The sequence below is a fragment of the Bradyrhizobium sp. AUGA SZCCT0176 genome (assembly GCF_018130145.1).
Classification (GTDB): Bacteria; Pseudomonadota; Alphaproteobacteria; order Rhizobiales; family Xanthobacteraceae; genus Bradyrhizobium.
Genome location: NZ_JAFCMB010000007.1, coordinates 56252 through 283383 on the forward strand (window position 1 = coordinate 56252; position 227132 = coordinate 283383).

A 227132-nucleotide genomic window follows, 5' to 3' on the forward strand; every position below is an offset into this window, starting at 1 on the left:
CTACCAGAAATTGATTAGGCGATCCCCAGCTCATGCTAGAACGTGCAGCGGCGCTTTCGCCGATCGTGTTGCCGGACGCGGCGGCCGGTAACGACATGATGTCACCCGGCACTAGATTGATTGCAGTCGACGTGCCGTGCCCGTCGGCGGCCGCGCTTCCACCTGATCTGGATTCGGACGTGCCCCAATTGTCACCGTCAGCGGTGCCGGAGCTCTCGTTTATTGTGTCGCTAATAGAATCCGTTACAGACGCGGTTTCCGTCACACCTTCGGCGACCGTGCGTGCAGCCGACTTGGTTGTGGCGTTTTGCCACGAGTCGCTTTCTGACTTACGACGCACGAGTTGATGCCCCACCAGTGTCGGCTTGATGAGCACGCTCACCGGCATTTCGAGATTGTGGCGCACCACCATGTCGGCGAGCTCAGCCGCTTCCGCTGGATCTTTGATCCGTGCGACGACCTTGATGTTGGTGATGCTTTTTACGGCATTGAGCACGTCTTCGCCGGCAGCACGCAGCTGCGAAAGCGTTTGATGCGCAAGCACAACGCCCGTTCCGTACTTTCTCGCCTCGGCGAGCATTCGAGAGACGTCGCCGGAAAGGTAGAGCTGACATTCATCGAGGTACAGGAAGAATGGGCGATCCGGCCGGCGCCGCCGGACGGTGTGAAAAAAAATTGACCGCGTGAGGAGCCGGCCGAGCATTTCCACGGCCTTGTCCCCGGCGAGTGGGCCAGGCGAAAGATTCGCAAGTATAATATGTCCCTCATCCAAAGCAGCCCGAAAATCGATACCGTTCACATTCTGGCTGACGATCAGTTTTGCCGCTTGGCTTCGCGTAAGCTTGGAAAGTCGATTTCGCGGCCCCGTCACTTCCTGCCGGAAGTCTTGATGCCCGCGAGTTTCCGAGCCGATCGCGTGGAGCCATTCGAGCTCATCGCGTGCTTCCTCGTTCGCGAGGTTCCGGATCGCCCAGGCGCGTACGCCGCTTTGGTCGCTCGGATCGAACAACAGACTTGCTTCGGCAATGGTTAAATTCAATTCTATTAACGTCGTGAGGATCGTCGAGAGCACACGCTGCATCGTTGGCTTGGTGTTCATATCTTCTTCGCCCCACACCCGCTCCAGCGCCTGTTGCATCGCTTCGGCGATCACGGTCGGGTCGTATTCCGCCGAGGGCAGGGATAAGGGATTGAACCCGGTGACATGTGTTCCGACGTTGGGATCGATCAGGTGGATCGTGCGGCCATTTAGATAAGGACGCTGGGCGAGCCACGCGAGCATCGAGCGGTACAGGCTGTCTGGATGGTTTCCGTGCGGATCGATGATGCAGACACCGCGACCTTGTGCGATATCTTGGCAGGCGCAGTGTTGAATGAGCCGCGTCTTACCGCCCCCAGTGGTACCCACCACGTGCATATGCTCCAGTCTCGCTCTAACCGAGAGGCACACAGGACATCCGGCAGTATCCCGGCCAAGCACGATGGCGCCATGATCATTCGGTACAATTGCTCTCGGCCGCAGTGCGGGATGCGCCAGAAGAAGGCGCTCCCGCAATTCAGTGCGAAGGGCCAAGGCTCTCGCGCTGATCGTTTTCATTTGCGCACCTTTTGCTGACGGACCACCGCGCGCGCGATGGCAAGATCGATTGGAGTCGTGTCGACGCCATCAGCATTCATTTGTTCGCGAGCGGCGTGTAGATCGTCGAGGCTGGGTTCACCCCGTCCACTTTGACGACGGTGTTCGCCGAGCACGACGCGCTGCTCCTCCACCTGCATCTCCCATTCGTTGAGCTTATGCTCCCATTGGAGGACGTAAAGGCGAGGCCCGTACTCTCGCTGTGCATCAAGCTGCTGCTCGGCATCTAGCGCTGTTCGCCGCGCGTCGCTCCGCCGGGCCTGCTCATAAACCCGCTCGCGCTCGCGCTGAGATTCGGCGATCTCAATCTGATGCATAAGCGTACTTATTTCTTCACCGCGCTTTAGCTGCCGCATTTGTCGGTCTGCAGCCAAGACTATTGGCAATTCCGAGAACTGCTGCCGCATGCGCTGATTGTCGATCAGCGCAAGGCCGAGCGCTGTGTCGGCTTCGACGAAACCACGTTGAGCGACCGAACGGCTCTTGTATGAGTCGTACGTTCTGGCTTGGCTGTTGGCCACCCAGCGATTGACTACGCCACCAACAATGCCGTCAGGCACCTGTCGATGCTGGAGCGGCACCGGCGTCGAACTCGACGGCGAAGCAGTCACATTCGGCACCGGCCGTGACGGTGGAATAATCTGGATCTCGTTTCGGAGGTAATGCTTCGTCATGATTTCCTCCCTACCGCAGGCGGCTGCGCAGCTCGCGCAGCCGTTGTTCGTGCTCCGCGATGTCCGGGCGTTCGCGATACTCGCCATATGTGCGCGCGTGATCAATCTCACCGCGCATCATTGCTGTGTGCGCGTCCTGGTGTTGGGTGATCCCCCGCATGAGCTGCGCCTCTTGCTCATATCGGGCAGCAATGCACTCAGCGCAGTTGCATGGTCCTGTTGGACCGCGGCTATCGAAGAAGCCTGCAATCCAACAAAGTGTTGCGAAGGCGCCGACCACGAGGAATAACGGAGTGAGACACTGCAGGATCGAACCCGGAGGGTGCGGGAAGAAGGAAAGCAAAAATGACGCAATCGCCTCAAGGCCGAATATCGTTTGATACTTCGCCATGTCTCCCTCCTTTTGTTTGGCTTTCGCCATTCAGAGGTGCTGGTGAGTGGTCCGGCAAGCAAGGTTGCGGTCATTGCGATGCATTAGTGAATGATCACCAGCACATCCTTGCTCGCCTGCGGCTGAGCGGTATGATTCAAGCAGGCTCCGTCGTGTCGCCTAGCATCTCAATTCCGGGCTGCTAGGCACGCGTGACGGAGTTTCAGCATGCCGGATTTTGAGGCGGCCACACAGGCAGCGGTGCCCAGCACCGCCGCTGTTGCAATAGAGTTCTTTTCCATACAACTCGGGGCCGCCGCTGGCGGTGGCCTTTTTCTTGGTATCGGTGGCACCATCTGCGAGGACGAAGGCCTTTCGCAGATTGACCTCGGTAACCATCACGTCACTTCACTTGATGATGCATTCGCGGTGATCCGCGACACCATCAAATTTCCCCAGTGAAAGGAGTACACATGTCCAGACAGGGCCACGATCCGGCGTATCGAGCATACAGCGTCATCGAACGAGAAGGTCGAGATCCATTTTGGCAGCCGCTTGGTGCAGCCTTTGAAAACTCGGATGGTAGTTACAACGTCATACTGCAGGCGTTGCCTTTGCCTGGCCCCGACGGAGTTTGCAAAATCGTGCTGCGTCCTCCGAAGGAAGAGCAGTCGGACGATCGATCGCCGGATCGGGATCGATCGGCCAGTGGTTCGAGCCAGCGGCGCCGCTGATAGGGCTTATGCAACTGGCCGCCGACCAAACGGCGGCCTTTTTCTAGAGAAGAACATCCTAGACGGTAAGGATTTGCACGCATGAGATTTCTTGCTAAGTTGGGAATGAAGGTCCGGGGACGAGACCATCAACCTACTGACAGCGAGCAGACGGCGGCGGGGTCTGCAGCTATCGGAGCCCTGAACGACCGACTTCGATTGTTGGGACCATCCAATCGAAGGTCGGATCGGGCGATACCTCTCTAGGAGGATCGCATGACGTTACTAGAATAGTCGCTCCTAAAGCGGGAGCGAACCGCTGCGTGCGCAGCTCTCAGCTCCTTTCACCCCTTCATTTTTGAAGACCTCACGCGTCTAAGCGGCGCGGGGTCAGTGGAGCGTCCTCCAATGAAATCGATAAAAAAGAGCCACGGAAGGTGGCTCAGTTGGCGTCACGACGCTTCACGGCAGACTCTGGAAAGATGCCATGTCGCACCACCAACGCGCTCGAAAGGATATCAATACTACTAGTAATTGTCGATTAACTAAGCCGCTCAGCGATCCTGAGGCAGACTTTAAGCCAACTCCGTTTATTGATGCGTGGGACGCCTACGCTCGGGAGAAAGGAAACCCACGCCTACACATCGACCGCCGGCTCCTCGAGAAAATAGGTGCAATTTTTGTGCACCAGATCGATCAGGACTTTGTTGACCGCGCAGCAACGGAAATTTGGCCGTCCGCACCTGCGCAAACTCGCAACCGACTTTGTTATACGCCGATCAGCGCAGTCACCAAATTCTCGGCGAAGCGAGGTTGGTGCGCATATTGGCGTCTTCGGCGGCCGAAGCAACTTCGCAAGGACCCCCCTCCACTACCAAGTACTGCTGACCTTCGGAAATTCGTGAATGGCTGCCAGCCTCACCTCAAGCATATAGTAATCTTTCTGGTTCGCACCGGAGCCGATGTTTCAGAGACATTGTACTTGTACTGGGCCGATGTCGATATGATCCGAAGAACGGCGCGATTGAGGAGCGGGACAGGTCGGACTCGCGTGATCAGTCTGGACGAGATGGCCGTCACAAGGCTGCAGCAGACCCCGTCGGCGCTCAGGACCGGTAATGTTTTCCTGACTAACCATGGAAAGCCCTACAGTCCTAAGCGAAGTGGTGGGGGTCAACTTAAATCTGCTTTGGCTAGCGCTTGGAAGAACACCGGCGTCAAGATCACGCTCTCCACCCTCAAGCGCATTTGGCGTGCCCGTCGGCGCGGGGAACGGCTAGAGGGTGAGGTGGATACGGAGGAGCAAAAAAACATTGTTTCGGAGCCCATGAGCTCTCAACTAACGAAGCATCGGGAGTATTCCTGATGGCTGACAAATATCTCACGCCTGAAGAAGTATCGGAACGATATCGAGGCGAGATCAGTGTGGGCACGCTGCGCAACTGGCGCGTTGCTCGGATTGGTCCGACGTTTATCAAGATAGGAAAAGCGGTTCTCTATCCTGTTGAGGAGTTGGATGCTTGGGATCGGAAAAACCTAGTGCTCTGCAGCAGAGCACTAGCTGACGAAAATTGAAATCAACACCTAACAAGTCTTGACGACCACTCACACTGGAAATGTAACTAGGAGACGAATATGTTGAATTCTAAATTGCAGCGGATCAAAGAACTAATCCAAGAGAAGGAAAAGGTTGACTGCGAGCTTGCTCAACTCATCGGCGAAAGCGAGAAGCCAAAACGTGGTCGGCGAAAGAAAGAAGACGATCCTCCGGCCGCCACGCAGAACAGTGCATAAATCTGAGTGTCGAGCTTCGTTCAACTATGTTGGGGATCGCTCGTGATCAAGAAACCCGCTTTAGGACTATCCTTGACGCAACGTGATGATCACGAGCCGTCACCGCTAACCGTCCCCTATTCGCGCCCCCTACCGTCTCTGCTTGTGCGAAAATGATCGTACATTCAATAACATGTTCGGAGCAGTAATTTCATGCACAACCACCCCTCCGGCGATCCGACACCCTCGCAGGCGGACATCCAGATGACCAAGGCAATCGTCGACATCGCCGCCCCGCTCGGCATCTCCGTGCACGACCACATCATCGTGGGCAAGAACGGACACTCGAGCTTGAAGGGGATGCGGCTGATCTGAGCCCGCAAGCTCGCGGCGATGCGTCATGTCGTCAGCTCGCAGTGTGACCCTATTGGGCGGGCGCGCCGCGTTGCTCCCATGGTCCCGGATTGAGAACCGCGCCGCTAACTTTGCCGGCGGCGTCTCTGACGAAGGCGATCCGCGTATGATCGCCACTCTCGACCTGGAATTCATCCTTTGAACGGACCGCCACCGGCGTCGCATGGCCCTTGTCGAAATCAAGGATCGACCAGGTGCCGGTCGCTTCAACCACAAGCTTGCCGCCCGCGACACGGACCTGGAGCTCGACACTGTGCGACGGCGCCGCCTCCCGGGCAAAGGCGATCACGAGTGGATCGGTCTCTTTCTGACGGATGATCTTGAGCTTGATCGGGGCGTTGAACGGACCCGAAATCCGTCGAAAAGCTGCTTCCAGGGCCAGGCCCTTGATCGACCGGTCGTCGATCGCGGTGATGAGATCTCCCGCCATCACGCCGGCTCTCGCGGCGGGGCCCCCATTGGCCGGTTTGATCACCCTCAGGCCATCCGTCTCAGCGACAACGGACTCAAGACCGGTCCAGCCGTAGCCATCGACGAGAAGCGAGGTCTGTTTGTCCAATGAACTTGCGGATCCGCCGAAGTCGTAGCGGCCGGCATATTCGGTAAGCTCGCGCGGATTCAATTGCGTTGACGCGGTGGGTGCGGAAACTTCCGGAACCTTCAACGCCGCATAGGGCAGACGGCGGATCGCGTTGAAATAGAATCCGTTTAGACTGTACTGCCGTCGCTGCATCATCATGACAAGGATCAGCTTCTGGGCCGGGTCGACCGAGAAAAACGTACCCCAGCTTCCCTGCCAGTTGTAGCTGCCGACCGCGCCCGGAATCCAACTGAAATCCGGGTTGGTGCGAACCGCGAAACCGTGCCCCCACCCCGTCCCAAACGCTGGACCGGCTTCGTGCCCCGCGAGGTGAATGTCCGGTGGCAGCGAATTTGTCGTCATCAGCCGGACCGTTTCGGGCTTCAGGATACGCGCGCCGTCGAGCTCGCCGCCATTGAGCAGCATCTGGCAGAAGCGCAGGAAGTCCGGCACCGTCGAAACGATCCCGCCACCACCCGAGAAGAACGTTTGCGGCTTGCCGACGTCGCCATCCGTCAGGGGTGCGGGCTGCGCGCCCGGCAGGGCGACGAGGCGGGAGAGTTTATCTTCCGGCACGTGGAAGCCGGTATCGACCATATGGAGCGGCGCGAACAGGCGGCTTTGCAGAAACTGGTCGAATGGCTGGCCCGACACGACTTCGATGACACGGCCGAGAACATCATATCCCAAAGAATATTCCCAGACTTCGCCAGGCTGGTGCACAAGCGGAAGAGTGCCGATACTCGCGACAAAGGGTGCGATCGTCTTGTCGCGCCGCATCGGCGCCTTGATGCCGTAAAGCGCATGTATCGCCGCATTGCCAAATCCGGGATCGGCATAGTCGGGGCTTGCATAGACAAGGCCGGACGTGTTGCGCAGGAGATCGCGGATGGTCATCGCCCGCCTGGCCGGTTCAAGCTCGATCATGGTTGCATCTCCGGTCGCCGGATCCTTCTTGACGACCTGCATATCCCTCAGCTCCGGCAAATATTGCGCCACGGGAGCATCAAGCTCGAGCTTGCCGTCATCGACCAGGATCATGGTGGCGACGCTGGTGATCTGCTTGGACATCGAGCCGATGCGGAAGATCGAATCCGGCCGCATCGGAATTTTCCTGTCGTGGTCCGCAAAGCCGGTGGGCTGCAGATAGGCGAGCTTGCCGCCGCGGGCAATCGCCACGACAAAACCGGAGGGATCGCCGTTTCTGGTCTGCGCCTCGAACCACGAGGTCATGCGCGCCAGGCGCCGCGCCGAAAAGCCTGTAGCGTCGGGATCGCCGACGGTCTGCAGATCGTCAGCAAGCGCCGTACCCACCAGACAGAGTGTGAGCGCGGCCACGCAGGATGCCTGGATGATTTTCATTGGGGAGCCTTTCAGACGATCCCAAACCGGGATTCCCATACTTCGCCCGGAGAGCCTGCCCGATCGTTTTGGTTCCTTCTCGCCAAATCCTGAAATGCGGTTAGCCGATTCCTCAGTCCGGCTTGCCGATTGCTGAACTGGCGCCCGCATTCAACGGGATCAATGCATTTCGCGCCATGGCAAGATGCCGGAATTCGGTTGGGGTCAGGTCGGTGGCGGCCTTGAAGGCCCGATTGAATGGCCCGATCGACTGGAAGCCGGTGTCCATCGCGATCGTCAAGACCGGTACTTCCTTTTGTCCGGGGTCGGCCAGCGCCGCCTTGGCTTCCTCGATCCGGTAGCGGTTGAGGAACGCATTGAAGTTGCGGTGACCCATGCCTTCATTGATGAGCTGCCGCAGCCGGTATTCCGGCACGGCAAGCTCGGCGGACAGCACGCCAATGGTCAACCCCTCGCGCCGATAGGCGCGATCGACCAGCATCAGTTGCTGCAGCCGGCGCAACAAGGCCGGCTCGACGACGGGAGGTTTGTCCTCCGCGTCAGATGCGACGGCGTTGATATCGCCGAGGATATCCGTCGCCGGGAGAGGCCGGGGGCCTTCCGGCATTCCGACCGCCCGTAACAGAAACCAGCCATAGAGGCCCATCAGCACGCAGAGGCCGAAAGCTTTACCGACGCTCGCTATCGACGCACCGGAAGCCAATGGCGACGGAAAAATGTTCAGTAATGTCACAATGGCGATATAGACCGACGCCCCGATCAGGACGACCAGCCGCTGCCGCCGCCGTCCTTCCACCATGTCCGCTGGCCATGTCGCAAGCGTCTGCGCCACGGCCAACAGAGCCAGGCCAAGAGACGCGACCTGCACCGCACGGTCGAGCGCCTGTCCGGGCATGGGCCACTCGATGGCCCCGCCGGCGACGAGCACTTCGGTGCCGGCCATCGCGACCCACAGGGCGCCATGCCAGCGCCGCAGCACGAAGTCGTCATCGAAGGCCGCACGCGCCCAAAGCCAGAACAAGACCGAGCTACCGGCCGTCAACGCCAGCAGAAACAGACTCCACCATTGCCAGGGCCGCGGAAAATTCGGCGCCGAACAGATTGCGGAAGCGGCGGCGCTGATCGCGACCGCCGCACCGAGGCGTGCGACCGTGCTGTCACGGAGATCCCGCAGCCCCACAGCCGCGATCAGCAACGCTAACCCCGCCGCCGCGCCACGAAGACCGAGGTCGATCGACAAGAGACCGCTGCTGCCCACGACCGAAAACACTCCGGATGATTTTCTCGATGCAACGCCTTACGCGCCCGACCGGTCTCGAGCGGCCCGACGGAACATGTTGCACGTCATCGTTCCATCCGCCAAGCGGTTGCGAAGCGAAAGATCGTGATCCAATATGACACGAACGGCCACCCGCCTCGTTTCCGGCGTCCATCAATTGCGTACGCGGGCCCTTGCCAGCCGTCGGGCCGCCTCTAAGCTTTGATGCGATTGCGACCGCCGCGATGGCGGCACGGGGGGCCGATGAACCAGGACGAGTTGCTCGCCCTGATCGACCAGATCTATGGCGCGGCGGCCGATATCGACCGCTGGCCCGTGGTGCTGCAGACCATCGCCGATGCTTTCGGCGCCGGCGACGCCTCGCTCAGCGCGGTCTCGCAGCGGGACGTCCCGTGGCTGGTGGCTCCCCGCACCGATCCGACGTTCCTGCAAAGCTATGGCGCGTACTACCACCCGCTCAATCTGTTCTGGCAGCGGGCGGCGAGCCTGCCGGTCGGGACTGTCGTCACCGACCGCATGGTGCTGCCAAAGGAGACGCTGCGTTCCAGCCCGTTCTTCAACGAATGGTCGCGGCCGCAAGGGTATCTCTCGGTGATGGGAGCAACGCTGCTGGCCGACGACGACTGGCGCGTCGAGTTCGTCGTTCCCGGCAGAGACGAATTCGGGCCGGCGCAGCTGAAGCTTTATGAGGCGATTGCGCCGCATTTGAAACGGGCGGTGCAGCTCAACCATCGCCTGCAGACCCTGGCGCTCGATCGCCATTATTCCTTCGCCGCGCTCGACAGCATCGGCCACGGCGTGCTCGTCGTCGATGCCCGGGCGCGCGTCCTGTTCGCCAACCGGGCCTGCGACAGCGCGTTCGCCGATGGCCTGCGCCTCGACGACGGCGTGCTTTGCGGCGCCTCCTCGGCGGAGACGGCCCGTCTGCATCTGGCGATTGCGGCCAGCGCGCAGGCCGGCGAGAGCGACATGCGCGACTCGGTTGGCATCTCGCGCGGTGAGTTCAAGAGCGCGCTTTCGCTGCTGGTCATTCCGCTGCGATTCGAGACCGAAGCGATCGCAAGACATAATCGGGCGGCGATCATTTTCATCACCGATCCGGACAATGCGGCGCTGCCGGACGACAAGCAATTGCAGAAGAAATTCGGGCTTACGCCGGCGGAAGTCGGGCTCATTCACGAATTAATCCAGGGCAGCAGCCTTCAGACCGCCGCGGGCCAGCTCGGTATCAAGATTGCGACGGCGCGGACCCATCTTCATCGCATCTTTGCGAAAACCGGCACGACGCGTCAGGCTGAACTGATGCGCCTGATGCTGACAAGGGAGCATTGGGCACGGCCCGGCAGGAACTAACCTGGAAGGGAAGTCTGGGTAGCCCTCACTTCGAGAAGTGCCAGGCGGTGCGATAACCGGTCGTTATGTAAATCTTGTCATGCCGACATTCGGAGGTTTGCCAGTTGAGTTCACTGTCTTCACACGTCGATGCCTTCGTTGCGGAAGTGAGAGAGCGTTGGGAGGTACCTGGCGTCGCGGTAGCGATAGTGCGGCGCGATGGGCCACTGCACGTGCATGCCTACGGCGTAAGTAGCGTCACCAGTTCCGCTCCCGCGGATGTCGATACGACCTTTGCGATCGGATCATGTTCAAAGGCTTTCACTTCCGGGTTGGCCGCAGCATTGGTAGATGCCGGTAAGATCGATTGGGACGATCCAATCCGGAAGTATCTGCCATCATTCCAGTTGTATGACCCCTGGATCAGCGACCGCGTAACGCTCCGGGATTTGTTGGCCAATCGGACAGGATTGTCGCGCGCAAGCGTTGGAGAATATGGGTCCGACCTGAGCCGTGCAGAGCTGTTGCATCAGGCCCGCTACATCCAGCCGATCGCCGGCTTTCGCGATCAGTTCACCTACTGCAATGTCGGTTACGCCGCTGCCGCCGAGGCCATGGCGCTGACGGCTGGTCATCCCTTTGATCATGTGATGGACGAATACCTTCGGAGGCCACTTGGGGTGACGCCCAGCACCGTCTCCGAAGTGCAGAGCACGGCAACCAGCAATGTTGCGGCCCCGCACTACAAGGTCGCCGGCAAGGTTCAGGTGGTCCCGCCCATGTCCACGGACAACCTGTCGGGAGCGATTGGCCAGGCTATGAGCGCGCGCGATGCAGCCAGATGGCTCGCGTTTCACCTTGATGAGGGGACGCGTCAAGACACCCGGCTCGTTTCTCCGCAACAGCTACGGGAAACGCACCTTTTGCAGGTTGCGCGCAGAGATCAAGCTGCGAACGACGGATATGGCTTTGGCTGGCATGTTCGCAACCGGCGCATCCAGCACGACGGAGCCGTTCGCGGATTTCGCACCAACATCTGGTGTGATCTGGCGGGCGGCCTCGGCATATTCGTCACGACCAATCTCGGTTCCGGCTTCGCTCAATTCGCGATCACCAATCGTATAATTCAAGCCATACGCGGAGAAGCCGTTACCGACTGGATCGCGCATTTTGACGAAATGGCAAAAGGCGAGTTGAACGAGCGTATCGCCCGCTTCGACAAGGAAAGATTCGAGGAGCCGGTTTCCACATCTCGTTGGAGGCTGGACGACTTCATTGGCAACTACCAGCACGAAGGTTTTGGTTCTCTGCATATCGAGCCGAGAAACGATCATCTGTGGTTTCGGATCGATGGATTGTCTGGCTTTGACGGGCCGCTGGTTCGCTATTCCGATTTGAGCTTCGAATACCAGGGTGATCGCGATGCCATGGCTTGGCCGGCAATAGCAGCCGCAGAGGTACCGCGGGGTGAACGCGCTCAGGTCCGGTTTCGTGCTGCCGAGAATGAAATCGACGGGCTTTGTTGGTCCGACTGGTTCGGCGACGCGAAGTTTATCAGGATCACATAGCATTCTCTCCACACCATAAATCGAGAGATGCTTTCGCTTACGCCGCGCTAATGAAACTCGATTTGTGAGTCCACGGCCTAATTCACCAACAAAACTTCGCCGACACGGTCGATGTCGTAGCCGGCAAGTTCTGTCGCATGCTCGCGGAACGCCGCCGACCGCAGGAAGCCGAACAGGCGCTGCGGCCCGGGCAGGAAGTAATCGCGCTGCCGCAGCACCAGATCGAAATTCTCCCATGTCAGCGGCAGGAATTCGAGCGCGGCGGCAAGCGCGACCGACCTTGTTGCGATCCCGCAATCGGCGCGGCCGGAGCGCACCGCCTGCGCGATGTCGGCTCCGGTCGGGCAAGCCGGCTTCAACAAAGTGAGATCATGCGCTGCAAGGCCGGCGCGGGCCAGCAAGGCGAGCAATAGCAATTGCGCGCCGGCGCCGAGCGGACGCTGCGCCATGCGCGCGCCGGACCGCGCGACCGAGGCGATGTCGCTCAGCCCGAGTGGATTGCCGGGGGCGACCAGGATGCCTTGCTCGCGCCGCGCAAACGAGATCACGACGGCATCGTGCAACCCCGGAGCGCCGGCAACGGTTGCGATGTTGACCTGCTCATCATCCTCACCATTTCCCTGGGCGTGCAAATGAATCGCCGCGGCCATCACCTCGCCGCGGGTCAGCCGCCGCAATCCTTCTTCGCTTCCTTCCGGCAGGCTCGCGAGGCCGCAGCGGCTCTCGCGCAGCGCCCATTCCAGCAGGGGATCATGACTGCCGCCAACGATCGGGGGCGCAGCGACGTGGCTGAGCGCGGCAGGCGCGATCAGGCCGGCCGTCACCCACCGGTCGAGCGCCGCGCGCGGAAACAGCCATCGGCCGGTCACCTTGGTGCACGGCACCGCGCCCTGCGCGACCAGTTCATAGAGCTTGCGTTCGGACAGCCGCAGGTAGGTCGCGGCCTCGTCAGTGGTGAGTAGATCGGCCATTACGAACCAGCATGAACATGCAGATATATGAATCTATTACGAAGTTTGACCATAATCGCGGCTTCTGCACAAGATGCGCAAAGGATGGATTTGGGATGATTGGCGATGCTTCTGCACTCCAGCTCGTGCTGACCGGTGACCCGGCGCTGCTGGCGATCGTGCGGCTATCGCTGATCGTGAGCCTTTCCGCCGTCGTCCTTGCCGCCCTTATTGGGATCCCGTTCGGCGCCGCGCTGGCACTGATCCAGTTTCCCGGCCGTCAGGCCGTCATCGTCGTGCTCAACGCGCTGATGGGCCTGCCGCCGGTGGTGGTCGGGCTGGCGGTTTTCCTGGCGCTGTCGCGTGCGGGTCCGCTCGGCTCATGGGGCCTGCTGTTCACGCCGAAGGCGATGATCATCGCACAAACGGTGCTGGTGGCCCCGATCATCGCGGCCCTCACGCGCCAGACCATCGAAGATCTGTGGCTCGAATACCGCGACGAACTCAACGCGATGAATGTCGGCCCGGTCGGCCGGGTAGCGACGCTGATCTGGGATGCGCGCTTCAGTCTCGTCACCGCATTGCTTGCCGGGTTTGGCCGGGCAGCAGCCGAGGTCGGCGCCATCATCATTGTCGGCGGCAATATCGACGGCTTCACCCGCACCATGACGACCGCAATCGCCCTGGAAACGTCCAAGGGCGACCTGCCGCTGGCCGTCGGACTCGGCATGGTGCTGATCGTGATCGTGATCGCGGTCAACGCGCTCGCCTGGACCGCCCGCCGCGCGGGCGAGCGAATGGCGGGGTGACCATGCGCGCGCCAGTTTCCGATGTGCCAATCAGCTTCGAGAACGTCACCGTCGCCGCCGGGGCGGTGACGATCCTCGATGGCATCAGCCTCACGCTGAACCCGGGGACGCCGACCATCCTGATCGGCCCGAACGGCTCCGGGAAGAGCACGCTGCTGCGCACGGCGATGGGACTGGTGCGGCCATCACAGGGGCGCGTGACGTGGGGCGGTCGGGAAAATGTCCCGCCGACGCGGCGTGCCATCGTGCTGCAGCGCCCGGCCATGCTGCGGCGTAGCGCAAGCGGCAATATCCGCTACGCCCTGCGCGCCTCGGGCGTCGGACGGACGGAGCAGCAAAGCCGGATCGATGAGCTGCTGGCACTGGTCGGCCTCGGACAACTGGCGGATCGTCCCGCGCGCCGGCTGTCGGGCGGCGAGCAGCAGCGGCTTGCGCTGGCGCGCGCGCTCGCCCGCGATCCCGCCATCCTTTTTCTGGACGAGCCGACCGCGAGCCTCGACCCCGCCGCCACCAAGGCGATCGAGGACATCGTCCACGCGGTGAGCCAGCGCGGCATCAAAATCGTCATGGCGACCCATGACCTCGGCGAAGCCCGGCGGCTGGCGGGCGACATCGTCATGCTTCACCGCGGCCGCGTGATCGAAACCGGTCCGGCGGCAGCGTTCTTCAACACACCACAAACCGGCGAAGCGAAAACGTTCATCGCCGGCGAACTGCTCGTTTGACTGATCTTTTGGAGGACATGAAATGTTTACTCGCCGCTTGCTGATGGCGATCGCCGTCAGCGTCGTTTTCGCTGGCTCCGCTTTCGCGCAGGACAAATCGATCCTGGTGGCGTCGACCACATCGACGCAGGATTCCGGCCTGTTCGGCCATCTGCTGCCGATGTTCAAGGCCAAGACGGGCATCGACGTCAAGGTGGTTGCACAGGGCACCGGCCAGGCGATCGATACCGGCCGCCGCGGCGACGCCGACGTGCTGTTCGTCCACGCCAAGGCGGCGGAAGAAAAATTCCTCAGCGAAGGCTTTGGCGTCAAGCGTTACCCTGTCATGTACAACGACTTCGTCCTGGTCGGCCCGAAAAGCGATCCTGCAGGCATCAAGGGGTCAAAGGACATCGTCGCCGCGTTCAAGACGCTCAAGGACAAGGGCATCGACTTCATTTCGCGCGGCGACAAGTCCGGCACGCACCAGGCCGAGCTCAATCTCTGGAAGGTCGCCGGCATCGACATCGCGACGGACAAAGGCCCCTGGTACAAGGAGATCGGCCAGGGCATGGGCGCCGCGCTCAACACCGCGGCGGCTTCAAACGCCTATGTGCTGACCGATCGCGCCACCTGGCTTTCGTTCAAGAACAAGGGCGAACTCGTCATCGAGGTCGAAGGCGACAAGCGGCTGTTCAACCAGTATGGCGTCATGCTGGTGAACCCGGCGAAGCATCCGACCGTCAAGAAGGATTTCGGCCAGCAATTCATCGACTGGCTGGTTTCGTCCGAGGGCCAGAAGGCGATCGCCGATTTCAAGATCAACGGCGAGCAGCTGTTCTATCCCAACGCCAGCGATCCGGGCGCCTGATGCGCATTCGCCCTTTTGCAAGCCTTGCGGTTCTCGCGTTGATGTCAGCACCAGCCATTGCGGAAGATCTGGTGCTGCTTCATGCCGCCGGCAGCCTGCGCGGCGCGCTGACCGACGTTGCGGCAAGTTTCGAGGCCGCAACTGGAACCAAGGTAAAGGCAAAATTCGGCGCATCCGGTTTGCTGAAGGACGAGATCGCCGGCGGCGCCAAGGCTGAAGTGTTCGCTTCCGCCAACATGGAACACCCACTTGCATTGGCGCTCGCCAAACGCAGCGGCCCGGTGGTGCTGTTCGCGCGCAACAAGCTGTGCGCGCTGGTGAGGCCAGGGCTCGCAGTCGAGCCCGCGACGCTGCTCGACCGGATGCTCGACGCCGAGATCAAGCTTGGCACCTCGACGCCGCGCGCCGACCCGTCAGGCGACTATGCCTGGGAGGTGTTTCGCAAGGCCGACAAGATCAAACCCGGCGCCGACGCCCTGCTCGACAAGAAAGCGCTGCAGCTCACCGGTGGCCCGACCAGCCCTCCGGCACCTCCGGACCGCACGATCTATGGCAATTTGCTCGCACAGGGCGCCGCCGACATCTTCCTGACCTATTGCACCGGCGCGCTGGCGGCGCAGAAGGAAAATCCGCAGCAGCAGATCGTCGGCCTTCCCGACGCGCTGGCGGTCGGCGCCGATTACGGACTGACCGTGATCAACGACGCGTCGGCGCCTGCCTACAAATTTGCGCTGTTCATTCTTTCGACCGAGGGCCAGCAGCTGCTCGCAAAGCACGGTTTTGCAGCGCCGGGCGCGGCACCATAGGGGATGGATTGAAGATGCGCCGTATCGGCCTGCTCGGCATCACGCTCCTTGCTCTGGTTGCACCCGCGAGCGCGGCTGACGACGGCTGCGAAAAATTCGCGTGGTCGCTGGCACGTGAACGCGCATGGTTTGCGGCATCCGACAAAGTGAGCGTCGCGTCCGGCGCAACGCTCGCCGCATTTCCGAAGGCCGCCATTGCGATTGGTCTGCAGCCGGCCGGTGAGGCCGTATTCGAAATGCCGCCGGAGCGGAAGCCGCGGATCGAGCGATGGTTTGGCGGCGCCGTTCGATTTCCGGCGACTGAGCGGCCAGGCATCTATCAGGTGACCCTCTCGGAGGACGCGTGGATCGACATCGTCCAGGACGGACGCTATGCACGCTCCGTCGGCAGCACCGGGCGAAGCGATTGCCCGGGATTGCGCAAGAGCCTGCGCCTGGAGCTTGGTGCCACCCCGTTCACGCTGCAGGTCAGCGGCGTCCCGTCGGATGCGATCGTCATCGCGATCAGCCCGAGCGAATAGTTTCTGCGCGGCGATATCGAGGCCTCGACCAAACGCCCGCCGCACAACAGACTTTGCCCGATTAGCCGCCAGCTTCGCGATCAGCGGAAACCTCGCGGCCGGCCCTGTCCCTGCCGCGAAGGTGAAGCCTGTCGCCGTCAAACGACAGGGTCCACTTCTGTAGCTCGTCCATTCCCACCGCCTGCCGCTCAATCTCAAACGTGGAGCCGTTCAACCACTTCCCCTTGGTTGCAAATACGCCGCCGACGATCGAGTCTGCCTTGCGATACAGACCATCAAGTCCAATCGGACCGATAAACCGGCGTGACGGCTGGCTCGGATCGGATGCGTATAACTCGAGGTCGTAGTGCGGGCTCGGATGAGTGAGGATCAGCGATATCGATTTCACGTTCAGCGCATTGGCCGAAAACTTGTAGGAGCGTCCCGAGACCGCGGCTGCGGTCCCCGGCGTTTCGCCAGTTTCCGTCGCCTTCTCGGTCGATATCTCGCGAATCTTGTCCGCGAGCCGATTCGAGGCGGTGGTGTCAGGGGGCAATGCCGTTTCGGATTTGACGGCGCCAGAAATCAGATCAGCCAGCCTGCCTAGCGGACAAAAGTCCCTGGCCGTCGTCACCGCGACGATATCAAGCCGGGGCAAAACCATGATGAGCTGGCAATGGTATCCGTTCGCCATGTAGACGTGCTTGTCGGGAAGCGCCCAGAACAAATTGGAGTACCGCAGATCCGGCGCTCTCGGCATATTCATGTTCACGGTGGCGTGGCTCACCTTGTCGATCCAGCCGGGTGGAAGCAGCGATTTGTCCTCCCATTGGCCGTTGCGCAAATACAGATAGCCAATCTTCGCCATGTCGCGCGGCAGCAAGGCCAGACCGTATCCGCCGGTCGAGTTACCCTGGGGATCACGCCACCAGTTCGAGACGGTGATTCCGAGCGGCCCGAACAGCTTGGCCTTCGCATAGTCCGCCGCGCTCATGCCGGTGAGCTTGGTGATGATGCCGGACAATAGGTGCGTGCCGCCGCTGTTGTAGTTGAAGGCCTCTCCCGGCGCGCTCGACATCGGACGATCGAGAATGAATTTGATCCAGTCCCGCTGGCGGCTCATTTCGATGACCGACTCCGGACGCCCGTCCAGCGGCTCCTTCCAGTCGATTCCCGATGTCATATCCAACAGGTGCTGAACCGTGATGGCTTTCTTTCTGTCGTCGGCATCTGCGACGCTGCGATCGCCAAAGAAATCCAGCACCGGATGGTCGAAGCTATCAAGCAGACCATCCTTGTGGGCAATCGCCGCCAGCGTCCCGACGACCGCCTTGGTCGAAGAGTTTATCCGGTGCGGAATGTCTGATGTATAGGGCGCGTAATAGGCATCCAGCACGATACGTCCATGCCGAACCAGCAGGAGGCTGTCGAGGCTGCGGGTTTTCCCGAAATCGAGCAGATTGGCGAGCGCCATCGAATCCATGCCCTGCTCTTCCGGCGTGGATGTTTGCCATTGCCGGGTTGGCCAGACGCCTTCTGCTTCCGCTTGCGCAAATGCTGCGGGGCCGCAGATCAGGGCCGCCAGAGCGAGCATGCCGAGCGCGGACCCTGAAACGGCAGATCGTATGTTTGGCATGAACGCCTCGCCGCTTGATTGTGGGCTCAAACTTGTGCGACCTGGGATCGGAATGTCAATCGCCGTTGCGCACCGCAACCGAGGTCGGCACCGGAGCTACATTTCGTCAGCCGGTTACCCACCTTGCCGATCTGCGGAAGAATGCCTATGACCGGACGGCCAGTGTTCCCCTCGGCGGAAGAACAAATGGACCGCATCGACGCGATGAAAGTCTTTGTCTCCGCCGTCGACGAGGGCAGCCTCGCCGGTGCCGGCAGACGCCTGCGCCGGTCACCGGCCGCCGTGAGCCGCGCGATCGCCTTCCTCGAGAACCATGTCGGGGCTGAACTGCTTCATCGCACCACGCGGTCGCTGAAGCTGAGCGAGGCCGGCGAGCGCTATGTCGTTGCGTGCCGCCGCGTTCTCGTCGAACTCGAGGAGGCCGATCTCGTCGCCGGCAGCGAGCGCTCGGCGCCACGCGGCACGCTGACCCTCACCGCGCCCATCATCACCGGTGAAGATATCCTGCGGTCGATTCTCGAAGCCTTCATGAACGAATATCAGGCGGTGTCGGCGCGACTCGTTCTTCTCGACCGGCCGGTGAATCTGATCGACGAGGGCATCGATGTTGCGCTTCGCATCGCGCATCTCGCCGATTCGAATTTCGTCGCAGTGCGTGTCGGCGAAGTTCGCCGCGTGATCGCGGCGTCACCGGGATATCTGGCGCGGCATCCCGTCATCCGCGAACCGGCCGACCTGGCAAAGCACCGGATTGTCGCCATCACCCATTTCGGGCTGGATTCCTGGAGCTTCCCGCCGCTGAAGGGATCCTCCGTTCCACGGGTGGTCCAGTTCGCGCCGCGGCTGGTCGTCAACACGGTTCGCGCGGCGATCGCCTCGGTGACGGAAGGGCACGGGGTCACGCGGCTGTTCTCCTATCACATCGCCGACGAAATCCGCGACGGCCGGCTGCAACTGCTGCTCGGCAAGGACGAACACCCGCCGCTGCCGGTTCATTTGCTGGCGCCGCAGGGGCGTTTGTCGGTACCGAAGGTGCGGGCCTTTGTCGATTTCGCCGCGCCGCGCCTGAAGCGGTATTTCACCCGGCTTTCGAACGAGGCCGACAAGAATGCCAGCGCCATTCGTTCGCGCAACGGAAGAGTGCCTTCCGAATAGCGGGCATTCGCACCGAAATCCGGAAGAACTAGCCTGATCTCAATCGGCGCCACACGGCCCGGCGGCAAACCTGCCGCTTCACAGAGATCAGGAGGCTACCATGGGTAAGGAACAGAAAGTCGTCATCATCACCGGCGCATCGCAGGGCATCGGCGCGGATCTGGTGAAGGGATATCGCGACCGCAACTACCGCGTCGTCGCCAATTCCCGTTCGATCAAGCCGTCCAGCGATCCGGATGTTCTGGCTGTGGCAGGCGACGTTTCCGATCCAGCGACCGCGCAGAAAATCGTGTCGCAGGCGCTGGAGCGCTTCGGCCGCATCGATTCCCTGGTCAACAATGCCGGCATTTTCATCGCCAAGCCTTTCACCGAGTACAGCGCGGAAGATTACGCATCGGTAATTGCAATCAATCTCGGCAGCTTCTTCCACCTCTCCAAGCTCGCCGCGGCCGAGATGCTGAAGCAGGGTTCGGGTCACATCGTGCAGATCACGACCAGCCTGGTCGATCATGCCAGCAGCAACGTTCCCTCGGTGCTGGCTTCGCTGACCAAGGGCGGATTGAACGCCGCCACCAAATCGCTCGCGATCGAGTACGCAAAGCGGGGCATCCGCGTCAACGCTGTCTCCCCCGGCGTCATCAAGACCCCGATGCACAAACCTGAAACGCATGAATTCCTGGCCAATCTGCATCCGGTCGGGCGCATGGGCGAAGCCAAGGACATCGTCGACGCCGTGCTGTTCCTGGAAGGCGCCGCCTTCGTCACCGGCGAAATCCTGCATGTCGATGGCGGCCAGAGCGCCGGTCACTGACAGCCATTCGGAACACTCCAGCAAGGACAATGAACATGCCCATCGTCACCATCCAGATCACCCGCGAAGGCACCGAACCCGGTGCCGACGCGGCCACAAGGGAAGAAAAAGCCGCGCTGATCAAAGGCGTCAGCCAGCTGCTGCTTGACGTGCTCAAGAAGCCGCTGGAATCGACCTTCGTCGTCATCGACGAAGTCGACACCGGAAATTGGGGTTGGGGCGGGCTTCCCGTGCTCGACTACCGAAAGAAGCGTGCGAGCGCGCGCACGGGCTCCGCAAGCTAGCGGGAAGGATGTTCGAACCGGCGGAGACGATGCCGTACTGTTGGTGATTGGCGCGGGGCGCTGTCGTCGCATCGAATCCTTTCGCGGGTTCCGCACGCCGTCCTCATACGACAATTCGATTGATGTCGAAGCATTGAGTCGCAACCCCTGCCATGATGATCGCAGTCGCCGGATCGAACCGGCGCTGCATTCACAGGAGAACAACATGGCAGCAATCGACAACGCCAACCAAAGCCTGGTCGTCACCGCGTTCTGGGAAGTCAATCCGGGCGAGGAAGCGGCGGTCGCGAATCTACTGAAAGACTTCCTGCCGCAGGCGCAGCGCGAGCCCGGCGTGAAGGAATTCCAGATCCATCAGAACCTGGCGGAGCCGCGCAAATATTTCTTCTATGAGGTGTTCGCTGGCGAAGCAGCGTTCGCCGATCATCAGCAAACGCCGCACTTCAAGAACATCATCCAGGGTCAGGCGATTCCAAAACTTGCGAAGCGTGAACGGTCGCAGTTCCGCTTCATCTAGGCTCAAGCCGGCGCGCCGCTGCCTGCTTCGACGGCGCGCCGCTTCAACAATTCCTGTTCGCGTTTGTTGCCGGCGAGCCTGGCAGCGGCCTCGAACGCGGCGCGCGCTTCTTCGAAGCGTCCGAGCTTGTGCAGGAGATCGCCGCGAACGCTCCCCAGCAAATGATAGGTCTTCAGCGCGGGTTCGCCCGCGAGACGGTCCACGATCACAAGCGCTGCCGCCGGCCCCTCGGCCATGCCGACCGCAACGGCGCGGTTGAGTTCGATGATGGGCGAGCGCACCAACGCGGCCAGTTCGGCGTAGAGTTCTGCAATGCGCGACCAGGGGGTTTCATTGGGCGCCGACGCCTGCGCGTGGCAGGCGATGATCGCCGCCTGCAGGGCATAGAAACCACCGGCGCCGCCGAGATCGCGCGCCCGCGCCAGCGCCAGCAGGCCGCGGCGAATCTGGAGTTGATCCCACAGTCCGCGGTTCTGGTCCATCAGCAGGATGGGATCGCCGGCCTGATCCGTCCGTGCGGCTGTGCGCGACCCGTTCAACTCCATCAGCGCCAGCAGGCCGTGCGCCTCGGATTCCTGCGGTGCGATCGAGGTGAGCACGCGCCCCATGCGCAGCGCATCGTTGCAAAGCTGCGGCCGCAGCCATTCGTCGCCGCGGGCCGCCGTATAGCCCTCGTTGAAGATGAGGTAGACGACCTCCAGCACGGAAGCGAGCCTTTCGGAAAGCTCCTCGCCGCGCGGGGTCTCGTAAGCGAGCCCGGATTCCGACAGCGTCCGCTTCGCGCGCACGATCCTTTGAGAAATGGTCGCCTCCGGCAGCAGGAAGGCGCGCGCGATCTCGTCCGTTGTCAGGCCGCAGATCATCCGCAGCGCCAGCGCGGCGCGGGCTTCGCGCGACAGGCGCGGATGGCAGGCCGTGAAGATCAGCCGCAGCAATTCATCGCCGATATCGTCGTCGAGCGCGCTGTCGAAATCGGGCATGGCCTGCTGTTCCTGCTCCATGTCCCGCGCCACGATCTCGTGCTTGCGGGTGAGCATCTGGCGGCGGCGCAGATGATCCAGCGCCCGCCGCTTAGCGATCGCCATCAGCCAGGCGCCGGGCTTTTCCGGAACGCCCGTGACAGGCCAGTGCTCGATCGCCGCCAGCAGCGCTTCCTGCGTCAGGTCCTCGGCCAGCGGCACGTCGCGCAGCATCCGCGACAGGCTGGTGAGCAGCCGCGGCTGCTCGATGCGCCAGACGGCGACGACGGTGCGATGGATGTCGGCGGCGGTCATCGCCGCCGACGCTGCTTGCACGGTGAGGGCCTCAAGAGGCGGCCCGCGCACTGACCGAGCAGGCCGCCTCCCAATCCGCCGTCACAAAAGCGCGGACTTCGCACGTGCCTTCCCAGCCCGGCATGTAGTCGCAGTGGACCTGCATGAACTCGACCGCCTTCTCGATCGCTTCCTGCTTGTCGCGGAGTTCGAAGATCGCATAGCCGCCGATCACCTCCTTGGCTTCCACGAACGGCCCGTCCACGACACCAAGCCTGCCGTCCGTGATCCGCACTTGCGCGCCCAATGTGCGCGGTTGTAGCGCACCGCTGGTGACCATACGGCCGGCCTTGATTTCGCGTTCGGCAAGCTTGTGCACGGCCGCCATCAATTCGGGCGTCGGCGGTGTGGGGTGGACAGGCGTAACGATATACATGAAGCGCATGTGAAGAACTCCCTTGTGAGGTAGCCACCGCTATCGCTGGTTAGCGGCGGCCGGGATGGCGAACAGCGATGATCAGGAACACTCGCCCGGCGCGCCATCGAAGAACGCGCGAATCTCGCAGGTCCCTTCCCAGCCCGGCATGTGATCGACGTGGAGCTGCATGAATTCCTTCGCCAGCGCCACCGCCTCTTCCTTGCTGCGCAGTTCTGATATCGCGTAGCCGCCGATCACCTCCTTGGCCTCCACGAACGGGCCATCGACTACGCTGAGCTTGCCGTCGGTGATGCGCACCTGCGCGCCCATCGCGAGCGGCATCAACCCGCCGGTGTCCAGCATGCGGCCGGCCTTGATTTCCCTGTCGGCGAGCTTGTTCATCGCCTCCATCATTGCTGCCGGCGGCTCTGCGGGCGGATGGGACGACATGACGATCGACATGAAGCGCATGAAAAACTCCTGTTTGAGGCGAGCCGCAGGCACCCAGCCCGCGGAACTGTCCCGCTATTTGAGACGACGAACGGGATTGCCGGGAATCGACAGGGGTTTTGACAATTTTTCGAGGGGACTAATGGACGCGTCGATCCGGGATCAGCGCAAGCCCGGCCATAATACCGGTCTCACCCGGTGCAAAACAGCCGGTTTCGATCTGCGCCGCCGCGCAAATAGGTCGTCAACGCCAGTATTTCCGGTTCGGTCAAATCCTGGCGCAAGGGGACGCCGGGGAATTCCCGCGCCATCATGGCCTTTGCCGCCTCGGGCTGCTCGCCCTTGATCACCACGGTGAGATATCTTGCAACCGCCTTGACCTCGCGCCGCTCCTGAACGGTCCTGGGCTGCGGCAGCTTTGCCAGCGAACCGACCATCAGGTTCTCGAGCGCGACCCCGGCAAGCCGGCGCTGGGCGGGATCGGGATCATCGACCATTGGGCGGTTCGCGTAGGTCAGTGCGGTCAAATAATAGTGCGCAGCGGCGATGTAGTCGCGGACCGCGGGCGGCATCGGCTTGTCATTGCGCAGCGGCATCAACCTGACGTCTCCGCCGGTGGCCGAAGCGAGATAGCAGCGCCAATGCGGAGAGATCGGACGCCATGAGGCCCGCGCGCAGCCGTCGCAATTTCTCGGGTGCAATCGTGACAAAGGCACGCGGCTCCTCGCCTGCGGTCCGACGCAACAAAAGCATGCCGTCGTCCACATCCAGCCGACCCTCGACCATCCAGGCACTGGTTGCGCTCACGCTGCGCGCGCGGATGATCGGATCGCCGCGCGGCGAGTCGATTCGGTTCGCGGCGGTACGGACGTCGCTGAAAAGGAGTTTGCTTCCGGACGCAAGGATCTGTTCCTTGCCGGTGGCGGGGGCCGAACCGGAAAGCGCGAGCCGTCCGGTAGCCACCAGCGGTGCATCGCTGCAGAGATTTTCCTTGGCGCAATAGCCGGGGTCGACACCATAGAATCCCATCATGCGGTTCTCGAACCGCCCGTCGCTCTCGATGATGAGAAGCTCCTCCATCGGCACGATGGTGCCGTCCCGCCACAGCGGCGGAAAGGCGACGTTGTCGACCGCGATCCACCAGCCCGCAAGGTGGGGCGGAACCGATGACTGCGCCGATGCCGATCCAGCGGCCGTCAAAACCAGCAGCGTAATGGGCGCCATCAACATGCGCCTGACATAGCGGAAGAGCGACATGACTGATCCCTATGGTTCCCGGCCCGCCGCAGTTCAGCTTCCACACGATTGGACCGCGTACGCGGGACCTGGCGACACCAATTGGTGATCGCTGTGGCTTGGTGGTTCGAAGAAAGGCGGCGACAGCGAAAAGGTTCCGCCGGACCCTCCTGTCGTCGGGACCGGCGCCGATGGTGCCTACTGGCCCCGGATCATGATCAGGGGATCGGCGCTGTCGGGCACCCGCCGCCATTGCGCATTGTCGTCGGCCTCGAACTGCCAGGTCTGGCCGCTGGCCGACATCAATATCATCCGGCCGTGATCGAGCCGCCACTGGTTAGGCGCGAACGCGGCCACCGCGGGATCGCAGCGCGGCTTCAAAAACACCTGGAAATTGTCGCCAGTCGCCTCGGTGTTGGTGAGGGTCAGGCCGCAGATGGCCTTGCCATTGCCGCGCACCATCGACCAGTCGCCGATCATCTGGTCCATGGATTTGGCGAGCGAGCGGGCGGCCGCCAGATTCTGCAGGATGTAGACGCCTTCGCCGGTCCGCAGCCCTTCGAAAATACCGCTCTCAACTTCGGTGAAATCGATCACCGGCTGGCCGGCGGCGTCCTGCATCCGCACGATATCGCCAAGGCCCTTGATATTCCAGGCGGTGATATCCTTGGTGAAGGGCAGCGCCGCCGCGCAGCCGGGCTCGAGCTCGAGCTTCAAGCCCTGCGGCGTCGCATCGCCCTTGAACGTGACGACGCAGGTCTTGCTGCGCTCGGTGGTCGCGAGCTCCCACTGGCCGACCATGTCCTTCTGCAGGTTTGGAGTCCCCTGCGACCGCGCCGGCGATCCAGGGTCAAGCAGAACGGCGAGCAGCGCCGATAACGCGGCGACTGCGACGCCCGGGCGGCAGCCAGCTTGCATCAGCGCCCCTTCACCGGTGTTTCCGGCACAGGCGTCAGCGGCGCCTTGCCGGCAAACCAGTTCTTGATGTTATCGACCACGAGCTGATCCATCGCATTGCGCGTTACCACCGAGGCTGAGCCGATATGTGGCAGCAGCACGACATTTTGCATGGCTTTCAGATCGTCCGGCACGCTCGGCTCGTTGGCAAACACGTCGAGCCCCGCCGCCAGGATCGTCCCCGACTTCAGCGCCGCGACCAGCGCCTCTTCGTCGACGACCGAGCCGCGCGCCACGTTGATCAATACACCGCGCGGCCCAAGCGCCTTGAGGACGTCGGCATTGATCATCTTCGCGGTAGAGGCGCCGCCCGGCACGATCACGATCAGCGTGTCGACCGCCTTCGCCATCTCCATCAGGTCGCCATAGTGCTTGTAAGAGACGGCCGATGACGGATTGCGCGAATGATAGGAGACCGGCACCAGCGAAGCCTCCAGCCGGCGGCCGATCGCCTGGCCGATGCGGCCCATGCCGACGATGCCGACCTTGCGGTCGCGCAACGAGCCGACGCTCAAGGGATAGTTCTGCGTCTGCCACAGGCCCGAGCGCAGATAGCGGTCGGCCTTGACGAATTCGCGCAAGGTCGAGATCAACAGCCCCATCGCGACGTCGGCGACCTCTTCGGTCAGCACGTCGGGCGTGTTGGTGACCACCACATTGTGTTCACGCGAATAGTTGCAATCGACGTGGTCGTAGCCAACGCCGAAGCTGGCGATGATCTCGAGCTTGGGAAAATGCGACAACGCCTTGGCGTCGGCCGGCACCGAATGATAGGTCACCGCCATGCCGCGGGTCTTGGCCAGCACGTCGGGCGTCAACCGTTCGAGATCCGCCCGGCTCTCCGCCTTGTGCAGTACATATTGGTCGGAAAAGCCGTTTTCGAGGATCGGCCTGATTGGCCCATAGACCAGCAAATCGATCTTTTCGGACGAAATATTCCCGGCAGCCATCAGTTTTCCTTTCGAAGCGCGCTTTCATGCCAGCGCCGCAGTACCAGATGCGAAATTAGCGCCAGCAGCCCATAGATGACAATCCCGGCGACGGAGAGCAACAGCAGAGCGGCGAACATTCGGGGAATGTTGAGACGGTAGCCGGACTCGGCAATACGGAACGCAAGGCCCGAGCCTGCTCCCGCCGTGCCGGCCGCGATTTCGGCGACCACTGCGCCAATCAGGGATAGTCCGCCTGCGATCCGCAATCCACCGAGAATATAGGGCAATGCTGCCGGCAATTTCAGGTACCGCAGCGTCTGCAGCCGCGACGCGCCATAGAGGCTGAACAGGCCGGCCAGATTGCGGTCGACCGAATTGAGCCCGAGCGTGGTGTTGGACAGCACCGGAAAGAAGGCGACGATCCAGGCGCAAACGATGACCGCGGTTTGTTGCTGCAGATAGATCAGCAGCAATGGTGCGATCGCGATCACAGGCGTGACCTGCAGGATCACCGCATAGGGAAACAGCGAATATTCCAGCCATTTCGATTGGTTGAACAACAGCGCCAGCGCAACGCCGCCGATGGCGGCGGCGATGAAGCCCTCCAGCGTGGTCAGCAAGGTGACGCCGAGGGATTCCGACAGCACCGGCCAGTCCGCGACCAGCGTCTGGAACACGGCTGATGGCCCCGGCAGCACATAGGGCTGGATGTCGTTGACGCGCACCACCAGTTCCCACAGCGCGATGCCGGCGGCAAGCACCACGACGGGTAGCAAAAAGCGAACAAAATCCCGTGAAGAACTCATACGCTTGTTGGCCCCGAATAGGAGGGCACCAGCGCCTGTGAGACCTCGCGGCAATAGGCGGCATAGCTGGCCGACATCCGGAAGTCCTCGACCCGCGGCTCCGGCGTGTCGATACGAAATTCGGCGCTGACGCGCCCGGGCCGTGACGACATCACGACCACGCGCTGCGACAGATACACCGACTCGAACACCGAATGGGTGACGAAGATGACCGTCATATTCAGCTTGCGCCACAGCTCCAAGAGATCGTTGTTGAGACGGAAGCGCGTGATCTCGTCGAGTGCGGCGAACGGCTCGTCCATCAGCAGGATATCCGGACGGGTGACCAGCGCCCGCGCCAGCGATACCCGCATCTTCATGCCGCCGGACAATTCGCGCGGGTATGCAGCGGCGAACTCCGACAGGGCCACCTGCGCCAGCGCCTCGCTGATCCGCCTGTCCGCTTCCGTCGGCGGCATGCCGGCAAGCTTCAGCGGCAGCCGGACATTGTCCCGCACGCTGGCCCACGGCATCAGGGTCGGCTCCTGAAACACAAAGCCGATGGCATGACCCGCGCGGGTTTCGTTCGCGGGTTGCGAAACGCCGACCACACCTGAACTCGGCGTCGTCAGTCCCGCAATCAGCCGCAAGGCGGTGGATTTGCCGCAACCGGAGGGACCAAGCAAGGAGACGAATTCGCCACGCTTGACGTCGAGGTCGAGCGGTCCAAGCGCGGCCACGCCGTTGTCATAGACCTTGGTGACGTCACCAAGGCGCACCGCCATCGCATCGGCTTCAGACAAAGCGGGTCCGGCCATCACGCCTAGTTCTTCGGCCGCAGATTGAGGCCGACGCCCTTGTTGATAAAGCGCAGCGTATAGGCCTGGCGGTAGTCGATATCGCGGCGGACCACGCCGGCGCGCACCATCTTGTCGAAGAAGCTGGCGACGCGCGCATCGGTCATGGCGCCGATGCCGTCCTTCAAGGTGTCGCCGGAATCGACGATGCCGTATTCCTTCATCTTGGCCGTGGAGTATTTCAAGAGTTCATCGGTCATTTCCGGATTGAGCTTCTTGATCATGGCATTGCCCGGCGTGTTGTCGCCGTAGAGATAGTTGTACCAGCCGATCATGGACGCATCGACGAAGCGCTGCACCAGGTCGGGCTTCTTGTCGACGATCTCGGTGCGGGTCTCGATCAGCGTCGAATAGGCGTTGAAGCCGTAATCGGCCAGCAGCACGACGTTCGGCTTGAAGCCGGCGGCTTTTTCGACCGCGTACGGTTCTGACGTGACATAGCCCTGCATCGCGCTTTGCTTGTTCACGATGAAAGGCTGTGAATTGAAGGTGTAGGGTTTGACCTTGCTCTCGCTAAAACCATATTCGGACTTCAGCCACTGGAAATAGCTTGCGACGCCTTCCTTCGACACCAGCAGCGTCAGCGGTTTGAGATCCTCCAGTTTTCCGATCTTGAATTCCGGATGGGTCAGAAAGACCTGCGGATCCTTCTGGAAGATGGCGGCGACCGCCACCAGCGGCACCTTGTTGGTGACCGCATCGAAGGATTGCAGCGTGTTCGCGCTCATGAAGAAGTCGAGCTTGCCGGCGATCAACAGCATGCGGTTGTTGCTGTTGGGGCCACCCGGCACGATGGTGACGTCAAGCCCGTAATTCTTGTAGGTGCCGTCGGCGACCGCCTGGAAGAAGCCGCCATGCTCGGCTTCGGCGACCCAGTTGGTTCCAAACGAGACCTTATCGAGGGTCTGCCCACGCGCAGGCACCAGCGCGGCCACCAGCGCCAACAGGGCTGCGGTTAACGTTCGCGGCAAAAAGGCCGGGTTCATGGTTGGACTCCGTCGATCATTCTGGCCCATGATAAGGAGGGTGTGGACGTGGATCACGCCCCCAAGGAGGGAGATATCGTCCCTGGTTGACTAACAAACTACCCTGCAAATCCATTCAAAGAAACGCTTGGCTCGATGACTTTGCCTGTTCCGCCCCGCAACTGGACCGACATCCACTGGCCCGAGATCGCAGCCAGCGGCCCCGAGCGCTGGATCGCGGTGCTGCCGCTGGCGGCAACCGAACAGCACGGCCCGCATTTGCCTGTCGGCACCGACGTCATGATCGGCGAGGCCTATCTGGCGCGGGTCCGCGAGTTACTGCCGGCGAGCGTTCCGGTCACGTTCCTGCCCGTGCAGCCGGTCGGGATTTCCACCGAACATGTCGACTATCCGGGCACGCTGACGCTACCCACTGAAGTCGCGCTGAAGAGCTGGATGGCGCTCGGCGAAAGCGTCGCGCGCGCCGGCGTCAGGAAGCTCGTGATGGTGACGAGCCATGGCGGCAACAGCGCGGCGATGACGCTGGTCGCGCAGGATTTGCGCGCGCAACATGGTTTGCTCGTGGTCACCACCAGCTGGTCACGGTTCGGCGTGCCGGACGGACTGTTCTCGGCGGAAGAACTGCGCCACGGCATCCATGGCGGCGCGATTGAGACCTCGATCATGCTGGCGCGATATCCGCAAACCGTGCGCCAGGAGGCGATCATGGATTTTCGGCCCACCAGTATCGCGATGGAAAAGGATCATCGCTGGCTTTCCACGCAGCGGCCCGCGCCATTCGCCTGGCAGGCGCAGGACCTGCACGGCAGCGGCGCCGTCGGGGACGCTACCCAGGCCTCCGCCGAAAAGGGCGAAAAGCTGCTCGATCACGGCGCCCGCGCGTTCTGCGAATTGCTCGGGGATGTCGATAAATTCGACGTGAAGCGGCTGGCGACCGGCCCGGATTACATCCTCTAAGCGGCTGTATTAACTGCAGAATCATCTTCAATCCGGATCCCGAAACTTCGTTCGAACCGGAATCGGGATGGCTCCGTCCAACTGGGTGCGGACCACGATGACCGCCTTACGGCTGCTCTCGTGGTTCCTGTGTCCGGCATGGCGCCTCATCCACCCTGTGCCGAACCCGACCCGCCCGGCTGTCCCCCCGGGCGGGTCACTTTTTTTGGGCCAACCATCCCTGCGCCACCGCTGTTGCAAAACTGTCATGTAGCAATGCCATCCAAGACGGACTCCATCGCCTTATTGTTGCGAATTATTTGCAACTGGGATTGGGGGTGTATGGTGCGTTTTCCCGATCTGGCTTTGAGCGGACGAATCGGGAAGAAGCCGACCGGGGGCGGCGGGGTTGATGACTTCATTTCTTGGGTGGCGGCAGGCGTTCAAATCTGCAGTGATGGTGCGAGACCGCAGCCCACTTCGCGCTCGAACAGGCCGCACCATGGGTTCGTACCGCCAATCCCTGCAGCATGTTTTGGCTGGCGCCGCCGTCGGTGCCATGACGCTCGCCAGTCCCGTCCTGGCGGCCGATATGTCGCTCAAGGCGCCCGCGCTCAAGGCTGTCTACAGCTGGACCGGTTTCTATGTGGGCGGCCATGTCGGTTACGGCGCCGGCAGCCTTGGCCCGGGCACCAACACCGAGCCCTTGCAGGGCGTGTTCCTCCCCCACAGCGTGACTGGACTGACCGGCGGCTACCAGGCCGGCTACAACCACCAGCTGGCCAACAAGGTCGTGCTCGGTGTGGAGGCCGACATATCGTTCGGCAGCCCGGTGGACATTCCGCGGCTCGCGCAGGTGCCGTTCAACAGCACCATCGATTACATCGCAACCGCGCGCGGCCGAGTCGGCTACGCGATGGGAACGTGGATGCCTTACGTCACGGGCGGCCTCGCATGGGGGAGCACCCATGTCAGCCTCAACGACCTCGGGATCATCATCCCGCCGAAGCGGTACCTCACGCATGTCGGCTGGACCGCCGGGCTGGGCATCGAGGTGGCGGTCGGCGGCAACTGGACCGTCAAGGCCGAATACGACTACGTCGACCTGGCGCGGCGGACCTATGACCTGACCGATGTCGGATTGCCGCGCGTCAACGTCGATCCCAACATTCACTTGATCAAGCTCGGACTGAATTACCGGCTGTGGGAGACGCCGCCTTGGGCAGGTCCCACACCGGTCGATGGACGCACCGCGCTTGCCGAGCCGAAAAACTGGAATGTGCACGGGCAGACCACGGTCATCGCGCAAGCCTATCCCCGCATGCGCTCGCCCTATGAGGGCACCAACAGTCTTCCGGGCGGCGGCCAGGGCCGCCAGACATGGACTGCGGATGCATTCATTGGCTGGCGGCTGTGGCAGGGCGGCGAGTTCTATTTCAACCCCGAACTGGCGCAGGGTTTTGGCCTCAACAGCACGCTGGGCCTTGCCGGCTTTCCCAACGGTGAAGCCCAGAAAGGTGGTGCGCCCTATCCAAAATATCGCCCGCAGCGCTACGTCTTTCGCCAGACCTTCGGCCTCGGCGGCGAACAGGAAGATGTCGCCGACGCTCCGATGCAACTCGCGGGCAAGCGCGACATCGACCGCGTCACGGTCACGATCGGCCGTTTTGCGGTCGGCGACTATTTCGACGGCAATTCCTACGCCAAGGATCCCCGCGTCGACTTCATGAACTGGGCGATGTGGTCGGCCGCGGCTTACGACTTCCCTGCCGACCTTCCCGGCTTCACCCGCGGCGCGGTGGTCGAACTCAACCGCAAGGACTGGGCGATCCGGGCCGGCCTGTTCCAGGTCCCCAACGCGCCCAACAGCGACGTCCTCGTGTTCAAGTCCGGCGGCGCGGTGGTTGAATTCGAGGAACGTCACACGATCTTCGATCAGCCCGGCAAGCTCCGGCTCGGCATTTTCGGCAATCGCGGCAACACCGGCAGCTACCGAAACGCGCTGGGGATAGCAGCGGCGGACCCGACGCTCGATATCAACGACGTCATCGTCGGCATAAGGCGCGAAAACACCAAGTACGGATTCTACATCAACGCCGAGCAGCAGATCGTCAAGGATGTCGGGATGTTCGCCCGCGCGAGCTGGAACGACGGGCGCAACGAAATCCTGTCGTTCACCGATGTGGATCGCAGCGTCTCCGCGGGGTTGTCGGTCAAGGGCAGTTATTGGGGCCGGCCGAGCGATACGTTCGGCATCGGCGGCGCCGTCAATGGGCTTTCATCTGCCCATCGCGACTTCCTGGCGGCGGGCGGCCTCGGCCTCCTCATCGGCGACGGCCGGCTCAACTACCGCAATGAAAGCATCTTCGAGACCTACTACGCGTTCGCGCTCGACAAGACCTTTACCTTCACCGCCGACTATCAGCTGATCGCAAACCCCGCCTATAATGGCGACCGTGGCCCGGCCTCGATCTTCTCGGGCCGTTTGCACGGCGAGTTCTGAGCCCCGACGTCAGAAAAATCGGCATCGCGCCATCACGCCTGCTCGTCGGCGGCCCCATCGTCGATTCGTGTCGCCAATGTCTTATCGATACGCCGGCCGTCGAGATCCACGATCTCGAAGCGCCAACCCTGCGCCTCGACCTGCTCACCGACAGTCGGAATTGCGCCGAACTGCTGGAGCAGGAAACCGGCCATGGTCTGATACTGCCGCGACGACGGCAGGACGATCTGGAGCAAATTCGCAAATTCGACGGCAGGCATCCAGCCCGAGATCAGGTAGGAGCCGTCGTCCCGCTTCACGACCGCCGCTTCGGGAGGCCCCTCCTCCGTATGAAAACCACCGACGATCGATTCGAGAATATCGGCGCTGGTTACCACGCCCTGGAAGACGCCGTATTCGTCATGCACCAATCCCATATGCACCGCGGAGTCGCGCAGGATGGCAACGACATCCCTGGCATCCAGGAATTCGGGAATGATCGGCGCATCCCGGACCAGCTTCCGAATGTCCGGTGCTTGCCCAGACAGATAGCTGTCCAGCATGTCCTTGGCCTGGACAATGCCGAGCGCCGCATCCGGATCCCCGTCGAACACCACAAAACGGGAATGGTTGCGGCCGGCGAGCGCCGCGAAAATGACGTCAGGCGTATCCGCCAGATTGATCATGCTGACTTCCGGGCGGGGAGTCATGACGGCGCCGACCGGAAGATCGCCGAGACGCATGACGCCCGCGATCATTTCCTTCTCGCCGGGCTCGAGCACGCCGGCGTTCTCGGCCTCGACCACCAGGGTGCGGATTTCGTCTTCGCTGACCTTTTCTTCGGCTTCACCGCGGTGACCGAGCAGCCACAACAGCCCCTTGCCCGAGCGGTCCAGCAGCCACACCAGGGGCGACGAAATTTTCGAGAGCAGCATCATGTAGGGCGCCACGCGCACCGCCACCGATTCCGGGTCACGCAGGGCGATTTGCTTGGGCACCAGCTCACCAATGATGAGTGAGGCGTAGGTGATGACGCTCACCACGACGCCGACGCCCATCGCGTCAGCCAGGCCTTTCGACAATCCGGATTCGACCAGCAGGCTGGTCAGGCGCTGGCCCAGCGTGGCGCCGGAAATCGCACCTGACAGCACGCCGATCAGCGTGATCCCGATCTGCACCGTCGACAGGAACTTGCCGGGATCAGACGCCAGCGCAAGTGCACGACGGGAACCCGTGACGTTCTTTTCGACCAGCGCGGCGAGCCGTGCCGGCCGCGACGAGACAATGGCAAGCTCCGACATTGAAAGCAGGCCATTGGTGATGATCAGGACCGTCACGATCCCGAGTTCCAGATAAAGCATTGTCTCCCTTTTTACGGGTGGTCATTCCAACATGGAGAGAGGCTTTATCAGAGCAGCGGGCCTGCGGCGAGTTATAGCTGTCGTCCCGAAGCCAATCTCCGTCGTCGTCCCTGCGAACGCAGGGACCCATAACCACAGGCGGTTGTTGCTGAAGGGAGGGTGTGTTTAGCTCCGTCGCTCAACCGTTGGGCCGCGGCGTATGGGTCCCTGCGTTCGCAGGGACGACACGAGTAGTATCCTCACCCCACCGGCTGGAACGAATCCGCCCGGGCCATATCCCAGGCGTCGCGGAAGCGTGGGTCGCTGGTGCCGTCGATCAGCTCGCCCGGGCGCAACGGCGGATAAAGTTTCGCGAACGTCAATGTGTCGTTCGTGGAGGATCGCTGCGAGAAGTGGATCGGCCGTAGCTGCTGCGGATGGTCGAGGCCAGCGGCGGCGAGAAGTTCGGACAGGGCGTGCAGGGTGGCGTGATGGTAGCTGTAGACCCGCTCGCTCTTGAGTGGCACCACCAACGCGCGGGCGCGGAGCGGGTCCTGGGTGGTCACCCCCGTCGGACAACGGTCGGTATGGCAGCTCAGCGACTGGATGCAGCCCAGCGCAAACATGAAGCCGCGCGCCGAATTGCACCAGTCGGCGCCGATCGCCATCGCGCGCGCCATGTCGAAGGCGGTCGCAATCTTGCCGGCGGCACCAATGCGGATGCGGTCGCGGGCATTGATGCCGACCAGCGCATTATGGACGAAATTGACACCCTCGCGCATCGGCATGCCCAGATGGTCCATGAATTCCAGCGGTGCTGCGCCGGTGCCGCCTTCATTGCCGTCGACGACGATGAAATCAGGGTAGATCCCGGTCTGCAGCATCGCCTTGCAGATGGCCAGGAACTCCCAGGGGTGGCCGATGCACAGCTTGAAGCCCGCAGGCTTGCCGCCGGACAACCGCCGCATCTCACCGATGAAGGTCATCATTTCGAGCGGCGTCGAAAACGCGCGGTGAGTGGCCGGCGAGATGCAATCTTCGCCCATCGGCACGCCCCGGATCTTTGAAATCTCTTCCGAGACCTTGGCCGCCGGCAACACGCCGCCGTGTCCGGGCTTGGCGCCCTGGCTGATCTTGAGTTCGACCATCTTGATCTGGTCGTCGGAAGCAATGCGCGCGAACAATTCGGGATTGAAGCTGCCGTCGCGGTTGCGGCAACCGAAATAGCCGGATCCGATTTCCCAGATGATGTCGCCGCCGTTCTCCCGGTGGTAGGGACTGACGCCGCCCTCGCCGGTGTCATGCGCGAAGTCGCCTTTCCTGGCGCCTGCATTCAACGCGCGTACGGCATTTGGACTAAGCGCGCCAAAACTCATCGCCGAAATGTTGAACACCGAGGCCGAATACGGTTTGGTGCAATCCGGACCGCCGATGGTGACGCGAAACTGCTCGACGGCGCGAGCCTTCGGCGCCATCGAATGATGCATCCATTCATAACCGTCGCGATAGACGTCTTCCTGGGTGCCGAACGGCCGCTTGTCGAGCTGCATCTTGGCGCGCTGATAGACCAGCGCGCGGGTATCGCGGGAGAACGGCATGCCGTCCTTCTCGCTCTCGAAGAAATACTGCCGCATCTCCGGCCGGATCTCTTCCAGCAGAAAACGGATATGCGCGGAGATCGGATAATTCCGCAGCACCGCGTGGCTCTCTTGCGTGAGGTCGCGAATGCCGAGAAGGGTAAGCCCGCCGAAGACCACGATGGGAATCAGCAATATTTCCCACACCTTCAAATTTTGATCGAAGATGCCGATGCCGATCAGCAGTGCCGTGACGACCGCGCAGATCGTCAGCACGATGTAGCGTGGCGAGAACGGCATCAACAGCGTTTCCATGACATCCCCTCAGCCGGAATATTCTTGCGGAATATTCTTGTTCGCCAGCAGCTTAATCCAACCATTGGAATAAGCACCATACGATATACGGTCTAGCCGTCACGGACGTGACAGGGGATCGCAAAAGATTTGCCGAAGCCGGCGGTGGTTGAATCAATTGATCGGAAGCTGCTTTTGCAGTGCAGCGTAACCGTCGTGTCTCAGTGGCTGTGCAGCCGCATTTCCCCGGGAATCTTACCCTGTTGCGGGCCATGGTGGGCCAGCCACGCATCTGTCGTGGCAATCGCGCGGTCGATGTGATCGGCGGTGCGCGAAAAATCGTAAGGTGATCCCACCAGCGGGCACAGCGGCGGCACCACGAAATATTCGATGCCGGGGTCGAGGCCCTCCAGCTCAATGACCAATTGTCGCGCGATCAGCAGCGTCAGCGCGTGCAGCGCATTGGCGACCGCGCCGACGGGAGGTGCCTGCGTGGCGCAGGCGTGCCCGGTCGGCAGGATGATCAGCCGTTTGGCGCCTTTCTGAACCGCGACCTGGATCGGCGTGTTGCTGGAGATCGCACCATCGGCGAGATAGTAATTCTTGTAGGGGATCGGCGCGAAAGCGCCGGGGATCGCGGTCGAAGCGACGATCGCCTCCGAGGTCGAGCCTTCCGACAGCACAACGCTGTCGCCGGAAATGATGTCGGTGGTGACGATATGCACCGGCACCTTGGCGTCCTGCAGATTGCGATAGGGAATGTGGTCGTCGATCAGCTTGCGGATGCCGTCGTGGGAAATCAGGAAATCGCGGCGCCACAGAAAGCTCAGCACCGTGCGCCAATTCATCGGAAACACGTCATGCCGCGTTAGTCCGCGCCAGATGTCGCCCAGCCGCTCCACGCCCTTGAGCGTCGGATCACCGGCATAGAAGGCGCCGTTGAGGGCGCCGACACTGGAGCCGACCACCATATCGGCGGAAATTCCGTGGGCGGCGAGCGAATGCAACATGCCGACCTGAATGGCGCCAAAGCTGCCGCCGCCGGCGAACACAAAGGCGGTCTTCACCGGGCCGATCTGATCGCGTACCGACAACACGTGAACTCCCCGATCGCCGCGTCGGCACAGGCCGCAAGGCGTTGGGAGGATTATAGCAGCGGGGGAAGGGGATGGGCTACTGGCGGCGCGACGCTCTATCCCCACGTCGTCCCGGACAAGCGAAGCGCGATCCGGGACCCATAGCCACCGATCTGGGTTGTGAGGAACAACTGGAGCAACAGCTCGCCATAACCACGAGGCCGGTGGTTATGGGTCCCCGCGTTCGCGGGGACGACAACCGATGGAAACCTCAGCGTTCCACAAACGCCTTTTCGATCACGAAGTGACCGGGCTGGTTGTGGCTGCCTTCGAGGAAGTCGCGCGTCTCGAACAGCTGGCGCAGTTCTTCCAGCATGCCCGGGCTGCCGCACATCATGATGCGGTCGGTCGCGATATCGAGCGGCGGCTGGTGGATGTCGTTGAACAGCTGTTCCGAGGTGATCAGGTCGGTGATGCGGCCCCGGTTGCGGAACGGCTCGCGGGTCACGGTCGGATAATACAGCAGCTTCTCGGACAATAGCGGTCCGAACAATTCGTCGTCGCGCAGCTTCGCGACCAGTTCCTCGCCATAAGCGAGTTCGGAAACCTGCCGGCAGCCATGAACCAGAACAATGGTTTCATAGCGCTCATAGACATCAGGGTCCTTGATCAGGCTCGCGAACGGCGCGAGCCCGGTGCCGGTCGACAGCAGCAGCAGGCGCTTGCCCGGAATCAGATTGTCGGTGATCAGCGTTCCCGTCGCCTTGCGGCCGACCAGGATCGTGTCGCCTTCGCGGATCTTCTGCAGCTTCGAGGTCAGCGGCCCGTCCGCGACCTTGATCGAGAAGAACTCGAGTTCCTCCTCGTGATTGGCGCTCGCCATGCTGTAGGCACGCAGCAGCGGACGGCCCTCGACCTCGAGGCCGATCATCGCGAACTGCCCATTCTGGAAACGGAAGCCGGAATCGCGGGTGGCGGTGAAGCTGAAAAGTGTATCGGTCCAATGACGGACAGAAAGAACTTTCTCTCTATAGAACGCGCTCATGTGTTTTCGTTTTTCCTGACGTCTTGGTGTAGAACAATCCGGTTTTTCGGGTCTCGAAACGACGAAAACCCCCGAAATCATTGGCGATTTGTCGCTTCAATTGCGCCAATGACAGAGATAGTCAAGATCAATTGGCGTACAATTGAGAACTCGGAATGGCAGTCGGTTTATTTTGCAGAAAGGTTCGATTGGTCTTCGTTAACAGAGATCACGCGCGCAATTAACTTGCTGAAATCGGCACCAATCTGGCAATAAATTGCTACGCAATCTTAGAACGCGTCAAAAGAGCCCGCATGCGAAGCGTGAGAGAATTTCGACAAGGTAAACCGGGCTTTTATCCGGACCAGTCGATCTATGCCGAATTCGCCTGCGCCGAATTCGGATTAACTTTTCGCGATCTCGACGGCGGCTCGGGACTGATCTTCAGCGTGGCTTCAGAGGCAAAATCCCTGCATTTCGGCGCGGGTCGCTGCTCATGGTATCCGCAGAACAACGCCACCGCCTCGACGCTGGCTTCCGACAAATACTTCACCGGCAGAATCCTTGACGAAGCCGGCGTGCGAACGATCGGCGGTGAATATTTCTTCCTGCACGATCGCTATCGTGCGCATCGACCATTGGGCCATGAGCGCGCCGACGCGCTGGCGTATTTTCGCAAGCTGGGCGGATCCGCCTTCGCCAAACCGCTGACGGGATCGCGCGGCGATTTCGCACAAAGGCTCCACGACGAGGCTTCGCTGATCCAGCATCTCGACGACGTCGCGAAATACTACGACGCGGTCATGATCCAGCCGATCGTCGAAGGCGTCGAGTACCGGATTTTCCTTCTCGACGATGATGCGCTGTATTGCGCGCGCAAATATCCGCCCTTCGTCCGCGGCGACGGCGTGCACACGCTGCGCGAATTGTTCGCTGCCCATAACGATGCCCTTCGCGCCCGCGGTCTCTCGCCGGTGTCGCCAGGGGATAGCGACCCATCGCTCGACGCGGTGCCGGCGAAGGGCGAACGCCGCGACATTCCGGGCCGGATGAATCTGAGCGCAGGCGGAACGATGGTGCTGGAAGCAGCGCCTTCCGAAACAGCGGTCGCGCTGGCGAGAAAAGCCGCACGCGCGCTCGGGCTTCGTGTCGCAGCCGTTGATCTGTTCGCCGGCATTGGCGGCGAGCCCGACGCGGCAATTGTGATCGAGGTCAATTCCAATCCATCGATCCGGCTGCTGGAAGAATCCGATCGCGGCGATCTGATCCTCGAAATCTGGCACCACACGTTTTCGACGATGGGATTAACAGATGTTTGACCTGCCTAAGTATGGCGACGGCATCTGCCTCGCGCGCCTGGCCGATTTGATGGATAGGCTCCGTCTCAGTGGCGGATGGCTGCAAACCCGGTCGATCGTGGTGACCGGCTCGAACGGCAAGGGCAGCACGGCGGCGATGTGCGCCGCGATCGGCCGCGCCTGGGGCTTGCGCACCGGGCTCTTCACGTCGCCGCATCTCGAGCGTTTCAACGAGCGAATCCAGGTCAACGGCGTGCCGATCAGCGACGAGGCCTTTGCCCGTTTGAAGCAAGAGGTTGAGGCGGGCATTGCCGTGATTACGGACCTGCGCGGCGAACGCTTTGGCGCCTTCGAGGCGCTGTTCGGGCTGGCATGCCTGCATTTCGTGAAGACAGATTGCGAATTCATGGTGTTCGAGGCCGGCATCGGCGGTCGCTACGATCCCGTCCGCCTGGTCGGCGCACGGGAAACCTGCGTTACCTCGGTCGACTACGAGCATGTCGAACTGCTCGGCAACAGTCTTGAGCAGATTGTCTCCGACAAGAGCGATGCCTGTGCCGCTGGCGGCACTATCATTTACGGCGAGAACTGCCTACCGTTGCAGCGGCATCTCTACGAATATAACCGGTATCGTGATGTCACATCGCTGTTCGTCCGCCACCAAGTCGGCATCAGCGGTGAGCTGGCGTCGGCGTCAGGGCAGCAGTTCGATTTCAATTTCCTGTTCGGTGATTGCGCATATCGGGGATTGGAGACGAACCTGCTCGGCACGGTTCAGTTCAACAATGCCGCAATCGCCGCCGCGCTGTTCCTGCTGTGGGGACGAAAGAGGTTGTTGGGCCAGACGCCGGAGAAATTCGAATCCGCTATCCGTACCGGCCTGCGGGACACGCAATGGCCGGGCCGTCTCGAAGTGATCGCGCAAGATCCGCTGACCGTGATCGATGTCGGCCACACCCCCGACGGCATCCGGCAATCGCTCGCAAGTCTCAAGGCGATCCACGGCGACGATGACTGGATTCTCGTCACCGGCGCGTCCGGCGACAAGAAGGCCGGTGAGATCGTAGGCAGCCTGGCGCCGGCCTTCGACACAATCATCTGCACGGCGGCGTACCACAAGGGCGCCGACCCGCACGACATCGCCGCCGCGGCGCGGCTCGCCAATCCCGCGGCGGATATTCAGGTCACCGCGACGATCGAGGATGCGGTTCGGCTGGCCGGTGCGTTAGCGGGCTCTCGAAAGCGCAAACTATATGTCGCGGGCGGATTGTTCTTGGCGATCGAATACGCCACGGCCGCCCGTGGCGGCCGCGCGCAGGATTTGCGGTTTTTTTGATTTCGTCATTCCGGGATGGTCCGAAGGACCAGACCTCAGGTGCGCAATTGCACATCTGAGGTTCGATGCTACGCATCGCCCCGGAATGACTGCGTCAGTTGGTTCCCCCGGCCGAGTCGTCGAGCACCTTGAAAGCCTCCTCGAGCTGCGGTGAGATCGCAACGCCGAGCTTCTCGCCGGTCGGCAACCGCCCCACGAACCATTTGTTGTAGAGCGGCACCAGATCGCGGCCCGAGCCGAGTTTGCGGAAGGTACGCTCGACCACCGCTTTCAACTGCGGCTCACCCTTGCGGAACATGATGCCGTAGGGATCGTAGGACAGGTACTCACCGGTGACCTTGAACTGGGCCTGGGCCTTGTGCCGTGCGATCAGGCCGTAGAGCAGGATGTCGTCGGTGGCAAACGCGTCGGCCTTGCCGTCCACCAGCATCTGGTAGGATTGCTCGTGGTCGGGCGAGGTCAGGATATTGAGGCCGAGCGAGAACTTCTTGTCGACATTATGCATCGCCTGCTCGTTGGTGGTGCCTTTGGTGACCACCAACGTCTTGCCCTTCAGGTCCGTCGGCGCCGAGATCGTCGAGGCCTTTGGCACCATCAGCTTGGTGCCGGCCACGAACATCAGCGGCGAGAACGCCACCAGCTTGGCGCGTTCGGCATTGGCCGTGGTCGACCCGCATTCGAGGTCGATCTTGTTGTCGGTCACCGCCGGTATGCGGTCGTCGGAGGTGACCTTGACGTATTCGATCTTGAGGTTCGCATCGTCGACCTCGACCCCGATTTCCTCGACGATCGCCTCGCATAATTCGAGGCTATAGCCGATCGGTCGGTTGGATTGGTCCAGGAACGAAAACGGCGGCGAGCTCTCGCGATAGCCGAGCCGCACGACATGGGTCTTCTTGATGTTGGCGAGCGTGGGGCTGAGCCCCTCGCTCACGGTCTGGGCCCGCGCCGGCGTTGCCAGCAGACCAGCTGCCAGCAACAGGCCAACGGCCGCTATCCGCCTACGCGCAAGCGCTCTTGTAGGTCCTCTTGCAGGTCCTCTTGTCGGCCCTCTTGGGAACTGATGCATGCATCTCTCCCGTCAATGCGTGGCCGGGATGGGCTCGCCGGGAACGGCATCCGTCGGGACCACGTCATCGGGGCCAAGCTCGTGCTCGGGTTTGAGCTCGCCTTCCCATTTCGCAACCACGGCGGTGGCGAGCGAATTGCCGATCACGTTGGTGGCGCTGCGTCCCATGTCGAGGAACGTATCGATACCCATGATCATCAACAGGCCCGCCTCGGGAATGCCGAACTGGCTGAGCGTCGAGGCGATCACCACCAGGGACGCGCGGGGAACGCCTGCGACCCCCTTCGAGGTGATCATCAGCGTTGCCAGCATCGCAAGCTGGGTCCCGAGCGGCATGTCGATGTGATAGGTCTGCGCGATAAACACGCTCGCGAAGGTGCAGTACATCATGGTGCCGTCGAGGTTGAACGAGTAACCCAGCGGCAGCACGAAGCTCGAGATGCGCGACGACGCCCCGAACCGGTTGAGCCCTTCGAGCGTCTTCGGATAGGCGGCCTCCGACGACGCGGTCGAGAACGCGATCATCAGCGGCTCGCGGATCAGCCGCAGCAGGTTCTTGTATCTCGGCCCGATCACGATGAAGCCGACGACGATCAGGATGATCCAGAGGATCGCCAGCGACAGATAGAAGCCGCCCATGAAGACGATCAGCTTCCACAGGACGCCGAGGCCGTTCTTCGCCACCGTCGCCATGATCGCCGCCCATACCGCCAGCGGCGCGAACAGCATCACATAGCCGGTGACCTTGAGCATGATGTGGGCGAGATCGTCGATCAGCGACAGGATCGGCTTGGAGCGTTCCTCCGGCATCGCGCCGAGGGCGACGGCGAAGAACACCGCGAACACCACGATCTGCAGGATTTCATTCTGCGCCATCGCATCGGCGATCGAGGTCGGGATCAGATGCATCAGGAATTTTTCGAACGAGAACGCCGACACCGGCAGTCCGGTCGACTGCGACTTGTCGGGCAGCGTGCCGGGGAAGTTCGCTCCGGGCTCCAGCAGGTTGACCATGACAAGGCCGAGCAGCAACGAGACGAACGAGGCGGTGACGAACCAGCCCATGGTCTTCGCAAAAATCCGGCCGAGCCTCGAGCCGGAGCCCATATGGGCGATGCCGCCGACCAGCGTGGCGAACACCAATGGCGCGATGATCATCTTGATCAGGCGCAGGAACAGCATTGCGACCAGATTTACATCAGCCGCGATCGCCACCCGATTGTCGGGCATGTAATTGAAAACGACGGTCCCCATCACGATGCCAAGCGCCATCGCGATCAGGATGTATTGTGTGAACCTGCTCGACATTTTTTCTGACCCCCGTTTTTCCGGCAACCTTAAGTTTGGCAGATTTGGAGGGCGGCGCAACAAACTTGCGACAATTTACACACTTGCCGAAATGTTTCCGTTGTGGATCTCGCGCACGGCGACTAGCGTTCGGTGCAGCGCACAACATGTGCAATCGGTCGCCTGATATGCGATCAACTGCATCAAGAACGATCAATCCGAGGGAAGGAACGCCATGAACGCTACCGTCAATCGCCAGATCCTGCTGGTGGAAAAGCCGACCGGAAAACTCGGGCCCGAGCATTTCAAGATGTCGGAGGGCGCGGTGCCGGAGCCGAAGGACGGCGAGGTGCTGGTGCGGGCGCGCTATATCTCGCTCGACGCCGCCAACCGCGCCTGGATGCACGGCGCCACCTATCGCGCCGCGGTCGAGGCCAACACCGTGATGGCCGGCGGCGGCATCGCCGAGGTCGTGTCCTCGAAGGCACCTAGCCTCAGCCCCGGCGACATCGTGTTCGGCGATACCGGCTGGCAGGATTACGCGGCGGTGCCCGCAAAGCATTTGACAAAAATGCCCCGGATGGAGCCGATGACGCATCTGCTCAGCGTCTACGGCATCGCCGGCCTCACCGCCTATTTCGGCCTGCTCCATGTCGGCAAGCCCAAGGAAGGTGAAACCGTCGTGGTCTCGGCCGCGGCCGGCTCGGTCGGCTCGATCGTCGGCCAGATTGCAAAAATCAAGGGATGCCACGTCGTCGGCATCGCCGGCGGCAAGGATAAATGTAACTGGCTCACCAGCGAACTCGGCTTCGACGCCGCGGTCGATTACAAGGACGGCGCGACCTACAAGGCGCTGCGGGCAGCAGCGCCGAAGGGCATCGACGTCTATTTCGACAATGTCGGCGGCGACATTCTGGAGGCCTGCATCGCGCTGATGAACAATCGCGGCCGCATCTCCTGCTGCGGCGCGATCTCGCAATATGACGGCGTGCCGTCGGCGACCGGCCCGCGCGGGGTGCCCGGTCTGATCGTGGTGAAACGGCTGATCATGCAGGGCTTCATCGTGATGGACTACATGAACGAGCGCGATCAGGCCCTGAAGGACCTGCAGTCCTGGGTCGCTTCCGGCAAACTGAAAGTGCAGGAAGATGTCATCAACGGGCTGGAAAACACACCGCAGGCGCTGATCGGACTATTGGCCGGCGAGAACCGCGGCAAGCGGATGGTGAAGGTGTAGGGCTCTCGTTTCACCTCGCCCCGCTTGCGGGGAGAGGTCGGATCACATCGCAGATGTGATCCGGGTGAGGGGGTACAGGTTTATCAACTCGCACCAATTTCGCGGAGAGAGCCCCTCACCCCAACCCTCTCCCCGCAAGAGCGGGGCGAGGGAGCAAACAGATCTAATGCGCAGCACCCGGCGTCTGCGGCGCCACCTGCGCGCTCGCTTTTTTCCGCTTCCGCTCGCTGAGCCAGTTCTCGAACCGCTGCACCACGACAAAGAACGTCGGCACGAACAGCACCGCGAGGCAGGTCGAGGCCAGCATGCCCGAGAACACGGTGATGCCGATCGATTTGCGGGCGTTGGCGCCGGCGCCGGTCGCCAGCACCAGCGGCACCACGCCGAGGATGAAGGCAAACGACGTCATCAGGATCGGCCGGAACCGGGCTCGCGCCGCCTCAACGGCGGATTCCAGCAGCGGCTTGCGGTCGCGCACATGCAGTTCGAGCGCGACCTCGACGATCAGAATGGCGTTCTTGGCCGACAGCGCTATCAGCAGGATGATACCGATCTGGGTATAGAGGTTGTTCTCGATCCGCAGGCCCGTCAGCACGATCATCGGACCGAGCAGCGACAACGGCACCGCTAATATCACCGAGATCGGCGCAAACCAGCTTTCATATTGTCCGGCCAGCACGAGATAGACCAATAGCAGCGCGAGCCCGAACGCCCAGTAGATCTGGCCGCCGACGACCTTCTCCTGGTACGACATCGCCGTCCATTCAAAGCCGGTCCCCGGCGGCAGGGTCTTTTCGGCGATCTCCTCCATCAGTTTCATCGACTGGCCCGAGCTGTAGCCCGTGGCCGGCAGGCCGATGATGCTTGCGGACGGATAGAGATTGTACAGGCTGATCAGCGAGGGGCCGACCGAGGGCGTGATCTTGGCGACCGTGCCGAGCGGGATCATGTCGCCATTGCTGTTACGCACCATCATGTTTTGCATGTCGCGCAGGGTGAGGCGGTACTGCGCGTCCGCCTGGGCGTAGACCTGGAAGGTGCGGCCGAACTTGTTGAACTGGTTGACGTAGGTCGAGCCCATGTAGGACGACAGCGTCGAGAAGATCTGGTCGGTCGTGACATGCAGGGTCTGGGTCTTGACCCGGTCAACCTCGACGTCGAATTGCGGCACCATCGAGCGGAACGACGAACTGATGCGCTGCAGCGCGCTCTGCGTCTGCGCGTTGGAGACGATGGCGCCGGCAATCGCCTGCAGCTTGCCGTAGTCGGCATTGCCGTCGCGCAACTGAACCTGCATCGCAAAACCCGCGGCGTTGCCGATGCCCTGGATCGGCGGCGGCGGAACCACCAGGATGCGCGCCTCCTCGATGACGGACATTTTCTCGTTCAGGCCGACGAACAGCGACCGCAGGTCCTCGCCCTCGCCGCGCGCGCTCCACTCCTTCAGGATCAGATAGGCGACGCCGGCATTGGCGAGGCTGGAAGAACTGTCCAGCGCCGAGATGCCGGAAATGCTGATGACCTGATCGACGCCGGGGTGCTTGCTGGCGATGTCGCTGACGCGGGTGAGCACTTGCTGGGTGCGGTCGAGCGAGGCGCCGTCGGGCAGTTGCACGGCGACCAGAAGATAGCCCTGATCTTCAATGGGAATAAACCCGGTCGGCACCCGCGACAGGCCGTAGCCGGCGCCACAGATCAGGATGAGGGCTGCTATCACCGAGATATTGCTGTGCGCGACCAGGCGGCCGATCAGCCGGGCATAGGCGCGTTCGACCCGGTCATAGACCGCGTTGAAGCCGCGGTAGAAGAAATTGCGCTGTTCCGGCGGCGCCGGCCGGCGCAGCCACAGCGCGCATTGGGTCGGCTTCAGCGTCGCGGCATTGATGGCGCTGAGCAGCGCGGTCGCCGCGATGACAAGCGCGAATTGCGAATACATCCGCCCCGTCAATCCCGGCAGGAAGGCCGACGGCAGGAACACCGAGATCAGCACCAGCGTGATGCCGACGATCGGCGCGAACAGCGCGTCCATCGCCGATATCGCGGCGTCATGGCCGGACATGCCCTTCTCGATATTATGCGCCGCGCCCTCGACCACGACGATGGCGTCGTCGACCACGATGCCGATCGCGAGCACGATGGCGAACAGGGTCGAGATATTGACGGTAAAGCCGAGCGCCGCCATCGCGGCAAAGGCGCCGATGATCGTCACCGGCACGGTCGTCGCCGGCACCAGCATTGCCCGCCAGTCCTGCAGGAAAATCAGGATCACGATCAGGACGAGGAAGCCGGCCTCGATCAGCGTCTTGTAGACCTCCTTGATCGATTCCGAGACGAATTTCGTGGTGTCGAACGGCGTGTCATATTTCACATCCTGCGGAAACGCTTTGGCGAGCACCGCCATCTTTGCCTCGACGGCCTTCTCGACCTCGAGCGCGTTGGCGCCGGGCGACTGGAACACGCCGATGCCGGTGGCGGGCTTGTTGTTGAGCGAGAACGCCTGGCTGTAGGTCTGGGCGCCGAGCTCGACCCAGCCGACGTCGCGGACACGGGTGACATCGCCATTGCTGCCGACCTTGACGATGATGTCCTCGAACTCGCTCTTGTCGCTGAGCCGCCCGTTGACGTTCAGCGTGTACTGGAACGCCTGTCCCGCAGGCGCCGGCGGGGCGCCGACCTGGCCTGCCGTGACCTGCTGGCTCTGCTGCTGAATCGAGGAGACGACATCCTGCGGCATCAGGTTGCGCACCTGCAGCTTGTTCGGATCGAGCCAGACCCGCATCGAATACTGGCCGGCGCCGAACACCGTGACGTTGCCGACGCCGGGCAGGCGCGACAGTTCGTCCCTGATGTTGATGGTGGCGTAATTGCTCAGGAACAGGCTGTCATAGGTCGCATTCGGCGACGTCAGCGTCACGAACAGCAGGACCGCCGTCGACTTCTTCTGCACGGTGACGCCCTGGTTCTGCACCGACTGCGGCAGCTGCGCCAGCGCGCTCGACACCCGGTTCTGCACCAGCACCTGCGCGAAGTTGAGGTCGGTGCCGATCTTGAACGTCACGGTCAGCGAATAGGTGCCGTCGGCGCCGCTGTAGGACTGCATGTAGAGCATGTCCTCGACGCCGTTGACCTGCTGCTCGATCGGCAGCGCCACGGTATCGATCACGGTCTTTGCGCTGGCGCCGGGATAGCGCGTCGTCACCTGCACCGTCGGCGGCACCACATCAGGATATTGCGCCACCGCGAGGCGGAACAGGCACACCCCGCCGATCAGGATCATCAGGATCGCGATGACGTTGGAAAGGACGGGCCGCTCGATGAAAAATTTCGAAATCATGGCCGGTCCTTATTTGGTGGGCGCCGGCGACGCTTCGATTTTCTTGACCTGCGGGTCGACCTTCTGACCGGGGATCGCGCGGAGCAGCCCCGCCGTGACCACCCGGTCGTCCGGCTTCAGGCCACTCTCGATGACGCGCAGGTCGCCCTCCAGCGGCCCGGTCTGTACCTTGCGTTGTTCGACCACATTTTCCGCGTTCACGACCAGCACGTAACGGCCAGCCTGGTCGCTGCCGAGCGCCACGTCAGGCACCAGCAATGCGTTCACCTGCTCATCGAAGGGCACACGGACCCGGACGAAGAATCCCGGCAACAGCGCTCGGTCCGGATTCGGCAATACGCCGCGCACGGCGAGCGTACCGGTCGATTGATTCAGGGTCGGCGAGACGTAGTCGAGGTTGCCCTTGTGCGGAAAGCCGGTCTCGGTCTGCAATCCGACCTCGACCGGTAGCTTCCGGAGTTCTTCGACCGAGATGCCCCTTTTCCGGGCTTCTTCCCGGATCCGCAGCACGTCCTGTTCGTTGACGTTGAAATTCACATAGATCGGGTCGAGCGCCACGATGTTGGCGAGCTGTGTCGGCGACGAGACGCCGACCAGTTCGCCGATGGAGACCAGATGCGCGCTGACGATGCCGTCGAACGGCGCCGTGACGTTGGTATAGCCGTAATTGACGGCCGCAATCTTGGTGTTGACCTGGGCCTGCTGCAGGTTTGCCTGCGCGTTCTCGCGCGCCGCCGTCGAAGTATCGAGCGTCGCCTGCGAGACCGCCTGTCTTTGCACCAGCTCCGACTGCCGCTTGAAATCGGCTTCGGCCTGCTTCATCGAGGCCTCCATGCCGGTTTGGGCGGCCTGCGCCTGATCGAGCTTCAGCTTGTAGGTTTCAGGTTCGATCGTGAACAGCGTGGTGCCTGCCTTCACGAAGGTGCCGTCTTTATAATTGATCGATTGCAGGAAGCCCTGCACGCGCGCGACCAGATCGACGTTCTTGATCGGCGCTGTATTGCCGGTCGCCTCCAGATAGCGCGTGATGCTGCGCTGCACCGGCACGGCGACCTCAACTTTCGGCGGCGGCGGCGGCACAAAAGTATTTTGTTCGCAGGCACTTAAGACGCCGAATGCGGCAATGGCGAGGACCGCACGACACGCAATGGCGCCTCTCTGTCTGAAGGTGTCATGTGGTCTGCTGCATGCCAGCGAACGCTCAGACTTCATCTGCGTGCCTCAATACGTTTGTTCTTGCAAAGCGCGTTCTATTCAAATTATGGCGTTCGACCATCCCATAAAAATAGCAACAATCCACTTGCAGGGGAACCGGAAACCGAAAATGATGCCGCGCGCGAAATTTTCTTCGCTTTCTCGTTCATGATTTTACTTCTGTTGAAGCGGCGGCTCCAGCGACGACAAAAAGGATTTATTCAAATGATCAACACGTTGACACGTGCGGCAACGCTCGGGGCGTTGATGACGGCAGTGATATTCGCAAGTGCAGCACCGTTATCTGCGCAAGCGCCGAGCCAGGCGCAACGCGACGCGATCAAGACCCAATGCCGCTCGGATTATATCGCGCATTGCTCCAGTATTCCGCCGGGCGGCGAAGCTTCGCTGCAATGCCTGCAGAAGAATATGTCGAGCCTGTCATCGAGCTGTCAAAGCGCGGTGCGCGCCGTGCAAGCGCCGGCTGCCGCCGCGCCCGCGGCCAAGCCCGAAACCACTCCGGCCGCGGCCGGCGCACAGCCTGCCACCACCACCGCGGCGCCCAAGGCCGATACCAAGCCTGCAGCCGCGGGGCAGCCGTCCAGCGCGCAGATCTCCGCGGTCCGCAGCGCCTGCCGCTCCGACTATCCAAAAGTCTGCGCTGGCGTGCCGACCGGCGGCGCCCCGGCGCTGCAGTGCCTGGACAAGAACAAGGCAAAACTTTCGCCGGCTTGCGAGAAGGCGGTCACGGCGGCCGTCGGCGGTGGTGCCGCACCGGCAGCGGGCGCCGCTCCCGCGGCGGCGGCAGCTCCGGCAGCGGCAGGCGCTGCTGCTGCACCGGCCGCGCCCACCGTGATCGTGCTGCGACCGATGCGGCCGCGCGAAGAGCTGATGGTGCTGCGGTCGGCCTGCGGCGCCGATGTCCGCACGATCTGCGGTGGCGTTCAGCCGGGCGGTGGCCGCATCGTGCAGTGCCTCGCCACCAACGCGGGCAGGCTGTCGCCAGCCTGCCAGGACGTGCTGGCCCAGTTCAAGGCGCAGTAGCAGGCCGCGCTACCCGGTTCGCGCCGTGAAAACGGCGCGATCGGACTATGCGTGCGAGACGGTCCCGACGAACTGCTGCAGTTCCGGCGTCCGCGGCGCGGCAAAGACCTCTTTCGGAATGCCCTCTTCATGCACCCTGCCGTGGTGCATGAAGACGAGCTTGGTGCCGACGTCACGGGCGAAACGCATTTCGTGCGTGACCAGAATCAGCGTCATGCCTTCGCGCGCCAACTGCTCGACCACGCGCAGCACCTCGTTGACCAGTTCCGGGTCGAGCGCCGAGGTGATTTCATCGCACAGCAATACTTTCGGCCGCATCGCCAGCGAACGCGCGATCGCGACGCGCTGCTGCTGGCCGCCGGAGAGCTGGTTCGGATAGGCATCCATCTTCTCGGACAGCCCGACCTTTGCCAGCACCTCGGCCGCGGTGGCGCGCGCCTCCTTGGCCGACACCTTGTTGACGACGGTCGGCGCCAGCATCACGTTCTCGGCGGCAGTCAGGTGCAGAAACAGGTTGAACTGCTGGAACACCATGCCGACATGGCGGCGCAGTTCGCGCAGATTGGTGGTGGAGCCGCCGACCTCGATGCTGTCGGCGATGATCGCGCCGGACTGATAGGTCTCCAGGCCGTTGATGCAGCGGAGCAGCGTGCTCTTGCCCGATCCGGAGCGGCCGATGATGGCGACCACATCGCCCTTGGCGACCTCGAGCGAGACGCCCTTCAGCACCTCGTTCGGACCAAAACTCTTTCTGACGTCACGAATGCTAACGAGCGACATTGAGGCGGCTCTCGATTTTTTTCGCCCACCAGGACAGCGGGAAACACAGGCAGAAATAGATCAGCGCGACCAGCGAATAGACCACGAAGGGGCGGAACGTCGCGTTGTTGAGCATGGTGCCGGCCTTGGTCAGCTCGACGAAGCCGATGATCGAGGCCAGCGCGGTGCCTTTGACCACCTGCACCGAGAAACCGACGGTCGGCGCAACCGCGATCCGCGAGGCCTGCGGCAGGATGACGTAACGCATCTGCTCGATGTAGCTCATGGCGAGGCTGGAGGAGGCTTCCCACTGGCCCTTCGGAATCGACTCGACGCAGCCACGCCAGATCTCGGCGAGAAAGGCGCTGGTCCAGAACGTCAGCGCCAGGGTCGCGGCCATCCACGGGCTCACCTCGACGCCGAACAGCGCGATGCCGAAGAAGAACAGAAACAGCTGCATCAGGAGCGGCGTGCCCTGGAACAGCTCGATGTAGATCTTGGTGGACCATTCCAGCGCCGGGATCCTGGAGGTCCGCATGAACAGCAGGATCAGCCCGACAACGCCGCCGCAGACAAAGGCGATCAGCGACAGCACGATGGTCCACTGCGTGGCGATCAAGAGGTTCGACAGGATGTCCCAGAGGCTGAACTGCAACATGGCTCACTTCGCCTTGAACAGGATGCGGCCAAGGCCGCGCAGCAGCGAACGCGTCAGCATGGCGAGCAAAAGATAGGCCAAAGCCACCAGCAGATAGACCTCGAAGTTGCGGAAATTGCGCGAGGCGATCAGGTTGGCGGCGTAGGTCAGGTCCTGCGCCGAGATCTGCGACACCACGGCCGAGCCCAGCATGACGATGATGATCTGCGACGACAGCGCCGGATAGATTTTCTCAAACGCCTGCTTGAGGACGATGTGGCGCAGCACTTCCCATTTGGTCATGGCAAGGCTGATACCGGCCTCGATATGGCCTTTCGGCACCGCCTCGATGCCGGCGCGGATGATCTCGGTCGAATAGGCGCCGAGATTGATGGTCATGGCGAGGAATGCCGCGGTCGATTCGCTGAGCTTCAGCCCGGCAGCCGGCAGGCCGAAGAAGATAAAAAACAACTGAACGATGAACGGCGTGTTGCGGATCACCTCGACATAGCCGGCGACCAGGCTGCCGAGCCATTTCGGGCCGAAGGTGCGCGCCGATGCGCCGGCGGTGCCGACGGCGATACCGGCGACGGTCGATACGACCGTCAGTACGACGGTGAACAGCAACCCCCACAGCAGCACATCCCAGTGGGGCAGCAATTCGCCGAATTGGAGCTTGTAGTTCATGACGGGTTGGCCCCCGCGACCAGGTCAAAAGCCCGGCGGCAAGGGTGCCTTCAGCCACTTCTCGGACAGTTTGGCGATGTCGCCGGACGTCTTGGCCTGCGCGATGATCTCGTTGAGCTTGGCCAGCAGCTTCGGCTCTTCCTTGTTGAGCCCGATGAAGCACGGGCTGTCCTTGATCACGAATTTGAGCGCGGGCGCCCGGGCCGGAACCTTCTCGGCGATAGCGGCGGCGACCGTATTGCCGGTCGCGATCAGGTCGACCTGCCCGGATACGAAGGCGGCAATGGTGGCGTTGTTATCCTCGAAACGCTTGATGGTAGTGTCAGCCGGCGCGAGCTTCGTCAGTTCCTGCTCCTCGATGGCGCCGCGGGTGGCTCCGATCGTCTTGCCCTTGAGCTCATCGGCCGATGCGACCTTGATTTCCTTGGTACCGAACACGCCGGAGAAGAACGGCGCATAGGCGACGGAGAAGTCGATCACCTTCTCGCGCTCGGCATTCTTGCCGAGGCTGGAAATGACGATGTCGGCCTTCTTGGTCTGCAGATAGGGAATCCGGTTGGCGCTGGTGACGGCGATGATCTCGACCTTCACCCCGAGCGCCTTGCCTATCAGGTTGGCCATGTCGATGTCGTAGCCCTGCGGCTTGAGATCGAGCCCGGCGGAGCCGAACGGCGCAAAATCCTGCGGCACTGCAACCTTGATGACCTTGGCCGCCATGATCGAGTCCAGCGCGTCGGCATGGGCCGGCGTGGTCAGCGCGGCGGTGGCGACCGCGAAAGCCGCGGCAATCATCGATTTCCTAGACAACATCCTATGTCCCCTGTGCATCGCGACATCGCCGTCCGTTCGGCCGATGTCTTCGGATCCCCTTCGCAGTGCGGGACCCTGCCCGATGCACAACGATCAGGCAATGCCCCGCGCTGCTCCTTATTTTGTCATCGCCTGCCTCGGAATTAGCCTGCGGTACGGCACTCCGGATGACAACTTCACGCCCAAATGATACTCATCCCGCCATTCCATGCAGGGTTGCGGCCAGCTACTCGACGCGAAACGCCAGGATCAATTGAACCAACCGTACCGACAGGGCGACATAACAAATCGTCATCGCGATCTGATACGCGACGTGCCAGTTGACCTTTGCCCTGCCGATACGATCAACGTCCCGATGATCAATTTTCGACGTGCGGAAATATTTCCTTGGAAGCCGGCTCGAGATGATCGGCACAGAATGAAAGCCATTCGGCTCTGATCTCCGCCATGGGTTCTCCTGATCTCGCAACAAGAAAAGGGAGCTTCAATACGGCGAGATCGAGAAGCAAGCGGGCGCCCTGCCTGACCTTTTGAGAACAACAATCATCAACGAGGAGGAAAAACAGATGTTACGTGCCATCCTGACTGCAGCCACCCTGTTGTGTGCGTCGCAAGCGTTCGCGCAGGAGATGACTGCCGCACAGCGCGACGCCTGCATGGGCGATTACGAGAAGTATTGCAAAAGCGTCACGCCGGGCGGCGGGCGGATCATCGCCTGTCTCGCCAAGGAGAGCGACAAGCTGACACCTGCTTGCAAGAAAGTGTTGCAGGCGGCGGAGAAGAAATAGACGCGCGGTCTGAGACGTATCCGCAGCACCTTCCAGAAGAAACCTGAACACCAAGATAAGTCCGGGAGAGAAACATGCGTTCATTTCTGCTCATTGCCGCCGCCCTGCTCGCCATTGGCACCGCCATGACCTTCGAGTCGACCGATGCCAACGCGGCTGTCTGCGCCGACGGCGTCGTTCGCGCCGGCTGTGCGGGACCTCGAGGCGCGGTCGTCGTCAAAAAGCCGAAGCCGGCGGTCGTGTGCCGCACCGTGATCGTGAACGGCGTCAAGGTTCGCCGCTGCACCTGATCGAAGTTGATCCGGCCCAGAACTGAAGACACCTGCACCTGCCGGCCGCTGCCTGCCGTCATTGGCGGCGCAGCGGCCGAGCTTTGCCGATTCCTGTTTTGCTTTTGCCGGATCGCAATTGATGTGCCAGCATCGACGGCTTCGAAGCATTCGATGGCCATGAATCCGGAATGAGTAATTTTTCAATCGCATTGCCAGTCTGGGCCCGGGTGCTCCTGCTGGCGGGCGTTGCCGGCATCGTCCTCGGTGCCGGCCTCATCGCCTATCGCTTTTACGACAGACCGACGGTGCTGAGCGTCGCCGTGGGGTCGTTCGACGGCGAAGCGGCCAAGGTCGCGTCGGTCATCGCCGCCCGGCTGGAAGCCACCAAATCCGCGGTCCGTTTGAAGATCGTTCCGACCGAGGACGTACTCGATTCCGCAAAAATCTTTGCCGAGGGAAAAACCGACCTTGCCATCGTGCGCGCCGATGTCGGCGATCTCTCGCTGGCGCGGAGCGTGGCGCTGGTCACCAAATCGGTCCTGATGATCCTGGCCCTGCCGGGATCGCAGGTGACCAGCATCGAGAAGATGAAGGGCCACACCGTCGGCGTCGTCGGTGGCGAGATCAACCAGAAGATCGTCGAGGCCCTGAAAAAGGAATATGACCTCGGCGACAGGGTGATCTTCAGGAACATGGCGCCGGCGGATACGCCCGGCGCGATCCAGTCGAAAGCGGCGAGCGCGTTCGTGCTGGTCGTCCCGCTCAGCGAAAAGTACCTCTCGCTGGTGAGGCGCTTCTTCCGGGGCGGGCATAATTCCTTCCCCACCCTGATCCCGGTTGAATCGGCCGGCGCCATCGCCGATGTCGAAGGCGCCTATGAGAGCTTCGATATTCCGCAAGGCACGCTGCGCGGCAGCCCGCCGGTACCGGATGCCGACCTGACCACGCTGCGCGTCGCGACGTATCTGGTCGCCAACAAGAAGATCGACCCGGACACGATCACGACGCTGACCCAGGCGCTGGTCACTGCCCGCAACGATCTCGTGCGCGACCAGCCGCTGCTGGCCGGGCTGACGGCGCCCGATACCGATCCCGGCGCCTATATCCCGGTCCATCCGGGGGCCGCGGCCTACTATAACGGGACCCAGCAAAGCTTCATGGATAAGTACGGCAACTGGATTTACCTGACGCCGATGGTGCTGGGCGCACTGGCCTCGATCTTCGCAACCGCATGGCGGTTTCTTGGCGGCCGGCAGGAACCGGCCGAGACGACGTTGCGCAGCCTGTTCGCCTTGCCGCGGCGGATCAGGGAAGTGAAGAGCGAGGCCGAACTGACCGAGATCGAAAACCAGGTCGACCAGGCACTGGATGCCGAGATGGCGAGCGCGATCAAAAGCGAGAACGCGCAGGATATCTCGACGCTGGTTTCAATGGCGCATCGGCTGGAAGATTCGATCTATCGCCGCCGGCAGATGCTGGCGGAAGGGCCGGCGAAGCAGAACTAGTTCCGGGCGGCCCCACGGACAGGGTTGACCCGGACCAATTCCGGCAAAATTTTTGGTAGCGCCATTCCCCGGTCCGGTTTAGGGTGGCTCCAACTAGTAAGTATACTGTCAATTAGGGAGGGGAACCCGTGCGTATCGCCGTCATCGGCGGAGGCCCCGGCGGTCTCTACTTCGCCTATCTCTGGAAGCGGCGTCATCCGGACGCAGAGATCGACCTGTTCGAGCAGAACCCCGAAGGCGCGACCTGGGGTTTTGGCGTCGTGTTCTCCGAACAGGCGCTGGAATTCCTGCGCGCCGACGACCCCGAGACGGTCGATGCGATTACGCCGCGGATGGAAAGCTGGAAGAACATCACGCTCAATTTGCGGGGCGAGAGCGTCGAGATCGACGGCGTCGGCTTTTCCTCGATCGGCCGGCTCGAATTGCTGACCATTTTGCAGCAGCGCGTGCGCGCCGCCGGCATCACGCCGCGCTACGACACCATCATCCAGTCGCTGGATGAACTCAAAGGCTATGACCTGATCGTCGCCGCCGACGGATTGAACTCGCTGGTGCGCCGCGGCTTCGAGAAGGAATTCGGCGCCTCGGTCTCGCATTCGACCAACAAATTCGCATGGTACGGCACCAGCAAACGTTTCGCCACGCTGTCGCAGACCTTCGTCAAAACCGACCTCGGGTCGTTCAACGCGCATCACTACCGCTATGCGCCTGCCATGAGCACCTTCCTGGTCGAATGCGACGCAGCGACCTGGCAGGCCTACGGCTTCGAGCACAAGACCATCGAACAATCGCAGGCGATCTGTGAAGAAATATTTGCCGACACGCTCGACGGCCATTCGCTGGTGTCGAACAAATCGGTGTGGCGGAATTTCCCCTGGATATGGAACGAGAACTGGTCGCACGGCAACATGGCGCTGATCGGCGACGCCCTGCACTCGGCGCACTTCTCGATCGGCTCGGGAACAAGGCTCGCGATCGAGGACGCCATCGCGCTGACCAAGGCGCTGGAGGCGGAAGCGGACATTCCCGCGGGCCTTGCCCGTTACCAGAGCGAACGCAAGCCGATCGTGAAGAAACTGGTGACGGCGGCGCGCACCAGCGCCGACTGGTACGAACATTTCCCCGAACACATGAAGCTCGATCTGATGGATTTTGCCTACAGCTACATCACCCGCTCCGGACGGATCGACGATGCGCGCCTGCGCGCGATGTCGCCGGCCTTCATGGCGCGTTACGAGGCAGCAAAGAACAGCGGGAGCCGGTCATGATGATCGACGATCAGGTACCTCTGGAAAATCCCGGCGCGCGCGAAATCGGCTTTGCGATCCCGGAGCGCTACAACGCCAGCCGCATCCTGTTCGACAATCTCGTGCACGGCCGCGGCGAACGCCTGGCCCTGACCGGACCTGCCGGCACGCGCAGCTATGCCGAGCTGTGCCGCGAGGCCTCGCAATGGGGCCACGGCTTCCAGTCGCTGGGGCTGAAGCGCGGCGACCGCATCCTGATGTTCCTCGACGATACGCCGGCTTACCCGGCCGCATTCTTCGGCGCGGTACGCTCCGGCTTCGTGCCGCTGTTGATCAACACCCTGACGCCGCCGGACCTGCTGCAATTCTATCTCTCGGACGCCGGTGCCGCCGTCGCGGTCACCGATGCCGAGTTCACTTCCAGATTCGACGCTGTCGCCTGCAAGGACACGCCGCTGCACACGCTGGTCGTGGTCAACGGCACCGCCGGCGAACACGCCGTTCCGAAGACGCTTGCTGCCGATACTTGGCTGAAGGCCTTGCCCACCGAACTCGCGGAGGCTGATACGCACCGCAACGAGATGGCGTTCTGGATGTACTCGTCGGGCTCGACCGGACGCCCCAAGGGCATCGTGCATCTGCAGCACGACATGGCCTACAGCGAAGCTGCGTTTGCGCGCAACGTGCTCAAGCTCGGACCCGACGACATCTGCTTCTCGGTGCCCAAGATCTTCTTCGCCTATGGCTTCGGCAATTCCATCACCTTCCCCTTCTCGGTCGGCGCCGCCACGCTGTTGCTGCCCGGCCAGCCGAAGCCCGCCGCGATCTTCGAGGCGATCGGCCGCTACCGTCCGAGCGTGTTTTTCGGATTGCCGACGCTTTATACGTCATTGACCAAGGCCGAGGGCGCAGCGGCCGCGGACTTTTCGTCGTTGCGGATGGCGCTGTCCGCCGCCGAGGTGCTGTCGGGTGAAGTGTTCAACGGCTGGAAGGCGCTGACCGGCCTTGAGATCATTGAAGGCCTGGGTTCGACCGAGGCACTGCACATCTACCTTTCCAACCGGCCCTATCACAAGAAGCTCGGTGCGGCAGGGCTGCGCGTCCCCGGTTATGAAATCGCGCTCAGGGACAAGGACGGTCGCGACGTCGATGACGACGAGGAAGGGATCATGTGGGTGCGCGGCGATTCCAACACGCCGCTGTACTGGAACCGGCCGGACAAATCAGCGGAGACGATCCGCGAAGGCGGCTGGATCTACACCGGCGACCGCTTTGTCCGCGATGCCGACGGCTTTCATTTTTTTCGCGGCCGCGCCGACGACCTGATCAAGATTTCCGGCCAATGGGTCTATCCGCTCGAAGTCGAACTGTGCCTTGCCGAACACCCCGACGTGCGGGAATGCGCCGTCTTCGCCGCCGAGCTGCCGGACCGGCGTATGACGCTGAAGGCGGTGGTGGTGATGAATCGCAGCGGATTCGATGCCAGCGATGCAACGAAGCGGCTGCAGGATTTCGTCAAGGCAAAGCTGTTGCCTTACAAATATCCGCGCGAGGTGCGATTCATCGAGGAGTTGCCGAAGACCGGTACGGGCAAGATCGACCGGCAAGCGCTGTTGAGGATGTAGCAACACCCTCAGTGTCGTCCCCGCGAACGCGGGGACCCATACGCCGCGGCCTATCGTTCAAAAAAGGTGCCGGACGACTTTCGCGCAGCACAGACACTGGTGGTTATGGGTCCCGGATCGCGCTTCGCTTGTCCGGGACGACGAGGTTGAAAAGGCTAAACCCCATGGAAAACACCCCGCTCCACGGCGGTTGTCTCTGCGGTTCGGTTCGTTATGAGATCCGCGCGCAACTCGGAATCGCCGAACATTGCCATTGTTCGATGTGTCGCAAGGCGCACGGTGCGGCGTTCTCCACCAACGCGCTGGTTCCGACGGAAGCACTGATCCTGACGTCCGGTGCAGAGTTCATCTCAAAATACCAATCGTCGCCTAACCGCGAAAAGTGCTTCTGCTCAAAATGCGGTTCGCAGCTGTTCATCCGGCGCCTCGACCATCCAGAGTCCACGGTCGTCACCCTCGGCACCGTCGATGGTGACCCGCACACGCGGCCCGAGCGGCATGTCTTCGTGGCTTCGAAGGCGCCGTGGTACGATATCGCCGACGTGCTGCCCCGGTTCAAGATTTACCCGGGTTTCGAGCCGCAGGACGATGCGCCGTCGGCCTGACGCTCCCTCAACCCGACTTGCCCAGGTGCTCGAGCGCGTCCTCGGCGCGCAGCGGCACCCGCGAGGCCTCGTTGTTGAGATCGACGAGCTGTGTCATCAGCGTCAGCAAGACCTTGCGGTCGGCGGCCTTCAGCGGCTGCAGCATCCGCGCCTGCGCGCGCTCGACCGACGGCATGATCTCGCGCAGCGTGGCCGCGCCCGCCCTGGTCAGATAAAGCAGTTTTACCCTCTTGTCTTCTCGCCCGGGCTTGCGCTCGACCAGGGCCTTGGATTCCAGCCGCTCGATCACGTTGCCGAGCGTCGAGCGGTCGAACGCGATCACCGCCGAGAGCCGCGTCGCGTCGATGCCGGGATGGGTGTGGATCGAAACCAGCGCGGCATATTGCACCGGCGTCAGGTCGAAGGCTTTGCATTCCTCGACAAAGATCGCGACCGCGATCTGCTGCATCCGCCGGAACAAATAGCCGGGCGCCGCGTAGACGGCGTCCATGGTGATGGGCGTGGGCTTACTCGGCATCGGGCTGCTTGTCCGGTGCGGCGTCGGCGAACGCCTTGATTTCCTTTGCCGCGGCTTCGGCCTGGAGCAGGCGCGGATAGGCCGCGACGTCGACGCCGAAGCGCCGCGCATTGGCAAGCTGCGGCACCAGGCAGAGATCGGCGAGCGTCGGCGCAGATCCAAAGCAGAACGGCCCGGGCTCGCCCGCTATCAGCGTTTCGCAGGCCGAAAGCCCCTCGCGGTTGGCCCACGCCGCCCACTCCGTCACTTTCTCTTCCGCCAGGCCGAGCTGGCGCAGGCGGGCAAGCACTTTGAGATTTTGAACCGGGTGGGTGTCGCAGGCCAGCGCCTGCGCAAAGGCGCGCACTTTGGCGCGGCGCAGCGGATCCTTTGGCAGCAGCGGTGGCGTGGGATGGGTCTCGTCGAGCCATTCGATGATGGCGAGCGACTGGGTCAGCACGGTGCCGGCGTCATCTTCCAGGGTCGGGACCAGTCCTTGCGGATTGATCGCGAGATAGGTGGGCGCGCGTTGTTCGCCGTTGCGAAGGTGATGCGGCAGGTGCTCAGTGCTCAGGCCCTTGAGATTGAGCGCGATCCTGACCCGGTAGGACGCGCTGCTGCGGAAGTAGCCATGCAGCTTCATCGGAACCTCCCGTCATTTTGTCATGTGGGCCCGAAGGCCGCATTGACGCTATCCATATTGTAAGTATGCTGTCAATCAAGCGAGATGACAAGAACCGGACGAACAAGACTAACGGGAGGCTATCCATGGAAGCCGTGCAGAAGACCCCGGAACGCGAGGCGTTCTACAAGAAGATCGATGGCGAGAACCTCTCCGCACTCTGGAATGTGATGGGCGATCTGATCACGCCCGAACCACGCAGCGCCTGCCGGCCGCATCTGTGGAAGTTCGACCAGATCCGCGACTACATGACCGAGGCCGGCAAACTGATCACCGCCAAGGAAGCTGAGCGGCGGGTGCTGGTCTTGGAAAATCCGGGCCTGCGCGGCCAGTCGAAGATCACGACCTCGCTGTTTGCCGGCGTGCAGATGGTGGTCCCCGGCGACGTCGCACCGGCGCACCGCCACAGCCAGTCGGCGCTTCGTTTCGTGCTCGAAGGCAAGGGGGCGGCAACCGCGGTCGACGGCGAGAAGACGCTGATGGAGCCCGGCGATTTCGTCATCACGCCGTCGATGACCTGGCATGATCATTCCAACGAAACCTCCGAGCCGATGTTCTGGCTCGACGGACTCGACATTCCGATGGTGCAGTTCTTCGATGCGTCCTTTGCCGAAGGCTCGAACGAGGACCAGCAGAAGATCACCCGCCCCTCCGGCGACAGCTTTGCCCGCTACGGGCGCAACCTCCTCCCCGTCGACGAGAAGCGAAAGTCGAAGACCTCACCGATCTTCAACTATCCCTACAGCTACACCCGCGAGGCGCTGGAGCAGGCCAAGATCCGCAACGAATGGGACGCCTGCCACGGGCTGAAGCTGAAATTCTCCAACCCCGAAACCGGCGAATTCGCGATGCCGACCATCGGCACCTTCATCCAGATGCTGCCGAAGGGTTTTAAAACGGCGCGCTATCGCTCCACCGACGCGACCGTGTTCGCGGCGATCGAGGGCAAGGGCCGCACGCGGGTCGGCGACCAGACGTTTGAATGGGGCGCGCGCGATCTGTTCGTGGTGCCTAGCTGGCAGTGGGTCACCCACGAGGCCGACGTCGATTCCGTGCTGTTCAGCTTCTCCGATCGTCCGGTGCAGCAGAAGCTGGATCTTTTCCGCGAAGACCGCGGGAATGCGTGACTATGTCGTCCCGGCCTTGAGCCAGGACCCATAGCCACCGGCCTTCGTTTTGCGGAAGGTCTCAGCCACCTTGCTTTTTCGAGAGATCACGCGGTATGGGTCCCGGCTCAAGGCCGGGACGACGAGACTACTTTGGAGCAACGACCTGCCTCGCAAGGGACGACACCTACCGCCAGTGCAGCAGTCTCGCTTCCAGCAAATTAATTCCCTTCCCCACCACCAGCCCGAACACCGACAAGATCACAACGGCGGCCAGCAGCTGATCGGTTTGCATCAGATTGCCGGCCTGCAGCACGAAGGCGCCGATGCCGTATTGGGCGCCGATCATTTCCGCGCTCACCACCAGCAGCAGCGCGACCGACGCCGTGATGCGAAAACCGGCGAGGATCGAGGGCAGCGCGCCCGGCCAGATCACGCGGCGCACGATCAGGTGGAACGGCACATTAAAACTCTGCGCCATCCGGATCAGATTGCGCGGCACCGCATCGACGCCGCTATAGACCGAGATGGCGGTGGAGAAAAACACGCCGAGCGCGATGGTCGCGATCTTCGGCTCCTCGCCGATCCCGAGCCACAGGATCAGCAGCGGCAGCAACGCGATTTTGGGAATCGGAAACAGCGCCGAGATGAAGGTGATGCCGACGCCGCGCGCCAGCGTGGATAACCCGATCCCGAAACCGACGATGATACCGGCAGCCGTGCCAAGGATCCAGCCCGATCCAATCCGCATCACCGACCAGGACAGATGCTGCCAGAGCGCGCCCGACAGCGCGAGCTTGTAGATCGCCGCAACGATCGCCGAGGGCGGCGGCAGGAACAGCGCATTGACCCAGCCGGCGCTGCCCGCGAGTTGCCAGAACCCGATCACCAGCGCCAGCGCGATCCAGCCCGAATAACGCCCCGCGCTCGGCGTAAAGCCCGCGCCGCGAAACGCCACCGGCCGCGGCCTGGTCTCGTCCTGCGTCCCCTGCGGCGCGCGGTCAAGCATGCTGGACCTCACGCTCGGCGTCGATCGCCTCCTCACGGATCAGCGACCACAGATCATTTTGTATCGCGAGCAGTTTTCCGCGGGCATTGATGTCGCCGCGTTCATCGCGCGTCATCGGGATGGTCACGACCTCGCGGACGCGGCCGGGACGACGCGACAGCACCACGATGCGGTCGGCAAGGCGCACCGCTTCTTCGAGATTATGCGTCACGTAGACCGCGCCCATCGAACCGTCGGCGAGCAAACGGATAAAATCCTCCATCAGCAATTCGCGGGTCTGCGAATCCAGCGCCGACAGTGGCTCATCCATCAGCAGGATCGCCGGCCGCACCGCGAGCGCCCGCGCAATGCCGACACGCTGGCGCATGCCGCCGGACAATTGCTTCGGGTAGGCGCCGCGAAAATCGGTGAGCCCCGTGCGGCGCAGCGCGTCGTCGACCACGGCGCGGCGCTCGCTTATCCCGAGCGCCGTATGCACCAGCGGAAATTCCACATTCGCTTCCACGGTACACCAGGGCAGCAGCGCAAAATCCTGGAATACGAAGGTCAGCGGGTTGAGGCTGCCCGCCGGCGGCGCGCCGCGCAGTTCGGCCTGGCCCTCGCGCGGCCGCAGCAATCCCCCCAATATCGACAGCAGCGTGCTCTTGCCGCAGCCGGATGGCCCGACGATCGCCACCACCTCGCCCGCGCGCACGGTGAACGAGACCTGATCGAGCACGTCCAGCGTACCGAAGCGGTGGCTGATATGGTCGGCGATCAGGTCCATTTGGCTGCCCGTTCGAATCCTTGCACCACTGCGCTCCCTCTCCCGCTTGCGGGGGAGGGCTGGGGTGGGGGTCTCTCCCCACGGCAGGCTCGCCGAGTGGATAGACCTTCCCCCACCCGCCGCGCTCTAGCGAGCGCCATAGCCGAAGCACAGCTTCGGCGTTCTTATCTAAGCACGGCCGCCAACGGCGGCCTATGCTCCCCCGCAAGCGGGAGAGGTAACCTCAAATCAATCCGCCTTCACATATTCCTTGGCGATGATCGCATCCACGCCAAATCCCTTGTCGACGAAACCCTGTTCCTGCAGCCAGCTGATCTGGTTGGCGACGTTCTTGACGTCGAGTTTGCCGTCGGGATCGATATAGGCGCAATTGCCGACCACCTGCTCGACCGGCAGATTGGTGTACTTGGCGATGATCTCCAGCAGCGGTTTTGTCTTGTCGTTGATCGCGGCCTTGCCGTCCTTCACGGAGGCCAGGATCACGTCATGATATTCGCGGTCGGCGCGGACCAGCGCGCCCAGCAATTTCGTCACCAGCGCAGTATTGGTCAGTGTCTTCGGGGAAGCGAACACAGCACCGAGCTGCCACGGCGTTTCGTCGCCGACCCAGCCGAGCAATTTGGCGCCATCGGAATCCATCAGCGTGCGCGCGGTGGACACCGGCAACAATGCCGCATCGACGGTCTCGCCCTTCAGCGCGGCGGCGGCATTCGACAGCGACTGCAGCGGCAGCACCTTGATGTCCGCGAGCTTGAAGCCGTATTTGTCGGCGAGCAGGCCCAACGAATAATGGAAGCTGGAACCGACCTGGGTCACCGCGATGCGCTTTCCCGCAAGATCCTTCGGTGTCTTCAGCCCGGCGGCATAGGCGTTGTTGCTGGCGAAGTAGCCGATCAGGGGATAGCCGGCCTTCTCGCGGCTCATGCCGCCGATCACTTTCAGCGTGCCCTTGCCGGCGAGATTATAGAGCCCTGCGGTGACCGCGGTGACGCCGAAATCGACGTCGCCCGACGTGGTCGCCACCGCGATCGGCTGTGCCGCGTCGAAGAATTTCAGTTCGATGTCGAGGCCGACCTCGCGAAAATAGCCTTTGTCCTGCGCGATGAACACCGGCGCCGACGAAGACAGCCTGAGCACGCCGATCTTGGCCTTCAGCGCATCATCGGCCCGCGCGATGCCGCTTGCCGCGATCGCCAGCAGGGCAGCCACAGCAAGCCGTGCAAATCCCGTCATTCCGTTTCCTCCGTAACTTCTCTTACAGCCCTTCGGGCACGTTCTGGCCGCGGCCAATAAAAGCGCCCTGTTGTTGCAATGCTTGTTGCAACTTTTCAACGGCAATGTCGCGTGGAATCGTGTTGCCTGATAGCGCCAGGTCGGCAGCGATCCCAACCGCCTCGCCCATCACAAAGCAGGCACCGGAAACCCTCGCCGCCGACTGGCCGTCATGGGTCATCGAGGCGCAGCGCCCGGCCATCAGCAGATTGTCGATGCCCTCGGGCACCAGCATCCGATACGGCAGCTCGTTGAAGCCACGTGATTCCGGGATCGGCGGGAACTTGAAGACCACGTCACCCGCGACATGGGATTCCATCGGCCAGCCATTGACACCGATGGAATCCTCGAACGAGGCGCAGGCCAGCACGTCCTCTCCGGAGAGCATGTAGCCGCCGACAACGCGGCGGGTCTCGCGGATGCCGAGCTGCGGCGGCAGATCGACGATGTAGGATTTTTCGAAGCCAGGCACGGTGCGCAGGAACTCGAACGCCCGCACCGCCTGGCGGCGCCCCTCGATCTCGCCGCGGGTCATATCGTCAGGCTCAAGGCCATTCACCGCCGTGCCGTCCTCGCGCGCGAGCTGGGTAAAGTTCACCCGCCATTCGACGGCGTGGCGCTGTGGCCGGACGATCGCGGCCTTGCGCGGAAACTTGTGCGTACCTGCGGCCTCGGCCTTTTCCATCAGCGCCGGAATGGTCTGCCAGGCATTGCCGGCTCTTTCGGGGTCGATGCCGTTGAGACGGAACATCATCGATGGGTAGAGCATGCTGCCGGCATTATCGCCGACCTCGAACGGCGCGCCGGCCCAGGCCGCGAGATCGCCGTCGCCGGAGCAATCGATGTAGATGCCCGCGCGCACCGCCTGCCGGCCTGCCTTGGTCTCGACCATCAGCCCGTCGATGTGCCTCTCGTCATGCATCACCACGCCGGCACCGAGCGCATGAAAGAGAATGTCCACCTTGTGGGCGGCGAGCAGATCGTCGGCCGCGATCTTGTAGGCCGCGGTGTCATAGGCCTGTGCGAAGATCTTGCCCAGGATCAGATGCGGCGCGTTGAGCCCGCCGAGCCGGTCGATCCGATCCAGCAGTTCGGTCGCAATCCCCTGCACCACCCGATGCATCTCGCCATGGACATTGGCATGCAGTCCGCAGAAATTGGTGACGCCCGCCGCCGTGCCCATGCCGCCGAGGAAGCCATAGCGTTCGATCAACAGGGTACGGCGGCCCGCGCGCGCGGCGGCGACCGCAGCCGCGATGCCGGCCGGACCGCCGCCCAGCACGACGACGTCATATTCACCATAGAGCGGAATTTGGCGCGCAGGCTCGGTGATGGTTTTGGAGGGCAATTTGGGGTTCCCGGCTGAAGCGCCGGCATCATGCCCTTCACGGGCGATTTTGGCTACGTGTCTAACGGTTGAAATAGTGACGGAAGACATTGCTCCCGCCGCGCGGAATTGAGAAAGTGGGGACGAAAGGACTGACCGGTTTGAGAATCCTCCCTTCCCTCCTGCTCGGACTCATATTCGGCGCGGCACCTGCGCTGGCGGAAGTGGAGCAATGCCGGTTTATCCAGGCCAAGCCCGAGCGCGAAGCCTGCTACACGCGGCAGGAAGCGGCGCTGGCGGCCAAGCGCAAGCCCGAGCCAAGCGCCATCGACACACGCAGCACGGACGCTCGGATGATCGAATCGCTGCAGCAGATGCGGCGCGACGATGCCGAGGTGTACCGGAGTGTGAACGGCATCTGCCGGGGCTGTTGAGCAACCCCGGCGACGCGGCTCGGTCAGTTTTTGAACTTGCGCGCGGTGCAGCCGTACCAACCTTCCAAGTCGGTCCAACCCCTTCCCCTCGCAAAATCCTTGCAGTCAACATAGTTGGTGAGCTGCTTCCATGTCCTGGAGTCTGCCTGCGACACAGCAGCCGGTTTCTTCGCGTCCTGGGCATTCGCCGGTGCGCTTGAGATGATTGCGGCGGCTAATCCCGCTAGGAAGAGGGACGATGCTCTCATGGCTGTTTCCTCCGGCCTTCTCGGACGGCGAATGCGTCCCGGCGCAAATGAGTGTGCACGGCGGTCCGATAAAATTCAAGGTTGAGCCGAACGGCTATGCACCCTTTTGGAATGCGCAGCGATATTGCCGTCTATATCCGACCAGCCCATTTAGCCGCGCGCTTTTCGGCGAACGAGGCCAGCCCTTCGGACGCCTCCGATGTCCGCCGCCGGTCCGAATGCATTTTGACCAGCCGCGCATAAGCGTCGTCATCGACGCTCATGCCGCCGAATGAACTCTCCAGCGCCAGCGTCTTGGTTTCGGCCAGCGCCTCGGGGCCGTTGGCCAGCAATTGCTCCACGACCTTTGCGCCCGACGCTTCAAGCTCCGCCAGCGGCACCACCTCATGCACCAGACCAATACGGCGCGCGTCTTCGGCGCCGAACCGCTCGCCGGTCAGCGCGTAGCGGCGCACCTGACGGACACCGATGGAATCGCAGAGCTGCGGAATGATGATCGCGGCCGTCAGCCCCCAGCGAACTTCCGTGATCGAGAACAGCGCGTTGTCGGCGGCAATCACCACGTCGCAAGCCGAAATCACGCCGGTGCCGCCGCCGAAACAGCCGCCCTGCACCAGTGCCACCGTCGGGATCGGCAGCGTATTGAGCCGCTGCACCACCTCGAATGTGGCCTGCGACACCGCCTCGTTCTCTTCAGGCGATTTCGGCCGTACGCCATTGATCCATTTCAGGTCGGCACCGGCCTGAAAATGCTTGCCGTTGCCCTTCAGCACCACGACGCGAAGGTTGGGCTTTTTGCCCAGTTCATCCATCGCCGCCAGCACGCCATTGATGAGGCCGGCGTCGTAGGCGTTGTTCACTTCCGGGCGATTCAGCGTGACCGTCGCGACGCCGCGTTGATCGAGATCCCACAAAACCGGATTGGCAGACATTGACGGTCCTTTTTTGGTTGCAGTTGTCGTCAGGCAATATGCCGACCCACCGGCGATTGATCTATCCCTTTCCGTGATGCCTGCGATGCAAACGGCATCGGCGGTTGCGCTGCGGTGCCAGCTTGTGGAAACTGGCACCTTACGGTTCCCCTCAGCAGGACATCAACTCGATGCGGATATGCGTTTTCGGTGCGGGCGCCGTCGGCAGCCATTTCGCGGTGCGGTTGGCGCTGGCCGGACACGACGTTTCCTGCGTGATGCGCGGCCCGCACCTCGAAGCCGTGAGGGCCAACGGCCTGACGCTGCGTGTCGGCGAGGCCGAGTTCAAAGCCAAGGTGACCGCCTCGGACGACCCGGCTGATCTAGGTCCGCAGGATGTCGTCATCAGCACGCTGAAGGCGACGGGGGTGAGTGCGCTTGCCGCCGGTCTGCAACCGCTGTTGCGCGATAATACCGCCGTGGTTTTGGCCCAGAACGGAATTCCCTGGTGGTACGATATCGGGCTTCCCGCAAAACATCCGCCGACGCCCGATCTCGGCTTCCTCGACGCGAACAGCCAGCTGCGTGCCGCGATACCCAGGGAACGGATCATCGGCGGCGTGATCTATTCATCCAATGAGATCATCGCGCCTGGTGTGGTCGCGAATCTCTCGCCTGATCGGAACCGGCTCCTGATCGGCGAATGCGACGACCGCCACAGCGAGCGGATCGCGCGGCTTCGCACAGCGCTCAATGAAGCTGGTGTCGAATCGCCAGATGTCGCCGAGATCAGAGAAGCGATCTGGTCCAAGCTCCTGACCAACATGTCGATGTCGGTGCTGTGTCTGCTCACCGGCCAGACCGCCCGCGGCGTCCGGGACGAGCCGGCGCTCGCCGAGGTGATCCCGCGTTTGCTGGATGAAGCCAACAGCATCGCCCAGAGCTGTTACCCCGAGGTCAAGCGCGTCACGCGCTCCGGCCCCGCGCCCGCCCACAAGCCGTCGATCCTGCAGGACTTTGAGCTCGGCCGCGCCATGGAGATCGACGTGCTGGTCCGCGCACCCGCCACATTCGCGCGGGCGGCCGGGCTTTCGACGCCGATGCTCGATTTGATGGCGGGACTCGCGATTCGCCAGGCGTGCGACAAGGGGCTTTACCGGACTTGAACACCACGCGCGGAACACGCCGAACAAAGAGGGCTTCAACATGAACGTCAAAGGCAAGGTCTGTGTCGTTACCGGCGCCGCAAGCGGCATTGGCGAAGCGGTCGCGCGTGCTTATGCCGAGGCCGGCGCGCGCGGCGTTGTCGTCGCCGATTTGAAAACCTCGCGCGACCGGCTGGCTGCGGTCGCCGGCGATATCGACGGATTGGCTGTTACCGCCGACGTCGGCCTTGAAGAGGATGTCAAGGCGCTGATCGCAGCCGCCGAAGACAAGTACGGCCCGGTCGACGTGTTCTTTTCCAACGCCGGCCTGTCGCGCAAGGGACAGGAAGGCGCGTCCGATGCCGATTGGGACGTCAGCTGGCGGGTCCATGTCATGAGCCACGTGTTCGCGGCGCGCGTGCTGGTGCCGGCCATGCTGGCGCGAGGATCAGGCTATCTGCTCAACACCGCATCTGCCGCGGGCTTGTTGGCGTCGCTGAACTCGATGCCCTACGGCGTCACCAAGAATGCCGCGGTGGCGCTCGCCGAACATCTCGCCATTCAATATGGCGACCGCGGCATCCGCGTGTCGGTGCTTTGCCCGCAGTCGGTACAAACAGGCATGACGACGCCCGGTCCCAGCGCCGCGCGGGTCGATGGCGTGCTGCAGGCGCCCGAAGTCGCACGCATGGTGATCGAGGCGATGGAGGCCGAACGGTTTTTGATTCTGTCGCACCCGCAGGTCGCCGAATACATGCTGCGCAAGGCTTCCAGCCGGGAGCGCTGGCTGGCCGGCATGCGGCGGCTGCGAGACAAGATCTACGGCCCGCCGCAATCGGCCTGAAGCCTTCTCAACTCTTGGGCGCAAACGGCGCCAGCAGGCCGGTATAGTCCTTGGCGCCCGGCAGCGCGTAGGAACCGCGCCGCGATGTCTTGAGCTTCAGGCCGACCAGCGCTTCGGCCTGCTTCACCGCGGCCGCGACGCCGTCGACGACGGGAACACCGAATTTTTGCGAAAGTTTTGCGGCGAGATCGGCCATCCCGGCGCAACCGAGCACAATGGCTTCCGCGCCCCTGTCCAGCGCCCGCGCAATCTCGGCGTCGAGCTTCTCTTCCGCGCCGGAGCCGGGCTTTTCGAGATCGAGCACCGCGACATTGCAGGCGGTGACCTGCGCGCGTTCCGCAAAGCCGTAACGCCGCACCAGCTCTTCCAGCGGTACGATCGAACGCGGCAGCGTGGTCACTATTCCGATGCGTTTTGCCAGTTGCCCCGCTGTCACCAAGGCGGCCTCGCAAATCCCGACCACTGGAAACGGTGCGACCGATCGCGCCGCATCGAGGCCGGTGTCGTCGAAGCAGGCGATGATGCCGGCATCGGCATCCCTTGCATTCAACAGCGCCTGGATCAAGCCGGGAACGGCGAAGGCCTCGTCATAAAATCCCTCGATCGAGACCGGCCCCATCGCCGACGTCACGTCGACGATCTCGGTGCCTGATGCCGCGACCGCGCGCGCAGCCTCGCCGATGGTTTTCGTCATCGACGCGGTCGTGTTGGGATTAACGATGAGGATCTTGGCCATTCGGCCTGATTAGCATCCGCTGCGCCGTTCTGCCAATGCTATCCTGCGTCGATCTTGCCGGCCCACGCCGCGAACGCATCCAGCACCTCGGTCATCACCTCGCGGTCGTTGCGGCCTGAACTCTTCAACACGTGGAAGGAATGATCGGCTTCCTTCACGAGATGCAGCGTCGCCGGCTTGCCCAGCTTCTTGACCACGGGTTCGAGCAGGCTCAATTCGGCCAGCGCATCGCGCGTTCCCTGCAGGAACAGCATGGGTATATCGACCGCGGCGAGATGTTTGGCGCGGTCGCTGGACGGCTTTCCCGCCGGATGCAGCGGAAAGGCAAAGAAGGCGAGCCCGCGAACGCCCGGCAAGGCATCGATCGCCTGCGCCTGCGAGGTCATGCGCCCGCCGAAGGATTTGCCTCCCGCGATCAGCGGCAGCCCGATGTAACGTCGCGCCGCTTCCGCCACCGCGGCCCGCACGGCGGCGTGCGCCACACCAGGCGCATCCGGCCGTTTGCTGCCCTTTTCCATATAGGGGAACTGATAGCGCAGCGTCGCGATGCCGCGGTCGGCAAGACCTGTCGCAATCGTCTCCATCGAGGCATGGGCCATGCCGGCGCCTGCCCCATGCGCGAACACGTAACACGCGCGCGCCTGCGGCGGATGGATCAGCAACGCGGACACCGGGTCCGCAGAGGTGATTTCGATTTTGAGCGGTTGCGCTGTGGCGGCTTTCAAATCGGCGATCCCGGGTTATGCTATCGCTTGATTCTACATTCAGGGGCGGCGCGTGCAAACGCGCGAACCCACCCGGCGGATTCGAAAACGGCGCCCTTCCGCTCCCGCAAAATGGAACGACCCGCGAAACCGGCTTTATGGACAGCCGAGTTATGCTACTATAAGATGGTGCAATATTTGATCGCACGCCAAGGCTGAGTACGTGTTTGGCGATTTTTTAATGAGATACGCATATTTCGCGCTCAGGCGGCGCAATTGAACAAGGGGCTGATCATGCGGGGCAGGACAAAAATTGTTATCGCAGCCTTGATCGCCGCCGCCGGTTACGTCGCCTTCAAGGACGACATCGCGAAACTCTGGGAAAACCTTCACGTCAGGATCGCGGAGTACCCGCAGCCGAAGAAGACCGTCTGGCTCGACCAGGGCATCAGCAAAGAAAAACTCAGCTGGTTCTATCACGCCGACCAGGGAACGCGGACCTTCGGCATGCCCTTTGAATGGTTCATGGCCCTGGAGCAGCCGACGATTCCGTGGCTTGTCTTCACCGAGGCTGACCCGTTGAGCGACCCGGCCTATCTCGATCGCTACGGCTTCATTCCGGACACCATCATCCCCGGCAAGAAGGCGCTTCCGATCGGCATTGCGCAGGGCGGTCCGATGCTCGACCCGTCGGGCGCGCCATGGCGCAATCCACGCAGCAAGCAGGACATGACCGGCGTCGGCCTGACCTGCGCGGCCTGCCATACCGGGCGGTTCACCTACAAGGATACGGCTGTCATCATCGATGGCGGGCCGGCGCTGACCGATCTGTTCAAGCTGAAGCAGGGAATGGGCGTGGCGCTGCTCTTTACGCGACTGATCCCCACGCGCTTCGATCGGTTCGCCGAACGGATCCTGGGGCCGGACTCGGCGGTCGCGGATCGCGAGATCCTGAAATACCAGATCGACCAGGTCCTCACGCAATTGAAGGCCGTCAAGAATCTCGAGGAGGCCGTCGCTTCCCAGAGCGTCCTCGAAGGCTATGGCCGGCTGGACGCGCTGAACCGGATCGGCAATCAGGTGTTTTCAATCGACCTGAAGAAGCCGGAAAACTACGCGGGCTCCTCGGCGCCGGTGCATTACCCGCGGATCTGGAACACGCCTTGGTTCGATTGGGTGCAGTATAACGGCTCCATCATGCAGCCGATGGTACGCAATGCCGGCGAATCGCTGGGCGTATCGGCGGAGCTCAATCTGCTCGACCCGTCGAAGGGCCTGTTCAAATCGAGCGTCAACGTCGACAGCCTCAACGAAATGGAGCAAATGATCGCAGGCGATCCGCCGAGCCTGGAAAAAGGCTTCTCGGGCCTGAAGTCACCGCGCTGGCCGAGCGACATCCTGCCGCCGATCGACGAGAAGCTCGCGGCCCAGGGCGGCGAACTCTACAAGGTGCATTGTCAGGAATGTCACCGTCCGCCGGTCTCGACCAAGGCGTTCTTCGATTTCAACAACAAGGATTGGTGGACCAGGAACGAGGTCGGCCAGCCAGTCCTGAAGATCGAAAACATCCCGATCGAGCACATCGGCACCGATCCGGCCCAGGCCGCGGATATGATCGCCCGGACGGTCGCGACCCCACCGCATCTCGGAATCACCGAGACCGGATTCGGATTCGCGCTCGGCAAACTGGTCCAGAAGACCGTCGACGTCATTTATGACCAGCGGAAACTGGACGAGAAGCAACGCAATGCCCTGAACGGCAACATGCCCAACGAAATCCAGGGCAAGCTTGAATACAAGGTCCGTCCGCTGAACGGCGTTTGGGCGACCCCGCCCTATCTCCACAACGGTTCGGTTCCAAACGTCTACGCGCTGCTGTCTCCGGTCGACGAAAGGCCGAAGAAATTCTATCTCGGCAACCGCGAGTACGACCCGGTGAATCTCGGCTACAAATACGACAAGCTCACCAACGGCTTCGAATTCGACACCTCGATCCGCGGAAACTGGAACACAGGCCACGAATTCGCTGACAAGCCACCGAAAACCAAGGGCGTGATCGGCAAGAAACTGGCTCCCGACGAGCGCAAGGCGATCATCGAGTACCTTAAGACGCTCTGAGACATGATGCCGCGCAGGCCGGACCGACTCCGGCCGCGCTGCAACACGCTTGCGGAAACGAACGGCCGCGACCGTGCGCAACCCGCCCATGCGGTGGCGCGATTGACGCTTCCAGCGCTTTGGTCTGATGTAGGCGCAGCTTTCGTCTTCACCGGGAAAAGCGCATGGTTGCGGGCAAGCAAGATCAACAACAACGTCCGGCCGAGGTTGACGCGGTGTTTGACGCCGTCATCGTCGGCGCCGGTTTTGCCGGCATGTACATGCTGCACCGCCTGCGCGGGCTTGGCTTTACCGCGCGGGTCTATGAGGCCGGTGGCGGCGTCGGCGGCACCTGGTACTGGAACCGCTATCCCGGCGCGCGCTGCGACGTCGAGAGCATGCAGTATTCGTTTTCGTTCTCGGAAGAACTCGACCAGCAATGGGACTGGTCGGAGAAATACGCGCCGCAGCCGGAAATCCTCGCCTACGCCAACCATGTCGCCGACCGCTTCGATCTGCGCCAACACATCCTGTTCGACACCCGCGTCACCTCCACAAGTTTTGACGAAGCCGCCAAAGGCTGGCGCATCGAAACCGACCGCGGCGACAGGGTGTTCGCCAAATTCTGCATCATGGCGATCGGCTGCCTGTCGGCGGCAAACCATCCGCCCTTCAAAGGACGCGAGGATTTCAGGGGACCGGTTTATCACACCGGCGAATGGCCGCATGAAGGGGTCGATTTCACCGGGCTTCGCGTCGGCATCATCGGCACCGGTTCATCGGCGATCCAGTCGATTCCGATCATCGCGCAGCAGGCCTCCGCGCTTACCGTATTCCAGCGCACCGCGACCTATTCCGTGCCGGCCTGGAACGCGAAACTGACGCCGGAATACCGCCAATCGATCAAGGCGGATTATCCGGCGCTTCGGGCGAAAGCGCGGGCGCGGCCGACCGGCTTCTATTTCCCGTTCAACATGAAGCCGGCGCTGGAAGCCTCACCGGAGGAACGCGAGCGGCAATATGAAGAAGCCTGGGAACGCGGCGGACTGCCGTTTCTCGGCGCCTTCGGCGACCTCTTGTTCGAGAAGGAGGCCAACGACACCATCGCCGAATTCGCGCGCAACAAGATCCGCGGCATCGTCAAGGATCCCGCGACCGCCGGGCTGCTGTGCCCTTCCAACGTGTTCGGCTGCAAGCGTTTGTGCGTCGATACCGGCTATTTCGAAACCTATAATTTGCCGCATGTGAAACTGGTCGACGTGTCCAGGACGCCGATCGAACGTTTTACGAGCAAAGGCATCGAGGTCGACGGGTCAGAATATCAATTCGACGCCATCGTCTCCGCGACCGGCTTTGCGGCCATGACCGGCTCGTTCGACAAGATCCGCATCACCGGGCGCAACGGGCAGACGCTATCAGAGAAATGGCGCGCCGGCCCCCGCGCCTATCTCGGCGTCGCGACCGTGGGCTTTCCCAACCTGTTCACCATCACCGGGCCGGGCAGCCCGTCGGTGCTGGCGAGCATGATCCAGGCTATCGAACAGCATGTCGACTGGATGGCCGACTGCATGGCGCATATCCGCGACATCGGTGCTGATACAATCGAGCCCATCGAGCAATATCAGGATGAATGGGTCGAGCACGTCAACGAAGTGTCAAAAATCTCGCTGCGCTCGACCTGCAGTTCCTGGTATGTCGGCGCCAACATCCCCGGCCGGCCGCGCGTCTTCATGCCCTATATCGGCGGCTTTCCGATCTACGTGCAGAAATGCAACGAGGTCATGAGCAACGGTTTTGAGGGTTTTGTGATCGACGGTGCCGACCCGCGCAACGAAGCACCGCGCGTGCGGCTGACCGAGCGCTGGCGCGTCCCGCTCGACATCGACGTCATTTCGCCTGCGGCGGTCGCCGCCCGGCGCGTACCCGTGGTTTGAGGCGCTTACTTTGGAGCGCTTACCTGGAGACCACCAGCCGCAATCGCGGCTTGATCGTCTCGTCGAGTTCGGCCTTGAGCTCGTGCACGCGCGGATCGTCGGAACGCGCGGCACACACCGAGTATTGATTGACCGAACGCACCAGCGCGCGCCGCTCGTCCGCCCGTTTCGTCACCTGCGGGCTGGAGAGCCTCAGAACCATTTGCCCGAGCTGCACCAGCAATTCATCGATCGCACGGTCTATCGCGGCAACTTCCTTCATCGCGCGTCTCCTTCAGAGGAGCAATGAACGGCAGGACCGAGCGTTCCTCGTGCTCAGGCCTGATGGATAATCAGCGGTAAACGGAGAACCAGCCTACCAAGGCGCGCGCAAATTCTGCTTGATGGAATTCTTCGCAATTTAGCAAACTCGGCAGCATTTCCATTCGATGCTGCGTCGCCAAAATGAGCGGGCGCGGCAGTTCGGCGTCCGGCCATGCGGCAAACGTAATTGCGGCAGCTTTGCGCGCGACCTAAGGTGCGGCCTGTCCAACGCGAGGCAGTCTGCATGGTTACGCCGCTCGATCCCGTCATCGCCCAGATCATTCCGCTGTTGCCGCTGCGCGATCCCACGACGATGACGCCGCAGAGCGCGCGCGATGCGCTTCGCGCGCTGGCGGATGCCCGTGCCGCGGTGCCGCCGCCTCCGGTCGCAGCTGCTGAAAACATCAAGGTCAAGGGTGCTGCCGGTTTCCTTGCCGCGCGGGTCTATCGCAACACAGACGAAAAATCGCCGACGGTGGTGTTCTTCCATGGCGGCGGCTGGGTCGCCGGCGATCTCGAAACGCATGACCGGCAAGCCCGCCTGCTTGCGATCGAGACCAGCGCCGTCGTCATTTCAGTCGACTACCGGCGGCCGCCGGAGGTGCGCTTCCCCGGCGCGTTCGAGGACGCGTTCGCCGCCATCAGGGACATCATCGAGCGCATCGCCGAGTTCGGCGGCGACATCAAGCGCGTCGGCGTCGCCGGTGACAGCGCCGGAGGCAATCTGGCGGCGGCGACCGCAATCGCCTGCCGCGATGCCGGCATCAGGCTCGCAGCGCAATTGCTGGTCTATCCCGTCACCGATGTTTTCGGCAATTTCGCGGATACCAAAGAGAACGCGCGCTTTCCCTCCCGCGCTGAAAACGCCGAGGGCTACTTCCTGTCGCGCGCCGTCATGGAATGGTTCTGCGGCCATTATCTTGAGAGCGCCGCTGATGGCGCCGACTGGCGCGTCTCGCCGCTCCGCGCAAAAAGCCTCGCCGGGTTGGCGCCCGCGATCGTCACCACGGCATGGTTCGATCCGCTCCGCGACGAGGGCAAGGCCTATGCGGATGCGCTCATCGCCGCCGGCGTCGCCACCAAATACTATGACGGCCCAGGCCTGATCCACGGCTATTTCGGGCTCGGAGAGGCCTCCGAGGCGGCCCGACGCGAAGCGCAACGCGCCCGCGCCGATTTCAAGACGCTGCTGGAAGCAGGCGCATAAACACGGCGGCCCCTTGTCAGCGCCATCGAGCTAGGCAACTATCCCGCATCATCGGGCCACCGTCAGGTGCGGCCGGAGGCGTTCGGACGTCAAGATCCGACCAGGGAGGATAGACATGCTCGCATCCATCCGCTTGCGCGGCGTTGCCGTCGCCGCATTGTTGCTCGCATCCATCTTTGGCGCATACGCCGAAGGCCCCATCACCGCCAAGCCTGAGGAGACGGGGTTTTCGAGCGTGGGGCTCGCGCGCATCGATGCCTATCTCAAGAACGAAATTGCCACGGACAAGATTCCCGGCGCGATCATGATGATCCAGCGCAACGGCAAGACCGCCTATTTCAACAGTTTTGGCGTGCGCGATCCCGGCACCAAGGCGCCGATGACGCCTGACACCATCTTCCGCATCTATTCGATGACGAAGCCGATCACCACGGTCGCTGCGATGATGCTGGTCGAAGAAGGCAAACTCCAGCTCGACGAGCCCGTGTCCAAATACATCCCGGCTTTCGCCGACGTGAAGGTCGGCGTCGAAAAGAAGGGCGAAGACGGCAAGATCGGACTCGATCTGGTCGCTCCCAGGCGACCGATGACGATTCAGGATTTGATGCGCCACACCTCTGGCCTGACCTACGGGGTCTTCGGTGACGGCGCCGTCAAGAAGCTCTATCGCGAGGCAAACCTGTCCGAGGGCGATCCTGACAACGCCCTGTTTGCCGAACGGCTGGCCAAATTGCCCTTGGTCTATCAGCCCGGCACGACATGGGAATACAGCCAATCGACCGATATCCTCGGCCGCGTCATTGAGGTGGTCTCCGGAAAATCGCTCCTTCAGTTCATGAAGGAGCGCCTGCTCGATCCGCTCGGCATGACCAATACGACCTTCTACGTCACCGATACGGCCAAGCAATCCCTGATCGCCGAACCCTTTCCGAGCGACCGCAAGATCGGTCCCGGTGCGGAAATGGGCGACCCGCGCGTCGTGCGAAGGTACGAGTCCGGCGGCGGCGGCCTGATGTCAACCATCGGCGATTATTCGCGCTTCGCCGCGATGCTGGCCAATGGCGGCACGCTCGATGGCAAGCGATATCTCAGCCCGAAGACTGTCACCTATATGGGCTCGAACCACATCGGGCCTGGATCAGGCGTGACCCCGGGACCCGTCTATTCGCCGGGACCCGGCTTCGGATTTGGATTGGGTTTTGCCGTCCGCACCGACGCTGGCGTCAGTCCGATCGAGGGATCGGTCGGCGAGATGAATTGGTCAGGCGCCGGCGGCACGACCTTCTGGGTCGATCCGAAGGAAAACATGTTCGTCGTCTTCATGTCGCAGACGGTCGTGCACCGCGGCAGGCTCCGCATCGCTCTGAAAAATATCGTCTACGGCGCTTTCGAAAAATAGGGATTATCGAGCGACGGTTAGGAAGACGCCGCTTGCGCAGGGCGCATGGACGCGCGCGCCTTGAGTCTGAAGACGTGCCGGAGATGGCAATGCGGCTGATCCATCTTCCGGCCATCGGCGGCGATGCCGGCGGGCATGTCCTTGAACTCGCGGATCAGGCTGTCCTTGACGCCGAACACTACGTCTGAATCGAGATACTGGTCGCCGGCCACGAACAGATGCGTCACCAGTTGCTCGCAGCCGGGTGCGCCGATCATGAAATGCACATGGGCAGGCCGCCAGGGATGACGGCCCTGGGCTTCGAGCATCTCGCCGACCGGCCCGTCATGCGGAACGGGATAGGCCGCCGGCTTGATCGACCAGAACCAGAACCGGCCGTCGCTGTCGGTATGGAATCTTCCGCGCATGGCGGCCGCCACGGCGTCCTTGCGCTGCACGTCGTAATAGCCATCATCGTCGGAGTGCCAGACGTCGACGACAGCACCGGCAATCGGCTTGCCGCGAGCGTCGGCCACCGATCCGGTGACGAGCATGGGCTCACCATTCATTCCGCCGGAGATATCGGCGCCACAGGCGAGTTCAGGCGCGTCCTTGACAAAGAACGGACCGAGCACCGTCGTCTCGGTCGCCTGTTCCGGCATCCGATGGTTGATCGCATCCACCAGCATGGAGACGCCGAGCGTATCCGATAGCAGGATAAACTCCTGCCGCTTGTCGTCGCACATCTGGCCGGTTCGCGTCAGGAAATCGATCGCGGTTTCCCATTCGCCCTGCGTCGGTCCGATTTCGCGGACGAAGGAATGCAGGTGCCGGACCAGCGCTTCGCTGATCTGCCGGGTACGCAGGTCCTTTGCCGCGGCCACGCGCTGCAGCACGGCTTCCGTGATCGTGAACTCATCAAAGTTGCGCACTTGTTGTCTTCCCCAAAGCTAACGGTCAGGAATGCCTGGCGTCGTCGACCGGTGCTGTTCCCGCCCAGGCGCGCGCGATCAACCCGCGTATCGCCTCGCGCTCCACGGGGCGCGGATTCCAGTAGGGATTGGTGACGGCGAGGCCGGCTGCCCGGTCGATATCCTGTTCCCGCATGCCGAGTTCGCGCAGCGACCTTTGAACGCCGATCGCTCCGGCAAGTTCAAACAGCCCGCCGGCCGCATCCTCCCGGCCGATCGCCCGCGCAATCCGTGCCATCGCTTGCGGCGCGGCCGATGCGTTATAGGCGAGCACGTGCGGCAGCACCGCCGCATGCGTTTCGGCGTGCGGCAGATTGAAGGTGCCGCCGAGCGTGTGGCAAAGCTTGTGATGCAAAGCCATCCCGACCGCGCCGAGGCAGCAGCCGCATAGCCAGGCGCCATAGAGCGCATCGGTGCGCGCTTCGACGTCGGCGGCGTCAACGTGGATCTTCGGTAGCGCCCGGGCCAGGCTGCTGATGCCTTCCTCCGCCATCAGCGAAATGATCGGATTCCGATCGCGGGCATAGAGCGCTTCGACCGCGTGCGCGATTGCATTGAGCCCTGACGTCGCCGACAGCGACGGCGGCATGGTCAGGGTGAGGTCGACGTCGTAGATGACCGTCTCCGGCAACACCTTCGGACTGGATTGCGTGGTCTTCAATCCGTCCTGCGTTTCGCCGAGGATCGGCGTCATCTCCGAGCCGGCATAGCTGGTCGGTACCACGATCTGCGGCAGGTCGGTGCGCCGCGCGATCGCCTTGCCGAGCCCCGTGGTCGATCCGCCGCCGATCGCCACCACGCCATCGGCGTCGAGCTCATTGACGCGGAGCAGCGCGCGCTCGGTCACATGCACCGGCGTATGCATTTCGGCTTGCGCAAATGTCCCGACGCCGCGCTGGCCGATCATGGCCGCGATCTCCTCGGCCTGCCGCGCCTGATGAGGCGTTGCGAGGATCAGCGCGCGCCCAATTCCAAGGCGCGCCAGCTCGGCTGGAAGCTCACGAAGCGTTCCCGTTCCAAATATCACCCGCATCGGGGCGGCCTGGTACGTGAAGTTTTGCATCGGATCGTTCCTTGCGGAAGCTGGGCGGACGCCCGATGAACGACGGACGCCCGCACCCGTTAGCGTGTCCGACTACGCCGCCGTGGACGTTGCCAGGCGTTCGGTGCTTGCCTTTGCGCTCGAGCGGTTGGCCAGCAGGATGATCCCGCCCGCGGCGAGCGCCGCAAGACCGATCGAGACGAACATCGGCAGCGAGCTCTGGTAATTCTGTTGCAGCGCGCCCGCCACGAACGGCCCCAGGATAGCGCCGACACGGCCGACGCCCAATTCCATTCCGACGGCGGTCGCCCGCACATTGGTCTCATAGGCAGCCGCCGTGAAATTGTTGAGCACGAACTGCGCGCCGATGATGAAGAAGCCGGCTGCGGCCACGCAAGTCACGTTCACGACATGATCATTGAGGAACACAAGCGTCAGCACCGCGCCGCCGCCGAACGCCCACCACAGGCCGAGCAGGCCTCTGCTATGGCCGAAGCGATCGACGAGATGCCCCAGAACGATGCCGCCAACGAACGACATGATCTGCATCAGCGCGCCGAAGCCGAAGCTCGCCGCAAAGGTCTCGCCGCGCTGGATCATGACGGTCGGGATCCATCCTGACAGCCCGAAGATGCAGAACAGGCTGAGGAAGGCGGTGGCCCAGATCGCGATGGTGGTCCTGCGATATTTCGGTTGCAGCAATTCGAGGATCGAATTGCCCGAGGCCTGGCTCTTGTCGGCGGCAATGGTCGCCGACGCATAGACATGGGCGCGCTCGGGACGCAGCTTGGCCAGCATTTCGCGGATCTCCGTCACCCGTCCCTGGATTGCCAGGAACTTCGGCGACTCCGGCAGCATCACATGCATGAACGGCAGCAACAGGAACGAGAGCGACCCGATCCAGTACAGGCTGGTCCACCCGAGCGTCGGCGTCGCGAACACGCCGACGACGCCGGCCAGTGTGCCGCCGGCCGCCCAGCCCAGGGCGACGCCCCATAGCGCGAAGGTGTTGGCCACCCGGCGCGGCGCGAGTTCATTGATGTAGGTGGTCGCCAGCGGCAACAGCACACCGAGACCGAGGCCGGTGAGCAGCCGCAACGCGCAGAAGGATATGAACGAGTTCGCCAGCACCGCCGTCAACAGCGTGAAGATGCTGGTGATCCAGAGTCCCGCCAATAGCGTGCCGCGGCGCCCGAATTTGTCCGCCGCGACCCCGTGCAGGGCCGCACCGAGCAGGAAGCCGACCAGACCGCTGGAGATCAGAAGGCCGGCCTGTCCTGCCTTGAGGCCCCAGGGCCCCGCGACATAGTGGATGACGTAAGCCGGATTGAAGGTGTCGTAGCCGTCGAACAGGGTCAGCAACCCCATGATGGCGCCGAGACGCCAGTGGAAAGCCCCCACCTTGGCGTCCGCGAGTTCCTCGTGAACGTCGATTGCTTGCGAACTCATATTACCCTCCCGATGTCGTTTTGACTCTTGAAAGACGCCTGCCGGCTATTCTGCGGCTTGAGCGACCTTGCTGGATTGCTGCGAAAGATTGTCGTCGAGCTTGAACAGCTTGCGCGCGTTGTCGCGTCCGATCTTCTTGCGGTCCGCCTCGCTGATGCTGGCGCTGTCGAACCATTGCGCGGCGTGATCGACGTTTTCGAACGGCCAGTCCGCCGAGAACAGGATCTTGTCGGAGCCGACTTCGAGCAGCGCATCGATCAGTGTCTGGGTGCGGAAGTTGCCCGACGTGGTCAGGTAGAAATGCTCGTGGAAGTACTCGCAGATCTTCTTCTTCGCCTTGTGGCGCGGCGGCGTCTTGACCCAGCCGTTGCGATGGTCGATGCGCCACATGCTGTAGGGCAGCCCTTCTCCCATATGGCCGATAATAATGCGCAAGCCGGGATGGCGATCAAACAATCCGGAGCCCATCAGGCGCAAGGCATGGACGGCGGTTTCCTGGCCGAAGGCCCAGGTCGGCCCGAGCAGCCATTCGTGGCCTTCATAAATCTTGCAATCCTCGGGCAGAGGATTGCGCGGGTGCAGATAGAAGGGCACGTCGAGTGCCTCGATCTTGGCCCAGAACGGCAAATAGCGGTCGAGATCGTAATAGACGGCGTTCCTGGCGTCGCCGACCTGCGAGAAGCCGTTGACCAGCGCGCCCTTGAAGCCGAGCGTATTGACCGCGCGCTCCAGTTCGACGATGGCAAGATCGGGATCCTGCATCGGAAGCGCCGCAAACGCCTGAAAGCGATCGGGACGCTTGGCGACCTGTTCGGCCAGATAGTCGTTGGCGCGAACCGCGATTTCGTTCGCCTTCTTGGCGTTGGGAATCGCCTGCACCGCCGGCGCATTGAGCGAGAGGATCATCATCTCGACGCCCTGCTCGTCCATCTGCTTCAGCCGCTTGTCCTGGATATCCAGCAAACGGTCTTTCAGCTCGGGCCAGTAGCTTTCCGGCACGAAGCCCGCCGAATCCATCAGCGTTTCCGGGATTGCAAAGTGTTCCTCAAGCGCGATCTTGCCTTGCATTGCCATTCTCCCTTTCGGTTTCTTTCAGTACTGACCTTGCGGCGGCAGGCCCAAAGCGAGCTGGCCGTACATGGTGCCCACGGCATCCCAGTTCATGCTGATGTGGCGCCCGACCGCGTTCGCATCGCGCCAGGCGCGTTGCACCGGATTCGCAAGATCAAGCCCCTGCCCGCCGGTCGACGCATTGAGCGCTTCGCTGGCCCGGATCGCCAGTGATACCGCAAACGCCTGGCCGCGGCGGCTGGTGATCCGGTCTTCGATCGAGACCGGCTTGTGGGCGCGAACCGCCGTCGCGCGATCGCGCAGATCGCGCAGCAGGATTTCCCGGGCGGCATCGGTGGAGGCAGCGGCTTCGGCGACGCGGAGCTGGATGGTCGGGAATTCCGCCATCCGGTTGTTACTGCCAGCCACTGCGCCGCGCGTGACGCGCTTGCTGGTGACTTCAAGATAATCCTCGAGCGCGCCCGCGGCGGTACCGACCGCGACTGAGGCCAGACAGGACGGAATGTTGCACAGCATCGGGATCGAAAAGGTGGAATTGTCCGCATACAGCGACGCGCCCGGCGTCTTGCCCGATGTCGTCTCCTGAAACGTCAGGACGCGGTGCTCGGGAACGAACACGTCCTTCAATTGCAGCGTCTTGCTCCCGGTGCCGCCGAGGCCGACCACGTTCCAGTTGTCGTCGATGGTATAATCCGATGCCGGCACCAGCAGGAACGCCGGCGTGAACCGGTCCGCTTCGGTCCGCGACGGCAGCAGTGCGGCGCACAGCGACCATTGCGCGTTGTCGCAGCCGCTGGCGAACGACCAACGTCCAGATAAGGTGTAGCCACCGTCGGAAGAGACGGCCTTGGTAGCGGGCGCGTACGAGCCGCACGCCAGCGCTTCGGGATTCGCATCCCATACGTCGCGCTGGGCCTGTTCGGGGAAGCTCGCGATCAGCCATTGATGCGCCGCGAGCAGCCCGCCAACCCAGGCGGTCGATGCGCATACTTTGGCGAGTTCGATGTTCAGATCGACCAGCACGTCGAAATCATATTCGTAGCCGCCGAAGGTGCGCGGCTTGACGATCTCGAAATAGCCGATGTTCTTCAGCGCCAGCATGTTCTCCGCCGGCACCCGTCCGCTTTTTTCCGTTGTGTGCGCCCGCGCCTTGATTTGCGGGCTGACGCCCTGAACGCGGGCTTTGAGTTCGGCGACGGTCGGGCGTTTTCCGAGCGGCTGGCTCGGACGCCTTTCGATGGTCTGCGCGGCAACGTTCATGTCGGTTCCTCCGTAGTCCATGGTTTTCAGGCGGCGTTAGGCCGCTCGGCTAGGCGGCTTTGGTTTCGGTCGGCACGGAAAAGCAGTAGGTCGCGTCCTGATAGATCAGGGGATCGACGGGATCGTGCACGTTGACGCGCTCGACCTCGCCGATGAATACGGTGTGCGTGCCGTAGGGAACGGCGGCGGCTTTTCGGCAGAAGATGTTGATCTGGGCGCTCTCGAGATAGCTGATGCCATCGGGCGAAATCGCCCAGTCGCCGAGGCCGAAGCGGGTTTCCGGCGGCAGCGCGCCGCTGAAGGCGGCCGACAGCGCCGCCTGGTCCCGGCGCAGCAGATTCACGCAGAACCGGCGCGCCAGCAGCATGATGTCGTGAAGCAGGCTCGACTGATTGACACAGACCACCAGCGACGGCGGGTCCATCGACAGCGAGGTCACCGCGGTCGCCGTCATGCCGTGACGGCGGGTCTGGTCGGCCGACGTGATGACGGTGACGGCCGCGGGGAAGCGGCGCATCGCAAGCTTGAACGATGAACGGAGGTCGTCGGTTGCGGCATCCAGGGACATGGTCCCCTCCCAATTTTGCAAAAGGATCCGCTTCTGTGTCGGATGATTTCAATTACAATATTTGCAAACGCAAATGTTTGTCAACCAAAAATTACGAATGCAATTCACTTGCTGGAATCGGGACATTTCGGCTACTTCTCAGCGCGCAATTGTTGCGGCATGTCGGAGCCAAAGCCTTGTACAGACTTTCGAATTCGTTTCCGTATCTGCTCAACCGGGTCGGCGTGCGGATGGGCGAGCTGTTCTCGCGGCGCATCGCGCCATACGACGTGACGCTGCCGATGTACCGGGTGATGGCGGCACTTTGGGAAAATGGCGACCAGCGCTTGAGCGATCTTTCCACCGTGACCACGACGGAGATTTCGACACTGTCGCGGCTTGTCGGCGACATGAAGCGCCGGGGCTTGGTCTCGCGCAGCCGTCTGGAAGACAACGGCCGCACGGTTGCGATCAATCTCACCGCAAAGGGCAAGCTCTTGCTGGAGGAGCTGATGCCGATTGCCGTCCATTTTGAAGAGGTTGCGGTATCAAACTATTCGGAGGCCGAAGTCTCGCGCCTCAAGATCGTGTTCCGCGAAATCTATCAGAGCCTGGGATCGATCGAACCCGAGATCGAAGCGACGAAAGCCGCCGCGAAGCCAAAGCGGAAATCGCCGCCGAACCGCGCGCGATCGAAACCGCGCGCGAAGGAATAAGCGGCGGCGTGAGCGCCGCCTACGCCGCTCTTACGCCGGCCAGGAAGCTCGACACTTCGTCCTGCAGCGCCTTTAGCTTGCGGCCGAGCCGGTCGCCGGACTCCAGCACCATCTGCGCCTTCGCGCCGGTTTCCGTCGTCGCCGCTGTGACGTCGGAGATGTTCTGCGAGACCTGATTGGTGCCGGCCGCGGCCTTCTGCACGCTCGAGGCGATTTCCTGCGTCGCGGCGCCCTGCTGTTCGACAGCGGCCGCGATCGAGGACGAGATCTCGTTCACTTCCATGATCGTCGAGCGAATGCTCTGGATGTTTTCGACCACCTGCTGGGTCTCGGCCTGAATGGCGTTGATCTGCGCGCTGATCTCTTCGGTGGCCTTGGCGGTCTGGCTGGCGAGCGACTTGACCTCGCTGGCGACCACCGCAAAGCCCTTGCCGGCCTCGCCGGCACGCGCCGCCTCGATGGTGGCGTTGAGCGCCAGCAGATTGGTCTGCGACGCGATGTCGTTGATCAGGCCGATCACTTCGCCGATCTTGTGGGCGGCAATCGCGAGACCCTGGACGGTCTCGTTGGTGCGCTGGCCGTCGGCGGCGGCCTTGTCGGCGATCTGGGCGGCGTGACCGACGCGCTGGGTGATCTCGGAAATCGACGCGGAAAGTTCTTCGGCGGCCGACGCCACGGTCTGCACGTTCGACGACGCCTCCTGGGAAGCCATCGCCACCGCCTTGGAGCGGTCGCTGGCCTGGCTGGCGGTATGGGACATCCCTTGCGCGGTGCCCTGCATTTCGCTCGCATCCTTGATGACGTCACCGACGACGGCCTGGACGCTGGCTTCGAACTTGCTGGCCAGATCCATCATCGATTTGCGCTTCTCGGCATCGGCCTCGGTCTTCAGCTGCGCCTGCTCGGCGTGCATCTTGGTGACCGCCTCGGCATTGTCCTTGAAGACGCGCAGCGATTTGGCGAGCGCGCCGACCTCATCCTTGCGCTGCGTATAGGGCACCTCGAAAGCGGTATCGCCGGACGCCAGCCGGTCGGTCAGGTTGGTGATGGTCGTGAGCGGCCGCGTCACGCTGCGGCCAATGAAGAACGAGCTGATCAGCACCAGCGCAAACACGGCCAGGCAAACCAGCGCGAACATCTGGGCGGTCTGCCGGAACACCGCATCGACGTCGTCGAGATAGATGCCGGTGCCGATGATCCAGCCCCAGGGCGCGAAGCCTTTCACATAGGAAATCTTCGGCACCGGTTGATCGAAGCCGGGTTTTGGCCAGAGATAGCTGTAGAAGCCGGCGCCCTTCGACTTCACGACGTCGACGAATCCGATGAACAGCCGGTTGCCGTTCGGATCCTTCATCTCGCCGAGGTCCTTGCCGTCAAGCTCGGGCCTGATCGGATGCATGATCATCTTCGGCGACATGTCGTTGATCCAGAAATACTCGACCTTGTCGTAGCGCAGGCTTTTGATTTCCTGGATCGCCGCCTTCTGCGCGTCGTCGCGCGACAGCTTTCCGTCGGTTTCCAGCTTCTGGTAATGGGTCAGGATTCCATTTCCGATGTCGACCATCTGCTGCGTCTTGACCTGGCGGTCCGTCATCATCTGCCCGCGCATCGTGTAGAGCGCGATCGGGGCCATCACGACCATGCCGGCAAGACTGAGACCAATCATGACGGCAAGCTTGAAGCTGATGCGGGAAAAGAACATCGGGTCAAATCCTGGGCCTGGGACGGAAAATAACCGCTTCAACATAGCCGGGACTTGTTAGCGAAGTTTTAAGCATGCGCTGGTTGGACCGGGGACTCGGTTGTATTGATATTGTTGAGCTTTGTAGTTGACCTGGAACACCTGAATACCCGGCCGCCGTTGCCATCTCGCGCAGGCAGCCAGGTATGAGGACGTGTTTTCGCGCCCGATCGCTCAAATGGAGTGCTTCGGCTTGCGTGTCCTGGGCGCCTTGATCTGCTCAAGCTCCGTGACAAGCCAGGCAACGCCAGCATCCATCATTGCAATCTTTGGGAGAATCGCATTGATGGCGAAGTGCGGCAGCGCGATCGGCGCCTTGGCGGCGACGATTCCAAAACGTGGACCGTGCATCTCGACGAACCGTCGCGGCAACGCCGAGACCAGATCTGTTTCGGCCAGCACGCCGAGGGCAAAGATGAAGTTCGGCACCGTCAATGCGACGCGGCGCGACAACCCTTGCCGGGCGAGTTCGACATCGACAAAGCCATAGGCATCCCCGGTATGCGAGACGACGAGATGCTGCATCTCGCAGTAATTCCGCAGGCTGGGTGCCTTCCCGAAGCGGTGTCCCGCGCGCGCCGCGATGACGAACTCTTCCTCGTAGAGCGTTTGCTTGTGGAAGCGCACCGGGACATCGTCGAACGGGATCACGGCGATATCCATGTCGCGCGCTTCGAGATCGGCCAGCGCTTCCTTCCAGGCGAGGTCGGGCGTGGGCTGGCCCTGCGTCGGCAGAATCTGGCGGATGCCGATGTCGATTCCCGGCGCGGTCTTCCGTAACGCTTCGAGCAATGGCGGCAGGAACACCGCCGACGTTCCGTCCGGCGCGCCGATGACGAAGCGGCGCGTCGAGCGCGCCGGATCGAACGGCGCGCTGCTCGACACCACGCCCCGGATGCGGGTCAGGATTTCGGCAACGGGCGCCGCGAGTTCGCTGGCCCGCGCGGTCGGCACCACGCCCTTGGGCGTCCTGAGAAACAAGGGATCAGCAAGCAGTTTACGCAGGCGTCCAAGGCCATGGCTGACCGCCGATGGCGACAGGTTCAGCCGCTCGGCGGATCGCCCGGCGTGGCGTTCCTCCATCAGGATTTCGAACAGCACCAGCAGGTTCAGGTCGGCCCTGGATAGATCAGTTTTGTTCATCATATCGATGAAATCATATCATTTTATTCATCTGCGATGAAGTGGCAAATGCACCCCGCCGGACGTCCAAGATCCGGCCGAAATCAAAGGGAGTGCTCACATGTTCGGATTCTTGCGCAGGACACGACGGCCATTGGACCAAGGTAAACCTTCTGCTTGCCCGCTCGCCGGCATGTCGAGACGCGCGGCGATGACGGCCGCGCTGAGCGCATCGCTGTCTTTCCGGCCCTCGGAATGCCTGGCCAATTCAGCCGCCAGCGCGGGACATCCGCCCGTTGAGCTGATCCAGCGCACCGAAGCGCAGGCGGTCGCCTTCATGCGCGGCGAGATGGACGAATGGTCCAGGATGGTTCGAATCGCCGATGACTTCACGTTGATGCAGCCGTTCGGCGGACCGGCCAGCCACGGCTTTAATGCCAGCCCCGAACGCCTGACACAGCTCGCCAAGTACTTCAGAAATGGCGATGCGAAACTCGAGCTTGTGCAGAGCTACGCATCCGACGGTCTGGTGGTTCTCGTGATGATCGAGCGCCAGCATGGCGAGGTCGGCGGCCTGCCCGATCAGGACTGGTCACTCCGCGTCACCCAAGTCTATCGCAAGCACGGTTCGGAATGGCAGCTGGTCCATCGCCATGCCGATCCCTTGGTCCGTCACGTCGGCCTGGAGACGGCCGCGGCCATCGCCCGCGGCGCGCGGCTCGGCGAAAAGCCGTGAGGCCGTCGCGTCTTCAGGCCGCCCGGACCGAACTCAGGAACTGGCCGACCTCGCGCTTGAGGCGGCTGCTTTCACCGGACAGCGATTTTGCCGCCGCGAGCACCTGGGAAGAAGCCGATCCGGTCTCGCTGGCGCCTTGCTGCACATCGGCGATGTTGGAGGAGACCTGCTGGGTGCCGTGCGCGGCCTGCTGCACGTTGCGGGCAATTTCCTGCGTCGCCGCGCCCTGCTGCTCGACCGCAGCCGCGATCGCGGACGCAATTTCGGACATCCGCCCGATGGTATCGCCGATTTCCTTGATGGCGCCGACCGATTCCTGCGTCGCGGCCTGGATGCCGTTGATCTGCTGGCTGATCTCGCCGGTCGCCTTGGCGGTTTGCTCGGCCAGCGCCTTCACTTCCGAGGCCACGACGGCAAAACCGCGTCCCGCCTCGCCCGCCCGCGCCGCCTCGATGGTGGCGTTCAGCGCCAGCAGATTGGTTTGGCCGGCGATGGTGTTGATCAACTCGACCACATCGCCGATCCGGGCCGCCGCTTTCGCCAGCTCGCCGACGCGATCGTTGGTTCGCTGCGCCTGCTCCACCGCTTCAGAGGCGATCCGCGCCGAATCCTGCACCTGACGGCTGATCTCGTTGACCGACGATGCCATCTCTTCGGTGGCGGAGGCGACCGATTGCACATTGGTGGAGGCTTCTTCGGAGGCTGCCGCCACCGTGGTGGCCAGTTTCTCCGAACGGTCCGCGTTCGAGGTCAGCGTACCGGCCGATACTTCGAGCTCGCTCGAGGCCGTCGAGACGATCTCGACGATCTCGCCGATCATCGATTCGAAGTCGCGGGTAATCGTGTCGACGCGCTGGCCACGCTGGATTTTGGAATCGGCCTCCACCGCCGCCGCCTCATCGGCGGCCTTCTTGGCGATCAGGGCTTCCTTGAAGACCTGCAATGAACCTGCCATCGCGCCGATCTCATCGGCGCGCTCGATCGTCGGGATGGCGACATCATGGCGGCCGGCGGCGAGGTCACCGACGACGTCGGTCAGATTGGCGAGCGGCGTAATCACCCGGCGGCGCAGCATCATTGTGACGCCGGCGAGCACGCCGAGCAGTGCCACAACGGCAAGGCCTGCCAGCGCCAGCATCGTCAGCGCCCCATCGCGCGCGGCGCCGGCGCGTTCGGCGGCTTCAGCCAATGCCGCGTCGCGCACGGCAAAGAAGCTTTGCACCGCCGGCACAATCGTGGCGGCGAGTTCAACATCGGATTTGATTCCATAGTTGCCGTCGCCGCGCGCGGCCGGCATCTCTTTTTCAAGCCAGGGCGCGGCCTTGCCGAAATAGAGATCGATCGCATCCTTCAGCGGTTTGACGAGCCTTGCCGGGCTGCCGATCTGATCCACGCCGGCTTCGAGTCGCTCGCGATTCAGGTCCACGCGGCCCTGGGCACGGTCGAACGAAGAGATTTCGGCCACTGTCATCGGGCGGCGCGCGCTGATCGCAGGAGACATCGAAGCGGCGCGGCCGCCGGCGGAGATCCGCATATCCTGGGCCGTACGAGCGATGCTCATCAGCGCCGTCAGCGACGCGTCGGCGGTGGCCACCTGATTTTCAAGGCGGTTCAAGAGCGGTTCGACAATCGCGACGACCTGGGCAACGCCGGGCAGGAAGCCCTTGACCACCGCCGCATCACGCGCAGCCATGGGTACGACAAGCGCGCGATCGTTCGCGGCGCGAATATCGGCAAGCTTGGTCGCCGCCTGGTTGAGGCCCGCAACGATCGTGGCGCCATCGCTGAGGGCGCCGACCGCCGTCCGGGCGTTCGCGAAAGCGGCATCGGCCTGATGCACGGCCTTTGCAATCGCTTCGAGCTGAGCCGGGGTTGCGGTCCCATCCTGGAACAGCGGACTGAGATACGGCGCACGATAGGCCGCGACCTGTTGACCAACAGCCAGAACCGCGCCGAATGCCTCCACGGCCTTGATCGCTTCATTCTTGCTTGCAAAGGTACGATACTGCGGAACGAGAACCCCTGCACCAAGGATCACCGACAGGACCGTCACCGAGAGCATTGATACCGCAAAGAGCCGACCGATTCGCATGTTCTGTTTCCGTTGCCGTGGAGACCGCCAAAATACGCAAACAGGGGCTAAGGCGGGCTTAATGGACGAACGGTATAATTACGGGAGTGCGCCGAGCCGCGAGCGTGAGGGCGCGCAATAATGCGCAACGACATTTGGCTCGGCCAAACGAAAACGGCCCGCCGAGGCGGGCCGTTTCAGTCAGTTAGGTATCGGTGTCGCTGGTTTGATCGGGCGCCAGCTTGGGATCTTTGTCACCCTTGCCGGGAGCCTGACTCTGCTGGCCCGGATTCTGACCGCCGCCCTGCTGTTGACCAGGCTTCTGACCCGGCGTTTGATTCTGCTGACCGGGTTGGTTTTGGTTCGTCATGTCGTTTCCTTTCATGGGAACGTCGTAACAACGGATCGAAGTCCGCGACGTTCCGATCAAAGAAAATCGGCAGTTCGCGTTGCCGCCACGATGTGACGGCGAGGCGGGCGCATTCGCGTTTGTCGCTTCCGTTCGTTTTGCCGCGTTTTGCGATTGCCCCGGATTGAGCGGCGATTGCCCTGGTGCGACGCGGCCGGCATGCACCAGGGTTCCGGAATCATCATACGAACACACAAGCAACGCCCAATGACCAAGCGGGAACTGCTGCTTTGGGGCAACCATTGCCGATGCGAGCCATTGGTTCGCTGTCAAGGAAACAAAGGGACATCAAAAATGTCGAATGTAAACCGCAACAACTCGAATCAGAACTCTACGCAAGAAGCTGATAAAGAACGGGTCGACGTAGCGACCGCGTCATCCACTACCTTCCCCGCCGGCTTTCAGGCGCTTGCCACGGCGTACGGCGACTACACCAAGAAATCGTTTGAAGACACCAGGTCGTTCGTCGAGAAGCTCTCGGGCGTGAAGTCGTTCGAGAAGGCGATTGAAATTCAAACCGAGTACGCGAAGACGGCTTACGAAACATTCGTAACCGAGTCGCAGAAGATTGGCGCGCTGTACGGCGATCTTGCCAAGCAGTCCTACAAACCATTCGGCGGCTTCGGCGTCGGGACCAATTCGACGAACCGATAGTTCTTGTAATTCGTTAGATCACTGCAAATCGAAAGGTCTTGCCCCGCGATGTCAGAGCAACGTCGCCTGTGCATCGCGGGACCTTTTCCGATGCCCCCTCAATTCGTTCATTTTTTCCAGCATGCGAGAGACTGCGCTCGCAGCTGTCACGAGGAGCATCATGACCATATCCAATCCACGTTCCCGGAATCGCTCGCTCGATCCAGAGGAGGTCTTGGCCGTGAACCAGGCGTACGACCTTGCATGTCAAACGCTTCAGAATATCGGTCAGCTCGAAGTGGATCGTGAGATCATCGCCCGAAAGGTTTTGCAGGCCGCCGAGAGTGGCGAGCGCGACGCCGACAAAATATGCGCGCGTGCGATCCATGACCTGACCGCTTTCGATTACCGGCAGCATGGCACCTAGGGCCACCACCAACGGAAACGAGCGGGATTTAAGCGGCCAGAGGGAGTCCTGCAGGTGAATGCAGGACTCCCTCGTAGGCCTGACAAGACACTGGCGGCAGTCTGTCTTGCCCGGTTGCACTTTGGGGCCGTCTCAGTGCTATGCAGATGGCGCGTTGGCGGTGTCCATCTCTTCCTCATTGCGCCTACCCGCCGCCAAATCCATCTTCGGCGGTGGGATCTAAACTGTCTGTTCAATTTTGATCATGCGGGCAAATTTCCTGGCCGGCGTTTGCGATGACCGAAGTCGGGGCCATGGCCTCGGCTTCGAAACGGAACATGGTTTGCGTTTAATTTATTTCGGAACCTGAGCGATATTGACCAGCGCTCCCAATACAAGGCGAGCATGCTGGTTCCATCACCGCCCGCCTCGGCATCTTCCGGTGACTGAGAGCTTTGCGCTCCCGCCTGACTCAAAGGGTGGATTGCAATGACCGCTTACCCAGCCGCAATTCCGCTGCTCGCCATACAGCGCCTCCGCTGCCAAACATGTCAAACGCGCATGAACCTTGCGCAGATATCACCTGGACCCACCGGGTTTGAGCTTCGCACGTTCGACTGTTCCAGATGCGGCAACGTCGAAAAAATCGTTATCGCATCAGATCCCATGAAGTCCGGCGATGTTGGCTGGCTCGTTGGCGAACTGCAACCGCCGACGTAACGTCATGAAACCGCCCGACTCGCCCGCAACGCCCCGATCGAAAACACTCGATCGCGCGCTTTCGCTTGTCGCGGCATTCATTGTCGCCGCAATCATAGCCGTCATCAGATACTGATCCCGCGGGGTCGAAACGACCATCGCCGGCAAATTGGGCAGCGTGGCGAGGCCTGGCCTGGCCGGACCGCAAAAACTGGCAGCGGATCGGCGCACGGTCCCGACAGCAGCGACCTTGCCCACCACCGTATCGTTCCTGGCCGCAACTCCACGATAGAATAGCTCTATAGCTGCTATGTGCAGGCTTCGGTATCCCGATCGGGCGGTGTCGGCTAGAAGTACACGATGGGTTGATGCACTCGGTTTTCACCCCGCATCACGTCCTTCCCGACTTGTCGATATCCACGGAGTAAACCCGATGCGACTGCCAGCGATCATGGTTGCAGCTATTCTGATGACCGTCTCTGCAAATGCGAGCGAGCTGACCGGGACGCTGCAGAAGATCAAGGAGACCAACCGGGTCGTGCTCGGCATCCAGGAAGCCTCGGTGCCGTTCAGCTATCTGGACGGCGACCAGAAGGTGATTGGATACGCCGTCGATATCTGCATGAAAATCGTGGACGCGGTGAAGCAGGAGCTCAAGCTTTCCAGCCTGAAAGTCGAGACAAGCCCGGTGACGTCGTCCAATCGCATTCCGCTGATGATGAATGGAACGGTTGATCTGGTCTGCTCGTCCACCACCAACAATGCGGAGCGCCAGCGCCAGGTGGCGTTCACAAACTCGCATTTCCTGTCGGCGACACGCTTTGCGGCGAGGAAGGCCGACAACATCACCACGATCGACGCGCTGAAAGGCAAGCCTGTCGTCGCGATCTCAGGCTCGACCAATATGGTGCAGCTCACCCAGGCCAGTACCACACGAAATCTCGGTGTTGCGGTGCTGGCCGCCAAGGACCAGGCGGAGGCGTTTCTGATGCTGGAGACCGGCCGCGCCGCCGCCTACGTCCTCGATGACGTGCAGCTCGCCGTCGCGATCGCGCGATCAAAGGACCCGTCGGCCTACATCATCAGCGAGGAGGCATTTTCGAAGGCCGAACCCTACGGGATCATGCTGCGCAAGGATGATGCACCGTTCAAGACCGTGGCGGATCGCGCGACCGCGAACCTGTACCGCAGCCCCGAGATCGAGGTGATCTACAAGAAGTGGTTCGAATCACCGGTGCCGCCGAGCGGCCTCAATTTTCGCAATCCGATGCCGGTGGTTTTGCGCAACGCATTCGCAAATCCGTCTGACAGCGCGGACCCGGCAAGCTACGAGCGTTGACGGCGGCCGGGAAGAAGCGCCGTGGATTGCGGTCCCGTGAAGGTCCGCCTACGCACAGCGCCACACTCTAGACCTCGATCGGTTTGGCGCGTAGCGCTTCCTCAAATGCGCTGACGATGGCCTTGATCAGACGTCCGCTGATCCTGTCCTTCTGCCACAGCGCAGTCATCTCTACGGGTGACGGCTCCCAATCCGGCAGGACGGGAACGAGTGCGCCGGTTGCCATGGCATCCTCGATCAGGAATTTCGGCAGATTGGCGATGCCGAGACCGGCGCGGGCAGCGTCGACGAGAATGGTCTGGCGGTTTGCGGCAAAGCCGATCGCGGGACGTATGATGGCGCGCATCCCCTGAGCATCTTTCAGATCCCATTCGATGAGATCGCGGCGGATCGCGAGCGCCGGCAGCATTTCCAGATCTTGTGGCGTGCAGAGATCGGGATGTGCAGCGAGGAAGGCGGGGCTTGCGACCAAGGCGCGCGGCAAATCGGCGATTCTACGGAACATCAATTCGGAGTCTGCCACCGGCCCCATGCGAACCACGAGATCGTAGCCTTCCTCGATCAGCGAGACCCTGCGATCCGTGAGCGTCATCTCGATGGTAACGTCGGGATATCTGGTCTTGAAGCCGATCAGTGCGGGGCCAAGAACCGCGGTCGCCATATCAGGGGGAAGCGACAAGCGAACGGTGCCCGACAGCGCGACGCGCTCGTCCTGAACCTCGGCGACAGCCTGCTCAGCCAGCATGAACGCAGACCGGCCGCGCTCGAACAGCTGCTGCCCCTGTTCGGTGAGTATCACGCCCTTCTTGGTCCGGCGCGCAAGCCTGACATTCAGGGTCTCTTCCAGCGCCGACAGCCGGCGCGAGAGCGTGGCCTTCGGGATGCCCGTCGCGCGTTCAGCTGAGGCGAAGCCGCCAGCTTGCACGATGCGGATGAACAGCGCGAGGCCGTCAAAATCACCGAAGGTTTTCATGTTTCATTTTTGGAACATAAGGTAGCAAACATCAAGTCTCCTCAGCAATTCGTTCCAAATGTAGCCTCCATGCGAGCAATTAGGCTCGCAACGGGCACCGGAGACTGGTTATGACCACGACATTCACCCCGAAGAACTCGGCGCTTCTGCTGATCGACCACCAGGTCGGCACCATGCAGCTCATCAAGAATATCGACGTCGCGCGGGCCAAGCGCATGTCGCTCGTGCTGGCCAAAGCCGCCAAAATCCTTGGCATCCCGACCGTGCTGACCTCCAGCCAGGAGGATCGTTTACAGGGGCCGCTGCTGCCGGAACTGAAGGACATTCTGCCGGACGCCTTCGAGAAGCGCGTCAAGCGCGAAGGCGTCGTCAACGCCTGGACCGACGCCAACTTCAAGGCGGCTGTGGAAGCAACGGGGCGGAAGAACCTGATCATGGCCGGCGTGACCACCGACGTCTGCCTCGTCTTCCCCGCCATCGATGCGGTGACCGAAGGCTACAACGTGCAGGCCGTGATGGACGCTTCGGGATCGCCGTTCGAATTGTCCGAGGACATGTCGCGCCGCCGCATGCAAGACGCCGGCGTCGTCCTGACCGCCACCAACACCATGCTCGCGGAACTGGCCCAGAACTGGGGCACGCCCCACGGTCAACAGCTGATCCAGTTGCTGTTCACCGAGGTGCTTCCGCCGATCCAGTCGTAACCGGTGACGAGACGTGTTTGTCAAAGAACGCGCGTCTCGATCCCACCACAGATCAAGAAGGCTGAACGGAACATGACCCAAAAACAGACGCCGATCGTCCATGCGCCCGCAGCAGGTGAGGCCAACAGCGCTTTCGGATTCAAGCGCTATTTTCGCATCACACCCGAAGATACCGGCGGCGCGTTCTGCGTGTTCGAGGAGGAAATCGAAGAAGGGGCAGGCCCTCCTTTGCACATCCACCATGTCGAGCACGAGATGTTCACGGTGCTGTCCGGGTCGGTGAAGTTTCACTGCGACGGGACGGAAGCCGTGGCTGAGGCGGGAACGACCGCGTTGATCCCGCCCGGCGCGTGCCACGCCTTCAAGGGCATCGGCCCCGGCACTTCCCGCGTGCTCGTCATGCTGTCCCCGGGAAAAGGCGAAGGCTTCTTCCGCGAGGTCGAGAAAGAAGGGCTGTCATCGAAGGACGGAATGGACCGGGTGAACGAGATCGCTGCGAAATACAGCGTCGAATTCGTCGGCCCGCCCCTCGACTGACCACCACCGGCGCCCGGCCATCCAGTCGTAACCACCGTTGAGGTCGCACGAAATCAGGACGGCTCATTCGACATGATCCCGGCTCAAACAACGCCGGGACTCCTGTCCACGAGTCTCAGCATGGAGTTGCCGAATGTTGAAAATTCTACGCGCAGAGCGCAGCCGCGGCTTCGAGCACGGATCGTTCAAGATCCGGCGCGTGCGGCCTGGCCTTGTCCTCGGATCGAACGCCGATCCGGCCTTCGGGCCGCTCGCGGTCCTCGATCACGCCAATCTTGGCGTCGACACCGTGGTGCGCTTCCACGAGCACGTCAACGACGAGATCCTGAGCTACATGAGGCGCGGCACCATGGTGCATGAGGACTCGTCGGGCAACCGCGTGGCGCTATCGCCGGACAGGCTGATGATGATGAACGCGGGCCGGAGCTTCTGGCATGAGGAATCCGCGCCTTCAGACCCCATCGAAATGCTTCAGATCTTCATCCGCCCCCGCGAGGCGGATCTGCCCGGCGAAGTTCAGTTCCACGACCGCGACGACACTCTTGCCGACGGCAGCTGGCATCTCATCGCCGCGCCGGAGGCAAGCGACGCGCCGCTCAAGGTCCGCCAGCAGGTCACGGTCTATGACGCGCACCTGCCGGCCGGCCGCGAGATCGAGATCCCCCGGGCCGATGGCATGGATCAGCTGCTGTATGTCTTCGACGGAGAGATCAATGCCGGCACCGCACATCTTTTGAAGGGAGATGCACTCGCCGACGACGAGACCCCGCTTCCGGCCATCAAGGCCATTCGTCCCTCCACCCTGGTTGCCTTTCTCGTGGATCGCCATGCGCCCGCCACGCGAGCCGGCACCATCAGCGGCGGATGATCGGCGCAAAAAATGTCTACGCCCCTGCCCCAGCTTCCCGCACAGTCCGCCGAGGTGCAGCCGCCGCCCTCCGAGCACACGTCGCATCCGAAAGCGGAACAGACAAAGGCGCCCACCTCGTGGGGCGCGCTCGGACGATTTGGCATCCCGCTGTTCGCGCTTGCGATGGTTCTGGGCTTTGTCACCATCGCGATCACGCGATGGGACCGGTGGACCGGCCAGGCCGCGGTTCAGGAAACCGACAACGCATACGTTCGAACGGAGATGACGCGCCTCGCGAGCAGGGTCGCAGGCATGGTGCGCACGGTCGCGGTCAGAGACTTCCAGCGTGTCAAGGCGGGCGACCTGCTGGCGGAAATCGATCCCGCTGATTATGCCGTCCAGGTCGCACAGGCCGAGGCCGCCGTTGCCGCAGCCAGAACGGCGCATGACAACCTCAATAACCAGATCGCGCTGCAGCGCGCCACGATTTCCCAGGCCGAATCGCAACAGGCATCTGCGGTGGCGCACGAAATTCAGGCACGCCAGGAACGCGAGCGGCAAGAGAAGCTCGCACAGTCAGGCTTCAGCACGCAGCAAAAAATCGAAACGGTCATAGCCGAGCACGTCAAGGCCCAGAATGACCTGCGGGCGAGCGAAGCTGCCGTGGACGCGCAGCGACGACAGCTCGACGTGCTGACCGGCACAAAGGCGCAACGCGCGTCTGACCTGCAGGCCGCCGAGGCCGCTCTCGCGGCAGCGCAGCTGCGCCTCGGCTATACAAGGATCACCGCGCCATTCGATGGCGTCGTCGGCGAACGCCAGGTGCAGCAGGGCGACTATGTGAACGTCGGCAGCCTGCTGATCGCGGTTACGGCGCTCCCCAAACTCCATGTGATCGCCAATTACAAGGAAACCCAATTGACGCGGGTGACCGAGGGACAGGCCGTCGACATCGCCGTCGATACGTTCCCCGGCGAGTTGCTGCGCGGGTATGTCGAGCGCCTCTCTCCCGCGAGCGGCTCGCAGTTCGCGCTGCTGCCTCCCGACAATGCGACGGGCAATTTCACCAAAGTGGTCCAGCGGATTCCCGTGCGGATCGGCTTTGCACCGGACCAGAAGCTGCTTGAACGCCTGCGCTCGGGCATGTCGGTCACGACGCGTATCCATACCGAAGCGCCCCGAAATCAGCGGGCACAGCCGTGAGCGATTCCGCGGAGACAGCCGATACCGGCCCCGCCGACAAGCCTGCTTCGCAGTACCGCCCACTCTTCGCGGTGGCCGCCGTCCTGTTGGGCCCGTTCATCGTCAGCTTTCACAGCCGCTTCTTCGCGATCGGGCTCGCCGACATCAAAGGCGCGCTGAGCCTGAGCTTCGACGAGGGCGCCTGGCTCAGCACGGCCGGAACCGCGTCACAGATCATGATCGCGCCGGCCGTCGCCTGGCTCGCATCCACGGTCGGCATCCGACGGCTGTTCGTTGCCCCGACGCTGCTCTACACCATCGTCTCGCTCGCCATCCCCTTCGTGCGCTCGTACGATCTGCTGCTTGCGCTGCACATCGTTCACGGGCTGTGTCTCGGCGTCTTCGTGCCGGCCACCATGATGGTGATACTGCGCAGCCTGCCACCCCGATGGTGGCTGCCAGCCATGGCGCTCTATGCGTTTCGCCTGGCATTCACGGCAAATGCCGGGATCTCGCTGGTTGACGTGTATGTTCAGGCCCTCGGCTGGCAATGGGTCTATTGGGGCGACGCGCTGCTCGCTCCCCTGATGGCCCTGTGCGCCTGTCTGGGCGCCCGTTCCGAGCCGATCAATTACGATCTGCTGCGCCGGGCGGACTGGGGCGGCATGCTGCTGTTCGGCGCAGGACTTACTTTGCTGTTCGCAGGACTCGATCAGGGAAATCGGCTCGGCTGGCTCTCCTCCGGCACGGTCCTCGCCCTTCTGTGCGGCGGCGCGGCGCTGATCGCGGCATTCCTGGTGAACGAGGCCGTCGTGCCGGAGCCTTGGGCCCAAGCGAGCGTGATCTTTTCGCGCAACATCGGACTGATGCTGCTCGCTGCTCTTTGCTTCATCGTGACCAGCCTGTCCAACGTCGCGCTGATACCCAACTTCCTCACGACCGTTCGGCAGTTGAGGCCCGAACAAATCGGCCCGCTGCTGCTGAATTACGTCGCACTGCCGCTCGTGCTGCTGGTTCCGATTGCCGTCGTCCTGCTGCGACGGATCGACGCCCGGTTCGTGCTGGTCCTCGGTCTCTCGGCATTTGCAGCCGCAGGCTTGCTCGGCACAAAGCTGACCAGCGACTGGGATCCCGCCGCCTTCGTGCCCGTCGCACTTTTTCAGTCTGCCGGTTACGGCCTGACGTTCCTTGCGATCATGGTGTACGCCTTCGCCAATGCCGATCCGGCTCGCGCGACGGCGTTCTCGGCCTATATCCAGGTCTTGCGCCTCGGCGGCGCGGAAATCGGCGTTGCGCTGATCACGACCTGGCTGCGTGTCCGCGAACAGACGTACTCAAACCTGCTCGGTCAACACGTCGTCGCCGGTGACGCCGGTGTAACGCAGACCCTCTCTCGGATCACCGCGCCGTTCCTCAGCCATGGATCGGATATCGCAACAGCTCGGGGGCTCAGCACCCTGGCTGCTTTGGTCCGGCGCGAAGCCAATGTTCTCGCCTACATCGACGGGTTCTGGCTGACGTTCTGGGCTGCGCTTCTGGGGCTCATGCTGGTCGCATTGATGACGTCACCGCCGGAAGGCCCGTTCACACCGAAAACGCGGCATGCACCGGAGCGCGTACGGTGAGATATGCCCGTCTTTATCTGGATTGTTGGATTCTGAACTGGCGATCCCGGCATGACTCGAACATGCGACCTACGGTTTAGGAAACCGTCGCTCTATCCGGCTGAGCTACGGGACCGCGAACCCACCGAATAGGCAGGCTTCGCGATTCCATACCAGAGCGGAAGCCTGATCGCCAGCCTGCGATTGCGCCGTGATCTGGAACGCGCAACCGCAGGATTTCTGGTGATTCTGCCACCTGGAGCCCCGTTCCGAGGGAGTCGAAACGGGGCTCCAGATTCTTGTTTTGACGCGTTTTCTTGACGCGAACCGGACGCCACTTCGCTGGAAAACGCTCTACACCGTCGAAATCCCGTCGATCGGGCTGACATCGCCGACGAACCGCAGCAAGTCGGCCATGGTGAAATCACCCGGTGTCTTGGAGGGCAGCGTCGGTTTCCAGTTCTTGCCCTTGAGCCAGAGATACGACTGGCGGTCGCCATGCACGAGGCCGACGAAGACTTCCGAAATAATCGTGGCGCCCACCGGGCCGAGTTTTTCGCCGCCGCCGCGTTGCTCGGCCTCTTTGAGGATGTAGTACCAGAGCGGGGTGTGCTCGTGCAGGCCATGCTTCTTCGCCACCGCGCCGTCGGTGCCCTTGGCGATCTCGGCCGAAGTCAGCGGGTTTTTGATCCGCATCGCCTTGGCGACATCCTGTCCCGACGGCAATCCGAGCAGCACGCCGCGCTTCAAATTGCGGAACGGCAGGCTGCGGGTGGCGACGGGGCCGCCGCCCGGGAGCGTATGCAATTGCGGCACCACGAACGGATCGAGCTTGCGCGAGGGATTGAGCCTGACGTCAGCCGGATTGGTGGCCAGCACTTCAAAGTAACGCCGCCAGTCGATGATCCAGTTGCTGGAAAGCAATGGAATCGGCAGCGGAGGCACGACAGGATTCGGCGCGAGATCGCCGACAATGCCGCCGGACAAACCGGTGAACTTGAACAGCAGGTCGAGCGAGGCCGGGATTAGTCCGCCGGGACCGGGCGTGAAGATGCGATTGTGGCTATAGACCTCGCGCACCATGCTGTGGCCGAGCCGGTACGCGGCCCCGGAAAACTCGACGGGCATGTAGGGCGTCTTCTTGAAGCGATAGAAGCGGCGGCCCTGTTCGAGGATTTTCGCAACGATCCCCTTTTCGGTGATGCGCTCGACGAAATCGTGCAGCACCATCCACTGATAGTGCCAGGTCACGATCTGGCGGGCCTGCACGAATATCTCGTCGGCGGGCGTGCCCGCCGCAGCCAGCTGATCGCACACCTTGTTGTGGAATTTCAGCATCGCCAGATGCGTCTGCGCGACCACGAGGTTTTCGTCGTTGCGATGATCGCCGATCAGCGCGAAGCCTTCGGGACTGCGCGGCAGATCGTTGCGAGGGGTGATGGTTACATTGCCGGCCGGCACGCTGATGGTCTTGCCTATCAACAGTTTCGGACCAGGACCCTTGCCATCGGGATCGCCAGGATTGCGCGCGTAAAGATGCCGGCTGCCATCCGGACCGAGGCCATAGACGTTGTCCAGATCGAGCGCGGGCGTACGGAAATTCTCGACCGCGTTGGGATCGGCTTCCTTTTCACCGAACGACGTCAGATCCAGCGTGATGTCGTGGTCGACGAACTGCCCGAGATAGGTGAAGCCGGCCGGCACCTTGGTGTTGTTCCCGGCGGGATCGCCGGGGTTCGGGTCTTTCATCGCGTCGGCGAGTTCCTGCAGCGGCGTGTCATCGACCGCCAGCGGATCGAGGTTCGGAAACATCCGACCGAACATGCCGGGATCGTCGTGCCCGGAAAGCGTATCGAGAAATTGTCGGGTCGGATGACGGCCAGCTTTGCCATGGCCGGGCTGGACATTCACTTCTGTTGCCATCGCTTTCTCCAATCAGGAAATACTATGAGGAGAGGGGCGCCAGTTGAGTCGTCTTAGTTCCTTAAAATGCAATTCGAAATTTTCGGATTGCCCCTCCGGGTGAGTGACAACAGCTATAAACCTATAGATTGCGTCAGATTGTTGCGTGGTTCACACTTCGCCGCGAAGTTGACTGCGTCAATAGCGCTCAGGCGAGATCGAACTCCTTGCGGATTTCGGCGTCGGTGTAGAAGCAGATGCCGCCGTCGAGATCGTGGACCAGCCACTCTCCCAGATAGACGATCTGCGCGCCGCTCCGCCGCTCATGCCGAAGCTCGAGCTGTCCGTCGTCGCTGCGGTGAAGCGAGCAGCTCGATTGTACCCAGCTCGGCCATTCGTAAAGCGGCTGCCCGGTGAACTGCCAGGCGATCAGGGCCGTATTGCTGGGACGGGGCTTCAACGTGAGTGTGCTGTTCACAACGATCTCCGAAACGGTGACTTTTCGTAGTCTGACAACGCGCGGAAGCCATAAAGGTTGGGCGCGGTTCCCGGAAGTTCGCCACGAGTCGGCCGCTTTTCCTATGCGTCTTTGGGATAGGTCCGGAATCATACGGGCTACCGCCGCGGCAAGGCGCCCGGCAGATTTGGCGAGGCTGCCGCCGGATCGGTCAGGGGGGATGAGAGCCGATCCTACGCCTTGATGTTGTTCTCGCGCACGACTTTGCCCCAGGCGCTGACCTGTTTGGCGAAGAACGTGCCGAAATCCTTGGCGTCGGCCAGCAGCAGCGACATCTGCTGCGTTTCGCGCAGCTGCGCCGCGACCGCCGGCTCGCTCAGAATTTCGCGGACCGGCTTTGCGAGGCCATCGATGACATCAGGCGGCGTACCCTTGGGCGCAAAAATGCCCCACCAGGCCAGCGTCTCGGAATCGGGGTAGCCGGCTTCGATTCCCGTCTGCGTGTCTGGCAGCGAGGCCATCCGCTCGCGCCCCAGCTGCAGGATGGGGCGAAGCGTATTGGTCCCCAGCTGCGCCATGATCAGCGCCGCCGATCCCGCGATCAGGTCGACGTGTCCGCCGAGCACGTCGTTCATGGCCGGTCCGCCGCCGCGATAGGGCACATGCGTGATTTCCACGCCGGCCTGCTTCGCCAGCATCGTCATCGCGAGATGGCCGAGCGTGCCGATGCCGACGGATGCGTATTTGATCGAGCCGGGCTCCTTTTTCGACGCTGCAACGATATCGGCAAAGGTCTTGAACGGCCGGCTGGCGTTCGCCGCGATCACATAGGGCGCTGTGCCGACGAGGAACACCGGCATCAGATCCTGCTCGACGTCGACCTGCGGCTTTTCGAGAATGGCCGGGATCACCGCGTGAGAATCGAAGGTCACGAGAAACGACGAACCGTCAGGCGGGCTCTTGGCCACCTGCGCCGCGCCGAGCGAACCGGCGGCGCCCGACTTGTTCTCCACCAGCACGATACGGCCGAGCTTGGTCTGCAAGTGAGACTGCAGCAGCCGCGCCAGCGCGTCGGTGGAGCCTCCCGGCGGAAATGGCACCACCAGCGTCATGTTCTTCGCCGCTTGCGCCAAGGCCAGCGACGGCGCGAAGGTGAATGCGGCCGACGCCGCCAGCATGGTACGTCGCGTGATCCTCTTCATTTCTCTCCCCCTGATTGTTCCTGCGGTTGTTTTTTGTTTCGCAGAGCTATTGATTGCCGAAACCCGATCCCGGCTTTTTGTATTCCGGCCGCGGCGGACTGAAGATATCGAGCACGCGGGCGCCCTCCGGCCCGGCGCGCATGGTGTGCGGCACGTTTCCCGGCGTGCGCCAGAAATCGCCCTTCTTCACCGTGATTTCCTCATCGCCCTGCACCCGCACGGCCGAACCTTCGAGCAGCACGCCCCATTGCTCCTCGGGGTGATGATGCAGGGTGCCTTGCGAATGCGGCGCCAGCGTCACCACCGACAGCATGGCCTGCTCGCCGGCGAAGATGCGCGTGGTGAGACCCGGCGCGAGATCGCGAAACAGGCCGTCATCCGGGTTGTCCAGATTGTGAAACTCGTCCCTCTGACTCATCGTCGCTTCCTCAACGTCAGTTGTCCCAATGTCCGTTGCGTCTCGATCATGATTTGCCGTAGGAGCCCTGATAGCGGCCTTCGAGGATCGCCACCAACGTTTCCTCTTCTCGCTTGGTCTGGGCGCGCACCGCCTCGAGCAACGAGGGTGCGATCGCGGCCGGAAAGGACACCACGCCGTCCTCGTCCCCCACCACGATATCGCCCGGCGATATCACCGAGCCGCCGATCGAGACCGGCACGTTGATTTCGCCGGGGCCGCTCTTGTAGGGGCCGCGGTGAATGACCGAGCGGGCAAAGCATGGAAAGTCGGACGCGGCAAACGCGGCGACGTCGCGGATCGCGCCGTCGATCACATAGCCGGCAGCGCCACGATACTCGGCAATGGTCTTCATGATCTCGCCGACCAGCGCCCTGCTCTCGTCGCCGCCGCCATCGACCACGATCACGTCGCCGGGTCCAACCAGCTCAAGCGCCTTGTGAATGGCCAGATTGTCGCCCGGCCGGGTGCGGACGGTAAAGGCAACGCCCACCAGCCTGCCGCTGCGATGGAACGGCCGCAGCCCCACGGCGCCCGGCAGCCGGGCAAGGTTGTCGCTGATGATCGATGTCGACGCGCTCCTGAATGCCTCGATCAACTCAGACGCCGGCTTTGGCACGCTATCCATGGCAATGGTGACGCTCATGCAGTTGGTTTCCCTGATGCTTCTTCTTGTTCGCGGACATCTTTGATAGCGCCAAACCCGGGCAATCAAATACCTTTTTGCACAGATTGATATGCCAAAATTCTATTCCATTGGGCTGTATTGGAATCGGGATCGCGTGAGCTCGCCGGGAAATCGGCGGCCGGTCGAACGGATTTTCATCAGATGTGAGCTCGCGCCCCTTCGTTGTGCACGCTGTTCGGCGAAACCGCACCGGACCCGCACAGGGAATAAATGGCAAAGTCCTGCCACAATGCGTCAACAGGCTGACTGCGGCGGAAGCCGCCTCCGACCGGCTTCCGCCCAATTGGGTCCAAACCCCTTTCGCGTTGAATTTCCAGAATAAATTCCAATGAACCGCCGGTGGGTTCCATCATTCACAGGCAAGAAATCAGCGCTGGAAAATCGCCGGGTTCCGGGGGTGACAAGGCCTCTCAAAATGGCGACAATCGGTTTAATCCATGACCGCAAATCAACTTTGGAACTCACGTTGAGGAAACTTCGTCCGTGATTGCGTTACCATCATCGCTGCTCGCTATCGCAGCCGTCGCCGGCCTCGTCGTGCTGAGCCCGGTGCATGCGCATGCGCAGTGGTGGCGCGGCACGCCGGTCGACTTCGAATCTTGCGCTGACGCCGCCGAGAAGGCGAAGACCAAGGAAGACAAGACGTCAGCGCTTGCCGAATGCAACGCGAAGTTCGCCGGCCGCCGCAAGCCTGGCGGCGGCTACACCTATTACGACTTCATGCAGGACCGAACCTTCGACATCGCGGGGCCCAACCCGACGCCGGAAGAGCAGAAGAAGATCGACCAGCAATATACCGCCTATCTGGAAAGCCAGCGCCGCAGCAGCATCGCGGCGGCCTTCACGGCCAAACAACAGCAGCAGCAACCGGAACCGCAACGCGACGTGCAGCAGGTGGCGCTGCGAACCGAGGTCGAAAAAATCCCGGTGCCGGTGGCAAGCCCGGTCAAGCAGGCCGCGCGCATCAAGGCTTCCAACTGCGCAAAAAATTCCTTCTCCTGCGAATGGCCGCGACTGTCGCAAAGCATCGACGATTTGAAGAAGCTGTTCAACCCGCCGCCGGCCAAGCCGAAGCGGGGCTGATTTCTTCCGTCGTCCCGGCATAGTTTCTTTCGTCGTCCCGGCGAAGGCCGGGACCCATACGCCGCGGCCCATCGGCAAGGGCTCTGGCGTTAGATGCCTTATAAAACAATCATGGCCGCGGCGTATGGGTCCCCCGATGCGCAATTGCGCATCTGAGATCGCGCTGCGCTTGTCCGGGACGACAACATCAATCCGCAATCACGATCGCATCAGCATCAATCAATTCGCTGGCGCGCGCTTGCTGCGGCGCGGCGGCTTCATCACTGGCGCGACCGGTCTATGGGCCCGCGCCGCGGCCGCCCGCTGCTCCTGCAGCCGCGCCTCATAGCCCGGCGACGGCGTCGCAACGGGCGGCACGGCATACGCGGGAAGCACGGATAGCCAGCCAAGAAAGGCGGCGATCGCCAGAGGGGCTGTTCGTGTCGGTTTCATGCCGCTTCTCCCAGTGAACGCTCCCAGGCAAAACTCGCGCAGCACCGGCGCCATTTCAAGGCAACCGACAACTTCAGCTGCGGACCTGATCCGGTGTCAGCCCCGGCGAACCCTGGCCGGCGGCCTCGGCTTTGCGGATCAGTTCGACGACCCGGCGCGACAGCGGCACGTCCAGCCCGCGCCGCTCGGCGATCTCGGTGATGACGCCCTGAAAATAATCGATCTCGGTGCGGCGGCCGCGTTGCAGATCTTCCCACATCGAGGAGCGCGCTTCGGGATCGATCTTCATCGTCCGTCCCAGCACAGCTTCGAACATCATATCCGGCAAACGCAGTAAATGCGGCATCCAGCCCGGCGGCAGCGGCGTCGGCGAAACCGGCTTGATGCCCTCTGCGCGCATCGCCGCCAATCCTTCCGTCACCTGGTCGGCAAACAACCGCCGCCAGGGCCGTTGCGCAAGTTGGCGGCGCAGCGGCAAATCGGCCAGCGCATTGAGCGCGTTGTTGAGATTGAGCAGCAGCTTGCCCCATTGCACGCCATCGATATTGCCGGTCGGGCGCATGTTCAGTCCGGGCACCGAAAGCTTTTCGGCGGTACCGGCGGCGTCCTGTTCGATCACGATGTCGCCCGACGTCGCGCGATGAAACCGCCCCTCGCCTGCCGTGATCACATTGAACGGCACCATGCCGCCGAGCACGCGCCGGCCGGGCAAGCGATTGCGCAGCACCGCAACATTGCCGACGCCGTTCTGCAGGCTGACGACAATGACATCTGATGGAGCGTGCCGTGCGATGATATCCGCCATGTCAGCGGTATCGGCGCTTTTGACTGACACCAGCACCACGCCGGCATCCCCAAGGATTGCGGGATTATCCGACAGCGTGAGCTTCCTGGCATCAAGCGTTTGATCGAAGCCTTCAAAGCTCGTCGGCCGCAGGCCTTTGGCCTCGATCTCGGCGATCACGCGCGGGCGTGCCAGCAAGGCGACACGGCGGCCGCCGGCCGCCAGCATGCCGCCGACGAAGCAGCCGATGCTGCCCGCGCCCGCCACGCCAATCGTTCGGCCTGCGTTCATCTTCAATTGCCTCTATTTTGCCGGCCGTTCGATAGCAGAACCGGCGCCCGGTGCCTATCGAAGGCGCAAACGCTTATCCGGGCGCGCCTTGTAACCGTCATGGGCCACCGTTATGTTTCGCCCGGGGGCTGACACGCTGCAGGAGACTACCATGGGTTTACTCGACATACTCAACGGCATGCAGAACGGCCCGCGCGGCCCCGGCAACCCGAACGCGCAATCGGACAGCAAGGAGGGCATGTCGCCGATGACCATGGCGATCCTGGCTCTGCTGGCCTGGAAAGCCATGAAACATTTCGGCGGCAGTCAGCCCGGTGCAGCGCCCTCGGCGCCTTCTGCCCCGCCGAAACTGCCCGGTAACGTGACTGCGGGCCTGCCCGGCGGCTTAGGTGGTGCTTTGGGCGGAGGCGGCCTCAGCGATCTGATGAAGGGCGGCCTCGGCGGCTTGCTCGCCGGCGGCGCCGCCGGCAGCATCCTCAGTGGCGGTCTCGGCGACCTGCTCAAGCAGTTTCAGGAGAAGGGCCAGGGCGACGCGGCGAGTTCATGGGTCAGCAACGGCCCCAACAAGGAGATCGCACCGGGCGATCTCGCCAGTGCGCTCGGCGCCGACCAGATCGAATCGCTGTCCTCGCAGACCGGTATGTCGCGCGATGATCTGCTGCAGGGTCTCAGCCAGTATCTGCCCGACGTGATCAATCACCTGACGCCGGACGGAAGGCTGCCGGACGAGAACGAAATCTCAGGCCGGCTTTGATGCCGCGGCGCGCTCGCGCCGCATTCTCCCTCATAGAACATTGCAAAGGACCATCGCCATGGGTGGCATTATCTGGGTCATCGTCGTCGGCTTTGTCGCCGGAATTATCGCGCGCCTGCTTTCGCCCGGCCCCAACAATCCGAGCGGCTTCATCCTGACCACGGTGCTCGGCATCGCCGGCGCGTTTCTCGCAACCTTCATCGGCCAGGCGATGGGCTATTACAGTGCCAGTCAGGGCGCCGGCTTCGTCACCGCCACCATCGGCGCGCTGATCGTGCTGTTCATCTGGAACCGGCTGGTGGCCAGCCGCGTGATTTCGGATCCGGGTAATCGGTAACTATCCCGTCGTCCCGGCGAACGCCGGGACGACGAATAATTGCACGAGCCTCACAAAACCAAATGCATCCCCGCATCCATGCGCACGAACTCGCCGGTCATCTGTCCCGACGCCGGCGAGGCGAGGAAGCAGACGAGCTGCGCGATATCGTCAGCCGTTGAGGCCGTCTTCAGCGGCACCTTCGCAATCACCGAATCCCGCACCGCCTTGGCGCCAGCCTCGCCACGACCCTTGGTGAACCAGGGCGTGTCGATGTAGCCCGGGCATACCGTATTGACGCGGATCAACGGCGCCAATGCGCGCCCCAGCGATTGCGTCATGGTGTTGAGCGCGCCCTTGCTCGCGGCATAGGCGACCGACGAGCCGCCGCCGGAAATGCCGGCCACCGACGACACGTTGACCACGGCGGACGCCCGCCCGGAGGCCTTGGCGCCCGCTTCAAGCTGCGCACGCGCGGCGCGGATCATCTGGAACGGGCCGATGGTGTTGACGGCATAGATACGCTGGAAATCTTCCGCCGTCAGATCATCCATCTTGTCGTGCGGCACATGCTTGGTGGTGCCGGCATTATTGACGAGGACGTCAAGCCGTCCCCAGGATGCGGCAGCCGCGGCGATCTTCTTGCAATCCTCGTCGCGCGAGACGTCGCCCTGCACCACGATGACTTCGGCGCCCGCCGTGCGGCAGAGGTCAGCGGTCGCTTCGGCCTCGGCCTTGCTGTTGGAATAATTGACGACGATACGCGCACCGCCCTTGGCCAGAATGGCCGCGGTCGCAGCCCCAAGGCCGGATGCCGAACCCGTTATGATCGCGCACAAACCATCCTTCGACATCCGCATTTCCTCTTTTTGTTTTGAAACTTTGTTCGAACCTATTTCCGCGTCTACCATATCGCGCGGCAAAGCCCCTGCAAATCGGGGAAATCCGTTGCGCGGAATTTATTCTTCGCCTGTCGCTCCGCATGCCGCCGCCGCAGGCAGCCCTGCGGGCAGCGCTTGTCAGGGCTATGGCTTTTCCGCATCATAAAGCGCAAGAAAAGACCGCACCTAAGCTTGGCGGAACAGCCGGGCCCAGTGCCAATAAGCTGTGCCAATCAAGATGAGGAACGCTGTGGCGGAGAGTGAGAACATCGTTGCCGAGACCGCGGAGAAGATCTTCGCCGATCTCGCCGACGCCCAAACCATCAATCGCGACAAGGACGGCGCGTGGAAGGCCCCGCTTTGGCAGGCGCTGAGCGAGTCCGGCCTGCCGCTGTCCTGGGTGCCGGAGGATTGCGGCGGTTCGGGCGCGAGTCTTGCCGAAGGCTTTTCCGTTCTCAGCGCCGCCGGACGTTTTGCGGTCGCGGTACCGCTGGCCGAAACCATGCTGGCGGGATGGCTGCTGGCGCAGGCGAAAATCTCCTCGCCCGACGGCGAAATGACGGTCGCGCCCGCAAGCCCGAAAGACCGCATCACGCTCAACGCCGATGGCAGCCTGTCGGGTAAGGCCCGCGGCGTGCCGTTTGCGAAGGCCGCCAAGCACATCGCGGTCGTCGCCGGCGATGCCAAGGGTCTCTCGATCGCGCTCGTTGAAGCCGCCAAGTGCCGGATCGATGCCGGCCTCGGCCTCGGCGGTGACCACAGCGACACCGTGACCTTCGACAAGGCGCAGCCGATCACGACCCGGCCGGCGCCGAAAGGTTTTGAGCAAACCCATCTGATGCTGATGGGCGGCGTCGCCCGCTCCCTGCAGATCGCGGGCGCGCTGGAATCGATGCTGGAAATTTCCGTGCGCTATTCCAACGAGCGCGTCGCCTTCGAGAAGAAGATTTCGAAATTCCAGGCGGTGCAGCACAATTTGGCGCGGCTCGCGGGCGAGTCGGCAGCGGCGCTTGCCGCAGCGACCTCGGCCGCAGATGCCATCGCCAACGCCACTTCATTCAACGACGAAGTGTTCCTCGAAGCGGTATCGGCGAAAATCCGTTGCTCGGAAGCGGCCGAAAAGGGCGGCGGCATCGCCCATCAGGTGCATGGCGCGATCGGCTTCACTATCGAACACATCCTGCATCGCTACTCGCTGCGGGCGCTGGGATGGCGCGACGATTTCGGCTCCGAAAGCTACTGGGCGGTCGAGCTCGGCAAGCTCGTTGCCGTCAGAGGCGCCGATGAATTGTGGCCGCTGGTGGCCTCGCGCTGATTTTTCATAACCGCTTGCCTGCATAGAGACGCACCATGACCGCAGCCCTCCGTTTCGATCCGATCCGCCTGCCGCCCGAATGCGAACAGCTTCGCAAGGAAGTGCGCGCCTTCCTCGCCGAAGAAATCGCCGCCGGCACCTTCGATCCGCACCAGCCCAACCGCGAAGACACCGACGCACCGGAATTCTCCCGCCGGGTCGGCGCCAAGGGCTGGCTCGGCATGACCTGGCCGAAGAAGTATGGCGGCCATGAGCGCTCGTTCCTCGAGCGTTATGTGGTCACCGAAGAGATGCGCGTCGCCAACGCGCCGACGCGGCGCTTCTTCGTCGCCGATCGCCAGAGCGGCCCGGTGCTGCTGAAATACGCGCCCGAGAACATCAAGATGGATATCCTGCCGCGCATCTGCCGCGGCGAGGTCTGCTTTGCGATCGGCATGAGCGAGCCGAACTCCGGCTCCGATTTGTTCGCGGCCAAGACCCGCGCCACCAAGACCGACGGCGGCTACCTGATCAACGGCACCAAGATCTGGACCTCGTCGGCCCATATCGCCGACTACATGATCGCGATCTTCCGGACGTCACCGCCCACGAAAGAGAACCGCCGCCACGGCCTGACCCAGTTTCTCGTCAAGATGAAGCAGCCGGGCATCGAGGTGAACCCGATCCAGCAGATCACCGGCCAGTACGAGTTCAACGAAGTTGTTTTCACCGACTTCTTCGTTCCCGAAGATCACGTGCTCGGCGAAGTCGACGGCGCCTGGAAGCAGGCGACCTCGGAGCTCGCCTATGAACGCTCGGGCCCCGAACGTTTTCTCGAGACCTATTACGTGCTGACCGAACTGGTCCGCGCCGTCGGCAAGAACCCGGACACCCGGAGCGCCGAGGGCATCGGCCGCCTGGTCGCGCAGTTGCACACGATGCGGCGCATGTCGGTGTCGGTGGCGGGCATGCTGCAGGCCGGCAAGGAGCCGGTGGTGGAAGCTTCCATCGTCAAGGATATCGGCACGGTGTGGGAGCAGGCGCTGCCGCACCGGGTGCGCGACCTTGCGGCGTTCGTCGAGGAAACCGCAACCAACCGCGAGACGCTGGAAAACCAGCTTTCATTTGCGATCAAGACCGCACCAAAACTGACGATCCAGGGCGGCACCACCGAAGTGCTGCGCGGCATCATCGCCCGTGGGCTGGGTTTGCGTTAATTCAACGAGGAAACAAAATGACAAAATACACTGATATCGGCGTCGAGAAGCACGGCCATGTCGGCCTGATCGAAATCCAGCGGCCGCCGCTGAACTTCTTCGACATTTCGCTGATCAACCAGATCGCGGATGCGCTCGAGGAATTCGACCAGGATATCGAAATCCGCGCGTCGGTTCTCGCGGCCCAGGGCAAGGCGTTCTGCGCCGGCGCCAATTTCAGCGATCCAAAGCGGCAGGAGCAGGAAGCCGCCGAGGCGGCAGCAGCCAAAAAGGGCGATCCCGCCGACAGCCTCGGTTCGATCAACAGTCTTTATCTGCACGCGGTGCGCATCTTCCGCGCCAAGAAGCCGATCGTGGCAGCCGTGCAGGGCGCGGCCATCGGCGGCGGCCTCGGTCTTGCGGTATCGGCTGATTTCCGCGTCACCTGCCCGGAGGCGCGCTTTGCCGCCAACTTCACCAAACTCGGTTTTCATCCGGGCTTCGGGCTGACCACGACGCTTCCCGAACTGGTCGGCAAGAACAACGCCGAACTGATCTTCTACACCAGCCGCCGCGTTACCGGCGAGGAGGCCACCAAAATGGGCCTCGCCAACCTCTGCGTGCCGCAGGATCAGGTGCGCGCCGAAGCCATGAAGCTCGCAGCTGAAATCGCCGAATGCTCACCGCTCGGCCTGCTCTCGACCCGTGCCACCATGCGCGCCGGTCTCGCCGACCGCGTGCTGGCCGCGACCAATCACGAACTCGCCGAACAGTCCCGCCTGCGTGCCACCGAGGACTTCAAGGAAGGCGTCAAGGCCACGGCTGAGCGAAGGGTCGCGAACTTCAAGGGGCGGTGAGGTCTTGTAGGCGCGCGCTGCTCTCTCAACACGTCGTCCCGGCCTTGAGCTCAGATGCGCAATTGCGCATCGGGGGACCCATACGCCGTGTCCTCTCGGTGTGGGCACCGGCGTTAGATGTCTTTCCAAGACAATCAAGGCCGCGGAGTATGGGTCCCGGCGTTCGCCGGGACGACCCGTTCTTAGTTCTTGCGCACCACCAGCGCATCCACGATCGTCACGCCCTGCCCCTCCGGGTGCACCAGCACCGGATTGATCTCGATCTCCGAAATTTTCTCGGCATATTGCGCGGCCAGCACCGACAGCTCTGAAATCAATCGCGACAGCGCGGCGACATCGGCCTTCGCCGCGCCACGAAACCCGTTCAGCAGCGGCGCGGCTTTCAGAGCTCCCAGCATCACCGTCGCCTCTTCCGCACTCACCGGCGCCGGCCGGTAGATCACGTCGCGAAACAATTCCGTGGTGATGCCGCCGAGGCCGACCATGATGACCGGCCCGAACACCTTGTCCGTCAGCGTGCCGACGATGATCTCGACGCCCTTTCTGGCCATCGGGCCGACCAGCACGCCCTGGATCGCGGCATCCGGCCGGTGTTTTCGCGCGTTGTCGAGCAGCATGCCATAGGCCGTAAACGCTTCGCCCTTGGTCGCGATGTTGACGCGGACGCCGCCGACCTCGCTCTTGTGCGGGATGTCGCGCGACTGGATTTTCATGACCAGCGGAAAGCCCGCGCGTGCGATCGCGGCATCCAGTTCGCCTCGATCAGTCACCAGCATCTCGTCCGGCAGCGCGATGCCAGCGCCACGCAGCAACGACTTGCTGTCGAACTCCGACAGCGCCAGTGATTTCAGATATGCGGAGAGATCGCGCGCGGGCAAAACCGCCACATCCGCCGCTGGCGCCAGTCTGAAATTCGCAACTTCAACCAGCCGCCGCATCGCGACGCCGACATGCGTGAGGCCCGAAAACACCACGACGCCGGATTTCGCAAGCTCCGTCCGCGCGAACGTCGACGGCAGCGTGTAGGAATAGAACACGATCGGCTTGTTCTGCGCCGCTATCACCGGCTTCAGCTCGGCCTCCTTGAACGCCATCCGCACCTCGCTCGACAGCGACAGCACCACCAGGATGGCGTCGACCTCGTCGGAGGCGGCGAGCAGATCGATGCTCTTTTGCAATCCGCCGCTGCTGGCGCCTTGCGCGGTGACGTCGATCGGATTGCCCGCGGCGCCATAGGACGGCATCCACTTCCTGATTTCGCTTTGGATCGAAGGCGACAGCTCCGGTACCTTCAGCCCCTGCATCGAGACGGTATCGGCGCCCCAGATCCCGCCGCCACCGGACACGGTCAGCACCGCGACGCGGTCGCCCTTCGGCAGCGGATTCGTCGTCAGCACAGATGCGATGGTCACCGCCTCATCGAGATCGTTGGAGACGATAAAGCCATATTTTGCAAATACCGCGTCATAGGCGGCCGACCATCCGGCCATGCTGGCGGTGTGCGAGGCCGCGGCGCGCTCGCCCGCGCCGGAACGGCCGACTTTTGTGACGATCACAGGCTTTCGCATTTCCGCGGCGCGGCGCGCGGCGGCGAGAAATTTGTCGACGTCGCGGATGCCTTCGATGAACAGCAGGATCACGTCGGTGGAGGCATCCTGCACCATGTAATCCAAAAATTCGCCGGCGCCGAGATCGCTTTCATTGCCGGCGCTGACGCAATAGCTGATCGCAACGCCAAGCGCCTTGGCGCGATGCTTGATGGCAAAGCCGATGCCGCCGGATTGCGCGACAATGGCGATCCGCCTTGTGGTCGCAACCAGCGGCACATGACCCGGCTTGACGTCGACCGTCGGGCTGAAGGTGGCCGCGACCTTCTGCACTTCGCTCAGGAAACCTTCGGCATTGGGACCTGAAATCCGCATGCCGGTGCGCTTCGCAATCGCTACGATCTTGTCCTGCATCGCGGCGCTGTCGCCGCCTTCCTCCGCAAAGCCCGAGGAGATGATGACGGCATTCTTCACGCCGACCGCGGCACATTCCTCCAGCGCGCCCACCACGGCGCGGGCGGGAATGATGATGATGGCGAGATCGACCGGCGCGCCGACCTCGGCGATGGTCTTGTAGCATTTCAGCCCGTCGATATCGGGGTAGTTCGGGTTGATCGGATAGATCCTGCCCGGATATTCGTTCTTGCGCAGCATCGATAGCAGCCGCCCCGGAATCTTCTCATGATCGCGCGAGGCGCCGATCAGCGCGATGCTGTCGGGCGCGAAGAAACTGTCGAGCGGATGCGGCATGATTTACTCCGTCATGGCCGGGCTTGACCCGGCCATCCACGTCTTTCGTGCTGTCAGACCTTAAAGACGTGGATGCCCGGGACAAGCCCGGGCATGACGACTTCAAACGGCGGCAATCCTCACACCGTAAGACTAAACCTCACCCCGCACAGATCAAACCCATCCCCGGTCACCTTGCAGCCCTTCGCCCTGGCTGCATCGCGCACCTTGGCGATATCGGCGACCCTGAACGTCAGCCCGCTCATCAGATCGGCAGGCCCGTTGACGAAGCGGAAGCTGGCATTGGGCAGTTTCAGCTCCGGCTCGCCCTTCGCGTTCTTGCTGACGGCGACGCCGATGATCTTGCCCCAATGCGCGGCCAGCACCTCCGGTTCCGGGCTTTCCATCTCGACCCCGAGCAAGGCCAGCGTCACATCCTTAGCGATCGACTTTTGCCAGTCGGGACCGGCCGGCGGATAGGGTCCCAGAATGTCGTCGCTGCCTTCGGTGTGGTTGAACTCGATGAAGGCGGCGCGGCAATCGCGCGGGTGCAGTTGCACGCCGTGGTACGGCGCGTGCGTGATCACGTTTGCGGTGCGCACGCCCATCTCGTTCGCGCGCTTGCCATAGGCATCGGGATCATCGCAGCAGAAGATCGCCATATAGCCGCCGCGGCCGCCATTCTTGTCGATGAAGCGCCCCGCCGCGGTGCCCGGCTGGAACGGCGCCACCACTTCCAGCAGGATCGTATCGACCGGCAGCAGCGCATTCTCCAGGCCGTATTTGGCGACATTGCCGTCGCGGAAGCACTCGTTCAGGCCCATGATGGCGGCAATGTCCGAAATCACGGGCTCCAGATGCGGCGCCACCAGGCAGATCTGCCGCAGCCTCATATAGCCGGCCATATCGCGACCCTCTCAGTGATTCTGGAATACGGGCTTGCGCTTCTCGACGAACGCCTTCGCCGCTTCCTTATGATCGAGGGTCTCGCCCGAACGCGAATGGTGGATCGCCTCGGCATCAAAGCATTCTTCCAGCGACATCGTCTCGGCGTTGTTGATGTTGCGCTTGATGTAGCCGAGCGTGATCGACGGGCCCTGCGCCAGCGACAGCGCCAGATCATGCGCGACCGCCTCGACTTCCGCGTCGGGCACCACCTTGGTCACCATGCCGAGATTGTAGGCCTCCTGCGCGCTGAGCACCGGCGAGGTCAGGTACAATTCGCGCGCCTTGGCGCTCCCAAGCATTTGGGTGAGAAAATACGTGCCGCCGTAGTCACCGGACAGTCCGACTTTTGCAAACGCCGTCGTGATCTTGCAAGACGCGCTGGCAACACGGAGATCGCAGGCAAGCGCGATCGAGAGCCCGGCGCCGGCGGCGGCGCCATCGACCTGCGCCACCACGGGCTTTTGCATCTGGTGCAGGATGCGTGAGACTTCCATGCCGCGGCGGAGATTGACCATCTTGGCTTCGAACGACAGCGGCGCCCGGCCCTCCGCCATCGATTTGACGTCGCCGCCGACGCAGAACGTGCCGCCGGCGCCCTTCAGCAGCACCGCGCGCACCTCGTGATCCTCGGCCGCGCGCCGCGCCGCCTCGACGAGACCACGCGTCATGTCGGGATTGAGCGCATTGCGCCGGTCGGGACGGTTCATGATGATGGTGAGCAAGCCCTGGTCGAGCTGCTGGAGGACCATTTCGTTCTGGCTCATGTGCGGGTTCTTTCGTGGTTATTGGTTGGCTCTCTCGACGTCATTGCGAGCGTAGCGAAGCAATCCATGTCTCGGCATAACGGATAGATGGATTGCTTCGTCGCTTACGCTCCCTTGCACAAACGCTTCGCGTTTGTTGCAGGCAATGAGGGGGCTACTTTTTGACAAGCGGGCAGCGCGACAATTCCAGCGACTGGAACGCCTCATTGCCGGGAATGGTCGCCAGCAGCTTGTAGTCGTCCCAGCGGCCTTTCGATTCCGACGGCTTCTTGACCTCGAACAGATACATGTCGTGCACCATGCGGCCGTCTTCACGGATCTTGCCGTTCTTGGCGAACATGTCGTTGATCGGCGTCTCCTTCATGACTTTCATGACGGCCGCCGAATCGGTGGTACCTGCGGCCTTCACCGCCTTGAGGTAATGCGTGACGGAGGAGTAGACGCCGGCCTGCGCCGACGTCGGCACGCGCTTGATGCGGTCCATGAAACGTTTTGAGAACGCGCGGGTATCGTCGTTGAGATCCCAGTAAAAGGCTTCGGCAAGCAGCAGGCCCTGTGCGGTCTCGAGCCCGATGCTGTCGATATCGGTGACAAAGGCGAGCAGCGGCGCGACCTTCTGGCCGCTCTTCATCAATCCGAACTCGGATGCCTGCTTGATGGCGTTGATGGTGTCGCCGCCGGCATTGGCGAGGCCAATCACCTTGGCCTTGGAAGACTGCGCCTGCAGCAGGAACGAGGAGAAGTCGGACGTGTTGAGCGGATGGCGCACGCTGCCAACGACCTTGCCGCCGGACTTCGTCACGACATTGGCGGTGTCCTTTTCCAGATCATGTCCGAAGGCGTAGTCAGCCGTCAGGAAATACCAGCTGTCGAGGCCCTGCTTGACGGAGGCCAAACCGGTCACATTGGCCTGGCCGAACGTATCGAACACGTAGTGGACGGTCAGGGGACCGCAGGCTTCGTTGGTGAGCCGGATCGAGCCGGGGCCGTTGAAGATCACGATCTTGTTGCGCGTCTTGGCGATCTCGCCGGCGGCCAGCGCGGTTGCGGACGCCGCGACGTCGAACAGCATTTCGACGCCCTGATTGTCGAACATGTCACGGGCGATGTTGGCGGAAAGGTCGGCCTTGTTCTGGTGGTCGGCCGCGATGATCTCGATCTTGCGGCCGAGCACCTCGCCGCCGAAATCCTCCACCGCCAGCTTCGCCGCATATTCGCTGCCGGGCCCGGTGATGTCGGCGTATAGGCTCGACATGTCGAGGATGCCGCCAAGCTTGAGCGGCGGCTTGGCTTGCGCCAGCGCAGCCGTGCTCGACATCGCCAGAACAGCGGCGAAAATGCCCGTGACAACCCGCTTCATGAAGGCCTCCCTTTTTTTGCGTGCCGCATTACCTGCGGCTTTGAAATTTACTCGGCGCGATCATGCCGCATGGCACCCATAGCGGCAAGGCGCGTGCGAAGCGTGTCTCGCATGCGTTTTTCCGTTAAGCGGAATGGAGATGATGGGAGAAGCTCGTCATGGCCGGGCTTGTCCCGGCCATCCACGTCTTCTTTCGCGTTCAACTAAAGCAAAGACGTGGATGCCCGGCACAAGGCCGGGCATGACGACGCTCGGTACCAACGCGCGATTTCATGGATCTCTTTTTGAGAGAGACTCTGAGGGGCCTACAAAGCAAGTCTCCAGGAGCGACCACTGGGGCCTCCATGGTTCGAGACGGCGCATGGGCGCCTCCTCACCATGAGGATTGATGATGCGGTATGATGCTATCACACAAGGAGCCGACACCAACGGTATGAGACGCGTGGACCAAAACCGTCACAGTTCGCACATCGCGGTCATGCTGATATGTGGCTTGGCCGTCATGGCCACCACTCCCGCCAACGCCGCCGGCTGCATCTTCGAACCGCAAGGCGAAGGCCGCGTCGCCGCCGTGATCGACGCGCGCAGCTTTCGCCTCGATGACGGCCGCGAAGTCCGCCTCGCCGGCATCGTGCCGTCAGTCACGGACAAGGCGAACGGCGCGGCAGCCCTGGCATCGATCGTCACCGGGCGCGACGTGACGCTGCGCGGCGACGACGACGCGCCGGACCGTTATGGCCGCCAGTCCGCCTTCGTGTTCCTGCCGGGTTCCGAGACGCCGGTACAAAGCGAGCTGCTGCGTCGTGGCGAGGCGCTGGTTTCGACCGAAATGGCCGACAAGGACTGCGCCGCGGAACTTGCGGCCGCCGAGGCCGACGCGCGGCGGGCCAAAAGGGGAACCTGGGCCGACCCGGCGGCCATAAAAAACGCGGAAAGTCCCGGCGATATTTTGGCCGGGATTGGGCGCTTTTCGGTGGTCGAGGGCAAGGTTTTGTCCGTGCGGCAGGCAGGGGCAACGACCTATCTGAATTTTGGCCGGAACTGGACACGGGACTTTGCTGTGACTATTTCAAGGCGCATGATGCCTGCGTTCGAGGCGGCCGGGCTGTCGCCTAAGTCCTTCGAAAATCGACGGATTCGTGTCCGCGGCTATGTCGAGGCGCGGGGTGGGCCACGGATCGACTTGCTGCGGGTGGGGCAAATTGAAGTGCTGGGTGGGAACTGAAGCGTTTTCGAGCGAAGTGGGTACCGGTTCGCGTGAAGAAAACGCGTCAAAGAAGGAATTGGGCACGGGCTGCACGAGCTGATTGCATCCAATCGGACCGTGCCCTCGTTTCAGAAGAGAAGAGTGGACTGACGTGACGAAGCGTTCAGGACGGCGCGAGGGAAGTACAGGCCGCCGCCTTTTGGCTGCGTCGGCCGTGCTGTGCGCTGCTTTGACGCTGTCGGGCTGCGGCAGCGTCGGCGGCCGGTTCGAGACAGCAGCGCCGACGGCCACGTCGCCCGCCAAACCGAACCGCACCGTGGCGCAGACACCGGCGAGCGAGCGCGAGCATGAGCGCATCCTCTCCTCCTATGGCGGCGCCTATGACGATCCGAAGCTGGAAGCGCTGATCAGCAAAACCGTCGACCGGCTGGTCGCGGCCTCCGACCGTCCCGACCAGGCCTATCGGGTTACGATCCTGAACTCCGGCGCGGTCAACGCGTTCGCACTGCCGACCGGCCAGCTCTATGTGACGCGCGGCCTGATCGCGCTCGCCAGCGACACCTCGGAATTGTCCTCGGTGCTGAGCCACGAAATGGCGCATGTGCTGGCCAAGCACGCCTCGATCCGCGACGACAAGGCCAGGCAGGCCGCTGTCGTCACCCGCGTCGTGACAGACATGAGCAACGATCCGGATCTGACCGCGCTGGCGCTTGCAAAAACAAAACTGACGATGGCGAGCTTCTCCCGCGCCCAGGAGTTCGAGGCCGATGGCATCGGCGTCGGCATTTCGGCGCGCGCGCATTTCGATCCCTACGGCGCCTCGCGCTTCCTGAGCGCGATGGAGCGCAACGCGGCGCTGAAGGCCGGCAAGACCTCGCTCGATCCCCGCGCGCAGGACTTTCTGTCGTCGCACCCGGCAACCCCGGAGCGCGTGCAGAATGCGCAGAACTCGGCCCGGCAATTCTCGTCGCCGGAAGGCGGCGAGCGCGACCGCGAGACTTATCTCGCCGCGATCGACAACATCGTCTATGGCGAAGACCCCAGCGAAGGGTTTGTGCGCGGGCGGCGCTTCCTGCATCCCAAGCTCGGTTTCTCGTTTGCCGCCCCCGACACGTTCACGCTCGACAACACCGCGCAGGCCGTGATCGGCGTCCGCGAGGGCGGCTCGCAGGCGATGCGCTTCGACGTGGTGCGGGTGCCGGCCGAGCAGACGCTCGGCGACTACCTCAATTCCGGCTGGATGGAAGGTGTCGAGAAGGCCTCGACCGAGGACCTCACCATCAACGGCTTCCCGGCGGCGTCGGCTTCGGCGAGTGGCGACCAGTGGCAGTTCAAGGTCTACGCGCTGCGCTTCGGCAGCGACGTCTACCGCTTCATTTTTGCCGCCAAGCAGAAGACCACTGAAAGCGAGCGCAATGCGCGCGAAACCGTCAACTCGTTCCGCCGCCTGACGCTCGAGGAGATTCAGGCGGCACGACCGCTCCGCATAAAAGTCATCACCGTGCAGCCCGGCGACACCGTGGAATCGCTCTCGCACCGCATGGCCGGCGTCGACCGCCCGGCCCAGCGCTTCCGCATCCTCAACGGCCTCGACGCCACCGCCCAGGTCAAGACCCGCGACCGCGTCAAGATCGTGGTGGATTGACGCGCGAAAAGCGCGTCATCCCTGATGCGCAATTGCGCATCGGGGGACCCATAACCACCGATTTGCGTTGTTGCAGGACGCTGTAGCCGCAGCCGATCCGACCATGCGCATTGGTGGCTATGGATCCCGGCCTTCGCCGGGACGACGCATCAATGTATGGCAAGCGCTCGGTCTACTCGCTCACCTGAGGACAATTGCGCCTCAGTGCCTGCTCGGCTCAAGCACCACGACCACGCCCGTCATTTCCGGTTCATGCGGCCTCAGACTGGTGAGCGTCGCATCGCTCCAGTCGGCGAGACTGACGACTTCGCCGCTCTGAGCCTCCGTCTCCGGCGCCCCGGTAGGTTCGAGAACCTTGAGGCCGCGGGTATCCAGAAAGAACGTGTGGTTCCCGAACAGATTGTTCAGCTGCGGGACCGCCGGATGATCGTCGGGAAGAACCTCGGCCTGGAACTGGCTCAGGGTTTGTTTAACCTGTGTCGAGCTCAACTTCATGATCTGCTCCATCTAGACTAGTGCGCGATTTTGTTGGTGCGCGATTCTGCCCTGTCTGGGTGTGTTCCCCTCCTGTCTGTTCCCGCGTGCATCGGACAAGCCCAAGGCAAGGGCAAGGCAAATCCAATTCGTTCCCGGGCGTGCGATCGTGGATCGGGGTGCAGCCAAAGCTCTGAATGTTGCCGGCCACATGCCTCGAATGAATCCGCGCTGAAAACGTTCCGGCTTCTCACGGTAAATTTCAGGACACGTTCGCTCCTGATCGCGAGCCTGCCGAAATACGGTGCAAGCGGCTCAAGCAGCGACAAGCCGCTCGATTTCGGCAACCGGATGCGATGTCAGTTCCTTTGGAATTTCCGCAATCACGCGCGCGATGACCTCCGCGTGGAGGGCCTTGCGAAGATTGCCCAGCACTTTCGGCGGGGCGATAATGACAAGCTTCTCGAAAAGATTGGCGTGGGCATGGCGATACAGCGCGTCGGCAAGCTCGCCGGCAAATCGCTCCTCGGCAATGTGGTGCCAGTCTGTTTCTTCCATGGCGCTCCGCGCCACACCAACACTTGCGTTGGAGCGCCCCGGACGATCGGTACCCTGCTCGCGGGTCGGCGGATTGTCGCGCTCGATAATGCGTTCGACGATAAGGTGGACTTGATGCGCGGTGCCTTTGTTGCGCAGGAAGAGCGCCTTTTGACCGTCGCCGACCAGGATAAGCGCGTTGTGGGGAACTTGCGGTGTGAGTTCCGTGGCCATTCTTGCTCCAATCAGTTGCGTTGATTGACAACGCCAGAGCCAAGATAGGGTTTCCGCAAAGAAATGCCGGCGTCGGCATCGACATCGCGTCAAATGCGCACGCAATAGGCCTGCACCGCAGACTGCGTAAGACCTCCGTCGTCCCGGACAAGCGAGCGTAACGAGTGCGATCTCAGATGCGCAATTGCGCATCGGCGGACCCATAGCCACCGATGGTTATTCTCGCGCGAAGCTGGAGCCACGGCGAATTCTAACAACACGCATTCGTGGTTATGGGTCCCCGCCTTCGCGGGGACGACGTGGGGTTAGATATCGCCCCAAAACAAAAAGCCCGGTCTCTCGACCGGGCTTTTCGCAATTCAATCTGTGTAGCGTAGCTTACGCCGCCTCGTCCGCAACGGCAGCATCGTCACCGTCGGCGTCGGCCTCATCACCTTCACCGTCAGCTTCGCTACCGGCTTCGGTCTTGGCGCCGCGACGCGGGCTCTTGGCGAGCTGGCTCTCGATTTCCTTGACCGCTTCGGTCTCCGTCGAATGCTGGACGACGGCGATTTCGCGCGACAGGCGATCGAGCGCCGCTTCATAGAGCTGGCGTTCGCTGTAGGACTGTTCGGGCTGCGATTCCGAGCGATAGAGGTCGCGCACCACTTCGGCGATCGCAACGATGTCGCCCGAATTGATCTTTGCTTCGTATTCCTGCGCCCGGCGCGACCACATCGTGCGTTTTACGCGCGCGCGGCCTTTGAGCGTCTCAAGGGCCTTCTTGACCAGCGCCGGATCGGACAGCTTGCGCATGCCGACATTGGCGACCTTGGCGGTCGGCACCCGCAGCGTCATCTTGTCCTTCATGAAATTGATCACGAACAGCTCAAGCTTGGCGCCTGCGATCTCCTGCTCCTCGATCGCCAGAATCTGGCCGACACCGTGAGCGGGATAGACCACGAATTCATTGGCCTTGAAGCCCTGACGCTGGGTCACGACCTTCTTCGGCTCCTCCACGCGCGGGGCGGCAGCCTTCGGGGCCACCACGGCGGCCTTCGGAGCCACAACAGCGGCCTTGGGCGCAGCAACGGCAGCCTTGGGAGCAGCAGCGGCAGCTTTGGGGGCAGTCTTGGCGGCGACCTTCGAGGCAGTGGCCTTCGAAGCCGTCGCTTTCGCGGCGGTTTTTGCAGTCTTATCTGGCATTGAGCTTCTTTTGTTTTTCGAGGACTTTGTGGCTGCAGCCTTCTTGGCTTCCTTTACAGACGCCTTGGCACGGCCTTTGGTTGCGCTGCGGCTGGCCGCAGCGGCTTTTTTCGAAGTCTTTGAAACACTCTTTTTACGCGTTTTCTGTGACACAGCCTGCGCGCGGAACTGCCACGCCCCTGTTCGATGTTTTTACGGAACCACCGGGAGGGCCAAAGTTACGCAAGGCCGAATCCGGCTTGTAATGTGCCCAATATAGCACATTTTCCGCAAAAATCAATGATTTACGCCCTGTTTCGGACCTTCTCAGGGACCTTTCGGTCATAAGTCCGTCAACAAGGTTAAATCGGCAGGCTGTGTATGGGTCTGGCGGCTCCGAATTAGGTTCAAATTAGGTCCGGAGCGGTCTCAACTGGTCTGGAAGGGGCGATCCGAATCAGTCCCCGCTACCGGGTTCCTTGGAAAAATATTTCTCGAACTTGCCTTCCACACCCTCGAATTCTTTCGCATCGGGCGGCTGGTCCTTCTTCTGGGTGATGTTGGGCCAGGCCTTGGCGTATTCGGTGTTGACCTCGAGCCACTTCTCCAGGCCCGGCTCGGTGTCCGGCTTGATGGCGTCGGCGGGACATTCGGGTTCGCAGACGCCGCAGTCGATGCACTCGTCGGGATGGATGACCAGCATGTTCTCGCCCTCGTAGAAGCAGTCCACGGGGCAGACCTCTACGCAGTCGGTATATTTGCATTTGATGCAGGCATCAGTGACGACGTAAGTCATCCAGGGCTCCGAAACGGTCAACTTTTTCCGGGGTTTGCGTAGCGCATGAACTGCGCAGCCGCAAGGGAAGAGCAAGGCAACAACAAGCAGGGCGCAGCGCCGGAGAGCTTGGGTTTTCAAGCGCCCGACGGGCTCGTTTGCAGATAGTCATTCCCTGCGGTTCTGCAAATCCTCGTACAGCACGCGCGCGGCCGCGGCATCGCCCCGCCGCTCGGAGAAGCCGGCTACTTTCAGCACCCGCACCGAATTGTCGAGCCCGATGGTGACGACGTCGCCGAGCTTCACGGCATGTCCCGGAGCTTTCTCGCGCACGCCGTTGATGCGGACGTGGCCGGCTTCGACCAATGCGGCAGCACTTGTGCGGGCCTTCACCACCCGCGCATGCCACAGCCATTTATCGAGACGCTGTCGATCCAATCAACCTGCTCGAACGTAGCGCTTTCAAGCGAAGCCTGTCCCGCACTTGATGCGGGATGGGTACCGGTTCGCGTAAAGAAAACGCGTCAAAAAATAAGATCAGCGATCCTTGTTGCCGGCGAGCTGTTCCTTCAGCGCCGCCAGTTTTGCGAATGGCGAATTGGGATCGATCGGCCGGTCGCGCTCGCGTGGCGCGGCGCTGGTGGCGTATTGCCGATGCGACGGGCCAGAGTCGCGCTTGTCGCGGCCGCCCTTGTCACGCCCACCGAAATCGCGGCCACCTTTATCGCGCCCGCCGCCCTTGTTGCGGTCACCCTTGTTGCGATCGCCGCCGAATTTCTCCGGACGACCACCGCCCTTGTTGTCGCGGCGGTTGTCATTGTCGCGGCCCTTGCCTTCAAAGCGCTCGCGCGGCGGACGGCTGTCGGCACGCGCTTCTTGCGGTGCGCCCTCTGCCGGCGGCGTGGCGTTGGCATCAGCGGGTGCGCCCTCGCGCGGCTTGCGGAACTCGTTGTGACGGCGGCCGCGGCGATGACGCTGCTCGCGTCCGGGCGCTGCAGCGTCGCCGCCTTCACCGGCGGCAGCCGCCGCGGGCGCAGCGCCGTCCTGCGGAGCTTGCGCGCGACCTTGCTGATGGCCGCGATGACGCTGGCGGTTGCGGTCGTGGTGCGGACGGCGTTCTTCCGAACGGCCACCGGGCCGCCAGACTTCGACCATTTCGGGCACGACAGGCGCATCGGGCTTGGCTTCAGCGGCGGCTTCCGTCGCTGCGGCATCGCCGGCGACAGCTTCTGTTATGGCTTCAGGAGCAATTGCGTCGGGCGCCGTGGCCGCCTCGACAGCGGCCGTCACGTCGGCCGCGGTGGGCACCTCGGGTGCGCTCAGCACCTCGGCTGGCGTTTCGGCCGGCGCGGGCTCTGCGGCGGCTTCGACAACGGGTTCAGCTTCCACCGCGGGCTCTTCAGCCGGCGCCGGCGCGAGCGAAACCTCGGGCAGCAAGGCGGCCGATGGCGCGGGGTCGCCGGAGACCGGCTGGGCCACGGTCTCGTCAGCGGTTTGCGCGGGCGCTTCAGCCGACACTTCAGTCGCGGCTTCCACCGGCGCGTCTGCCGTGGCTTCGGCCGGCGCGGCCGCATCGGTCACAGCATCAGTGCCCTCAACCGGCGCGGCTTCCGCTGCAACAATCGGCTCAGTCGCCGCGACCGGCTTCGGCGGCAGCGGCGCGCGGCGCTCGGAGCGATAGCCGAGCGCGCGCAGGATCGAGGCGAAATCTTCGCCGGCCGATCCCGTCAGCGAGGTCATCGCCTGCGTCACCACAAAGCTGCGGCCATCGAACGCGCCGGCGGGTTTTTCGCCCGGCGAGCTTTCGCGCCAGGCAAGCGCAGGGCGGATCAGATCGGCAAGACGCTCCAGAATATCGACGCGCACCGCGCGCTCGCCGCACTGGCGATAGCCGAGCACGCGATAGGCGTCGCGCGCCAGCGCCTTGTCGACCGCAAATGACGTGCGGCCGCTCGACGCCAGATGCTGCGCACCCGACAGCGCCGACATATCGACATTGTCCTGCTTCTCGGCCCACAGCAGCGACGCCAGCGAGCGCGCCGCGGGCTTCAACAGTCCCGGGAAATAGATGTGATAGGCGCCGAACCGCACGCCGTACTTGCGCAGCGTCGCGCGCGAGGGCTGGTCGAGATCCTTCATCTCGGCGGTGATCTTCGAACGCTCGAGCACGCCGAGCGCCTCGATCAACTGGAACGCGATGCCGCGCGCAATGCCGGTGATGTCCTCGGCCTTGGCAAGGCCGAACAGCGGGCCCAGCAGCTTTTCGATATGCGTTTTGAGCCACAAATCGAGCCGCGTTTGCACGGCTTCGCGCGCGGCGCCATTGAGGCGATCGTCGGAAATGATGCGCAGGCGCGGATGCAGCGCGTCGTCGGCCGCGACCAGTTTCGCCACCGCATCGCCGGTCCAGCGGATGGTGCCGTCTGACGTCAGCACGAACGCGTCGTCGGGCGCTGCGGCGAGTTTCTCGGCGCGCGTGTCGATCTCGCCGGCCAGCACCTGCTGTGCTGCCGCCTGCAACGCCTTGGCGTCGCTTCCGGCCTCCGCCGCATCTGGTGCAAAGGTGAATCCGTCGAGGCGGCCGATCACATGGCCTTCAACGATCACTTCGCCGGTCTTGCCGATTTCCGTATTCAAAACACTGTTCTCCCGCAGGCGGCGCATCAATACACTGGTACGGCGGTCAACGAAACGCTCCGTTAGCCGATCATGCAGCGCATCGGACAATTTATTTTCGACCTCGCGCGTGATCCCCTGCCAATGATCGGGGTCACCCAGCCAGTCCGGCCGGTTGGCGACGAAGGTCCAGGTGCGAATTTGCGCGATCCGGCCCGACAGCGTGTCGATATCGCCGGTGACGCGGTCGGCCTGGTCGACCTGGGCCGCGAACCATTCGTCGGGAATCCGGCCCTTTTTCATCAGGAAACCGTACAGCGTGGTCACGAGTTCGGCATGGGCGGCGGGTGCCAGGCGCCGATAATCCGGGATCTGGCAGGCGTCCCACAGCCGTTCCACGGCTGATGGCCCGTGGGCCATTTCCCGGACCTCGGCGTCGCGTGCCGCATGATCGAGCACGCGCAAATCCTCGGCAATCGGCGCGCGGGTCAGCACTTCGTGCTGCGGCGAGAGCGCCAGCGAGACCTGCAGGCTGCCGAGCGAGGCGAAATCCAGCTTGGAATTGCGCCACTGCAGCATTTTGACGCTGTCGAACGTGTGGTTCTGCAGCGCGTTCACCAGTTCCGGCTCGAACGGCGCGCAGCGGCCCGTGGTGCCGAAGGTGCCATTGCGCGTGGCGCGGCCGGCGCGGCCGGCAATCTGTGCAAACTCGGAAGGATTCAGGCGGCGGAACTGATAGCCGTCGTATTTGCGGTCGGAGGCAAACGCGACGTGATCGACGTCGAGATTGAGGCCCATGCCCACAGCATCAGTGGCGACGAGATAATCGACGTCGCCGTTCTGGAACATCTCGACCTGCGCATTGCGTGTGCGTGGTGACAGCGAGCCCAGCACCACGGCCGCGCCGCCATGCTGGCGGCGGATCAATTCGGCGATCGCGTAGACTTCATCGGCCGAGAACGCGACGATCGCGGTCCTTCTCGGCTGGCGCGTGATCTTGCGGTCGCCGGCGAATTCAAGCTGCGACAATCTGGGCCGCGTGACGATCGACGCGCCCGGCAGCAGCCGCTCGATAATGGGGCGCATGGTCGCAGCGCCAAGCAGCAGCGTCTCGTCGCGGCCGCGGCGGTGCAGGATGCGATCGGTGAACACATGCCCGCGTTCGAGATCCGCCGCGATCTGGATTTCATCGACCGCGAGGAACGACACGTCGATGTCGCGCGGCATCGCTTCCACCGTCGACACCCAGTAGCGCGGGTTCTTCGGCTTGATCTTCTCCTCGCCCGTGATCAGCGCGACACTATCTGCTCCCGCGCGCGCGGCGATCTTGTTGTAGACCTCGCGCGCGAGCAGCCGCAGCGGCAGGCCGATGATCCCCGACGAATGCCCGAGCATCCGCTCGATCGCCAGATGCGTCTTGCCGGTGTTGGTCGGCCCCAGCACCGCGGTAACGCCGGCGCCGGGAGCGCGTTCATGTCCAAACGTGGACGAGTAGGAGAAAGCCATAATTTGCAGGTGTTTCTTTGATTCTCAGCGGCGCCGCGCGGCTTGCTATGTGTGTCAGTTTGCGACGGTGATGCGGTCGCGGCTTAAGCTATGGAACGAGTCTAGAACGAATCGCGCCCGAATCGCTGACTCTTACTTAAACTGGCTTCGTTCACCGCAACATCCAGCGTTAGCGCTCATGATGCGGCACTAGATCAAGTTTGCCTGGGCTCCACAAGGCGGTGATTTTGAGTGAATTCCTTAAAAGTTGAGAGGGCTCGGAGTCGAATCAGAAGTGGTGAAGAGTCAATGGGATTCGTTGGGTCTCGTCGTCCCGGCGAAGGCCGGGACCCATACGCCGCGGCCGTGCCGTTTGAGCCGGTCGAAGTTGCACCTGCTGCAACAATGAATGCCTGTGGTTATGGGTCCCGGCCTTCGCCGGGACGACGGCCGTTACTGCGTCTTCGCCACCCGGGGCGGCGCCGCCGTTGTTACAAAACTCGTGGCTTCCAGCATCGCGGGGCCGAACGGGGTCGGGATCGTCATGCGGAATGGAACCAGGATCCGGGTGCCCGCGATCGGCACGAAGGCGATCTCGATGTTGCGCTGGGCGGCGAGGTGCTTGATCACGGGCCGATCGGGGATATAGCCCGCGACCGGCGTGAAATAGACCGCGCAGACCACGGCCGGCCCATGATAACCGCGCTCGGCCCTCACATTTTCCATGCGCTTGTAATCGAGCTTGAGGTCATAGCGCAGCCGGCCGTCGAAGATGCCGGTGCCGGTGCGGCAGGCCTCCGGCGACAGCGGATCGCCCGTTCCGGGCACGCGGATCATCGCGCCCGTCATCGGATCGAGCACGTTTTTGCGATGCGCTTCGGTAACGACGATGCGGTCCGGATCAACAGGCGGTTCCGGATCGATGGTAAAATCCTTCACTCCCCCGTTCGCGATCACGAGGCGGATGGTCTCGGATTTCTTCGAACTCGTGGTGGTCGCGGTATAGGCGTTGGCGACCAGCGCGCCACCCACGACGCGGCCCTGGGAGGCGCCGGAACCCTTGCCGCCCGAAAACGCCTGCAGCAGGCCGGTGGAACCGCCCTGCGCGGAGGCGGAAAACGCATCATCGCCGATTTCGATGGTCCAGGTGCCCTTGCCGACGGGAATGCCCGCCAGCGACGCCTCGTAATGGGCATCGAGCCGGCCTTGCGCGGAGGCTTCCAGCGGCGCCAGCCACAGCAGGGCGCCGGCCGCAAGACTGCCCACCAGGCCGAAACGATGCGAAATGGCACGTGTGGTCACGTAACTGACGGTCCTGCTGGCGCGAGCTCTTGTTTATGTAGTCAGAAATAACCGGCAATCAACGCGTGGCTGGTCCCTCGCGGCGGCTCAATCCGCGGGGAACACTGATGTCGGCGGGGATTGCGCCCTTTATATGGTCCTAACGTCTTGATATCCTTAAACCCTTGTAATGGCTTCCAAACCGGCAATGCCGCCCTCTTAGGAGTGCGCAAAATCTTAAGCGAAACCCCGCAAAACCTTGACGCCTAGGGCCGCTCGCCCTATACGTCCGCGGTTCCTGGAAATGGACATGATTTTGGACCCCCGCGCGGCGCCATGATGCGCTGCCAGGTTGCGGGGATGGAAGAGGATTTTGTGCGATGTCTCGGCGCTGCGAACTGACGGCCAAGGGCCCGCTGGTGGGTAACAAGGTGAGCCACTCGAACATCAAGACCAAGCGGCGCTTCCTGCCGAACCTGGTCAACGTCACCTTCATCTCGGACGCGCTCGGCCGCAACGTGCGCCTGCGCGTCTCGACCAATGCGCTGAAAAGCGTCGACCACAATGGCGGCCTCGACGGCTACCTTCTCAAGGCCAAGGCCGACGTGCTGTCGCCCCGCGCCCTCGACTTGAAGCGCGCGATCCAGAAGAAGGTCGGCAAACCGGAATACGTGAAGAAGGCGAGCTGAGCCTAAATCTCCCTCGCCCCGCTCTTGCGGGGAGAGGGTCGGGGTGAGGGGCTCTCTCCAAGCAAAGATTTTCAAGCGGCTGGGTCGAAAGACCCGGCCGTTTTTGTTTTGCCGTCATGGCCGGGCTTGTCCCGGCCATCCACGTCTTTCGTCTTTAGTATTCACCGTATTTGCACGGACGAGAGCGCATTCGAGCTTGTTCGCGCCTTCCGGTTGCGCTTGTATGACCTCGGGTCTGGGGAGTTTTTTCATGCGTAATCTGGTGATCGTGGCGCTGTGCGCCGCGTTAGGTGGCTGCGTTTCAAACAACGAAACGATTGCCTTTCGAACTTCAAATCCAAATCAGCAAGCGATGATGCGCGACGGGCAACCGGCCCTCGTCTCACGACAGAAGAATTCGCTGGTGCTGGTCCGCCCGGCGTCACGCCAACTGCAGGCGAACGGGCGGCCGGTGTTTGTCGTCGGAATAAACAACGTCGGAAAACAGCCTACCGAATTTCGCGTAGCCCAGGTGGAGGCCGTGCAGCACGTCGGCGGCTCCGATTTCGGCATGCAGATCGTCACCTTTGAAATGCTGCAGCAAGAAGAACGAAACCGCCAGGTAGCAAGAGCCGTTCTCGCTGGCGTGGCCGGTGCCGCGAATGCCTACGGCGCCTCTCAGGCGGGCCATGGGAGCTATACGACACCCAGCGGTCGCACTGGTACCTTCTACAGCCCGACCGCCGCGGTGATTGCACAGAACAATGCCGCCATGCAGAACGAGGCAATGTTCGCCGCCACCGTCGAAACCGGGCAACGCAACATGGCCGCGCTCGAACAGACGGTCATCAAGGACAACACATTAATGCCAGGCGAATGGTACGGCGGTCAGTTGCACATCGCTCCGCCAACCGACCAAGCCGGTGGCCAAAAGAGCTACACCATCGTCATTACGATCGGACAGGATCGGCACGTGGTGGCTATCGCTCAGGGGCCAGCCGGAGCTTGAGGCGAAGACGCGATCCAGAAGAAGGTCGGCATGCCGGGGTACGTAAAGAAGGCGAGTTGAGGGTTAGCTACGCTTCATTGGCGAGTTGAGAGTTTTGAACGGCTGCGTCGAAGGATCGAGCCGTTTTTGTTTGTTCTGAAGTCTATACTTCGCCTACGGCAGTCGGCGAGTCAGTCGAGGGCTCACCGATCAATTTGCGCCTAACTTCTGCAAGAATTACAGCGGGAATATCCATGCCGTCGAATTGCGAATTATGCTCGACTATCTGTCTTAGGCCGATCAACGGACGGGCCTCAGCTAACAGCACGCGCCTTTGCCGCTATCTTGAACTGGTGGACATGGCACCGTGCCGTAGGAGCAGAACACGCAACAGTCACCAGCGAGCGGTTTAAGCCGTGTGCCGCAGCCCTGGCAGTCATAGAAGAACTGGCAGGCATCGGTCGGCATTGCTTCAGTGGCTTGGTGCTGGCAGGTCGGGCAGGTCAACGTTGATATCAATTGCATCCCAAGGATGATAAACTAATTGGTGTCTTTTGGCCACCAAGGGCCAGAGCGGGACAGTACCGCCTAAACTTATCGTGATCGCTGGACAGGGGCGGATCGCCAAGCATGCGCATGATCAAGCCACCCAGTAGAACCGAATGGGACACCTCAGCGCTTGTGGCCAACGGGCGGACCTATCTTGATGACGGTCTGTCGTTTAAGGAGATCGCTGCGCGCGTGATCGAGAGCGCGACGGTCATCAGCAGCCGCATCGAGCCCTATTGCACTGCTCCTCGCGGCGAGGAGGATGGGCGGCGGATCATCTTTGTCGTTCGCGTAGCGCCGCAAACCTGCGATCTGCTCTACAACGCGCCTGACGGCATGCGCGGTCGATACTGGCAGAGCCCGGACCATGGCTTCGCCGCGACCAAGCACCTGATCGACCGCCTGCTGCTGACCCTGATGTCATTTGCGGACGAGCCACCAGCTCCGCCGAAAAAATGCGCGCCGATGAGCGTCGAGGACATCAAGGCTTCGCTTGAAGGGCTGTCAGCGAAGGTGTGGCCGCGAGAAAGGGATGATGATCAGAAGCCTCTATGGGTGGACGACCAGCTCAAGGTGCTGCGCTGGGAGCAGTACGAGGAGGATAGTGCGAAGGGGCGTCAGTGGCGGCGGTCCTTCATTAGCAGCGACCTTGAGATCAAGGGAGCCTTCATCGGTATCGATCAGACCGAGTACATCCCGGAGGACAAGCGGGACCGTTCCTGTCAGATACACAGGTTCGGCTTTACCTAATCTCGATGCCGAGGATCACGCGCAAAACTGAGCGTTCCTCAGCCCGGTTTGGGGTTGGCCGCCTCGCAGGCTCCTTTCGGGGCTACGACATTTCGTCACCTCTAAGAAGCAGGCCCTCGTCGATCTTCGACGGCTGATCCTGATATTGTGGGTGTGTGAGCAGCACATTGAGCACGAAGCGGAGCAGGTCGGAGGCAAGTAAGCGTTCCTTGGCATTGCTCGTGTCGGTGGGCTCAGACGCCTTTTTGGAACGCTTTCGGCGCCGGCCATGAACGATGGCCGACCGCGCTTCATAAAGGCGCTTAACTTTGGTGGCGACCTCTCCCGCTGGATAAGCAGGGTCCGCGTGCAGGATAGAGAGGGCTGCAGCGCGAAGACGAAGTTTGTATGACAGCGACTGGTTCTCGTCGTCGCCGAGAAGCAATTCAAGGCCTATTGTTCCGTCGAGAATGGCGTCAGCTGCATCAGTGCGCGTGAGGCATCCATTTAGCCGGTTCAACGCGAGGCGTATCGCTTCGCTCGAGCTGCCGACAACAGCTTTGTAAATACGACCGACCTCCTTGAGCTGCTCGGCAGTAACCGTCGCCCCGATGCCCGTCCATCCATAATTATCGTATTCGCTCGGATACCGGCGCAGCGTCGTTCCATACACTGGCGTCAGATCGCAGAAATAGTCCAGCGACCAGCGCTTTGGAGCCCAAAGCATTTGCGCGTACCCGGTACTGATGCCGGTCACGATCCGGAGCGCGCCAAAGAAGCTATCGATAGCGTCCAAGACGTTCGATGATGACTGTCTCAGCGAGCTACGTACCTGGTCGATGTTATCGACTTCGAGGGTCCAGCCATTTGATACAAACGCATGGGTGGCTGCGCCAACAACCGTCCGCACTGCCCCTGACCCGCGCGTGCTGATCTGTGCTCTTCCCAGTTGTAGTTTCTTAGGCATTCGGACGATGTAGGTCGTTTCGGTCAGCGGGAAATGGTCTACCTCGAAGTGTGTTAATGCAATGGGCACGACAAGCCGGAGATCAAGGCTTTGAAAAATGGTTCCGAAAACCAGTGGTCGAATTATAGCATCTCGACGCTTAGCGATGATGGGCGCGTTCAGTCCATAGAGATGGAGGTATCGCTCCACTGCATCCCCGACCAAGGCATCGATGGCATGATCCGAGACGATGTCGTCGATGATCGGCCTGCTTAGGTCCAGCCTTTTGCCAATTTCGTGGCTTCTTAGAAACGATGCCAGCTCAGCACCCATTGGGAAGCCGATCTCGGGTCGCGCGTAACCTCCCAAGATGCCGCCGAGGGTGCGAGGTCGCAACATGCCCACGTAGTCTCTTGGGGAGCTATCCCGATAAAAGCCCGTCTCATTGAAGAAAGGGAAGCCACTGTCCAGCTTGGACATGACCGGGTAGTCGTGGTGCGGACCGATATACTGGGTGGGCACCTTTGCCTGTTTTACGACTGCGCTATGCAGTTCATCGAAAGCAGCGGCGAACAACTCGAGGTACCGCAGCAGCTGCTCCCTTGTCGCCGATGTCGTTGAGGCCATGAGCGTTCCGGGGTTCGCGTAAAGACCTTATCGGCGCGCTGACCCGATAAGCGAGCTGCACCCTATCATCCTGAAGCATCGCTTTGTTCCGGTGAACGCCGGTATCCCCAGAACTTCCCCATCTGCTTCGGTTCGCGGAAAACAAGAGGCCCGTCCAGAATTCTTCCTGACGGGCCTTCGGCTGTGAACTTTTTGTATATCAGGTCAGGCAGCCAGCGGCATCAGCGCGTCAGGCGCTGCCGCGTCGGCAGGGCTATCGATGATGCGCCTGATCTCTGTCGCGACCTTCTCGAGCACCTCGCGGGCCTCGGGCGTGCGGTCTGCGGTATCGTAGACGCCGGTCACGACAGGCGCTGATGGGTCAGCATGACCGAGCGCAATGGCTATCTGCGAGCGCGGGATACGCAAGCGGCCCGCGAGCGTGGCTGCGGTTCTGCGCAGATCATGCGGTGTGAACGGCTTGATGCCGAGCAGCTCGCAGAGGCCGGGGGTCTTGGTCTTGCCCTTGCTGGTCTCGTGCTTGGTGCCTCTTAACGCCACCGACATCGCATGGCGATGCAGCGGCTGGCCGGGATAGATCGGGCTCTCGAAAACAAACCGCTGCTCATTGCTGGCCACCGCTTCCCTGACGATCTCCATCGCAAGATCGGAAAGCGGCTGCTTCATCGGGTGCGGGTTCGGTCTGTGCCTGCGGTTCTTCAGCCGCTTGAAGGGTATGCCGACGCAGACGTGGCCGGCTTTGCTCTCGACCGTCAGCTCGCTGCGGTGGATCGGCAGCAGCTCACCCGAGCGTAGCATGCTGACCAGCGCGAACTTGATCGCCAGCCGCGTCCGGCGATCCCATGGCAAGTCCTCGCGGTCGAGGCCATGCCACAGCACCCTGATCTCGTTGTCGCTCAGCACCCGCGTGCGCGGATGCTCGCGGTCGAGGGGCTCCAGATCATGGCACGGCGTTCTGTGAATGTAGGCGCGGCTCGGCTGCGCGGCCCATCGGAACAGGCCAGAGACACCCTTGCGCATATGGCGCGCATTGCTCAGCGAAGGCTTGTTGCCGGTCTTGCCTTCGAGGATATCGCTCTGCAGCTTCGCGATATCGCCATTGCAGACCTCGGAGGCGATCATGCTGCCGAGGCGCGGGCGCACGAAGCGGTTGAGCTGGCTTGCCAGCGTCTGCCAGCTTTCAAGGCGGGGTCGCATCTCGCCGTCAGGCTTGCGCAACGGGGTCCGTATCCATGCGATGTATTGATCGATGACCTCATCAACGGTGGTTCCGCTCAGCTTGGCCCGCCGCGCCTTGGCCTGCCGCTGCGCCGCCGCGATATCCTCGCCATTGCCGATGCGCGCCCGCAGGGCCATCGCCATGATGCGCGCCTTATCGACGCCGAACAGCTCGCGATGAAAGATGCCGACCTTGATCGAGGCGCGCTTGCCGAGGATGGCGCAGGTGTATTTCAAATTGAAGGTCGCCGCGCCTGAAGGCAGGACGCTGACGTAGAGGCCTTTGATCTCGCGGTCGTAGTATTTGGTTTGCTTGGCTACCGGCTTCTCGATCATCCTGACGGTGATGTTCCGGTGCTTGCGCTCGCGCTTGGCGGTGGTGATATTGGACATGCTTCAGCTCTCTGTTTTCGGGTTGAAGCCGAGCTGGGGCCATCCTGAGAGCCGGTCTTGCAAGGGTGGGCTCCGGGGCTAGCCCCAGCTCAGCGGTTTTTCAGCGAGCGCCCATCGCCTTGCCGGATAAGCATAATTCCGAAAGGGCCTATTTTTAAAGGACATTTTGGTGCTCAGGAGGTATCAGGAGCGCTCACTGAGTATCAAAATAGAGCCGTGTGGTCCTGGCGCCCGTAACGGCGTCAAGCTCTGAAGAAGCCAACGCTTCCGAGGGGTGACGGTGGCAATAGAGGCCGTCTCACCGGGGAGAGCGCCTCATAAGCCGTAAAGCCACTGCGCAGGGAATGTCGGATGTTCTCCGCTGCCCTGTATGCTCATGTGCAGCTTTTTAGCACAGAACGCACATGAGACCGCGGGTGCAGCGCGCATCCGGCATTCCCTGCGCCCTCTGGATTTGGGGGGGCGAAGATTACCTGCAAACCTCGGGCGCCATGTGCCGCGAGAACGCGAAGCTATATCCACGTCGTCCCGGCGAAGGCCGGGACCCATACGCCGCGGCCTATCGGTGAGATCGCCGGCCTTAGTGACCTTCTGCAACAACAACGGCCGCGGAGTATGGGTCCCGGCTCAAGGCCGGGACGACGGCGGAGAATGGCGCGAGACCCCTACCCCACCTTCCCCATCAGCGCAGCATTGAACGCGGCGACCCAAATCTCCGTAGTTTCACTGAGTATCTCGCGCCATGGATTGCTTCGCTTCGCTCGCAATGACGGGTGAGAGGCCCGCAAAGCACCCCGAATTTTACCGACTGTTCAGCTATTGCCCATACGCTTTTTCCCTGTGCCAGAATTGGCTTCGAACGCTCAGGACGAGCGATGCTAGAACAATCCATCGCCGATGAGGTCGAGGCCGCCATCAAGGCCGGCTCGGCGCAAAAACACCTCGAGACTTTCCGCCGCGTCACGGACCTGTTCCTGACCTCGGCCGACGGCTTCAATGGCGAACAGATCGAGCTGTTCGGCGACGTGCTCGAACGGCTGATCAGGACCATCGAGCTGCGCGCCATCGCCGACATCAGCGCGCGCATCGCGCTCGCCGAAATGAGCAGCCAGCTCGCGTCGGTGAAGCAGGCGCCGCATGCCGTGATCCGGCGCCTCGCCCACAACGAGGATATTTCGGTCGCAGCGCCCGTGCTGACCGAATCCGCGCGGCTGTCGGCGGAGGATCTGGTCGAGCTCGCGCAGACCAAAAGCGAGGCGCATCTGCTGGCGATATCCGGGCGCTGGTGGCTCGCCGAAATCGTCACCGACGCGCTGCTGGCGCGGCATTACCCGAGCGTCAGCCGCAAGCTGGTCGCCAATCCCGGCGCAAAGGTTTCCACGGGTGGTTTTGCGGTGCTGCTGGCGCAGGCCGAACACGATCCGGAGCTGGCGATCGAGACCGGCATCCGCGTCGACCTCCCGGCGGATATCCGGCGGCAATTGCTGCGCGACGCCACTGAAGCCGTGCGCACGCGGCTGCTGTCGCGCGCGCCGCCGCATCTGTTCGAGGAAATCCGCGGAGCGATCGCGGCCGCCGCCGACGGCGCCAGCCGCGAAATGTCCCGCGTGCGCGATTTTGCTTCCGCCAAGCGCTACGTGACGCTGCTCGCCAAGAACGGCCAGCTCAACGAAGGCGCGCTGATGAGCTTTGCCAGGCAGCGCAAATACGAGGAGACGGTGGCGGCGCTCGCCGAACTGTCGCGCTCCGGCATCGACGTCATCCGCCCGCTGATGCAAAGCCTGCGCGACGACGGCCTCTTGATCCCCTGCCGCGTCGCGGGGCTGAGCTGGGAAACCGTGGCCGCCGTACTCGACAGCCGCTTCGCGTCCGGCAACATGGGCCCGCACGAACTGGCGCAGGCCAAATCGCAATACGCCAAGCTGACGCTGGACAATGCGCAGCGCATGCTCAGGTTCTGGCAGGTGAAGGCGACGGATGCACCGCCGGGAGTGAATTGACGGATGCGCCAAAGCGCATCCGTCATCCCGGGGCGATGCGAAGCATCGAACCCGGGATGACGACGTTAGAGATGTACTTACTTCCCTTCTCCCACAAAAGGAGAAGGAAGAAAGTGCTACCGCGTGCCGAATGTGGTCGCGCCGAACAGCGCCTTCTGCGTCGAGGGTTGCGAACGCCAATATTGCGGCGGCGCAAACACCTCGCCGCCGAGTTCGGCGGCGGCGTGCCAACCCCAGCGCGGGTCGTAGAGCATGCCGCGGGCCAGCGCGACCATGTCGGCCTTGCCGGACGCCACGATCTCCTCGGCCTGTCCGGCTTCGGTGATCAGGCCGACCGCAATCGTCGTAAGGCCGGTCGCCTGCTTGATGGCTTGCGCGAATGGCACCTGATAGCCGGGGCCGAGCGGGATTTTTTGCAACGGGCTGACCCCGCCCGAGGATGCGTCGATCCAGTCGACGCCGCGCTGCTTCAGCGCCTTGGCGTATTCGATAGTCTGCGCCAGATCCCAGCCGCCCTCGACCCAGTCGGTCGAGGAAAGCCGCAGACCCACCGGCTTGTCGTGCGGAAACGCCGCGCGCACCGCGTCGAACACTTCGAGCGGAAAGCGCATGCGATTCTCCAGCGACCCGCCATATTGATCGGTGCGCTGGTTGGAGATCGGCGACAGGAATTGATGCAGCAGATAGCCGTGGGCGCTGTGCACCTCGATGGCGTCGATGCCGAGCCGCTCGGCGCGCTTGGTGGCAGCGACGAACGCATCGCGCACGCGGGCAAGACCCGCCGCGTCGAACGCCAGTGGCGGCGTCTCGCTCGCCTTGTGCGCGATCGCCGACGGCCCTTCCGCCTGCCAGCCGCCTTCGGACACCGGGATCAGCTGGCCGCCGTCCCAGGGCGTGTGGCTCGACGCCTTGCGGCCGGCATGGGCGAGCTGGATCATCACGGCAGCCTTGGAGCGCTTGCGCACCGAGGCCAGGATCGGCTTCAGCGCGGCCTCGTTGGCGTCGTTGTAGAGGCCAAGGCAGCCCGGCGTGATCCGGCCGATCGCCTCCACCGCCGTTGCTTCGATGCAGAAGATCGAAGCGCCGGACAGCGCCAGCGAATTGATATGCGTGAAGTGCCAGTCATTGGCGTCGCCATCATCAGAGGAATACTGGCACATCGGCGCCACCATGATGCGGTTGGCGAGCTTCAGGCCACGCAGCTGGATCGGGGAAAACAGGTTGCTCATGGGGGATTCCTGGGGGATATCCGGACCGGGGGGAAGCATGCTGGCCTCCTCTGTAGCGAGCCGCCTCCTTCCCCTCAACCCGCCGCCAGCGCAACCCTCCCCTTACGGTTTGATTCCGGCGGCCTTGATCAGCTCAAAATTGGCCGCGATCTCGCGCTTGAGGAGTGCATCCATCTCGCCGGGGGTCATCGGCATGGGCTCGATGGCGAGCTTTTTCAAGCCCTCCTGCGTCACCGGATCGGCCAGCACCTTGGTGCCTGCCGCATGCAATTTGTCGACGATCTCGCGCGGCGTCTTCGACGGCACCAATACGCCGAACCAGATCGCGCTGTCGGCATCCTTCAATCCGACATCGACCGGGGTCGGCACGTCGGGCAGCTCAGTGGCGCGCTTGGCCGTCGATACCACGAGCGCGCGCACCTGGCCCTCGCAGATCAGCGGCAGCGCGGTTGCGAGCGGACAGAAATAGAAATCGATCCGGCCGCCAAGAATATCGGCGATCACCTCGCCGCCGCCGCGATAGGGAATGTGGGTGGCCTCAAAGCCGGCGGCGAGGCGGAATTTCTCGGAACTGATATGGACCGCGCTGCCGATGCCGACCGAACCGTAGGAGATCGATCCGGGCTTGCCCTTGGCGTCCGCGATGAAATCCCGGATGGTCTTCCACGGACGCGAATTCGGCACGATCATCACATTGGCGGTGGAGCCGATCATCAGCACCGAGGCGAGGTCGCGCGCGGCATCGAAGGCCAGATTCGGAAAGATCGCCGGTGCAATCGTCAACGCGTTGGAGTTGGAGAGAATGCTGTAGCCGTCGGGATCAGCCTTCGCCACCAGTCCCGAACCGACCGTTCCACCCGCACCGGCGCGGTTCTCGATCACGATCGGCTGGCCAAGCTCGACCGCCAGACGGTCGAACAGCAGCCGCGGCACGACGTCGGCCGCACTGCCCGCGCCAAAGGGGATGGTCGCCTTGATCATCCGGCTGGGCCAGGTTTCGGCCTGGGCGGCAAAGCCAGCGAAAACGATCGAAAGGATGAGAACTACGCGAAAGGACCTGGTCATCAAATGCTCCGGTTTCACTGCCCGGATCGCTGCAAGAACCGTTCCGAAAACAGCGTTACGCAGTGCCCTCCGCCTGCCTCAATCCACCAGCGTGAACTGCAGCAGCAGATTGCGCTGGATCATCGAGAAATTGTCGTCGGAGATCAGCGTCAGCACCGTATCGCCCTCGTCGGTCACATGGGCTTCGATGCCTTCCAGATTGTCGATCTCACTGCCGAGATCGGCGTTGAAGATCGTGGGACCGTCGATCACGGCGCCTGAGGCGATTGAATTTGGCGCGATGCGCCGGATCCGGACGCCGATGCCGCCGAGCATGGAAAACTTGCGCTCCAGCAACAGCAATTGACCCGAGGGCAGCAACACCGCGTCGCTGACGTCGAAATTCTCGGTGCGGCGGATGCCGAACTGGCCGGGCGTCTTGCCGCCAATCATAAAGCCGATGATGTTGCCGCCGGCGTCGAGCCCGCGTTCGGAGATTGCGACCAGCGTCCCCGCCAGGGCAAAGCCCTTCGGCACCATCACCAGCGCCTCGATCCCCTTGTTGAACGGCAATTTGCGCGCCGGCGGCGGCAACGGCAGCGGCTCGCCGAGCGAGCGCGTAAAACCCTTGGCGAAATCGAACCGCAATATCTGATTGACCCGTTCGATGCCGACATAGACGTAGGAACCATCGAGCGCGATCGACTCGGTGTCGAACCAGCCGCGCGCGGTGATCGGCTTGCCATCGGGACCGAGTATCGGCGACGCTTCGACATCGTCGAGTCCGGTCATCTCGCGGCCCTTGTAGACGATGCGGCCGGTAAACCAGCCGCCCTTGTCGCTGATGGCGATGAAGCGCTCGCCCTTGGCGTCGAGCCGCAGCCCCGACAGGCCGCCGAAGCCGCGAAACCGCGAGGTCAGAATCAACCCGCTGCGATATTCCAGCGAGCCAAACCGCACATGTGAGCGGTCGCGGGTATCGAACGACGGTAGCGGCCTTGCATTGACCTCGATCGAGACCGGCGCGGTGACCGAATATTCATCCGGGCTTGCCGGCTTCGGCGGCCGCTGAACTGCGGTCTGCGCATGCGCGATCGCAGGCAGCGCCGGGGCCGAGAGCCCCGCCGCTGCAGTTTTCAGAAAGCGACGGCGGCTCACCGGTGCGCGCATACTCTCAGGAATGCAGACGGCGTGGCCGGCGCGTTGTCGTGGGCGCGGCACCGTGGGTCTCGCTGAAGAGCTCGGCAAGCTTTTCGGTGATGGCGCCGCCGAGTTCCTCTGCATCGACGATGGTAACCGCACGGCGATAATACCGCGTGACGTCGTGACCGATACCGATCGCGATCAGTTCGACCGGCGAACGGGTCTCGATCTCCTCGATGATATGACGCAGATGCCGTTCGAGGTAATTGCCCGGATTGACCGACAGGGTGGAATCGTCGACCGGCGCGCCGTCGGAGATCATCATCAGGATCTTGCGCTGTTCGGGACGTCCGAGCAGGCGCTTGTGCGCCCAATCCAGCGCCTCGCCGTCGATGTTTTCCTTCAAAAGCCCCTCGCGCATCATCAGCCCGAGATTTTTCCGCGCGCGGCGCCAGGGGGCATCGGCGGATTTGTAGATGATGTGGCGCAAATCGTTCAGCCGGCCGGGATTGGCCGGCTTGCCGGCGGCAAGCCACGCCTCGCGGGACTGCCCGCCTTTCCAGGCGCGCGTGGTGAAGCCGAGGATCTCGACCTTGACGCCACAACGCTCCAGCGTGCGCGCCAGAATGTCGGCACAGGTCGCCGCCACCGTAATGGGACGGCCGCGCATCGAACCGGAATTGTCCAGCAGCAACGTCACCACGGTGTCGCGGAAGGTCGCTTCCTTTTCGTGCATGAACGAGAGCGGATGATAGGGATCGGTGACCACGCGCGACAGCCGCGCGGGGTCGAGGATGCCTTCCTCGAGATCGAACTCCCAGGCGCGGTTCTGCTGCGCCATCAGGCGGCGCTGCAGCCGGTTGGCGAGCCGGGCGACGATGCCCTGCAGGTGCGCGAGCTGCTTGTCGAGGTAGCTGCGCAGCCGTTCCAGCTCGTCATGATCGCAGAGATCTTCCGCCGCGATCACCTCGTCGAACTTCGGCGCAAAGGCGTGATATTCCGGCCCGCGTGGTTCATTGGCGCCGCGCGAATTCGGCCGCGTCGCCTCGCCCGGCGTTTCGTCGTCGCCGAGTTCGCCATCGTCGAAGGTGTCTGACGTGGAAGCCTGCGCGCTTTCCATCGCGCTCTCCGACATCTCGTCGGTCGAGGCCTGGGCCTGATCGGCGCTCATTTCCTGCGCGGCGTCAGAGTCGGGCGAGCCTTCGGCGCCGGACTGATCGTTCTCGCCGTCCTGATTCTCCTCGTTGTTCTCGTCGTCATCGGCATCAGCGTTGCGGTCGTCGCCAAGGTCGAGCGCCGACAGCAGATCGTGCACGAGGTCGCCGAACTTGGCCTGGTCTTCGGTAACGCGGCTCAACTGATCTAGCCGTGCGCCGATCTTGTCTTCCAGCACCGGCCGCCAGAGATCGACTACTTTTTTAGCAGCGGTGGGCGGCGCCAACCCGGTCAGCCGTTCGCGCACCAGCATCGCCAGCGCATCCGACAGCGGCGCGTCGGCGCGGTCGGTGATCTCGTCGAATTTGCCGCGATGGAAATGATCGTCGAGCATCGCGGTGAGGTTTTTCGCGACACCGGCCATCCGCCGCGAGCCGATCGCTTCGACGCGGGCCTGCTCCACCGCCTCGAACACGCCGCGCGCCTGCGGATTGCCCGGCATCAGCTTGCGGTGGACCTTGGGATCGTGACAGGCGAGTTTCAGCGCGATCGAATCGGCGTGGCCGCGCACAATCGCGGCATCGCGTTTCGTCATCTTGCGCGCAGGTTCGGGCAACCGGGCCTTGCCCGGCGCGAGACCCGGACGTTCGGCGGCGAACGTCACTTCGAGCTCGGGTGCTTTTGCGATCGCGCGCAGGCACGACGTCACCGCGCGCTTGAACGGTTCGGTCGGCGCTTCCTTGGATCCGGTGCGGAATTTGGAGTTGGATGTGCTCATAGCGCTTTCGTGAACCAATGGCGCGTCACGCCTTCAGGATAACCTTCGATCGAACCGAATTCCTCATAACCGCAGGCGCGGTAGAAACCCGGCGCCTGAAAACTCATCGTATCGAGATAGGACCTCGTGGCCCCAAACCGTCTCGCTTCGTCTTCAATCGCCTTGATCAGCTTTGTTCCAAAATCCTTGCCGCGAAGTTTCTGCTCCATCCAGAACAACTGTATGAACAGCACCGTGGTCCAGACCTCACCGACAATCCCGCCGACGATCTTGTCGCCTTCGCGTAAGGAGATGGCGAGGCGCTTGTATTTCTGCCTCCCCATCTTCTCGTTGTTGTAGCCGATGAGTCCGCCGAGCACCGCCTTCTTGGTCTTTCCAATGGTGCGCTCGACGGAAATGGTTGGCATGGGCTAGCTGAGCGCCACGTTGACCGAACTCTCGGCCAGCTCCGCGTTGAAGCAGCGCTGATAGAATTCAGCCACCAGCGGCCGTTCCAGCTCGTCGCACTTGTTGAGGAAGGTAACGCGGAACGCAAAGCCGATGTCGGAGAAGATATCGGCGTTCTCCGCCCAGGTGATCACCGTACGCGGGCTCATCACCGTCGAGAGGTCGCCATTGGCGAACGCGTTACGGGTGAGGTCGGCGAGCCGCACCATCTTGTTGACGATGTCGCGGCCTTCCTGCGTGCGATAGTGCTTCGCCTTGGCGAGCACGATCTCGACTTCCTCGTCATGCGCCAGGTAATTCAGCGTGGTGACGATCGACCAGCGGTCCATCTGGCCCTGGTTGATTTGCTGGGTGCCGTGATAGAGCCCCGACGTATCGCCAAGACCGACCGTGTTGGCGGTCGAGAACAGGCGGAACGACGGGTGCGGCTTGATCACCTTGTTCTGGTCGAGCAGCGTCAGGCGGCCGGAGACTTCCAGCACGCGCTGGATCACGAACATCACGTCGGGGCGCCCGGCGTCATATTCGTCGAACACCAGCGCGATGTTGTGCTGCAGCGCCCATGGCAGAATGCCGTCGCGGAATTCCGTGACCTGCTTGCCGTCACGCACGACGATGGAGTCCTTGCCGACCAGATCGATACGACTGATATGGCTGTCGAGGTTGACGCGCACGCAGGGCCAATTCAGCCGCGCTGCGACCTGCTCGATATGGGTCGATTTACCCGTGCCGTGATAGCCGGTGACCATGACGCGGCGGTTGTGGGCGAAACCCGCCAGGATCGCGAGCGTGGTGGCACGATCGAAACGGTAATCCGAATCGACGTCCGGCACGTGCGGGTCAACTTCGGAATAGGCAGGCACTTCGAGATCGGTATCGATTCCAAATACCTGCCGGACCGACACCTTCATATCGGGCAAACCGACGGGCTCAACAGTTTTGTGCATGGCGGCGGTCGTCATCAATCCTCCGAGGTCCCGGGCGCTCCCGAAACCAGATTTGTTGAATGGCTGCGGATGGGTGTTGCCACAAACCTAGCAGAGTGCAACGGCCGGCAGAAGCCCGCCGCGCAATGAAAGTTCCGGCGCCTTATCATTGAGATAGGTACTGAACTCGATTTTTGGAGGGCAGCCCTGCGAATCACGCCGTACTTTTGCCCGGCGGCCGGGCCAGCCCGCCGCGGAACCGACGCCTCGGGACGGCCCTTCCCGCCCCCTTGGCGAGTTGTTAGGTCTGGGAAACAGGCAACCCACGCGGCTGAAACGGGAATTTTGTGGCCTCCTTCCTCGATCCTCTGATCGCATTTGTCTCGGCCCATCCGTGGCTTGCTTACCTGACGCTATTCCTCGCCGCCCTGCTGGAAGCTGTTCCGGTGGTCGGCTCGCTGGTGCCGGGATCAACCATCATCCTCGCCTTGAGCGCGCTGGTGCCCGGCGGCGAACTGAAATTGTGGGCGGTGCTGGCGGCGGCGATTGCCGGGGCCGCACTCGGGGACGGCACCGCGTTCTGGGTTGGCCATCGTTCGCAGCGCGAGATTCTCAGCGTCTGGCCGCTGAAGAACTACCCCGCCGTGGTGGCGCAAAGCGAAGCCTTCTTCCAAAGCCGTGGCGCGCTTGCGGTGTTCTTTGCGCGCTTTGTGCCGCCGATCCGCGCCTTCGTACCGGTCACGGCGGGCGCGCTGGGCATGCCGCCGCTGCGGTTTTACGGCGTGAATATTCCGGCCATCCTGGTCTGGGCGATGGCCCATGTGCTGCCGGGGGTATTCGCGATCTCCGTGCTGCACGAATATTTCGGGCTGCCGCATCATCACGGCACGGCCAAGCATCTCTGGATGCTCGCGGTGCTGGGCGGTGCGCTGGTTGCAGCGCTTGCGATCTGGCTCATCCGCCGCCGCCAGGGCGCCGGCGTGATCGAGCCGGCCAAGCCGGTCAAGTAATCCGGGCGCGTCCCGGGGCGGGGCCGACATAGCGCGCACGCGGGCGAATCAGCCGCTCTTGGCGCAATTGTTCGCTCGCATGCGCGATCCATCCGACCGTGCGGGCCATCGAAAACAGCACCAGTTCATGGCCCGGCGGCAGGCCCAGCGTGTGCACGAGCACCGCCAGCGCATAGTCTATATTGACGAATTCGCCGGTCGCTTCCGCAATGCGTTCCGGGATTTCGTGAGTCAGTTTGCGCTCTGCGCCCGAGCGCGCCAAAGCCTCCAGCAAGGCCTGCGCGCGGGGATCACCGAGCTTGTAGACGCCGTGGCCGAAGCCCGCGAAACGCTCGCCCAACGCCACCCGCTCGCGAATCAGGGGCGCGACGTCGCCCTTCGCCAGCGTCTTGAGCAGCTGCGCCGCCAGCACGCCGGCGCCGCCATGCTTGGGACCTTTCAGGGCAACGAGGCCTGCAATCATCGCGTCATAGAGGTTTAGGCCGGTCGACGCCGCGCAGCGCACGGTGAAGGTCGAGGCGTTCAATTCATGATCCGCCAGCAGCACCAGCGCGCGGCGGATCAGATCGGCGGCGTGCTTGTGATCGGGCGCCCAGGCCCTGGCGATCTGCAGGTGCAGCGGTTGCGGCGAGGTCTTCGCGTTCAGCATGGTCGCGACCACCAGGCGCAGGATGCGGCCGCCGACCATCGCGCGTCCCTCGGGCGCGCGGGTAAAGGCGCGCGGATCGGCAACGGCCGCGAGCGCCAGCACCGCAATGGCGCGATCAATCGCGTTGGCGCCGCGGGCGGCCTCGGCCACCGCGCGCATTTCATCCGAGATCGACGGGCAATTGTCCGGAGCAAAGGGATCGACGCCGGTGACGTCCCACAACAGCGTCGCGGCGTGTTCGAGCGTATCGCGCTCGGCGAGATCGACGCAGTTGACGCCGCGATAGATCGGGCCGTCCTCGGTGATGGTCGCGATCGCCGAATCCATGACGGGCAAATCCGCATCGAAACTGCGCATCCCGCGCGGCTCCGGCGCCGGCGCCCGCCGCTCCTTGAGCGTGCGGACGTCCTCGGCGCGGTAGCGATGGCTGCGCGAATCGGCCGACGGCTCGGAGCGGATCAGGCCGCGGCTGACATAGGCGTAGAGCGTCGCCTGCGAGATCGCGAGTTCGGCGGAGGCCTCGCGGGCCGAGAGATAAAGGCCGGCGGATTTTTTCATATTGATTTATATAATCAAGATTGATCAATCTGTCGAGAAGATCCACCTTTGCGGTGCACAAAGGAGATCCGACCATGAACATTCAGCTTTCAAAGACCCCGATCGGCCTCGATGGCGTCCCCGCCGCCGAAACCGTGCTGAGCCACGTCGATGGTGAGCGCGGCGAACTGATCATTGCCGGCGAGCGCGTCGGCGAACTGGCCCGCAAGACCGGGTTCGAGGGCGTGACCGCCCGGCTGTGGAGCGGCGGTACCGGCCAGCCGGTCGGCGAGGCCGCGGTGCGTGCCGCGCTTGGCGCCGGGCGCGAACGCGCCTTCGCCCGGCTGCCGGAGTTGCTCGGAATCACACAAGGCCTGTCGATCGTCGATGGTTTTCGCGCAGCCATCGCGGGTCTGCGCGCCGAAGCAGGACTGCAGCATGAGGCCACCATCGTCGGCGCGTTTCCGGTGATCGCAGCCGCGCTGGTGCAGCGCGCCAAAGGCAACGATCCCGTGATGCCCGATCCAACCGCGAGCCATGCCGCCGACACGCTGTCGATGATGCTCGGCCGCAAGCCAAACGGGCGCGAAGCGGCGGCGCTCGACGCCTATTTCGTCACCGTGTGCGACCACGGCATGAACGCCTCGACCTTCACGACGCGCGTCATTGCCTCGACCCATGCCGATCTGTTTGCGGCGGTGACGGGCGGCTATTGTGCGCTGACGGGGCCGCTGCATGGCGGCGCGCCGGAGCCGGTGCTGGAAATGCTCGACGCCATCGGCTCGAGCGAGCGCATCAAGCCGTGGGTCGACAGCGCACTGGCGCGCGGCGAGCGGCTGATGGGCTTTGGTCACCGCGTCTATCGGGTACGCGATCCCCGCGCCGACGTGCTCAAGGGCGCGATCGAGCGGCTTGCCGGCGGCGGCATGGATCTGCCGTTCGCGGGCGAAGTCGAAGCCTATATCCGCGACGCCTTGAAGCGGAAAAATCCGGACCGGCCGTTAGACACCAATGTCGAGTTCTTCACCGCGATCCTGCTCGACGCGCTGAAAATCCCGCGGCAGGCGTTCACACCGATCTTCGCCGTCGCACGCGCCGCCGGCTGGACCGCGCACGCCCGCGAGCAGCAGCGCGGCGGGCGGCTGATCCGGCCGAGCTCAGCGTACATCGGGCCGATGCCGGCGTGACTCTAACCACGCGTCGTCCCGGCGAAGGCCGGGACCCATACGCCGCGGCCGGTATTTGTGGAAAAAGAAGGTAACGACCAGCGCGCAAACCAACGACCGTTGGTGGCTATGGGTCCCGGCCTTCGCCGGGACGACAAATCAGGTCGCGCCGCGCACGACCGTCTTGAGGTAATTATACGCCTTGATGATCTCGATCAGGCGATCCTCGGTGGAGCGGTCGCCGCCATTGGCGTCGGGATGGTGCTGCTTCACCAGCGCCTTGTATTTTGCCTTCACCGTTTCCAGCGTCGCGTCGGGGCCGAGCCCCATCACCTGCAGCGCCTTGCGCTCGGCGTTCATCACCTTGCGGGTCTCAGGTTTGACCTCGCCGGCCGCGCCGCCCGGTCCGGGCCGCCAGCGGCCGCGGCCGTTGAGCTCCGAGAACATGCTGAACGGATCGGACGCGGCGTCGATGTCCGGCTCGGTGCCGGCCTTGCCCTTCTTGCCGCCATTGGCGCCCATCTTCCAGGTCGGGCGGTGGCCGGTCAGCGCATCCTTCTGGTAGCGCGCGACGGAATCGGCGCTCATGCCCTGGAAGAAATTGTAGCCCTGATTGTATTCGCGGACGTGGTTCAGGCAGAAGTGCCAGTACTCTTTCGAGTTCTCGCGGCCCTTGGGCGCGCGGTGCGGCCCCTTGTTCTTGCACTCCGGCCATTCGCACATGGCGGATTCTTCGCGCGCCGCAGCCTGCTGCTTCGCGCTCAGCTTGTTGGGCTTGATGCGAATGGAGTCGAAGAATTTGGATGAATCGATTGGCATGGCTGACTTTGACTACGCAATGCCCGAGGCTTCAAGTCTTGACATTGCGAATACCTCTGTTCCGATCCGGCATTGACGAAAAACGGTCCCGGACGTAATGCCGCCGTCATGAGCACCAAGGACGATATCATAAACAAGTTGAGTGAAGCTTTCGTACCCGAAAGCCTCGACGTAACGGACGAATCACATCTGCATGAGGGCCATGCCGGCCACAGGCCGGGCGGCGAGACGCATTTTCGGGTATATATTGTGTCGCCGGCCTTCGAAGGGAAGAGCCGGATCGAACGTCATCGCATGGTCAATGCGACGCTCGAGGCGGAACTGAAGGGGTCCGTGCACGCGCTGGCGATCAAGGCGCAGGCACCCGGGGAAACTACGGGCCGCTGATTTTATCACCCCTGCCACAGATATAAGCGTCCGATGACCACGCTGAAGCTCGTTGTTTTGGCCGGGCTTCCCGGTTCCGGGAAGAGCACGCTGGCGGAAGGCCTTTCCCGGCATTTTTCGCTGCCGCTATTGTCGGTCGATCCGATCGAGGCGGCGATGTGGCGCGGCGGCCTCTCCCGGGATCAAACGGGGATCGCGGCCTATGAGGTCGCACAAGCCCTGGCAGCAGAACAATTGCGGCTCAATCATTCCGTCCTGATCGACGCGGTCAATCCGGTCGAGGCCCCGCGCGCGGCGTGGCGAAAGCTTGCGGCAAAATATCGCGCGGATTTGAAGATCATCGAATGCATCTGCGTGGACCAGGCAATCCACCGCCGCCGTATCGACGCCCGTATCCGCAATATTGACGGGATGGCCGAGATCGACTGGGCCAGGGTCGAACAACGGCGCGCCGAATATGAGGCGTGGACCGATGCAAGGCTGACGCTGGATACCTCGGCGGAGCCGCCGGAACGGTTACTCGCGGAAGCGATCCGCTATCTGGCCTGAGCGTACGCCATGCCGACGCGAAGATCGACGCAGGACGGTGGCAGCACATTCATCTTTGTGAGACAATCAGTCGCGCGGTGGTGCGGTTTCCATGAGAACGCGGGGTCGGACTGACCCCGATGCCATCGCCATGTGATGGGGTCGTCCGATGCGCTATTGGGCACATCAGGGGTTGGCGGCAGCCGTTGCGGCGTTGATGGCCACGTGTCCCATCGAGGCTTTCGCGCTCGACATGCCCGGTCCCGCCGCCCAGGAGGTGCTGGTGAAAAGCATCCTGGTGACGCTGAACGACGCGGTCGCCGCTGACAATTTCACCATTCTCCACGCCAAGATCTCAAAACCGTTTCGCGAGCAGTTCCCGCCGGAAAAGCTGCGGGCCGTGTTCAAGGACCTGGTCGAAAAGCACGCCGTGTTCGACGCCGTGGTGGCGCAAAAGATGGTTCCCGACGAGGACGCCAGGATCGACGAGCAGGGCGTGTTGAAACTGAAAGGCCGTTTCCAGACGGCGCCCAAGCAGGTCAAGTACCAGCTTGGCTTCATCGAATCCGAAGGGACGTGGAAGCTCAGCGGCGTTGCGATCGATATTGAATAGGATTTTTCAATAATGCGCAGCCACCATGCGGAATGAATACTCCGAAACCGCAACGGGCTTCGTGCCGGGACAATAAGCGGTGTGAAACTCGAACTTCATTCCCCTTGGCCTGCGGGGGAATGTTATTCGAACGCTCACGGCTGAAAGCGGTGACGGCATATTCTTCCGGAAAGACAATCGATGGACGCTCCTTCATGGATTGAACTGGTCGAGCGAAACGTTGCCAGATTTGGCGATCTCGTCGCCGGCATCGACCCGTCGCTTTCCGATATCCCTGAATTCTTCGGCCACGACAGCGGCTGGATCGACCGCTTCGTCAATTTCACCATCGAAACCATCGAGGGACGTATCGGCTTCGTCAAATTCCAGTCGGCTTATTTTGAAGCATGCGGATTGACGGGTCTCACGGCACTCGCTTCCGGGATCAAGAAAGCAAGGGCCGCGGGCATCGGCGTCATTCTCGACGCCAAGCGAGGCGATATCGGTGCCACCGCCGCCGCCTACGCCCGCGCCTATCTGACCCCGGCTTCCGCCGGTGGCAGCGGCGACTTCGAAGCCGACTGCCTGACCGTCAATCCCTTGATGGGCCCGGATACGCTCGAACCTTTCGTGGAGTGCGCGAACCGGTTCGGCAAGGGGCTGTTCGTGCTATGCCGTACGTCCAATCCCGGCGCGGGCTGGCTGCAGGACAAGATGACGGGCAATCGCCTTGTTTCCGACCGCTTCGCCGATCTCATTGCTGCGATGGGTGTCAACGCCAGCAGTGCCTCTCGTTTGAACGCGGTGGGCGCGGTGGTCGGCGCGACCGTGCCGCATGAAGGCCGGCGCCTGCGCCAATTGCTGCCCCGCTCGATCATCCTGGGTCCCGGCCTTGGCGCGCAAGGCGGCGATGCCGCGGCCATTCACTCCTTGCGCGGCAACACGGCAGGCGACCTGCTGATCCCGGTCTCGCGCGGCCTGACGCGGGTAGCGGATCACGGAATTTCCGCGGAAGATTATCGAGCACTCATCATTGGCAGGATCGACGACTTCAAGACGGCGATTGCCTATGACTATCGCGGAAACCGCGCCATCCCGGCTTGACCGCCATTGCGCGGGCGGCGCTCAGAACGCCGTGCCCGCCCGCCTCGGCTTCTGTTCTTCGGCCTCGCGCGGCACCGGCACGATCCGCAAGGCGGTGATGCGGTTGCGCTCGCGGCGCAGCACGCGGAAGCGGAAGCCGTGGAAAGTAAAACTCTGGCCGCGCTCGGGGATCGAACGCGCCTCGTGAATTACGAGACCGGCGATCGTGGTCGCCTCCTCGTCGGGCAGATGCCAGTTCATGGCACGGTTGAGATCGCGGATCGGCACCGAACCATCGACCACCACGGAGCCGTCGGGCTGGGCGCGGACGCCGGCCACGACCACGTCGTGCTCATCGGAAATGTCGCCGACGATTTCTTCCAGAACGTCTTCCAGCGTCACCATGCCTTCGACTTCGCCATACTCGTCGACGACGAGCGCGAAGTGGGTTTTGCGGCGGCGGAACGCCTTGAGCTGTTCGGACAGAGGCCGCATCTCCGGCACGAACCATGGCGGCAGCATGATGGCCGCAACGTTGATACGCGAGGTATCGCCGTCGGAGGCGCGGATCGCGCGCAGCAGATCCTTGGCGTGCAGCACGCCGATGATGTTTTCCGGCTTGTCGCGCCACAGCGGGATGCGGGTGTATTCGGTCGCCAGCACCTCGCGCACCAGTTCGTCCGGCGGTAGATCGGCATTGATCATCACCATGGCGGTGCGGTGGACCATGACGTCAGACACGGCGAGGTCGCCAAAGCGGAAAACATTGTGGATGTATTCGGCCTCGCCGCTTTCGATGCCGCCGTGCACGGCCGATTCCTCCACCAGCCCCTCGATCTCGGAGTCGGTGAGGATTTCATGCTGTGAGGATTCCTGCACGCCGAGCAGGCGCAAAATTCCGCGTGACGCGCTGTTGAGGAGCCAGTTCAGCGGCCAGAAAACCAGATAGGACAAATAGAGCGGATACGCGATCCATTGCGAAACCGGCATCGGCTGCCTGATCGCCAGCGTCTTCGGCACCTGCTCGCCGATCACGATGTGCAGCGAGGAGAACACCAGGAACCCGGCGATGAACGACACGAAGTGCAACGTGGCTTGCGACATTCCGAGCGGGATCAGCAACGGCTCGAGCAGCGCCGAAACGGTGGGCTCGCCGACCCAGCCGAGGCCGAGCGAGGCCATGGTAATACCGAGCTGGCAGCACGCGAGATAGGCCTCGATGTTGCCCATCATGCCCTGCAGCAGGCGCGCGCCGAACCGGTCCTGCTCGACCATCGCCCTGATGCGAAACCCCCGGCTCTTCACCAGCGCAAACTCGGCCGCCACGTAGAACGCGTTGGCGGCGAGCAGGAGGAACGCAAGCAGCAGATTGAACGCGGTCGAACTCATGACTGCCTCGCGACGGCACCAAGCCCGCGCGACGGCTCCATGATGCGCCCTGACAGTCCCGTTCTCATCCCGACAGCTTCTGTTGCAGGAAGGCGCGAACCGATGCCGGTTCGACGTCGTTTGCGATCACCGCGCGGCCGACAGCCTCCAGCAGAATGAAGGTGAGCTTGCCGCGCTTGACCTTCTTGTCCTGCGCCATCAGCGCCATCAGCGTATCGGCATCCGCCAGCCCTTCCTGGGCGAAGCCGGCGACGTCCTGCAACCGGGTCGGCAGGCCCACCGAAGCCAGATGACGCTCGACGCGTGCGGCGTCGGCTGGCGAGATCATGCCGAGCGTGGCTGAAAATTCCGCCGCCAGCACCGTGCCGATGGCAACGCCCTCGCCGTGGAACAGGCGATCGGAAAAGCCGGTTGCGGCCTCCAGCGCATGGCCGAAGGTATGGCCGAGATTGAGCAGCGCGCGTTCGCCGGTTTCGCGCTCGTCGCGCGACACGATCGCGGCCTTGGCGCGGCACGAAGTGGCAATCGCATGCTCGCGCGCCGCGCTGCCGGAGAAGATGCCGGAGTGATTGGTCTCGAGCCAGGCGAAGAAGGCTTCATCACCGAGCACGCCATATTTGGCGACTTCGGCATAGCCGGAGCGGAACTGGCGCGGCGACAGCGAGTCCAGGACTGAGGTGTCGGCGATAACGAGCACCGGCTGATGAAACGCGCCGAGCAGATTTTTTCCCTGCGGCGAGTTGATGCCGGTCTTGCCGCCGACGGAGGAATCCACCTGCGCCAGCAGCGAGGTCGGCACCTGCACGAAATCAACCCCGCGTCGCAGGATCGCCGCCGCGAATCCCGCGAGGTCGCCGACGACGCCGCCGCCGAGCGCGATCACGAGGTCGTTGCGCTCGATCTTGGCTGCGATCAGCGCCTCGGAGACCTTCTCCAGTCCGGCATAGGTTTTCGACCCCTCGCCCTCCTCCACAATGACATGCGACGTCGGGATGCCGGCCGCGGCCAGCGACGCTTGCGCTGGTTCGAGCCAGTGTTTGGCAACGGTGCGGTCGGTGACGATGGCGGTCCGCACGCCCGGCCGCAGCGCGGCGATCCGCGCGCCCAGAGTCTGCAGTACGTCGCGGCCGATGATGATGTCATAGGCGCGGTCGCCGAGCGCGACGTCGACGGTGATGGGGTCAGAGTGTTTCAGTGGTGCCGTCATGAGGTAGCGCTTATCCCGTCCTTTGGTGCCGTCGTTGCTGTCGTCGTTGACTCCTGGGCTGGCGGCGCGGCGTGGCCACACAACCTGCCGCGCAGGGCGTCCGTGCATTCATCGACAATCCGGTCATGCGGCACGTCGCGCGACAGGATCGTCAGATCAGCCCCCTGATAGACCGGCTCGCGGGCTTCGAGCAGGCGGGCGACCGTCGCAACCGGATCCTCGGTCTGCAGCAGCGGCCGGTCTGCGCGACGCTTGACGCGCTTCATGATCACGTCGATGTCCGCCTTGAGCCAGATCGACACCGCCTTGTCGGCGATCCTCTTGCGGGTTTCCTCGCGCTCCGTGAAGGCGCCGCCGCCAGTCGCGATCACGGCCGGCCCACTATCGAGCAGCCGCGCGATCACCCGGGCCTCGCCATCCCTGAAATAGAGCTCGCCATGGGCCGCGAAAATGTCCGGTATCGACATGCCGGCCGCAGCCTCGATCTCGATATCGGCATCGAAAAACGGCAGCCGCAGCCGCGCCGCCAGCCGACGGCCAATGGTGGATTTGCCGGCGCCCATCATGCCGACAAGCACGATCGAACGCCGCCCCAGTGCAGCCGCGATCTCGGCCTCCTGGGGGGTGCATGCTTGTGCCGGTATGGCGGTCTCGGGCATCCCAAACTCTGTCAGCTGCGGATTTTCCGCGTTTCTGCGCCACCTATACTACCCCCGCCGATACCCATGCCAGAGACTCTTGCAACGCCAAGGGGAACATGTAGGTAGTCAGGTGCGTCCAACCCCGATGATTTCAATGGTTAATTCGCGGCCCAAGGTCACTCTCAAGCCCGCCCTCAAGGCGCCCTGATGCCCAGTCTGTTCCGCTTTTTGACGGTCGTCGGCATTATCGCCGGGATCGGCTATGGCGTGGTCTTCGCCCTGGCGAATTTCGTCAATCCGAAGCCACGGGAAATGATCGTGACGATCCCTCCGGATAAGTTCCTCAAGAAATAGGCGCTATGGTCTCAAGGATGGGCCCCAGGAACACTTCCAAGACCACTTCGAAGACGAATTCAGACCCAAAGCTGACCAACCTGTTCCTCGACATGCTCGCGGCGGAACAGGGGGCGGGCGACAATACGCTCGACGCCTATCGCCGCGACCTCACGGATTTTTCCGAATTTTTGGGCCGCGCCGGCCAAAGTTTTGCCGGTGCCGAGACCCAGACGCTGCGGGACTATCTCGCTGATCTCGATTCCCGCGGCTTCAAATCCACTACCGTCGCGCGGCGTCTCTCCGCGCTGCGCCATCTGTTCCGCTTCCTGCTCAATGAGCGAATCCGCAGCGACGATCCCGCGGCGATCCTGTCCGGCCCGAAACGCGGCCGCAGCCTGCCCAAGGTACTGTCGATCGCGGACGTCGACCGCATGCTGACGCGGTCCAAGGAGCTCACCGAAACCGACGCCTCGCCTCAGCAGCGGCTTCGCGCGCTGCGGCTGCATTGCCTGCTCGAAGTGCTCTACGCCACCGGCTTGCGCGTTTCCGAACTGGTGGCGTTGCCGCTGTCGGCGGCGCGCCGCGACGCCCGCATGATCGTGGTGCGCGGCAAGGGCAACAAGGAACGGCTGGTACCACTGAACGAGGCGTCGCGGCAGGCGATGGCCGATTACCTCGCCGCGATGGAAGCGCTGAAGCCCGAGAAGAAGAAAAACGCCCCCGCCTCGAAATGGCTGTTTCCCTCCTTCGGCGAAAGCGGACATCTGACGCGACAGCATTTCGCGCGCGACCTCAAAGAGCTTGCATCCGCCTCGGGGCTGGCGCCGCGGCTGGTCTCGCCGCATGTGCTGCGTCACGCCTTCGCCAGTCACCTCCTGCACAACGGCGCCGACCTGCGCATCGTGCAAACGCTGCTTGGCCACACCGATATTTCGACAACGCAGATCTATACCCATGTGGTCGAGGAGCGGCTCAAGAGCCTAGTGCGCGACCTGCATCCGCTGGCGGAGAAGTAGACTTCCGCGTATCCAGCACGTATGCCGCCTTGACTTCGACGCCTTCTCCCCCGAAACAGCCTCACTCTATCGCTACCCGCCATGGGCCTCCGCCCAGAACGTCAGCTAAATCGTTGAAGAGACTAATCTTCTTTCTCAAAGACGAAACCACTTCGCCCGCAGCTAAGTTCCTCCCTATATTGGTTTGATGCCGGATCAGATGCGCAGCTACCTCGACTTCGAAAAACCCGTCGCCGAACTCGAGGCCAAGGTCGACGAGTTGCGCGCGCTGGCTGCAACCGGCAGCGACATCGGCGATGAGATTGCGCGAATCGAGGACAAGGCGTCGCAGGCGCTGACCGACCTCTATGCCAGCCTGACGCCATGGCAGAAGACGCTGGTGGCGCGCCATCCGCAGCGGCCGCACTTCACCGATTTCATCAACACGCTGATCACGGAATTCACGCCGATGGCGGGCGACCGCAAGTTCGGCGAGGACGAAGCGTTGATGGGTGGCTTCGGCCGCTTCCGCGGCGAAGCCATCTGCGTGGTCGGCCAGGAAAAGGGCGCCACCACCGAAAGCCGCATCAAGCACAATTTCGGCATGGCGCGCCCTGAAGGGTATCGTAAAGCCGTTCGCCTGATGGAGCTGGCCGACCGGTTCGGCATCCCCGTGCTGTCGATCGTTGATTCGGCCGGCGCCTATCCCGGCATCGGCGCCGAGGAACGCGGACAGGCGGAAGCGATCGCGCGGTCCACCGACGCCTGCCTGTCGCTCGGCGTGCCCAATGTCGCGATCATCACCGGCGAAGGCATGTCCGGCGGGGCGATTGCGATCACCACCGCCAACCGCGTGCTGATGTTCGAACACGCGATCTATAGTGTGATCTCGCCTGAAGCGGCGTCCTCGATCCTGTGGCGGGACGGCACCAAGGCCCAGGAAGCCGCCACCAGCATGAAGATCACCGCCCAGGACATGCTGCGATTCGGCGTCATCGACCAGATCCTGAAAGAGCCTCCCGGCGGCGCCCATCGCGACCCCGCCGCCATCATCGCCGCCACCGGCGATGCCATCGCCCAGGCTTTCAACGACCTCCGCAACCTCGATCCGGACGCGGTGCGCAAGCAGCGGCGGCAGAAATTCCTCGATATCGGCCGCAAACTGGGCTGAACGGGCTCGATTCCCTGCCTTTTGGGGAGATTAGGTGGCTGCGAGCCCCCCAAAGCGGCAGGTCCGATCGCAAAATCGCCGATTTTTCGCCAAATCGTTGAATTTGGCCGCAATTATGCCCCGACCGCGTTCTTTAAGGTCTGTTGACCATGCCCGCCAAGGTACCGGCGTGTGCGGCGAGTTCGAGTTGCGACAAATCGGCCTAAAGGGTAAGATTTTATACATCGGCTTCAGGGCATGACGCTGTGGTTGGGGTGCGAAAATTGCCCGATGGGTGTGGAGCTTAGCTTTTGATTTATCGCTCGCTGGTTCGCGCGCTCATCACGTCGGCTGCCCTCGCGGCCAGCGTCATGCTGGCCGGCTGCAACAGCGACGAGATTTCGCTGGCCAACAATGCCAAGGCCAACCAGCCGGTTCCGCCGAAACTGATCGCGGACATGGTCGCCAAGGATATGGACCTGAATTCGCCGATCCTGGTCCGGCTGTTCAAGCAGGAAGCCGAACTCGAAATCTGGAAGCAGGATCGTTCCGGCCGCTTCGCGCTGCTGAAGACCTATCCGATCTGCCGCTGGTCGGGCGATCTCGGACCGAAGATCAAAGAGGGCGATCGCCAGGCGCCGGAAGGCTTCTATTCGATCTCGCCGGCGCAGATGAATCCGCAGTCGGCCTATTATCTGTCGTTCAACACCGGCTATCCCAACGCATTCGACAAGGCGCTCGGCCGCACCGGATCGCAGCTGATGGTGCATGGCGACTGCTCCTCGCGCGGCTGCTACGCGATGACCGACGAGCAGATCGCGGAAATCTATTCGCTGGGGCGCGAGTCCTTCTTCGGCGGCCAGAAATCGTTCCAGCTGCAGGCCTATCCGTTCAAGATGACGCCAATCAACATGGCGAAGCATCGCAACAATCCGAACATGCCGTTCTGGAGAATGATCAAGCAAGGCTACGATCATTTCGAGGTGACGAAGCACGAGCCGAAGGTCGATTTCTGCGAGAAGAAATACGTGTTCGACGCCATCAGGGCGCCCAACGCCACGCGCGACCCGGTGTTCGACGCGTCAGGTAAATGCCCGGCCTATGCAATCCCCGAGGGAGTCGCCGACGCTGTGCGCGAGAAGCAGCAGACCGAGGCCGCGGAAACCGCCAAGCTGATTTCGAAGGGCACGCCGGTCGCGCGGCTCAACACCGGCATCGACGGCGGCATGCACAAGGTATTCGCCGCGCGCGTTCCTGAAGCCAGCACCGGGCTCTCGGAAGGCGGCGACAGCCAGGGACTGGCGGCGCTCTCGCTGGCCCGCGCCCCCGGCACCATCCCCTCCCACGTCAACCCGCCGCGCGCGCCTTCCGACAATCTCCTGCTCGGCGCGCCGCAGGAGCCGAAGCTTGCTGCGGTCGCCAGCGCGCCAACAGCCGGACCGACAGCCTCGACCCCGGCCCCGACACGGGTCGCCAACGCCGCGCCGGCCGCACAATCCGACGGATGGTTCTCCAGCCTGGCCCGCAAGGTCGGCATTGGCGGCGGCGATGCAACCGCGAGCACCTCAAGCACACCGCCGCCCGCACCCGCGAAGCCGAAAGTTATCGAGGCCAAGCGGTCCGAGCCAGCGCCGCGCGCAGAGGCTGCGATACCGAAGACGTCAGCGCCGAAGGCCGAACCCAAGCAAGCCGCAACCCGGCCGCCGCTGAAACCGTCGGTGACCGATACCCCGGCTCCGGCCGCTCCCGCGCAGGTCGCCGGATCGGCGCCGATCGTCTCGTCGAACTCGTTCGACAGCCGCTTCGGGGCAGTGAAGTAAATCGCTGTCGTCCCGGCGAAGGCCGGGACCCATAGCCACCGATCTCAATGTTGCGCGAAATTAGTGGGGCTTTGGTCCCATCCATAACCAACATTCGTGGTTATGGGTCCCGGCCTTCGCCGGGACGACGATAGAGGCGCCGTCAACGCACGATCACGAGCAGCTCAGCCGTACTTGCCGTGGCAATGCTTGAACTTCTTGCCGGAGCCGCAGGGACAATCCTCGTTGCGGCCGACCTTGCCCCAGGTGGCGGGATTTTTGGGATCGCGGTCGGCGGCGCTGACCTCGGGCACCAGCGAGGCATTGGCGAACGCCATCTCGTCTTCGCCGGTATCCGGGTTGAGCTTGTGCGCTTCCATCACCGGCAACGCCGGCTGTGCTTCTTCCGGCGGAACGATCTCGACCCGCATCAACTGCGCCGTCACCGCCTCGCGCAGATGCGCGATCATCGCCTCGAACAGGCTGAAGGCTTCCGACTTGTATTCCTGCAACGGATCGCGCTGGCCGTAGCCGCGCAGGCCGATCACCTGGCGCAGATGGTCGAGCATCACCAGATGCTCGCGCCAGAGATGATCCAGCGTCTGCAGCAGAATGGTCTTTTCGACGTAGCGCATCACGTCGGGGCCCCATTGCGCGACCTTGGCCGCCATGCGCTCGTCGACATGCTTCTCGATGCGCGCCAGCAATTCCTCGTCGGCGATGCCCTCTTCCTTGGCCCATTCATCGACCGGCAGGTCGACGTCGAGCACGCGCTTCAACTCGTCCTTGAGGCCGGTGACGTCCCACTGCTCGGCATAGGCATGTTCGGGCACGTGCTTGGTCACGACGTCCTCGACGAAGGCGTGGCGCATGTCGGCGACGGTCTCGGCGACGCTGTCGTCCTTCATCAGGTCGACGCGCTGGTCGAAGATCACCTTGCGCTGGTCGTTCTGTACGTTGTCGAATTTGAGCAAATTCTTGCGGATGTCGAAGTTGCGCGCCTCGACCTTCTGCTGCGCTTTCTCCAGCGCCTTGTTGATCCAGGGATGGATGATCGCCTCGCCCTCTTTGAGGCCGAGCCGCGTCAGCATGGTATCGAGCCGGTCGGATCCGAAGATCCGCATCAAATCGTCTTCCAGCGACAGGAAGAATTTCGAGCGTCCGGGGTCGCCCTGACGGCCGGAGCGGCCGCGCAGCTGGTTGTCGATGCGCCGCGATTCATGGCGTTCCGAACCCATGATGTAGAGCCCGCCGGGCTTGGTGATGGTCTTGGCCGGCTTCGAACCCTTGGCGGGTTCGATTTCGACGACGTCTTCAGCCTTCAGCACGATCTCGCGGAAACGCTCGATGTCGGCCTTGATGAGCTCGATCTTGGCGGCCTTCTCGGCCTCGTCGGTGATGTGCGCGGTCTCCTGCAGGATCCGCATCTCGAGCGAACCGCCGAGCTTGATGTCGGTACCACGGCCGGCCATGTTGGTCGCGATCGTGATCGCGCCGGGGACGCCGGCTTCCGCGACGATATAGGCTTCCTGTTCGTGGAAGCGCGCGTTCAGCACCGCGAACAGTTTCGCAGGCTTGCCCGCGCGCGCCGCGGCATAGAGCTTCTCCATACCGGATTCCGAGCCGAAATCGATCTGCTTGTAGCCGTGGTTCTTCAGGTACTCGGCCAGCACTTCCGACTTCTCGATCGAGGCGGTGCCGACCAGCACCGGCTGCAGCCGCGCGTTGGCGCGTTCGATCTCGGCCAGGATCGCGGCGTATTTCTCGGTCTGGGTGCGATAGACCTCGTCGTCCTCGTCGAGGCGCGCCACCGGCACGTTGGTTGGGATTTCGACGACCTCGAGCTTGTAGATGTCGAACAGTTCGTCGGCTTCGGTCAGCGCGGTGCCGGTCATGCCGGCGAGCTTGGCGTACATCCGGAAATAGTTCTGGAAGGTGATCGAGGCCAGCGTCTGGTTTTCCGGCTGGACCTGGACATGCTCCTTGGCTTCCAGCGCCTGGTGCAGGCCTTCGGAATAGCGCCGGCCCTGCATCATGCGGCCGGTGAATTCGTCGATGATGATGACCTCGCCGTCGCGGACGATGTAGTCCTTGTCGCGGTTGAACAGCGAATGGGCGCGCAGCGCCTGATTGATGTGGTGAACCACCGAGACGTTCTCGACGTCGTAGAGCGACTCGCCCTTGAGCTGGCCGGCGTCACGCAGCAGGGTTTCGATCTTCTCCATGCCGGCTTCGGTCAGCGTCACCGTGCGCTGCTTCTCGTCGACGTCGTAATCGGTCTTGTCGAGCTTGGGCAGGAAGGTGTCGATGGTGTTGTAGAACTCCGAGCGGTCGTCGAGCGGGCCGGAGATGATCAGGGGCGTACGCGCCTCGTCGATCAGGATCGAGTCGACTTCGTCGACGATGGCGTAGAAGTGGCTGCGCTGGACCATGTCCTCCAGGCGGTACTTCATGTTGTCGCGCAGATAGTCGAAACCGTATTCGTTGTTGGTGCCGTAGGTGATGTCGCGCGAATAGGCTTCCTTGCGCTCGGCATCGTCGAGGCCGTGGACGATCACGCCGACGCTCAGTCCGAGGAAATTATAGATCTGCCCCATCCATTCGGAGTCGCGGCGGGCGAGGTAGTCGTTGACGGTGACGACGTGGACGCCCTTAGCCGCCAGCGCGTTGAGATAGACCGCAAGCGTCGCGACCAGCGTCTTGCCTTCGCCGGTCTTCATCTCGGCGATGTCGCCCTCGTGCAGAACCATGCCGCCGATCAGCTGGACGTCGAAATGGCGCTGGCCGAGGGTGCGCTTGGCCGCCTCGCGCACGGTGGCAAAGGCCGGAACCAGGAGTTCGTCGAGCGTCTTGCCGTTGGCGAGTTGCTCGCGGAATTCGGCGGTGCGGGCCTTCAGCGCCTCGTCCGACAGCGCGGCGAGCGTGGGCTCGAGCGCGTTGATGGCGTTGACGCGGGACTGGTATCCCTTCACCCGCCGGTCATTTGCGGAGCCGAAAAACTTGCGGGCGAGCGCGCCGATCATGCCGAGTTCCTGTCTATGCCGTGTCTTGCTAAGCCGTGTCTTGCGTTGCGGCCGTGACGTGATCCACCAAGTTGCCTATCAACTCACCGTGACGCGTCGCGGCAAACGCCCCGATCCGGGGGTCATCCGCCAAGTGAGTGGGATTCAGGCAAGCTAAGGTTCAACGGCAAAAAGCCCAGTAAAATAAGTGCTATCGCCATCGATTGGTTCCGGCAGAGATATGGCTGGGCCACAGGCTTGTCAACGTCGCCAAGATGTCAAGGAATTCATCATTTTGACAGACTTTTCGCGTTGCCAAGGTGCCATGATTGGGCGAGTGTCCCGCCGCCTTTGGCATTCCCATCTTCAAGACAAGGATTTTGCATGACCTCCCCGTTCCCGGAAACGAAAACCGGCCTGCGCTTCGGCTTGGCCTCCCTGGCCCTGACGACCTGCCTGGCTGCGGTTCTGGCCGCCGGCCTGCCGGCCCGCGCCCAGGACAACCCCGTTCTGGCGAAGGTTAATGGCGTGGAAATCCGTCAGAGCGACGTCGCGCTGGCCGAAGAGGAACTTGGCCCCAGCCTCGCCCAGATGGACCCGGCGACCAAGAAGGACAACGTGCTGGCGTTCCTGATCGACCTCAAGATCGTCGCCAAGGCCGCCGAGGATAAAAAGGTCGAGAATTCCGAGGACTTCAAGCGGCGCATAGCGTTCGCGCGCAACCGTCTTTTGATGGACAGCCTGCTGGCCACCGAAGGCAAGGCGGCAACCACCGACGAGGCCATGAAGAAGGTCTATGAGGAGGCCTCCAAGCAGATCACCGGCGAAGCCGAAGTCCACGCCCGGCACATCCTGGTCGAGACCGAGGACGAAGCCAAGGCGGTCGCCGAAGAGCTGAAAAAGGGCGCCGATTTCGCGGATCTCGCCAAGAAAAAGTCCAAGGACCCCGGCGCCTCCGACGGCGGCGACCTCGGCTTCTTCACCAAGGAGCAGATGGTGCCGGAATTCTCGGCCGTGGCGTTCGTGCTCGAGCCCGGCAAGATTTCCGATCCCGTCAAATCGCAGTTCGGCTGGCACATCATCAAGGTCGAGGAAAAGCGCAACCGCAAGGCGCCCGACTTCGAGCAGGTGAAGCCCCAGATCGAAACCTATGTGACGCGCAAGGCGCAGGCCGATTACGTGGCGAAGCTGCGCGAGGCCGCCAAGGTCGAGCGCATGGACAAGCCGGCCGAGCCGGCGGCGAAGCCTGCCGAGGCTGCCAAGCCCGACGCCTCCAAGATGGCGCCGGCGAAGAAATAAAATCGACTTCGCCACCCGACTTCAGTATTTAGGCATCATGCCCGGCCCACTCAGGTGTGCCGGGCATCCATGTCTTAGGGCCTTCATCAACGGATGCTGAAGACGTGGATGGCCGCGAATCCTTAAGCGCCTCGCGCTTTCCGGATCCGGCCAGATCGCTTCCAGTCTTCCTGTCGATAAGGCGCCCCCATGTCATCAGCCGTTTCCCCCCTCGCACCAACCGAAGTCCCCGACATGCCCGTGATCGCGGGCGTGCGGCTTGCCACGGCTGCCGCCGGCATCCGCTACAAGGGACGCACCGACGTGCTGCTCGCGATCATGGACAAGGGAACGAATGCGGCCGGTGTCTTCACCCAATCGAAATGCCCAAGCGCCCCGGTGGAATGGTGCCGCGCCCAACTCAAAGGCGGCGGTTCGTCCAAGGGGCTTGCGCGCGCGCTGGTGGTGAATTCCGGCAATGCCAATGCCTTCACCGGCAAGACCGGGCGGCAGGCCACGACCTTGACGGCGTCGATTGCCGCCAAGGCGGTCGGATGCAAACCAAATGAGGTGTTTCTCGCCTCCACCGGCGTGATCGGCGAGCCGCTTGACGCCACCAAATTCGACGGCGTGCTGGGCACGCTGGCCGACAGCGCTGCGCCCGCGGACTGGATGGGCGCGGCCCGGGCGATCATGACCACCGACACCTTCCCGAAGGTCGCGACCGCGACCGTGAAACTCGGCAAGGCCAAGGTCACCATCAACGGCATGGCCAAGGGCGCCGGCATGATCGCGCCCGACATGGCGACCATGCTGTCCTTCGTGTTTACCGACGCACCGCTGTCGTCGGCCGTGCTGCAATCGCTGCTCAAGAGCGGCGTCCAGGATACCTTCAACGCCCTCACCATCGACAGCGACACCTCGACATCGGACACGCTGCTGGCGTTCGCCACCGGAACGGCCGCCGCCCACGGCGCCCCAAAAATCACGCGCGCCAGCGATCCGAGGCTGAAAGCCTTCACAAAGGCATTCCGCGCGGTGCTCGCCGATCTTGCCGAGCAAGTCGCCCGCGACGGCGAAGGCGCGCGAAAACTGGTCGAGGTCATCGTCGAGGGCGCGACCACCAGCATTTCGGCGCGCCGGATCGCGATGTCGATTGCGAATTCGCCGCTGGTCAAGACCGCGATCGCCGGCGAGGACGCCAATTGGGGCCGCGTGGTGATGGCGGTCGGCAAGGCCGGCGAGCCCGCCAACCGCGACAAGCTGTCGATCTCGTTCAACGGCATCCGCGTCGCCAAGAGCGGCGCGCGCGATCCGTCCTACAACGAGCCGGAGGTTTCCGAGGCGATGAAAAGCCCGAAGATTCAGATCAAGGTCTCCCTCGGCCTCGGCAAGGGCCGCGACCGCGTGCTGACTTGCGACCTCACCAAGGAATACGTCGCCATCAACGGCGACTACCGGTCGTGATCTGGTCAGTCCGGGGCAGTCCGCAGGACTGAACCCGGAATCTCAAAATTCCCCGATGCGCAATTGCGCATCTGAGGTTCGTGCTTCGCATCGCCCCGAATGGCGGCGGTCCTAGCCGCTGATCCGGGCGTCGGCGATGGCCTTCTTGAACAGCGCGTTCATCGCTTCCGCAATGCCCTGCGTCGGGCTGACCTCGAAATACAGTCCGGTCGAGGCGCAGCTCTGCATGTTCTGCGCGATCTGGCTGTTCGGCGACGGCCCGTAGGGCCCGGTATTGAACGGCGCGATCCACGAGTTGTACCAGGCGTTGGTCGGCAGCGCGAGATAGGTGGTGTAGAGCACCGCGATCTTGATGCCGCGAGACTTGATCGCCGTGCAGAGCGCCGCGTTGAGCGGCGACTGGCAGCGTCCGCTGCTGGTGGTCGGCTTGATGCACGTTCCCGGATTGTATTCGTCGGCGACGCCGTCAGACACGAAGAACAGATACTTCAGCGGCGCCGAGGACGTGCCGGCACCGGGCGCGCTGATCGCGCTGTTGATCGCGGGTATGATGCTGGTGAACTGGGTGTCCTGGTCGTTGTTCTGGTTCTGACCGTTGACGGTCATCAAGTCGATGTTGCCGGCCGCGCTCTTGGCGCTCGACAGGCTGGAAGACAGCGAAAACAGGGCTCTTAGCCCGGCCGAGCCCGCAGATGCGCCAAAATCGTAGATCGCCATCCGGAACTGGCTCGAATAGGTCTGGGTAGCGGCCGCGGTGTCCATCAACTGCTCGGTCGCGCTGCGCAGCACGTCGATCCGCGTGGTCACGCCGAGGGTTTTTGCAAGCTTGTAGTAGTTATTGTTGTTATTGAGATCGTGACAGGCAAACGCACACTTGTCCGACGTATTGTTGACCATCTTGCTTACATCGGCCGGCGTCGCGCCGACGCCCATCGATGGCGAATTGTCCATCAGCAGATAGAAATCGATATAGAGCGGCATGCTGGTGGTGGCGGTCGACGCGCCGGTCACGGTGACACTGGTCTTGCCTATCACGCCGAGGAACATCATCGGAACCGTGGCAGAGAACTGAACCGTCGAGGTGATGACGCTCCCGGCCTTGGTCATTGCCGGCGTCATGCTGTTGAGCGTGTAGCCGGTGACGCCGTTCATGTTGGCGTTGAAGATGTTGGTGGCATCGGCGACGCCGGCCGGGATCGGCCCATCCGAGGTCATCGATCCCGCGGCGATGAAGCCGGGCGCGATCTTGGCGACCGAGCCCACGCTGGCCGCGTCGATCGCCGCCTGCAATTTGCTGCGCAACTGGGTGGCCCGCGAATAGTCGACCGCACATCCGACCGCCGATATGATGGGCAGCGACGCGATCGCAAATATCACGGCGATATTGCCGGAGCGGTCGCGACGAAAGCGGTTGAGCAGAGAAGTAAAAGCGCGCATAGGATGCCTGTTCTGGGCCGAAACTGGACGCACCCTGCCAACATCAAATTAAATTTGGGTTCCCGAGCCGCAAACAAATCGTTTGGCGACATGAGGTTGGCTCGTTAATGAAATCTTCCACGCCTGCCCAAAAATCTTGCAAACAGCCCCTCATGGCCGACATCAAACTAACCCTCGTGGTTGCCTGCGCGCTGGTCGACGCCGACAAACGGGTGCTGCTGGCGCAGCGTCCGGAAGGCAAAGCGCTCGCGGGCTTGTGGGAATTTCCCGGCGGCAAGGTCGAGCCCGGCGAACGGCCCGAGCAGACGCTGATCCGCGAACTGCATGAAGAGATCGGCATCGATGTCAGCGAGCCATGCCTGGCGCCGCTGACCTTTGCCAGCCACGCCTACGAGACTTTCCATCTCTTGATGCCGCTCTACATCTGCCGGCGCTGGGAAGGCCAGGTGATCGCACGCGAAGGCCAGCAACTGGCCTGGGTGCGCGCGGGCAAACTGCGCGACTACCCGATGCCTCCCGCGGACATTCCGCTGATCCCGCATCTGCTGGACTTGCTGTTGTGAGGTGAGCGAGCGAGCTCATACATAAATCTCTCGTCGTCCCGGCGAACGCCGGGACCCATACGCCGCGGCAGTCGTTATAACCGAAGGTCTCTAACGCAAGCGCTTTCATCGATGGGCCGCGGCGTATGGATCCCGGCGCAAGGCCGGGACGACGGCGGTGTTTGGCGCGCGCACCTTGCACCATCATGTAAACGCAGTTTCACGTTCTCGCGACGCATTGCGCCCGAGCTTTGCCAGAAATTTCCTTGCCCTCGAAATCAGAGGGCGCAGGGAAGACCGGGTGCGCGCTGCACCCGCGGTCTCGTGTGCAATTGTGCATAAGAATGCGCACACGAGCATACAGGTCCAGCGGAGAGCATCCGGCCTTCCCTGCGCAATGGCTTTACGGCTTATATCGTGCTCTCCCCGGTGAGACGGCCTCTATTGCCACCGTCGCCCCTCGGAAGCGTTAGCTCCCGCGGGACTTGACGCCGTTACGGGCGTCAGGACCACACGACTTCACCGTACGCCAATGCTGCACGCGTCAAAGCGCAACATCAGCGTCCACCGCGACCCGCCCCTCGTTGTGACGATGGCCAACGCCCCTCTGAGTGGGACGGGATGGGCATAAATGTGCACTGATTTGGGTCGCATGGAAACAAGAATATTTTTGATTTTCGGAAATTTTAGACTTGACGCGATTTCTGACAATCAGAACTGATTTGCCCGTCGGGTTGATTTGTCGCAGCCGGACCGCAAGATTGCGCTTGCGCGCGAGGCGACGCAGTCGGTGTTCGCAATTCGCGCCAAGGAATTGCGACACGCGTGGTTCGCAAGTCTGCGGCCACCGCCATTGCGAGCAGAGCCTTCGGTGGAGATCGATCACGCCTATTCAGAGCTTCTATCGTCGATACCCGCAGGTCCGGGAAAGACCGGATAACGGGCATGTTGCGGAGGTGGCACCCCGCACAAGTTGTTGTGGCTTTCCGCGACTGCCCCTTTCGGATCGCCTAAATCAGTGATTGTATAACCACATTTCGCAATCGGAGAGCACCTTCGCAACGGGGGAGAGCGTCGTGAATTACACGGGTCTGCGGTGGATCAAGGATACGAAGCAGCGGCAACGCATCATAGCCGGGCTGAGAAAGTTGCGCGCCGGACTTAAAAGCAAGGTGCCGGCCAAAAGCGACCACTCGCTGCTGCTGGCGACGTGGAACATTCGTGAGTTCGGCGGCGCCAAATACGGCGGACGCACGCCCGACGCGATGTATTACATCGCGGAGTGCATGAGCCGCTTCGACCTGATTGCGGTTCAGGAAGTCCGAGCCGATCTCAAGGCGCTCAGGGACATCATGCGGCTGCTAGGCCGGCAATGGAACGTCATCTTCACGGATGTCAGCTATGCCGACAGCGGCAATGGCGAACGGCTTGCCTTCGTCTACAACACGACCAAGGTCAGCTTTACCGGCCTTGCCGGTGAACTGGTCCTGCCCGGCAAGAGCGCGACGGAGATCATGAGCCAGATCGCCCGCACGCCGTTCGTCTGTGGCTTTCAGGTCGGCTGGGCCAAGTTCAATCTCTGCACGGTTCACATCTACTACGGTACGAGCAAGGCCGAGGATCCGAAGCGCGTCGACGAGATCAACGCACTCGCCAAGCTGCTTGCCGCAAAGGCGAAAGACTACATCAACACCAAGACGCCGGTTGATTATTCGCCCGAACATCTTGTGTTGCTTGGCGACTTCAACATCTTCTCGCGCACCGACAAGACGTATGAGGCGCTCACGAAGAACAAGTTCGTGGTGCCGGCCGCACTGCAGAAACTGCCCGCCGGAAGCAACGTGGCCCAGGACAAGTTCTATGACCAGATCGCGTTTTTCAAACAGAAGGTAGGTGTGACGAGCACGAATGCCGGCATCTTCGACTTCTTCAAATACGTTTTTGACGATCCGAAGGAATTCAAAGGCGGCAAGAGCGCACCGACCGCCAAGGCATTCCCGCAATGGCGCACCTACCAAATGTCGGATCACCTGATCATGTGGACCGAGTTCAGCGTCGACCAGACAGATACGTACCTGAAATCGCTGGCGGCCTGGGATGGCAAGTGATTTTCCAGACAAGTGAGGGATTCCAGGCCCTGCAAAGGTCTTCCGCCACGGGTATTGCGAACGAAAGCGCCGTCGCAGCCGAAGCGAGGATCGGCCGCTCCTCAATCCAATGGGGTCGAACGGGTTCGTCCCCGCGGCACGGTACGTTTCGGCAGGTCGGCGATGCGTGCCCGGAGGCGTGGCAGCATGAAGTCCAGAAAGGCGCGCAACTTGACCGGCATGAAGCGGTTGGGCGGCTAGACGAAGCTGGCGGCACCCGGATCCGTAGGTGCATATCTCACCAACGTGAGGCGCGGCATCATTTGATCAATCTGCAATGTTGGTCGCCGCTATGGCGAAACGACGGTAACCAGCCATCGAACGGGAATACTGGAACTGTCTTCCTTGACCGATCGGACCATGCCCCTCACGGTCGCAGAGCCAAAGGTCAGCGTGGCCACTTGTCCTCGATACTGGGCGTAGCGGCTGCGTCGGGCCTCGGTAGGGTCATTGGTTTCGATCTGCTGCACGTATCCCGCCAATCCGTTCATGAAACACAAATCGTGACCATGTGCAGAAACTGTAAGCACATGCAGTTAACGAATATCCGACAGTGCCGCAGGCATCGTCCAAACAAATGCTGAAATAAGCCGGTTGCCATCTCGCTATTTGGGCAAAAGAGACTATATGTGGAATATCATCGCGCGCCCCCGGCAGTTATCGATGACTGAGAGCGTTGCGCTCCCGCCTCAACCAAGCAGGCGGTCCGTTGTCAAATCCCCCAACATCCGGCTTCCGTGAGTGGCTTGTGCCTCCGGTGCTGCTGCCGAACTTTTTCGTCATGCTGATCGCCGCCCCGGTCATTTTTCAAAGTTGATCCGTCCACGCAAGACCGCAGAACAAACCCATCGGAAGGTCGCAATGGCCAACAAAGCAACTGTCAGGAACGCGTATGGCGTGCCGGCCATGTTCGCCGGATCAAAAACGGGCAGCGATGACGCTGCTTTCGTTTTTGTCAGGGTTGGAAATGAGGAGCGCCGCATGCGATGGGCCGAATGGGATGCGCTCCCGGCGTGGACCGGGCCTCGTCCCTCCTGGGGACCAAAGTTTGGCACCCCATCGACACTCGACCAGCCATAACGGTCCCGGTTCCCCTGTTAGACCGATTGGCAGCGTCTTTCGGCCATCGATGCTGCGCTTCCGGGGAAATGGAGGCGACCGCTTCCGCTTGAGGGCAAGGAGAGTAAACAGGCCGCGACAGGTTGTAATCGCGTGGTGGAGTAGCCACCTAAGGAACACTCGGCGTCCGATCCGCTTTAAGCACCCGTGCGGGTACGCCACGCCTTAGCCACGCCAAATCCTAACAACGATCGCGGCCAACGGCACGTCGCCCTGACGTGCGCGTCATGGGTCAGGGACATCCTATGCCTACCGAACATGCCGCCGTGCGGGTCGTCCACAAGCCCTGGGGGGCCCGTGATCTGCACCCCTGGAGCAATATTGACGGCTCTGGTGACGCCATCGGCGAGCTGTGGTTCGAGCGGGCCGACAAGGATGCGCCTATCCCGGCCTTGCTCCTCAAGCTGCTATTCACCAGCGAACCCTTGTCGATCCAGGTACATCCGGACGACACCTACGCACGCGCGATCGGGATGCCGAACGGCAAGAGCGAAGCGTGGTATATCCTTTCGGCTGAGCCCGACACGCAGATCGGCGCTGGATTAAAGCACCAGGTAACACCACAGCAATTGCGGGCGTCCATCCGGGACGGGTCGATCGCCGAACTGATGCACTGGCGAGCGGTTGCGAAAGACGACGTCATCTACATCCCGGCCGGCACCATCCACGCCATCGGCGCCGGTATTGTGCTGGCCGAAATTCAGCAGCGCAGTGACGCGACATTCCGCCTGTTCGACTATGGCCGGCAACGCGAATTGCACGAAGACGACGGGGTCGCGGTCGCTCACCCATGGCCGCTTCGAACGCCCTGCAATCCGACGCGCCTTTCCGCGGACCGAACGGTCCTCGTCTCCAGCCGGCATTTCGTTCTCGAGCGCGTTGAGCTGCCCGAGGGTTCAAGCTGGGCGCTGCTTGCCGAACCGGAGACCTGGATTCTTGTTCTCAACGGTCACGCCGCCATTGGACTGGTCGCGGCCTCGATCGGGGAGGCCATCTTCGTTGCCGGCGGTCGCACCAGCATCGAGGTCGGCAGCCATGGATTGAGTGCTTTGATCGCGTATCCGGCGAGCCGTCCGATCGATTCCCTGTTGCAAAGGCTTGGTGAAACACCGGGCAACGCTGCCAATCCGGCTGCTCCTGCTGTTCCGCAGTTTGAAGGCGCCAAGGAGGCGCGAACATGACGCCGCTTCGCCGCATCGCCGTCATCGGCAATTCGCTGCCCCGCCGCTGCGGTATCGCCACCTTCACGACCGATCTGGAACGCGCGCTTTCCAGTTCACGGCCGGATCTGGAGGTCAGCATTGTCGCAATGAACGACCACGGACAAGCTTACGACTATCCCGCTTCGGTTGCCTTGCAGATCAAGGATGACACCATTGAAGACTATGTGCGTGCCGCGGCCTTCCTGAACGCCGGCCGGTTCGACGTCGTCTGCCTGCAACATGAATTCGGAATCTTCGGTGGCGAAGCCGGCGGGCACATCCTCGAGCTGCTTTCACGCCTCAGCATGCCCGTCATCACCACGCTGCACACGGTGCTGGCCAAGCCGACCGCCGCCCAGCGTGCGGTCATGGAGCGCATCGTCGATGCTTCTTCGAAGATCATTGTGATGGCCAACAAGGGCCGCGAGATGCTGCGCAGCGTTTATCGCGTACCGGACAACAAGATCGAGGTGATCGCGCACGGCATTCCCGATTTTCCGTTTGTCGAGCCCGACGCGGCAAAGGCCAAACTCGGATTCAGCGACCGCTCCGTCATTCTGACGTTCGGCCTGCTCTCCCCCAGCAAGGGCATTGAGGTCATGATCGACGCCATGCCCTTGATCCTGGAACGTCGCGCGGACGCGGTCTATGTCGTGCTCGGCGCGACGCATCCAAATCTGGTGCGCGACCAGGGCGAAGCCTATCGCGAGAGCCTTGTGACGCGCGTGCGCGAACTTGGCGTCGAGAACCATGTCGTATTCCTCGACCAGTTCGTCGATCAGGCGACGTTGTTAGAGTTCATTTCGATGTGCGATGTCTACGTCACACCCTATCTCAATGAAGCGCAGATGACGTCTGGGACGCTGGCCTACAGCTTCGGATTGGGCAAGCCGGTGGTGTCGACGCCGTATTGGCACGCGCTGGAGCTGCTGGATGACGGCCGTGGCGTCATCGTTCCCTTCGGCAACGCGGTCGCGATCGGCAAGGAAATTGCGCAATTGCTCACCAATGCCCCTCGTCGGCAGGCAATGCGCGAGCGTGCCTACTCGATCAGCCGATCGATGACATGGGAGCGTACGGCCGAGCGTTACATGGCCACTTTCGAACATGCGCGCCATGGGGACTGGCTCAAGGTGGTGGCGCGTACCGGGCCGGTCGCGATCGCGCACAGCCCTGCGGCGTCGGACATGCAGTTGGATCACTTTCTTTCCATGTGCGACGATACCGGCCTGTTCCAGCATGCGGTGCATTCGGTGCCCGATCGCGCCCACGGCTATTGTGTGGATGACAATGCCCGCGCCTTGCTGCTGGCGTGCGCCCTCAACAATCCGGGCGAAACGCGCTTGTCCGAAGTATTGACGGCCCGTTTTGCCGCCTTCGTGCAGCATGCGTGGAATCCGGACACCAAACGCTTTCGCAATTTCATGGGCTTCAATCGAACCTGGCTCGAAGATCGCGGCTCCGAAGACAGTCACGGGCGAACCTTATGGGCGCTGGGTGAGTGCGCGCGCAGGGACGCAAGCCCGTCGCGACGCCGATGGGCCGCCGCCTTGTTTGCCGAGGCATTGCCGGCCGTCGAGGCCTTCAGTTCGCCCCGCGCACTGGCCTTCACCCTGCTGGGTCTGGACGGCTATTGCGCCGTTGCTCGCGATGATGCGCACGCCCGGGAAATCCGGCGCGTTCTCGCCGACAGGTTGATGTCGGGGCTCGCGTCGGTCGAAACGCCGGACTGGTCGTGGTTCGAGGAAGGCCTGGCGTATGACAATGCGCGCCTGCCGCAAGCCTTGATGCTGACAGGCATGGCCACGCAAACACCCGATTACCTCGCTGCCGGATTGCGGTCCCTGCGTTGGCTGATGACACAACAAACGACCTCGATGGGACATTTCCGCCCCGTCGGCACCGCCGGCTTCGGTGAACTGCGCCAGGCGCCGCGCGCGTTCGACCAGCAGCCGGTAGAGGCAGCGGCGACGATCGCGGCCTGCCTGACCGCCTGGCGCGCGGAGGGTGACGCCGAATGGAAGGCGATCGCAAACAACGTTTTCGCCTGGTTTCTCGGCCGCAACGATTTATCGATCGCGCTGGTCGATCCCGAGACCGGCAGTTGCCGGGATGGCTTGCATCCCGACCGCGCCAACGAAAACCGCGGCGGCGAGTCGGTCGTGTCCTATCTGCTCGGTCTTGCCGATATTCGTCAGCTTGCGCGCGTCAATGTCAGCGTGACACCCCCCGTGGCGCTTCGCGCCATCGGCGCCTGAGTCCAGTTTCCTCCAACTAACCGAGGACATCTTGTTGCAAGCCACTTTCCTGCATCGGCAAGCACTCTATCTGCGCCCCGACCCCACGCGCGTGATCGTACGCCCGTTCAAGCCGACGACTGAACCGCGCGACCTCAACCCGACCGACAAGACCCGCGCCAACCACATCGTCGAGCGCGTGCTCGCACTCGATCCGCAAGTCACAGCCAGCCTGTTGGCCGACGTGCTGGAGAACTTCCAAGGCCGGCATCGCAACCTGCTGCAGGAATTCGAGTTCCGCGCCGACGAGATGGAACAGGCGCTGGCGGCTCACGGCGCTTTTTCCAGCGTCCAGCGCCAGTTGATCGGTGCTTATTTCCTGAACGAGTACTCGTTCGAGGCCTCTGCGCTGTTCAATCCCAGCATCGTACCGCATCCCGACCAGTCTGGAGCGCCGAAAGGCGGCCTCCGCTTCGTGCTTAGTCTCCGGGCCGTTGGCGAAGGCCACGTGTCTTCGCTGACATTTCGCACCGGCACCATTGCCGCCGACGGCAGCCTGGCCGTCGATCCGACCGCGCGGCTGGCCTCCAGTCCCCGGGTCGGACGTCGCGTATCCGGACCATCAGGCGAAGCGGTTGAGATCACCTTCAAGGAGGAACAGGATATCAGCGAACGCGTGATATTTCCGGTTACCGCATCCCAATCCCAGGGCATCGAAGACGCCCGTTTCGTCGAATTCAGCGATGGTGACCACAAGACTTACTACGCCACCTTCACCGCCTATACCGGCAGAGCGATACGATCGGAGTTGATCGAGACCAGCGACTTCCTGTCATTTCGAATGTCGCCGCTGCAGGGGACCGCGGCCCACAACAAGGGCATGGCCCTGTTCCCGCGCAGGATCGACGGCAAGTACGCCATGATCGCGCGTCAGGATAATGAGAACCTCTATCTGATCTATTCGGATGACCTGCATCAGTGGGACGGCGGTCAGGCGATCCTGAAACCACAATTCCCCTGGGAGTTCGTGCAGATCGGAAACTGCGGGTCACCGATCGAGCTGGATGAAGGCTGGCTGCTGCTCACGCACGGCGTCGGTCCGGTCCGGAAATATTCGATCGGCGCGGCGCTGCTCGACAAGAAAGACCCGTCCAGGGTGCTGGCGCGTTCGGTCGAGCCGTTGCTGCATCCCGAACAGTCAGAACGCGAAGGCTATGTTCCCAACGTGGTCTATACCTGCGGCGCGATGCGGCACAATGACCAGATCATTTTGCCCTACGCCATATCCGACACCTACTCCAACTTTGCGACCATCAAGATCGCAGCCCTGCTGCAAGCAATGTCCTGATGGTGCGGAGAAGCTATTCGCACGGGTAGCCTGCTTCGACGTCCGCTTTACCGCTGCCTCGAGACTTCCGCCGAGCCTAGCTCGGTCTGGATTTCATGCGGCGCCCAGCCGTACAGCCCGATCACGTCGAAGGCGGTCTGGATCCGGCCGTCGGGATTGGCCAAGCGCTCGCGGCAGCGAATATTGAACCGCTCCTCACTCCAATGGCGACGAACCGGCTCGCGCTCGCGGCACGGCGCGTTTCGGCAGGTCGCCAATGCGCGCTCTGAGGCGCGGCAGCGCGAAGTCCAGGAAGGCCCGTAATTTGACCGGCATGAAGCGGTTGGGCGGGTACACAAGGCTGACGGGCAGCGGCGGCGGCTCAAAATCCTGCAGCAGCAGCACGAGCTCGCCGGATTTGATCGATTCGGCAAGTTGGTAGGAGAACGCCGCGGCGATCCCCATACCCGCGCGCGCGGCATCGCAGGTTGCTTCAAGGTTGTTCAAGACGAGGCGCGACCGCACCGGCACCACATATTCGGTCTGGTCCCGTTTGAACGTCCATGTGGTTGATGAGTGGAACGGCAGGAAGCTGATGCAGTCGTGTGTGGACAGGTCTTCAGGGGATTTGGGCGTCCCCCGCGATTTCAGATACGCCGGACTCGCGCACAACACGCGGCGGATTTCTCCAATCCGGATCGCGATCAGGCTGCTGTCGGTGAGGATCCCGATCCGAAGCGCGACATCGACATGGTCCTCGACAAGATTGACCGGCCGGTCCTGCAAATCGAGTTGAATGTCCACCTCCGGAAAGACAGCCACGAACTCCGCCATCACCGGCACCAGATGTAGCCGGCCAAACGCAAACGGCGACGACACAATCAAATCTCCGCGCGGCGTCGTGTACTCGCCGGACGCCGTGCGTTCGGCTTCGGCCACGTCGGCGAGGATTCGTTTCGAGGCGGCGATGTAGGAGCGGCCCGCATCCGTCGGCACGAGCGCACGGCTTGAGCGGTTGAACAGCTTGGTCTGCAGGTGCGCTTCGAGCTCGGAGACTTTCCGGCTGACCGTTGCGAGCGGCGTTTTCTGCCGACGCGCCGCAGCCGACAGGCTGCCGGCCTCGGCAACCGCCAGCACCAGCGACATGGCTTCGAAGCGGTCCATTGGATGTTTCCATCTGGTGGAAGGGTCTTTCCCGATTTTACCAGATACCCATCGTTTTCGGAAGGGTCTAGTTACGAACGCACAGCAACGGCTGGCCCCAACCCCGAATTCCAGGAGACCGACATGACCTCGATCCAGACCAAAGGCATCGCCCTGATCACCGGCGCATCAACCGGCATCGGCGCAATCTACGCCGACCGGCTGGCGAAGCGCGGCCATGACCTCATTCTGGTCGCCCGCAACAAGGATCGGCTCGCCTCCCTGGCGCGCCGGATCGCGGGCGACACCGGCCGCAAGGTCGAGACGGTCGAAGCCGATCTCACCGTCGCTGCGGATCTCCGGCGCGTCGGGGACATCCTGCGGACCAACGCCGGCATCTCCATGCTGGTCAACAATGCGGGCGTGGGCGCCACCGGGCCCCTGGTCTCCTCCGACGTCGACAAGATGGACGACATGATCAGCCTGAACGTCACAGCGCTGACGCGCCTGACCTATGCAGCGGTCCCCGGATTTGTTGCCCGCGGCCACGGCACGATCATCAACATTTCGTCGATCGTCGCGATCGCGCCGGAGGTGCTGAACGGTGTCTATGGCGGCACGAAAGCGTTCGTGCTCGCGTTCAACCACTCGCTGGTTCACGAACTCGCGGGCAAGGGCGTGCGCGTGCAGGCAGTGCTGCCGGGCGCCACGGCCACCGAATTCTGGGACGTCGCCGGCATGCCGGTTCATCATTTGCCGCAGCAGATGGTGATGTCGGCCAACGACCTAGTCGACGCTGCCCTTGCGGGCCTCGACCTTGGCGAGACCGTGACCATCCCGTCGCTGCCCAACCAGGCGGAATGGGATCGTTATGAGGCGGCACGCCGCGCAATGTCGGACAAGATTTCGAGCGCCATCCCGGCCCCCCGCTACAACTTGCGCAACCACGAGCGCGTCAGCGCCTAGGCGACGGGCAACAAGTCCAGCCGAACATCGAATTGAAACCATCACCCTGAAAACGGAGTTCACCATGTCGTACATTACAACTCAGCTTCCGACCCCCGCCCTGGCATCGCGCACCGCCTCCAACTGGCGCGATCACGCCGAACGCGTGCTCGCCTACGCCGAGCCGGTCAGCCGCGCCGGCCTCTACGTCTCGCTCGCGGTCATCTACGCCTGGTTCGGCGGGATGAAGTTTACCGAATACGAGGCCAACGGGCTGGTGCCGCTGGTGGAGAACAGTCCGCTCGTCGGCTGGTTCTATGCGCTGCTTTCGGTCCGCGGCTTCTCCACCTTCCTCGGCTTTGTCGAACTCAGCATCGGCCTGCTGATCGCCCTCAGATTGGCGAGCCCGATCTTTTCCGCGGCCGGCGGCGTTCTCTCGGCCGGGCTCTTCGTCACGACCCTCAGCTTCATGATCTCGACGCCTGATGTCGTCGTGCCGGAGCTCGGCTTCCCCGCGATCTCGGTCGCGCCGGGTCAGTTCCTCCTGAAAGACGTCGGCCTGTTCGCCGCCTCCTTCTGGGTGTTCGTCGACTCGCTGAAGACCGCGGTTCGCAAGTGATCAACCTTTCCAAACAAGATGGAGCACGAACATGAGCAAGCGATTGGACTACAACCAGGTTGCACCGGCAGGCGTGAAAGCGCTGGGCGGCGTCTACGGCTACGTCATGCAGAGCGGTCTTTCGCCCGTGCTGGTCGACCTGGTCTACTTACGGATTTCCCAGATCAACAACTGCGCCTACTGCCTCGACATGCACACGCGCGACCTGCTCAAGAAGGGGCAGAAGATCGAGAAGCTCGCGCTGCTGCAGGCATGGGCGGAAGCCGGCAGTCTGTTCGATGCGCGCGAACGCGCCGCCCTGGCATGGGCCGAGACGGTGACGCGCGTTGCCGATACCGGCGTGCCGGATCAGGCGTATCAGGCCGCCCGCGCCGTGTTCGAGGAGCGCGAGCTCGTCGACCTCACGATCGCGATCGGCCTGATGAACGCCTACAACCGCCTGGCCATCAGTTTTCGCAACACGCCGCAGGCCGCGATCGAGAATTTGAAGGCGGCATAGTCCGGGCCTCGCGCGGCGTGACAACCGCTCGTGCAAAGCCAGGCCAACGTCTCCCGATGGGATCGGGCATCTGCGAACAAGTCAGGAAAGGACCAGCACATGAGCGCCATCGTCAGAGCCGCCGCCGGTGGCGCTACCGGCCGCCAGTTTCCTTCGCCAGTTCGGTCAGCTTCGTAGCGACGTCGTGAAGTATCCCCTGGAATGTCTTCAGATCGCGTTCGGACCGGTTGCCGAACAGCAGTTTGGCGAACTCGGTCGTCTCCGATTGCAGTCTTGCGAAGGATTTTTGCCCTTTCGCCGTCAGAACAATGACGGCAGCACGCCGATCCGTCGGGTGTGCCGTGCGACGGACAAAACCGGTCTCCTCCAGCGCATCGATGAGCGTGGTTACGTTACGCGGCGTGACCTTCAATTCCGCGGCCAGTTCCGCCTGCGTCATACGCTCGGCCCCACCCAGCACCCACAACACTTGCGCCCTTGTCTGCGTCAGGCCGCGCTCGGCCAAGCCACGCTGCATATCCGCCGACATCAGCGTTGTGACCAGGAATAGCTGCGACAGCACGTCGCTGCAAAGTGATGTATTATCTACATTGTGTATCATATTCACGATGTGCTTTATACCAATTCGATTGTCAATTGGAGTCCCGTCGTGCTCGCCACCAATACCGCATCCCAGGGAAATATCGCATTGATGCGTAGCGCCTTCGCCGCCTTGAGCCGCAGGGACATTGTGGCTGCTGCCGAGTTCCTGTCGCCGGACTTCATCATTAACTTGGCCGGGGTGCCGCATCAAATGCGCGGCCGGCGCATATGGCGAAGGAATTCGGAAGCCTTCTTCAACGCTTTTCCCGACATTCAGATCGAAGCGCAGGACATGTTTGCAGCCGATGACAAGGTGGCGGTGCGTCTTCGCTTTACCGGAACGCACACCGGCGAGTTCCTGGGAAATCAGCCGACCGGAAAGCGCGTCGATTACCAAAGCTGCGAACTGTACCGCATTGCTGATGGCAAGATCGCCGAGGAGTGGATCTGCGCTGACATGCTCACGATCCTGACCCAGATCGGCGCATTTCCTGCCAGGCATCTCCTGCTGATGTGGCTTGCCGGATACCGTGTGTGGTTTGCGGCGGGCCTCGGCCTGCTTGCGGGGGTGATTTCGACGCTGACCCTGTCCTCCATCGTAGCCTGACCAGACGGCTCACGAATCACAATTCTACTTCGTCTTCCCCTTCACCGCCGCCTCCAGGCTGGCTTTCGCCGAACCCGGCCGCAGCGGTTTGGGCTGGCTTTCATGTGGCGCCCAGCCGGACAGCCAGATCACGTCGAAGGTGGCGCGGATACGGCCGTCCGAATCGGCAAAGCGTTCGCCGTAGATCTGCGCCATCCGCAGCAGCGTGGCGCGGCGGGTGGGTGCCCGCCGGCGCTCGACCAGAATATTGGTCGCGCCCATCCTTCTCAGATCGGCCGTCAGCGCCAATGCGCTGTCGTAGCGCACCACGACGCGATCGACGTCGGTGACCGGCAGCGCAAAGCCCGCGCGTTGCAGCAGCGCGCCGACATCGCGCAGATCGGCAAAGGGTGCGACGCGCGGCGACACTCCGCCCTCGCATTCGGCCTCCGCCGCCGCAAACGACTGCCGGAGTTCGGTCAGCGTATCGCCGCCGATCATCGCCGCCAGCAGCAATCCATCCGGCCGCAGCGCGCGCCTGATCTGCGCCAGCACGCCAGGCAAATCATTGACGAATTGAAAGGCGAGCGCGGAGACCGCAAGATCGAGCGATTCCGGCGCAAGCCGCAGCGTTTCCGTTTCATCCGGTTCGACCCGGGTGATGGATTTGAAACGATTCGCCACCGGCTTGCGCAGCAGCTCGACCGGCGTCCAGATTTCGGCGACGTCGGAAAAATCCCGCGTCACCGCCGCCAGCCGCTCTTCCATATCCTCGGTGACGCGATCGAGCAGGAACGTCGCTGGCCCAAGGCGGCGCGCACGATCCTGCCGCGCGCGCAACAGCGCGCGGTCGAACAGGATGGGTGCGGCGGTCGGGTTCGGAGCCATGGCGGTTGGTACGCTGGTTAGCGCGTCTCTGGCAATCTGGGATGCGCCTATCTCGTGTCCCGGGCGCGATGCAGCGCGCAGCGGTGCTTCGCAGAACCGGGACCCAGACTCGCAGTCAGATGGACCCCGGATCAGCAGCGCACCACGCCGCAAGTGCGGCGCGCTGCGCAGCATCCGGGGAACGGAGACCGGTTTTCGTCGCTTGAGCACTGCGCCGCGCGGCGCTAGCCTCACCCCATGGACGCCGAGGCATCACCAGCACGCTCCATCTCCACCCATTTGCGCGGCGTGCTGAACGCCGCGCGCGGCGTGTTTGCGCATATTCCAAGGCTGGCGCTCGACATCGCGCTGCCGACGCTGTGCGTTTCCTGCCGCGAGCCGGTCGATGGCGAGGGCGTCTGCTCGGAATGCTGGGCCAAATTGTCGTTCATCGCGCCGCCATTTTGCCCGCGGCTCGGCATTCCCTTTGTCTACGACCCCGGGCCCGATTTGCTGTCGATGGAGGCGATTGCCAATCCGCCGGCCTACCAGCGCGCCCGCGCCGCCGTGCGCTACGACGATGTCGCGCGCACGCTGGTTCATTCGCTGAAATACCAGGACCGCACCGATCTGGCCCCCGCGATGGGGCGCTGGATGGCCCGCGCGGGCCAGGAATTGCTTGGGGAAGCCGACGTGCTGGTCCCGGTTCCCCTGCATTGGCGGCGTGGCTGGAGCCGCCGCTACAACCAGTCCGGCGCGCTGGCGCGGGTGATTTCGCGTCAAACCGGGGTGAAACTGGCCTCCGAGGCGCTCCGGCGGGTCCGGGCGACCGAACAGCAGATCGGGCTGTCGCGTTCGCAGCGCGCCAGCAATGTGCAGGGCGCCTTCAAGGTCGCCGCCGACCGCACGGCTGACATCCAGGGCCGCCGCGTGGTCCTGATCGACGACGTCCTGACCTCCGGCGCCACCACCGACGCCTGCGCCCGTGCCTTATTGCGCGCCAAGGCCGCGCAGGTCGACGTGCTGGTATTCGCGCGGGTTGTGGACACCCACCGGGCTCCCATATAATTCAAAGACTTGCCATTTCCGGAACTTGCGAACCAGAGCGCTCCATGACCGCTGCCATTGAAATCTACACCCGCCCCGGCTGCGGTTACTGCACCGCGGCCAAATCCCTGCTGACGCGCAAGAATGCCGCGTTTACCGAACTCAGCGTATCCAACGACCCTTCCTATCGCGAACAGATGTACGATCGGGCCGGCGCCGGCTCGACGTTTCCGCAAATCTTCATCGGCGCAACCCATGTCGGTGGCTGCGACGAGCTTTACGCGCTGGATCGCGCGGGCAGGCTCGATGCGTTGCTGGCGGGAGAAAAGGCCTCGTCATGAGCGCTGCCACGACCTTCACCGCCGCGATGGTGCAGATGCGCACCTCCCTGCTGCCGGAGCCGAGCCTCGAGCAGGGCATGAAACTGATCCGCGAAGCGGCGGCGCAGGGCGCTGATTATGTGCAAACCCCCGAGGTGAGCAACATGATGCAGCTGAACCGCAAGGCGCTGTTCGAGCATCTGGCAGCTGAGGAAGACGACAAGTCGCTGAAGGCCTATCGGGCGCTGGCGGCGGAGCTGAAGATCCATCTGCATGTCGGCTCGCTCGCGCTGCGCTTCTCGCCGGAGCGCGCGGTCAACCGTTCGTTCCTGATCGGGCCTGACGGCAATCTGCTCGCCAGCTACGACAAGATCCATATGTTCGACATCGACCTGCCCGGCGGCGAGAGCTATCGCGAGTCAGCCAATTACCAGCCGGGCGAAACCGCCGTGATCTCGGACCTGCCGTGGGGCCGGATCGGGCTCACGATCTGCTACGATCTGCGCTTTCCGGCGCTCTACCGCGCGCTCGCCGAAAGCGGCGCGTCGTTCCTCACCGTGCCGTCCGCCTTCACCCGCAAGACCGGCGAAGCGCATTGGCACATCCTGCTGCGCGCCCGCGCCATCGAAACCGGTTGCTTCGTGTTCGCCGCCGCGCAATGCGGCCTGCATGAGAACAAGCGCGAGACCTATGGGCATTCGCTGATCGTCGCGCCCTGGGGCGAGATCCTCGCCGAGGGCGGCGTCGAACCCGGCGTGTTCCTCGCCGAGATCGACACTTCCAAAGTCGAGACCGCACGCAAAACCGTGCCGTCGCTGCAGCACGGACGTCGCTTTGGCATCGCCGATCCCAAGGCCGGCCCTGAACATCTGCATCTGGTCCGGGGCTCGGCATGATCCGCTACAGCCTGCGCTGCCAACGGGGCCATGCTTTCGAAAGCTGGTTTCAGAGCTCGTCGGCCTATGAGAGCCAGGAGAAGCGCAAGCTGGTGAGCTGTCCGTCGTGCGGCTCGGTCAAGGTCGAGCGCGCCATCATGGCTCCGCAGATCGTCAGCAAAAAGGGCCGCGAGGACGCGCGCGCCGTACCGCCTGCAGAAGTCGCAAGCACCGAAGGCGCGGCAACCGAGGCCACGCCGCTGTTGATGGCGCAGGAACTCGAGCTGCGCGCCAAGATCAAGGAATTGCGCGATCACATCGTAAAGAACGCCGATAATGTCGGCGAGCGCTTCCCTAACGAAGCGCGCAAGATGCATTACGGCGATATCGAGCACCGCCCGATCTATGGCGAGGCGTCGCCCGACGAAGCCCGCGCCCTGATCGACGAAGGCGTCGAGGTCTCGCCGCTGCCGGTGCTGCCGGACGACAGAAACTGATCTCGTCCCCGACATGAGCCGACAGGCGATCCTCTCCTCGCTGATCCATCTGGATGCGCCACTGGCCGACTTGAAGCTGGCACTTGCTTCAATCTCCTGGGATGCTGAACCAACCATCACACTGGCACGGCAGGACATCGCTACCGTTCTGCAGTGATTCGTCCGTGGCGAGATTGACGCTGCCGTCGTCGAAGAGTGGGCGAACCTTGTGGAATGCCGCGAGGATATTCAGTCTGAAGCCGGCCACGAGGAAACAATAGCGGCCGCAATCACGATCTTGCAAACCCTGAGCTTCGTGGCCGATTGGCAACCATCGCGCCTGACGTGCTGTCCAGGCTTGCGTGAGCAATGACGGCAGCTACGCCGCCACCAGCAGCGCCACCCCTGCCACGATCAGCACGATCCCCGCCAATTCCCGCGCCGATAGCGGTTGCTTGAACGAATAATACGCCACAGCCTGCGCGAACAGCACCTCGACCAGCGCCAGCGTACGCACATTGGCGGCTGCCGTCAGCGCGAACGCCAAAAACCAGAATTGCGAGGCGAACGCGCCCATGAAGCCCGCCAGCATCGAGGGCTTCCACAGACCCAGGATTTTCTTGAGCACGTCGGGCGCGCGGATCAGCAGATAGATCGACAGCACCAGCGTCTGCACGAACAGGCCGAACACCAGCGTGTAGGACGCGGCCGTCACGAAGGAAACGCCGGGCACCACGATGACAGCGCCGCGAAAGCCGACCGCCGATAACGCGAATGCCGCGGCGGCACCAAGGCCCAGCAGCGTCGGCTTCAGGTCGGCAAAACCCTTACCGCCAGCCGGCCGCAGCGCCGCGATGACGACACCGGCGGTCGCAATCAGGATCGCGACCACTTTCAGCACCGTCAGATGATCGGCCAGAAAGATGAAGCCGAAGATCGCGGTCTGGATCGCCTCGGTTTTCAGGTACGCCGTCGTCACCACGAACGAGCGGTCGTTCATCGCCAGCAGCATCATGCCGGTGCCGACGATCTGGCTCAGCGCACCCAGCAAAAGCCAGGGCCAGAACGCCGCCGTCGGCCACGGGATATGGTCGCCGGTGACTGTCACGACAACCGCAAAGAAGATGATCGAGAACGGGAAGCCGAACAGGAAACGGATATTGGTCGCGCCCCAGGTCCCGAGCGGCCCCGTCAACGACCGCTGCATCGCATTGCGCGCGACCTGGCCGAGCGCAGCAATGATGGTGAAGGGAATCCAGAGCGAGGCGACCGTGAACATGGGGATACCGTCGGAGGGGTACCGCACCGTGCCGGGCGCAGCGCACGCGGTCAACCGGAACGGCGCATGACAGGATTGCGATCTGCTCCCTCTCCCCGTTCTTACGGGGTCGAGACGAGCAAAGCTCGCTCTTAGAGGGTTGGGGTGAGGGGCTCTCACCGCGAGCACGATGTATCGCTAGACCTGTACCCCCTCACCCGGCGCTACGCGCCGACCTCTCCCCGCAAGCGGGGCGAGGTAAAATTACATCTCCTCCGCGACCACCATGTAGTTCACGTCCATGTCGGACGAGATGCTCCATTTGTCGGCGAGCGGGTTGTAGACCACGCCGGCCTGTTCGGTGATGGCAAGCCGGTTGTTGGCCAGATGCTGGGCGAGTTCGTCGGGGGTGACGAATTTGTTCCACTCATGGGTGCCGCGCGGCAGCCAGCGCAGCACATATTCGGCACCGACGATCGCCAGCGCAAAGCTCTTCCAGTTGCGGTTCAACGTCGAGAGCACCATCATCCCGCCCGGCTTGAGCATCGCCGCGCAGCGGTTGAGGAAGACGCCGACGTCAGTGACGTGCTCGACCACTTCCATCGCCAGCACGATGTCGAAGCGCTCGCGCACGTCCATCTCCTCGGCCGTGGTGCAGCGGTAATCGATCGACAGATGGCCCTTGTCGGCATGCAGCTTGGCGGCCGCGATATTGGTGGCGGAGGGATCGATCCCGATCACCTGCGCGCCCAGCCGCGTGAACGGCTCGCAGAGCAGGCCGGCGCCGCAGCCGATATCGAGGATGCGCAGGCCACCAAGGCAATTCAGGCTTTTGACGTTGCGCTCGAACTTGCGGCAGGCGGCGTCGCGGATATAGGTCAGCCGCAGCGGATTGATCTTGTGCAGCGGGGCCATCTTGCCCTTGGGGTCCCACCACTCGTCCGACAGCTTTGAGAATTTTGCGACTTCGGCAGGATCGACCGTGCTGCCCGATGCGCCGGCGTGATTTGTTTGCATGGCCATGATTTACGCACCGGCCGGTCGTGCCGTGATGGCATTGCGAAATGCCAACGGCGAAGCAATGGTGTCGAGGGTCTTGCCACCCTCGCCGACCCCAAGCACCGTCACGTCGCCGTAGTTGAGGATGCGGCCGAGGATGCTCTGGTTGACGTCGACGCTCTCGACCTTGTCCACGCTCATCTCGAACGTTTGCCGCTTAACAAAACCGGTCTTGTGGATGACACGGAAATTCGTGACGTCGGTTTCGGTGGTCCAGCGATGGAACCAGGCGGTAGCCGTCTTGTACAACGCGCCAATGGCCACGATCGCCGACAGCGACCAGAGGACCAAAACCATGGGCCCCGCCGGGATCATTCCCGAGCCCACGAAGAGCGCCAGTGCCGCGGCCCAGAGCACGATCGCCGGCAGAAAGAAGATCCAGTGTGCATTGGTGGAATACAGCACCTTCTCGCCGGGCTGCAGGATATCGTCGATATAACGCCCCATACACCTAACCTTGCACCTGACCTAAATTGCGCCCGACCTGAATTAACCCGCTACCACAGCATTTTGCGCCATTTTAGACCGAAAATGCACCCGGATGCTTGCCCCGGGACGCGCCGCTATGTATACGCCGCTTTCGGCCCGGGCGCTCCATTTTCGTGCGGGCCACCATACTTATCCTCACAGGGAATGCACGCGTCGTCATGGGCCGCCTCGTGATGAAATTCGGCGGTACATCCGTCGCCAATATCGACCGAATCCGCAACGTCGCGCGTCACGTGAAGCGCGAAGTCGATGCGGGGCACGACGTCGCCGTGGTGGTGTCGGCGATGTCCGGCAAGACCAACGAGCTGGTGGACTGGTGCCGCGACGCCTCGCCGATGCACGACGCCCGCGAATATGACGCGGTGGTGGCCTCCGGCGAACAGGTCACGTCCGGACTGCTGGCGATCGCGCTGCAGGCGATCGGCATTCAGGCCCGCTCCTGGCAGGGCTGGCAAATCCCGATCCGGACCTCGGACGCGCACGCCTCGGCGCGGATCCTCGAAATCGACGGCAGCGAGATCATCAACCGTTTCAAGGACCGCAAGGAAGTCGCCGTCATCGCCGGCTTCCAGGGCATCAATCCGCAGACGGGCCGAATCACCACGCTGGGGCGCGGCGGTTCGGACACCTCGGCGGTAGCGATCGCGGCCGCCATCCGTGCCGACCGCTGCGACATCTACACCGACGTCGACGGCGTCTATACCACCGACCCGCGCGTGGTTCCCAAGGCGCGGCGGCTCGACAAGATCGCCTTCGAGGACATGCTGGAACTGGCCTCCCAGGGCGCCAAGGTTCTGCAGGTGCGCTCGGTGGAACTCGGCATGGTGCATAGTATGCCGGTTTTCGTCCGTTCCAGCTTCGACAAGCCCGAGGATATCGACCCGCACGCCACGCCGCCGGGCACGCTGATCTGCAGCGAGGAGGAAATCATGGAAAACCACGTCGTCACCGGCATCGCCTTCTCCAAGGACGAAGCCCAGATTTCCGTGCGCCAGATCGAGGACAAGCCGGGCGTTGCCGCCGCGATCTTCGGACCGCTCGCGGACGCCAACATCAATGTCGACATGATCGTGCAGAACGTCTCCGAGGACGGCAAGACCACCGACCTGACCTTCACGGTGCCGGCCTCCGACTATACCCGCGCCAGGGACACCATCGCCTCGGCCAAGGACAAGATCGGCTATAAGCGGCTGGACAGTGCCACTGACGTCGCCAAGGTTTCGGTGATCGGCAGCGGCATGCGCAGCCATGCCGGCGTCGCCGCACAGGCGTTCACCGCACTTGCCGCGCGAAATATCAATATCCGCGCCATCACCACCTCCGAGATCAAGTTCTCGGTGCTGATCGACGCCGCCTATACCGAGCTTGCGGTGCGCACGCTGCACACGCTCTATGGGCTCGACCAGGCCTAGAGCATCGGTTCTGCTCTAGAATTACTTTCTCTTAGCGCCCGCAGCATTGGCCTTACACAGACGTTATTGCTACTGGCAGGCGTTTTGCTTGGCAAAGCAAGCCTCGATTGGCTATACGGCCTGACAGGTGAGCTGCCGCAAACTGTGCCACAGTTTGGCGATCCCGATTCGATGGTTTTGGGGCGGCTTGCGGCGGCGCCGAATGAATAAAATTGTTGCTATTGTTGAGTTTCACGCCAGCGCCCGGCCACCCGGCACGCTGGCCTCGCGGGGGAGGATTTTGACAGATGCGGAGCACGTCGGGAGGCCCCCGCGTCTTGTTGAGACGGCTCCGCGAAACCATGGCGGAGCAGGTCTCCGCCCAGGAGCGGCTGGACAAGATCGTGGTCCTGATCGCGGCCAACATGGTGGCCGAGGTGTGCTCGACCTACGTGCTGCGCGTCGATAACACGCTCGAACTCTACGCCACCGAGGGTCTGAACCGCGACGCCGTCCATAGAACGGTCTTGAGCGCGCATGAGGGCCTGGTCGGCCTGGTCGCCAGCGAGGCCACCCCGCTCAACCTCTCCGACGCGCAAACCCACCCGGCGTTCTCGTTCCGCCCGGAAACCGGCGAAGAAATCTATCATTCGTTCCTCGGCGTGCCGATCCTGCGCGCCGGCAACACGCTCGGCGTGCTGGTCGTGCAGAATCGCGCCAAGCGCACTTACGTCGAGGAAGAGGTCGAGGCGCTGCAGACCACCGCGATGGTGGTCGCCGAGATGATCGCCTCCGGCGAGCTGGCGGCGCTGGCGCAGCCCGGCGCGGAACCCGCGGCGCGGCATTCCCTGCACAAGGCCGGCGCGATCCTGTCCGACGGCATCGCGCTCGGCCACGTCGTGCTGCACGAGCCGCGCGTCGTCATCACCAATTACATTGCCGAAGACCTGCCGAAGGAAATCAAGAAGCTGGACGCGGCGCTGACCAAGCTGCGCGCCGATCTCGACCGCATGCTGGAGCGCGGCGACGTCGCCGAGGGCGGCGAGCACCGCGAGGTGCTGGAAGCCTACCGCATGTTCGCCAACGACCATGGCTGGTCGCACAAGCTGCACGAGGCGGTCGCCACCGGCCTCACGGCGGAAGCCGCCGTCGAGCGCGTGCAGTCCGACACCCGCGCGCGCATGCTGCGTTCGACCGATCCCTATTTGCGCGACCGCCTGCACGACCTCGAAGATCTCGGCCACCGCCTGATGCGGCAATTGGTCGGCCAGGACCACGCGCCGTCACGCGAACAGCTGCCCGACAATGCGATCCTGATCGCGCGCGCGATGGGCCCGGCCGCCCTGCTCGACTATGACCGCAAGCGCCTGCGCGGCCTGGTGCTGGAGGAAGGCACCGCCAATTCCCACGTCTCGATCGTGGCGCGCGCGCTCGGCATTCCCGCGGTCGGCGAAATCCCGAACGCGCCGGGGCTCGCCGATCCCGGCGACGCCATCATCGTCGATGGCACCTCGGGCTCGATCTATGTGCGCCCTTCGGCCGAGATCGAATCGGCCTATGCCGAGCGGGTCCGGTTCCGCGCGCGGCGGCAGGCGCAATATTCGGCGCTGCGCGACAAGCCCTGCGTGACCAAAGACGGCCAGAAGATCGAGCTGATGATCAATGCCGGCCTCGTCATCGACCTGCCGCATATCGACGACACCGGCAGCGCCGGCATCGGGCTGTTCCGCACCGAACTGCAATTCATGGTCGGCCAGAGCCTGCCGCGCACCTCTGACCAGCTCGCGCTGTATCGCACGGTGCTGGACGCCGCGGGATCGAAACCGGTCACGTTCCGCACGCTCGACATCGGCGGCGACAAGGCGCTGCCCTACATGGAGACCGTGATCGAGGAAAATCCCGCGCTCGGCTGGCGCGCGATCCGGCTCGGGCTCGACCGGCCCGGCCTGTTGCGCGGCCAGATTCGCGCACTATTGCGCGCCGGCGGCGGCCGCGCGCTGAAGATCATGTTCCCGATGATTTCGGAAGTCGCCGAGTTCGATCAGGCCAAAGCCATCGTCGAGCGCGAGCTGACCTATCTGCGTCAGCACGGCCACGCGCTGCCGGAACGCATCGACGTCGGCACCATGGTCGAAGTGCCGGCGCTGCTTTACCAGATGGACGAACTCCTGAAGAAGGTCGATTTCATCTCGATCGGATCGAACGACCTGTTCCAGTTCATGTTCGCGGTCGACCGCGGCAATGCCAAGGTCTCCGAACGGTTCGACACCATGTCGGCGCCGATCTTGAGGGCCTTGCGCGACATCGTGCGCAAGGCCGATGCGGCAAAGAAAAGCGCCTCGCTGTGCGGCGAGATGGCGTCAAAACCGCTCGGCGCGCTGGCGCTGATCGCGCTTGGTTACCGCTCGCTGTCGCTGTCGGCGACCGCGCATGGCCCGGTGAAAGCGCTGATCCTCGATCTCGATGCCAGGAAGGCCGAGGCCGTCATGATGCCGCTACTCGAAGCGCCGTCCGGCAGCGTCTCGATCCGGCAGAAGCTGACGGAATTCGCGGAAGCCGAAGGGTTGTCGTTGTAGCGAGGCTCTGCCCCGGCAACACCCCCTTCCCTTTGCGCCATTGAGAACTCCGACATGTTACCCGAAGCCAAACTCGATATCCTGCTCGCCCATCACGCTTCGCTCGAGGCGGAGCTGCTCGGTCAATTGAGCTCAGAGAAATACGTCCAGATCACGCGCGAGCTCGCCGAGCTCAATCCACTGATCGATGCCGTCAAGGCCTATCGCGCGGCGCGCGCCGAGATAACAGACACCGAGACGTTGCTGGCGGATTCCGCGGCCGATCCTGACATGCGCGGCATGGCGGAAGCCGAGCTCGAGACGCTGCAGACGCGCGTTGGCGAACTCGAGCAGAAGATCCGCGTCGCACTGTTACCGAAAGACGCGATGGACGACCGCAACGTGATGCTGGAAATCCGCGCCGGCACCGGCGGCGACGAGGCCTCGCTGTTCGCCGGCGACCTGTTCCGGATGTATGAGCGTTTTGCCGCGCTGCAGGGCTGGAAGGTCGAGGTGATCTCCGCCAGCGAGGGCACCATGGGCGGCTACAAGGAAATCATCGCCGAGGTGCAGGGCCGCGGCGCGTTCGCCAAACTGAAATTCGAATCCGGCGTGCATCGGGTGCAGCGGGTGCCCGACACCGAGACCCAGGGCCGCATCCACACCTCGGCGGCAACCGTTGCGGTGCTGCCCGAGGTCGAGGATGTCGACGTCGACATCAAGAACGACGATCTGCGGATCGAGACCATGCGCGCGCAGGGCGCCGGCGGCCAGCACGTCAACAAGACCGAATCGGCGATCCGCATCACCCATATCCCGACCGGCATCGTCGTGATGATGCAGGACAGCCGCTCGCAGCATAAGAACCGCGCCTCGGCGATGAACATCCTGCGCTCGCGCATCTACGACGCCGAGCAACAGCGCATCAATGCGACCCGCGCGGCCGACCGCCGCGAGAAGGTCGGCTCCGGCGACAGAAGCGAGCGCATCCGCACCTATAATTTCCCGCAAGGCCGCGTCACCGATCACCGCATCAATCTGACGCTCTACAAACTGCCGCAGGTGATCGCGGGCGAAAGCTTGAGCGAATTGACCGACGCGCTGACGACCGAGCACCAGGCCGCTCAACTCGCCGCCCAGGGCACGGCGGCGTGAGCGCCGACGACGCTTTCGCCGGACAAACCGTCGAGACGGCGCGGCGCACGCTCGCCGCGCGCTTCAAAACCGGCGCGATCGACTCCAGCGAAATCGATGCGCGTTTGCTGATTGGCGCGGTGCTTGGCCTCGATCTCACTGGTTTGATCACGGCCGCACAGCGGCAGCTCACGGCAGATGAAGCAACGCGGCTGGACCATTTCGCGCAGCGTCGGCTGCAAAGCGAGCCGGTCGCGCGCATTGTCGGTCACAAGGAGTTCTGGGGCCTGCCGCTCAAACTCTCGGCAGCGACGCTGGTGCCGCGGCCCGATACCGAGACGGTGGTCGAGCTGGCGCTGGAATTGCTGCGTGCCGACGGCGCGCCAGGTCGCACATTGCGCATCGCCGATCTCGGCACCGGCTCGGGCGCGATTCTGCTAGCGCTGTTGTCGGAATTGCCAGGCGCGCACGGGTTCGGCACCGATATTTCGGTGGCGGCCTTGCAGACCGCCGAGACCAACGCCGCGGATGCGGGCCTTGCCGATCGCGCAACGTTCGTCGCGTGCGATTACGCCACCGGGTTGTCCGCACCCTTCGACCTGATCGTGTCCAACCCGCCCTATATCCGCTCGGCTGATATCGCGGGTCTGGCCGCCGATGTCAGGGAATATGACCCGCGGGCGGCGCTCGATGGCGGCGCCGACGGGCTGGATGCCTACCGCGCGCTGATCCCGCAGGCCGCACTTCTCCTGGCGCCGGGCGCGGCCCTGGTTGTGGAGGCCGGGGAGGGCCAAAGTGGGCAAATCCAGGCCTTGATGGCGGCTGCGGGGCTAATCCCAGCAGGCGCCCCCAAAGCCGATCTGGCGGGCATTCCGCGGGCGGTCGCGGGCGGCAAAATGCCCCGATAAGGCCCTATTGGAACGCAAAAAAACCGCTTGGAATATTGCCCGGGAGCGACTACGTTCCGCTCACAACATCGGTCCAGGGTTGCCGCCCCCGTAATAACGGGTGGAGGCCTGAGTTCTCGAAACGAGAGCCCGCCGAGTGAAAGGTTCCAAAACGCAGGTCCAATCGAGCGCAATAGCCTGAGCTGTGCTGCTCTCGACCGCAAAGCGAACGAAAGCCTGATATTGCGCTTGAATACCTACGCAAGAAACAGTCACGCAAAACAGTTACGTAGAGCCTGTGCTCCAGCGGCTGTTGAGCTTGTTTCGGCCGGGCGTGTTTCTGTTGGGCTGGTTTTGGCAGGCTAAGTAATTTGGTCCGGCCGGCTGTGAACGCCGGCGGTTGGGGAACGCGTCCTTGTTGAACGCGAGGGTTGGCGAAATCGACGTCATGAATTTGAACGACACCGTGAATCGGTGCGCACAGTCGTGTGCCCTATCCGGTGAGGCTACGACGGCAACGGCATAACTTCAGGGCTGGAATAAAGGCGAGACATGAGAAACGGTCAGAACAACAAGCGGATGCGTAACCGGAATAACAACAATAATAACAACAACAACAATAATAACCGGCGCGGTCAAAACCCGATGACCCGGGTGTTCGAATCGAACGGACCCGACATCAAGATTCGCGGCACCGCCTCCCACGTTGCGGAGAAATACGTCCAGTTGGCGCGTGACGCACGCTCATCCGGCGACCCGGTTGCGGCCGAGAATTACTACCAGCACGCCGAACATTATTTCCGCCTGATCGCTGCCGCCCAGGAGCAATTCCGGCAGAACCAGCCGCAGCCGCGCACCGAAAACGAAATGCCGGCCGAGGAGCACGACGAAGAAGGCGAGAACTTCAATCATTTCGGCCAGGAGCCGGGCTTCGTGCCGCAGCAGCAACAGCCGTTCGTGCCACGCGAGAACAATCAGCAGCGCGATTTCCAGCCGCGTGAGGGGCAACCCTTCCCGCGCGACCGCGACCAGCAGCCGCGCGAGCATCATCGCGAACAACGCGAACATCGTCCGCAGCCGCAATATCAGCCGCAGCCCCAGCCGCAGCCGGTGATTGCCGATACCGGCGGTGTCGACCGCCTGCCGTCTTTCATCACCGGGCCGCAGCCGCAGGTGAACGCCGCACCCGGCGCCTTCGAAGGCAATGGCGGCGGTGAACGTTTCCCGCGCCGGCGCCGCCGGCCGCACGGCCCGCGTCCCGACAACGCAGCCGCCGCGCCGGTCCCGAGCGAAGATTTCAATCCGGGGAATGAGTAGTTAGCGTAAGCGCCAGCTGCGCACAGGCAGTTTTCAAAGGGTGGGCATCGCGCAAGCGTGCCCGCCCTTTTTCATGCCCGCGTCGCCGTCGTCGACGATGGCACCAGCACCGGCTGCAGCGAAGGAATCAGCCGCGTGCGTTCGCGATGCGCGGGAATCGCGCGATAGACCTGCTTGGTCGCCTCCACGATGTGCACGCCGGCGAACGGCAGCGACAGCGCCGCGCCGACGCGCTCCCACGCCATCGCCGAACGCAGGAACCAGCCTTTGCCGACCGGCGGCAGGAACAGCGCCTCGCCCCACGCCGTCGGCGTGAACCAGGTCTGCCGCAGCAATTGCGTGATCTGCGCGCGCGAATAGGGTCGGCCATGGCCGAACGGCGTGTTGTCGGTGCGGGTCCACACGCCGCGGCGATTGGGAATCACCGCGATCAGGCGCCCCGACGGCGCCAGCACACGCCACACCTCGCGCAGCAAACGTTCCGGATCGTCCGACATTTCCAGCGCATGCACCAGCAGGATGCGATCGACGGCGGCGTCCGGCAACGGCATCGAGAATTCATCGATCAGGGTCGCCAGCGCCGGCCGCGCCGTCGGCCATTTCAGCACGCCCTGCGCCGCCGGCATGAACGCGATGCAGCGTTCGGAATCTTCGCGAAACAGCCCGAGATAGGGCGTGGGATAACCTAGCCCGAGCACGCGAAGCCCATCCGCATCGGGCCATCGCGCCCGGATGCCGCGATTGATCAGCTGCCGCGCCACGATGCCGAGGCGGCGCGAATAGAAATCGCGGAGATCGATGACGTCGATGGTCATGGGTTCAATCTATCACGCCGCTATTCCCCGCGGGGCCTGGAAATTTGCATTGCCGCAGGAGCGTTAACGCCATATTTCCTGCCCATATGTGGCGTGTTAGAGCTTGATCGGGAAAGGCGCGCCCCGCACTTCAATGGCGGGGTGGGCCCCGGTTTTCCGAAGAAATCATGCTCAGGCAAGAAATCACTCATACTGTTCGTGGAGATACCATGGCTTCGGAAATTCGCACCTTTACCTGCCTCAACGACAATTTCGGCTATCTGATCCACGATGGCGCGACCAAAGCGACCGCCTCGATCGACGCGCCGGAAGCCGGCCCCATCCTCAAGGCGCTGGAGCGCGAAGGCTGGACGCTGACGGATATTCTGATCACCCATCACCACCACGACCATGTCGGCGGCGTCGCCGAGCTGAAGCAGAAGTACAATTGCCGCGTCGTCGCCCCGCACGACAAATCCGCTGGTATCGCCAATGTCGATCTGCGCGCCGCCCATGGCGACGTCATCAAGGTCGGCAGCCTCCTGGTGCGTGTGCTGGAAACGCCCGGCCACACGCTCGACCACATCTCCTATGTGTTCGACAGCGAGAAAGCGCTGTTCGCCGCCGACACGCTGTTCTCGATCGGATGCGGCCGGGTGTTCGAAGGCGACTATCCCATGATGTGGGATTCGCTGCTGAAGCTGCGCGCGCTGCCGGATGATTTCAAACTCTATTGCGGCCACGAATATACCGCCTCCAACGTCAAATTCGCGCTCACGGTCGAGCCCGACAATCCCGCATTGGTCGCGCGTGCCGCGGAAGTGTCCAGACTGCGCGCCGAGAACAAGCCGACGATTCCAACCCTGCTCGGCGAGGAAAAGAAGGCCAACGTGTTCCTGCGCGCCGACGAGCCGTCGGTCGCCGCCAAGCTGCACATGAAGGGCGCCAACGCCGCCGACGTGTTCGGCGAATTGCGTGAACGCAAGAACAAGTCCTGATGACGCTTCCGGCAAGTACTGCCGAGACAAGTGCCGCCGAGATCATCGCGCGGCTCGAGCTGAAGCCGCATCCGGAAGGCGGGCATTATCGCGAGACGTTTCGCGATTCCCGCACCGATGCGAACGGCCGTTCGCGATCCACCGCGATCTATTTCCTGCTGGCGCGCGGCGAGCGCTCGCACTGGCATCGCATTGATGCCGTCGAGGTCTGGCATTACTACGCCGGCAGCGCGCTGACGTTGAAAATCGCCGACGATGACGGGCAATGGAGTTTCAGGCTCGGCCCGAACCTCGCCGCCGGCGAGCAGCCGCAGGCGATCGTGCCGCCCGACACCTGGCAAGCCGCCGAGAGCACCGGCGACTGGACATTGGTCGGCTGCACGGTTGCGCCGGGATTCGATTTTGCAACGTTCGAGATGGCGCCGAAGGATTGGGAGCCTTCTTCGTAGGATGGGTGGAGCGAAGCGATACCCATCAGTTGCGTCCGTGCGGTGAGATGATGGGTATCGCTGCGCTCCACCCATCCTACGGTCTTTTTCTCCACACCATATCCTTTGCCGCGATCAGGCCGCCGCCGGCGATCAGGATCGCGGCAATCGCAATCGTGGCGCTCGCCGTGGCAAAGCCTGCGAGGATCAAAAACGCGGTCGAGAGCAGCGGCGTCGCATAGGATGCCGCGCCGAGCACGCGGATGTCGCCACGCTTCATGCCGATGTCCCAGGTAAAGAACGCAGCGCCGACCGGACCGACGCCGAGTGCGATAATGGCAAGCCATTGCCCTGACGTTTCAGGCCAGACCGTGGTCTCGACCATGCCGTGGACGAGAGCCGCGAGCAGTGCGGTGGCGAGGCAAAAGCCGGCCACCGCGTCGGTCGGCACCGCCTTGAGCTTGCGCGACATCACCGAATAGGCCGCCCACACAAAGGCGGCGACGAAGGCCGCCGCCAGTCCCGGAATCTGCGCCGGCGCAAAGCCGCCGCCGCTATTGCCTGACAACAGCAACACCGTGCCGGCGAGACCGAGCAGCGCGCCGATGATGTGATGCGCCGCCAGCCGCTCGCCCGGCAGCAGAGAGGAGAACAGCACGATCAAAAGCGGCCAGAGATAGTTCAAGAGCCCGGCTTCGGCCGGCGGCGCAAAGCGCAGCGCCAGGAAATACAGCGCGTGATAGCCGAACAGCCCGCCGACGCCGACCACCCACGCGGTCGGCGATTGCCGTAACGCGGCGAAGGCCGCGGGCCGCCAGATGAAGCTGATGAAAGCGACCGCCGCCCCGATCGCGAACGTCATCGCCGCGAGCTGAAACGCCGGAATTTTCCCGGTCGCAACCGTCAGGACCGACAGCAGCGACCACATCAGGATCGCGGTCAGTCCGATAAGTGTGGCGGTACGGGGAGTCATCTTGGCCGGCAACGGTGCGAGATTTTTCCGTCATGGCCGGGCTTGTCCCGGCCATCCACGTCTTCTTGTTATGGAGTAGTAAAGACGTGGATGCCCGGCACAAGGCCGGGCATGACGCCTTCTTGATAGATTGTGGCTGCGAGGATCCGACGGGACCGCAGCAATCACACCATGTACTGCCCGCCGTTGATCGTCAGCGTCGAGCCGGTGATGGCGCCGGCTTCGTCGGCGGCGAGGAAGACCACCGCGCGGGCGATTTCTTCGGGCTCGCCGAGGCGATTGACCGGGATCAGCGGCAGGATGCTCTTCTCCAGCACGTCCTTCGGCACCGCCTGCACCATTTCGGTGTTGATGTAGCCGGGGCAGATCGCGTTCACGGTGATGCCGCCCTTGGCGTTCTCCAGCGCCAAGGCCTTGGTGAAGCCGATGTCGCCGGCCTTGGCCGCCGAGTAATTGACCTGGCCGAACTGTCCCTTCTGGCCGTTGATCGAGGAGATGTTGATGACGCGGCCGAACTTGCGGGCGCGCATGCCTTCGATCACCTGGCGGGTCATGTTGAACAGCGAGCCGAGATTGGTGTTGATGACCGCGTTCCACTGCTCGAGCGTCATCTTGTGGAAGGCGCCGTCCTTGGTGATGCCGGCATTGTTGATCAGCACGTCGACCGGGCCGAGATCGGCCTCGACCTGCTTGACGCCGGCCGCACACGCGTCGAACGAGCTGACGTCCCATTTGTAAACGGGAATGCCGGTCTCCGATTTGAATTTCTCCGCCGCGGCGTCATTCCCGGCATAGCTCGCCGCAACCTTGTAGCCCGCCGCCTTCAGCGATTTGCTGATCGCAGCACCAATGCCTCTCGTGCCCCCCGTAACCAATGCAACACGTGCCATGCGTAGTCCTCCTTGGTGGTCTTTTTACGAGCCGGAATTGTCCCGGTCTTTTGACGAAGCCTGCTCTTCAAAGTGCGGTGCGTTTTCTCACTCGATAACGCACCAGAGATGAAAATGCCCGGCGCAAGACCGGGCATTTCAGTTTTATCGATTTGAGCCGTGGTTGACAGATGAACTTTTCATCAACAACGCATCCTATCTGCCTTTTATCTGTACGCGTTTTCTTGACGCGAACCGGTACCCGCTTCGCTTGAAAACGCTATGGTTCAGTCGCGTGCGATGCACATGGCAATGCCCATGCCGCCGCCGATGCACAGCGTGGCGAGGCCTTTCTTGGCATCGCGCTTCTGCATTTCGTGCAGCAGCGTCACCAGCACGCGGGCGCCGGAAGCGCCGACGGGATGGCCGATCGCGATCGCACCGCCATTGACGTTGACCTTGGAGGTATCCCAGCCGAGGTCCTTGTTGACGGCGCAGGCCTGCGCCGCGAACGCTTCATTGGCCTCGATCAGGTCCAGATCGGCGATGTTCCAGCCGGCCTTCTTCAACGCGGCGCGGGAAGCCGGGATCGGCCCGGTGCCCATGATCTTGGGATCGACGCCGGCCTGGCCCCAGGACGCGATGCGGCCGAGGATCTTCTTGCCTTCCTTGGCGGCCTGCTTGGCGGTCATCAGCACCACCACGCCGGCGCCGTCATTGATGCCGGACGCGCTGCCGGCGGTGACCGTGCCGTCCTTCTCGAAGGCGGGCTTCAGCTTGGCCATCGCATCGACGGTGGCGCCATGGCGCGGATATTCATCGGCGCTGACGATGATGTCGCCCTTGCGGGATTTGATGGTGACGGGGACGATCTCGTCATTGAACTTGCCGGCCTTCTGCGCGGCCTCGGCCTTGTTCTGCGAGTGCACCGCGAACTCGTCCTGTTGCGCGCGGGTGATCTGGTACTGCCGCGCGACGTTCTCGGCGGTGTTGCCCATGTGATAGCCGTTGAAGGCATCCCACAGGCCGTCCTTGATCATGGTGTCGACCAGTTCGAGGCCGCCCATCTTGACGCCGCCACGCAGATATTGCGCGTGCGGGGCCATGCTCATGGATTCCTGGCCGCCGGCGACGACGATTTCCGAATCGCCGTTGAGCAGCGCCTGATAGCCGAGCGCAACGGTGCGCAGGCCCGAGCCGCAGAGTTGGTTGACGCCCCAGGCCGGGCTTTCCACCGGGATGCCGGCCGCGATCGAGGCCTGGCGGGCGGGATTCTGGCCCTGCGCCGCGGTCAGGATCTGGCCCAGGATGACTTCGGACACGCGGCCCGGCTCGATGCCAGCCCGCTCCAGCGCGGCCTTGATGGCGATGGCGCCAAGATCATGGGCCGGGGTGGTGGCGAACGCGCCGTTGAAGCTGCCGACCGGGGTGCGGGCGGCGCTGACGATGACGACATCGTCTGACATGGACATCTCCTGTGGGCTTGAGGTTTCTCGACGGCGGGCGGCCGGATGGCGGGCCTGTCTCTTGGGACTATCCTGTTAACCTAGGCATCCTGTGTCAATCGGCCAGAGGGGAAAATCACGCCGCGGCGCATTCAAAATAGCGTCCTTGGCAGTTTCCATAGCAGTACCCATGCCTTGGAATTAACCGTGCCGCACAAAACGGTAGCCGAGCCGCATTGAAAATGCTTACTTTGCTGCGTTGCGTTGCTCGTCTGCCCGCCGGCGATGCCGTCGGGTTCCCCGCTCTCGGTATCGATGTGTGAGCCCCATGGCCATGGCCAAGTCAGACCAACCCACCACGATCAAGAAATACGCTAACCGGCGGCTCTATAATACCGGCACCAGCACCTATGTGACGCTCGAGGATCTCGCAGCGATGGTGAAGGATGGCGAGGATTTTCTCGTCTATGACGCCAAGACCGGTGACGACATCACCCGCTCGGTGCTGGCGCAGATCATCTTCGAGCAGGAAAACAAGGCGGGGCAAAATCTGCTGCCGACCACGTTCCTGCGCCAGCTGATCCGCTTCTACGGCGACAGCATGCAGATGGTGGTTCCGAAATATTTGGAACAATCGATCGACACGCTGACGCGCGAGCAGGAAAAGTTCCGCAAGCAGCTCACCAACACGTTCTCGGGAACGCCATTTGCGCCGCTCGAAGAACACGTCCGCCGCAACATGGAACTGTTTCAGCAGACGTTCTCGATGTTCAAGCCGTTCGTGCCGCCGCGCGGCGGCGTGGCGTCAGTCGAACCCGAGAAGCTGCCGGAGCCGGCGGCTGCCGAAGACAATATCGATGATCTTCGCCGTCAGATGAAAGACATGCAGGACCGCCTCGAGCGCATGTCGAAAGAGCCGAAGAAGGAAGAGTAGTTTTTCTTCCGCGCTCCACTCTCTCCATACGTCGTCCCGGCCTTGAGCCGGGACCCATAACCACAAATCTTTGTTGTCGCGTGAGGGCGTCTACCACCGCGCCCCATCGATGAGCCGCGGCGTATAGGTCCCGGCCTTCGCCGGGACGACGGAAACATTTCAACGCTACGCTGATCAACTCGCCGCCGGCAACACCGTCTCGGCCGGCACGGCCCACGGCCGCTCCGGTGATGCGAGGCCGATCAGGCGGCCCTGGATGTAGTCGCAGCCCCATTCGCGCAGCATGACCGCGGACTCTTCGTCCTGCACCCATTCCGCCACCGTTTTGATCTGCAGCCGCCGCGCCAGATCGATCAGCGTCTGCACGAAGGCGCGGTCATCGGCCGAGCGCGCGATGTTCTGCACGAAGGCGCCGTCGATCTTGACGATGTCGACACCGAGCTTGCGCAAATTGCGGAACGAGGTGTAGCCGGCGCCGAAATCGTCGATCGCGATCCGGCTGCCGAAATTCTTCAGCCTGGTGACGAAGCCTCTGATGTCGTCGATATCCTGGATCGCCACGGTCTCGGTGATTTCCACGATCAGCCGTTCGGCCACGCCCGGATGCGCACGCATCAGGGATTCGATCGAAGCCGACCAGTCCGGATCCATCGTGGTGTCGGGTGAGATGTTGAGGCTGAGCTGCACGTTCGGTGACGCCGCGAGTTCGGCGACCGCGAGTTCCAGCACGCGGTGATCGACCATCCGGATCAGGCCAAGTCGTTCCGCGACGGGGACGATATCCGGTGCCAGCAACGCCTGGCCGTTGGCCTGCTCCATCCGCACCAGGCATTCGTAGAACGCCGGCTGGCGCGAGCGTGCCTCGACCACCGGTTCGAACGCTGTCACGATCCGGCGCTCGTTCAGCGCGGTAACGATTTCATCGGTGACACGGATGTTGACGCGGCGCTGCGCGTCGCGTTCGACATTCGGCTTCCACAGTGAGAACGATCCGGCCCGGCGGCTCTTGGCGCCGTCCAGCGTTTCCTGGGCGCGGGTGACGGCCTCATCGGCGCTGCGGGCGTAACGCGGGATGCTGATCGCGCCGATCGACGCCGTTACCGACACCGGTCCGGATACGGTCGGCACCACCTCGTCGCGAATACCGGCGAGAAACCGCTCGGCCGCGACATTGGTGTCGTCGACGGTGCAGTTGCGCAGGATCAGCCCGAATTTGTTGCCGGAGAATCGCCCGAGCACGTCGCCGCCGCGCAGCCGCGCACGAATGCGCTTTCCGACTTCCGCGATCACGCCATCGGCGACATCGAAGCCGAAAGCGTCGTTGACGCGCGCCAGATGGTCGATGCCGATCAGCATGAAGGCGCATGACGAACGGAAGCGCGCGGCTTCCTCGATCGCCTCGGCGAGCGCTGCGATCAGGTGGGTGCGATTGAGTTCGCCGGTCAGCGGGTCGTGCCGCGAGAGCCGCACGAGCTGCTCATCGCGGGCGCGGCGCTCATTGTCGACGCGGACGACGCCTTGCGCGCGCGCCGGCTTGCCGTCGGCGCCGGCAAACCAGCAACCGGTTTCCTCGATCCAGATCACGGGCGCGGAGGTCGAGGCCCGCACGCCATATTCGACCCGGTAGGCGACACCTTCGCCGCCGCGTGCCGGGGCGGTGTGACCCAGCGCGTCTGACCGGATCGACCCTTTCGGCTCGATCAGCTTGGCGAACGCGGCGCCGCTGGCCAGCGCTTCCGGGGCGATGTCGGTAAAGACCGAGGCGGCGTTGTCGCTCCAAGCGATGCTGTCGGCGGCGAGATCCCAGACGAACGTGGCCTGCCCGAGCGAAGCGAGGATGCTGGAGGCTTGCGGGACAGCGGACATCAAAGTCGCCTCGATTCGGGACAGCCCAACGACAGGCAAAGGTGATTCTGGCACCTTCAGGATAGTGGTTCTATCGAATCAGACGCTAGGCAAAGTTCATAAATAATCTGGAAACCACGTTTTACGGCTGTCGCAAACCTTGAGGGAACCAACCGGGACGCATCGGCATAGGCCTTGCGAGGAGCAGATCGCAGTAGGGTGTCACGTCCCAAAACGTGACAGTTTTAGCCGGTTCAGTGCGATGCTCGATACCGAACGATCAGAAGATATTTTGGACGTAGACGTCTCCGACGCCGACGCGCCGGCCTGTGTCGCGCTCGTGCCGGTGACCCAAACGGTGCACTGGTCGCGGAAAGCGACCATGGCGCGACCCGACCCGACCTTTCTGACTCAACTGATCGCGACCGCCGACCAGGCCCCACAAACGCGCTGCATGCGACGTGCCTCGATCGAGGATGCGCAGGCCGCCTATGGCGCACACCCGCAGGAACGCCGCAGCGTGGCACGGCGGACCCGGCAGGTCATCTGAAGCAAGAAATCTGATCCGACGGACCGGTCAGCGCGGCGGCTTGTCCGGCGACGGTGTCGCACCGCTACCCGGCTGTATCCCCGGCGAGGGGACTTCCGGCGAGGCCGCATGGGGCGCGGCCGCCGGCGCGGGCGCCGGTTCCGGGTGATCCAGCAACACTGATTCAGCAACCGATGCCGCGGGCGGCGCTGTCGTTTGTACGGGCGCAGGCTCGGGTTTCGGCTCGGCCACTGGCGGCTCGGCCTGCGGCTCAGCTTTCGGCTCAGGTCTTCTGGCGCCCTTGGCGGACACCGCAGGCGCCACGACCGCGCGCCGCCGCGTGCGCAAGGCAAGGCCGGACAGGAAGTCGACCAGCGCAAGCGACGTCAGCAGGAAATAGGTCGAGGTGCCGAACTTCGGCCACAGCACGAATTCGGCAGCGGCCGCGCCGAACACGATCAGCGACAGCAGATGGTCGGTGAAATATTTCGCGCCGGGACGCGCGCCTTTGATGACTTCGAACATCAACAGGAAGATGCCGACCGCGATCAGAACGTCGCTCAGCGTCACCTGCCATTCCACGCCCGACAACAGCATCAGCTTCAGCAGCGGCGTGCTGAAAGCGACTTCCGGCATCAGGAAGGCGATGATGTTGTAGATCGCGAGCGGAATCAGGAGTAGCGGAAATCCGACCATGGACATCGGCGAGGCCTTACTAAAGGAAACTTGAACGCTCCTAAGGCGAAGCATCGCGCTTCGCCACCGGGAACCGTCTTACCCCATCCGTTGGCCGAATTCAGGCAGGCACGGCTGAATCGCCGCGCCAAGCCTGGGCCCGATCAGGATTCCTTTTTGGCCTTCAGAACCTGCCGGCCCTTGTACATGCCGGTCTTCAGGTCCAGGTGGTGCGGACGGCGCAATTCGCCCGAATCCTTGTCTTCGGCATAGGTCGGCTTCTTCAGGGCGTCCGCCGAGCGGCGCATGCCACGCCGCGAGGGCGATGTTTTTCTTCTGGGAACGGCCATAACGGTCCTCTAGGGGTGTTGTCGGAGGGCATCGTCCTGGTAGCGGACCGCCCAGCGCTTCAAAGCACGGGCTGTGATGCCGATAAGGCCGCGCTTATAGAGGAAGGGATGGCGTAAAGCTAGGCTTTGCCAAGGTTAAATCGGCCGAAAATTGGCTCAAAATGCACGATTTTCGCTCCAGCACCGCTGCAGCGCGGACGCATTCGCCCGCGCCATGTAGGTGCCGGCCAGACGCCGCACCCCGGGGCCGGGATTACGGGCGCTGCGCCTGACCGGATTGGGCAGGATCGCCGCCAGCAGGGCCGCCTCGCGCGGCGACAGGGTCGCAGCCGAACGACCGAACGCGTATTGGGACCCTGCCTCGGCGCCGAACTGCCCGGAGGGGCCCAGTTCGGCGATATTGAGGTAGATTTCGAGAATCCGCTGCTTGGACAGCACCAGGTCGATCCACATCGCCAGCGGCAGCTCCAGCGCCTTGCGGACCACGCTGCGGCCCGGCCACAGGAACAGGTTCTTGGCCACCTGCTGGGTGATGGTGGAGCCGCCACCCGACACCTCGCCTTCTTCGTGATCCTCGATCGCATCCTGCAGCGCGCTCCAATCGACCCCGCGATGGCCGCAGAATTTGGCGTCCTCGGAGCCCACCACCGAACGCGGCAGCGCCGGCGAAATCGCCTTGAAATCGATCCATTGCCGCGACACCGGCGCGCCCTTGAGCCAGCGCCAGGCCATCAGCGTCGAGACCGGATGGCCGGTGCGATAGAACGGCGTCACCAGATACGGCAACAGCAGCAGCACCAGCAAAATCAGCAATAAGATTCGGACAAAGCGCAAATTCGGATGCTTCCGGTTCAGCCCAGCCGGCGTAAGGATCGGTCAACAGACCCCTTAATAGGTGACATCACCATGATATTTCGTGGGTTTTCCAGCGCTTTTAAGGCGCCTCAAGCCGGGAAGCGGAATTGACTGACGCCCTGCCATCAACGATTGTCCGGCAAAATTGATCTGGAGCCATTCTTAAATGACGACCGCCACTGCCGATTTCTCCACACGATTGGATCAGACCGCCGAAGATACCGAGGCCCTGCTGGCGAAGCTGCTGTCGGATACGCTGTTATCAGACGAGATCGCGCGGCCGAAGCGGCTGATGGACGCGATGCGCTATTCAAGCCTCGGCGGCGGCAAGCGCCTGCGGCCGTTTCTGGTGGTCGAGAGCTCGGCCGTGTTCGGCGTTCCGCGCGACGCGGCGCTGCTCGCGGGCGCCGCGCTCGAATGCATCCACTGCTATTCGCTGATCCATGACGATCTGCCGGCGATGGACAACAGCGACCTGCGCCGCGGCCGTCCCACGCTGCACAAGAAGACCGACGACGCCACCGCGATCCTCGCTGGTGACGGCCTGCTGACGCTGGCGTTCGACATAGTGACCCGCGACGAGATTCATTCGGATCCCACGGTGCGCCTGCTGCTGACCCGTGCGCTCGCCCGCGCCTCGGGGATCGGCGGCATGGTCGGTGGACAAATACTCGACCTCGCCGGCGAAGGCCGGTTCGGCGACCGCGAACCGGTCGACGTGGCGCGGCTGCAGCAGATGAAGACCGGCGCGCTGCTGCGCTATGGCTGCATCGCGGGCGCGATCCTCGGCCAGTCCACGCAACAGGAATATCAGGCGCTCGACGATTACGGCCGCGCGCTCGGCGAGGCGTTCCAGATCGCCGACGATCTGCTCGACGTCGAAGGCGACGCCGCAGCCCTCGGCAAGCCGGCCGGCGCCGATGCGGCGCTCGGCAAGACCACCTTCGTCACCCAGCTCGGTATCGACGGCGCCAAGCAGCGCGTGCGCGACTTGCTGGCGCGCGCGGATTCCGCGCTGTCGATCTTCGGAGCCAAGGGTGACGTACTGAAGGCCGCGTCGCGCTTCGTCGCCGATCGCAAGAGCTGACGTGCCATCGCAGAAGAAGGAACTCGACGAGCTCCTCGACCGGTTCAGGAAAAAGCCGGTTCTGCTCCGTGTGGTCTATGGGCGGCCACGCACCTTCATCGCGATCGCAGTCGGTATCGTTGCGTTCTTTTTGCTTCCGGGCTCGCTGCGGCTGGTAACGCGGCTGCTGGCCAGCTGGGACATCTTCGTCGCGCTGTATCTGGTGCTGGTTTTCACCATGGTGTTTCGCAGCGGCATTTTGCACATCCGCCGCAACGCGGCGCTGCAGGACGACGGCCGTTTCCTGATTCTGCTGCTGACGGCGCTCGGCGCGTTTGCCAGCATCGCCGCCATCGTGTTCGAACTCGGCGCCTCCAACCGCAGCGCGCCGGGGCTGGTGCTGGCGACGGTGACCATCGTCCTGTCATGGGCGGCGGTACACACGGCGTTCTCGCTGCATTACGCGCATGAGTATTACCGCGGCGGCAAACCGGGCGGCCTGCAGTTCCCGAGCGGCGACCAGCATGAGGACGCCGATTACTGGGATTTCGTCTACTTCTCGTTCGTGATCGGGATGACCGCGCAGGTTTCCGATGTCGGGATTACCGACAAGATCATCCGCCGCACCGCGACCGTCCACGGCATCATCTCGTTCGTGTTCAATACCGCGCTGGTCGCACTGATGGTGAACATCGCCGCGAGTGCGATCTAGAGCCTCAGCGACATACCTCGACATTGCCGCCGCTTGGATACGGGCCGCCCTGGGCAAACGTCTTGTATTCGAGGCGACAGCCGGCGGTCACGGAGCGACAACCGGCCTGATCGCATACGACCTGGCCGGATGCCCGGCCGGATGCCTGAGGCCTGGGCGCACTGACCTCGGGCCGCGGCCGTTCCCGCACCGGACGCTCGGGGCGATCATCGGTATCGCGCTTGGCCACCGGCTTGTTGCCGCGGCGCTTTTCGCATTCATTGTCGTCGTTCAGCACCGAACCCTGGGCGCAAGTGATCTTGCTGCAGCGGTCGCCATCGGCCCTGAAGCCATGTTCGCAGACCAGCGGACAGACGCGTGACGGTTTCAGCTTGATCGCATCGAGCGTGTCGACGCTGGCCACTTTGGCATCAAGCCTGGTCCCGGCGTAGCGGTTGAACAGCGTCAGCGAGCGCTGCGAAGCGGCGTTCCAGTCGCCATCGGCGGCGCCGGTCAGGCAGCCGACTCGGCGCAGTTCGGCCTGCACCGACTTGGTGATGTCGGCCGGGGCCGATGCCGGGGGCAGGGCCGCGAGATTGACGGCCTTTTCCTTGACAGCTTCCTTGGCGGACGCCGGCGCGTCAACCGCGAGGCGCTTCTGTTCGGCCGCCGCGGCCTGGTCCTGCGCAATTTGCTTGGCTTTTTCGGCGGCGATACGCGCCTGCTCGGTGGCCCTGACATCAGCCTCGGCCTTCGACTGCTCCGATCTCTGAGCCCCTTCGGCGACCAGCCGTGCCCGCTCCTGCTCGGCCAGCCGCGCCTTCTCGGTGGCGGCTATGCGGATTTCCTCGGCGGCGATCTTGTCGAGCTGCAGCTTGGCGAGGCTGGCATAGAAGCCGTCGGGATATTGCTTGAGGAAGGCATCGAGCGCGTTCTTGTTGCCGAGCTGAAGCGCCAGTTCGTAATCGCGGCGGGCTTCGGCCTGCGCGCTGAGCGCGGGCGCGGGCGCAGGCGCCGCTGCGGCGGGCGCCGGTTTGGCGGGGGCCGGCACCAGCGGCACGTCGTCGCCGCCCAGCGAACCATAGACAAACGGCTCCTGCCGGTTGCCGGTGGTCTTGAGCACTTCGTCGCGGACAAATCCGAAAGCGCGGCGCACGTCGAGCCCCGGCGTCGCGATGTGGCGCGACAGCGCTGCTGTGAACGGGCTGTTCTGGCCGTCGCCGTCGGCGGCGGTGAATCCGGCCTTGGCCGAATAGGCGATCAGCACGTTCGGGCTGCTCGGCTCGACCTTGGCGAGGCCCTGCCCGATCGCGCGCGAGGCAACCGTCCGCTTCATGGTCTTGGCAAACGGATTGTCCCGGCAGGCATCGAGAATGACGAGCCGCAATTTCTTGGCCGGCTCGATCGCGATCAGCACGCGATCCAGCGACAGGGCCTCATCGTAAACGTCCGTGTCGCGTTCCAGTTTTGCATCCACCGGAATCAGATAGTTCGAGCCGTCCACCTCGATGCCGTGGCCGGCGTAATAGACGACGGCGATGTCGGCGTCCCGGGCACGGTCGGCGAAGTCGCGCAGCGCGCGCCGGGTTTCGGCCGCGGGCAGATCGCGGCGGGAATCGACGACATCGAAGCCGGCCTCCTTCAGCGTCGCGGCGATCTTGGCGCTGTCGTTAACCGGATTGGCAAGCTGCGGGACATTCCTGTAGGCGGAATTGCCAAGCACCAGAGCGACGCGCTTCTCGGCAAACGCCGGCTGGCACACAGCCAGCAGCGCTGCGGCGGCAAGCACCCATCGATGCAATTTTAGAGATCCAGATCTGAACATGACGCTTCCGGAGCCTCGCACTTTTTCGCACCGGGTATACCTATCATGGGCATAGGGCCGGGCTTTGTGAGTTGGGTCACGAACCGCATCGACCCGGATCGCGCGGCCATTTTACCGCCAATCCGGCAAACAGGCCACGGGTTAGCGTGGCAGGCCATGTTTTGACGCCGGACTGATCCGGACGGCCTCGACGCCAATTGCTACGCTTATTCCGGGCGTTCAGTGCGGGACAACGTGACCCTGGTACTGCGGCAAATCGTCGGTGATGGAGAACCAGGGCGCCTTGGAACCCACGAAGATGTGGGCGGACGGGCGGATCGAGGGAGCATCGACCAGCGTCCCCATCGCGACATGGACGAAGGCGCCGTCGCGCACCACCGAATAAAGCAAGGAGCCGCATCGCCGACAGTGCGCGTTATGACCGGCATCGTCGCCATGGATCATCACGATATCGTCACCCGCGGTGATACTGAGCCTGTCGCGTGCGATGCCGGCAAACGGCTTGAACGCCGAACCGGTGGTCCGCCGGCAATTCGAACAATGGCAATTGAGGGCATATTCGAATGAATCGGCCACCGCGTAACGCACCGCGCCGCAGAAGCATTCTCCGGCCAGAATGCGAGCATTCGAATTCGCTGAACCCGTCATGATTCAATTCCCTGCTGCGGTCTTGAACTCATCCATAGCGCAATGCATCTGTTCGTGGCTAACTTCAACTCGAACAATCCTGCATCCTGGGGAGGACTATTGTGAGCGAAGACCGATCGAGCGTCGAAGCTGTCGTCCAGAATTATTTTGATGGCCTGTATGAAGGCAATGCCGACAAGCTCGGCGCGATCTTCGATCCCACCGCCGATTTGCGCTGGGTGGAGAAGGGCGAATTGCAGGTGCTGACCGTGCCGGACTGGCTGGATCGCGTGCGCAAGCGCCCGTCAGCCAAGGCCGAAGGCAAGCCGCGCGAGGATTTCATCGTCACCATCGACCGCTCGGACGAATCCACCGCCTTCATCAAGGTGCGCTGCCAATTGCCGCCGCGTTACTTCACTGACTATCTGGTGGCGATGAAGCTCTCGGACGGCTGGAAGATCGTCTCAAAATCCTACCGCTACGATCTGCGCGAGTGACCCCTGCTTAGGCCTGCATATGAGGACCGATCCGTGAGCTACGACCGTTCGACCGTCGAAGCCGTGATCCAGCATTATTTCGACGCCGTCTACGAAGGCGACGTCGACAAGCTCGGCGCAATCTTCCACCCTTCCGCCGACCTGCGCTCGCTGGAGAAAGGGAGGCTGAAGGTCCTCGCCATGCCCGACTGGCTGGATTACTTCCGCAAGCGGCCGTCGGCGAAGGCCGAAGGCAAGCCGCGTGAGGATTTCGTCGTCACGATCGACCGTTCGGACCAATCCACCGCCTTCATCAAGGTGCGCTGCCAATTGCCGCCGCTCTATTTCACCGACTATCTGGTGGCGATGAAGCTCTCGGATGGCTGGAAGATCGTTTCGAAGTCCTACCGCTACGATCTGCGCGGGTAGCCTCGCCCGTCCGCGGGTCCATCCGACCGGATTGACGTCCGAGGGGTTTCCCTGCGAATTGGGGAGATCATGGACGCCAAATTTCAGATCTTTTTGATCCTGCTCGCCGTGCTGGCAGGCACCGCCCTGCTGGCACGGCGAATCAATGTCGCGTCGGCGATCCTGATGATGCTCGTCGGCATCGTGCTCGCCTTCGTGCCGGGCATGCCGTCGATCGAACTGCCGCCGGAACTGGTGCTGCTGGTGGTGCTGCCGCCGCTGATCTATTCGGCCAGCGTCGCCATGAGCTGGCGCGAATTCAAGTTCAACCTCCGCCCGATCACGCTGCTGGCCGTCGGCTGCGTGATTTTCACCGCCTTCGCGGTCGCCGCCGCCACGCATTACCTGATCGGGCTGCCATGGACCGTCGGCTTCCTGCTGGGCGCCATCGTCGCACCGCCCGACGTGGTGGCGCCGCTGGCGATTGCCCGCAAGCTCGGCATGCCGCGCCGGATCCTGGTCGTGCTCGAGGGCGAGGGCCTGGTCAACGATGCGACCGCGCTGATTCTGTATCGTTTCACGGTCGCGGCGATCCTGACCGGCATGTTCTCGCTGCCGAAGGCCACCGGCACGTTCGCCGTCATCGTCGTCGGCGAGTTGCTGTTCGGTCTCGCGGTAGGCTGGCTCAGCCTGCGCATGCGCCACCGCGCCCGCGATCCGCAGGTCGAGATCACGCTGTCGCTGCTCACGCCCTACCTCGCTTTCTGGATTCCCCACCATTTCGGTGGTTCCGGCGTGATCGCCACCGTCGCCTGCGGGCTCTATATGAGCTGGAACGGGCCGCTTTTGATCTCATCGGCGACGCGCCTGCAGGGCATCTTCTTCTGGGATCTCGTGATCTATCTGGTCGAGGGTTTTCTGTTCTTGCTGACCGGCTTCCAGATGCGCTCGCTGTTCGAGAAATCGAAGGCGTTCCCGCTGGACGAGATCCTGTTCGCCACCGCGCTGGTCACGGTCATCGTGATCGTCGCGCGGTTCGCCTGGGTCTTTCCTGCCATCTATCTGCCGCGCCTGCTGAACCCGCGCCTGCGGGCGCGCGATCCCAGTCCTCCATGGCGAAACACATTCGTGATCGCCTTCACCGGTGTGCGCGGCGCGGTGTCGCTTGCCGCGGCGCTGGCGCTGCCGCTTGCACTGCCGAATGGCGACGCGTTCCCGCATCGCGACCTGATCCTGTTCGTTTCCTTCGGCGTCATTTTCATCACCCTGGTCGGACTGGGGTCAGGCCTGCCGCTGGTGGTGCGGTGGCTCGGCCTGACGCAGGCCGGCCGCGACGAACACATCGCCGAGCACGAAGCCGAGATCGCAGCGCGGCGCGAGGCGCTCGATGCCGCGCTCAAATCGCTCGATGCCATCACCAACGACCGCGAATTGACCGACGAAGTCGTCAAGCTGCTCCGCGCACGGCACGAATCCCGCACCAACCAGCTGCCAGATGCGTTCGATCCCGACGTGCAGGACGCCTCGGCGGCCGGCACCGAACTGACCCGCGAGCTGATCTCGACGGAGCGTAAATTCATTCACGCCTTGCTGCGCGACGGCAAGATCACCGACGAGACCCGGCGCCGGATCGAGCGCGACCTCGATCTGGAGGAAGCGAGTTTGAGCAATCGGGAGTATCGGAGGATTCCGTTGTAGGCCCGTATCCATCCACACGTCGTCCCGGCCTTGAGCTCAGATGCGCAATTGCGCATCGGGGGACCCATAACCACCAGCGATCATTGTTTTAACACGCTGATCGTTGTCTTTCTTTTTCAACAACGCCCGCCGCGGCGTATGGGTCCCGGCGTTCGCCGGGACGACACGAGAGAAGCAGCCCGCCCCTACTCCGCCGCAACATTCCGCCCGGGACCGCCGACGAACCCCGCCGCATCGCCGAAGCGCTCGATCATCACGGCGGTGAGGTCTTTCGTCTTGCTGGTGACGCAGGCGCCGGAGCGTACGGTGTAGCGGTCCTGACGCGCGACATGCGGCGGTGCCTCGCCCTGCTGCAGCGCGCGGGCGGCCTCCATCACCAGTTTGCGGAAATGCATGATGCCCAAATCAGTCGGGCCGAGATGTTCTCGCGTCCGGTCGGCAATCGGGCCCTGGCTGTCCTGCACCGCGGCGTCCTGTTCGGAGACGCCCTTGATGCCGGTGTAGCTTTTCGTCTTCTGCAGCTTGCGATCGATCAGATAGTCGTTGGCCTTGTTGCGCAGCGGAACGTAATTCTCGTCGACTTCCGACATCACGCCGTTGCCGCGGTCGTAGCCGTCGCGCTCGGCCTGCGTCAGCGGCCGCTCCGGATTCCACGCATAGGTGTAGATCCAGCAACTGGTATCGGTCACCGGAACGAAGCTTTGGCCAAAAATGTTCTCGCCCGGCATCGAGCTCGGCGCATAGGCATGCACCGGCATCAGAAACTGGGCAATGCGCCAGTAGATGTTGTCGGACCCGGTGAGCCGCCCGCCGGCGACGGTGAGGCCGGCCGCGTGCGGGCTGATCTTGATCACCGGGCGCGGGTCCTCGGCGATCCAGCGCATATGGTCGGTCGCAACCCGCGTGAGCGGATTCACAAAATGCTTCTTGATGTCGAGGATCTCGTTCTCTTCCTTCTCGAAGCTCAGATGCGCGAAGGTGAAGTGCGCGGTGTCGATCGATCCTTCGAGCGCCTGCACCCAGTTGCAGTCCTGCCATTTCTTGGTGACGTAGCGGTGCGAGGCCGGCAGCAGCGCCATCTCCAGCGCCGGCAATTCCGGCACCTGATCGGCCGGGCCCATATAGGCCCAGATCATGTCGCCCCATTCACGCACCGGATAGGATTTGATCTTGATCAGGTCCTTGGCGTTGAGATCGGGATAGGAGGTCGGCATGTCGACGCAGTTGCCTGACATGTCGAACTTCCAGCCGTGATAGACGCAGCGGATGCCGCACTCCTCGTTGCGGCCGAGCCAGAGATTGGCGCCGCGGTGCGGGCAATATTGATCGATCACGCCAACCACGCCGCGGCTGTCACGGAACGCCAGCAGTTCTTCGCCCATGACGATAATCTTCTTCGGCGTGCCGTCGGCCTCAGGCAATTCCGCCGACAGCAGCACCGGCATCCAGAATCGGCGCAGCAATTCGCCCATTCCCGTTCCCGCCCCGCTCTCGGTCAGGAAGGCGTTGTCTTCGGCGCGGAGCATGGCGTGACCTCCGGATTTTATTTCGTTTCAGTTCGTAGGATGGGTGGAGCGAAGCGATACCCATCACTTGTATCCGCGCCGTGAGATGATGGGTTTCGCTGCGCTCTACCCATCCTACGGCGCTCATCACACCGGCCGCTCGCCTTTCACGGTCACGCGCGTGCCCGACCTTGTATGCGGCCAGTAATCCCACATCGCGCGGTGCTGGGCGCAGCGGTTGTCCCAGAAGGCGATGGCGTTTTCGGTCCAGCGGAAGCGGCACTGGAACAGCGGATTTTCCGCGTGCTGATAGAGATAGGCGAGCATCGCGTCGCTCTCGTCGCGGGGAACGCCGATCAGGAAACGCGTAAAACCGCGGTTGACGTAGAGCGCCTTCTTGCCGGTCACCGGGTGCGTGCGCACGACAGGATGCTCGGCGCGCGGATATTCCGGGCGGTCTTTGACGCCGTAATTGGCGTAGAGCCCGCGATAGGTCTGTTCGCCGTCATGCAGCGCGGTTAGCGCGTCGAGATAGGCCTTCATGCGGTCCGACAGCGATTCATAGGCCGCATACATGTTGGCGAACAGCGTGTCGCCGCCGCGCGGCGGGCACTGCCTGATGTAGAGGATCGAGCCCATCGGCGGCTCGACGTCGCAGGACACATCGGTGTGCCAGCCCTCGCCATTGGCGCGCGGTGAATCCTTGTCGGCGTAGATCTTCATCAACGCGGGATCATCGCCCTCATGTGGTGCCGCCGGATGAATATGCAGCTCGCCGAACTGCCGGCCGAACGCCAGATGCTGCTGCGGCGTGATGTGCTGGTCGCGAAAGAAGATCACGAGGTTTTCGGCGAGCGCGCGGTGGATTTCGTCCATCGTGCGGTTCGACAGCGAGTCAGCGAGATCGACGCCCGAAATCTCCGCGCCGATGATCGGGGTCAGTTTTTCGACGCCGATAGTCTCGTAGGGTTCGCTCTCGCCGGCGATATGCCGGTAGCGGGGTCCCTGCTTGCTGGAGAGTGAAGACATGGGCGTTTCTCCCAATCATTATTGATTGGAAGCATCGTAGCGCAGGCGATGCCGAGCGCAATGCAATAGGTGTCGTCCCGGCCTTGAGCCGGGACCCATACGCCGCGACCTATCGGTGAGGGTGCTGGCGTTAGATATTTTCCGCAAAATTAAGGCCGCGGCGTATGGGTCCCGGCGTTCGCCGGGACGACACCGATGGCTACTCCGCCGCCGTCACCGGCGCCTTGGCATTCGCCCCATAACGCTGATCGATGTAATCGATCACCAGCGCCTTGAAGTCGGCGGCGATGGAAGGGCCGCGCAACGTGCGGAACTTCTTGCCGTCGACGAACACCGGGGCGGCCGGGGCTTCGCCGGTGCCGGGCAAGGAGATGCCGATATTGGCGTGCTTGGATTCGCCGGGGCCGTTGACGATGCAGCCCATGACCGCGACGTTCAACGCTTCGACGCCGGGATATTGCGTTTTCCAGCCCGGCATCTCTTCCCTGATGAAATCCTGGATCGAGCGCGCCAGTTCCTGGAACGTGGTGGAGGTGGTGCGGCCGCAGCCGGGGCATGCCGCGACCAGCGGCACGAAGGTTCGAAAACCCATGGTCTGCAGCAGTTCCTGGGCGACCTGGACTTCCAGCGTGCGATCGCCGCCGGGTTCGGGCGTCAGCGAAATGCGGATGGTGTCGCCGATCCCTTCCTGCAGCAGGATGCCGAGCGCCGCGGATGACGCCACGATGCCCTTTGATCCCATGCCGGCCTCGGTGAGGCCGAGATGGATCGCGTAATCCGAACGCTCCGCGAGTACCTCGTATACCGCGATCAGATCCTGCACGGCGGAAACCTTCGCCGACAGGATCATCTTGTTCTTGGGCATGCCCAGTTCCTGGGCGCGGGCCGCCGACAGCAGCGCCGACTGCACCATGGCTTCGCGCATCACCGCGCGCGCATCGCGCGGGTTCGGCAAGGCGGTGTTCTCGTCCATCAGCTTGGTGAGCAGTTCCTGATCGAGCGAACCCCAATTGGCGCCGATGCGGACCGCCTTGTTGTTCTTGTTGGCGATCTCGATGATGTCGGCGAACTGGGTGTCGCGCTTGTTCTTGAAGCCGACATTGCCGGGATTGATGCGGTATTTGTCGAGCGCTTCGGCGCAGGCCGGATAATCCGCCAGCAGCTTGTGGCCGATGTAATGGAAATCGCCGATCAGGGGCGTGGTGATGCCGCGCTTGCGCAAACCGTCGCGAATGTGCGGAACGGCAGCGGCGGCCTCGTCACGGTCCACCGTGATGCGGACCATCTCGGAGCCGGCGCGCGACAAGGCTGCGACCTGGGCGATGGTGCCGTCGATATCGGCGGTGTCGGTGTTGGTCATCGACTGCACGACGATCGGCGCGCCGCCGCCGACGGCGACATTGCCGACCATGACCTGGGTGGTTTTATGCCGGGCGCTGGGGCCGGCGACGTCGTCTTGCGGCGGTTTTTCGGGCTTGTTCATGGCGTCTCGAATATCAGGTTTTGGTGACATTCACCAAGGGGACGGGGATGGGCCAGCCGGCCGGACCCAGATTTGAATTTTATCTCTGTATTTTCAATGGCTTAATCCGGCCATTGCGGTTGGAGGCAGGCGATCAACACTCGGCCTCCCTGTCAGCTATATTGGACAGGAATCGCCGGATTGAAAGGGCAAGATGGGCCGGGCAGGGCGGCTTTTCATGTGACGTCGGAGACCCTCTTTTTGTTCAAGCGTGATCTTTTCGGAGAACCGGTTCCCACTTTTCCGGATCCTGCTCTACCATCATTCAAATAACGGGAGGTTTAGGCATGTCGGAGCTGATCAGTACGACGGAACTTGCCGGCATCCTCGACCGGCCCAACCTGCGGCTGTTCGATTGCACGACCTATCTCGAACCGGCGCCCGAAGGCAGCAACGCGCCCTATATCGCGGTGCCCGGCGACCAGACCTTCGCGGCTGGCCACATTCCCGGCGCGGATTTTCTCGACCTGCAGGGCGAATTCTCCCAACAGGGTATCGAGCTTCGCTTCATGATGCCTGATATCACGCAGCTCGAGGCGGCGTTCGGGCGGCACGGCGTCAGTGCCGATAGCCGCGTCGTGCTCTATTCGATCGGCACGCCGATGTGGGCGACGCGGTTCTGGTGGATGCTGAGATCGCTCGGCTTTGACAATGTCGCTGTTCTCGATGGCTGCTTCGACAAATGGAAGGCCGAGGAGCGGGAGATCGAGACGGGCGCGCCCAAGGGATATAAGAAGGCCACCTTCAAGGCGAAGCCGAGGCCCGGTCATTTCGTCGGCAAGGACGAGGTGCTCGCTGCTGTCCGAGATCACAGCGCCGTGGTCGTCAACGCGCTGGGCCCACAATTCCACCGGGGACTGGAGCCAAGCCGTTATGGCCGGCCCGGACGGATTCCCGGCAGCTGCAACGTATCGGCGGCAACCCTGCTCGATCCCTCGACGCGCGTTTTCGTGCTGCTTGCGGACGCCGAAGCGAAATTCGCGACGCAAGGCCTGCGCAAGGACAAGCAGGTGATCGCCTATTGCGGCGGCGGCATCTCGGCGACCATCGACCTGTTCCTGCTGCACCGGCTTGGCTACGACAACCTGACCCTCTACGACGCCTCGATGGGCGAATGGGCCAAGGACGAGGCGCTGCCGATCGAGACGGATTAGATGTGGTGATTGTCGGACGGGCCGAAGACTCGCTTCACCTCTCCCGCTTGCGGGGGACGAGACGAGCGAAGCTCGCTCTTAGGTCGGCGCGTAAGCGCCGGGTGGGGGCTCTCTCCACACGATCGGTCCGACTCGCGGCAACACCCCCACCCCGCCCTCCCCCGCAAGCGGGAGAGGGAGCGCAGCGCCGTCGTGGATACACTCGAACTCCCCCTCACACGTTCGGATCGGGTGTTACTTCCGCCCTTGCCGCCACGGGCCGGTTGACGAGATAGAGCCCAGCGATGACCAGCAGCGCTGCGACGCCAAACGCGATCGTCAGCGTGTCGTGCAGGATGAAATACGCGGCCACCACGCCGAACAGCGGCGTGATGAAGGTGAAGGCCGACAATTTGCTGGCCGAATAGGTTTTCACCAGCGCAAACCACAGCAAGAACGTCAGGCCGACCACCCAGAACGCCTGATAGGCCAGCAGCGCCAGCGACAGCGGCCCGGGAATATGGGTGATGGTTTCGCCGGAAATCCACGCCGCAAGCGCCAGGATCGGGATCGAGATCGCCACCTGATAGCCGAGCCCCTTTTCCGCCGGCGCCTTGATCAGCGCGGTGGCCTTGACGATTAGCGTCGTGGTCGCCCACAGCGCGCCGCCCACGACGATCAGCAGATCGCCCATCAACACCTTGGCATCGACATTGGCCTGGGGGACGCCGATCGCCAGCGCGACACCGGCAAAACTCAAAGCGAGCCCGCCCCATTGCGAGGCGCGCAGCCGTTCGCCGAGAAAGACATAGGAGCCGAGGGCTACGAAGAACGGCGCCGTGTACAGGAACACCGCGGCCCGCGACGCCGACGTCAGCAGCAGGCCGCGATAGATCAGCACGAATTCAATGCCGAAGATGACGCCCGCGATCATGCCGGGCCACAGCGTGCCGTCGCGCTCGAAGAATCTGACGCCGCGAAACCAGCCGATGATCAGCAACACCGGCAGCGCGCCAAGCGAGCGGACCAGGGCCTGCAGCATCGGCGGCACGTCCGGCAATACCAGCTTCACCGCGATCTGATTAAAACCCCAGCTCAGGCACAGCATCAGCATCAAGGCGATAGCGCCCGGGGTGAGGGCACGCCCGGCGGCAGAGATCACAGGATTGGACGACATTTATCCTCGTAGCCCGGCTTGGCGCCGCGTTCTTATTTCTGACAATGCGCGCAGGTGCCGGCAATCTCGACGACGGAAAGCTTTGGCGCAAAGCCGGACGCGCGCGCCGCCGCATTGAGGCTTTGCGCGACCGGGGCCGCGGGAATTTCGCCGACCGAGCCGCAATGGTCGCAGATCAGGAACGCCACCATCGCGGTCGCGTCATGGTCGTGCGCGCAGGCGAGAAAGGCGTTGCGGCTTTCGATGCGGTGGACGAGGCCGTTTTCCATCAGGAAATCCAGCGCGCGGTAGACCGTGATCGGCGCCGGCCGCGGCATCGTCTTGGCGAGTTCGTCGATCACCTCATAGGCCCCGAGCGGACGGTGGCTGGACAGCAGCGCCAGCAGCACCTGACGCCGGATCGGAGTGAATTTCTGCGCCCGCTTGGCGCAAACCTGCTCGGCATGCGCGATCGCGTCCGCGGCGCAGCGGCCGTGATCGTGGTCGGGTGCGGGAAAGGTAGGTTTTGCCAGGGTCATTGCGTCAGGTTTGTAGCATTTTGGCGCCCAATCCCAAAGCCCGGTGGTTCCGCAGACACCAGCCATGTTCTGAGGGCGGAGCTGGTAACACTTAACCCGGCATGCAGAATTCATAAGCAAGCTTATAATATCCGAAGCTTATGGAGGCTGGCGATGCGCGGTTCCGTGGATATGAACTTCCTGTTTACGCTCGGCGAAGTGCAGCGGATGATGCGCGCCTATGCCGACAAGCAGGCGGCGCGCTATGGCATCACCCGCGCGCAATGGGCGGTTTTGGCCAAGGTCGAACGATCCGAAGGCCTGAAGCAGACGGAACTCGCCGAACTGATGGAAATGCAGCCGATCACGCTGACGCGATTGATCGACAAGCTCTGCGACAATGGCTGGATCGAGCGCCGCGGCGACGAGACCGACCGCCGCGTCAACCGGCTTTACCTGAAGAAGGCCGCGCGGCCGCTGCTCGGCAAGCTAGCCGGGTTGCGCTCCGAACTCACCGCGACCGCGCTCGAAGGCATCAATCCCGCCGACGCCCACCGCCTGCTGTCGCAACTCGATCTGATCAAGGAAAACGTTCGCAACGCGGTCCAGAATCCGCCCAGTGAACCGCCCAGGAAGGAACAGCGCTATGGCTGATCCCGTGCTCAAATTCCCCCCCGAGCAGAAGGCTGCCGAACAGAAGGCCAGTCCGGATTCGCCGACGCCGCGCCCGAAACTGGCCGCGGAGCCGCGCCGCCGGCTGATGGCCGGCATGCGCCGCTATCGCCGTTTCCTGCTGCTGGTGGTGCTGCCGCTGGTCGCCGCGGTGGCCGGGATTACCTTTTATCTCAATGGCGGCCGCTACGTGACCACCGATGATGCCTATGTCGGTGCGCAGAAGGTGCTGATCACGTCAGACGTATCAGGCAAGATCATCAACGTGACCGTGAAGGAAGGCCAGCAGGTCTCGACCGGCGACACCCTGTTCCAGATCGATCCGGTGCCGTTCCGCCTGGCGGTAGCGCAGGCGCGCTCCAAACTTGACGACGCCAAAGTCAGCCACGACACCCTTGTCGCCAATGTGAAGCTGTACGGGCAGACCATCGAACTGGTCAACGCCGGCATCGCGCTCAAGCAAAAGGACGTCGAACGCAAGAATTCGCTGGTCAAGAGCCAGGCCGGCTCGCAGCTCGATCTCGACAACAGCGCCACGACCCTGGTCACCGCACAGGCGCAGCGCCAGCTGGTCACACAACAACGATCCAACGCCCTCAACCAGCTGCTCGGCGATCCCGAGCTGCCGCTCGAAGCGTTTCCGGCCTACATGCAGGCCAAGGCGGCGCTAGACGACGCCCAGCGCAACCTTGATTTGACCACCGTGCGCGCGCCGATGAACGGCGTCGCGACGCAGGTCGAGCAGATCCAGCTCGGCCGCTTCGTGATGGCGGGCAGCCCGGTGTTTTCCATCATCGACGTCGCCAACCCCTGGGTCGACGCCAATCCGAAGGAGTCCGACTTCACCTATGTGGCGGTCGGCCAGAGCGTCACGCTCGACGTCGACGCCTTCCCCAACCACGTGTTCAAGGGCACGGTCGGCTCGCTCTCGCCCGGCACCGGCGCGCAATTCGCGATCCTGCCGCCGCAGAACGCGACCGGCAATTTCGTCAAGGTGGTGCAGCGCGTTCCGGTGCGGATCTATTTCGACAAGAACGACAAGTTCGTCCGCAAGCTGAAAGCCGGCATGAGCGTCTATGCCAGCATCGACACCAACCATCGCCGCTCGCTCGCGCACCTGCTCGGCTTGACGCCGGCGGCGGCTAACCACGAAACCGACTGACCATGCCGGCGCAGGGCCCGACACCAACTGCGGTTCCCGGCCTGCGCCGGAACATGGTGACGATCTGCGCCATGACGGCGACGATCATGCAGGCGCTCGACACCACCATCGCCAATGTCGCGCTGCCTTACATGCAGGGTTCGCTGTCGGCCTCGCAGGACCAGATCAACTGGGTGCTGACCTCCTATATCGTCGCCGCCGCGATCATGACCGCGCCGGTGGGGTGGATCGCCAACCGCTTCGGCCGCAAGCGCATCTTCATCATCTGCTCGGGCGGCTTCACGATTGCTTCCGTGCTGTGCGGCCTCGCGCAAGACATCAACCAGATGGTGCTGTTTCGTTTGCTGCAGGGCGTGTTCGGCGCGGCCCTGGTGCCGCTGTCGCAGGCGGTGATGCTGGATTCCTACGCGCTGCATGAGCGCGCCAAGGCGATGGCAATCTGGGGCATGGGCGTGATGATGGGTCCGATCATGGGACCCTCATTAGGCGCGTGGCTGACCGAAACCTATTCCTGGCATTGGGTGTTCTTCGTCAATTTGCCGTTCGGCATCTTCACCGTGCTCGGCCTCATGATCTTCATGGACGAGACCGGAAAGGACCAGGAGCTGCGCTTCGACTGGTTCGGCTTCACGGCGCTGGCGGTCTCGATCGGATCGCTGCAGCTGGCGCTCGACCGCGGCGAGCAGCTCGGCTGGCTGGAATCCAACGAGATCATCGCCGAGTTCATCATCGCCGGCATCGGGTTCTATTATTTCCTGGCGCATTCGTTCACCACCTCGAAGCCGTTCATCCAGTTCGCGCTGTTCAAGGACAAGAATTTCGTCGGCGGCTGCGTGTTCATGGCGGTCATGGGCCTGGTGCTGTTTTCGACCATGGCGCTGTCGTCGCCGTTCCTGCAGAACGTGATCGGCTATCCCATCATCACCGCCGGCGTGCTGCTGGCGACCCGCGGCTGCGGCACTTTCGTCGCGATGATGCTGGTCGGCCGCATGATGCGCTTTGTCGAGGCGCGCAATCTGATCATCACAGGCCTCAGCATCACGGCTATTTCGCTGTTCTACATGACCGGCTGGACCGACCAGACCGGCGTCACCGAGATCGTCGTGATCAGCGTGCTGCAGGGATTCGGGTTCGGCCTGGTGTTCGTGCCGCTGTCCACCGTGGCGTTCCTCACGCTGCCCAATCACCTGCGCACCGACGGCACCTCGATGCTGACATTGATGCGCAATGTCGCGAGCTCGGTCGGCATTTCGATCGTGATCTCGCAGCTGACCGAGGGATCGCGGCGGGTCTATGCGGGGCTGTCGGAAAATATCAACCCGTTCAACCACGCCCTGCAGATGCCCAATGTGCGCGGCATGATCGATCTTGGCACCGATACCGGCCGCGCCATGGCGGACGCCATGGTCAAGGCGCAGTCGCAGATCATCGCCTTCTCGCAGGACTACCAGCTGGTGATGTTGTTCGTTCTGGTCTCGATCCCGCTGGCCATCATGATCGGTTCGACCAAGGCGACGCTGCGTGCGCAGTCGGTGGCGCCGGATCATGCTGTCATCGAGTAGAGACTATCGCGCCTCGCCCGGCTTTGACCGCAGGCACAAATACATGCCGCCAAGCGAGAGCGCGCCGCCGATCAGATGGATGATTGTCGGCGCCTCGCCGAGAAAGCGGATCGACAGCACCGCGCTGACGATCGGGCCGAGATAGAGGCTGAGCGAAGTCGATACCGCGCCGAAGCGCCCCCCGAGCCAGGCATAGGCCCCGTAGGCAAACAGCCCGGGGACGAGACCCGCAAAGAGATAGACGAGCGCGGCGCGGCCGGTGAAGGCGGCTGATGGCGTCTGCCAGATTTCATGGATCGCAAACGGCAGCGAGAACAGCGCGCCGGCCGCCGCGAACAGGCCGATCCGCGCCAAAAAGCTGACGCCCTGGCCAACGCGGTTTTGCATCAGCGTGTATCCAGCCCAGCCCAGCATCGCGAGCAGCGCCAGGAGATCGCCGGTGGAGAGGCCCGTCCCGACCGAGGCCTGTCCTTTGGTGATGATCAGGAGCGCGCCGGCCAGCGCGACCGCCATGCCGATGATTTGCCTGCGGGCAATGGATTCCCGCCCCGTGGCAAAGGAGAACAGCAGCACGACGATCGGCGACAGCGCCATGATCAGCGCGAGGTTGATCGCCGACGTGGTGATCCCGGCGACATAGACCGGGCCGCCGCAGATGAACATGCCGAGAAAGCCGGCCAGCGCGATGCCCGGCCACTGCCCGCGCAACGATGCGGGCTTCTCGCGCAGCGCCATCACGACGACCGGCAGCAGGCCGAGCGCCACGATGCTCCAGCGGAAGAACGCGATCGAGAACGGCGGAACGCTGCCGGCCACGCCGCGCGCCAGGATCATGTTGGAGACCTGGGCGGTGGCGACCAGGAGGAAGCCGAGCAGGCCCAGCACTTCGTGCGTCCGCGCGCCTGTTGCCGCTTGTGGTTCGCTCATGGTCGATCGCTTCTGACATTCCCGTCGGCGCGGTCCTGCCCCGCCGCCCCTGTCAGCTAGCACATCGATCCGAGCAGCTCTAGCGGCAGCCGAAACTCGTGGCCTGCGTTACCGGCCCGCTGCCGTTCCGTCAGCAGGATCTCGTCGGGGGCGGTGCCGTACCCGCTCTATGCGAGCAGCCCCCTGAGATCGTCGCAGATGAGATCGGCAGCGGCGGCGCTAGCGGGTGAGATCGAGGTGTAACTGAAAAAGCCGTGGTTCAATGTCGGAAACTCGCGATAAATCACCGGCACGCCCGCGGCCTTCAAGGCGGCGTGATAGTTCACGCTGTGCTCATAGAGAAAGTCGTACGGGCCGACACCGATGATCGCAGGCGCGAGGCCTTTGAGATCCGCGAGAATCGGCGATGCGCGCACATCGTTGAGTTTCGCTTCAACGTCGCCGCTGCCGAAGTACGGCTCACGGATGTCCGGATTGCGGTCCTTGCGCACGTCGAACGCGCCGTAGAGCAGTACCTGGGCAGCGAGTTTGATACCGGCATCGCGGCACTTGACGGCGGTCACGGCCGCGAAATTGCCGCCGGCGCTGTCGCCGCCGACCGCCAGCGGCTTGCCCGCTCCGCCGAGCCGGTCAAGGTTGGCGTGCGCCCATTTGGCACCTGCGATGGCATCTTCGACGCCCTGGGGGAAGGGGTGCTCGGGCGCCAGCCGATAATCAACGTTGACGACGACGACGCGCGCGCGATTGGCAAACCGGATCGCATGGGCCTGGTGGCTGTCGATATCGCCGACGATGTAGCCGCCGCCGTGGAAATAGACGAGCGTGCCAATCGGCGCGCCTTCGACCGGCTGCACGATCTCGATGGTGATGGGCCCGTTCGGACCCGCAATGCTGGTTCTTTCAAGCTTGCCCGTCGGCAGATTGGGCTTGGGATAGAGAAACGCGCGAATATTGCGCGCCCGTTCGCGGCTGACCGGGCCATTGCGTCCGGCATACAGATCGGGGATGCCGCTTTCCTTCCACTTGCGCTCTATCTCGGCGATGGCGGGATCGAGTGGCTGTCGGTTCTCTGTAGTCATGGTATCTCCGCGGGCAAGAGCGTCAGTTTGCAGGTTCGACGTTCGTCAGATCGATCACGACCGATTGGCCGATCGGCGGCGTCTTGATGGCGTTCGAGGCAAAGTAGGCGACATGTATCGCCGCAACGGGCGCGAGCCACGCGACCTCCACGACGTGGCCATAGACCTTCGTCCAGGCGTCCCCGGCCTGGTCTACCGGCAGGTTCGAGGCTTCTTCCATCAGCCTGGTCAACGTGTCGTCCGTGTTGGAGTAGTAGTTGAAGCCACCTTTGGCATCGAGCACCTGAAACTTGGCGAGGTTCGGAATACCCGAGTTCGAGTTGAGGACCGCGGCCGAGAACGCCTTGTTGTCTGCCATGCTCCGCATAACACCAAAGTGCTGGGCTTCGATGCCCTTGACGGTAATGCCGACCTTGCGAAGCTGGGCGCCGACGGCCTGTTGCAGGAACTGGCTCATGGAGTTGTTGACGTAGGCGACCGTCAGTTCGAATCCGTTCGGATAGCCCGCAGCCGCGAGTAATTCCTTCGCCTTGGCGGGGTCATAGGGGTAACGCTCCTCGAGCTTGGCGTCGTAGCCGACAAAGCCGCGCGCCTGCAGTTGCGCCGTCGGCTCGGCAAATTTTCCGAAAAGCGCCTGCGACATCAGCTTGCGGTCGAGCGCATGGTTGATCGCCTGGCGGACGCGCACGTCCTTGAGATAGGGTTGCGGACCCTCGCCATTGCGATCACTCAGGATAAGTCCGGTCCAACCGACCGGCTCCGACACGATACGTATGGTGGGCGGAAGGTTCGCCGCATTCGAGTTGGCGGTGAGCGGATCGGAGCTGAGGAGCATCAACTGGCCCGCCTTCATGGCCTGGATGCCGGCGTTCTGATCCTGAAAGACCGAGATAACGACCTTGTCCCACTTCACCCTGCTCTTGTCGTAGTAATGCGGGTTTGGAACGTAGGTATAGCTCTTGCCGAGAATGGTCGCCGCTGGATCGATCTTGTAGGGACCGGCGCCGAATGTTTCCTTGGCGAGACTGTCCGGATTGTCGACGCCTTTGGGGCTGATCAGCATGCCGCCATTCCAATAGGCTTCGAACAGGTTGACGAGGGCGGGTTGCGGTTCCGACATGTTGATACGGAACTGGTACGGCCCCAGCACGTCGATCGACGTCAGGGTCTTCAGATTGGTCGCGAAGCCGCCACCCTTGCCTCGGAAATATTCGATCGATTTCTTTGCAGCTTCCGCCGTGACCGGCTCGCCATCGCTGAATTTAGCGCCCTCGCGCAGCGTGAATGTCACCGACTTGCTGTCGGGGGACATTTCCCATTTGGTGGCCAGCGCCGGGCGGAACGAGCCGTCCGCGGCGACGCGCACCAGCGGCTCATAGGCCGGTCCGATCGCCATGCCGGCGCGGCCGTTACCGCTCAGCGCGGGATCGAGGCTGACCGGCACAAAGGCACTGCCAACCGTCAATACTTTCTGCTGTGCGAAGGCACTGCCCGCCGCGGCGAGCGATGTGGTTGCGAGTATGGCGGCAAGAAAAAGCCGCCGGGCGGCCAATAGATTTTTCATAAGTGGTTTCCTCCAGCCTCGGATGCAATCATTTCTTTTTGACGGCGCCACGCCTCGCGACGCTGGCGTTGTTCCTTCGGATTCGGAACGGGCGCGGCCGACAGCAGTGCCCGTGTATACGAATGCTGAGGTGCCTCGTGGACGGCCTGAGAATCCCCGTGCTCTACGATCTCACCCTTGTAAAGCACGACGGTGCGGTGAGACACGTGCCGCACGACTGTCAAGTCGTGGGAGATGAACAAGAGCGACAGACCCATGCTCTTCTGCAATTCGCTGAGAAGGTTCAGGACCTGCGCCTGGACCGAGAGATCGAGCGCGCTGACCGGCTCGTCGCAGACGACAAGGCGCGGACGGGCAATGACCGCGCGCGCAATCGCGATGCGCTGTCGCTGGCCGCCGGAAAACTGCGCGGGATAACGCGTGGCGGCGTCGGTCGGCATCCCGACGCGGTTCAGAACGTCGCTGATGCGGGCGTCACGCTCAGTGCGCGACAGTGCACGGTCCATCAGCAGGGGTTCTGCCAGCGTGTCGCCGATCGTGCGCGTCGGATTGAGCGAGCCGTATGGGTCCTGGAACACCACCTGGATCTCGCGCGCCAGATCTCGGCGCCGGCGCCGCGACGCATGCGTGATGTCCTCGCCGTCGAACATGACACGCCCCGACGTGGCCGGAGCCAGGCCGAGGATGACGCGGCCGATCGTCGTTTTGCCGGAGCCGGACTCGCCGACGAGCCCGACCGTTTCGCCGGCCATCACGTCGAAGGACACACCATTGAGGGCACGAAAAACCCGCGCGCTGCGCTGCGCGAAATGAACGTGCAGGTCCGAAATGCTGAGAAGCGGTCCGCTCATCCCACACCTTCCTGAATCGATCGCAGCGTCTCTTCGATCGTCGGCAGCGGTTCGCCCGGCTTTGCCCCATGCGGATTGGCTTTCAGCAAAGCCGCGGTATAGGGATGGCTTGGCCTCTCGAACAGATCGACGACGCTTGCGGTCTCGAGCGCGCGGCCCTGATAGAGCACCATCGCCCGGTCGCAGAGATCCGCCACAACACCCCAATCATGGGTCACAATTATCACCGCCATGTTGCGCGAAGCGCTGAGGGCGCGGAGCAGTTCGAGGATCTCGGCCTGCACCGTGACGTCGAGCGCCGTCGTTGGCTCGTCCGCAAGCAGGATCCTGGGCTCTGCCGCCAGAGCCCGCGCGATACCAACCCGCTGGGCCATGCCGCCCGATATCTGGTGCGGGTAGCGACGGGCGACTTCTTCAGGGTTGGTAATTTTGACTTGATGCAACAATGCGATGATCTGCTTTTCGATATCCGCCCTGGACCCGCCCTTGTGCACCCGGATTACCTCGGCGAGGTGATGACCTACCGTGAAACACGGATCGAGCGCGGCCATAGGCTCCTGGAAGATCATGCCTATTGTGCCGCCGCGCAGCGCCTCGAGCTGGCGTTGGTTGCCGAGATCGATGGTCGTGCCATCCAGGCTCATGCGACCGGACGTCATGCGCGTTCCTGCCGGCAGCAGGCCAAGCATCGACATCACGGTCAGCGTCTTGCCGCTGCCGCTTTCGCCGACAATCCCGAGCGTTTCTGCGTTGGCAAGATCGAGATTGACGTGGTCGACCAGCGTGCGTGCACTTTCACCTTGACCGCTCACAATGGTCAGATCGCGCAGCGCGAGGATCGTGTGGGCCGGCGCATCGGTAATCGGCTCGGGTACTCGCACCTGTAGCGTGTGCCGATGCGCGGCTGCGGCCCAGGTCTCGACCGCCGTGTCGCGGAGGCTGTCGCCAAGCAGCCCGAAACTGAGAATTGTCAGCGCCAGCACGCTACCGGTCGGAAGCAGCAGCCAGGGAAAGTCGTTGATCGATGCGGAGGCCTCAAACACCATGCCGCCCCAACTCGGCGCAGGTGGTGGAACACCGAGGCCCAGGAAGTTTATGCCGGTCTGGATAACAACCGTGATGCACGCGAAGAGGGCGAGTTGAACGACCACCGGGCCAAAAATGCGGGGCAGTATGTGCGTCAGGATGATACGCGCATCGCCAAGGCCAGAGATTCGAGCGGCGGCGATGTAGAGTTCCTCGCGGACGCCGAGCACCACGCTGCGCACGACGCGCGACACACCGGCCGAGCCAAGAATACCGAGCGTGACCATGGCTGCGGACATCGACTGGCCGAAGATGCTCAATACGGACAACAGCACCACAATGACGGGAATGGCCTGCAGGAGGCTGACATATTGTACGACGAGGCGATCCCACCAACCGCCGAAATAACCGGCGCTGAGGCCGAGCAGCACGCCGATCAGGCTGACGACCGCCAGCGCCTGAACGACGCCGACAAGGCTGGGGGTCGTACCGTGCAGCAGGCGGCTCAGAACATCACGTCCGAGCGCGTCGGTCCCCAGCAGATGCTCCGCGCTCGGCAGCTGTTTGATGGCGAGCAGATCCTGATCGAGCGGGTCATAGCTCGAGATCTGGCCGGCGAACAGACCGCCGACCACGACAATTGCGATCCAGATCAGCGCAAGGAGCGCAAGTGGACGACCGAGCAGCCTCGCGAGGAAACGGGCCGGCCTGGGCAATGCTTTTGGCACCCGCAGGGTTTCGAGCGCTAGCGCGCCAGCGATCGGAGACTGGCCTTGCGTCATGACAGCCGTACCCGCGGATTGAGCCAGCCGTAACTGAGGTCGACTAGCAGGTTGATCGCGACCGCGAGCAAACCGAAATAGAGCGTGGCGCCTTGCAGGACCGCTATGTCGTTCTGCTGCGCGGCGTCGACGGCCAGACTGCCGAGGCCCGGAAGTACGAACACGCGCTCGACGAATACCGTTCCCGAAATGGCGCCGATCATGACGAGTCCGAGGACAGTGATGACCGGTAACGCTGCATTGCGCAGAGCGTGTTTCCAGATGATCGAGCCCTCGGGCACGCCGCTTGCCCGCAAGGCTCGGATAAAATCACGGCGCAGCACGTCATTCATGCCGTCGCGGGTCTGCTTGGCGATGTTGGCGATCGGCAGGAATGAGACTGAAAGGATTGGCAAGACCAGGCTGGCCAGCCAGCCGGCGGGATCCTGCGAAAACATCACGTAGCCGGTCGCGGGGAGCCAACGCAGCCAGACCGCGAACACCATGATGAAGAGCAGCGCGGCCAGGAACGACGGCATCATCAATCCGACGAGCGACAAGACGTCAATCGCCTTGCCGATCCAGCCACCACGAAGCGCACTCAATACGCCGAACAGGAGCCCAAGCGACACACAGACCAGCATGACGCCGGTCATGATCGACAGCGTAACCCCAAGGCGTGGGTTGAGCATCGACAAGACGCGTTCCTTGGTAAGGTATGACGCGCCGAGATCGCCGCTCAAGGCGTTGCCGAGCCACGATGCATATTGAATCAAGATCGACCGATCGAGCCCCAAATCGTGGCGAAGTGCGAGGTACTGCTCCTGCGTACCGTCGGCTCCCAATATCGTCCGCGCGAGGTCGCTGGGCGACAGGCTGTTCAGGACAAACGACACCAGCGTGACGATCAGCAGCAGCGGCACCGACAACAGGAGCCGGGTTCGAATTGTCGCCAGCATTTCCCCTCCCAACAAGGCCGATCTGTCGTCAGCCGCCTGCCTTAGCAATATCAATCCTGCGCTAGACTAGCGGCAGCCGAAACTCGTGGCCTGCGTTACCGGCCCGCTGCCGTTCCAGGTCGTTTTCAGCGGATAGACGCAGATCGGATAGCTGATGCTCTTGTCGCGCGAGGTCAGCAGGATGTCGCCGGGCGCTTCGCCCTTCTCGACCCAATCGACCAGCGCGGTGAAGAACTGGTCCTGCTCGCGCGTCGGCGTCTGGTTGGCATTGCCGGGCAGTTTCGGCATTGGCACGGTGTCGTTCTTGCCGCCGACCGTGTAGGCCCGGCCCTGCGAGGAGTGCGCGGCGCCCGGCACCAGATACATCCGCATGAACTTCGCCACCTCGGCGTGCCCGCCCATCGCGGCCAGCACGCGCTCATGGTAGTTGACGTTGCCGGCGGGCGGGATCGCATCGTCGACGAGGCCGGTCCAGATCACCACCTTGCGGCCGAGGTCGCGCAGTTTTGCCAGGTCAGCCTTATCGGTGATGAGGTTGCTGAACAGCGTCGGCTGCAGCGCGACGTTCTTGCCGACGGCATCGGCCAATCCGGCATAATCGAGTTCGAGCCATTTGTTGCGCACGGCTGTCGAAGCGTTGGTGATCGGTACCGCCGAGGTCGCGCTGGCGTCGGCGGCATAGCTGACATCCTGCATCGCCTGGGCCACGCTGTCAGCGCCGGCGCTGGTGATCTGACCGCCGATGCCGGTCCCGCGGGTGAACGCCCACCAGACCTGCTTGGGGCCGAGCGACTTGCCGCTCCGGCTGTCTGATGTCTGGGCGGCGTCAAAACTGCCATCCGGCGTGGCGCCGTACCAGATCCGGTTCAGCGCCATCGCCTCCTTTGCGCTCATGCAGGTCGCGGCATCCGGATTGCTGCCGGTCACGCCCTCGCCGGTCGCACCGGCACACAGCGCCGCGGCGTCGCGTGCGGGGTTGTAGTTGCAGGCAAAGGGATCGAGCAGGAAGCCGAGCCCGGCGGTGTCGCAGGCGGCGACGGCGCGCTGGTTGGCGGCGGCGACCTTGGCGGCGAATGCCTTCGCCGCGTCCTTGTTCACGGCCGTGAAGCCCAGTTCGGTCTTCATCACGATCTGCGGATACAACCCGGACGTTCCGAACTTTGCGATATTCGGCGCGGGCTGG

General features: G+C 62.8%; 215 protein-coding genes, 1 tRNA gene and 1 pseudogene (2 of these 217 running past the window's edge). 102 read left to right on the top strand and 115 right to left on the bottom strand.

Annotated features, from left to right (window positions below):
• The 3 genes in view from JQ600_RS18370 to JQ600_RS18380 are tightly spaced (at most 10 nt apart) and all read right to left on the bottom strand, a layout consistent with a single transcriptional unit that may run on beyond the window.
• Positions 1–1597: the 5' portion of a type IV secretory system conjugative DNA transfer family protein gene (locus tag JQ600_RS18370; RefSeq protein ID WP_212490013.1), read on the bottom strand. 710 nt of this gene lie to the left of the window's left edge; the window shows 1597 of its 2307 coding nt (coding positions 1–1597); it begins with the start codon at positions 1595–1597; the stop codon falls past the left edge of the window.
• Positions 1594–2310, bottom strand: a complete 717-nt coding sequence (locus tag JQ600_RS18375) for a hypothetical protein (protein ID WP_212490014.1) — start codon at positions 2308–2310, stop codon at positions 1594–1596. Before JQ600_RS18375 ends, JQ600_RS18370 begins: the two co-directional genes overlap by 4 nt.
• Positions 2311–2320: 10 nt before the next feature.
• A complete protein-coding gene (locus JQ600_RS18380) occupies positions 2321–2701 on the bottom strand; it encodes a hypothetical protein (RefSeq protein ID WP_212490015.1) in 381 nt (126 codons plus the stop codon).
• Positions 2702–2908: 207 nt separating this feature from the next.
• On the opposite strand from JQ600_RS18380, the gene JQ600_RS18385 reads away from it, so the two are divergent.
• From JQ600_RS18385 to JQ600_RS18405, 5 genes and pseudogenes are all read left to right on the top strand, one after another.
• A complete protein-coding gene (locus JQ600_RS18385; RefSeq protein WP_212490016.1) occupies positions 2909–3142 on the top strand; it encodes a hypothetical protein in 234 nt (77 codons plus the stop codon).
• Between the two features lie 11 nt (positions 3143–3153).
• Positions 3154–3414 (top strand): hypothetical protein, encoded by a 261-nt coding sequence (locus JQ600_RS18390; RefSeq protein ID WP_212490017.1) that lies wholly within the window; start codon positions 3154–3156, stop codon positions 3412–3414.
• A gap of 1344 nt (positions 3415–4758) precedes the next feature.
• The gene (locus JQ600_RS18395) at positions 4759–4968 is read left to right on the top strand and encodes a helix-turn-helix domain-containing protein (protein ID WP_409410659.1); all 210 of its coding nucleotides are present in this window, start codon (positions 4759–4761) and stop codon (positions 4966–4968) included.
• Between the two features lie 60 nt (positions 4969–5028).
• Complete coding sequence (locus tag JQ600_RS18400; protein ID WP_212490018.1) at positions 5029–5187, top strand: hypothetical protein; 159 nt, start codon at positions 5029–5031, stop codon at positions 5185–5187.
• Between the two features lie 192 nt (positions 5188–5379).
• Positions 5380–5541, top strand: a pseudogene (locus tag JQ600_RS18405) (JAB domain-containing protein); the annotation flags it as partial.
• A gap of 49 nt (positions 5542–5590) precedes the next feature.
• Here JQ600_RS18405 and JQ600_RS18410 read toward each other — a convergent pair.
• Both JQ600_RS18410 and JQ600_RS18415 read right to left on the bottom strand, forming a co-directional pair.
• Positions 5591–7522 (bottom strand): serine hydrolase, encoded by a 1932-nt coding sequence (locus tag JQ600_RS18410; RefSeq protein WP_212386653.1) that lies wholly within the window; start codon positions 7520–7522, stop codon positions 5591–5593.
• Between the two features lie 112 nt (positions 7523–7634).
• On the bottom strand, positions 7635–8780 hold the full coding sequence (locus tag JQ600_RS18415) for a helix-turn-helix domain-containing protein (RefSeq protein ID WP_212386652.1): 1146 nt from the start codon (positions 8778–8780) through the stop codon (positions 7635–7637).
• A 264-nt stretch (positions 8781–9044) separates the two neighbouring features.
• Here JQ600_RS18415 and JQ600_RS18420 point away from each other — a divergent pair, with 264 nt between their 5' ends.
• A complete protein-coding gene (locus JQ600_RS18420) occupies positions 9045–10154 on the top strand; it encodes a hypothetical protein (protein ID WP_212386650.1) in 1110 nt (369 codons plus the stop codon).
• A gap of 104 nt (positions 10155–10258) precedes the next feature.
• The gene (locus tag JQ600_RS18425) at positions 10259–11701 is read left to right on the top strand and encodes a serine hydrolase (protein ID WP_212386648.1); all 1443 of its coding nucleotides are present in this window, start codon (positions 10259–10261) and stop codon (positions 11699–11701) included.
• 77 nt (positions 11702–11778) lie between these two features.
• Here the strand turns inward: JQ600_RS18425 and JQ600_RS18430 are convergent, their stop codons facing one another.
• Positions 11779–12672, bottom strand: coding sequence for a helix-turn-helix transcriptional regulator (locus tag JQ600_RS18430; RefSeq protein WP_212386647.1), 894 nt, complete (start codon positions 12670–12672; stop codon positions 11779–11781).
• Positions 12673–12767: 95 nt separating this feature from the next.
• Here JQ600_RS18430 and JQ600_RS18435 point away from each other — a divergent pair, with 95 nt between their 5' ends.
• From JQ600_RS18435 to JQ600_RS18455, 5 genes are read left to right on the top strand one after another with little or no spacing between them, the layout of a single operon-like run.
• The gene (locus tag JQ600_RS18435) at positions 12768–13460 is read left to right on the top strand and encodes an ABC transporter permease (protein WP_212386646.1); all 693 of its coding nucleotides are present in this window, start codon (positions 12768–12770) and stop codon (positions 13458–13460) included.
• Between the two features lie 2 nt (positions 13461–13462).
• Positions 13463–14185 (top strand): ABC transporter ATP-binding protein, encoded by a 723-nt coding sequence (locus tag JQ600_RS18440; protein WP_212386739.1) that lies wholly within the window; start codon positions 13463–13465, stop codon positions 14183–14185.
• A 22-nt stretch (positions 14186–14207) separates the two neighbouring features.
• The gene (locus JQ600_RS18445; RefSeq protein WP_212386644.1) at positions 14208–15035 is read left to right on the top strand and encodes an extracellular solute-binding protein; all 828 of its coding nucleotides are present in this window, start codon (positions 14208–14210) and stop codon (positions 15033–15035) included.
• On the top strand, positions 15035–15841 hold the full coding sequence (locus JQ600_RS18450) for a molybdate ABC transporter substrate-binding protein (protein ID WP_283814672.1): 807 nt from the start codon (positions 15035–15037) through the stop codon (positions 15839–15841). The genes JQ600_RS18445 and JQ600_RS18450 overlap by 1 nt, the downstream gene beginning before the upstream one ends.
• A 14-nt stretch (positions 15842–15855) precedes the next feature.
• Positions 15856–16362, top strand: coding sequence for a hypothetical protein (locus JQ600_RS18455; RefSeq protein WP_212386640.1), 507 nt, complete (start codon positions 15856–15858; stop codon positions 16360–16362).
• Positions 16363–16423: 61 nt separating this feature from the next.
• On the opposite strand, the gene JQ600_RS18460 is transcribed toward JQ600_RS18455, so the two are convergent.
• Positions 16424–17977: a serine hydrolase gene (locus JQ600_RS18460; protein WP_212490020.1), complete on the bottom strand. Its 1554-nt coding sequence runs from the start codon at positions 17975–17977 to the stop codon at positions 16424–16426.
• Positions 17978–18163: 186 nt separating this feature from the next.
• Here JQ600_RS18460 and JQ600_RS18465 point away from each other — a divergent pair, with 186 nt between their 5' ends.
• The 4 genes from JQ600_RS18465 (at position 18164) to JQ600_RS18480 (ending at position 20744) form a co-directional block, all read left to right on the top strand.
• Entirely contained in the window at positions 18164–19132 is a 969-nt protein-coding gene (locus JQ600_RS18465) for a LysR family transcriptional regulator (RefSeq protein WP_212386637.1), read from the top strand.
• Between the two features lie 100 nt (positions 19133–19232).
• Positions 19233–19943, top strand: a complete 711-nt coding sequence (locus JQ600_RS18470; RefSeq protein WP_212386634.1) for an SDR family NAD(P)-dependent oxidoreductase — start codon at positions 19233–19235, stop codon at positions 19941–19943.
• Positions 19944–19978: 35 nt separating this feature from the next.
• On the top strand, positions 19979–20227 hold the full coding sequence (locus JQ600_RS18475; protein WP_212386633.1) for a 4-oxalocrotonate tautomerase family protein: 249 nt from the start codon (positions 19979–19981) through the stop codon (positions 20225–20227).
• 43 nt (positions 20228–20270) lie between these two features.
• Positions 20271–20744: an antibiotic biosynthesis monooxygenase family protein gene (locus tag JQ600_RS18480; RefSeq protein WP_312010906.1), complete on the top strand. Its 474-nt coding sequence runs from the start codon at positions 20271–20273 to the stop codon at positions 20742–20744.
• 2 nt (positions 20745–20746) lie between these two features.
• Here the strand turns inward: JQ600_RS18480 and JQ600_RS18485 are convergent, their stop codons facing one another.
• The 10 genes from JQ600_RS18485 to JQ600_RS18530 all read right to left on the bottom strand — a co-directional run bounded on the left by JQ600_RS18485 (position 20747) and on the right by JQ600_RS18530 (position 28618).
• Complete coding sequence (locus JQ600_RS18485; RefSeq protein WP_212386735.1) at positions 20747–22018, bottom strand: RNA polymerase sigma factor; 1272 nt, start codon at positions 22016–22018, stop codon at positions 20747–20749.
• Between the two features lie 31 nt (positions 22019–22049).
• The gene (locus JQ600_RS18490) at positions 22050–22442 is read right to left on the bottom strand and encodes a YciI family protein (RefSeq protein WP_212386632.1); all 393 of its coding nucleotides are present in this window, start codon (positions 22440–22442) and stop codon (positions 22050–22052) included.
• Between the two features lie 72 nt (positions 22443–22514).
• Entirely contained in the window at positions 22515–22886 is a 372-nt protein-coding gene (locus JQ600_RS18495) for a YciI family protein (protein WP_192739251.1), read from the bottom strand.
• Between the two features lie 170 nt (positions 22887–23056).
• A complete protein-coding gene (locus JQ600_RS18500) occupies positions 23057–23461 on the bottom strand; it encodes a hypothetical protein (RefSeq protein WP_212490021.1) in 405 nt (134 codons plus the stop codon).
• The gene (locus tag JQ600_RS18505; protein ID WP_212490022.1) at positions 23445–24122 is read right to left on the bottom strand and encodes a hypothetical protein; all 678 of its coding nucleotides are present in this window, start codon (positions 24120–24122) and stop codon (positions 23445–23447) included. The genes JQ600_RS18500 and JQ600_RS18505 overlap by 17 nt, the downstream gene beginning before the upstream one ends.
• A 177-nt stretch (positions 24123–24299) precedes the next feature.
• Positions 24300–25019: an AprI/Inh family metalloprotease inhibitor gene (locus JQ600_RS18510; RefSeq protein WP_212386630.1), complete on the bottom strand. Its 720-nt coding sequence runs from the start codon at positions 25017–25019 to the stop codon at positions 24300–24302.
• Positions 25019–26008, bottom strand: a complete 990-nt coding sequence (locus JQ600_RS18515) for a 2-hydroxyacid dehydrogenase (protein ID WP_212386629.1) — start codon at positions 26006–26008, stop codon at positions 25019–25021. Before JQ600_RS18515 ends, JQ600_RS18510 begins: the two co-directional genes overlap by 1 nt.
• Complete coding sequence (locus JQ600_RS18520; protein WP_192739255.1) at positions 26008–26796, bottom strand: ABC transporter permease; 789 nt, start codon at positions 26794–26796, stop codon at positions 26008–26010. Before JQ600_RS18520 ends, JQ600_RS18515 begins: the two co-directional genes overlap by 1 nt.
• Complete coding sequence (locus JQ600_RS18525; protein WP_212386627.1) at positions 26793–27593, bottom strand: ABC transporter ATP-binding protein; 801 nt, start codon at positions 27591–27593, stop codon at positions 26793–26795. The genes JQ600_RS18520 and JQ600_RS18525 overlap by 4 nt, the downstream gene beginning before the upstream one ends.
• A 5-nt stretch (positions 27594–27598) precedes the next feature.
• Positions 27599–28618 (bottom strand): ABC transporter substrate-binding protein, encoded by a 1020-nt coding sequence (locus tag JQ600_RS18530; protein WP_212386626.1) that lies wholly within the window; start codon positions 28616–28618, stop codon positions 27599–27601.
• A gap of 135 nt (positions 28619–28753) precedes the next feature.
• On the opposite strand from JQ600_RS18530, the gene JQ600_RS18535 reads away from it, so the two are divergent.
• Positions 28754–29575: a creatininase family protein gene (locus tag JQ600_RS18535; RefSeq protein ID WP_212386624.1), complete on the top strand. Its 822-nt coding sequence runs from the start codon at positions 28754–28756 to the stop codon at positions 29573–29575.
• Between the two features lie 481 nt (positions 29576–30056).
• On the top strand, positions 30057–32057 hold the full coding sequence (locus JQ600_RS18540; RefSeq protein ID WP_212490023.1) for a carbohydrate porin: 2001 nt from the start codon (positions 30057–30059) through the stop codon (positions 32055–32057).
• A gap of 32 nt (positions 32058–32089) precedes the next feature.
• On the opposite strand, the gene JQ600_RS18545 is transcribed toward JQ600_RS18540, so the two are convergent.
• From JQ600_RS18545 to JQ600_RS18560, 4 genes are all read right to left on the bottom strand, one after another.
• On the bottom strand, positions 32090–33397 hold the full coding sequence (locus JQ600_RS18545; RefSeq protein WP_212265757.1) for a hemolysin family protein: 1308 nt from the start codon (positions 33395–33397) through the stop codon (positions 32090–32092).
• 239 nt (positions 33398–33636) lie between these two features.
• Entirely contained in the window at positions 33637–35268 is a 1632-nt protein-coding gene (locus tag JQ600_RS18550) for an FMN-binding glutamate synthase family protein (protein ID WP_212386620.1), read from the bottom strand.
• A gap of 200 nt (positions 35269–35468) precedes the next feature.
• Entirely contained in the window at positions 35469–36341 is an 873-nt protein-coding gene (locus JQ600_RS18555; protein ID WP_212265755.1) for a patatin-like phospholipase family protein, read from the bottom strand.
• A 253-nt stretch (positions 36342–36594) separates the two neighbouring features.
• Positions 36595–37368: a ferredoxin--NADP reductase gene (locus JQ600_RS18560; RefSeq protein WP_212265754.1), complete on the bottom strand. Its 774-nt coding sequence runs from the start codon at positions 37366–37368 to the stop codon at positions 36595–36597.
• Positions 37369–37661: 293 nt separating this feature from the next.
• Here JQ600_RS18560 and JQ600_RS18565 point away from each other — a divergent pair, with 293 nt between their 5' ends.
• The gene (locus JQ600_RS18565; RefSeq protein WP_212386618.1) at positions 37662–38666 is read left to right on the top strand and encodes a hypothetical protein; all 1005 of its coding nucleotides are present in this window, start codon (positions 37662–37664) and stop codon (positions 38664–38666) included.
• Positions 38659–39981, top strand: a complete 1323-nt coding sequence (locus tag JQ600_RS18570; RefSeq protein ID WP_212386616.1) for a folylpolyglutamate synthase/dihydrofolate synthase family protein — start codon at positions 38659–38661, stop codon at positions 39979–39981. Before JQ600_RS18565 ends, JQ600_RS18570 begins: the two co-directional genes overlap by 8 nt.
• Positions 39982–40075: 94 nt before the next feature.
• Here the strand turns inward: JQ600_RS18570 and JQ600_RS18575 are convergent, their stop codons facing one another.
• Positions 40076–40960, bottom strand: coding sequence for an amino acid ABC transporter substrate-binding protein (locus JQ600_RS18575; RefSeq protein ID WP_409363270.1), 885 nt, complete (start codon positions 40958–40960; stop codon positions 40076–40078).
• Between the two features lie 102 nt (positions 40961–41062).
• Positions 41063–42358 (bottom strand): dicarboxylate/amino acid:cation symporter, encoded by a 1296-nt coding sequence (locus JQ600_RS18580; protein WP_212265750.1) that lies wholly within the window; start codon positions 42356–42358, stop codon positions 41063–41065.
• Between the two features lie 214 nt (positions 42359–42572).
• Between JQ600_RS18580 and JQ600_RS18585 the strand changes: the two genes are divergently transcribed.
• Positions 42573–43574, top strand: a complete 1002-nt coding sequence (locus JQ600_RS18585; RefSeq protein ID WP_212386611.1) for an NADP-dependent oxidoreductase — start codon at positions 42573–42575, stop codon at positions 43572–43574.
• Positions 43575–43737: 163 nt separating this feature from the next.
• Here JQ600_RS18585 and JQ600_RS18590 read toward each other — a convergent pair whose 3' ends face one another.
• Both JQ600_RS18590 and JQ600_RS18595 read right to left on the bottom strand, forming a co-directional pair.
• The gene (locus tag JQ600_RS18590) at positions 43738–46908 is read right to left on the bottom strand and encodes an efflux RND transporter permease subunit (protein WP_212386609.1); all 3171 of its coding nucleotides are present in this window, start codon (positions 46906–46908) and stop codon (positions 43738–43740) included.
• Positions 46909–46917: 9 nt separating this feature from the next.
• Entirely contained in the window at positions 46918–48102 is a 1185-nt protein-coding gene (locus JQ600_RS18595; RefSeq protein WP_409363272.1) for an efflux RND transporter periplasmic adaptor subunit, read from the bottom strand.
• A 225-nt stretch (positions 48103–48327) separates the two neighbouring features.
• On the opposite strand from JQ600_RS18595, the gene JQ600_RS18600 reads away from it, so the two are divergent.
• Positions 48328–49146 carry a hypothetical protein gene (locus JQ600_RS18600; RefSeq protein ID WP_212386605.1) on the top strand — a complete coding sequence of 273 codons (819 nt, stop codon included), beginning with the start codon at positions 48328–48330 and terminating at the stop codon, positions 49144–49146.
• A gap of 45 nt (positions 49147–49191) precedes the next feature.
• Here JQ600_RS18600 and JQ600_RS18605 read toward each other — a convergent pair whose 3' ends face one another.
• Genes JQ600_RS18605 through JQ600_RS18620 form a run of 4 tightly spaced genes read right to left on the bottom strand, consistent with a single transcriptional unit; the run spans position 49192 to position 52039 of the window.
• Entirely contained in the window at positions 49192–49926 is a 735-nt protein-coding gene (locus JQ600_RS18605) for an amino acid ABC transporter ATP-binding protein (protein ID WP_212386604.1), read from the bottom strand.
• Positions 49913–50563 carry an amino acid ABC transporter permease gene (locus JQ600_RS18610; RefSeq protein ID WP_212265745.1) on the bottom strand — a complete coding sequence of 217 codons (651 nt, stop codon included), beginning with the start codon at positions 50561–50563 and terminating at the stop codon, positions 49913–49915. Before JQ600_RS18610 ends, JQ600_RS18605 begins: the two co-directional genes overlap by 14 nt.
• 3 nt (positions 50564–50566) lie before the next feature.
• On the bottom strand, positions 50567–51229 hold the full coding sequence (locus JQ600_RS18615; protein WP_211998316.1) for an amino acid ABC transporter permease: 663 nt from the start codon (positions 51227–51229) through the stop codon (positions 50567–50569).
• 24 nt (positions 51230–51253) lie between these two features.
• A complete protein-coding gene (locus JQ600_RS18620; RefSeq protein ID WP_212386603.1) occupies positions 51254–52039 on the bottom strand; it encodes a transporter substrate-binding domain-containing protein in 786 nt (261 codons plus the stop codon).
• Between the two features lie 566 nt (positions 52040–52605).
• On the opposite strand from JQ600_RS18620, the gene JQ600_RS18630 reads away from it, so the two are divergent.
• The 6 genes from JQ600_RS18630 (at position 52606) to JQ600_RS18655 (ending at position 58081) form a co-directional block, all read left to right on the top strand.
• Complete coding sequence (locus JQ600_RS18630; protein WP_192739307.1) at positions 52606–52827, top strand: cysteine rich repeat-containing protein; 222 nt, start codon at positions 52606–52608, stop codon at positions 52825–52827.
• A 74-nt stretch (positions 52828–52901) separates the two neighbouring features.
• Positions 52902–53117: a hypothetical protein gene (locus tag JQ600_RS18635; RefSeq protein ID WP_192739279.1), complete on the top strand. Its 216-nt coding sequence runs from the start codon at positions 52902–52904 to the stop codon at positions 53115–53117.
• A gap of 170 nt (positions 53118–53287) precedes the next feature.
• On the top strand, positions 53288–54604 hold the full coding sequence (locus JQ600_RS18640; protein WP_212386602.1) for a TAXI family TRAP transporter solute-binding subunit: 1317 nt from the start codon (positions 53288–53290) through the stop codon (positions 54602–54604).
• 128 nt (positions 54605–54732) lie between these two features.
• Positions 54733–55872, top strand: coding sequence for an FAD-dependent monooxygenase (locus JQ600_RS18645; protein ID WP_212386601.1), 1140 nt, complete (start codon positions 54733–54735; stop codon positions 55870–55872).
• Positions 55869–57476, top strand: coding sequence for a benzoate-CoA ligase family protein (locus JQ600_RS18650; RefSeq protein WP_212386600.1), 1608 nt, complete (start codon positions 55869–55871; stop codon positions 57474–57476). The genes JQ600_RS18645 and JQ600_RS18650 overlap by 4 nt, the downstream gene beginning before the upstream one ends.
• A gap of 164 nt (positions 57477–57640) precedes the next feature.
• Complete coding sequence (locus JQ600_RS18655) at positions 57641–58081, top strand: GFA family protein (protein WP_212490024.1); 441 nt, start codon at positions 57641–57643, stop codon at positions 58079–58081.
• 7 nt (positions 58082–58088) lie between these two features.
• Here the strand turns inward: JQ600_RS18655 and JQ600_RS18660 are convergent, their stop codons facing one another.
• Both JQ600_RS18660 and maiA read right to left on the bottom strand, forming a co-directional pair.
• Positions 58089–58598: a MarR family winged helix-turn-helix transcriptional regulator gene (locus JQ600_RS18660; RefSeq protein ID WP_212265737.1), complete on the bottom strand. Its 510-nt coding sequence runs from the start codon at positions 58596–58598 to the stop codon at positions 58089–58091.
• Positions 58588–59220: a maleylacetoacetate isomerase gene (gene maiA, locus JQ600_RS18665; RefSeq protein WP_212265736.1), complete on the bottom strand. Its 633-nt coding sequence runs from the start codon at positions 59218–59220 to the stop codon at positions 58588–58590. Before maiA ends, JQ600_RS18660 begins: the two co-directional genes overlap by 11 nt.
• A 125-nt stretch (positions 59221–59345) precedes the next feature.
• Here maiA and gtdA point away from each other — a divergent pair, with 125 nt between their 5' ends.
• Complete coding sequence (gene gtdA / locus JQ600_RS18670) at positions 59346–60386, top strand: gentisate 1,2-dioxygenase (protein WP_212209720.1); 1041 nt, start codon at positions 59346–59348, stop codon at positions 60384–60386.
• A gap of 166 nt (positions 60387–60552) precedes the next feature.
• Here gtdA and JQ600_RS18675 read toward each other — a convergent pair whose 3' ends face one another.
• The 4 genes from JQ600_RS18675 to JQ600_RS18690 all read right to left on the bottom strand — a co-directional run bounded on the left by JQ600_RS18675 (position 60553) and on the right by JQ600_RS18690 (position 64760).
• Positions 60553–61374, bottom strand: a complete 822-nt coding sequence (locus tag JQ600_RS18675; protein WP_212490025.1) for an ABC transporter permease — start codon at positions 61372–61374, stop codon at positions 60553–60555.
• Positions 61367–62140 carry an ABC transporter ATP-binding protein gene (locus JQ600_RS18680; RefSeq protein WP_212490026.1) on the bottom strand — a complete coding sequence of 258 codons (774 nt, stop codon included), beginning with the start codon at positions 62138–62140 and terminating at the stop codon, positions 61367–61369. The genes JQ600_RS18675 and JQ600_RS18680 overlap by 8 nt, the downstream gene beginning before the upstream one ends.
• Before the next feature lie 228 nt (positions 62141–62368).
• Complete coding sequence (locus tag JQ600_RS18685; protein ID WP_212386595.1) at positions 62369–63373, bottom strand: ABC transporter substrate-binding protein; 1005 nt, start codon at positions 63371–63373, stop codon at positions 62369–62371.
• 22 nt (positions 63374–63395) lie between these two features.
• Positions 63396–64760 (bottom strand): FAD-dependent oxidoreductase, encoded by a 1365-nt coding sequence (locus tag JQ600_RS18690; protein ID WP_212265731.1) that lies wholly within the window; start codon positions 64758–64760, stop codon positions 63396–63398.
• Positions 64761–64876: 116 nt separating this feature from the next.
• Here JQ600_RS18690 and JQ600_RS18695 point away from each other — a divergent pair, with 116 nt between their 5' ends.
• Complete coding sequence (locus JQ600_RS18695) at positions 64877–65173, top strand: hypothetical protein (protein ID WP_312010902.1); 297 nt, start codon at positions 64877–64879, stop codon at positions 65171–65173.
• Positions 65174–65552: 379 nt separating this feature from the next.
• Here the strand turns inward: JQ600_RS18695 and JQ600_RS18700 are convergent, their stop codons facing one another.
• Entirely contained in the window at positions 65553–66353 is an 801-nt protein-coding gene (locus tag JQ600_RS18700; protein ID WP_212265730.1) for an enoyl-CoA hydratase-related protein, read from the bottom strand.
• Positions 66354–66523: 170 nt separating this feature from the next.
• On the opposite strand from JQ600_RS18700, the gene JQ600_RS18705 reads away from it, so the two are divergent.
• The gene (locus JQ600_RS18705) at positions 66524–67498 is read left to right on the top strand and encodes a ketopantoate reductase family protein (protein ID WP_212386593.1); all 975 of its coding nucleotides are present in this window, start codon (positions 66524–66526) and stop codon (positions 67496–67498) included.
• Between the two features lie 40 nt (positions 67499–67538).
• Positions 67539–68321 (top strand): SDR family oxidoreductase, encoded by a 783-nt coding sequence (locus JQ600_RS18710; protein WP_212386592.1) that lies wholly within the window; start codon positions 67539–67541, stop codon positions 68319–68321.
• A 7-nt stretch (positions 68322–68328) separates the two neighbouring features.
• Here the strand turns inward: JQ600_RS18710 and JQ600_RS18715 are convergent, their stop codons facing one another.
• Positions 68329–69057: an aspartate/glutamate racemase family protein gene (locus tag JQ600_RS18715; protein ID WP_212265727.1), complete on the bottom strand. Its 729-nt coding sequence runs from the start codon at positions 69055–69057 to the stop codon at positions 68329–68331.
• Positions 69058–69095: 38 nt separating this feature from the next.
• Positions 69096–69782, bottom strand: a complete 687-nt coding sequence (locus JQ600_RS18720; protein ID WP_212386590.1) for an alpha/beta family hydrolase — start codon at positions 69780–69782, stop codon at positions 69096–69098.
• Between the two features lie 273 nt (positions 69783–70055).
• Here JQ600_RS18720 and JQ600_RS18725 point away from each other — a divergent pair, with 273 nt between their 5' ends.
• Complete coding sequence (locus JQ600_RS18725) at positions 70056–71879, top strand: di-heme-cytochrome C peroxidase (protein ID WP_212386589.1); 1824 nt, start codon at positions 70056–70058, stop codon at positions 71877–71879.
• A gap of 164 nt (positions 71880–72043) precedes the next feature.
• Complete coding sequence (locus JQ600_RS18730; RefSeq protein WP_212265725.1) at positions 72044–73792, top strand: NAD(P)/FAD-dependent oxidoreductase; 1749 nt, start codon at positions 72044–72046, stop codon at positions 73790–73792.
• Between the two features lie 19 nt (positions 73793–73811).
• Here JQ600_RS18730 and JQ600_RS18735 read toward each other — a convergent pair whose 3' ends face one another.
• Positions 73812–74054, bottom strand: a complete 243-nt coding sequence (locus JQ600_RS18735) for a hypothetical protein (RefSeq protein WP_192739296.1) — start codon at positions 74052–74054, stop codon at positions 73812–73814.
• A gap of 285 nt (positions 74055–74339) precedes the next feature.
• Between JQ600_RS18735 and JQ600_RS18740 the strand changes: the two genes are divergently transcribed.
• Both JQ600_RS18740 and JQ600_RS18745 read left to right on the top strand, forming a co-directional pair.
• Positions 74340–75302, top strand: a complete 963-nt coding sequence (locus tag JQ600_RS18740) for an alpha/beta hydrolase (protein ID WP_212386588.1) — start codon at positions 74340–74342, stop codon at positions 75300–75302.
• 115 nt (positions 75303–75417) lie between these two features.
• Positions 75418–76701, top strand: coding sequence for a serine hydrolase (locus JQ600_RS18745; protein ID WP_212386587.1), 1284 nt, complete (start codon positions 75418–75420; stop codon positions 76699–76701).
• Between the two features lie 17 nt (positions 76702–76718).
• Here the strand turns inward: JQ600_RS18745 and JQ600_RS18750 are convergent, their stop codons facing one another.
• The 6 genes from JQ600_RS18750 to JQ600_RS18775 all read right to left on the bottom strand — a co-directional run bounded on the left by JQ600_RS18750 (position 76719) and on the right by JQ600_RS18775 (position 83041).
• Positions 76719–77612: an intradiol ring-cleavage dioxygenase gene (locus JQ600_RS18750; protein WP_212386586.1), complete on the bottom strand. Its 894-nt coding sequence runs from the start codon at positions 77610–77612 to the stop codon at positions 76719–76721.
• A 25-nt stretch (positions 77613–77637) separates the two neighbouring features.
• Entirely contained in the window at positions 77638–78714 is a 1077-nt protein-coding gene (locus JQ600_RS18755; protein ID WP_212386585.1) for a maleylacetate reductase, read from the bottom strand.
• A 72-nt stretch (positions 78715–78786) separates the two neighbouring features.
• Complete coding sequence (locus JQ600_RS18760) at positions 78787–80142, bottom strand: MFS transporter (RefSeq protein WP_212265719.1); 1356 nt, start codon at positions 80140–80142, stop codon at positions 78787–78789.
• Between the two features lie 45 nt (positions 80143–80187).
• Positions 80188–81210 carry an amidohydrolase family protein gene (locus JQ600_RS18765; RefSeq protein ID WP_212265718.1) on the bottom strand — a complete coding sequence of 341 codons (1023 nt, stop codon included), beginning with the start codon at positions 81208–81210 and terminating at the stop codon, positions 80188–80190.
• A 24-nt stretch (positions 81211–81234) separates the two neighbouring features.
• Positions 81235–82473, bottom strand: a complete 1239-nt coding sequence (locus JQ600_RS18770; RefSeq protein ID WP_212466382.1) for an acyl-CoA dehydrogenase family protein — start codon at positions 82471–82473, stop codon at positions 81235–81237.
• Positions 82474–82522: 49 nt separating this feature from the next.
• A complete protein-coding gene (locus JQ600_RS18775; RefSeq protein ID WP_209838879.1) occupies positions 82523–83041 on the bottom strand; it encodes a flavin reductase family protein in 519 nt (172 codons plus the stop codon).
• A gap of 176 nt (positions 83042–83217) precedes the next feature.
• Here JQ600_RS18775 and JQ600_RS18780 point away from each other — a divergent pair, with 176 nt between their 5' ends.
• Positions 83218–83736, top strand: coding sequence for a MarR family winged helix-turn-helix transcriptional regulator (locus JQ600_RS18780; RefSeq protein WP_212386583.1), 519 nt, complete (start codon positions 83218–83220; stop codon positions 83734–83736).
• Between the two features lie 19 nt (positions 83737–83755).
• On the opposite strand, the gene JQ600_RS18785 is transcribed toward JQ600_RS18780, so the two are convergent.
• Together JQ600_RS18785 and JQ600_RS18790 are read right to left on the bottom strand one after the other, a co-directional pair.
• Positions 83756–85438, bottom strand: coding sequence for a methyl-accepting chemotaxis protein (locus tag JQ600_RS18785; RefSeq protein WP_212265714.1), 1683 nt, complete (start codon positions 85436–85438; stop codon positions 83756–83758).
• 213 nt (positions 85439–85651) lie between these two features.
• Positions 85652–86623, bottom strand: a complete 972-nt coding sequence (locus tag JQ600_RS18790; RefSeq protein WP_212386582.1) for a LysR family transcriptional regulator — start codon at positions 86621–86623, stop codon at positions 85652–85654.
• 169 nt (positions 86624–86792) lie between these two features.
• Between JQ600_RS18790 and JQ600_RS18795 the strand changes: the two genes are divergently transcribed.
• Positions 86793–87335, top strand: a complete 543-nt coding sequence (locus tag JQ600_RS18795) for a nuclear transport factor 2 family protein (RefSeq protein WP_212386581.1) — start codon at positions 86793–86795, stop codon at positions 87333–87335.
• A gap of 13 nt (positions 87336–87348) precedes the next feature.
• On the opposite strand, the gene JQ600_RS18800 is transcribed toward JQ600_RS18795, so the two are convergent.
• Both JQ600_RS18800 and JQ600_RS18805 read right to left on the bottom strand, forming a co-directional pair.
• Positions 87349–89427: a methyl-accepting chemotaxis protein gene (locus tag JQ600_RS18800; RefSeq protein WP_212386580.1), complete on the bottom strand. Its 2079-nt coding sequence runs from the start codon at positions 89425–89427 to the stop codon at positions 87349–87351.
• Positions 89428–89611: 184 nt separating this feature from the next.
• The gene (locus tag JQ600_RS18805; protein WP_212386748.1) at positions 89612–90058 is read right to left on the bottom strand and encodes a hypothetical protein; all 447 of its coding nucleotides are present in this window, start codon (positions 90056–90058) and stop codon (positions 89612–89614) included.
• A 51-nt stretch (positions 90059–90109) separates the two neighbouring features.
• On the opposite strand from JQ600_RS18805, the gene JQ600_RS18810 reads away from it, so the two are divergent.
• Both JQ600_RS18810 and JQ600_RS18815 read left to right on the top strand, forming a co-directional pair.
• The gene (locus tag JQ600_RS18810; RefSeq protein WP_212265818.1) at positions 90110–90469 is read left to right on the top strand and encodes a phasin family protein; all 360 of its coding nucleotides are present in this window, start codon (positions 90110–90112) and stop codon (positions 90467–90469) included.
• A 160-nt stretch (positions 90470–90629) separates the two neighbouring features.
• Entirely contained in the window at positions 90630–90875 is a 246-nt protein-coding gene (locus tag JQ600_RS18815; protein ID WP_212265711.1) for a hypothetical protein, read from the top strand.
• Between the two features lie 636 nt (positions 90876–91511).
• Here the strand turns inward: JQ600_RS18815 and JQ600_RS18820 are convergent.
• Complete coding sequence (locus JQ600_RS18820) at positions 91512–91814, bottom strand: hypothetical protein (RefSeq protein WP_212386579.1); 303 nt, start codon at positions 91812–91814, stop codon at positions 91512–91514.
• Between the two features lie 172 nt (positions 91815–91986).
• Between JQ600_RS18820 and JQ600_RS18825 the strand changes: the two genes are divergently transcribed.
• On the top strand, positions 91987–92892 hold the full coding sequence (locus JQ600_RS18825) for an amino acid ABC transporter substrate-binding protein (protein WP_212265710.1): 906 nt from the start codon (positions 91987–91989) through the stop codon (positions 92890–92892).
• 67 nt (positions 92893–92959) lie between these two features.
• Here JQ600_RS18825 and JQ600_RS18830 read toward each other — a convergent pair whose 3' ends face one another.
• Positions 92960–93865 (bottom strand): LysR family transcriptional regulator, encoded by a 906-nt coding sequence (locus tag JQ600_RS18830; RefSeq protein WP_212265709.1) that lies wholly within the window; start codon positions 93863–93865, stop codon positions 92960–92962.
• Between the two features lie 110 nt (positions 93866–93975).
• Between JQ600_RS18830 and JQ600_RS18835 the strand changes: the two genes are divergently transcribed.
• From JQ600_RS18835 to JQ600_RS18855, 5 genes are all read left to right on the top strand, one after another.
• Positions 93976–94569 carry an isochorismatase family protein gene (locus JQ600_RS18835; RefSeq protein WP_212386578.1) on the top strand — a complete coding sequence of 198 codons (594 nt, stop codon included), beginning with the start codon at positions 93976–93978 and terminating at the stop codon, positions 94567–94569.
• A gap of 72 nt (positions 94570–94641) precedes the next feature.
• Complete coding sequence (locus JQ600_RS18840; RefSeq protein WP_212386577.1) at positions 94642–95106, top strand: cupin domain-containing protein; 465 nt, start codon at positions 94642–94644, stop codon at positions 95104–95106.
• Between the two features lie 133 nt (positions 95107–95239).
• The gene (locus JQ600_RS18845; RefSeq protein WP_212386576.1) at positions 95240–95974 is read left to right on the top strand and encodes a pirin family protein; all 735 of its coding nucleotides are present in this window, start codon (positions 95240–95242) and stop codon (positions 95972–95974) included.
• 12 nt (positions 95975–95986) lie between these two features.
• On the top strand, positions 95987–97159 hold the full coding sequence (locus JQ600_RS18850; protein WP_212386575.1) for an HlyD family secretion protein: 1173 nt from the start codon (positions 95987–95989) through the stop codon (positions 97157–97159).
• Positions 97156–98763, top strand: coding sequence for an MFS transporter (locus JQ600_RS18855; RefSeq protein WP_212386574.1), 1608 nt, complete (start codon positions 97156–97158; stop codon positions 98761–98763). Before JQ600_RS18850 ends, JQ600_RS18855 begins: the two co-directional genes overlap by 4 nt.
• A gap of 38 nt (positions 98764–98801) precedes the next feature.
• On the opposite strand, the gene JQ600_RS18860 is transcribed toward JQ600_RS18855, so the two are convergent.
• The 6 genes from JQ600_RS18860 to JQ600_RS18885 all read right to left on the bottom strand — a co-directional run bounded on the left by JQ600_RS18860 (position 98802) and on the right by JQ600_RS18885 (position 103406).
• Positions 98802–98878: transfer RNA gene (locus JQ600_RS18860), tRNA-Arg, on the bottom strand.
• A gap of 218 nt (positions 98879–99096) precedes the next feature.
• The gene (locus JQ600_RS18865; protein WP_212386532.1) at positions 99097–100665 is read right to left on the bottom strand and encodes a heme peroxidase family protein; all 1569 of its coding nucleotides are present in this window, start codon (positions 100663–100665) and stop codon (positions 99097–99099) included.
• A 187-nt stretch (positions 100666–100852) separates the two neighbouring features.
• The gene (locus tag JQ600_RS18870) at positions 100853–101122 is read right to left on the bottom strand and encodes a hypothetical protein (RefSeq protein ID WP_212386531.1); all 270 of its coding nucleotides are present in this window, start codon (positions 101120–101122) and stop codon (positions 100853–100855) included.
• A gap of 212 nt (positions 101123–101334) precedes the next feature.
• Positions 101335–102303: a tripartite tricarboxylate transporter substrate-binding protein gene (locus JQ600_RS18875; protein ID WP_212490027.1), complete on the bottom strand. Its 969-nt coding sequence runs from the start codon at positions 102301–102303 to the stop codon at positions 101335–101337.
• 46 nt (positions 102304–102349) lie between these two features.
• Complete coding sequence (locus tag JQ600_RS18880; protein ID WP_212037010.1) at positions 102350–102721, bottom strand: cupin domain-containing protein; 372 nt, start codon at positions 102719–102721, stop codon at positions 102350–102352.
• A 46-nt stretch (positions 102722–102767) separates the two neighbouring features.
• Positions 102768–103406 carry an RraA family protein gene (locus tag JQ600_RS18885; protein ID WP_212386529.1) on the bottom strand — a complete coding sequence of 213 codons (639 nt, stop codon included), beginning with the start codon at positions 103404–103406 and terminating at the stop codon, positions 102768–102770.
• 528 nt (positions 103407–103934) lie between these two features.
• Here JQ600_RS18885 and JQ600_RS18890 point away from each other — a divergent pair.
• Complete coding sequence (locus JQ600_RS18890) at positions 103935–104531, top strand: hypothetical protein (RefSeq protein ID WP_409363271.1); 597 nt, start codon at positions 103935–103937, stop codon at positions 104529–104531.
• Positions 104532–104750: 219 nt separating this feature from the next.
• On the opposite strand, the gene JQ600_RS18895 is transcribed toward JQ600_RS18890, so the two are convergent.
• Together JQ600_RS18895 and JQ600_RS18900 are read right to left on the bottom strand one after the other, a co-directional pair.
• On the bottom strand, positions 104751–104963 hold the full coding sequence (locus JQ600_RS18895; protein WP_249135967.1) for a hypothetical protein: 213 nt from the start codon (positions 104961–104963) through the stop codon (positions 104751–104753).
• A 73-nt stretch (positions 104964–105036) separates the two neighbouring features.
• Positions 105037–106038, bottom strand: coding sequence for a 2-dehydropantoate 2-reductase (locus JQ600_RS18900; protein ID WP_212386527.1), 1002 nt, complete (start codon positions 106036–106038; stop codon positions 105037–105039).
• Between the two features lie 151 nt (positions 106039–106189).
• On the opposite strand from JQ600_RS18900, the gene JQ600_RS18905 reads away from it, so the two are divergent.
• Both JQ600_RS18905 and JQ600_RS18910 read left to right on the top strand, forming a co-directional pair.
• On the top strand, positions 106190–106792 hold the full coding sequence (locus JQ600_RS18905) for a YidB family protein (RefSeq protein WP_212265697.1): 603 nt from the start codon (positions 106190–106192) through the stop codon (positions 106790–106792).
• 58 nt (positions 106793–106850) lie between these two features.
• The gene (locus JQ600_RS18910) at positions 106851–107129 is read left to right on the top strand and encodes a GlsB/YeaQ/YmgE family stress response membrane protein (RefSeq protein ID WP_192736510.1); all 279 of its coding nucleotides are present in this window, start codon (positions 106851–106853) and stop codon (positions 107127–107129) included.
• 50 nt (positions 107130–107179) lie between these two features.
• Here the strand turns inward: JQ600_RS18910 and JQ600_RS18915 are convergent, their stop codons facing one another.
• Positions 107180–107962 (bottom strand): SDR family NAD(P)-dependent oxidoreductase, encoded by a 783-nt coding sequence (locus JQ600_RS18915; RefSeq protein ID WP_212265696.1) that lies wholly within the window; start codon positions 107960–107962, stop codon positions 107180–107182.
• Between the two features lie 277 nt (positions 107963–108239).
• Between JQ600_RS18915 and JQ600_RS18920 the strand changes: the two genes are divergently transcribed.
• The 3 genes from JQ600_RS18920 to JQ600_RS18930 are packed head-to-tail and all read left to right on the top strand — an operon-like array spanning position 108240 to position 111336.
• Positions 108240–109304: an acyl-CoA dehydrogenase family protein gene (locus JQ600_RS18920; RefSeq protein WP_212386526.1), complete on the top strand. Its 1065-nt coding sequence runs from the start codon at positions 108240–108242 to the stop codon at positions 109302–109304.
• Positions 109305–109339: 35 nt separating this feature from the next.
• Positions 109340–110500 carry an acyl-CoA dehydrogenase family protein gene (locus tag JQ600_RS18925; RefSeq protein WP_192736508.1) on the top strand — a complete coding sequence of 387 codons (1161 nt, stop codon included), beginning with the start codon at positions 109340–109342 and terminating at the stop codon, positions 110498–110500.
• Positions 110501–110517: 17 nt separating this feature from the next.
• On the top strand, positions 110518–111336 hold the full coding sequence (locus JQ600_RS18930) for an enoyl-CoA hydratase/isomerase family protein (RefSeq protein ID WP_212386525.1): 819 nt from the start codon (positions 110518–110520) through the stop codon (positions 111334–111336).
• Between the two features lie 182 nt (positions 111337–111518).
• Here JQ600_RS18930 and JQ600_RS18935 read toward each other — a convergent pair whose 3' ends face one another.
• The 4 genes from JQ600_RS18935 to JQ600_RS18950 all read right to left on the bottom strand — a co-directional run bounded on the left by JQ600_RS18935 (position 111519) and on the right by JQ600_RS18950 (position 116684).
• On the bottom strand, positions 111519–113633 hold the full coding sequence (locus JQ600_RS18935; protein ID WP_212386524.1) for an acetate--CoA ligase family protein: 2115 nt from the start codon (positions 113631–113633) through the stop codon (positions 111519–111521).
• 119 nt (positions 113634–113752) lie between these two features.
• Positions 113753–114517, bottom strand: coding sequence for a hypothetical protein (locus JQ600_RS18940; protein WP_212386523.1), 765 nt, complete (start codon positions 114515–114517; stop codon positions 113753–113755).
• 12 nt (positions 114518–114529) lie between these two features.
• Positions 114530–115324, bottom strand: coding sequence for an enoyl-CoA hydratase (locus JQ600_RS18945; protein WP_212265691.1), 795 nt, complete (start codon positions 115322–115324; stop codon positions 114530–114532).
• Positions 115325–115478: 154 nt separating this feature from the next.
• Complete coding sequence (locus JQ600_RS18950; RefSeq protein ID WP_212265690.1) at positions 115479–116684, bottom strand: ABC transporter substrate-binding protein; 1206 nt, start codon at positions 116682–116684, stop codon at positions 115479–115481.
• A 502-nt stretch (positions 116685–117186) separates the two neighbouring features.
• On the opposite strand from JQ600_RS18950, the gene JQ600_RS18955 reads away from it, so the two are divergent.
• Complete coding sequence (locus tag JQ600_RS18955) at positions 117187–117909, top strand: thermonuclease family protein (protein WP_409363268.1); 723 nt, start codon at positions 117187–117189, stop codon at positions 117907–117909.
• 133 nt (positions 117910–118042) lie between these two features.
• Positions 118043–119536: a M48 family metalloprotease gene (locus JQ600_RS18960; protein ID WP_212386522.1), complete on the top strand. Its 1494-nt coding sequence runs from the start codon at positions 118043–118045 to the stop codon at positions 119534–119536.
• Positions 119537–119737: 201 nt separating this feature from the next.
• Here JQ600_RS18960 and JQ600_RS18965 read toward each other — a convergent pair whose 3' ends face one another.
• The 7 genes from JQ600_RS18965 to JQ600_RS18995 form a co-directional block, all read right to left on the bottom strand.
• Positions 119738–120031 carry a hypothetical protein gene (locus JQ600_RS18965; RefSeq protein WP_212265687.1) on the bottom strand — a complete coding sequence of 98 codons (294 nt, stop codon included), beginning with the start codon at positions 120029–120031 and terminating at the stop codon, positions 119738–119740.
• A gap of 294 nt (positions 120032–120325) precedes the next feature.
• The gene (locus tag JQ600_RS18970) at positions 120326–120781 is read right to left on the bottom strand and encodes a host attachment family protein (protein ID WP_212386521.1); all 456 of its coding nucleotides are present in this window, start codon (positions 120779–120781) and stop codon (positions 120326–120328) included.
• A gap of 378 nt (positions 120782–121159) precedes the next feature.
• Positions 121160–121966, bottom strand: a complete 807-nt coding sequence (locus JQ600_RS18975; RefSeq protein WP_212386520.1) for a CarD family transcriptional regulator — start codon at positions 121964–121966, stop codon at positions 121160–121162.
• Between the two features lie 436 nt (positions 121967–122402).
• Complete coding sequence (fdxA, locus tag JQ600_RS18980; protein WP_192736497.1) at positions 122403–122741, bottom strand: ferredoxin FdxA; 339 nt, start codon at positions 122739–122741, stop codon at positions 122403–122405.
• Positions 122742–122888: 147 nt separating this feature from the next.
• Positions 122889–123158, bottom strand: coding sequence for an RNA-binding S4 domain-containing protein (locus JQ600_RS18985; RefSeq protein ID WP_212265684.1), 270 nt, complete (start codon positions 123156–123158; stop codon positions 122889–122891).
• A 99-nt stretch (positions 123159–123257) separates the two neighbouring features.
• Positions 123258–126842 (bottom strand): helicase-related protein, encoded by a 3585-nt coding sequence (locus JQ600_RS18990; protein WP_212386519.1) that lies wholly within the window; start codon positions 126840–126842, stop codon positions 123258–123260.
• A 432-nt stretch (positions 126843–127274) separates the two neighbouring features.
• Positions 127275–128123: a DUF3108 domain-containing protein gene (locus JQ600_RS18995; RefSeq protein WP_409363267.1), complete on the bottom strand. Its 849-nt coding sequence runs from the start codon at positions 128121–128123 to the stop codon at positions 127275–127277.
• A 359-nt stretch (positions 128124–128482) separates the two neighbouring features.
• On the opposite strand from JQ600_RS18995, the gene rpmB reads away from it, so the two are divergent.
• The gene (gene rpmB / locus JQ600_RS19000) at positions 128483–128791 is read left to right on the top strand and encodes a 50S ribosomal protein L28 (RefSeq protein WP_192736494.1); all 309 of its coding nucleotides are present in this window, start codon (positions 128483–128485) and stop codon (positions 128789–128791) included.
• Positions 128792–129041: 250 nt separating this feature from the next.
• Entirely contained in the window at positions 129042–129779 is a 738-nt protein-coding gene (locus JQ600_RS19005; RefSeq protein WP_212386518.1) for a hypothetical protein, read from the top strand.
• A 297-nt stretch (positions 129780–130076) separates the two neighbouring features.
• Here the strand turns inward: JQ600_RS19005 and JQ600_RS36895 are convergent, their stop codons facing one another.
• Positions 130077–130283 carry a GDCCVxC domain-containing (seleno)protein gene (locus JQ600_RS36895; RefSeq protein ID WP_249135969.1) on the bottom strand — a complete coding sequence of 69 codons (207 nt, stop codon included), beginning with the start codon at positions 130281–130283 and terminating at the stop codon, positions 130077–130079.
• A 105-nt stretch (positions 130284–130388) separates the two neighbouring features.
• On the opposite strand from JQ600_RS36895, the gene JQ600_RS19010 reads away from it, so the two are divergent.
• Entirely contained in the window at positions 130389–131057 is a 669-nt protein-coding gene (locus tag JQ600_RS19010) for a hypothetical protein (protein WP_212490028.1), read from the top strand.
• 82 nt (positions 131058–131139) lie between these two features.
• On the opposite strand, the gene JQ600_RS19015 is transcribed toward JQ600_RS19010, so the two are convergent.
• Both JQ600_RS19015 and JQ600_RS19020 read right to left on the bottom strand, forming a co-directional pair.
• Positions 131140–132609 carry a HEPN domain-containing protein gene (locus JQ600_RS19015; protein ID WP_212490029.1) on the bottom strand — a complete coding sequence of 490 codons (1470 nt, stop codon included), beginning with the start codon at positions 132607–132609 and terminating at the stop codon, positions 131140–131142.
• 204 nt (positions 132610–132813) lie between these two features.
• Positions 132814–134220, bottom strand: a complete 1407-nt coding sequence (locus JQ600_RS19020; protein ID WP_212490030.1) for an integrase family protein — start codon at positions 134218–134220, stop codon at positions 132814–132816.
• Positions 134221–135095: 875 nt separating this feature from the next.
• Between JQ600_RS19020 and JQ600_RS19025 the strand changes: the two genes are divergently transcribed.
• On the top strand, positions 135096–136220 hold the full coding sequence (locus JQ600_RS19025) for a DUF2336 domain-containing protein (protein ID WP_212386516.1): 1125 nt from the start codon (positions 135096–135098) through the stop codon (positions 136218–136220).
• Positions 136221–136336: 116 nt separating this feature from the next.
• Here the strand turns inward: JQ600_RS19025 and JQ600_RS19030 are convergent, their stop codons facing one another.
• The 6 genes from JQ600_RS19030 to cobS form a co-directional block, all read right to left on the bottom strand.
• Positions 136337–137449, bottom strand: coding sequence for an NADH:flavin oxidoreductase/NADH oxidase (locus JQ600_RS19030; RefSeq protein ID WP_212386515.1), 1113 nt, complete (start codon positions 137447–137449; stop codon positions 136337–136339).
• A 102-nt stretch (positions 137450–137551) separates the two neighbouring features.
• Entirely contained in the window at positions 137552–138514 is a 963-nt protein-coding gene (locus JQ600_RS19035) for a tripartite tricarboxylate transporter substrate binding protein (RefSeq protein WP_212490031.1), read from the bottom strand.
• Positions 138515–138592: 78 nt separating this feature from the next.
• On the bottom strand, positions 138593–139663 hold the full coding sequence (locus JQ600_RS19040; protein WP_212490032.1) for an esterase-like activity of phytase family protein: 1071 nt from the start codon (positions 139661–139663) through the stop codon (positions 138593–138595).
• 4 nt (positions 139664–139667) lie between these two features.
• The gene (cobT, locus tag JQ600_RS19045) at positions 139668–141569 is read right to left on the bottom strand and encodes a cobaltochelatase subunit CobT (RefSeq protein ID WP_212270167.1); all 1902 of its coding nucleotides are present in this window, start codon (positions 141567–141569) and stop codon (positions 139668–139670) included.
• Positions 141566–141976: a GNAT family N-acetyltransferase gene (locus JQ600_RS19050; protein ID WP_212270166.1), complete on the bottom strand. Its 411-nt coding sequence runs from the start codon at positions 141974–141976 to the stop codon at positions 141566–141568. Before JQ600_RS19050 ends, cobT begins: the two co-directional genes overlap by 4 nt.
• 3 nt (positions 141977–141979) lie before the next feature.
• Positions 141980–142978 carry a cobaltochelatase subunit CobS gene (cobS, locus tag JQ600_RS19055; RefSeq protein WP_212270165.1) on the bottom strand — a complete coding sequence of 333 codons (999 nt, stop codon included), beginning with the start codon at positions 142976–142978 and terminating at the stop codon, positions 141980–141982.
• Positions 142979–143289: 311 nt separating this feature from the next.
• Here cobS and JQ600_RS19060 point away from each other — a divergent pair, with 311 nt between their 5' ends.
• Positions 143290–143952, top strand: coding sequence for a DedA family protein (locus JQ600_RS19060; protein ID WP_212386512.1), 663 nt, complete (start codon positions 143290–143292; stop codon positions 143950–143952).
• Here JQ600_RS19060 and JQ600_RS19065 read toward each other — a convergent pair.
• Complete coding sequence (locus tag JQ600_RS19065; protein WP_212270163.1) at positions 143945–145159, bottom strand: citrate synthase family protein; 1215 nt, start codon at positions 145157–145159, stop codon at positions 143945–143947. The two genes, JQ600_RS19060 and JQ600_RS19065, sit on opposite strands and share 8 nt — an antisense overlap.
• Positions 145160–145233: 74 nt before the next feature.
• On the opposite strand from JQ600_RS19065, the gene JQ600_RS19070 reads away from it, so the two are divergent.
• Positions 145234–146325, top strand: coding sequence for a citrate synthase/methylcitrate synthase (locus JQ600_RS19070; protein ID WP_212386511.1), 1092 nt, complete (start codon positions 145234–145236; stop codon positions 146323–146325).
• A 138-nt stretch (positions 146326–146463) separates the two neighbouring features.
• Here the strand turns inward: JQ600_RS19070 and JQ600_RS19075 are convergent, their stop codons facing one another.
• On the bottom strand, positions 146464–147123 hold the full coding sequence (locus JQ600_RS19075; protein WP_212386510.1) for a J domain-containing protein: 660 nt from the start codon (positions 147121–147123) through the stop codon (positions 146464–146466).
• A 108-nt stretch (positions 147124–147231) separates the two neighbouring features.
• Between JQ600_RS19075 and JQ600_RS19080 the strand changes: the two genes are divergently transcribed.
• The 4 genes from JQ600_RS19080 (at position 147232) to pyrF (ending at position 149734) form a co-directional block, all read left to right on the top strand.
• Positions 147232–147510, top strand: coding sequence for a BolA family transcriptional regulator (locus JQ600_RS19080; RefSeq protein WP_212270160.1), 279 nt, complete (start codon positions 147232–147234; stop codon positions 147508–147510).
• Between the two features lie 33 nt (positions 147511–147543).
• A complete protein-coding gene (locus JQ600_RS19085; protein ID WP_212270159.1) occupies positions 147544–148059 on the top strand; it encodes an AAA family ATPase in 516 nt (171 codons plus the stop codon).
• A gap of 196 nt (positions 148060–148255) precedes the next feature.
• Positions 148256–148651: a hypothetical protein gene (locus JQ600_RS19090; RefSeq protein ID WP_249133638.1), complete on the top strand. Its 396-nt coding sequence runs from the start codon at positions 148256–148258 to the stop codon at positions 148649–148651.
• A 180-nt stretch (positions 148652–148831) separates the two neighbouring features.
• Positions 148832–149734 (top strand): orotidine-5'-phosphate decarboxylase, encoded by a 903-nt coding sequence (gene pyrF / locus JQ600_RS19095; RefSeq protein WP_212386509.1) that lies wholly within the window; start codon positions 148832–148834, stop codon positions 149732–149734.
• A 21-nt stretch (positions 149735–149755) separates the two neighbouring features.
• Here the strand turns inward: pyrF and JQ600_RS19100 are convergent, their stop codons facing one another.
• The 3 genes from JQ600_RS19100 to JQ600_RS19110 all read right to left on the bottom strand — a co-directional run bounded on the left by JQ600_RS19100 (position 149756) and on the right by JQ600_RS19110 (position 152968).
• Complete coding sequence (locus tag JQ600_RS19100; protein WP_212270157.1) at positions 149756–151102, bottom strand: hemolysin family protein; 1347 nt, start codon at positions 151100–151102, stop codon at positions 149756–149758.
• Between the two features lie 64 nt (positions 151103–151166).
• On the bottom strand, positions 151167–152309 hold the full coding sequence (gene aroB, locus JQ600_RS19105; RefSeq protein ID WP_212386508.1) for a 3-dehydroquinate synthase: 1143 nt from the start codon (positions 152307–152309) through the stop codon (positions 151167–151169).
• A complete protein-coding gene (locus JQ600_RS19110; RefSeq protein WP_212386507.1) occupies positions 152306–152968 on the bottom strand; it encodes a shikimate kinase in 663 nt (220 codons plus the stop codon). The genes aroB and JQ600_RS19110 overlap by 4 nt, the downstream gene beginning before the upstream one ends.
• Positions 152969–153157: 189 nt before the next feature.
• On the opposite strand from JQ600_RS19110, the gene JQ600_RS19115 reads away from it, so the two are divergent.
• From JQ600_RS19115 to JQ600_RS19130, 4 genes are all read left to right on the top strand, one after another.
• Positions 153158–153304, top strand: a complete 147-nt coding sequence (locus JQ600_RS19115; protein ID WP_209839018.1) for a histidine kinase — start codon at positions 153158–153160, stop codon at positions 153302–153304.
• A gap of 17 nt (positions 153305–153321) precedes the next feature.
• Positions 153322–154302 (top strand): site-specific tyrosine recombinase XerD, encoded by a 981-nt coding sequence (xerD, locus tag JQ600_RS19120; protein ID WP_212386711.1) that lies wholly within the window; start codon positions 153322–153324, stop codon positions 154300–154302.
• Positions 154303–154489: 187 nt separating this feature from the next.
• Positions 154490–155452, top strand: a complete 963-nt coding sequence (locus JQ600_RS19125) for an acetyl-CoA carboxylase carboxyltransferase subunit alpha (protein ID WP_212386506.1) — start codon at positions 154490–154492, stop codon at positions 155450–155452.
• A gap of 290 nt (positions 155453–155742) precedes the next feature.
• Positions 155743–157251, top strand: coding sequence for a murein L,D-transpeptidase family protein (locus JQ600_RS19130; protein WP_212270153.1), 1509 nt, complete (start codon positions 155743–155745; stop codon positions 157249–157251).
• A gap of 164 nt (positions 157252–157415) precedes the next feature.
• Here the strand turns inward: JQ600_RS19130 and secA are convergent, their stop codons facing one another.
• A complete protein-coding gene (gene secA / locus JQ600_RS19135; protein WP_212386505.1) occupies positions 157416–160253 on the bottom strand; it encodes a preprotein translocase subunit SecA in 2838 nt (945 codons plus the stop codon).
• A 363-nt stretch (positions 160254–160616) separates the two neighbouring features.
• On the opposite strand from secA, the gene JQ600_RS19140 reads away from it, so the two are divergent.
• On the top strand, positions 160617–161531 hold the full coding sequence (locus tag JQ600_RS19140; RefSeq protein ID WP_212270151.1) for a peptidylprolyl isomerase: 915 nt from the start codon (positions 160617–160619) through the stop codon (positions 161529–161531).
• Between the two features lie 189 nt (positions 161532–161720).
• Positions 161721–162977 carry a bifunctional glutamate N-acetyltransferase/amino-acid acetyltransferase ArgJ gene (gene argJ / locus JQ600_RS19145; RefSeq protein WP_212490033.1) on the top strand — a complete coding sequence of 419 codons (1257 nt, stop codon included), beginning with the start codon at positions 161721–161723 and terminating at the stop codon, positions 162975–162977.
• A gap of 111 nt (positions 162978–163088) precedes the next feature.
• Here argJ and JQ600_RS19150 read toward each other — a convergent pair whose 3' ends face one another.
• Positions 163089–164414: a TadE/TadG family type IV pilus assembly protein gene (locus JQ600_RS19150; protein WP_212270149.1), complete on the bottom strand. Its 1326-nt coding sequence runs from the start codon at positions 164412–164414 to the stop codon at positions 163089–163091.
• A gap of 152 nt (positions 164415–164566) precedes the next feature.
• Here JQ600_RS19150 and JQ600_RS19155 point away from each other — a divergent pair, with 152 nt between their 5' ends.
• The 5 genes from JQ600_RS19155 to JQ600_RS19175 all read left to right on the top strand — a co-directional run bounded on the left by JQ600_RS19155 (position 164567) and on the right by JQ600_RS19175 (position 173009).
• A complete protein-coding gene (locus JQ600_RS19155; protein ID WP_212035802.1) occupies positions 164567–164977 on the top strand; it encodes a (deoxy)nucleoside triphosphate pyrophosphohydrolase in 411 nt (136 codons plus the stop codon).
• 1055 nt (positions 164978–166032) lie between these two features.
• The gene (locus tag JQ600_RS19160) at positions 166033–167064 is read left to right on the top strand and encodes an endonuclease/exonuclease/phosphatase family protein (protein ID WP_212386503.1); all 1032 of its coding nucleotides are present in this window, start codon (positions 166033–166035) and stop codon (positions 167062–167064) included.
• Positions 167065–168467: 1403 nt separating this feature from the next.
• The gene (locus JQ600_RS19165) at positions 168468–169403 is read left to right on the top strand and encodes a class I mannose-6-phosphate isomerase (protein ID WP_212386708.1); all 936 of its coding nucleotides are present in this window, start codon (positions 168468–168470) and stop codon (positions 169401–169403) included.
• Entirely contained in the window at positions 169400–171682 is a 2283-nt protein-coding gene (locus JQ600_RS19170; protein ID WP_212386502.1) for a glycosyltransferase family 4 protein, read from the top strand. The genes JQ600_RS19165 and JQ600_RS19170 overlap by 4 nt, the downstream gene beginning before the upstream one ends.
• Before the next feature lie 31 nt (positions 171683–171713).
• Complete coding sequence (locus JQ600_RS19175; protein ID WP_212386501.1) at positions 171714–173009, top strand: glycoside hydrolase family 130 protein; 1296 nt, start codon at positions 171714–171716, stop codon at positions 173007–173009.
• A 195-nt stretch (positions 173010–173204) separates the two neighbouring features.
• On the opposite strand, the gene JQ600_RS19180 is transcribed toward JQ600_RS19175, so the two are convergent.
• Complete coding sequence (locus JQ600_RS19180; RefSeq protein WP_212269883.1) at positions 173205–174152, bottom strand: LysR family transcriptional regulator; 948 nt, start codon at positions 174150–174152, stop codon at positions 173205–173207.
• A 123-nt stretch (positions 174153–174275) separates the two neighbouring features.
• Here JQ600_RS19180 and JQ600_RS19185 point away from each other — a divergent pair, with 123 nt between their 5' ends.
• From JQ600_RS19185 to JQ600_RS19195, 3 genes are all read left to right on the top strand, one after another.
• A complete protein-coding gene (locus tag JQ600_RS19185) occupies positions 174276–175097 on the top strand; it encodes an SDR family oxidoreductase (protein ID WP_212490034.1) in 822 nt (273 codons plus the stop codon).
• Between the two features lie 64 nt (positions 175098–175161).
• Positions 175162–175695, top strand: coding sequence for a YkgB family protein (locus tag JQ600_RS19190; protein ID WP_212386499.1), 534 nt, complete (start codon positions 175162–175164; stop codon positions 175693–175695).
• A 31-nt stretch (positions 175696–175726) separates the two neighbouring features.
• On the top strand, positions 175727–176194 hold the full coding sequence (locus tag JQ600_RS19195) for a carboxymuconolactone decarboxylase family protein (protein WP_212386498.1): 468 nt from the start codon (positions 175727–175729) through the stop codon (positions 176192–176194).
• A gap of 133 nt (positions 176195–176327) precedes the next feature.
• Here JQ600_RS19195 and JQ600_RS19200 read toward each other — a convergent pair whose 3' ends face one another.
• Positions 176328–176756: a MarR family winged helix-turn-helix transcriptional regulator gene (locus JQ600_RS19200; protein ID WP_212269879.1), complete on the bottom strand. Its 429-nt coding sequence runs from the start codon at positions 176754–176756 to the stop codon at positions 176328–176330.
• An 87-nt stretch (positions 176757–176843) separates the two neighbouring features.
• On the opposite strand from JQ600_RS19200, the gene JQ600_RS19205 reads away from it, so the two are divergent.
• Positions 176844–177383: an ester cyclase gene (locus JQ600_RS19205; RefSeq protein ID WP_212269878.1), complete on the top strand. Its 540-nt coding sequence runs from the start codon at positions 176844–176846 to the stop codon at positions 177381–177383.
• A gap of 24 nt (positions 177384–177407) precedes the next feature.
• Here the strand turns inward: JQ600_RS19205 and JQ600_RS19210 are convergent, their stop codons facing one another.
• Positions 177408–178250, bottom strand: coding sequence for a methyltransferase domain-containing protein (locus JQ600_RS19210; RefSeq protein ID WP_212386496.1), 843 nt, complete (start codon positions 178248–178250; stop codon positions 177408–177410).
• Positions 178251–178487: 237 nt separating this feature from the next.
• Between JQ600_RS19210 and JQ600_RS19215 the strand changes: the two genes are divergently transcribed.
• The 5 genes from JQ600_RS19215 to JQ600_RS19235 are packed head-to-tail and all read left to right on the top strand — an operon-like array spanning position 178488 to position 181125.
• Complete coding sequence (locus JQ600_RS19215; RefSeq protein WP_212490035.1) at positions 178488–179297, top strand: ComF family protein; 810 nt, start codon at positions 178488–178490, stop codon at positions 179295–179297.
• A 44-nt stretch (positions 179298–179341) separates the two neighbouring features.
• Positions 179342–179617 carry a glutaredoxin 3 gene (gene grxC, locus JQ600_RS19220; protein WP_212269875.1) on the top strand — a complete coding sequence of 92 codons (276 nt, stop codon included), beginning with the start codon at positions 179342–179344 and terminating at the stop codon, positions 179615–179617.
• A complete protein-coding gene (locus JQ600_RS19225; RefSeq protein ID WP_212386494.1) occupies positions 179614–180492 on the top strand; it encodes a carbon-nitrogen hydrolase family protein in 879 nt (292 codons plus the stop codon). The genes grxC and JQ600_RS19225 overlap by 4 nt, the downstream gene beginning before the upstream one ends.
• On the top strand, positions 180489–180968 hold the full coding sequence (locus JQ600_RS19230) for a DUF1178 family protein (protein ID WP_212386493.1): 480 nt from the start codon (positions 180489–180491) through the stop codon (positions 180966–180968). Before JQ600_RS19225 ends, JQ600_RS19230 begins: the two co-directional genes overlap by 4 nt.
• 13 nt (positions 180969–180981) lie before the next feature.
• Positions 180982–181125: a hypothetical protein gene (locus JQ600_RS19235; protein WP_212386492.1), complete on the top strand. Its 144-nt coding sequence runs from the start codon at positions 180982–180984 to the stop codon at positions 181123–181125.
• 201 nt (positions 181126–181326) lie between these two features.
• On the opposite strand, the gene JQ600_RS19240 is transcribed toward JQ600_RS19235, so the two are convergent.
• From JQ600_RS19240 to JQ600_RS19250, 3 genes are all read right to left on the bottom strand, one after another.
• Positions 181327–182226, bottom strand: coding sequence for an EamA family transporter (locus JQ600_RS19240; RefSeq protein ID WP_212269871.1), 900 nt, complete (start codon positions 182224–182226; stop codon positions 181327–181329).
• 243 nt (positions 182227–182469) lie between these two features.
• Positions 182470–183228 (bottom strand): bifunctional 2-polyprenyl-6-hydroxyphenol methylase/3-demethylubiquinol 3-O-methyltransferase UbiG, encoded by a 759-nt coding sequence (ubiG, locus tag JQ600_RS19245; protein WP_192736458.1) that lies wholly within the window; start codon positions 183226–183228, stop codon positions 182470–182472.
• 3 nt (positions 183229–183231) lie between these two features.
• The gene (locus tag JQ600_RS19250; RefSeq protein WP_212269870.1) at positions 183232–183711 is read right to left on the bottom strand and encodes a PH domain-containing protein; all 480 of its coding nucleotides are present in this window, start codon (positions 183709–183711) and stop codon (positions 183232–183234) included.
• 200 nt (positions 183712–183911) lie between these two features.
• Here JQ600_RS19250 and JQ600_RS19255 point away from each other — a divergent pair, with 200 nt between their 5' ends.
• The 5 genes from JQ600_RS19255 (at position 183912) to JQ600_RS19275 (ending at position 191037) form a co-directional block, all read left to right on the top strand.
• Positions 183912–185165, top strand: coding sequence for an aspartate kinase (locus tag JQ600_RS19255; RefSeq protein ID WP_212386491.1), 1254 nt, complete (start codon positions 183912–183914; stop codon positions 185163–185165).
• Positions 185166–185452: 287 nt separating this feature from the next.
• Positions 185453–187720, top strand: a complete 2268-nt coding sequence (gene ptsP, locus JQ600_RS19260; RefSeq protein WP_212386490.1) for a phosphoenolpyruvate--protein phosphotransferase — start codon at positions 185453–185455, stop codon at positions 187718–187720.
• A gap of 54 nt (positions 187721–187774) precedes the next feature.
• A complete protein-coding gene (gene prfA, locus JQ600_RS19265) occupies positions 187775–188854 on the top strand; it encodes a peptide chain release factor 1 (RefSeq protein ID WP_212269867.1) in 1080 nt (359 codons plus the stop codon).
• On the top strand, positions 188851–189741 hold the full coding sequence (prmC, locus tag JQ600_RS19270; protein ID WP_212386489.1) for a peptide chain release factor N(5)-glutamine methyltransferase: 891 nt from the start codon (positions 188851–188853) through the stop codon (positions 189739–189741). Before prfA ends, prmC begins: the two co-directional genes overlap by 4 nt.
• A gap of 531 nt (positions 189742–190272) precedes the next feature.
• On the top strand, positions 190273–191037 hold the full coding sequence (locus JQ600_RS19275) for a DUF4167 domain-containing protein (RefSeq protein WP_212035821.1): 765 nt from the start codon (positions 190273–190275) through the stop codon (positions 191035–191037).
• Positions 191038–191108: 71 nt separating this feature from the next.
• Here JQ600_RS19275 and JQ600_RS19280 read toward each other — a convergent pair whose 3' ends face one another.
• The gene (locus JQ600_RS19280; protein WP_212213815.1) at positions 191109–191852 is read right to left on the bottom strand and encodes a methyltransferase domain-containing protein; all 744 of its coding nucleotides are present in this window, start codon (positions 191850–191852) and stop codon (positions 191109–191111) included.
• Positions 191853–192061: 209 nt separating this feature from the next.
• Between JQ600_RS19280 and gloB the strand changes: the two genes are divergently transcribed.
• On the top strand, positions 192062–192829 hold the full coding sequence (gloB, locus tag JQ600_RS19285; RefSeq protein ID WP_212386488.1) for a hydroxyacylglutathione hydrolase: 768 nt from the start codon (positions 192062–192064) through the stop codon (positions 192827–192829).
• Positions 192829–193278, top strand: a complete 450-nt coding sequence (locus tag JQ600_RS19290; protein ID WP_212386487.1) for a cupin domain-containing protein — start codon at positions 192829–192831, stop codon at positions 193276–193278. The genes gloB and JQ600_RS19290 overlap by 1 nt, the downstream gene beginning before the upstream one ends.
• Positions 193279–193354: 76 nt before the next feature.
• Here the strand turns inward: JQ600_RS19290 and JQ600_RS19295 are convergent, their stop codons facing one another.
• The 3 genes from JQ600_RS19295 to JQ600_RS19305 all read right to left on the bottom strand — a co-directional run bounded on the left by JQ600_RS19295 (position 193355) and on the right by JQ600_RS19305 (position 196565).
• Entirely contained in the window at positions 193355–194230 is an 876-nt protein-coding gene (locus JQ600_RS19295) for a DMT family transporter (RefSeq protein ID WP_212269863.1), read from the bottom strand.
• A 164-nt stretch (positions 194231–194394) separates the two neighbouring features.
• A complete protein-coding gene (phbB, locus tag JQ600_RS19300) occupies positions 194395–195120 on the bottom strand; it encodes an acetoacetyl-CoA reductase (protein ID WP_192736448.1) in 726 nt (241 codons plus the stop codon).
• 266 nt (positions 195121–195386) lie between these two features.
• On the bottom strand, positions 195387–196565 hold the full coding sequence (locus JQ600_RS19305) for an acetyl-CoA C-acetyltransferase (protein WP_212269862.1): 1179 nt from the start codon (positions 196563–196565) through the stop codon (positions 195387–195389).
• 313 nt (positions 196566–196878) lie between these two features.
• Here JQ600_RS19305 and phaR point away from each other — a divergent pair, with 313 nt between their 5' ends.
• Complete coding sequence (phaR, locus tag JQ600_RS19310; protein ID WP_212386486.1) at positions 196879–197478, top strand: polyhydroxyalkanoate synthesis repressor PhaR; 600 nt, start codon at positions 196879–196881, stop codon at positions 197476–197478.
• A 174-nt stretch (positions 197479–197652) separates the two neighbouring features.
• Here the strand turns inward: phaR and JQ600_RS19315 are convergent, their stop codons facing one another.
• Positions 197653–199344: a bifunctional diguanylate cyclase/phosphodiesterase gene (locus JQ600_RS19315; protein ID WP_212386485.1), complete on the bottom strand. Its 1692-nt coding sequence runs from the start codon at positions 199342–199344 to the stop codon at positions 197653–197655.
• Positions 199345–199585: 241 nt separating this feature from the next.
• Here JQ600_RS19315 and JQ600_RS19320 point away from each other — a divergent pair, with 241 nt between their 5' ends.
• On the top strand, positions 199586–199873 hold the full coding sequence (locus JQ600_RS19320) for a hypothetical protein (RefSeq protein ID WP_249133637.1): 288 nt from the start codon (positions 199586–199588) through the stop codon (positions 199871–199873).
• A gap of 27 nt (positions 199874–199900) precedes the next feature.
• Here JQ600_RS19320 and JQ600_RS19325 read toward each other — a convergent pair whose 3' ends face one another.
• The 3 genes from JQ600_RS19325 to mtgA all read right to left on the bottom strand — a co-directional run bounded on the left by JQ600_RS19325 (position 199901) and on the right by mtgA (position 201711).
• A complete protein-coding gene (locus JQ600_RS19325) occupies positions 199901–200548 on the bottom strand; it encodes a hypothetical protein (RefSeq protein WP_212386702.1) in 648 nt (215 codons plus the stop codon).
• Between the two features lie 143 nt (positions 200549–200691).
• Positions 200692–200877, bottom strand: coding sequence for a 50S ribosomal protein L32 (gene rpmF, locus JQ600_RS19330; protein ID WP_027540899.1), 186 nt, complete (start codon positions 200875–200877; stop codon positions 200692–200694).
• Positions 200878–201033: 156 nt separating this feature from the next.
• Positions 201034–201711, bottom strand: coding sequence for a monofunctional biosynthetic peptidoglycan transglycosylase (gene mtgA / locus JQ600_RS19335; RefSeq protein ID WP_212269859.1), 678 nt, complete (start codon positions 201709–201711; stop codon positions 201034–201036).
• 187 nt (positions 201712–201898) lie between these two features.
• On the opposite strand from mtgA, the gene JQ600_RS19340 reads away from it, so the two are divergent.
• Complete coding sequence (locus tag JQ600_RS19340) at positions 201899–202819, top strand: polyprenyl synthetase family protein (RefSeq protein ID WP_212269858.1); 921 nt, start codon at positions 201899–201901, stop codon at positions 202817–202819.
• 1 nt (position 202820) lies between these two features.
• The gene (locus tag JQ600_RS19345) at positions 202821–203510 is read left to right on the top strand and encodes a DUF1345 domain-containing protein (protein ID WP_212386484.1); all 690 of its coding nucleotides are present in this window, start codon (positions 202821–202823) and stop codon (positions 203508–203510) included.
• A 4-nt stretch (positions 203511–203514) separates the two neighbouring features.
• Here the strand turns inward: JQ600_RS19345 and JQ600_RS19350 are convergent, their stop codons facing one another.
• Both JQ600_RS19350 and JQ600_RS19355 read right to left on the bottom strand, forming a co-directional pair.
• Complete coding sequence (locus tag JQ600_RS19350) at positions 203515–205314, bottom strand: caspase family protein (RefSeq protein WP_212386483.1); 1800 nt, start codon at positions 205312–205314, stop codon at positions 203515–203517.
• A gap of 219 nt (positions 205315–205533) precedes the next feature.
• Positions 205534–205962 carry a GFA family protein gene (locus JQ600_RS19355; RefSeq protein ID WP_212386482.1) on the bottom strand — a complete coding sequence of 143 codons (429 nt, stop codon included), beginning with the start codon at positions 205960–205962 and terminating at the stop codon, positions 205534–205536.
• Between the two features lie 101 nt (positions 205963–206063).
• On the opposite strand from JQ600_RS19355, the gene JQ600_RS19360 reads away from it, so the two are divergent.
• The 3 genes from JQ600_RS19360 (at position 206064) to JQ600_RS19370 (ending at position 208523) form a co-directional block, all read left to right on the top strand.
• The gene (locus tag JQ600_RS19360) at positions 206064–206438 is read left to right on the top strand and encodes a nuclear transport factor 2 family protein (protein WP_211998201.1); all 375 of its coding nucleotides are present in this window, start codon (positions 206064–206066) and stop codon (positions 206436–206438) included.
• A gap of 33 nt (positions 206439–206471) precedes the next feature.
• Positions 206472–206846 (top strand): nuclear transport factor 2 family protein, encoded by a 375-nt coding sequence (locus JQ600_RS19365; protein WP_212386481.1) that lies wholly within the window; start codon positions 206472–206474, stop codon positions 206844–206846.
• 69 nt (positions 206847–206915) lie between these two features.
• Positions 206916–208523, top strand: coding sequence for a Na+/H+ antiporter (locus JQ600_RS19370; protein ID WP_212386480.1), 1608 nt, complete (start codon positions 206916–206918; stop codon positions 208521–208523).
• A 185-nt stretch (positions 208524–208708) separates the two neighbouring features.
• Here the strand turns inward: JQ600_RS19370 and JQ600_RS19375 are convergent, their stop codons facing one another.
• From JQ600_RS19375 to ispG, 3 genes are all read right to left on the bottom strand, one after another.
• A complete protein-coding gene (locus JQ600_RS19375; RefSeq protein ID WP_212490036.1) occupies positions 208709–210049 on the bottom strand; it encodes a Rieske 2Fe-2S domain-containing protein in 1341 nt (446 codons plus the stop codon).
• Positions 210050–210175: 126 nt separating this feature from the next.
• Positions 210176–211057 carry a TauD/TfdA family dioxygenase gene (locus JQ600_RS19380; RefSeq protein WP_212386478.1) on the bottom strand — a complete coding sequence of 294 codons (882 nt, stop codon included), beginning with the start codon at positions 211055–211057 and terminating at the stop codon, positions 210176–210178.
• A 199-nt stretch (positions 211058–211256) separates the two neighbouring features.
• Entirely contained in the window at positions 211257–212540 is a 1284-nt protein-coding gene (gene ispG / locus JQ600_RS19385) for a flavodoxin-dependent (E)-4-hydroxy-3-methylbut-2-enyl-diphosphate synthase (RefSeq protein WP_212268785.1), read from the bottom strand.
• A gap of 326 nt (positions 212541–212866) precedes the next feature.
• Between ispG and JQ600_RS19390 the strand changes: the two genes are divergently transcribed.
• On the top strand, positions 212867–213733 hold the full coding sequence (locus tag JQ600_RS19390) for a sulfurtransferase (protein ID WP_212386477.1): 867 nt from the start codon (positions 212867–212869) through the stop codon (positions 213731–213733).
• A 214-nt stretch (positions 213734–213947) separates the two neighbouring features.
• Here the strand turns inward: JQ600_RS19390 and JQ600_RS19395 are convergent, their stop codons facing one another.
• Together JQ600_RS19395 and JQ600_RS19400 are read right to left on the bottom strand one after the other, a co-directional pair.
• Positions 213948–214889 (bottom strand): DMT family transporter, encoded by a 942-nt coding sequence (locus JQ600_RS19395; protein ID WP_212386476.1) that lies wholly within the window; start codon positions 214887–214889, stop codon positions 213948–213950.
• 32 nt (positions 214890–214921) lie between these two features.
• Positions 214922–215407 carry a Fur family transcriptional regulator gene (locus JQ600_RS19400; RefSeq protein ID WP_212268782.1) on the bottom strand — a complete coding sequence of 162 codons (486 nt, stop codon included), beginning with the start codon at positions 215405–215407 and terminating at the stop codon, positions 214922–214924.
• A 153-nt stretch (positions 215408–215560) separates the two neighbouring features.
• On the opposite strand from JQ600_RS19400, the gene JQ600_RS19405 reads away from it, so the two are divergent.
• From JQ600_RS19405 to JQ600_RS19415, 3 genes are read left to right on the top strand one after another with little or no spacing between them, the layout of a single operon-like run.
• Complete coding sequence (locus JQ600_RS19405) at positions 215561–216040, top strand: MarR family winged helix-turn-helix transcriptional regulator (protein WP_212268781.1); 480 nt, start codon at positions 215561–215563, stop codon at positions 216038–216040.
• Positions 216033–217220 (top strand): HlyD family secretion protein, encoded by a 1188-nt coding sequence (locus JQ600_RS19410; RefSeq protein ID WP_212268780.1) that lies wholly within the window; start codon positions 216033–216035, stop codon positions 217218–217220. The genes JQ600_RS19405 and JQ600_RS19410 overlap by 8 nt, the downstream gene beginning before the upstream one ends.
• A 2-nt stretch (positions 217221–217222) precedes the next feature.
• Entirely contained in the window at positions 217223–218782 is a 1560-nt protein-coding gene (locus JQ600_RS19415; RefSeq protein ID WP_212386475.1) for an MDR family MFS transporter, read from the top strand.
• A gap of 3 nt (positions 218783–218785) precedes the next feature.
• Here the strand turns inward: JQ600_RS19415 and JQ600_RS19420 are convergent, their stop codons facing one another.
• From JQ600_RS19420 to JQ600_RS19450, 7 genes are all read right to left on the bottom strand, one after another.
• Complete coding sequence (locus tag JQ600_RS19420; RefSeq protein WP_212386474.1) at positions 218786–219709, bottom strand: DMT family transporter; 924 nt, start codon at positions 219707–219709, stop codon at positions 218786–218788.
• A 167-nt stretch (positions 219710–219876) separates the two neighbouring features.
• Complete coding sequence (locus JQ600_RS19425) at positions 219877–220788, bottom strand: alpha/beta hydrolase (RefSeq protein ID WP_212386473.1); 912 nt, start codon at positions 220786–220788, stop codon at positions 219877–219879.
• A gap of 22 nt (positions 220789–220810) precedes the next feature.
• A complete protein-coding gene (locus JQ600_RS19430; protein ID WP_212386472.1) occupies positions 220811–222352 on the bottom strand; it encodes an ABC transporter substrate-binding protein in 1542 nt (513 codons plus the stop codon).
• Positions 222349–223203 carry an ATP-binding cassette domain-containing protein gene (locus JQ600_RS19435; protein WP_212386471.1) on the bottom strand — a complete coding sequence of 285 codons (855 nt, stop codon included), beginning with the start codon at positions 223201–223203 and terminating at the stop codon, positions 222349–222351. The genes JQ600_RS19430 and JQ600_RS19435 overlap by 4 nt, the downstream gene beginning before the upstream one ends.
• Positions 223200–225011 (bottom strand): dipeptide/oligopeptide/nickel ABC transporter permease/ATP-binding protein, encoded by a 1812-nt coding sequence (locus tag JQ600_RS19440; protein WP_212386470.1) that lies wholly within the window; start codon positions 225009–225011, stop codon positions 223200–223202. Before JQ600_RS19440 ends, JQ600_RS19435 begins: the two co-directional genes overlap by 4 nt.
• Positions 225008–225949 (bottom strand): ABC transporter permease, encoded by a 942-nt coding sequence (locus tag JQ600_RS19445; protein WP_212386469.1) that lies wholly within the window; start codon positions 225947–225949, stop codon positions 225008–225010. The genes JQ600_RS19440 and JQ600_RS19445 overlap by 4 nt, the downstream gene beginning before the upstream one ends.
• Before the next feature lie 66 nt (positions 225950–226015).
• Positions 226016–227132: the 3' portion of a tannase/feruloyl esterase family alpha/beta hydrolase gene (locus JQ600_RS19450; protein ID WP_212386468.1), read on the bottom strand. Its footprint extends 713 nt past the window's final position; only the last 1117 of its 1830 coding nucleotides appear in the window; its start codon lies off the right edge, out of view; it ends in the stop codon at positions 226016–226018.

Coding starts and splice junctions, on each gene's coding strand:
- aroB (WP_212386508.1), bottom strand. CDS start 152,309: ATGACGGCACCACTGAAACACTCTGACCCCATCACCGTCGACGTCGCG.
- JQ600_RS18535 (WP_212386624.1), top strand. CDS start 28,754: ATGACTTTGCCTGTTCCGCCCCGCAACTGGACCGACATCCACTGGCCC.
- JQ600_RS19100 (WP_212270157.1), bottom strand. CDS start 151,102: ATGAGTTCGACCGCGTTCAATCTGCTGCTTGCGTTCCTCCTGCTCGCC.
- JQ600_RS18680 (WP_212490026.1), bottom strand. CDS start 62,140: ATGGACCTGATCGCCGACCATATCAGCCACCGCTTCGGTACGCTGGAC.
- JQ600_RS18565 (WP_212386618.1), top strand. CDS start 37,662: ATGCGAAGCGTGAGAGAATTTCGACAAGGTAAACCGGGCTTTTATCCG.
- JQ600_RS18850 (WP_212386575.1), top strand. CDS start 95,987: ATGTCTACGCCCCTGCCCCAGCTTCCCGCACAGTCCGCCGAGGTGCAG.
- JQ600_RS18560 (WP_212265754.1), bottom strand. CDS start 37,368: ATGAGCGCGTTCTATAGAGAGAAAGTTCTTTCTGTCCGTCATTGGACC.
- JQ600_RS18795 (WP_212386581.1), top strand. CDS start 86,793: ATGTCGAGACGCGCGGCGATGACGGCCGCGCTGAGCGCATCGCTGTCT.
- JQ600_RS19315 (WP_212386485.1), bottom strand. CDS start 199,344: ATGTCCGCTGTCCCGCAAGCCTCCAGCATCCTCGCTTCGCTCGGGCAG.
- JQ600_RS19320 (WP_249133637.1), top strand. CDS start 199,586: ATGCTCGATACCGAACGATCAGAAGATATTTTGGACGTAGACGTCTCC.
- xerD (WP_212386711.1), top strand. CDS start 153,322: ATGGGCCCCAGGAACACTTCCAAGACCACTTCGAAGACGAATTCAGAC.
- JQ600_RS19215 (WP_212490035.1), top strand. CDS start 178,488: ATGGACGCCGAGGCATCACCAGCACGCTCCATCTCCACCCATTTGCGC.
- JQ600_RS19350 (WP_212386483.1), bottom strand. CDS start 205,314: ATGTTCAGATCTGGATCTCTAAAATTGCATCGATGGGTGCTTGCCGCC.
- JQ600_RS18395 (WP_409410659.1), top strand. CDS start 4,759: ATGGCTGACAAATATCTCACGCCTGAAGAAGTATCGGAACGATATCGA.
- JQ600_RS19290 (WP_212386487.1), top strand. CDS start 192,829: ATGACGCTTCCGGCAAGTACTGCCGAGACAAGTGCCGCCGAGATCATC.
- JQ600_RS19400 (WP_212268782.1), bottom strand. CDS start 215,407: ATGACCCTGGCAAAACCTACCTTTCCCGCACCCGACCACGATCACGGC.
- JQ600_RS18975 (WP_212386520.1), bottom strand. CDS start 121,966: ATGCCAGATAAGACTGCAAAAACCGCCGCGAAAGCGACGGCTTCGAAG.
- JQ600_RS18430 (WP_212386647.1), bottom strand. CDS start 12,672: ATGGCCGATCTACTCACCACTGACGAGGCCGCGACCTACCTGCGGCTG.
- JQ600_RS18470 (WP_212386634.1), top strand. CDS start 19,233: ATGGGTAAGGAACAGAAAGTCGTCATCATCACCGGCGCATCGCAGGGC.
- JQ600_RS18465 (WP_212386637.1), top strand. CDS start 18,164: ATGGACCGCATCGACGCGATGAAAGTCTTTGTCTCCGCCGTCGACGAG.
- JQ600_RS19065 (WP_212270163.1), bottom strand. CDS start 145,159: ATGAAAAAATCCGCCGGCCTTTATCTCTCGGCCCGCGAGGCCTCCGCC.
- JQ600_RS18530 (WP_212386626.1), bottom strand. CDS start 28,618: ATGAACCCGGCCTTTTTGCCGCGAACGTTAACCGCAGCCCTGTTGGCG.
- JQ600_RS18700 (WP_212265730.1), bottom strand. CDS start 66,353: ATGTCTGCCAATCCGGTTTTGTGGGATCTCGATCAACGCGGCGTCGCG.
- JQ600_RS19390 (WP_212386477.1), top strand. CDS start 212,867: ATGTCGGAGCTGATCAGTACGACGGAACTTGCCGGCATCCTCGACCGG.
- JQ600_RS18390 (WP_212490017.1), top strand. CDS start 3,154: ATGTCCAGACAGGGCCACGATCCGGCGTATCGAGCATACAGCGTCATC.
- rpmF (WP_027540899.1), bottom strand. CDS start 200,877: ATGGCCGTTCCCAGAAGAAAAACATCGCCCTCGCGGCGTGGCATGCGC.
- JQ600_RS18710 (WP_212386592.1), top strand. CDS start 67,539: ATGAACGTCAAAGGCAAGGTCTGTGTCGTTACCGGCGCCGCAAGCGGC.
- JQ600_RS19380 (WP_212386478.1), bottom strand. CDS start 211,057: ATGTCTTCACTCTCCAGCAAGCAGGGACCCCGCTACCGGCATATCGCC.
- JQ600_RS19250 (WP_212269870.1), bottom strand. CDS start 183,711: ATGGGGCGTTATATCGACGATATCCTGCAGCCCGGCGAGAAGGTGCTG.
- JQ600_RS19190 (WP_212386499.1), top strand. CDS start 175,162: ATGTCGTACATTACAACTCAGCTTCCGACCCCCGCCCTGGCATCGCGC.
- JQ600_RS18765 (WP_212265718.1), bottom strand. CDS start 81,210: ATGCAAGGCAAGATCGCGCTTGAGGAACACTTTGCAATCCCGGAAACG.
- JQ600_RS19080 (WP_212270160.1), top strand. CDS start 147,232: ATGAGCACCAAGGACGATATCATAAACAAGTTGAGTGAAGCTTTCGTA.
- JQ600_RS18965 (WP_212265687.1), bottom strand. CDS start 120,031: ATGAAGTTGAGCTCGACACAGGTTAAACAAACCCTGAGCCAGTTCCAG.
- JQ600_RS19195 (WP_212386498.1), top strand. CDS start 175,727: ATGAGCAAGCGATTGGACTACAACCAGGTTGCACCGGCAGGCGTGAAA.
- JQ600_RS18610 (WP_212265745.1), bottom strand. CDS start 50,563: ATGTTGCAGTTCAGCCTCTGGGACATCCTGTCGAACCTCTTGATCGCC.
- JQ600_RS18955 (WP_409363268.1), top strand. CDS start 117,187: ATGGCCACCACTCCCGCCAACGCCGCCGGCTGCATCTTCGAACCGCAA.
- JQ600_RS18915 (WP_212265696.1), bottom strand. CDS start 107,962: ATGTCGAAGGATGGTTTGTGCGCGATCATAACGGGTTCGGCATCCGGC.
- JQ600_RS18880 (WP_212037010.1), bottom strand. CDS start 102,721: ATGAGTCAGAGGGACGAGTTTCACAATCTGGACAACCCGGATGACGGC.
- JQ600_RS19070 (WP_212386511.1), top strand. CDS start 145,234: ATGAACATTCAGCTTTCAAAGACCCCGATCGGCCTCGATGGCGTCCCC.
- JQ600_RS19155 (WP_212035802.1), top strand. CDS start 164,567: ATGGCCGACATCAAACTAACCCTCGTGGTTGCCTGCGCGCTGGTCGAC.
- prfA (WP_212269867.1), top strand. CDS start 187,775: ATGTTACCCGAAGCCAAACTCGATATCCTGCTCGCCCATCACGCTTCG.
- JQ600_RS18895 (WP_249135967.1), bottom strand. CDS start 104,963: ATGAAACCGACACGAACAGCCCCTCTGGCGATCGCCGCCTTTCTTGGC.
- JQ600_RS18385 (WP_212490016.1), top strand. CDS start 2,909: ATGCCGGATTTTGAGGCGGCCACACAGGCAGCGGTGCCCAGCACCGCC.
- JQ600_RS18785 (WP_212265714.1), bottom strand. CDS start 85,438: ATGTTCTTTTCCCGCATCAGCTTCAAGCTTGCCGTCATGATTGGTCTC.
- JQ600_RS19125 (WP_212386506.1), top strand. CDS start 154,490: ATGCCGGATCAGATGCGCAGCTACCTCGACTTCGAAAAACCCGTCGCC.
- JQ600_RS18650 (WP_212386600.1), top strand. CDS start 55,869: ATGATGATCGACGATCAGGTACCTCTGGAAAATCCCGGCGCGCGCGAA.
- JQ600_RS18600 (WP_212386605.1), top strand. CDS start 48,328: ATGATCAACACGTTGACACGTGCGGCAACGCTCGGGGCGTTGATGACG.
- JQ600_RS18510 (WP_212386630.1), bottom strand. CDS start 25,019: ATGCAAGCTGGCTGCCGCCCGGGCGTCGCAGTCGCCGCGTTATCGGCG.
- JQ600_RS18840 (WP_212386577.1), top strand. CDS start 94,642: ATGACCCAAAAACAGACGCCGATCGTCCATGCGCCCGCAGCAGGTGAG.
- JQ600_RS19425 (WP_212386473.1), bottom strand. CDS start 220,788: ATGACTACAGAGAACCGACAGCCACTCGATCCCGCCATCGCCGAGATA.
- JQ600_RS18440 (WP_212386739.1), top strand. CDS start 13,463: ATGCGCGCGCCAGTTTCCGATGTGCCAATCAGCTTCGAGAACGTCACC.
- JQ600_RS18970 (WP_212386521.1), bottom strand. CDS start 120,781: ATGGCCACGGAACTCACACCGCAAGTTCCCCACAACGCGCTTATCCTG.
- JQ600_RS18825 (WP_212265710.1), top strand. CDS start 91,987: ATGCGACTGCCAGCGATCATGGTTGCAGCTATTCTGATGACCGTCTCT.
- JQ600_RS19240 (WP_212269871.1), bottom strand. CDS start 182,226: ATGTTCACGGTCGCCTCGCTCTGGATTCCCTTCACCATCATTGCTGCG.
- JQ600_RS18375 (WP_212490014.1), bottom strand. CDS start 2,310: ATGACGAAGCATTACCTCCGAAACGAGATCCAGATTATTCCACCGTCA.
- JQ600_RS19275 (WP_212035821.1), top strand. CDS start 190,273: ATGAGAAACGGTCAGAACAACAAGCGGATGCGTAACCGGAATAACAAC.
- argJ (WP_212490033.1), top strand. CDS start 161,721: ATGTCATCAGCCGTTTCCCCCCTCGCACCAACCGAAGTCCCCGACATG.
- JQ600_RS18660 (WP_212265737.1), bottom strand. CDS start 58,598: ATGCCGAGTAAGCCCACGCCCATCACCATGGACGCCGTCTACGCGGCG.
- JQ600_RS19090 (WP_249133638.1), top strand. CDS start 148,256: ATGGCCACGTGTCCCATCGAGGCTTTCGCGCTCGACATGCCCGGTCCC.
- JQ600_RS18770 (WP_212466382.1), bottom strand. CDS start 82,473: ATGAACGTTGCCGCGCAGACCATCGAAAGGCGTCCGAGCCAGCCGCTC.
- JQ600_RS18500 (WP_212490021.1), bottom strand. CDS start 23,461: ATGCCGCTGCGCAATGACAAGCCGATGCCGCCCGCGGTCCGCGACTAC.
- JQ600_RS19015 (WP_212490029.1), bottom strand. CDS start 132,609: ATGGCCTCAACGACATCGGCGACAAGGGAGCAGCTGCTGCGGTACCTC.
- JQ600_RS19405 (WP_212268781.1), top strand. CDS start 215,561: ATGCGCGGTTCCGTGGATATGAACTTCCTGTTTACGCTCGGCGAAGTG.
- JQ600_RS18725 (WP_212386589.1), top strand. CDS start 70,056: ATGCGGGGCAGGACAAAAATTGTTATCGCAGCCTTGATCGCCGCCGCC.
- JQ600_RS19280 (WP_212213815.1), bottom strand. CDS start 191,852: ATGACCATCGACGTCATCGATCTCCGCGATTTCTATTCGCGCCGCCTC.
- JQ600_RS19305 (WP_212269862.1), bottom strand. CDS start 196,565: ATGTCAGACGATGTCGTCATCGTCAGCGCCGCCCGCACCCCGGTCGGC.
- gloB (WP_212386488.1), top strand. CDS start 192,062: ATGGCTTCGGAAATTCGCACCTTTACCTGCCTCAACGACAATTTCGGC.
- JQ600_RS18455 (WP_212386640.1), top strand. CDS start 15,856: ATGCGCCGTATCGGCCTGCTCGGCATCACGCTCCTTGCTCTGGTTGCA.
- JQ600_RS18730 (WP_212265725.1), top strand. CDS start 72,044: ATGGTTGCGGGCAAGCAAGATCAACAACAACGTCCGGCCGAGGTTGAC.
- JQ600_RS18805 (WP_212386748.1), bottom strand. CDS start 90,058: ATGGTTGCCCCAAAGCAGCAGTTCCCGCTTGGTCATTGGGCGTTGCTT.
- JQ600_RS19370 (WP_212386480.1), top strand. CDS start 206,916: ATGGACGCCAAATTTCAGATCTTTTTGATCCTGCTCGCCGTGCTGGCA.
- JQ600_RS18615 (WP_211998316.1), bottom strand. CDS start 51,229: ATGAACTACAAGCTCCAATTCGGCGAATTGCTGCCCCACTGGGATGTG.
- JQ600_RS18910 (WP_192736510.1), top strand. CDS start 106,851: ATGGGTGGCATTATCTGGGTCATCGTCGTCGGCTTTGTCGCCGGAATT.
- JQ600_RS18930 (WP_212386525.1), top strand. CDS start 110,518: ATGACAAAATACACTGATATCGGCGTCGAGAAGCACGGCCATGTCGGC.
- JQ600_RS18420 (WP_212386650.1), top strand. CDS start 9,045: ATGAACCAGGACGAGTTGCTCGCCCTGATCGACCAGATCTATGGCGCG.
- JQ600_RS19230 (WP_212386493.1), top strand. CDS start 180,489: ATGATCCGCTACAGCCTGCGCTGCCAACGGGGCCATGCTTTCGAAAGC.
- JQ600_RS18475 (WP_212386633.1), top strand. CDS start 19,979: ATGCCCATCGTCACCATCCAGATCACCCGCGAAGGCACCGAACCCGGT.
- JQ600_RS18900 (WP_212386527.1), bottom strand. CDS start 106,038: ATGAACGCAGGCCGAACGATTGGCGTGGCGGGCGCGGGCAGCATCGGC.
- JQ600_RS18620 (WP_212386603.1), bottom strand. CDS start 52,039: ATGTTGTCTAGGAAATCGATGATTGCCGCGGCTTTCGCGGTCGCCACC.
- JQ600_RS18495 (WP_192739251.1), bottom strand. CDS start 22,886: ATGCGCTTCATGTCGATCGTCATGTCGTCCCATCCGCCCGCAGAGCCG.
- cobT (WP_212270167.1), bottom strand. CDS start 141,569: ATGAGCACATCCAACTCCAAATTCCGCACCGGATCCAAGGAAGCGCCG.
- JQ600_RS19150 (WP_212270149.1), bottom strand. CDS start 164,414: ATGCGCGCTTTTACTTCTCTGCTCAACCGCTTTCGTCGCGACCGCTCC.
- JQ600_RS18905 (WP_212265697.1), top strand. CDS start 106,190: ATGGGTTTACTCGACATACTCAACGGCATGCAGAACGGCCCGCGCGGC.
- phbB (WP_192736448.1), bottom strand. CDS start 195,120: ATGGCACGTGTTGCATTGGTTACGGGGGGCACGAGAGGCATTGGTGCT.
- JQ600_RS19445 (WP_212386469.1), bottom strand. CDS start 225,949: ATGCTGGCGACAATTCGAACCCGGCTCCTGTTGTCGGTGCCGCTGCTG.
- JQ600_RS18655 (WP_212490024.1), top strand. CDS start 57,641: ATGGAAAACACCCCGCTCCACGGCGGTTGTCTCTGCGGTTCGGTTCGT.
- JQ600_RS19170 (WP_212386502.1), top strand. CDS start 169,400: ATGACGCCGCTTCGCCGCATCGCCGTCATCGGCAATTCGCTGCCCCGC.
- JQ600_RS18685 (WP_212386595.1), bottom strand. CDS start 63,373: ATGACGGGATTTGCACGGCTTGCTGTGGCTGCCCTGCTGGCGATCGCG.
- JQ600_RS18845 (WP_212386576.1), top strand. CDS start 95,240: ATGTTGAAAATTCTACGCGCAGAGCGCAGCCGCGGCTTCGAGCACGGA.
- JQ600_RS19050 (WP_212270166.1), bottom strand. CDS start 141,976: ATGCCAACCATTTCCGTCGAGCGCACCATTGGAAAGACCAAGAAGGCG.
- JQ600_RS19210 (WP_212386496.1), bottom strand. CDS start 178,250: ATGGCTCCGAACCCGACCGCCGCACCCATCCTGTTCGACCGCGCGCTG.
- JQ600_RS18540 (WP_212490023.1), top strand. CDS start 30,057: ATGGGTTCGTACCGCCAATCCCTGCAGCATGTTTTGGCTGGCGCCGCC.
- JQ600_RS19115 (WP_209839018.1), top strand. CDS start 153,158: ATGCCCAGTCTGTTCCGCTTTTTGACGGTCGTCGGCATTATCGCCGGG.
- JQ600_RS19440 (WP_212386470.1), bottom strand. CDS start 225,011: ATGACGCAAGGCCAGTCTCCGATCGCTGGCGCGCTAGCGCTCGAAACC.
- JQ600_RS18630 (WP_192739307.1), top strand. CDS start 52,606: ATGTTACGTGCCATCCTGACTGCAGCCACCCTGTTGTGTGCGTCGCAA.
- JQ600_RS19410 (WP_212268780.1), top strand. CDS start 216,033: ATGGCTGATCCCGTGCTCAAATTCCCCCCCGAGCAGAAGGCTGCCGAA.
- cobS (WP_212270165.1), bottom strand. CDS start 142,978: ATGACGACCGCCGCCATGCACAAAACTGTTGAGCCCGTCGGTTTGCCC.
- JQ600_RS18490 (WP_212386632.1), bottom strand. CDS start 22,442: ATGCGCTTCATGTATATCGTTACGCCTGTCCACCCCACACCGCCGACG.
- JQ600_RS18410 (WP_212386653.1), bottom strand. CDS start 7,522: ATGAAAATCATCCAGGCATCCTGCGTGGCCGCGCTCACACTCTGTCTG.
- JQ600_RS18435 (WP_212386646.1), top strand. CDS start 12,768: ATGATTGGCGATGCTTCTGCACTCCAGCTCGTGCTGACCGGTGACCCG.
- JQ600_RS18940 (WP_212386523.1), bottom strand. CDS start 114,517: ATGGCCGGCTATATGAGGCTGCGGCAGATCTGCCTGGTGGCGCCGCAT.
- JQ600_RS18675 (WP_212490025.1), bottom strand. CDS start 61,374: ATGCTTGACCGCGCGCCGCAGGGGACGCAGGACGAGACCAGGCCGCGG.
- JQ600_RS18875 (WP_212490027.1), bottom strand. CDS start 102,303: ATGAAGAGGATCACGCGACGTACCATGCTGGCGGCGTCGGCCGCATTC.
- JQ600_RS19035 (WP_212490031.1), bottom strand. CDS start 138,514: ATGACCAGGTCCTTTCGCGTAGTTCTCATCCTTTCGATCGTTTTCGCT.
- JQ600_RS19355 (WP_212386482.1), bottom strand. CDS start 205,962: ATGACGGGTTCAGCGAATTCGAATGCTCGCATTCTGGCCGGAGAATGC.
- JQ600_RS18885 (WP_212386529.1), bottom strand. CDS start 103,406: ATGAGCGTCACCATTGCCATGGATAGCGTGCCAAAGCCGGCGTCTGAG.
- JQ600_RS18950 (WP_212265690.1), bottom strand. CDS start 116,684: ATGAAGCGGGTTGTCACGGGCATTTTCGCCGCTGTTCTGGCGATGTCG.
- JQ600_RS18505 (WP_212490022.1), bottom strand. CDS start 24,122: ATGTCGCTCTTCCGCTATGTCAGGCGCATGTTGATGGCGCCCATTACG.
- JQ600_RS18810 (WP_212265818.1), top strand. CDS start 90,110: ATGTCGAATGTAAACCGCAACAACTCGAATCAGAACTCTACGCAAGAA.
- JQ600_RS19180 (WP_212269883.1), bottom strand. CDS start 174,152: ATGGACCGCTTCGAAGCCATGTCGCTGGTGCTGGCGGTTGCCGAGGCC.
- rpmB (WP_192736494.1), top strand. CDS start 128,483: ATGTCTCGGCGCTGCGAACTGACGGCCAAGGGCCCGCTGGTGGGTAAC.
- JQ600_RS19395 (WP_212386476.1), bottom strand. CDS start 214,889: ATGTCGTCCAATCCTGTGATCTCTGCCGCCGGGCGTGCCCTCACCCCG.
- phaR (WP_212386486.1), top strand. CDS start 196,879: ATGGCCAAGTCAGACCAACCCACCACGATCAAGAAATACGCTAACCGG.
- JQ600_RS18715 (WP_212265727.1), bottom strand. CDS start 69,057: ATGGCCAAGATCCTCATCGTTAATCCCAACACGACCGCGTCGATGACG.
- JQ600_RS18605 (WP_212386604.1), bottom strand. CDS start 49,926: ATGTCGCTCGTTAGCATTCGTGACGTCAGAAAGAGTTTTGGTCCGAAC.
- JQ600_RS18550 (WP_212386620.1), bottom strand. CDS start 35,268: ATGGAAACGCTGTTGATGCCGTTCTCGCCACGCTACATCGTGCTGACG.
- JQ600_RS19235 (WP_212386492.1), top strand. CDS start 180,982: ATGAGCCGACAGGCGATCCTCTCCTCGCTGATCCATCTGGATGCGCCA.
- JQ600_RS19430 (WP_212386472.1), bottom strand. CDS start 222,352: ATGAAAAATCTATTGGCCGCCCGGCGGCTTTTTCTTGCCGCCATACTC.
- JQ600_RS18775 (WP_209838879.1), bottom strand. CDS start 83,041: ATGTCCCTGGATGCCGCAACCGACGACCTCCGTTCATCGTTCAAGCTT.
- JQ600_RS18450 (WP_283814672.1), top strand. CDS start 15,035: ATGCGCATTCGCCCTTTTGCAAGCCTTGCGGTTCTCGCGTTGATGTCA.
- secA (WP_212386505.1), bottom strand. CDS start 160,253: ATGATCGGCGCGCTCGCCCGCAAGTTTTTCGGCTCCGCAAATGACCGG.
- ispG (WP_212268785.1), bottom strand. CDS start 212,540: ATGAACAAGCCCGAAAAACCGCCGCAAGACGACGTCGCCGGCCCCAGC.
- JQ600_RS36895 (WP_249135969.1), bottom strand. CDS start 130,283: ATGCAATTGATATCAACGTTGACCTGCCCGACCTGCCAGCACCAAGCC.
- JQ600_RS19375 (WP_212490036.1), bottom strand. CDS start 210,049: ATGCTCCGCGCCGAAGACAACGCCTTCCTGACCGAGAGCGGGGCGGGA.
- JQ600_RS18485 (WP_212386735.1), bottom strand. CDS start 22,018: ATGACCGCCGCCGACATCCATCGCACCGTCGTCGCCGTCTGGCGCATC.
- JQ600_RS19030 (WP_212386515.1), bottom strand. CDS start 137,449: ATGAGCAACCTGTTTTCCCCGATCCAGCTGCGTGGCCTGAAGCTCGCC.
- JQ600_RS18705 (WP_212386593.1), top strand. CDS start 66,524: ATGCGGATATGCGTTTTCGGTGCGGGCGCCGTCGGCAGCCATTTCGCG.
- JQ600_RS19165 (WP_212386708.1), top strand. CDS start 168,468: ATGCCTACCGAACATGCCGCCGTGCGGGTCGTCCACAAGCCCTGGGGG.
- JQ600_RS18815 (WP_212265711.1), top strand. CDS start 90,630: ATGACCATATCCAATCCACGTTCCCGGAATCGCTCGCTCGATCCAGAG.
- ubiG (WP_192736458.1), bottom strand. CDS start 183,228: ATGGCCATGCAAACAAATCACGCCGGCGCATCGGGCAGCACGGTCGAT.
- JQ600_RS19020 (WP_212490030.1), bottom strand. CDS start 134,220: ATGTCCAATATCACCACCGCCAAGCGCGAGCGCAAGCACCGGAACATC.
- JQ600_RS19435 (WP_212386471.1), bottom strand. CDS start 223,203: ATGAGCGGACCGCTTCTCAGCATTTCGGACCTGCACGTTCATTTCGCG.
- JQ600_RS18570 (WP_212386616.1), top strand. CDS start 38,659: ATGTTTGACCTGCCTAAGTATGGCGACGGCATCTGCCTCGCGCGCCTG.
- JQ600_RS18590 (WP_212386609.1), bottom strand. CDS start 46,908: ATGATTTCGAAATTTTTCATCGAGCGGCCCGTCCTTTCCAACGTCATC.
- JQ600_RS18445 (WP_212386644.1), top strand. CDS start 14,208: ATGTTTACTCGCCGCTTGCTGATGGCGATCGCCGTCAGCGTCGTTTTC.
- maiA (WP_212265736.1), bottom strand. CDS start 59,220: ATGAAGCTGCATGGCTACTTCCGCAGCAGCGCGTCCTACCGGGTCAGG.
- JQ600_RS18460 (WP_212490020.1), bottom strand. CDS start 17,977: ATGCCAAACATACGATCTGCCGTTTCAGGGTCCGCGCTCGGCATGCTC.
- ptsP (WP_212386490.1), top strand. CDS start 185,453: ATGCGGAGCACGTCGGGAGGCCCCCGCGTCTTGTTGAGACGGCTCCGC.
- JQ600_RS18800 (WP_212386580.1), bottom strand. CDS start 89,427: ATGCGAATCGGTCGGCTCTTTGCGGTATCAATGCTCTCGGTGACGGTC.
- JQ600_RS18755 (WP_212386585.1), bottom strand. CDS start 78,714: ATGCAAAACTTCACGTACCAGGCCGCCCCGATGCGGGTGATATTTGGA.
- JQ600_RS18865 (WP_212386532.1), bottom strand. CDS start 100,665: ATGGCAACAGAAGTGAATGTCCAGCCCGGCCATGGCAAAGCTGGCCGT.
- JQ600_RS19225 (WP_212386494.1), top strand. CDS start 179,614: ATGAGCGCTGCCACGACCTTCACCGCCGCGATGGTGCAGATGCGCACC.
- JQ600_RS18380 (WP_212490015.1), bottom strand. CDS start 2,701: ATGGCGAAGTATCAAACGATATTCGGCCTTGAGGCGATTGCGTCATTT.
- JQ600_RS19085 (WP_212270159.1), top strand. CDS start 147,544: ATGACCACGCTGAAGCTCGTTGTTTTGGCCGGGCTTCCCGGTTCCGGG.
- JQ600_RS18790 (WP_212386582.1), bottom strand. CDS start 86,623: ATGATGAACAAAACTGATCTATCCAGGGCCGACCTGAACCTGCTGGTG.
- JQ600_RS18635 (WP_192739279.1), top strand. CDS start 52,902: ATGCGTTCATTTCTGCTCATTGCCGCCGCCCTGCTCGCCATTGGCACC.
- JQ600_RS18760 (WP_212265719.1), bottom strand. CDS start 80,142: ATGAGTTCGCAAGCAATCGACGTTCACGAGGAACTCGCGGACGCCAAG.
- JQ600_RS19040 (WP_212490032.1), bottom strand. CDS start 139,663: ATGCGCGCACCGGTGAGCCGCCGTCGCTTTCTGAAAACTGCAGCGGCG.
- JQ600_RS18545 (WP_212265757.1), bottom strand. CDS start 33,397: ATGCTTTATCTGGAACTCGGGATCGTGACGGTCCTGATCATCACCAAT.
- JQ600_RS19140 (WP_212270151.1), top strand. CDS start 160,617: ATGACCTCCCCGTTCCCGGAAACGAAAACCGGCCTGCGCTTCGGCTTG.
- JQ600_RS19025 (WP_212386516.1), top strand. CDS start 135,096: ATGCTAGAACAATCCATCGCCGATGAGGTCGAGGCCGCCATCAAGGCC.
- JQ600_RS18400 (WP_212490018.1), top strand. CDS start 5,029: ATGTTGAATTCTAAATTGCAGCGGATCAAAGAACTAATCCAAGAGAAG.
- JQ600_RS18640 (WP_212386602.1), top strand. CDS start 53,288: ATGAGTAATTTTTCAATCGCATTGCCAGTCTGGGCCCGGGTGCTCCTG.
- JQ600_RS18925 (WP_192736508.1), top strand. CDS start 109,340: ATGACCGCAGCCCTCCGTTTCGATCCGATCCGCCTGCCGCCCGAATGC.
- JQ600_RS19415 (WP_212386475.1), top strand. CDS start 217,223: ATGCCGGCGCAGGGCCCGACACCAACTGCGGTTCCCGGCCTGCGCCGG.
- JQ600_RS18835 (WP_212386578.1), top strand. CDS start 93,976: ATGACCACGACATTCACCCCGAAGAACTCGGCGCTTCTGCTGATCGAC.
- JQ600_RS18515 (WP_212386629.1), bottom strand. CDS start 26,008: ATGGCTGCCGGGAATATTTCGTCCGAAAAGATCGATTTGCTGGTCTAT.
- JQ600_RS18745 (WP_212386587.1), top strand. CDS start 75,418: ATGCTCGCATCCATCCGCTTGCGCGGCGTTGCCGTCGCCGCATTGTTG.
- grxC (WP_212269875.1), top strand. CDS start 179,342: ATGACCGCTGCCATTGAAATCTACACCCGCCCCGGCTGCGGTTACTGC.
- JQ600_RS18525 (WP_212386627.1), bottom strand. CDS start 27,593: ATGGCCGGACCCGCTTTGTCTGAAGCCGATGCGATGGCGGTGCGCCTT.
- pyrF (WP_212386509.1), top strand. CDS start 148,832: ATGGACGCTCCTTCATGGATTGAACTGGTCGAGCGAAACGTTGCCAGA.
- JQ600_RS19340 (WP_212269858.1), top strand. CDS start 201,899: ATGACGACCGCCACTGCCGATTTCTCCACACGATTGGATCAGACCGCC.
- JQ600_RS19295 (WP_212269863.1), bottom strand. CDS start 194,230: ATGACTCCCCGTACCGCCACACTTATCGGACTGACCGCGATCCTGATG.
- fdxA (WP_192736497.1), bottom strand. CDS start 122,741: ATGACTTACGTCGTCACTGATGCCTGCATCAAATGCAAATATACCGAC.
- JQ600_RS19325 (WP_212386702.1), bottom strand. CDS start 200,548: ATGGTCGGATTTCCGCTACTCCTGATTCCGCTCGCGATCTACAACATC.
- JQ600_RS19075 (WP_212386510.1), bottom strand. CDS start 147,123: ATGCCAATCGATTCATCCAAATTCTTCGACTCCATTCGCATCAAGCCC.
- JQ600_RS19005 (WP_212386518.1), top strand. CDS start 129,042: ATGCGTAATCTGGTGATCGTGGCGCTGTGCGCCGCGTTAGGTGGCTGC.
- JQ600_RS18520 (WP_192739255.1), bottom strand. CDS start 26,796: ATGAGTTCTTCACGGGATTTTGTTCGCTTTTTGCTACCCGTCGTGGTG.
- JQ600_RS18735 (WP_192739296.1), bottom strand. CDS start 74,054: ATGAAGGAAGTTGCCGCGATAGACCGTGCGATCGATGAATTGCTGGTG.
- gtdA (WP_212209720.1), top strand. CDS start 59,346: ATGGAAGCCGTGCAGAAGACCCCGGAACGCGAGGCGTTCTACAAGAAG.
- JQ600_RS18990 (WP_212386519.1), bottom strand. CDS start 126,842: ATGGCTTTCTCCTACTCGTCCACGTTTGGACATGAACGCGCTCCCGGC.
- JQ600_RS19255 (WP_212386491.1), top strand. CDS start 183,912: ATGGGCCGCCTCGTGATGAAATTCGGCGGTACATCCGTCGCCAATATC.
- JQ600_RS19185 (WP_212490034.1), top strand. CDS start 174,276: ATGACCTCGATCCAGACCAAAGGCATCGCCCTGATCACCGGCGCATCA.
- JQ600_RS18585 (WP_212386611.1), top strand. CDS start 42,573: ATGAACGCTACCGTCAATCGCCAGATCCTGCTGGTGGAAAAGCCGACC.
- JQ600_RS18580 (WP_212265750.1), bottom strand. CDS start 42,358: ATGTCGAGCAGGTTCACACAATACATCCTGATCGCGATGGCGCTTGGC.
- JQ600_RS18830 (WP_212265709.1), bottom strand. CDS start 93,865: ATGAAAACCTTCGGTGATTTTGACGGCCTCGCGCTGTTCATCCGCATC.
- JQ600_RS19420 (WP_212386474.1), bottom strand. CDS start 219,709: ATGAGCGAACCACAAGCGGCAACAGGCGCGCGGACGCACGAAGTGCTG.
- JQ600_RS18935 (WP_212386524.1), bottom strand. CDS start 113,633: ATGCCGCATCCGCTCGACAGTTTCTTCGCGCCCGACAGCATCGCGCTG.
- JQ600_RS18740 (WP_212386588.1), top strand. CDS start 74,340: ATGGTTACGCCGCTCGATCCCGTCATCGCCCAGATCATTCCGCTGTTG.
- JQ600_RS18945 (WP_212265691.1), bottom strand. CDS start 115,324: ATGAGCCAGAACGAAATGGTCCTCCAGCAGCTCGACCAGGGCTTGCTC.
- JQ600_RS19010 (WP_212490028.1), top strand. CDS start 130,389: ATGCGCATGATCAAGCCACCCAGTAGAACCGAATGGGACACCTCAGCG.
- JQ600_RS19110 (WP_212386507.1), bottom strand. CDS start 152,968: ATGCCCGAGACCGCCATACCGGCACAAGCATGCACCCCCCAGGAGGCC.